Source organism: Mesorhizobium sp. C277A (assembly GCF_040324395.1).
In the GTDB taxonomy this organism is placed as follows: Bacteria; Pseudomonadota; Alphaproteobacteria; order Rhizobiales; family Rhizobiaceae; genus Mesorhizobium.
Map to the genome: position 1 here is coordinate 684424 of NZ_JAMYVW010000002.1, position 218440 is coordinate 902863.

The 218440-nt window shown below is 63.0% G+C and carries 230 protein-coding genes, 1 tRNA gene and 4 pseudogenes (2 of these 235 running past the window's edge); 128 read left to right on the forward strand and 107 right to left on the reverse strand.

Annotation, left to right across the window (positions count from 1 at the left end; translation table 11 throughout):
* Together NKK52_RS03265 and NKK52_RS03270 are read right to left on the reverse strand one after the other, a co-directional pair.
* Positions 1–86, reverse strand: the start of a protein-coding gene (locus NKK52_RS03265; RefSeq protein ID WP_023684555.1) for a L,D-transpeptidase. Its footprint begins 724 nt before the window's first position; the window shows 86 of its 810 coding nt (coding positions 1–86); its start codon is at positions 84–86; its stop codon lies off the left edge, out of view.
* A 175-nt stretch (positions 87–261) separates the two neighbouring features.
* A complete protein-coding gene (locus NKK52_RS03270) occupies positions 262–924 on the reverse strand; it encodes a haloacid dehalogenase type II (protein ID WP_023684554.1) in 663 nt (220 codons plus the stop codon).
* A gap of 167 nt (positions 925–1091) precedes the next feature.
* Here NKK52_RS03270 and NKK52_RS03275 point away from each other — a divergent pair, with 167 nt between their 5' ends.
* From NKK52_RS03275 to NKK52_RS03290, 4 genes are all read left to right on the forward strand, one after another.
* Entirely contained in the window at positions 1092–1970 is an 879-nt protein-coding gene (locus NKK52_RS03275) for a branched-chain amino acid aminotransferase (RefSeq protein ID WP_023673688.1), read from the forward strand.
* A gap of 105 nt (positions 1971–2075) precedes the next feature.
* Positions 2076–2678, forward strand: coding sequence for a superoxide dismutase (locus NKK52_RS03280; RefSeq protein ID WP_023684553.1), 603 nt, complete (start codon positions 2076–2078; stop codon positions 2676–2678).
* A gap of 159 nt (positions 2679–2837) precedes the next feature.
* Entirely contained in the window at positions 2838–3275 is a 438-nt protein-coding gene (locus NKK52_RS03285; RefSeq protein ID WP_023684552.1) for a c-type cytochrome, read from the forward strand.
* A gap of 9 nt (positions 3276–3284) precedes the next feature.
* Complete coding sequence (locus NKK52_RS03290; protein ID WP_023684551.1) at positions 3285–4235, forward strand: cytochrome c; 951 nt, start codon at positions 3285–3287, stop codon at positions 4233–4235.
* 20 nt (positions 4236–4255) lie between these two features.
* Here the strand turns inward: NKK52_RS03290 and NKK52_RS03295 are convergent, their stop codons facing one another.
* The 3 genes from NKK52_RS03295 to NKK52_RS03305 all read right to left on the reverse strand — a co-directional run bounded on the left by NKK52_RS03295 (position 4256) and on the right by NKK52_RS03305 (position 7585).
* Positions 4256–4645, reverse strand: coding sequence for an SET domain-containing protein (locus NKK52_RS03295; protein WP_023673684.1), 390 nt, complete (start codon positions 4643–4645; stop codon positions 4256–4258).
* 145 nt (positions 4646–4790) lie between these two features.
* Positions 4791–5417 carry a LysE family translocator gene (locus NKK52_RS03300; RefSeq protein WP_023684550.1) on the reverse strand — a complete coding sequence of 209 codons (627 nt, stop codon included), beginning with the start codon at positions 5415–5417 and terminating at the stop codon, positions 4791–4793.
* Positions 5414–7585, reverse strand: coding sequence for a S9 family peptidase (locus NKK52_RS03305; RefSeq protein ID WP_023684549.1), 2172 nt, complete (start codon positions 7583–7585; stop codon positions 5414–5416). Before NKK52_RS03305 ends, NKK52_RS03300 begins: the two co-directional genes overlap by 4 nt.
* Positions 7586–7699: 114 nt before the next feature.
* On the opposite strand from NKK52_RS03305, the gene NKK52_RS03310 reads away from it, so the two are divergent.
* Both NKK52_RS03310 and NKK52_RS03315 read left to right on the forward strand, forming a co-directional pair.
* Positions 7700–8074 carry an SH3 domain-containing protein gene (locus tag NKK52_RS03310; protein ID WP_023684548.1) on the forward strand — a complete coding sequence of 125 codons (375 nt, stop codon included), beginning with the start codon at positions 7700–7702 and terminating at the stop codon, positions 8072–8074.
* 412 nt (positions 8075–8486) lie between these two features.
* The gene (locus NKK52_RS03315; RefSeq protein WP_023673680.1) at positions 8487–8912 is read left to right on the forward strand and encodes a Ros/MucR family transcriptional regulator; all 426 of its coding nucleotides are present in this window, start codon (positions 8487–8489) and stop codon (positions 8910–8912) included.
* Positions 8913–9038: 126 nt separating this feature from the next.
* On the opposite strand, the gene NKK52_RS03320 is transcribed toward NKK52_RS03315, so the two are convergent.
* Positions 9039–9467 carry a SufE family protein gene (locus NKK52_RS03320; RefSeq protein ID WP_023684547.1) on the reverse strand — a complete coding sequence of 143 codons (429 nt, stop codon included), beginning with the start codon at positions 9465–9467 and terminating at the stop codon, positions 9039–9041.
* Between the two features lie 116 nt (positions 9468–9583).
* Positions 9584–9952 (reverse strand): DUF5330 domain-containing protein, encoded by a 369-nt coding sequence (locus tag NKK52_RS03325; RefSeq protein ID WP_023684546.1) that lies wholly within the window; start codon positions 9950–9952, stop codon positions 9584–9586.
* A gap of 532 nt (positions 9953–10484) precedes the next feature.
* Between NKK52_RS03325 and NKK52_RS03330 the strand changes: the two genes are divergently transcribed.
* The 3 genes from NKK52_RS03330 to NKK52_RS03340 all read left to right on the forward strand — a co-directional run bounded on the left by NKK52_RS03330 (position 10485) and on the right by NKK52_RS03340 (position 13417).
* Positions 10485–12230, forward strand: coding sequence for a sensor histidine kinase (locus tag NKK52_RS03330; protein WP_023684545.1), 1746 nt, complete (start codon positions 10485–10487; stop codon positions 12228–12230).
* A complete protein-coding gene (locus tag NKK52_RS03335; RefSeq protein ID WP_023684544.1) occupies positions 12205–12993 on the forward strand; it encodes a peptidoglycan-binding domain-containing protein in 789 nt (262 codons plus the stop codon). Before NKK52_RS03330 ends, NKK52_RS03335 begins: the two co-directional genes overlap by 26 nt.
* Before the next feature lie 76 nt (positions 12994–13069).
* A complete protein-coding gene (locus NKK52_RS03340) occupies positions 13070–13417 on the forward strand; it encodes a DUF1491 family protein (protein ID WP_023684543.1) in 348 nt (115 codons plus the stop codon).
* Here NKK52_RS03340 and NKK52_RS03345 read toward each other — a convergent pair.
* The 4 genes from NKK52_RS03345 to NKK52_RS03360 form a co-directional block, all read right to left on the reverse strand.
* Positions 13404–14414 (reverse strand): DUF2336 domain-containing protein, encoded by a 1011-nt coding sequence (locus tag NKK52_RS03345; RefSeq protein WP_023715679.1) that lies wholly within the window; start codon positions 14412–14414, stop codon positions 13404–13406. The two genes, NKK52_RS03340 and NKK52_RS03345, sit on opposite strands and share 14 nt — an antisense overlap.
* 396 nt (positions 14415–14810) lie before the next feature.
* A complete protein-coding gene (locus NKK52_RS03350; protein WP_023684541.1) occupies positions 14811–15359 on the reverse strand; it encodes a DUF1254 domain-containing protein in 549 nt (182 codons plus the stop codon).
* Entirely contained in the window at positions 15352–15936 is a 585-nt protein-coding gene (locus NKK52_RS03355) for a DUF1214 domain-containing protein (protein ID WP_023684540.1), read from the reverse strand. Before NKK52_RS03355 ends, NKK52_RS03350 begins: the two co-directional genes overlap by 8 nt.
* A gap of 73 nt (positions 15937–16009) precedes the next feature.
* Complete coding sequence (locus NKK52_RS03360; RefSeq protein WP_023684539.1) at positions 16010–18169, reverse strand: transglycosylase domain-containing protein; 2160 nt, start codon at positions 18167–18169, stop codon at positions 16010–16012.
* A 252-nt stretch (positions 18170–18421) separates the two neighbouring features.
* Between NKK52_RS03360 and NKK52_RS03365 the strand changes: the two genes are divergently transcribed.
* Positions 18422–18601, forward strand: a complete 180-nt coding sequence (locus NKK52_RS03365) for a hypothetical protein (protein ID WP_245263129.1) — start codon at positions 18422–18424, stop codon at positions 18599–18601.
* Positions 18583–20136 carry a trimethylamine methyltransferase family protein gene (locus NKK52_RS03370; protein WP_023684538.1) on the forward strand — a complete coding sequence of 518 codons (1554 nt, stop codon included), beginning with the start codon at positions 18583–18585 and terminating at the stop codon, positions 20134–20136. The genes NKK52_RS03365 and NKK52_RS03370 overlap by 19 nt, the downstream gene beginning before the upstream one ends.
* Positions 20137–20444: 308 nt before the next feature.
* Here the strand turns inward: NKK52_RS03370 and groL are convergent, their stop codons facing one another.
* A complete protein-coding gene (groL, locus tag NKK52_RS03375) occupies positions 20445–22073 on the reverse strand; it encodes a chaperonin GroEL (RefSeq protein WP_023684537.1) in 1629 nt (542 codons plus the stop codon).
* Positions 22074–22137: 64 nt separating this feature from the next.
* Positions 22138–22500: a co-chaperone GroES gene (locus NKK52_RS03380; protein WP_023684536.1), complete on the reverse strand. Its 363-nt coding sequence runs from the start codon at positions 22498–22500 to the stop codon at positions 22138–22140.
* A gap of 247 nt (positions 22501–22747) precedes the next feature.
* On the opposite strand from NKK52_RS03380, the gene NKK52_RS03385 reads away from it, so the two are divergent.
* Both NKK52_RS03385 and NKK52_RS03390 read left to right on the forward strand, forming a co-directional pair.
* A complete protein-coding gene (locus NKK52_RS03385) occupies positions 22748–23011 on the forward strand; it encodes a hypothetical protein (protein ID WP_023670169.1) in 264 nt (87 codons plus the stop codon).
* Entirely contained in the window at positions 23008–23274 is a 267-nt protein-coding gene (locus NKK52_RS03390) for a DUF1488 family protein (RefSeq protein WP_023670170.1), read from the forward strand. Before NKK52_RS03385 ends, NKK52_RS03390 begins: the two co-directional genes overlap by 4 nt.
* Before the next feature lie 43 nt (positions 23275–23317).
* Here NKK52_RS03390 and NKK52_RS03395 read toward each other — a convergent pair whose 3' ends face one another.
* Both NKK52_RS03395 and NKK52_RS03400 read right to left on the reverse strand, forming a co-directional pair.
* Complete coding sequence (locus NKK52_RS03395) at positions 23318–23509, reverse strand: hypothetical protein (protein ID WP_023684535.1); 192 nt, start codon at positions 23507–23509, stop codon at positions 23318–23320.
* 7 nt (positions 23510–23516) lie between these two features.
* On the reverse strand, positions 23517–23726 hold the full coding sequence (locus NKK52_RS03400) for a hypothetical protein (protein ID WP_023684534.1): 210 nt from the start codon (positions 23724–23726) through the stop codon (positions 23517–23519).
* 217 nt (positions 23727–23943) lie between these two features.
* Between NKK52_RS03400 and NKK52_RS03405 the strand changes: the two genes are divergently transcribed.
* The gene (locus NKK52_RS03405) at positions 23944–24351 is read left to right on the forward strand and encodes a DUF3168 domain-containing protein (RefSeq protein ID WP_023670173.1); all 408 of its coding nucleotides are present in this window, start codon (positions 23944–23946) and stop codon (positions 24349–24351) included.
* Positions 24352–24357: 6 nt separating this feature from the next.
* On the opposite strand, the gene NKK52_RS03410 is transcribed toward NKK52_RS03405, so the two are convergent.
* Positions 24358–24744 carry an ester cyclase gene (locus tag NKK52_RS03410; protein WP_023684533.1) on the reverse strand — a complete coding sequence of 129 codons (387 nt, stop codon included), beginning with the start codon at positions 24742–24744 and terminating at the stop codon, positions 24358–24360.
* A 280-nt stretch (positions 24745–25024) separates the two neighbouring features.
* On the opposite strand from NKK52_RS03410, the gene NKK52_RS03415 reads away from it, so the two are divergent.
* The 8 genes from NKK52_RS03415 to NKK52_RS03450 all read left to right on the forward strand — a co-directional run bounded on the left by NKK52_RS03415 (position 25025) and on the right by NKK52_RS03450 (position 32192).
* On the forward strand, positions 25025–25285 hold the full coding sequence (locus tag NKK52_RS03415; protein ID WP_023670174.1) for a hypothetical protein: 261 nt from the start codon (positions 25025–25027) through the stop codon (positions 25283–25285).
* An 82-nt stretch (positions 25286–25367) separates the two neighbouring features.
* The gene (locus NKK52_RS03420; protein WP_023684532.1) at positions 25368–26033 is read left to right on the forward strand and encodes a response regulator transcription factor; all 666 of its coding nucleotides are present in this window, start codon (positions 25368–25370) and stop codon (positions 26031–26033) included.
* A complete protein-coding gene (locus NKK52_RS03425) occupies positions 26017–27435 on the forward strand; it encodes an ATP-binding protein (RefSeq protein WP_023670176.1) in 1419 nt (472 codons plus the stop codon). The genes NKK52_RS03420 and NKK52_RS03425 overlap by 17 nt, the downstream gene beginning before the upstream one ends.
* Positions 27436–27609: 174 nt before the next feature.
* Positions 27610–28053: an RT0821/Lpp0805 family surface protein gene (locus NKK52_RS03430; protein WP_023670177.1), complete on the forward strand. Its 444-nt coding sequence runs from the start codon at positions 27610–27612 to the stop codon at positions 28051–28053.
* Positions 28054–28138: 85 nt separating this feature from the next.
* Positions 28139–29293: a c-type cytochrome biogenesis protein CcmI gene (gene ccmI / locus NKK52_RS03435; protein ID WP_023684531.1), complete on the forward strand. Its 1155-nt coding sequence runs from the start codon at positions 28139–28141 to the stop codon at positions 29291–29293.
* Between the two features lie 3 nt (positions 29294–29296).
* The gene (gene ccmE, locus NKK52_RS03440) at positions 29297–29740 is read left to right on the forward strand and encodes a cytochrome c maturation protein CcmE (RefSeq protein ID WP_023684530.1); all 444 of its coding nucleotides are present in this window, start codon (positions 29297–29299) and stop codon (positions 29738–29740) included.
* Complete coding sequence (locus NKK52_RS03445) at positions 29740–31731, forward strand: heme lyase CcmF/NrfE family subunit (RefSeq protein WP_023684529.1); 1992 nt, start codon at positions 29740–29742, stop codon at positions 31729–31731. The genes ccmE and NKK52_RS03445 overlap by 1 nt, the downstream gene beginning before the upstream one ends.
* On the forward strand, positions 31728–32192 hold the full coding sequence (locus NKK52_RS03450) for a cytochrome c-type biogenesis protein (RefSeq protein WP_023684528.1): 465 nt from the start codon (positions 31728–31730) through the stop codon (positions 32190–32192). The genes NKK52_RS03445 and NKK52_RS03450 overlap by 4 nt, the downstream gene beginning before the upstream one ends.
* Here NKK52_RS03450 and NKK52_RS03455 read toward each other — a convergent pair.
* Together NKK52_RS03455 and NKK52_RS03460 are read right to left on the reverse strand one after the other, a co-directional pair.
* Positions 32189–32497 carry a type II toxin-antitoxin system RelE/ParE family toxin gene (locus NKK52_RS03455; protein ID WP_023670182.1) on the reverse strand — a complete coding sequence of 103 codons (309 nt, stop codon included), beginning with the start codon at positions 32495–32497 and terminating at the stop codon, positions 32189–32191. The two genes, NKK52_RS03450 and NKK52_RS03455, sit on opposite strands and share 4 nt — an antisense overlap.
* On the reverse strand, positions 32494–32763 hold the full coding sequence (locus tag NKK52_RS03460; RefSeq protein WP_023684527.1) for a CopG family ribbon-helix-helix protein: 270 nt from the start codon (positions 32761–32763) through the stop codon (positions 32494–32496). The genes NKK52_RS03455 and NKK52_RS03460 overlap by 4 nt, the downstream gene beginning before the upstream one ends.
* 191 nt (positions 32764–32954) lie before the next feature.
* Between NKK52_RS03460 and NKK52_RS03465 the strand changes: the two genes are divergently transcribed.
* The 5 genes from NKK52_RS03465 (at position 32955) to NKK52_RS03485 (ending at position 40522) form a co-directional block, all read left to right on the forward strand.
* Positions 32955–34508, forward strand: a complete 1554-nt coding sequence (locus NKK52_RS03465) for a Do family serine endopeptidase (protein WP_023684526.1) — start codon at positions 32955–32957, stop codon at positions 34506–34508.
* A gap of 252 nt (positions 34509–34760) precedes the next feature.
* Positions 34761–35435, forward strand: a complete 675-nt coding sequence (locus tag NKK52_RS03470; protein WP_023670185.1) for a response regulator transcription factor — start codon at positions 34761–34763, stop codon at positions 35433–35435.
* A gap of 107 nt (positions 35436–35542) precedes the next feature.
* Positions 35543–37018: a sensor histidine kinase gene (locus NKK52_RS03475; protein WP_023684525.1), complete on the forward strand. Its 1476-nt coding sequence runs from the start codon at positions 35543–35545 to the stop codon at positions 37016–37018.
* Positions 37018–39984: a bifunctional [glutamine synthetase] adenylyltransferase/[glutamine synthetase]-adenylyl-L-tyrosine phosphorylase gene (locus NKK52_RS03480; RefSeq protein WP_031204198.1), complete on the forward strand. Its 2967-nt coding sequence runs from the start codon at positions 37018–37020 to the stop codon at positions 39982–39984. The genes NKK52_RS03475 and NKK52_RS03480 overlap by 1 nt, the downstream gene beginning before the upstream one ends.
* Before the next feature lie 64 nt (positions 39985–40048).
* Entirely contained in the window at positions 40049–40522 is a 474-nt protein-coding gene (locus NKK52_RS03485) for an EF-hand domain-containing protein (RefSeq protein WP_023684523.1), read from the forward strand.
* Between the two features lie 104 nt (positions 40523–40626).
* Here the strand turns inward: NKK52_RS03485 and NKK52_RS03490 are convergent, their stop codons facing one another.
* Positions 40627–42948: a PAS domain-containing sensor histidine kinase gene (locus NKK52_RS03490; protein ID WP_023684522.1), complete on the reverse strand. Its 2322-nt coding sequence runs from the start codon at positions 42946–42948 to the stop codon at positions 40627–40629.
* Positions 42949–43258: 310 nt separating this feature from the next.
* Positions 43259–45898 (reverse strand): aminopeptidase N, encoded by a 2640-nt coding sequence (gene pepN, locus NKK52_RS03495; RefSeq protein WP_023684521.1) that lies wholly within the window; start codon positions 45896–45898, stop codon positions 43259–43261.
* Between the two features lie 317 nt (positions 45899–46215).
* Between pepN and NKK52_RS03500 the strand changes: the two genes are divergently transcribed.
* Positions 46216–47118 (forward strand): DMT family transporter, encoded by a 903-nt coding sequence (locus NKK52_RS03500; RefSeq protein WP_084013026.1) that lies wholly within the window; start codon positions 46216–46218, stop codon positions 47116–47118.
* A gap of 19 nt (positions 47119–47137) precedes the next feature.
* Here NKK52_RS03500 and NKK52_RS03505 read toward each other — a convergent pair whose 3' ends face one another.
* The 3 genes from NKK52_RS03505 to NKK52_RS03515 all read right to left on the reverse strand — a co-directional run bounded on the left by NKK52_RS03505 (position 47138) and on the right by NKK52_RS03515 (position 49749).
* Positions 47138–47950 carry a helix-turn-helix domain-containing protein gene (locus NKK52_RS03505; protein ID WP_023684519.1) on the reverse strand — a complete coding sequence of 271 codons (813 nt, stop codon included), beginning with the start codon at positions 47948–47950 and terminating at the stop codon, positions 47138–47140.
* A gap of 224 nt (positions 47951–48174) precedes the next feature.
* A complete protein-coding gene (locus tag NKK52_RS03510) occupies positions 48175–49053 on the reverse strand; it encodes a uracil-DNA glycosylase (RefSeq protein WP_023684518.1) in 879 nt (292 codons plus the stop codon).
* 141 nt (positions 49054–49194) lie between these two features.
* On the reverse strand, positions 49195–49749 hold the full coding sequence (locus tag NKK52_RS03515; protein WP_023698594.1) for a hypothetical protein: 555 nt from the start codon (positions 49747–49749) through the stop codon (positions 49195–49197).
* Between the two features lie 302 nt (positions 49750–50051).
* On the opposite strand from NKK52_RS03515, the gene NKK52_RS03520 reads away from it, so the two are divergent.
* Together NKK52_RS03520 and NKK52_RS03525 are read left to right on the forward strand one after the other, a co-directional pair.
* On the forward strand, positions 50052–51731 hold the full coding sequence (locus tag NKK52_RS03520) for an electron transfer flavoprotein-ubiquinone oxidoreductase (protein WP_023684517.1): 1680 nt from the start codon (positions 50052–50054) through the stop codon (positions 51729–51731).
* Positions 51728–52474: a DUF922 domain-containing protein gene (locus NKK52_RS03525; RefSeq protein WP_348625725.1), complete on the forward strand. Its 747-nt coding sequence runs from the start codon at positions 51728–51730 to the stop codon at positions 52472–52474. The genes NKK52_RS03520 and NKK52_RS03525 overlap by 4 nt, the downstream gene beginning before the upstream one ends.
* A 25-nt stretch (positions 52475–52499) precedes the next feature.
* On the opposite strand, the gene NKK52_RS03530 is transcribed toward NKK52_RS03525, so the two are convergent.
* The 5 genes from NKK52_RS03530 to NKK52_RS03550 all read right to left on the reverse strand — a co-directional run bounded on the left by NKK52_RS03530 (position 52500) and on the right by NKK52_RS03550 (position 56346).
* Positions 52500–53513, reverse strand: a complete 1014-nt coding sequence (locus tag NKK52_RS03530; RefSeq protein WP_156933752.1) for an endonuclease/exonuclease/phosphatase family protein — start codon at positions 53511–53513, stop codon at positions 52500–52502.
* Between the two features lie 140 nt (positions 53514–53653).
* Positions 53654–55114 (reverse strand): AMP nucleosidase, encoded by a 1461-nt coding sequence (locus NKK52_RS03535; RefSeq protein ID WP_023731828.1) that lies wholly within the window; start codon positions 55112–55114, stop codon positions 53654–53656.
* Positions 55115–55391: 277 nt separating this feature from the next.
* Complete coding sequence (locus tag NKK52_RS03540; protein WP_023670200.1) at positions 55392–55586, reverse strand: hypothetical protein; 195 nt, start codon at positions 55584–55586, stop codon at positions 55392–55394.
* A 39-nt stretch (positions 55587–55625) separates the two neighbouring features.
* Positions 55626–55778 carry a hypothetical protein gene (locus NKK52_RS03545; protein WP_023670201.1) on the reverse strand — a complete coding sequence of 51 codons (153 nt, stop codon included), beginning with the start codon at positions 55776–55778 and terminating at the stop codon, positions 55626–55628.
* Positions 55779–56004: 226 nt separating this feature from the next.
* Positions 56005–56346 carry a DUF2147 domain-containing protein gene (locus tag NKK52_RS03550; protein ID WP_023731827.1) on the reverse strand — a complete coding sequence of 114 codons (342 nt, stop codon included), beginning with the start codon at positions 56344–56346 and terminating at the stop codon, positions 56005–56007.
* Between the two features lie 437 nt (positions 56347–56783).
* On the opposite strand from NKK52_RS03550, the gene NKK52_RS03555 reads away from it, so the two are divergent.
* Both NKK52_RS03555 and NKK52_RS03560 read left to right on the forward strand, forming a co-directional pair.
* Entirely contained in the window at positions 56784–57050 is a 267-nt protein-coding gene (locus tag NKK52_RS03555; protein WP_023684514.1) for an SEL1-like repeat protein, read from the forward strand.
* 386 nt (positions 57051–57436) lie between these two features.
* Positions 57437–58558 (forward strand): ABC transporter substrate-binding protein, encoded by a 1122-nt coding sequence (locus NKK52_RS03560; RefSeq protein WP_023687260.1) that lies wholly within the window; start codon positions 57437–57439, stop codon positions 58556–58558.
* Positions 58559–58624: 66 nt separating this feature from the next.
* Here the strand turns inward: NKK52_RS03560 and NKK52_RS03565 are convergent, their stop codons facing one another.
* From NKK52_RS03565 to NKK52_RS03605, 9 genes and pseudogenes are all read right to left on the reverse strand, one after another.
* Positions 58625–60586, reverse strand: coding sequence for an acetyl/propionyl/methylcrotonyl-CoA carboxylase subunit alpha (locus NKK52_RS03565; protein WP_023684513.1), 1962 nt, complete (start codon positions 60584–60586; stop codon positions 58625–58627).
* Positions 60587–60635: 49 nt separating this feature from the next.
* On the reverse strand, positions 60636–61013 hold the full coding sequence (locus NKK52_RS03570; protein ID WP_023684512.1) for a hypothetical protein: 378 nt from the start codon (positions 61011–61013) through the stop codon (positions 60636–60638).
* 45 nt (positions 61014–61058) lie between these two features.
* Positions 61059–61433: a hypothetical protein gene (locus NKK52_RS03575; protein ID WP_023670207.1), complete on the reverse strand. Its 375-nt coding sequence runs from the start codon at positions 61431–61433 to the stop codon at positions 61059–61061.
* Positions 61434–61553: 120 nt separating this feature from the next.
* A pseudogene (locus NKK52_RS03580) lies at positions 61554–62082 on the reverse strand (O-acetyl-ADP-ribose deacetylase).
* 1 nt (position 62083) lies between these two features.
* Positions 62084–63691, reverse strand: a complete 1608-nt coding sequence (locus NKK52_RS03585; protein ID WP_023684511.1) for a carboxyl transferase domain-containing protein — start codon at positions 63689–63691, stop codon at positions 62084–62086.
* Between the two features lies 1 nt (position 63692).
* Positions 63693–64856 (reverse strand): isovaleryl-CoA dehydrogenase, encoded by a 1164-nt coding sequence (locus tag NKK52_RS03590; RefSeq protein WP_023684510.1) that lies wholly within the window; start codon positions 64854–64856, stop codon positions 63693–63695.
* Positions 64825–65475 (reverse strand): TetR/AcrR family transcriptional regulator, encoded by a 651-nt coding sequence (locus tag NKK52_RS03595; protein ID WP_023684509.1) that lies wholly within the window; start codon positions 65473–65475, stop codon positions 64825–64827. Before NKK52_RS03595 ends, NKK52_RS03590 begins: the two co-directional genes overlap by 32 nt.
* 44 nt (positions 65476–65519) lie before the next feature.
* Positions 65520–65834, reverse strand: coding sequence for an acylphosphatase (locus tag NKK52_RS03600; RefSeq protein ID WP_155924235.1), 315 nt, complete (start codon positions 65832–65834; stop codon positions 65520–65522).
* A gap of 146 nt (positions 65835–65980) precedes the next feature.
* Complete coding sequence (locus tag NKK52_RS03605) at positions 65981–67093, reverse strand: pyridoxal phosphate-dependent aminotransferase (protein WP_023684508.1); 1113 nt, start codon at positions 67091–67093, stop codon at positions 65981–65983.
* Here NKK52_RS03605 and NKK52_RS03610 point away from each other — a divergent pair.
* Positions 67092–67253, forward strand: a complete 162-nt coding sequence (locus tag NKK52_RS03610) for a hypothetical protein (RefSeq protein ID WP_023684507.1) — start codon at positions 67092–67094, stop codon at positions 67251–67253. The two genes, NKK52_RS03605 and NKK52_RS03610, sit on opposite strands and share 2 nt — an antisense overlap.
* Positions 67254–67344: 91 nt before the next feature.
* Here NKK52_RS03610 and NKK52_RS03615 read toward each other — a convergent pair whose 3' ends face one another.
* The 3 genes from NKK52_RS03615 to NKK52_RS03625 all read right to left on the reverse strand — a co-directional run bounded on the left by NKK52_RS03615 (position 67345) and on the right by NKK52_RS03625 (position 69236).
* The gene (locus NKK52_RS03615; protein WP_023684506.1) at positions 67345–68517 is read right to left on the reverse strand and encodes a porin; all 1173 of its coding nucleotides are present in this window, start codon (positions 68515–68517) and stop codon (positions 67345–67347) included.
* A 122-nt stretch (positions 68518–68639) separates the two neighbouring features.
* Positions 68640–68882, reverse strand: coding sequence for a GIY-YIG nuclease family protein (locus tag NKK52_RS03620; RefSeq protein ID WP_023684505.1), 243 nt, complete (start codon positions 68880–68882; stop codon positions 68640–68642).
* Positions 68883–69145: 263 nt separating this feature from the next.
* Positions 69146–69236: transfer RNA gene (locus NKK52_RS03625), tRNA-Ser, on the reverse strand.
* 464 nt (positions 69237–69700) lie between these two features.
* Between NKK52_RS03625 and NKK52_RS03630 the strand changes: the two genes are divergently transcribed.
* Together NKK52_RS03630 and NKK52_RS03635 are read left to right on the forward strand one after the other, a co-directional pair.
* A complete protein-coding gene (locus NKK52_RS03630) occupies positions 69701–70915 on the forward strand; it encodes a porin (protein WP_023731410.1) in 1215 nt (404 codons plus the stop codon).
* 239 nt (positions 70916–71154) lie between these two features.
* On the forward strand, positions 71155–72231 hold the full coding sequence (locus tag NKK52_RS03635) for a tyrosine-type recombinase/integrase (RefSeq protein ID WP_023684503.1): 1077 nt from the start codon (positions 71155–71157) through the stop codon (positions 72229–72231).
* Between the two features lie 40 nt (positions 72232–72271).
* Here NKK52_RS03635 and NKK52_RS03640 read toward each other — a convergent pair whose 3' ends face one another.
* Both NKK52_RS03640 and NKK52_RS03645 read right to left on the reverse strand, forming a co-directional pair.
* Positions 72272–73192, reverse strand: a complete 921-nt coding sequence (locus NKK52_RS03640; RefSeq protein ID WP_023684502.1) for an alpha/beta fold hydrolase — start codon at positions 73190–73192, stop codon at positions 72272–72274.
* 275 nt (positions 73193–73467) lie between these two features.
* Entirely contained in the window at positions 73468–75501 is a 2034-nt protein-coding gene (locus tag NKK52_RS03645; protein ID WP_023684501.1) for a lytic transglycosylase domain-containing protein, read from the reverse strand.
* Between the two features lie 278 nt (positions 75502–75779).
* On the opposite strand from NKK52_RS03645, the gene dapA reads away from it, so the two are divergent.
* From dapA to NKK52_RS03660, 3 genes are all read left to right on the forward strand, one after another.
* Complete coding sequence (gene dapA / locus NKK52_RS03650) at positions 75780–76661, forward strand: 4-hydroxy-tetrahydrodipicolinate synthase (protein WP_023684500.1); 882 nt, start codon at positions 75780–75782, stop codon at positions 76659–76661.
* Positions 76662–76686: 25 nt separating this feature from the next.
* The gene (gene smpB / locus NKK52_RS03655) at positions 76687–77166 is read left to right on the forward strand and encodes an SsrA-binding protein SmpB (protein ID WP_023670226.1); all 480 of its coding nucleotides are present in this window, start codon (positions 76687–76689) and stop codon (positions 77164–77166) included.
* Positions 77167–77248: 82 nt separating this feature from the next.
* Positions 77249–77989, forward strand: coding sequence for a glycoside hydrolase family 25 protein (locus NKK52_RS03660; RefSeq protein ID WP_023670227.1), 741 nt, complete (start codon positions 77249–77251; stop codon positions 77987–77989).
* A gap of 36 nt (positions 77990–78025) precedes the next feature.
* On the opposite strand, the gene NKK52_RS03665 is transcribed toward NKK52_RS03660, so the two are convergent.
* Positions 78026–78931, reverse strand: a complete 906-nt coding sequence (locus NKK52_RS03665; RefSeq protein ID WP_023684499.1) for a DMT family transporter — start codon at positions 78929–78931, stop codon at positions 78026–78028.
* Positions 78932–79063: 132 nt separating this feature from the next.
* On the opposite strand from NKK52_RS03665, the gene NKK52_RS03670 reads away from it, so the two are divergent.
* Complete coding sequence (locus NKK52_RS03670) at positions 79064–79552, forward strand: Lrp/AsnC family transcriptional regulator (protein ID WP_050592001.1); 489 nt, start codon at positions 79064–79066, stop codon at positions 79550–79552.
* 37 nt (positions 79553–79589) lie between these two features.
* Here NKK52_RS03670 and NKK52_RS03675 read toward each other — a convergent pair.
* Positions 79590–79745, reverse strand: a pseudogene (locus tag NKK52_RS03675) (winged helix-turn-helix transcriptional regulator); the annotation flags it as partial.
* An 8-nt stretch (positions 79746–79753) separates the two neighbouring features.
* Between NKK52_RS03675 and NKK52_RS03680 the strand changes: the two are divergent.
* Positions 79754–80217: pseudogene (locus NKK52_RS03680) on the forward strand (zinc-binding dehydrogenase); the annotation flags it as partial.
* Positions 80218–80227: 10 nt separating this feature from the next.
* On the opposite strand, the gene NKK52_RS03685 reads toward NKK52_RS03680, so the two are convergent.
* Together NKK52_RS03685 and NKK52_RS03690 are read right to left on the reverse strand one after the other, a co-directional pair.
* Positions 80228–80893, reverse strand: a complete 666-nt coding sequence (locus tag NKK52_RS03685) for a uracil-DNA glycosylase (protein ID WP_023684496.1) — start codon at positions 80891–80893, stop codon at positions 80228–80230.
* Positions 80890–81471, reverse strand: a complete 582-nt coding sequence (locus tag NKK52_RS03690) for a LabA-like NYN domain-containing protein (protein WP_023670234.1) — start codon at positions 81469–81471, stop codon at positions 80890–80892. Before NKK52_RS03690 ends, NKK52_RS03685 begins: the two co-directional genes overlap by 4 nt.
* Positions 81472–81802: 331 nt before the next feature.
* On the opposite strand from NKK52_RS03690, the gene rpoZ reads away from it, so the two are divergent.
* The 11 genes from rpoZ (at position 81803) to recO (ending at position 91219) form a co-directional block, all read left to right on the forward strand.
* A complete protein-coding gene (gene rpoZ, locus NKK52_RS03695; protein WP_023670235.1) occupies positions 81803–82204 on the forward strand; it encodes a DNA-directed RNA polymerase subunit omega in 402 nt (133 codons plus the stop codon).
* A gap of 127 nt (positions 82205–82331) precedes the next feature.
* Positions 82332–84563: a RelA/SpoT family protein gene (locus tag NKK52_RS03700; protein ID WP_023670236.1), complete on the forward strand. Its 2232-nt coding sequence runs from the start codon at positions 82332–82334 to the stop codon at positions 84561–84563.
* A 113-nt stretch (positions 84564–84676) separates the two neighbouring features.
* On the forward strand, positions 84677–85255 hold the full coding sequence (pyrE, locus tag NKK52_RS03705) for an orotate phosphoribosyltransferase (protein WP_023684495.1): 579 nt from the start codon (positions 84677–84679) through the stop codon (positions 85253–85255).
* Positions 85256–85266: 11 nt separating this feature from the next.
* On the forward strand, positions 85267–85647 hold the full coding sequence (locus NKK52_RS03710) for a VOC family protein (RefSeq protein ID WP_023684494.1): 381 nt from the start codon (positions 85267–85269) through the stop codon (positions 85645–85647).
* Between the two features lie 265 nt (positions 85648–85912).
* Positions 85913–86497, forward strand: a complete 585-nt coding sequence (locus NKK52_RS03715) for a DUF2062 domain-containing protein (protein WP_023670239.1) — start codon at positions 85913–85915, stop codon at positions 86495–86497.
* Positions 86494–86907: a holo-ACP synthase gene (gene acpS / locus NKK52_RS03720; protein WP_023670240.1), complete on the forward strand. Its 414-nt coding sequence runs from the start codon at positions 86494–86496 to the stop codon at positions 86905–86907. The genes NKK52_RS03715 and acpS overlap by 4 nt, the downstream gene beginning before the upstream one ends.
* A gap of 90 nt (positions 86908–86997) precedes the next feature.
* Positions 86998–87747: a signal peptidase I gene (gene lepB / locus NKK52_RS03725; RefSeq protein ID WP_023670241.1), complete on the forward strand. Its 750-nt coding sequence runs from the start codon at positions 86998–87000 to the stop codon at positions 87745–87747.
* Positions 87747–88463, forward strand: coding sequence for a ribonuclease III (gene rnc / locus NKK52_RS03730; RefSeq protein ID WP_023684493.1), 717 nt, complete (start codon positions 87747–87749; stop codon positions 88461–88463). The genes lepB and rnc overlap by 1 nt, the downstream gene beginning before the upstream one ends.
* Positions 88460–89386 carry a GTPase Era gene (gene era, locus NKK52_RS03735; RefSeq protein WP_023670243.1) on the forward strand — a complete coding sequence of 309 codons (927 nt, stop codon included), beginning with the start codon at positions 88460–88462 and terminating at the stop codon, positions 89384–89386. Before rnc ends, era begins: the two co-directional genes overlap by 4 nt.
* A gap of 45 nt (positions 89387–89431) precedes the next feature.
* Complete coding sequence (locus NKK52_RS03740) at positions 89432–90325, forward strand: aminoglycoside phosphotransferase family protein (RefSeq protein ID WP_023684492.1); 894 nt, start codon at positions 89432–89434, stop codon at positions 90323–90325.
* A gap of 102 nt (positions 90326–90427) precedes the next feature.
* Positions 90428–91219: a DNA repair protein RecO gene (gene recO, locus NKK52_RS03745; protein WP_023684491.1), complete on the forward strand. Its 792-nt coding sequence runs from the start codon at positions 90428–90430 to the stop codon at positions 91217–91219.
* Positions 91220–91319: 100 nt separating this feature from the next.
* Here recO and NKK52_RS03750 read toward each other — a convergent pair whose 3' ends face one another.
* Positions 91320–91784 carry an NUDIX hydrolase gene (locus tag NKK52_RS03750; protein WP_023684490.1) on the reverse strand — a complete coding sequence of 155 codons (465 nt, stop codon included), beginning with the start codon at positions 91782–91784 and terminating at the stop codon, positions 91320–91322.
* 247 nt (positions 91785–92031) lie between these two features.
* Between NKK52_RS03750 and NKK52_RS03755 the strand changes: the two genes are divergently transcribed.
* The 8 genes from NKK52_RS03755 (at position 92032) to NKK52_RS03790 (ending at position 100018) form a co-directional block, all read left to right on the forward strand.
* Positions 92032–94806 carry a DUF2339 domain-containing protein gene (locus tag NKK52_RS03755; RefSeq protein ID WP_023684489.1) on the forward strand — a complete coding sequence of 925 codons (2775 nt, stop codon included), beginning with the start codon at positions 92032–92034 and terminating at the stop codon, positions 94804–94806.
* Positions 94807–94853: 47 nt separating this feature from the next.
* Positions 94854–95096, forward strand: coding sequence for a type II toxin-antitoxin system VapB family antitoxin (locus NKK52_RS03760; protein ID WP_023670248.1), 243 nt, complete (start codon positions 94854–94856; stop codon positions 95094–95096).
* On the forward strand, positions 95096–95512 hold the full coding sequence (locus NKK52_RS03765; protein WP_023670249.1) for a type II toxin-antitoxin system VapC family toxin: 417 nt from the start codon (positions 95096–95098) through the stop codon (positions 95510–95512). The genes NKK52_RS03760 and NKK52_RS03765 overlap by 1 nt, the downstream gene beginning before the upstream one ends.
* A 162-nt stretch (positions 95513–95674) precedes the next feature.
* Positions 95675–96193, forward strand: a complete 519-nt coding sequence (locus NKK52_RS03770; protein WP_023670250.1) for an RNA polymerase sigma factor — start codon at positions 95675–95677, stop codon at positions 96191–96193.
* Entirely contained in the window at positions 96190–96981 is a 792-nt protein-coding gene (locus tag NKK52_RS03775; protein ID WP_023670251.1) for an anti-sigma factor family protein, read from the forward strand. Before NKK52_RS03770 ends, NKK52_RS03775 begins: the two co-directional genes overlap by 4 nt.
* Before the next feature lie 159 nt (positions 96982–97140).
* The gene (locus NKK52_RS03780) at positions 97141–98238 is read left to right on the forward strand and encodes a peptidase C39 family protein (protein WP_023670253.1); all 1098 of its coding nucleotides are present in this window, start codon (positions 97141–97143) and stop codon (positions 98236–98238) included.
* 5 nt (positions 98239–98243) lie between these two features.
* Entirely contained in the window at positions 98244–99707 is a 1464-nt protein-coding gene (locus tag NKK52_RS03785) for a RimK family ATP-grasp domain-containing protein (RefSeq protein WP_023684488.1), read from the forward strand.
* A gap of 38 nt (positions 99708–99745) precedes the next feature.
* Positions 99746–100018 carry a DUF3303 domain-containing protein gene (locus NKK52_RS03790; protein ID WP_023670254.1) on the forward strand — a complete coding sequence of 91 codons (273 nt, stop codon included), beginning with the start codon at positions 99746–99748 and terminating at the stop codon, positions 100016–100018.
* Between the two features lie 13 nt (positions 100019–100031).
* Here NKK52_RS03790 and NKK52_RS03795 read toward each other — a convergent pair whose 3' ends face one another.
* Entirely contained in the window at positions 100032–100931 is a 900-nt protein-coding gene (locus NKK52_RS03795; RefSeq protein ID WP_023716213.1) for a LysR substrate-binding domain-containing protein, read from the reverse strand.
* Positions 100932–101018: 87 nt separating this feature from the next.
* Here NKK52_RS03795 and NKK52_RS03800 point away from each other — a divergent pair, with 87 nt between their 5' ends.
* Complete coding sequence (locus NKK52_RS03800) at positions 101019–101936, forward strand: fatty acid desaturase family protein (protein ID WP_023684486.1); 918 nt, start codon at positions 101019–101021, stop codon at positions 101934–101936.
* Positions 101937–101948: 12 nt separating this feature from the next.
* Here NKK52_RS03800 and NKK52_RS03805 read toward each other — a convergent pair whose 3' ends face one another.
* Positions 101949–102323, reverse strand: coding sequence for a M20/M25/M40 family metallo-hydrolase (locus NKK52_RS03805; RefSeq protein ID WP_245263124.1), 375 nt, complete (start codon positions 102321–102323; stop codon positions 101949–101951).
* Entirely contained in the window at positions 102299–103114 is an 816-nt protein-coding gene (locus tag NKK52_RS03810) for an amidohydrolase (protein ID WP_245263123.1), read from the reverse strand. Before NKK52_RS03810 ends, NKK52_RS03805 begins: the two co-directional genes overlap by 25 nt.
* Before the next feature lie 91 nt (positions 103115–103205).
* Between NKK52_RS03810 and NKK52_RS03815 the strand changes: the two genes are divergently transcribed.
* Positions 103206–104054: an AraC family transcriptional regulator gene (locus NKK52_RS03815; protein ID WP_031198625.1), complete on the forward strand. Its 849-nt coding sequence runs from the start codon at positions 103206–103208 to the stop codon at positions 104052–104054.
* Here NKK52_RS03815 and NKK52_RS03820 read toward each other — a convergent pair.
* The 3 genes from NKK52_RS03820 to ygfZ all read right to left on the reverse strand — a co-directional run bounded on the left by NKK52_RS03820 (position 104023) and on the right by ygfZ (position 107721).
* Positions 104023–106155, reverse strand: a complete 2133-nt coding sequence (locus NKK52_RS03820; RefSeq protein WP_023684484.1) for a putative bifunctional diguanylate cyclase/phosphodiesterase — start codon at positions 106153–106155, stop codon at positions 104023–104025. The genes NKK52_RS03815 and NKK52_RS03820 overlap by 32 nt on opposite strands.
* Before the next feature lie 67 nt (positions 106156–106222).
* Positions 106223–106861, reverse strand: coding sequence for an HD domain-containing protein (locus NKK52_RS03825; RefSeq protein ID WP_023670260.1), 639 nt, complete (start codon positions 106859–106861; stop codon positions 106223–106225).
* Complete coding sequence (gene ygfZ, locus NKK52_RS03830) at positions 106861–107721, reverse strand: CAF17-like 4Fe-4S cluster assembly/insertion protein YgfZ (RefSeq protein WP_023684483.1); 861 nt, start codon at positions 107719–107721, stop codon at positions 106861–106863. The genes NKK52_RS03825 and ygfZ overlap by 1 nt, the downstream gene beginning before the upstream one ends.
* Before the next feature lie 82 nt (positions 107722–107803).
* Here ygfZ and NKK52_RS03835 point away from each other — a divergent pair, with 82 nt between their 5' ends.
* The 3 genes from NKK52_RS03835 (at position 107804) to NKK52_RS03845 (ending at position 110208) form a co-directional block, all read left to right on the forward strand.
* Positions 107804–109135, forward strand: coding sequence for a dihydroorotase (locus NKK52_RS03835; RefSeq protein ID WP_023684482.1), 1332 nt, complete (start codon positions 107804–107806; stop codon positions 109133–109135).
* 54 nt (positions 109136–109189) lie between these two features.
* The gene (locus NKK52_RS03840; protein ID WP_027049982.1) at positions 109190–109417 is read left to right on the forward strand and encodes a hypothetical protein; all 228 of its coding nucleotides are present in this window, start codon (positions 109190–109192) and stop codon (positions 109415–109417) included.
* Between the two features lie 62 nt (positions 109418–109479).
* Positions 109480–110208, forward strand: a complete 729-nt coding sequence (locus NKK52_RS03845; protein WP_023684480.1) for a nucleotidyl transferase AbiEii/AbiGii toxin family protein — start codon at positions 109480–109482, stop codon at positions 110206–110208.
* A 21-nt stretch (positions 110209–110229) separates the two neighbouring features.
* Here NKK52_RS03845 and NKK52_RS03850 read toward each other — a convergent pair whose 3' ends face one another.
* The 4 genes from NKK52_RS03850 to NKK52_RS03865 form a co-directional block, all read right to left on the reverse strand.
* Positions 110230–111030 carry a hypothetical protein gene (locus tag NKK52_RS03850; RefSeq protein WP_023684479.1) on the reverse strand — a complete coding sequence of 267 codons (801 nt, stop codon included), beginning with the start codon at positions 111028–111030 and terminating at the stop codon, positions 110230–110232.
* Between the two features lie 106 nt (positions 111031–111136).
* Complete coding sequence (locus tag NKK52_RS03855; RefSeq protein ID WP_023673564.1) at positions 111137–111394, reverse strand: hypothetical protein; 258 nt, start codon at positions 111392–111394, stop codon at positions 111137–111139.
* A 325-nt stretch (positions 111395–111719) separates the two neighbouring features.
* A complete protein-coding gene (locus NKK52_RS03860) occupies positions 111720–112097 on the reverse strand; it encodes a TIGR02301 family protein (protein ID WP_023684478.1) in 378 nt (125 codons plus the stop codon).
* 67 nt (positions 112098–112164) lie between these two features.
* Positions 112165–112572 carry an NUDIX hydrolase gene (locus tag NKK52_RS03865; RefSeq protein ID WP_023716211.1) on the reverse strand — a complete coding sequence of 136 codons (408 nt, stop codon included), beginning with the start codon at positions 112570–112572 and terminating at the stop codon, positions 112165–112167.
* 126 nt (positions 112573–112698) lie between these two features.
* Between NKK52_RS03865 and NKK52_RS03870 the strand changes: the two genes are divergently transcribed.
* Entirely contained in the window at positions 112699–113457 is a 759-nt protein-coding gene (locus tag NKK52_RS03870; RefSeq protein WP_023684477.1) for an SOS response-associated peptidase, read from the forward strand.
* Between the two features lie 134 nt (positions 113458–113591).
* Here NKK52_RS03870 and NKK52_RS03875 read toward each other — a convergent pair whose 3' ends face one another.
* Positions 113592–113747: a hypothetical protein gene (locus tag NKK52_RS03875; protein ID WP_023684476.1), complete on the reverse strand. Its 156-nt coding sequence runs from the start codon at positions 113745–113747 to the stop codon at positions 113592–113594.
* A 391-nt stretch (positions 113748–114138) separates the two neighbouring features.
* On the opposite strand from NKK52_RS03875, the gene cysS reads away from it, so the two are divergent.
* From cysS to NKK52_RS03920, 9 genes are all read left to right on the forward strand, one after another.
* Positions 114139–115572, forward strand: coding sequence for a cysteine--tRNA ligase (cysS, locus tag NKK52_RS03880; RefSeq protein WP_023684474.1), 1434 nt, complete (start codon positions 114139–114141; stop codon positions 115570–115572).
* A 281-nt stretch (positions 115573–115853) separates the two neighbouring features.
* On the forward strand, positions 115854–116258 hold the full coding sequence (locus NKK52_RS03885; RefSeq protein ID WP_023684473.1) for an endonuclease domain-containing protein: 405 nt from the start codon (positions 115854–115856) through the stop codon (positions 116256–116258).
* Positions 116255–116641 carry a VOC family protein gene (locus tag NKK52_RS03890; RefSeq protein WP_023684472.1) on the forward strand — a complete coding sequence of 129 codons (387 nt, stop codon included), beginning with the start codon at positions 116255–116257 and terminating at the stop codon, positions 116639–116641. The genes NKK52_RS03885 and NKK52_RS03890 overlap by 4 nt, the downstream gene beginning before the upstream one ends.
* Before the next feature lie 22 nt (positions 116642–116663).
* Positions 116664–117155 carry a GFA family protein gene (locus NKK52_RS03895; protein ID WP_023684471.1) on the forward strand — a complete coding sequence of 164 codons (492 nt, stop codon included), beginning with the start codon at positions 116664–116666 and terminating at the stop codon, positions 117153–117155.
* The gene (locus NKK52_RS03900) at positions 117152–117628 is read left to right on the forward strand and encodes a GFA family protein (RefSeq protein WP_023684470.1); all 477 of its coding nucleotides are present in this window, start codon (positions 117152–117154) and stop codon (positions 117626–117628) included. Before NKK52_RS03895 ends, NKK52_RS03900 begins: the two co-directional genes overlap by 4 nt.
* Positions 117629–117636: 8 nt before the next feature.
* A complete protein-coding gene (gene pip / locus NKK52_RS03905) occupies positions 117637–118593 on the forward strand; it encodes a prolyl aminopeptidase (protein ID WP_023684469.1) in 957 nt (318 codons plus the stop codon).
* A 188-nt stretch (positions 118594–118781) separates the two neighbouring features.
* Complete coding sequence (gene cimA, locus NKK52_RS03910) at positions 118782–120398, forward strand: citramalate synthase (protein WP_023684468.1); 1617 nt, start codon at positions 118782–118784, stop codon at positions 120396–120398.
* A gap of 111 nt (positions 120399–120509) precedes the next feature.
* Complete coding sequence (gene rarD / locus NKK52_RS03915) at positions 120510–121466, forward strand: EamA family transporter RarD (RefSeq protein ID WP_460221953.1); 957 nt, start codon at positions 120510–120512, stop codon at positions 121464–121466.
* An 11-nt stretch (positions 121467–121477) separates the two neighbouring features.
* Complete coding sequence (locus NKK52_RS03920; RefSeq protein WP_023673578.1) at positions 121478–122164, forward strand: glutathione S-transferase family protein; 687 nt, start codon at positions 121478–121480, stop codon at positions 122162–122164.
* A gap of 66 nt (positions 122165–122230) precedes the next feature.
* Here NKK52_RS03920 and NKK52_RS03925 read toward each other — a convergent pair whose 3' ends face one another.
* The 4 genes from NKK52_RS03925 to NKK52_RS03940 all read right to left on the reverse strand — a co-directional run bounded on the left by NKK52_RS03925 (position 122231) and on the right by NKK52_RS03940 (position 125678).
* Entirely contained in the window at positions 122231–123223 is a 993-nt protein-coding gene (locus NKK52_RS03925; protein ID WP_023684466.1) for a transporter, read from the reverse strand.
* Positions 123224–123378: 155 nt separating this feature from the next.
* Positions 123379–124683: a sulfotransferase family protein gene (locus NKK52_RS03930; RefSeq protein WP_023684465.1), complete on the reverse strand. Its 1305-nt coding sequence runs from the start codon at positions 124681–124683 to the stop codon at positions 123379–123381.
* Positions 124684–124804: 121 nt separating this feature from the next.
* Positions 124805–125080, reverse strand: a complete 276-nt coding sequence (locus NKK52_RS03935) for a hypothetical protein (protein ID WP_023727585.1) — start codon at positions 125078–125080, stop codon at positions 124805–124807.
* Positions 125067–125678, reverse strand: coding sequence for an LOG family protein (locus NKK52_RS03940; protein WP_023673582.1), 612 nt, complete (start codon positions 125676–125678; stop codon positions 125067–125069). Before NKK52_RS03940 ends, NKK52_RS03935 begins: the two co-directional genes overlap by 14 nt.
* A 125-nt stretch (positions 125679–125803) precedes the next feature.
* Between NKK52_RS03940 and NKK52_RS03945 the strand changes: the two genes are divergently transcribed.
* From NKK52_RS03945 to NKK52_RS03960, 4 genes are all read left to right on the forward strand, one after another.
* Positions 125804–127510: a LysM peptidoglycan-binding domain-containing protein gene (locus NKK52_RS03945; protein WP_352560204.1), complete on the forward strand. Its 1707-nt coding sequence runs from the start codon at positions 125804–125806 to the stop codon at positions 127508–127510.
* 229 nt (positions 127511–127739) lie between these two features.
* Positions 127740–128075, forward strand: a complete 336-nt coding sequence (locus tag NKK52_RS03950; protein ID WP_023685665.1) for an ArsR/SmtB family transcription factor — start codon at positions 127740–127742, stop codon at positions 128073–128075.
* A 24-nt stretch (positions 128076–128099) separates the two neighbouring features.
* Entirely contained in the window at positions 128100–129980 is a 1881-nt protein-coding gene (locus NKK52_RS03955) for an ABCB family ABC transporter ATP-binding protein/permease (protein ID WP_023685666.1), read from the forward strand.
* Positions 129981–130263: 283 nt separating this feature from the next.
* Positions 130264–130599, forward strand: a complete 336-nt coding sequence (locus tag NKK52_RS03960; RefSeq protein WP_023685667.1) for an antibiotic biosynthesis monooxygenase — start codon at positions 130264–130266, stop codon at positions 130597–130599.
* Here the strand turns inward: NKK52_RS03960 and NKK52_RS03965 are convergent.
* Positions 130578–131468 (reverse strand): SMP-30/gluconolactonase/LRE family protein, encoded by an 891-nt coding sequence (locus NKK52_RS03965; RefSeq protein ID WP_023685668.1) that lies wholly within the window; start codon positions 131466–131468, stop codon positions 130578–130580. The genes NKK52_RS03960 and NKK52_RS03965 overlap by 22 nt on opposite strands.
* Before the next feature lie 223 nt (positions 131469–131691).
* On the opposite strand from NKK52_RS03965, the gene NKK52_RS03970 reads away from it, so the two are divergent.
* A complete protein-coding gene (locus NKK52_RS03970; protein ID WP_023685669.1) occupies positions 131692–132951 on the forward strand; it encodes a DMP19 family protein in 1260 nt (419 codons plus the stop codon).
* An 11-nt stretch (positions 132952–132962) separates the two neighbouring features.
* On the opposite strand, the gene NKK52_RS03975 is transcribed toward NKK52_RS03970, so the two are convergent.
* Positions 132963–133655, reverse strand: a complete 693-nt coding sequence (locus NKK52_RS03975) for a lysozyme inhibitor LprI family protein (RefSeq protein ID WP_023685670.1) — start codon at positions 133653–133655, stop codon at positions 132963–132965.
* Positions 133656–133825: 170 nt separating this feature from the next.
* On the opposite strand from NKK52_RS03975, the gene NKK52_RS03980 reads away from it, so the two are divergent.
* A complete protein-coding gene (locus tag NKK52_RS03980) occupies positions 133826–134608 on the forward strand; it encodes a phosphatidylserine decarboxylase (protein ID WP_280940324.1) in 783 nt (260 codons plus the stop codon).
* Between the two features lie 3 nt (positions 134609–134611).
* Positions 134612–135427 carry a CDP-diacylglycerol--serine O-phosphatidyltransferase gene (pssA, locus tag NKK52_RS03985; protein WP_023672701.1) on the forward strand — a complete coding sequence of 272 codons (816 nt, stop codon included), beginning with the start codon at positions 134612–134614 and terminating at the stop codon, positions 135425–135427.
* A 160-nt stretch (positions 135428–135587) separates the two neighbouring features.
* On the opposite strand, the gene NKK52_RS03990 is transcribed toward pssA, so the two are convergent.
* Complete coding sequence (locus tag NKK52_RS03990; protein ID WP_023685672.1) at positions 135588–137810, reverse strand: AMP-binding protein; 2223 nt, start codon at positions 137808–137810, stop codon at positions 135588–135590.
* A gap of 200 nt (positions 137811–138010) precedes the next feature.
* Between NKK52_RS03990 and NKK52_RS03995 the strand changes: the two genes are divergently transcribed.
* On the forward strand, positions 138011–138499 hold the full coding sequence (locus NKK52_RS03995) for an Xre family toxin-antitoxin system antitoxin (protein WP_023727360.1): 489 nt from the start codon (positions 138011–138013) through the stop codon (positions 138497–138499).
* The gene (locus NKK52_RS04000; protein WP_023685674.1) at positions 138496–139002 is read left to right on the forward strand and encodes an RES family NAD+ phosphorylase; all 507 of its coding nucleotides are present in this window, start codon (positions 138496–138498) and stop codon (positions 139000–139002) included. The genes NKK52_RS03995 and NKK52_RS04000 overlap by 4 nt, the downstream gene beginning before the upstream one ends.
* A 3-nt stretch (positions 139003–139005) precedes the next feature.
* On the opposite strand, the gene NKK52_RS04005 is transcribed toward NKK52_RS04000, so the two are convergent.
* Positions 139006–139416, reverse strand: a complete 411-nt coding sequence (locus tag NKK52_RS04005) for a tautomerase family protein (RefSeq protein ID WP_023672705.1) — start codon at positions 139414–139416, stop codon at positions 139006–139008.
* 112 nt (positions 139417–139528) lie between these two features.
* Here NKK52_RS04005 and NKK52_RS04010 point away from each other — a divergent pair, with 112 nt between their 5' ends.
* Positions 139529–140392: a LysR substrate-binding domain-containing protein gene (locus NKK52_RS04010; protein WP_023685675.1), complete on the forward strand. Its 864-nt coding sequence runs from the start codon at positions 139529–139531 to the stop codon at positions 140390–140392.
* 134 nt (positions 140393–140526) lie between these two features.
* Here NKK52_RS04010 and NKK52_RS04015 read toward each other — a convergent pair whose 3' ends face one another.
* The 3 genes from NKK52_RS04015 to NKK52_RS04025 all read right to left on the reverse strand — a co-directional run bounded on the left by NKK52_RS04015 (position 140527) and on the right by NKK52_RS04025 (position 144029).
* Complete coding sequence (locus NKK52_RS04015; protein ID WP_023685676.1) at positions 140527–141435, reverse strand: DMT family transporter; 909 nt, start codon at positions 141433–141435, stop codon at positions 140527–140529.
* Positions 141436–141487: 52 nt separating this feature from the next.
* Positions 141488–142375, reverse strand: a complete 888-nt coding sequence (locus NKK52_RS04020) for a DMT family transporter (RefSeq protein WP_023685677.1) — start codon at positions 142373–142375, stop codon at positions 141488–141490.
* A gap of 148 nt (positions 142376–142523) precedes the next feature.
* Positions 142524–144029, reverse strand: a complete 1506-nt coding sequence (locus NKK52_RS04025) for a S10 family peptidase (RefSeq protein ID WP_352628280.1) — start codon at positions 144027–144029, stop codon at positions 142524–142526.
* 289 nt (positions 144030–144318) lie between these two features.
* Here NKK52_RS04025 and NKK52_RS04030 point away from each other — a divergent pair, with 289 nt between their 5' ends.
* Positions 144319–144825, forward strand: a complete 507-nt coding sequence (locus NKK52_RS04030; protein ID WP_023672710.1) for an OsmC family protein — start codon at positions 144319–144321, stop codon at positions 144823–144825.
* 153 nt (positions 144826–144978) lie between these two features.
* Here NKK52_RS04030 and NKK52_RS04035 read toward each other — a convergent pair whose 3' ends face one another.
* The 13 genes from NKK52_RS04035 to NKK52_RS04095 all read right to left on the reverse strand — a co-directional run bounded on the left by NKK52_RS04035 (position 144979) and on the right by NKK52_RS04095 (position 159023).
* The gene (locus NKK52_RS04035; protein WP_023689120.1) at positions 144979–145200 is read right to left on the reverse strand and encodes a hypothetical protein; all 222 of its coding nucleotides are present in this window, start codon (positions 145198–145200) and stop codon (positions 144979–144981) included.
* Positions 145201–145335: 135 nt separating this feature from the next.
* Complete coding sequence (locus tag NKK52_RS04040; RefSeq protein ID WP_023685679.1) at positions 145336–145965, reverse strand: hypothetical protein; 630 nt, start codon at positions 145963–145965, stop codon at positions 145336–145338.
* Between the two features lie 77 nt (positions 145966–146042).
* Entirely contained in the window at positions 146043–146798 is a 756-nt protein-coding gene (locus NKK52_RS04045; protein ID WP_023685680.1) for an SDR family NAD(P)-dependent oxidoreductase, read from the reverse strand.
* Positions 146799–146828: 30 nt separating this feature from the next.
* Positions 146829–148310, reverse strand: coding sequence for an amidophosphoribosyltransferase (gene purF, locus NKK52_RS04050; RefSeq protein WP_023672714.1), 1482 nt, complete (start codon positions 148308–148310; stop codon positions 146829–146831).
* A gap of 131 nt (positions 148311–148441) precedes the next feature.
* Positions 148442–149113 (reverse strand): CvpA family protein, encoded by a 672-nt coding sequence (locus NKK52_RS04055; protein ID WP_023685681.1) that lies wholly within the window; start codon positions 149111–149113, stop codon positions 148442–148444.
* A gap of 48 nt (positions 149114–149161) precedes the next feature.
* Entirely contained in the window at positions 149162–150565 is a 1404-nt protein-coding gene (gene radA / locus NKK52_RS04060) for a DNA repair protein RadA (RefSeq protein ID WP_023685682.1), read from the reverse strand.
* 230 nt (positions 150566–150795) lie between these two features.
* Positions 150796–152289 carry a replicative DNA helicase gene (locus NKK52_RS04065; protein ID WP_023672717.1) on the reverse strand — a complete coding sequence of 498 codons (1494 nt, stop codon included), beginning with the start codon at positions 152287–152289 and terminating at the stop codon, positions 150796–150798.
* Positions 152290–152508: 219 nt separating this feature from the next.
* Positions 152509–153486, reverse strand: coding sequence for a small ribosomal subunit Rsm22 family protein (locus tag NKK52_RS04070; protein ID WP_023685683.1), 978 nt, complete (start codon positions 153484–153486; stop codon positions 152509–152511).
* A 157-nt stretch (positions 153487–153643) separates the two neighbouring features.
* Positions 153644–154993 (reverse strand): cyclopropane fatty acid synthase, encoded by a 1350-nt coding sequence (locus NKK52_RS04075; RefSeq protein WP_023672720.1) that lies wholly within the window; start codon positions 154991–154993, stop codon positions 153644–153646.
* Between the two features lie 186 nt (positions 154994–155179).
* Positions 155180–155767, reverse strand: a complete 588-nt coding sequence (rplI, locus tag NKK52_RS04080) for a 50S ribosomal protein L9 (protein ID WP_023672721.1) — start codon at positions 155765–155767, stop codon at positions 155180–155182.
* A 266-nt stretch (positions 155768–156033) separates the two neighbouring features.
* Positions 156034–156282, reverse strand: a complete 249-nt coding sequence (rpsR, locus tag NKK52_RS04085; RefSeq protein ID WP_006203718.1) for a 30S ribosomal protein S18 — start codon at positions 156280–156282, stop codon at positions 156034–156036.
* Positions 156282–156782: a 30S ribosomal protein S6 gene (rpsF, locus tag NKK52_RS04090; RefSeq protein ID WP_023672722.1), complete on the reverse strand. Its 501-nt coding sequence runs from the start codon at positions 156780–156782 to the stop codon at positions 156282–156284. The genes rpsR and rpsF overlap by 1 nt, the downstream gene beginning before the upstream one ends.
* Before the next feature lie 312 nt (positions 156783–157094).
* The gene (locus NKK52_RS04095) at positions 157095–159023 is read right to left on the reverse strand and encodes an LTA synthase family protein (RefSeq protein ID WP_031204441.1); all 1929 of its coding nucleotides are present in this window, start codon (positions 159021–159023) and stop codon (positions 157095–157097) included.
* 277 nt (positions 159024–159300) lie between these two features.
* Between NKK52_RS04095 and fabD the strand changes: the two genes are divergently transcribed.
* The 7 genes from fabD (at position 159301) to gmk (ending at position 166099) form a co-directional block, all read left to right on the forward strand.
* Positions 159301–160248, forward strand: coding sequence for an ACP S-malonyltransferase (gene fabD / locus NKK52_RS04100; protein WP_023685685.1), 948 nt, complete (start codon positions 159301–159303; stop codon positions 160246–160248).
* Between the two features lie 60 nt (positions 160249–160308).
* Positions 160309–161046: a 3-oxoacyl-[acyl-carrier-protein] reductase gene (gene fabG / locus NKK52_RS04105; RefSeq protein ID WP_023685686.1), complete on the forward strand. Its 738-nt coding sequence runs from the start codon at positions 160309–160311 to the stop codon at positions 161044–161046.
* A 222-nt stretch (positions 161047–161268) separates the two neighbouring features.
* Entirely contained in the window at positions 161269–161505 is a 237-nt protein-coding gene (locus tag NKK52_RS04110; RefSeq protein ID WP_006203723.1) for an acyl carrier protein, read from the forward strand.
* A 34-nt stretch (positions 161506–161539) separates the two neighbouring features.
* Positions 161540–162802 carry a beta-ketoacyl-ACP synthase II gene (gene fabF, locus NKK52_RS04115; protein WP_023685687.1) on the forward strand — a complete coding sequence of 421 codons (1263 nt, stop codon included), beginning with the start codon at positions 161540–161542 and terminating at the stop codon, positions 162800–162802.
* Positions 162803–163004: 202 nt separating this feature from the next.
* Complete coding sequence (mltG, locus tag NKK52_RS04120; RefSeq protein WP_023685688.1) at positions 163005–164264, forward strand: endolytic transglycosylase MltG; 1260 nt, start codon at positions 163005–163007, stop codon at positions 164262–164264.
* A gap of 263 nt (positions 164265–164527) precedes the next feature.
* Entirely contained in the window at positions 164528–165418 is an 891-nt protein-coding gene (locus tag NKK52_RS04125) for a YicC/YloC family endoribonuclease (protein WP_023685689.1), read from the forward strand.
* 6 nt (positions 165419–165424) lie between these two features.
* Positions 165425–166099, forward strand: coding sequence for a guanylate kinase (gene gmk / locus NKK52_RS04130; protein WP_023672729.1), 675 nt, complete (start codon positions 165425–165427; stop codon positions 166097–166099).
* 33 nt (positions 166100–166132) lie between these two features.
* Here the strand turns inward: gmk and NKK52_RS04135 are convergent, their stop codons facing one another.
* The 8 genes from NKK52_RS04135 to lptF all read right to left on the reverse strand — a co-directional run bounded on the left by NKK52_RS04135 (position 166133) and on the right by lptF (position 174468).
* Positions 166133–166426 (reverse strand): type II toxin-antitoxin system RelE/ParE family toxin, encoded by a 294-nt coding sequence (locus tag NKK52_RS04135; RefSeq protein ID WP_023672730.1) that lies wholly within the window; start codon positions 166424–166426, stop codon positions 166133–166135.
* Positions 166423–166728, reverse strand: a complete 306-nt coding sequence (locus tag NKK52_RS04140; protein ID WP_023672731.1) for a type II toxin-antitoxin system RelB/DinJ family antitoxin — start codon at positions 166726–166728, stop codon at positions 166423–166425. Before NKK52_RS04140 ends, NKK52_RS04135 begins: the two co-directional genes overlap by 4 nt.
* Positions 166729–166796: 68 nt before the next feature.
* Positions 166797–167633: a 16S rRNA (adenine(1518)-N(6)/adenine(1519)-N(6))-dimethyltransferase RsmA gene (gene rsmA / locus NKK52_RS04145; protein WP_023705356.1), complete on the reverse strand. Its 837-nt coding sequence runs from the start codon at positions 167631–167633 to the stop codon at positions 166797–166799.
* Between the two features lie 38 nt (positions 167634–167671).
* Positions 167672–168700 (reverse strand): 4-hydroxythreonine-4-phosphate dehydrogenase PdxA, encoded by a 1029-nt coding sequence (gene pdxA, locus NKK52_RS04150; protein WP_023685692.1) that lies wholly within the window; start codon positions 168698–168700, stop codon positions 167672–167674.
* 12 nt (positions 168701–168712) lie between these two features.
* Positions 168713–169642 (reverse strand): peptidylprolyl isomerase, encoded by a 930-nt coding sequence (locus NKK52_RS04155; protein WP_023685693.1) that lies wholly within the window; start codon positions 169640–169642, stop codon positions 168713–168715.
* Between the two features lie 91 nt (positions 169643–169733).
* Entirely contained in the window at positions 169734–172184 is a 2451-nt protein-coding gene (locus NKK52_RS04160) for an LPS-assembly protein LptD (RefSeq protein ID WP_023685694.1), read from the reverse strand.
* Complete coding sequence (gene lptG, locus NKK52_RS04165) at positions 172184–173266, reverse strand: LPS export ABC transporter permease LptG (RefSeq protein ID WP_023685695.1); 1083 nt, start codon at positions 173264–173266, stop codon at positions 172184–172186. Before lptG ends, NKK52_RS04160 begins: the two co-directional genes overlap by 1 nt.
* Positions 173267–173268: 2 nt before the next feature.
* Positions 173269–174468 (reverse strand): LPS export ABC transporter permease LptF, encoded by a 1200-nt coding sequence (lptF, locus tag NKK52_RS04170; protein WP_023672737.1) that lies wholly within the window; start codon positions 174466–174468, stop codon positions 173269–173271.
* Between the two features lie 32 nt (positions 174469–174500).
* Between lptF and NKK52_RS04175 the strand changes: the two genes are divergently transcribed.
* The 3 genes from NKK52_RS04175 to NKK52_RS04185 are packed head-to-tail and all read left to right on the forward strand — an operon-like array spanning position 174501 to position 176792.
* On the forward strand, positions 174501–174794 hold the full coding sequence (locus NKK52_RS04175) for a hypothetical protein (protein ID WP_155921583.1): 294 nt from the start codon (positions 174501–174503) through the stop codon (positions 174792–174794).
* Positions 174795–174843: 49 nt separating this feature from the next.
* Positions 174844–176334 carry a leucyl aminopeptidase gene (locus tag NKK52_RS04180; RefSeq protein ID WP_023695590.1) on the forward strand — a complete coding sequence of 497 codons (1491 nt, stop codon included), beginning with the start codon at positions 174844–174846 and terminating at the stop codon, positions 176332–176334.
* A gap of 8 nt (positions 176335–176342) precedes the next feature.
* On the forward strand, positions 176343–176792 hold the full coding sequence (locus NKK52_RS04185) for a DNA polymerase III subunit chi (protein WP_023672739.1): 450 nt from the start codon (positions 176343–176345) through the stop codon (positions 176790–176792).
* A 6-nt stretch (positions 176793–176798) separates the two neighbouring features.
* Here NKK52_RS04185 and NKK52_RS04190 read toward each other — a convergent pair whose 3' ends face one another.
* Positions 176799–177395 (reverse strand): T6SS immunity protein Tdi1 domain-containing protein, encoded by a 597-nt coding sequence (locus NKK52_RS04190; protein ID WP_023685696.1) that lies wholly within the window; start codon positions 177393–177395, stop codon positions 176799–176801.
* A 201-nt stretch (positions 177396–177596) separates the two neighbouring features.
* Between NKK52_RS04190 and NKK52_RS04195 the strand changes: the two genes are divergently transcribed.
* From NKK52_RS04195 to NKK52_RS04230, 8 genes are read left to right on the forward strand one after another with little or no spacing between them, the layout of a single operon-like run.
* On the forward strand, positions 177597–178538 hold the full coding sequence (locus NKK52_RS04195; protein ID WP_245263167.1) for a 3-oxoacyl-[acyl-carrier-protein] synthase III C-terminal domain-containing protein: 942 nt from the start codon (positions 177597–177599) through the stop codon (positions 178536–178538).
* Positions 178535–179539 carry an NAD-dependent epimerase/dehydratase family protein gene (locus NKK52_RS04200; RefSeq protein ID WP_023685698.1) on the forward strand — a complete coding sequence of 335 codons (1005 nt, stop codon included), beginning with the start codon at positions 178535–178537 and terminating at the stop codon, positions 179537–179539. The genes NKK52_RS04195 and NKK52_RS04200 overlap by 4 nt, the downstream gene beginning before the upstream one ends.
* A complete protein-coding gene (locus tag NKK52_RS04205; protein ID WP_023685699.1) occupies positions 179536–180360 on the forward strand; it encodes an MBL fold metallo-hydrolase in 825 nt (274 codons plus the stop codon). Before NKK52_RS04200 ends, NKK52_RS04205 begins: the two co-directional genes overlap by 4 nt.
* Entirely contained in the window at positions 180357–181613 is a 1257-nt protein-coding gene (locus NKK52_RS04210; RefSeq protein ID WP_023685700.1) for a F390 synthetase-related protein, read from the forward strand. The genes NKK52_RS04205 and NKK52_RS04210 overlap by 4 nt, the downstream gene beginning before the upstream one ends.
* Entirely contained in the window at positions 181610–182743 is a 1134-nt protein-coding gene (locus NKK52_RS04215; protein WP_352628299.1) for a GNAT family N-acetyltransferase, read from the forward strand. The genes NKK52_RS04210 and NKK52_RS04215 overlap by 4 nt, the downstream gene beginning before the upstream one ends.
* Positions 182740–183597 (forward strand): Rieske 2Fe-2S domain-containing protein, encoded by an 858-nt coding sequence (locus NKK52_RS04220; RefSeq protein WP_023685702.1) that lies wholly within the window; start codon positions 182740–182742, stop codon positions 183595–183597. Before NKK52_RS04215 ends, NKK52_RS04220 begins: the two co-directional genes overlap by 4 nt.
* A 52-nt stretch (positions 183598–183649) precedes the next feature.
* Positions 183650–183937 carry a type II toxin-antitoxin system RelE/ParE family toxin gene (locus NKK52_RS04225; protein WP_023672746.1) on the forward strand — a complete coding sequence of 96 codons (288 nt, stop codon included), beginning with the start codon at positions 183650–183652 and terminating at the stop codon, positions 183935–183937.
* A 1-nt stretch (position 183938) separates the two neighbouring features.
* Positions 183939–184232, forward strand: coding sequence for an addiction module antidote protein (locus NKK52_RS04230; RefSeq protein WP_023672747.1), 294 nt, complete (start codon positions 183939–183941; stop codon positions 184230–184232).
* A 58-nt stretch (positions 184233–184290) separates the two neighbouring features.
* Here the strand turns inward: NKK52_RS04230 and NKK52_RS04235 are convergent, their stop codons facing one another.
* Complete coding sequence (locus NKK52_RS04235) at positions 184291–185448, reverse strand: ATP-grasp domain-containing protein (protein ID WP_352628304.1); 1158 nt, start codon at positions 185446–185448, stop codon at positions 184291–184293.
* A gap of 182 nt (positions 185449–185630) precedes the next feature.
* Between NKK52_RS04235 and NKK52_RS04240 the strand changes: the two genes are divergently transcribed.
* The 5 genes from NKK52_RS04240 (at position 185631) to NKK52_RS04260 (ending at position 188901) form a co-directional block, all read left to right on the forward strand.
* Complete coding sequence (locus NKK52_RS04240) at positions 185631–186245, forward strand: hypothetical protein (RefSeq protein ID WP_023684715.1); 615 nt, start codon at positions 185631–185633, stop codon at positions 186243–186245.
* 7 nt (positions 186246–186252) lie between these two features.
* Positions 186253–187101 (forward strand): 23S rRNA (adenine(2030)-N(6))-methyltransferase RlmJ, encoded by an 849-nt coding sequence (locus tag NKK52_RS04245; protein ID WP_023684716.1) that lies wholly within the window; start codon positions 186253–186255, stop codon positions 187099–187101.
* 192 nt (positions 187102–187293) lie between these two features.
* Positions 187294–187842, forward strand: coding sequence for a MarR family transcriptional regulator (locus NKK52_RS04250; RefSeq protein ID WP_084634010.1), 549 nt, complete (start codon positions 187294–187296; stop codon positions 187840–187842).
* Complete coding sequence (locus tag NKK52_RS04255; RefSeq protein WP_023684718.1) at positions 187830–188252, forward strand: VOC family protein; 423 nt, start codon at positions 187830–187832, stop codon at positions 188250–188252. The genes NKK52_RS04250 and NKK52_RS04255 overlap by 13 nt, the downstream gene beginning before the upstream one ends.
* Positions 188253–188454: 202 nt before the next feature.
* A complete protein-coding gene (locus NKK52_RS04260; protein ID WP_023684720.1) occupies positions 188455–188901 on the forward strand; it encodes a hypothetical protein in 447 nt (148 codons plus the stop codon).
* Between the two features lie 96 nt (positions 188902–188997).
* Here the strand turns inward: NKK52_RS04260 and NKK52_RS04265 are convergent, their stop codons facing one another.
* Positions 188998–189621 carry a TetR family transcriptional regulator gene (locus tag NKK52_RS04265; protein ID WP_031203075.1) on the reverse strand — a complete coding sequence of 208 codons (624 nt, stop codon included), beginning with the start codon at positions 189619–189621 and terminating at the stop codon, positions 188998–189000.
* 62 nt (positions 189622–189683) lie between these two features.
* On the opposite strand from NKK52_RS04265, the gene NKK52_RS04270 reads away from it, so the two are divergent.
* The 3 genes from NKK52_RS04270 (at position 189684) to NKK52_RS04280 (ending at position 192119) form a co-directional block, all read left to right on the forward strand.
* Positions 189684–190211, forward strand: coding sequence for a DinB family protein (locus NKK52_RS04270; protein ID WP_023684722.1), 528 nt, complete (start codon positions 189684–189686; stop codon positions 190209–190211).
* A 581-nt stretch (positions 190212–190792) separates the two neighbouring features.
* Positions 190793–191182 carry a hypothetical protein gene (locus NKK52_RS04275; RefSeq protein ID WP_023673454.1) on the forward strand — a complete coding sequence of 130 codons (390 nt, stop codon included), beginning with the start codon at positions 190793–190795 and terminating at the stop codon, positions 191180–191182.
* A 340-nt stretch (positions 191183–191522) separates the two neighbouring features.
* On the forward strand, positions 191523–192119 hold the full coding sequence (locus tag NKK52_RS04280; protein WP_023684723.1) for a glutathione S-transferase: 597 nt from the start codon (positions 191523–191525) through the stop codon (positions 192117–192119).
* Positions 192120–192182: 63 nt separating this feature from the next.
* Here NKK52_RS04280 and NKK52_RS04285 read toward each other — a convergent pair whose 3' ends face one another.
* Complete coding sequence (locus NKK52_RS04285; protein WP_023684724.1) at positions 192183–192833, reverse strand: outer membrane protein; 651 nt, start codon at positions 192831–192833, stop codon at positions 192183–192185.
* A gap of 411 nt (positions 192834–193244) precedes the next feature.
* Between NKK52_RS04285 and NKK52_RS04290 the strand changes: the two genes are divergently transcribed.
* The 6 genes from NKK52_RS04290 (at position 193245) to NKK52_RS04315 (ending at position 198422) form a co-directional block, all read left to right on the forward strand.
* Entirely contained in the window at positions 193245–194009 is a 765-nt protein-coding gene (locus tag NKK52_RS04290; protein WP_023684725.1) for an SDR family oxidoreductase, read from the forward strand.
* Complete coding sequence (gene uvrC, locus NKK52_RS04295) at positions 194006–196081, forward strand: excinuclease ABC subunit UvrC (protein WP_023684726.1); 2076 nt, start codon at positions 194006–194008, stop codon at positions 196079–196081. Before NKK52_RS04290 ends, uvrC begins: the two co-directional genes overlap by 4 nt.
* Positions 196082–196251: 170 nt before the next feature.
* Positions 196252–196848 carry a CDP-diacylglycerol--glycerol-3-phosphate 3-phosphatidyltransferase gene (pgsA, locus tag NKK52_RS04300; protein ID WP_023673449.1) on the forward strand — a complete coding sequence of 199 codons (597 nt, stop codon included), beginning with the start codon at positions 196252–196254 and terminating at the stop codon, positions 196846–196848.
* Between the two features lies 1 nt (position 196849).
* Complete coding sequence (gene moaD, locus NKK52_RS04305; protein ID WP_023673448.1) at positions 196850–197107, forward strand: molybdopterin converting factor subunit 1; 258 nt, start codon at positions 196850–196852, stop codon at positions 197105–197107.
* Between the two features lie 4 nt (positions 197108–197111).
* Positions 197112–197585, forward strand: a complete 474-nt coding sequence (locus NKK52_RS04310) for a molybdenum cofactor biosynthesis protein MoaE (RefSeq protein ID WP_023684727.1) — start codon at positions 197112–197114, stop codon at positions 197583–197585.
* 69 nt (positions 197586–197654) lie between these two features.
* On the forward strand, positions 197655–198422 hold the full coding sequence (locus tag NKK52_RS04315; protein ID WP_023684728.1) for a YbaY family lipoprotein: 768 nt from the start codon (positions 197655–197657) through the stop codon (positions 198420–198422).
* Positions 198423–198425: 3 nt separating this feature from the next.
* Here NKK52_RS04315 and NKK52_RS04320 read toward each other — a convergent pair whose 3' ends face one another.
* Positions 198426–198902: a cupin domain-containing protein gene (locus NKK52_RS04320; RefSeq protein ID WP_023684729.1), complete on the reverse strand. Its 477-nt coding sequence runs from the start codon at positions 198900–198902 to the stop codon at positions 198426–198428.
* 64 nt (positions 198903–198966) lie between these two features.
* Here NKK52_RS04320 and NKK52_RS04325 point away from each other — a divergent pair, with 64 nt between their 5' ends.
* The gene (locus tag NKK52_RS04325; RefSeq protein WP_023684730.1) at positions 198967–199422 is read left to right on the forward strand and encodes a MarR family winged helix-turn-helix transcriptional regulator; all 456 of its coding nucleotides are present in this window, start codon (positions 198967–198969) and stop codon (positions 199420–199422) included.
* Between the two features lie 67 nt (positions 199423–199489).
* On the opposite strand, the gene ndk is transcribed toward NKK52_RS04325, so the two are convergent.
* Positions 199490–199912: a nucleoside-diphosphate kinase gene (gene ndk / locus NKK52_RS04330; protein WP_023684731.1), complete on the reverse strand. Its 423-nt coding sequence runs from the start codon at positions 199910–199912 to the stop codon at positions 199490–199492.
* Between the two features lie 238 nt (positions 199913–200150).
* Between ndk and NKK52_RS04335 the strand changes: the two genes are divergently transcribed.
* Entirely contained in the window at positions 200151–200348 is a 198-nt protein-coding gene (locus tag NKK52_RS04335; protein ID WP_023814921.1) for a hypothetical protein, read from the forward strand.
* A gap of 12 nt (positions 200349–200360) precedes the next feature.
* Here the strand turns inward: NKK52_RS04335 and bluB are convergent, their stop codons facing one another.
* Both bluB and NKK52_RS32185 read right to left on the reverse strand, forming a co-directional pair.
* Positions 200361–200996 carry a 5,6-dimethylbenzimidazole synthase gene (bluB, locus tag NKK52_RS04340; protein WP_023684733.1) on the reverse strand — a complete coding sequence of 212 codons (636 nt, stop codon included), beginning with the start codon at positions 200994–200996 and terminating at the stop codon, positions 200361–200363.
* 121 nt (positions 200997–201117) lie between these two features.
* Positions 201118–201204, reverse strand: a pseudogene (locus NKK52_RS32185) (glutathione S-transferase family protein); the annotation flags it as partial.
* 68 nt (positions 201205–201272) lie between these two features.
* Here NKK52_RS32185 and NKK52_RS04345 point away from each other — a divergent pair.
* The 3 genes from NKK52_RS04345 (at position 201273) to NKK52_RS04355 (ending at position 204071) form a co-directional block, all read left to right on the forward strand.
* On the forward strand, positions 201273–201785 hold the full coding sequence (locus NKK52_RS04345; RefSeq protein ID WP_023684734.1) for a DinB family protein: 513 nt from the start codon (positions 201273–201275) through the stop codon (positions 201783–201785).
* Between the two features lie 447 nt (positions 201786–202232).
* Positions 202233–202892 (forward strand): hypothetical protein, encoded by a 660-nt coding sequence (locus NKK52_RS04350; protein ID WP_023684735.1) that lies wholly within the window; start codon positions 202233–202235, stop codon positions 202890–202892.
* A gap of 393 nt (positions 202893–203285) precedes the next feature.
* Entirely contained in the window at positions 203286–204071 is a 786-nt protein-coding gene (locus NKK52_RS04355; protein WP_023684736.1) for a GGDEF domain-containing protein, read from the forward strand.
* Positions 204072–204097: 26 nt separating this feature from the next.
* Here the strand turns inward: NKK52_RS04355 and NKK52_RS04360 are convergent, their stop codons facing one another.
* The 5 genes from NKK52_RS04360 to NKK52_RS04380 form a co-directional block, all read right to left on the reverse strand.
* Positions 204098–205120: a class I SAM-dependent methyltransferase gene (locus NKK52_RS04360; protein ID WP_023684737.1), complete on the reverse strand. Its 1023-nt coding sequence runs from the start codon at positions 205118–205120 to the stop codon at positions 204098–204100.
* Positions 205121–205141: 21 nt separating this feature from the next.
* Positions 205142–206077 carry a class I SAM-dependent methyltransferase gene (locus NKK52_RS04365; RefSeq protein ID WP_050586865.1) on the reverse strand — a complete coding sequence of 312 codons (936 nt, stop codon included), beginning with the start codon at positions 206075–206077 and terminating at the stop codon, positions 205142–205144.
* Positions 206078–206084: 7 nt separating this feature from the next.
* A complete protein-coding gene (locus NKK52_RS04370) occupies positions 206085–207137 on the reverse strand; it encodes an acyltransferase family protein (RefSeq protein WP_023715088.1) in 1053 nt (350 codons plus the stop codon).
* 97 nt (positions 207138–207234) lie between these two features.
* The gene (locus NKK52_RS04375) at positions 207235–208305 is read right to left on the reverse strand and encodes a glycosyltransferase family 2 protein (RefSeq protein ID WP_023684740.1); all 1071 of its coding nucleotides are present in this window, start codon (positions 208303–208305) and stop codon (positions 207235–207237) included.
* Positions 208302–210407, reverse strand: a complete 2106-nt coding sequence (locus NKK52_RS04380) for a class I SAM-dependent methyltransferase (protein ID WP_023684741.1) — start codon at positions 210405–210407, stop codon at positions 208302–208304. The genes NKK52_RS04375 and NKK52_RS04380 overlap by 4 nt, the downstream gene beginning before the upstream one ends.
* A 902-nt stretch (positions 210408–211309) precedes the next feature.
* Between NKK52_RS04380 and NKK52_RS04385 the strand changes: the two genes are divergently transcribed.
* Positions 211310–211486, forward strand: coding sequence for a hypothetical protein (locus tag NKK52_RS04385; RefSeq protein ID WP_245262694.1), 177 nt, complete (start codon positions 211310–211312; stop codon positions 211484–211486).
* Positions 211487–211520: 34 nt separating this feature from the next.
* Here NKK52_RS04385 and NKK52_RS04390 read toward each other — a convergent pair whose 3' ends face one another.
* From NKK52_RS04390 to NKK52_RS04400, 3 genes are all read right to left on the reverse strand, one after another.
* On the reverse strand, positions 211521–211823 hold the full coding sequence (locus NKK52_RS04390; RefSeq protein ID WP_023684743.1) for a DUF982 domain-containing protein: 303 nt from the start codon (positions 211821–211823) through the stop codon (positions 211521–211523).
* 166 nt (positions 211824–211989) lie between these two features.
* Positions 211990–214071: an ATP-dependent helicase gene (locus NKK52_RS04395; RefSeq protein ID WP_023684744.1), complete on the reverse strand. Its 2082-nt coding sequence runs from the start codon at positions 214069–214071 to the stop codon at positions 211990–211992.
* A 50-nt stretch (positions 214072–214121) separates the two neighbouring features.
* Entirely contained in the window at positions 214122–214289 is a 168-nt protein-coding gene (locus NKK52_RS04400) for a hypothetical protein (protein ID WP_023684745.1), read from the reverse strand.
* A 136-nt stretch (positions 214290–214425) separates the two neighbouring features.
* On the opposite strand from NKK52_RS04400, the gene NKK52_RS04405 reads away from it, so the two are divergent.
* Positions 214426–214578, forward strand: a complete 153-nt coding sequence (locus NKK52_RS04405) for a hypothetical protein (RefSeq protein WP_023684746.1) — start codon at positions 214426–214428, stop codon at positions 214576–214578.
* A 240-nt stretch (positions 214579–214818) separates the two neighbouring features.
* Here the strand turns inward: NKK52_RS04405 and NKK52_RS04410 are convergent, their stop codons facing one another.
* Positions 214819–215787, reverse strand: coding sequence for a LysR substrate-binding domain-containing protein (locus tag NKK52_RS04410; protein ID WP_023684747.1), 969 nt, complete (start codon positions 215785–215787; stop codon positions 214819–214821).
* A 111-nt stretch (positions 215788–215898) separates the two neighbouring features.
* On the opposite strand from NKK52_RS04410, the gene NKK52_RS04415 reads away from it, so the two are divergent.
* From NKK52_RS04415 to NKK52_RS04430, 4 genes are all read left to right on the forward strand, one after another.
* Positions 215899–216732: a hypothetical protein gene (locus tag NKK52_RS04415; RefSeq protein ID WP_023684748.1), complete on the forward strand. Its 834-nt coding sequence runs from the start codon at positions 215899–215901 to the stop codon at positions 216730–216732.
* A gap of 13 nt (positions 216733–216745) precedes the next feature.
* The gene (locus NKK52_RS04420; RefSeq protein WP_245263133.1) at positions 216746–217714 is read left to right on the forward strand and encodes a DMT family transporter; all 969 of its coding nucleotides are present in this window, start codon (positions 216746–216748) and stop codon (positions 217712–217714) included.
* Complete coding sequence (locus NKK52_RS04425; protein WP_023684750.1) at positions 217707–217940, forward strand: hypothetical protein; 234 nt, start codon at positions 217707–217709, stop codon at positions 217938–217940. Before NKK52_RS04420 ends, NKK52_RS04425 begins: the two co-directional genes overlap by 8 nt.
* 167 nt (positions 217941–218107) lie before the next feature.
* Positions 218108–218440, forward strand: the 5' portion of a protein-coding gene (locus tag NKK52_RS04430; RefSeq protein ID WP_023670270.1) for a Ros/MucR family transcriptional regulator. Its footprint extends 114 nt past the window's final position; the window shows 333 of its 447 coding nt (coding positions 1–333); the start codon lies at positions 218108–218110; its stop codon lies beyond the right edge, outside the window.

The following is a 218440-nucleotide window of genomic DNA, read 5'->3' on the forward strand; positions in this document are numbered from 1 at the left end:
ACCGCAATCGAGGCGGCACCAAGGGCTGCGGCATTCAGAAAGCCGCGACGGCTCAGGCGATAGGGGTCGATTTCGGTCTTCAACATGGTTGCCTTTTTTAAGTCTCGAATCGCAAGAAAGCGTGAATGCCTTCAAGCGGCGCAGTGGTCGGCCTCTCCCAATGCCTGACGCGATAGGCGGTTCCGATTCTGGCCTGAGGGTGGACAAACAAAGGCGAAGCTGTGACCGCTCTGCCACTGTTGCTCGAAGGCAACAGAGTGATCAGCCGCCGGTCAGCAGGCCGTCAAGCGACGGCAGGATCAGCGCCGGCGGGAAATCCCGGTATTCCTCGGGCTGGTTGGCGCGGTTGATCCACACGGTGCGAAAGCCGAATTTGGTGGCGCCGGCGATGTCCCAGCGGTTGGACGACTGGAACGAGACGGCGCCCGGATAGAGCCGCCAGCCCGTCGCCACCATGTCGTAGGTCGACGGGTCGGTCTTGAAGCGCCTGACGGCGTCGACCGAAAAGATATCGTCCAGCACCTGGTCGAGGGCGGCCGACTTGACCGCCGCTTCCAGCATCTCGGGCGAGCCGTTGGACAGGATTGCGAGCTTGGCGCCGGACGCTTTCAGCGCCTTGAGCACGGCCGGCACTTCCGGATAGCAGTCGAGCCGCCAATAGGCTTCGAGCAGCTTGGCCTTCAGTCCCTTGTCGGCGGAGGGAACCTTGCGCAGGGCGAAATCGAGCGCCTGTTCGGTGAGCTGCCAGAAATCGGCATAGCCGCCCATCAGCGTGCGCACCCAGGAATATTCCAGCTGCTTGGCGCGCCAGATTTCCGAAAGCAGCGGGCCGTCGGGGCCGATCTCGCCGTCGTGACGGCGCACGGCGGCGTGCACGTCGAACAACGTGCCATAGGCGTCGAAAACGTAAGCCGCGTAATGCATGGCGACAGTTTTGAGGGCAGGCGGCGCAAGGTGCAAGCATCGATTGTAGTCTTGATCGCTTTCTTGGGGCGCTCTGGCCTCAACAAAAACCGCTCCATGCCGGTTGACGGCGCCGGTCAAAGCATCTTCCAATGCTTGGCACAGGCAGCTTTGAAGCGGAACCGACAATGACACTGGCGACTGCGGCGCTATCGGCGACATGGACCTTCGTCGACGGCGACTGGTACGAAGGCAACGTCGCCATTCTGGGTCCGCGCAGCCACGCCATGTGGCTCGGCACCAGCGTCTTCGACGGCGCCCGCTGGTTCGAAGGCGTCGCCCCCGATCTCGAGCTGCATGCCGCTAGGGTGAACGCATCGGCGACCGCGCTCGGCCTCGCGCCGTCGATGAGCGCCGATGAGATTGTTGGACTGACCTGGGACGGGCTGAAGAAGTTCGACGGCAAGACAGCGGTCTACATCAGGCCGATGTACTGGGCCGAGCATGGCGGCTACATGGGCGTGCCGGCCGATCCGGCCTCGACCCGTTTCTGCCTCTGCCTCTACGAATCGCCGATGATCTCGCCGACCGGCTTTTCGATCACCGTGTCGCCGTTCCGGCGGCCGACCATCGAGACCATGCCGACCAATGCCAAGGCCGGCTGCCTCTATCCCAACAATGGCCGCGCCATCCTCGAAGCGAAGGGACGCGGCTTCGACAATGCGCTGGTGCTGGACATGCTGGGCAATGTCGCCGAGACCGGAACCTCGAACATCTTCCTGGTCAAGGACAGCCACGTGTTGACGCCGGCGCCCAACGGCACCTTCCTGTCCGGCATCACCCGCTCGCGCACCATGACGCTGCTTGGCGATTACGGCTTCAAGACCACGGAGAAGATGCTGTCGGTGCGCGACTTTCTTGAAGCCGATGAGATCTTTTCGACCGGAAATCATTCCAAGGTCGTGCCGATCACCCGCATCGAGGACCGCGATCTGCAGCCCGGGCCGGTGGCCAAGAAAGCGCGCGACCTTTATTGGGAATGGGCGCATTCGACTTCCGCCGGTTGAGCCGCTAAAAGGCAATTGGCGCTTCATTCCGGAGTTGTTCCAGATCAATGCAGCCCTATCTTAATCCGGTATCCGCACCGGATTTTTCCATGAGGAGTATGACCGATGGCTTTTGGATTGCCCGCCTTGCCCTACGACTACGAGGCCTTGCAGCCTTACATGTCGAAGGAGACGCTGGAGTATCACCACGACAAGCACCACAAGGCTTATGTCGACAACGGCAACAAGCTGGCCGCCGAAGCGGGCCTTGGCGATCTGTCGGTCGAAGAGGTGGTCAAACAGTCGTTCGGCAAGAATGCCGGCCTCTTCAACAACGCAGCCCAGCACTACAACCACATCCATTTCTGGAAGTGGATGAAGAAGGGCGGCGGCGGCAACAAGCTTCCGGGCGCCCTGCAGAAGGCTTTCGACGCCGACCTCGGCGGCTACGACAAGTTTAAGGCCGACTTCATCGCCGCCGGCACAACGCAGTTCGGCTCGGGCTGGGCCTGGGTCTCGGTGAAGGACGGCAAGCTGGCGATATCCAAGACGCCGAACGGCGAGAACCCGCTCGTCCATGGCGCATCGCCGATCCTCGGCGTCGATGTCTGGGAACATTCCTATTACATCGACTACCGCAACGCGCGGCCGAAATATCTGGAGGCCTTCGTCGACAGCCTCATCAACTGGGACCATGTCCTTGAAATGTACGAAGAGGCGAAAGCCTGATCGACCCAGAGAAGCCCCGGTACTCCGGGGCTTTTCTTTCTCAGCTGAAGCAGCAGGCACACAAAATTCGGCAGAATCCGGCCCGCGGACAGGGAATAATCCCGGCCCGCCCTCCGTTAACGTTAGGTCGCGACCCCTCATCATCCTGGAGCCAATTGAATGAGAAAGCTTGTTATCGCCATCTCTATGCTCAGCCTCGCCGCCTCGGCGGCTTTTGCCGACCCGATCCTCGACCGACAGGGACTGATGAAGGAACGAGGCAAGATCGTCGGCGGCCTGTCGAAGATCGCCAAGGGCGAAGCGGACTTCGATGCCGCCGCCGTGCTGACGGCGCTGCAGGCGCTGCAGGTCAACGCGGAAAAGTTCGATGTCGACACGCTGTTCCCGGCCGGCAGCGACAGCGGTGATACCACCGCCTCGCCCAAAATCTGGAAAGACATGGCGGGCTTCAAATCGACCGAAGACAAGTACCTCGCCGACGTCAAGGCCGCAGTCGCCGCCGCACCCGCCGATGTCGATGCGCTGAAGGCGCAGATCGATACGCTCGGCAGTGATTGCGGCACCTGCCACAAGACCTATCGGGTGAAGAAGAGCTGATCCCGGGCAATGCCCTTGTGGAAAAAATTTGTCGGCGTCGCCCTTGTCCTGGGCGTCGTCGGTGCGGGCGCCGGCTGGCTGTTGTCGGCGCCGGTCAAGCTCGACACTGGCACCCTGGCGCAGCTCGGCCCCGGCGACGCCGCCAGGGGCAAGCGCATTTTCAATGCCGGCGGCTGCACCTCCTGTCACGCCAAGCCGGGCTCGCAAGGCGACGCCCGTTTGCAACTGGTCGGCGGCCTCGAGCTCAAGACGCCGTTCGGCACCTTCGTGCCGCCCAACATCTCGCAGGATCCCAAGGACGGCATCGGCGCCTGGACGGTCGAGGACCTTGCCAACGCCATGCTGAAGGGCGTGTCGCCGTCGGGCGAGCATTTCTATCCGGCCTTTCCCTACGCGTCCTATGCCCGCATGAAGCCGGCTGATATTGCCGATCTCTATGCGTTCCTTAAGACGCTGCCGGCGGTCGCCGGCAAGGCGCCCGACAATTCCCTGACTTTCCCCTTCAACATCCGCCGCGGCCTCGGCCTGTGGAAGCGGCTCTATCTCAGCAAAGAGCCGGTGATTGCCTTTGCCGATGGCACGCCTGATCCGGTACTCGCCGGCCGCTATCTGGTCGAGGGGCCTGGCCATTGCGGCGAATGCCACACGCCGCGCGATGTCACCGGCGGCACCAGGAAGAGCCAGTGGCTGGCTGGCGCGGCGGCCGCCGAAGGCAGCGGCATCGTGCCGAACATCACATCGGGCGAAGGCGGGCTCGGTGACTGGTCGGAAGCCGACATCGCCAACTATCTCGAAACCGGTTTTACCCCTGATTTCGATTCGGTCGGCGGCGCCATGGTCGACGTGCAGCGCAACATGGCCGAACTGCCGCCGGAAGATCGCGCGGCAATAGCCGCCTATCTCAAGGCGGTGCCGCCGCATCCCAACGGCTACCCGGTGCGCAGCAAGCCGGCCAAGTGATCCCGGCTACAGGTGGCGATCTACAGGTGGCGATCGCCGAGGAAGTCGAAGCCCGTCTCGAAGAAATGGCTGTAATTGCAGGTCAGTTCCTCGCCGGGTGCGATGTCGCGCAAGGCATAGGTTTCCTCGGGCGAGGAGACATCGCAATTCGGTTCGTCGTCATGGTTCATGTAGCGGGCGTCGTCGGCTTCGAAGACGATGTAGTTCGGATCCCGGCGGTCTGGATAGGAATAACGGTCGAGATAGTTCTTCACCGGGCCGCTCTCGCCTTCATAGGTCTCGACGTCGATGATCCGGTCGAATCTGGGGTCGAGCTTCCAGACCAGCGTGCCCTTGGCAATGTGGTTCCTGGCGAAAACCCCGATGCCCTGGATCGGTGATTTCTCGAGATAGGTGTCGACGAGCAACATAGTGGCCCCTTTGCGTATGTCATGGTCTGGAAGGTGGCGCGCATGGGTAGCGCGCAGCCATTGCAAATGCGAGTGAAAATGAGCAGCCCGGAATTCAAAAAGTGACGACCGGCGCGCCTCGACGGGCGCGCTTTTGGCTTCGACATCAGCGCTGCTGCAAGGCCAGACGAACGCCTAACGCGCAGTAGATGCCGCCAACCACCTTGCCTTGCCATTTCACCACCGACGGATTGCGGCGCAGGAACGTGCCGAGCCGGCCCGCACTCACGGCAAAGACGATTGTGCTGAAAAAGCCGAGCAGAACAAAGATTATGCCCAGCGTCATCAGCTGGAGCATCACCGATCCGTTTTCAGGCCGCACGAACTGGGGCAGGAAGGCGAGGAAGAAAAGCGCCGTCTTTGGGTTTAGCACTTCGGTCAGGACAGCTTGACGAAACGCCTTGCTGGCGGAGATCGCGAGTGCGCCGGCAGTAGGGTCGGCCGGTATTCTCTCGATGATCGCGCGAATGCCGAGGTAAACCAGATACGCCGCGCCGATATATTTTACGACGCTGAACAGCGTTGCCGAAGTGGCGATGATCGCCGAAATGCCGACCATCGCCATGATGGTATGGAACACATCGCCAGCCGCGACGCCCGCGCCCGTCGCGACGCCAACCCTGGTTCCGGAACTCGTCGCGCGCGCGACCGTCAAAAGCGTGGCTGGGCCAGGAATAAACACAAAGCCAAGCACAACCGCTATGTAAGCCGTCAAGGTGGATAGATCGATCATTGCGACGCCTCCGTTGCATTCTCAGCCTTGCCCGTCACCTCAGGTTCGGGCTTGCCCGTAACCTCGGGTTCGGCCTTGCCAGTCACCTTGAGCGCAAAGGAATAGGTGTAGGCGATCTCCTCCAGCCTGGAGAACCGGCCCGACGCGCCGGCATGGCCGGAATCCATGTTGATCTTGAACAGCACCGGATTGTCGCCGCTCTTGCGCTCGCGCAGCCGCGCCACCCATTTGGCCGGCTCCCAATAGGTGACGCGCGGATCGGTGAGGCCGGCCAGCGCCAGGATCGGCGGGTAGTCGTGATCAGCGACATTGTCATAAGGCGAGTAGGCGGCGATCGTTTGATAATCTTCCGCCGACGCGATCGGGTTGCCCCATTCCGGCCACTCCGGCGGCGTCAGCGGCAGGCTTGCGTCGAGCATCGTGGTCAGCACGTCGACAAAGGGAACCTCGGCAACGATGGCGCCGAAACTATGCGGTGCCATGTTGGCGATCGCACCCATCAGCATGCCGCCGGCCGAGCCGCCTTGCGCGACGATGCGGTCGTGTTGGGTGTAACGCTCGGCGACGAGATGCTGCGCGACGGCGATGAAATCGGTGAACGTGTTCATCTTGTGCGCCCGCTTGCCGTCGTCATACCAGCCATAGCCCTTGTCCTTGCCGCCGCGGACATGGGCGATGGCAAAGACAAAGCCACGGTCGACCAGCGAGAACCAGTTGGTGTTGAACGCCGCCGGGATGGCAATGCCGTAAGAGCCGTAGCCGTAAAGCAGGCACGGTGCGGAGCCATCGAGCGGCGTGTCGCGGTGATGCAGGAGCGAGACCGGCACCAGTTCGCCATCGGCGGCCGGCGCCATCAGCCGGCGCGTGACATAATGATCCGGATTGTGACCGGACGGCACTTCCTGGGTCTTCAGCAGCACACGCTCGCGGCTGCGCATATTGTAGTCGAAGACCTGCGCCGGGGTCGTCATCGACGAATAGGTGAAGCGCATGATCTCGGTGTCGTATTCATAGGACCCCGACAGGCCGAGCGAGAACGCCTCTTCGTCGAACGAGATCAGATGCTCCTCGCCGCTGCGGCGATCGCGCACGACGATGCGCGGCAGCCCTTCCTTGCGTTCGAGCCTGACCATATGATCCCTGAAGCCGACCACCGACAGGATCAGCCGGCCTGGCTCGTTCGCCACCAGCTCTTCCCAATTGGCGCGAACCGGGTCATTAGCCGGCGCCGTCATGATCTTGAAGTCCTTGGCGCCGTCGGCATTGGTGAGGACGAAGAAGATGTCGCCGCCTTCTTCCAGATCATATTGCAGGCCAGTCTCGCGCTTTGCCACCAGCTTTGGCTCGGCGAAAGGCTCATCGGCGCGCATCAGGTGATATTCCGAGGTTTCGTGATCGTTGATCCCGATCATGATCCATTCGTTGGAGCGCGTGCCGCCGACATCCATGAAGAAGCCGGGATCGGTTTCCTCATAAATCAGCCGGTCATTAAGGGGGCTGCCGCCGAGCGCGTGGAACAGCACCTTGGACGGGCGATGATTGTCGTCGAGCCTTGTGTAGAAGAAGCCGTCATCGGCGGCATTCCAGACGCCGCCACCACTGGTGGCCTCGATCTGGTCGCTCAGTTCCTTGCCGCTGGTGAGATCGCGCACGCGAAGTGTGAAGAATTCAGAGCCCTTGTCGTCGAACGCCCACAACAGCTTGCGGTGATCGGCCGAATGGTCGACGCCGCCGAGGCGGAAATAGGGCTTGCCCTCGGCTTCCGCGTCGCCATCGAGCAGGATCTGCTCATCGCCGCCATCGCGCGGCATGCGGAAATAGCGGGGCTGTTCGCCGCCAAGCTTGAAGGATGAGCCGTAAGCATAGGGGCCATCCTTCATCGGCACCGTCGAATCATCTTCCTTGATGCGCCCCTTCATCTCGCCGAACAGCTGCTTCCGAAGCTCTAGCGTATCGGCCATAAGCACTGCTTGATAGGCGTTTTCGGCTTCGAGATGGGCGCGGATGCGGCCCTCAAGCAGGGAAGGGTCCCTGAACATCGCCTGCCAGTTCTCGGCCCTCAGCCAGGCATAGTCATCTGTGCGGGTAATGCCGTGATGCGTGTCGAAGACGGGGTGTTTCTCGGGGCTCGGCGGGCTGGCGGTCGGAAAAGCTGAGGTCTTGGTCATTGCGTCTCACTGAAGAAATTACTTGAATGGCAAATGAACACGCCGATCAGCGCGGGTTCAAGGGCCGGGATGTATTGGTTGCGGCGGGCTCGGGAGATGAGCCAAAAGGAGAGGATGATGAATTTCCATATCAACACCGCTGCGGCTCTCGCCGTCGTCGCTTCGACCGTTCTGGCTTTCACCGGCCAGTCTCATGCAACCGCGTTCGCCGCTTGGCAAGTGGCTGGCGTGCCGTTCGGCGACACGCTCAACGTTCGCAAATATCCGTCCGGCACCTCGCAGAAGCAGGCCGCCTATCCCAACGGGACGATCCTGCAGATGACCGGCAAGTGCACCAGCGGCTTGAATCTTCTGGAGATCGCCGGCCAGCCGCACTGGAAACAGAAACAGGCAATTCGCTATCAATGGTGTCAAGTTTGGCACGACCCGGCGCAAAATGGTGGTTTTGTTAGTGGCTGGGTCTATGGAAAATACCTCACGCCGTATTGAATCCGGTCAGACCGAAGATCTTCTTCGGCGTGTTTCGCCAACGCTTTGCAACTTGCGGTTTGGTACGAATCCGACAATCAGCCGCCCAAATCTTGAAGCATAGACCAAGCATCGCTGCCCACTTTATGAGTCCTTGCTGATTTAGCGACGGCGTGACCTTACGTCATGCTAGTCCTGGTCCGACCAGAAAATATCGCGAAGTTACAGAGTGCACGAAAGATTGAAGCTGAAGAGCGACTATTCGATGAATATCGTTGAATATAGCGCAAGATGCGAATTGACTTACTTTGTCTGGGGGCTCATTAAGATGCCCGGACGCGAATCCATGAAGCTCTTCCCGCGTGAAATTCGCGCCATGCCCGATCTTCCAAAAAGGGCGCAAACAGAAACATCCTTCGTTGGGGCCTAAACCATGGATATCGTCGAAACACCTTCCAGAAATAGCGATGCGCTGATCGAGCTGACCGCCGATGTGGTGGCAGCCTATGTCAGCAACAATCCCGTGCCGGTCGGCGAATTGCCGAACCTTATCGCTGATGTCCATGCCGCTCTCGGGCGCGTGGGCGGAGCAAGCGAACAGCCTCCGGCCGACAAGCAGAAGCCTGCGGTAAACCCGAAGCGCTCTGTTCATGACGATTACATCGTCTGCCTTGAAGATGGCAAGAAGTTCAAGTCGCTGAAGCGCCACCTGATGACCCATTACGGTCTGACGCCCGATGAATACCGCGAGAAGTGGAATCTCGACGCCAGCTATCCGATGGTTGCCCCCAACTATGCCGCTGCCCGTTCGCAGCTGGCCAAGAAGATGGGCCTCGGCCGCAAGCGCAAGGGGCGGTAACACCGGCTCCAATGGACAAGATCAACGGCGCCCCTTACGGCGCCGTTTTTGTTTCTAGAACAATTCCAGGAAAACTGCCGAGCGCTTTCCCTTGGAATTGCGTCGAAAGAAGAGAAGATAGAGCAATCAAGCAGTCTGCTTGAGAGCCATCTCGGCGTCGCGCTTGATGCGCTTGACCATCGAGCGCAGGCCATTGGCCCGCTGCGGCGACAGATGTTCGTCGAGGCCAAGCGACCTCAGCGTCGCCTCGGCGTCCGTTTCAAGGATCTGGCTGGCAGTCCGTCCCGAAAACAGCGCGAGCATGATGGCGACCAGACCGCGCACGATATGAGCGTCTGAATCGCCTGTGAAGGTGATGACCGGATCGGCGCCCGGCGCTCGGCTCGTGGTCAGCCAGACCTGGCTGACGCAGCCCGGCACCTTGTTGGCGGCGTTGCGTTCGGCGTCGGGAAATGGCGGCAGCGCTTCGCCGAGCTCGATGACATAGCGATAGCGGTCTTCCCACTCGTCGAGCAGGGAGAAGTCGTCGCGGATCGTCTGGATCGTCGTGGCCATTGCTCGGGATATAGTCATCCGCGGCTGCGGCGTCACGGAAAAAGAAGAAAAGCACCGCAGGCATCGAGAGGTCCGACCGGCCTGCGGTGTCGCTGTAGATACAGCTGAAACGGTGTTTAGTTCTTCGCCACCAGCTTGGCAGGTATGTTGACTGTCGCCGGCAGCACGATGTCCTTGGCGACGCTGCCGGTGGCCAGCGATGTATCGGGCGAGGTCTCGGCGCTCTTGTCGTCCAGCATGGCGGCGGCGATCTTGGCGGTTTCCTTGGCCCGGGCGCTGATCGTATGCATCGCCGACTTGCCGGTTTCGCAGACGTCCGGCTTACGCTCGCAAATGCCGGCGATGTCGCCGACCGCTTCGCGCGCCGCAAAAAGCGCCTGGAACGGCCCGACGCTCTCGCGGCCATCCTCGTCGGGGCCGACGGTCAGCGGCAGCGCCAGCAACACCAGCGAAAACCAGAACGCCATTCTTATCAAAAAGCCCATCGATCTGCCCTCTCGTCCAATGACCGGATCATGCGTCCATGCGCAATGACCTCTTTATATCAGCCACAATGGCACATGAGGCGCAAAGGACGGCTTTCCTGCTCAGCGAAAATTTTCCTCAAATTTTAGGCAAATTCGAAGCGAGGCGTTTTGCAGTGCATTAGCCTCAAATGCCGACAATTTTCTTAACCTTGCAGTAACCATCTAAGCGATTGTTGCGCATGGATATCTTCAGAAGAGCAGGCATGCCGGCTCAGGGTTTCGCAGCCACGGGCACGCCCTTTGCACATAACGCTCCGTTTACTATGGCCACAAATGGCGGTGCATTCCGGTGCCGGCGCTCCAATTTTTGCCGCAGCGCGCTCGTTGTTCCGGTCAGCCTTATTCATTCCTTAAACGCTGGATGCGAGTTTCAAACAAGCAAAAGCGACCTGCAAAGCAGGGGCAGTCACGACCGGGTGCGAGTGCGTTGAGTTTGACAACTGCCAGATATATTGAACTGCCTGGCGCGCTGGCGGCCGGTTGCGAACGCATGGTCCATCCGGCCATCATCGGCCAGGGCGATCGCCTGCGCCAGCGCCGGTTCATCGGCATCATGCTTGCCGCTCCGTTCTTCGCCGCCGGTGCGGCGGTGACACTGGTCACCTCGGGCATGGGCGCCGCCGTCACCGTCGCAACCATTTTCGCCGCCTTCGGTCTTTGCTGGTTCGCCGCCTTGCTGGTGGCGGCGTCGGGTAAGATGACGCTGGCAGCCCAGGTTGCCCTTGCCGCCGGCGGTCTTGCCCTTGCCGGCGCCGTCGCGGCAGCAGGCGGCCTGGCGTCGCCGGTTGCGCTGCTGGCCCTGGCACTGCCATTCGAGGCCTGGTGGATCGGCGGTTCAAAGCGCGCGGCACTTTGGGGCGGCCTCTCAACCTTGGCCGCAATGCTGCTGCAGCCCTTTGTCGGCTCTGTCGTCCCGCTCGGAGGGGCGCAAGTCGCGGCGTGGCACTGGCTGCTGCCGCTCGCCTGGGGCCTGACGCTGGTTCCCCGGCTCGCAGCCCTAGGCGATGCCGCACGCGCGCAGCCCGCGCGGCTTCCAAACGACCGCCTTGAAGACATGATCGACGCCGTTGTCCTGCATGTCGCCCGGCATGGCGAGGTCCTGGATGCCTCAGCCAAGGCGCGCACCATCCTGAAGCTGCCGCCGGAACTGCTTTTCGGCGCCGGGCTGTTCGACCGCATCCACCTGTCCGATCGCGTCGCTTATCTCAGCGCGCTTGCCGACATGCGCGATGGCGCCCTGGCGCGCCGGCTCGATCTTCGGGTAAGGCTGCCGCAGGACGGCAGCGCCTCGACGGCCGACAATTACCGGCCATTTCAGCTCGAACTGATGCGTGCCGAAGAGCAGCAGGAGACCTTCACTCTGCTGCTGCGCGAGAACGACGAGACTGCCGAATTGCGCGACGAGCTTGCTGCCGCCAATGAGGCCGCAGCGTCGGCCGAGGTGGCAAAGGGCCGCTTCCTGGCGGTCGTCAGCCATGAGCTTCGGACGCCGCTCAACGCCATCATCGGTTTTTCCGACATGCTGCTGCATGAGATGTTCGGCGGCTTCAAGGACCCGCGCCAGAAGGAGTATGTCGGCCTGGTGAAGGAGTCGGGCCAGCATCTGCTTGCCGTCGTCACCTCCATCCTTGATGTCTCGAGGATCGAGGCCGGCGCCTACGCGACCGAGCCCGAACCGTTCCGATTCATCGAAGCGGTCGAGATGTGCCAGTCGATGATGCAGCTACAGGCGAATGCCAAGAACATCGATCTCCAGGCGCAGATTGCGCCGGACGCCGGGGAGATCAATGCCGACCGTCGTGCCGTGCAGCAGATCCTGATCAACCTCGTCTCCAATGCGGTCAAGTTCACGCCCGATGGCGGCGATATCATCGTCGGCGCCAAGCGGATCGGCTCGCGGCTGCATTTCTGGGTCAGGGACACCGGCATCGGCATCGCCGAGGAAGATTTTGTCAATCTCGGCAAGCCGTTCATGCAGATCCAGAACGACTATACGCGCCGCTTCGAGGGCACCGGGCTCGGCCTGTCGCTGGTCAAGGGCCTGGTGGCGCTGCACGACGGCACGATGTCGATCGAAAGCATGCCGGGCGAGGGGACGACGGTCACGATCAGCCTGCCGGTGAACGGGCCGAAGAGGAGCGCGACCGAGAGGAACGGCGTGCTGCCGATGCCCGCGACCAGGACGAAAGGCGACGCGAAAGGGGACAGGAATGGCTCGCTCCGCAAAACAGCCTAAGGCGGTCAAGCGCCGCAGCGGCGCGTTCGAGGCCGGCGCGATTGCGCTGGGCGGCGCGATCTCGCGCAATCCGGTCCTGGTCGGCGGCTCGACCGCCTTCCTGGTGACGCTGTTCTACGTTTCCGCCAACGCGCTGTGGTACCAGCCGTTTCCGCATGCCGGCGCCTTCTTCGCCACCCGCAGCATCGAGGGTTTTCCGCACCCCGGCGCGGACGAACCCGAAACCACCATCAACATCCTGCGGCCCGGCCCGGCTCCGGTCAAAAGCGATCCGACCGTCGAGCAGGTCCAGGGCATCCTGAAGGATCTCGATTTCTACACGGGAACGGTCGACGGCATTTCCGGGCCGAATACCCAAAAGGCGGTCCAGGCATACCAGCAGAAAGTTGGCCTGCCGGCCTCCGGTGAGATCGACGCCGTCCTGCTCGACCAGCTCGGCGCCAAGCAGACAACAGCTGGCATCCCGCATCCTGTGCCGAGGCCCGTGGATATGGCCGCCGCTCGAGTTGCCGCGCCCGAGGCCGCGCCTGCGCCCATCCCGGTTTCCGCGCCGGTATCCGCCCAAGCGCCCGATGCCCGCATCGTCAAGATCCAGGCCGGCCTGAAGGCATTCGGCAATGACGACATGCAACTCGACGGCGTCGTCGGCGCCCGCACCAAGGCGGCGATCAAGGAATTCCAGTCGCTGTTCGGCCTGCCGGAAACGGGCGAGCCCGACGAGGTCGTCTACGTCAAGATGCGCGAGATCGGCCTGACCAATTGAGTGGTGGTCAAGACGACCGCTCGCGGATAGCCGAAAATCCGGCTAAGACGCCGCGCATGTCCTCCGGAGCTTCGTCATGCGCGTAACCACCGAGTTTTGGGTGTCGGCCCTGCTGCGCCGTGTTTTCGGCGCCGGCGGCTTTGCGGCCGTCGTCAAGCGCGGCGCGACCGAGGCCGGCGCTGTCTTCGTGCTCTCCCGCGGCAGGCTGGGCGACGTCTCCCTGTTCGGCCCGGCGCCGCAGACGAGCTACGATTCGGACAAACCGGATGATCGCTTTTTCACGCTGCTCGGCGCCGGCGACGATGCCGCCGTGCTTGACGCCAGGCTTGAGCGGGAGAAAAAATTCGATCCCGACATCTGGGTGGTCGAGATCGAGGCCGGAACGGTTTCTGTCGAGGAGCTTCTCTCCGTCAAGACGCCTTGAGGCTGGCCCCTAAGCTGGCTTTGTCGCCGCCCGGCGCTTGGTCGCCATTCGCGGCGACAGGGGTGTTGCCGCGCACCGCTCGCGACAATGTTTCGGCCTTCCAGCCGCGCACCTTGTCGAGCGCCGCCTCGTGGTGCAGCAGCCGGTAGCGGTCGAGGAAGATGCGGATCGCCTGCGGGTGCGGAAACTCCCGGGGGTAAACCGCGACCACGATCAGGAATGCCCTGTCCTCACTGAGGTCGAGCGCCCGCAGCGCGGCGAGCAGCGAGACATAGCTCGAATGCTCGGTCAGCGACCGCGCCGTCGAGAAGTCGATATCGAGCGCGTCGGCAAGCGCGGTCTGGAAGAAGGCGGCGTTGCCGGTCAGCGCCGTCTCGCGCAGCTTGCTGTAAGTTGCTGAGCCGGCGAAGGGATTGACCGATGTCGCCTCGCCCTCGGCGAGCATCATCGAGCGCAGGCGGCGCCTGGCGGTTTCGGCGGCGCTGCCGGGCAGTTTTGGTGCGCTGGGAGCGGCGGCAGCGGCTTCGGCGTCGGCGCCCGCCACGTCGGCGATCGGCTCGGGCTGCCGCACGCGCACCAGGGTCGGCTTTTCCAGCGCCTTGATCAACTGCGCGATGGTCGGGTTCAAATCCTTGCGGCGGGCAATGGCGCGCGCATGCGGCAGGCCGTGGCGGCCGATCAACGCGATCAGGTCGATGTCGCCCAGCGCCCGCGAACGGACGAGCAAGGGGGCGCAGACATCGACCGGCTCCTCGCAAAGCCGCCGCACCAGGGCGGCCGGCGCATATTCGCATTCGGACAGGGCGGCGGCGACATAGCGGCGCGATTCGACCGGCACGCTGTCGAACAGCGGCAGCGTCAGATCCTCGAGCTGGGCGATCTCGCGGCGCGACGGGCGGGTCAGCGAGCAGAACGCCGACACGGCGGCGCGAAACAGCCTTTCGGCTTTTCCCGATTCCGTCCGTATGGCGATTTGCCTGAAATCCGAAGCTGACACGGAAGATACGCCCGACACTCGACACAACCCGGGCCATGCTCAACCGCAACTGTGTCGGTTTCGCGCAAGGCCTGGAACAAACATCAAATTAGCCGCGATCCGTTAGCGCTCCGTTAACCCTCTGCCGGCCTTAATCACATTTGGAGGCGTTGCGTTGTGCTCCGGGGCAACCGAGAGGAATACGCGAACCATGGGCATGGTACTGTCTTTCGTGCCGCGATCGGCACCAGTCAATCGAGCAGTTCAGGACACCGGTACGCCGGCGGCGGTGATCATTTTTCCCGGCGTCCGCTACGAGCATCCGCCATTGGCAGGCCAGGCGCGGCCGGCGGACAAGCCGGGCACACCACGGACGCCTGTTCCGCACCACTGAGTTTGCTGGTCGTCGGGCTGAGGTCAGTAGTCCTGCAGTTCGCAGGAGCTCTGGTCCAGGAACTGCGACACTATCGGCTTCCAGCTGTCGTCAGGCACGAAGGCGCGGATGACGAAGATGCCTTCCTCGATCGGCGCCTCGACGAAGATCGCCCCTTGCAGGTCTTCGGGAAGCTCCCTGCGCACGTCGATCATCTGTGCCGGCGTCAGCACCACGGTGTCCAGCTTGCTGCCGGTCGCCGTGCGGTCGTTGAAGGAATAGAAATTGTGGCCGTTGCGGTCATAGACCGACACCGACCAGAACGGCACGCTGCCCGGCGCCTTGATCCGCACCATGCCTTCGGCAAGGTCGAAGCGGCAGGCGGCGGCGTAAAACAGCGGATCGACCGACTTCACCACCGGCGCGCCGCCCGCCTCGGCATCCAGCCTGGTCATCTTGTAGAGGTCGGACGCCATCGCCAGTCGTGACCAGGCATCGCGCTCGGTAAATTCCGGCACCAGCAAAAGCACCACGATGTGGACGATGCCGGCGCCGAGCAGGCCGAGCAGGATGGCGTGCAGCAACCTACGCATTGCAGCCAGCCTTGACGATCCGGGGCAGCGACACGTCGGAAAGGCCGGTGCTTGAGGCAATCGGCGTGTCGTAGAAGGTGAGCACGAAATACATCCGGCCAAAACCTTCGGTCAGAAGCCAGTTGCCGGGGGCCGGACGGTTGCCGACGGCGATGATCACCGAATTGTCGGGCTGACGCAGCACCTGGTAGGATTGCAGCGCCGCCAGCCTCGGCTTGCCGGTGTCGACCACGCCGAGCGATTGATCCGCGGCATAGAACGTCCAGAACCGGGCGGTCGGGAAACTGCCTTCGATCCTGTAGTCGCATTGCCGCTGAAGCTCATCGCCGGCCGCATCGCGTTCGGCGATGAAGGACAAGCCTTCCGCCTTGCCGAGCGCCAGCACGCCCTCGCGCGCCACGCGCGCCTTCGAATAGGGGTCGGCATCTTGCGTGCCGATCTCGGGGAAGGCGGTCCATTGGCCGATGCTGATCGCGCCGACGCCGCTCTGCGCCTGCAGCGCATACCAGACGCTGCCGCCGCCGAGGCCGATGGCTATGGCAAGTGAAAGCAGCGTGAAAAAGGCGGTCTTGAGCATGAAGAACCGGGTCGAGAGAATTATCGTTCGGGGATATAGCGGGGCAGGCCACAGAGCAAGCAGCGCTGTGGAATCAAAGCGCCGACAGGGTCTCCGGTGTCTGCGGCGAGCCGAGCACGGGCGCGGCCTGGAACACCTTGGTCATCTCGCGCAGCGTCTGTGTCGTGCGGCTGGACAGCACCGCCGGGCGCTCGGCCGCGGCATCGGCGGCTGCCTGATCGGCATTTTTCTTCTCCGCTTCCTCGGCTTTGGCCGCGATCTCTTCGTCGACGAAGGGCTTGTCGAGGCCGGGGATCGGCTTCAGGTCGATATTCTGGTGCGCGTAGACCATCAGCCGCTGCCACACCATCGCCGGCAGCGTGCCTCCGGTCATGTTGCGGGTCGGGGTGAAGTCGTCATTGCCGAGCCAGACGGCAGCCGTGTAATTGCCGGTGAAGCCGACGAACCAGGCGTCGCGATAGGATTGCGTCGTCCCCGTCTTGCCGGCGACGACGATGTTGGGCAGCTGCGCGCGCCGCGCGGTGCCGATCGCCGGCACCGCAGCCAGCATGGTGTTCATGTATTTCAGAGCCTGTTCCGACAGAACCCGATGCGGCGCCGGCGCATCCTTGGCAAAGTCGTAGACGACATCGCCGGTGCGGGTGACGAGCTGGGTGATGCCGTGCCGCGAGCCGGCGAAGCCGTTCTGCGCGAACACACTGTAGCCCGTCGCCTGGTCCATGACCGTCATGCCCGATGTGCCGAGCACCATGGTCTTGTGCGACTCCAGCGGCGATTCCACGCCGAATGATTCGGCCATCGCCTTGATCGGGCCGATGCCGAGATAGTCCTTGGCCAGCCGTACCGGCACGGTGTTGATCGATTTGGCGATCGCCGTGATCAGCGTCACATTGCCGGCCGAGCCGCCATTGTAATTGTGCGGTGACCAGCCGCCCCAGCTGATCGGCCCGCCTGAGACGACGGAGTCCGGGGTGAACCCGTGCTCCATGGCGGTGGCGTAGACGTAAGGTTTGAACGAGGAGCCGGTCTGGCGCAGCGCCTTGGTGGCGCGGTTGAACTGGCTTGCGCCATAGTCGCGGCCGCCGACAATGGCGCGCACCGCGCCATTGGTCTCGATCACCACAACGGCGCCCTCGGTGACGTTGTACTCCTTGCCGAACTGGCGCAGGTGAAATTCGACGGATTCTTCCGCTGCCTTCTGGATGTTGGCGTCGAAAGTGGTGTGGGCGACCAGCGAATGCTGGCCGGGCTTGGCGATTTTCTTGACCTCATCGAAGGCCCAGTCGAGGTAATAGTCCGGGCTCTTCTGCTCGCCGCGGTCGACGATCTCGGCCGGATGCAGCCTTGCCTGCAGCACCTGGCCTTCGGTCATGAAACCGGAATCGACGAGGTTCGACAGCACCACATTGGCGCGAGCACGGGCGGCGGGCAGGTTGATGTGCGGGGCGTATTTGGTCGGCGCCTTGAACAGGCCGGCCAGCATCGCCGCCTCGGCGAGGTTCAGATCCTTGACGCTCTTGCCGAAATAGAAATCCGCCGCCGCCTCGATGCCGAACGTGCCGCCGCCCATATAGGCGCGGTCGAGATAGAGCTGCAGGATCTCCTTCTTCGACAGATTGGCCTCCAGCCACAGCGACAGGAAGGCTTCCTTGATCTTGCGCTGGAAGGTACGCTCATTCGACAGGAACAGGTTCTTGGCCAGCTGCTGGGTGATGCTGGAGCCGCCCTGGACGACGGAATTGGCCCGCACATTCTCGAAGATGGCGCGCGACAGGCCGAGCACGTCGATGCCGTAGTGCTCGAAGAAGCGCCGGTCCTCGGTCGCCAGCACTGCTTTGATGACATGGTCCGGCATCTCGTCGACAGGCACGGAATCGCGCTGGATGATGCCGCGCTGGCCAATCTCGTTGCCGTAGCGGTCGAGGAAGGTGACGGCGAAATCGCCCTGACTGCGCCAGTCGCCGGTGGTGATCTGGAAGGCCGGCATCGCGAGTGCGAGCAGCACGACGACGCCGCCGGCGCCCATCGTAAAACCTTCGCTCAGCACCTCGATGATGCCGCGTCGCCAGCCGGTGACTCGGAAGCGCCGCGAAAAAATGGTTGCCGATTCCCAGAACTGGCCGGCCTTGAAGCCGATTTCGTAGAGCGAGGAATCGATCCAGGCGTCCACCGCCAGCAGTGCGGCGGCGATCGGACCTCTTCGTCTTGGACGTCGTTCTAAAGGACTGGCCATTCCCGAAACTCACCCAACCCACCTGATAACCGCAAGCGGGCAATTTCAGGGCGGGCATACCCGGCGAAGACTATTCTTCCATTTCAGCCCGGCTCACAAGGGCAGCCAGGCCACACCGCACGGTTTGTTGAGCGCCGCCCGGATCGTGACGCTGGAGGTCGACGCCGTCGATGCCGACGCCAGTGGCTTCGAGCCAGTCTGGCACAAGGGCGGCGCGTCGGCTTCGTCGCCTCAGCCGGCTATGGCTACACAATAGGCAAAAGCGTCGCGCTGACGTTGCTGGGCGACGAATTCGCCGGGGAGGGGACCGCGCTTTCGGTGCACATTGTCGGCGTCGAGCGGCCGGCGCGAATTATTCCGGCCTCGCCATACGACCCCGAGGGCAGGCGATGCGGCAATGAGGAGTTTTGGCCATGGTCGATGACATCATAAGGGAGACCAGGCGCGAGCGCCGGCGCGGGCACACCGGTGAGGCCGGCAGCGGGCCAAGCCGCCACCCGAACTATCGCTCGCTCAAGAACCCGTTCCTGCCGCAGCCGGTGTTTTCGGACGACCAGGTCGCGGCCATCCACGACACGGCGTTGCGCGTGCTGGAAGAGCTCGGCATCAAGGTGCTGCTGCCGGAGGCACGGGCGATCTACGCCAAAGCCGGTGCGCTGGTCGACGAGGACAGCCAGATGGTGCGCATCGGCCGCGATATTGTCACTGCGGCACTGGCCTCGGCGCCGAAATCCATCCGGGCGCTGGCGGGCAACCGTAGCCGCGATCTCATGCTGGAGCTCGGCTCGATGACGTTCCTGGCCGGAGCCGGGGCGCCCAACGTCACCGATCTCGAACGCGGACGGCGTCCGGGCACGCTCGCCGCTTTCGAAGAACTGACCAAGCTTGTTCAGAATTTCGACGTGCTGCATATGCTCGGCCCCTGGATCGAGCCGCAGGATGTCGACAACCATTTGCGCCACTATGCCGTCAACCGTGCGCAGCTGACCCTGTCGGACAAGTTCCCCTTCGTCTTCGCCCGCGGCACGCCGCAGGTCGAGGATGGGTTCGAGATGATCAGGCTGGCGCGCGGGCTCTCGCAGGACGAGTTCCTGGCCGGCGTCCATTGCTACACCGTGATCAACACCAATTCGCCGCGCCAGCTCGATATCCCGATGGCGCAAGGCATCATCGACTTCGCCAGGGCCGGCCAGGTCTCTGTCATCACGCCCTTCTGCCTGGCCGGCGCCATGGCGCCGATCACCGTCGCCGGCGCATTGACGCTGCAGCATGCCGAGGCGCTGGCTGGTCTCGCGCTGGCGCAGATGGTGCGGCCGGGCGCACCGGTGGTTTACGGATCCTTCTCCTCCAATGTCGACATGAAGTCCGGCGCACCGGCCTTCGGCACGCCCGAGCACGTCAAGGCGACGCTGGGCGCCGGCCAGCTGGCGCGCTTCACCGGCCTGCCTTGGCGGTCCGGCGGCGGCAGTGCGGCCAACATTTCCGATGTGCAGGCGGCGCACGAGACGCAGTTCGCGCTGTGGGGCTCGGTGCTTGCCGGCGCCACCGTCTGCATCCATGCCGCGGGCTGGCTGGAGGGTGGCCTCAGCGTCTCCTACGAGAAGCTGATCACCGATATCGAGGCATTGCAGACGGTTGCCGAACTCTGCGCTACGACCCCCGGCGACGAGGATTCGATCGGCTTCGAGGCGATCGCTGAAGTCCAGCCGGGCGGGCATTTCTTCTCCGCCGGCCACACCATGACGCGCTACCGCACCGCCTTCTACGAGCCGCTGGTCGCCGATTGGTCGAATTTCGGCAGCTGGACGCAGTCCGGTTCGAAGTCGGCCACCGAGCGCGCCACCGGCATCTGGAAGCGGACGCTGGCCGACTTCCAGCCGCCTGCGTCGGCCGTTGCCACATCCGATGTGCTCGACGAGTTCATTGCCCGCCGCACCGAAGAGGGCGGAGCGTTGCCGGTGTCGTGAGGTTGGCAGCCGTCACGTCGGCCGCTTGTCGCCGGTCTTCGACGGCTCGCGGCGAATCGGCCCGGCATCGGCCTGCCTGTGCTTGTCGGCGGATCCGGCGGATGCGATCGAAGCGGCTCTCCTCCGCCGGCTTGGTCGCGGATACAGCGTTTGGCTTCGGGGCGAATGTGATCATCTGTCGATCTCCCTGTCGTTGATGACAGTCTTGACTGACTGACGGAAATTCCTGGCTCGCCGGGGAAATGTCCCCGGCAGCCTGTTCTGATTTATGCCCGCCCAGATTCCAGCGGGCAATTTTCGGGCGATGGTCAGTAGCCGCCCATGCCGCCACCGCCGCCCGCAGGCGCCGCATCCTTGGCCGGAACGTCGGTGATCATCGCTTCGGCGGTGATCAGAAGCGCTGCAATCGAGCCGGCATCCTGCAGTGCGGTGCGCACCACTTTCGCCGGATCGACGATGCCCGCCTTGATCATGTCGACATAGACCTCGTTCTGGGCATCAAAGCCCTGATTGTGGTCCTTGCTGTCGGACAGCCTGCCGACGACGATCGAGCCTTCGACACCGGAATTCTCGGCGATCTGGCGGATCGGCGCTTCGAGTGCCCTGAGCACGATCGAAATGCCTGCCGTCACATCGTCATTGGCGCCGGTCAGCCCGGCCAGCGCCGATCTGGCGCGCAGAAGCGCCACGCCACCGCCGGGCACGATGCCTTCTTCCACCGCCGCGCGCGTCGCATTCAGCGCGTCGTCGATGCGGTCCTTCTTTTCCTTCACTTCAGACTCGGTGACGCCGCCGACGCGGATCACGGCGACGCCGCCGGCGAGCTTGGCCAGCCGCTCCTGCAGCTTCTCCTTATCGTAATCGGAAGTGGTCTCCTCGATCTGGCCCTTGATCTGCGCGATGCGCGCCTGGATGGTCGCCTTGGTGCCGGCGCCGTCGATGATCGTGGTGGTGTCCTTCTCGATCAGTACGCGCTTGGCGCGGCCAAGCATCTCGATGGTGACGTTTTCGAGCTTGATGCCGAGATCCTCGGAAATCATCTGGCCCGATGTCAGCACGGCGATGTCTTCCAGCATCGCCTTGCGGCGATCGCCGAAGCCCGGCGCCTTGACGGCCGCGACCTTGAGGCCGCCGCGCAGCTTGTTGACGACCAGCGTCGCCAGTGCTTCGCCTTCGACGTCTTCCGAGATGATCAGCAACGGCCTGCCGCTCTGCACCACTGCTTCGAGGATCGGCAGCATCGCCTGCAGATTGCCGAGCTTCTTCTCGTGGATGAGCACGTAAGGCTCTTCCAGTTCGACGCGCATCTTGTCGGCATTGGTGACGAAATAGGGTGAGAGATAGCCGCGGTCGAACTGCATGCCTTCGACGACGTCGAGTTCGGTGTCGGCGGTCTTGGCCTCCTCGACGGTGATGACGCCGTCATTGCCGACCTTGTCCATCGCCTTGGCGATCATGGCGCCGACGCTGGCATCGCCATTGGCGGCGATGGTGCCGACCTGCGCGATCTCGGCCGACGACTTGACCTTCTTGGCCTTCGCCTTGATGTCCTTGACCACGGCGGCGACAGCCTGGTCGATGCCACGCTTGAGGTCCATCGGGTTCATGCCCGCGGCAACCAGCTTGGCGCCTTCGCGCAGGATCGATGCGGCCAGCACCGTGGCGGTGGTGGTGCCGTCACCGGCGAGGTCGTTGGTCTTCGAAGCCACTTCGCGCACCATCTGCGCGCCCATGTTCTCGAACTTGTCAGCAAGCTCGATTTCCTTGGCCACCGTCACACCGTCCTTGGTGATGCGCGGCGCGCCATAGGCCTTGTCGATGATGACGTTGCGGCCCTTGGGGCCGAGCGTGACCTTCACCGCATTGGTGAGGATCTCGACGCCGCGCAGCATGCGGTCGCGCGCGTCGGTGGCGAATTTGATTTCCTTGGCAGACATTTTTTTCAATCCCGTTGGTGTGGTGAAGCAAGCGGCTCGCCGGAGCCTGGCAAAGCCAGGCCGGTCAGGCAGCCTTCTTGGCTTTGACGCTCTTCTCGGTGACGACCGTCCCGCTCTTGCCGATAGCGGCCGTCTCGCTCTTGTCGATGACGCCCATAATGTCGGCTTCCTTCATGATCAGCAGGTCCTCGCCGTCGATCTTGACCTCGGTGCCCGACCATTTGCCGAACAGGATAAAGTCGCCGGCCTTGACTTCGAGCGGAACAAGCGCGCCGTTTTCGTCGCGTGCGCCCGGCCCAACGGCGATGACTTCGCCTTCCTGCGGCTTTTCCTTGGCATTGTCGGGAATGATGATGCCGCCCTTGGATTTGACATCGCCTTCGGCGCGCCGGATGACGACGCGGTCGTGGAGTGGCCGAAACTTCATGAGAACTTCTTTCTGGGGCCGGCATAGGCGACCGCGCCGTTCTTATAGGCGTGTTGGCACTCGATAGATAGGAGTGCCAAAAATTATTCGTGGCCAGAATTAAATATTAAAAAGTATTATGATGTCTGCAGGGTTCGAAACGTCGCGAGGCGCCTAGATATTTCAAAAAATTGAATTTCGAGGCAAAAGTGACTATTTATATCGTAAGTTCGATTTCACAATTTCAGGCACGAAGGAGATTTAGGCGATGGCCGAAGGCAATCAGAGCATCATGGAAAAAGCTGAAGCCCGCTTCATGGACAAGCAGAAGAAGACGGCCGAGCGCAACAAGGCAACCTCCGACTACATGTCCGAAGCGAGGGCCAGGGAGATCAAGACAGCAAGGCTCAGGGAATTGCGCCTGGCCAAGGAAGAGGCCGACCGCGTCGCGGAAGCCTTGAACCCGACACCGAAGAAGAAGCGGGCGACAGTCAAGAAAGCCGCCGCCGCGCCGAAGGGGGGCACGTCATGAGCCTGACATTCCCCAATCCAAGTCGCTTCTATGACGAGGCCGGCAAGCGCATCCGCTTTGTCGGCCACGACGGCATGTTCCAGATTTCCTTCTCTGTCGCAGCCGATGCCCTCTCGAAGGCGCCATCAGGGACGGCGACCGCGGAAGCCACCTATCTGGCGGCTTTCGACACCGCGTCCAGCTCCATCCATGACATTGCCAGCAAGGCCTACGCCCGCACCCGCAAGAGCATATATGTGCTCACAGCCGCGGATTTCGGTTAGCGCGCGTTCGTCTTGCAATCAGAGCGGCTGAGATCAGCGTGCGTCAGGACTTGCGGTCGGCTTTTGCCCGCCGCTTGACGTCCCGGCTGTTCAGGCGGTCGGCCATCGCTTCCGCATCGCGCAAATTCATGGCCACCATTACCTGTTGCTTAAGCTCGACAGGCTGGCCGGTGAAGATGTCGAAGATAGTCCAGCTCTCGGGCTCGTCCATGCGCAACGCGTAGCGGTTTGTCATATCGGCATCAGGCCTTTGACATGAAAAATGCCGCCGCCAGGATCAGGATTGTCCAGGCCACCACCGACAGCTTCAAGGCCAGGCCGCCATGCATTGAAAGTATCTCGCGCATGCGCAGGGCCACGGTGCTCTTCGACAGGGCGGGTGCTGCCGCAATCGCGACCGGGGGCTTGACGCAGAGCTTTCCAAAAGCCGGCAGCAGCGGTGGCGTTCGCATGAAATGACCTCGAATTGCCGGAGAAAACAGGGCTCCTCATAACACCCTTCTTGAAACTCCCCGCATGCCAAATAGAACCCGGTCCGTGAAAGGGCCATGCCGCCCGATTCGCCGCCTTCCATCAGGCGGATCGTCATCTGGCGAAATCCGTGCAACGCGGTTAGGTTGCGCGCGAAACTGAGGTTGTTCAAAGCGTGACAGGCGAACGGAGACGACGATGACGGCGCCCGGCGATTTGCTGCAAGCCTTGTTCATGAGATTGAAGAGCGATGCCTCGCTGACGGCGCTGCTCGGCGGCGCCGGGTTGCGCGAGCAGGCGGCCGACAGTGCCGCCTTCCCTTATGTGACCTATGGCAGGACCAGCGCATTCGATCTGGACACCGGCGCCGACAATGATGACGACCAGCTCATCACGCTGCATGTCTGGTCGAAGGCGCAAGGCGAGGCCGAGACGCGTCTGATTATGGACAGCATCCGGGCGCGCCTTGACGGCGCCGCTTTCGCCACCGGCTCGCGCGACCAGACCCGCCTGTCGCTGGAGTTCGCCGAGGCCCGCTACGACGAGGACCTGGCGCTCTACCACGGGGTGCTGCGGATACGCGCTCTCACCGAACAAAGTGATTGAAGCAACCTAGATCTGCGCCTGGATCTCGGCCTTGTCGATGACTGACCACACCTCGCGGATGCGACCCTCTCCGAATTCGTAGAAAACATTCTCAGCGAACGACACGCGCTTGCCGTTCACCGGCAGGCCGAACAGCACGCCCTTGGGATGACAGTCGAAATGCAGGCGCGCCGCCACGCGCGGCGGCTGGCAGACCAGCAGTTCGATGTTGAAGCGGAGGTCGGGAATCGCCTCGAAATCGCCTTCGAGCATACGGCGATAACCCGACAGGCCGAGCATTTCGCCATTGTGCTGCACCTCGTCGCCGACAAAGTCTCCAAGTTTCGCCCAGTCCTGGGCATTCAGGCAAGCGATATAGCCCCGGTAAAGGTCGGCAAGGTCTTTATCCGTCATGGCGCACTCCGATGATTTGGCGTTTCCCGCGCTATTTAGGGCGGCCCTTCAGAATGGTCTCGCCTTGACCTGTTCCCAATCTGGCTGCGAATTGAGAACCTGCGCGCAAACACCATAGCCGCGCAGCCGGTTTTCCGGTTATGAATCCATTGCCCGGTCTGAGGGACTGGGCGGTAGGATCGCATTCATTCGTTGCGCGCGCAGGGGGTATTGCGGGGATGGATTTTCACCCGTTCACCGTTCATTTCACGTTCAGCACAGTTGCGTTACAACGCCGACCATGAAAACGCTTCGCTCTCATGTCAGAACCGCGATACTGGCGCTCACAGCGGCCGGCCTGTTGGCGTCGCAAGCGACGCCGGCAGCCGCGGCGGATTGCTACGCGATCGGCCAGCAGGTTGCCGAGCAGAATGGCGGCACGCTGGCCAAGGCTTCGCAGACGACGCGTGGCGGCCAGGAGGTCTGCGTCATCGTCGTGCTTGTGCCGGGCAAGGACGGCCAGCGTCCGCGCCGCTCCGAGATCGTCGTCCCGGCGAACTGATCCAATCTTCCCCCTTGCAGGGCTCGTTTCCCAGACCACCGGAATCGGCCTATATCTGACACATCAACAGGCCTGACCGATCATGCGCGTACTCGTCGTCGAAGATGACAAGGATCTCAACCGGCAGCTGGCCGACGCGCTGGTCGATGCCGGCTATGTGGTCGACCGCTCCTATGACGGCGAGGAGGGGCATTTCCTCGGCGACACCGAGCCCTACGATGCCGTCGTGCTCGACATAGGCCTGCCGCAGATGGACGGCATCGGCGTCGTCGAGCGCTGGCGCCGCAACGGCCGCAAGATGCCGGTGCTGATCCTGACAGCGCGCGACCGCTGGAGCGACAAGGTGTCGGGCATCGATGCCGGCGCCGACGACTATGTCACCAAGCCGTTCCACATCGAGGAGGTGCTGGCCAGGGTGAGGGCGCTGATCCGCCGCGCCGCCGGCCATGCCTCGTCCGAGCTCACTTGCGGGCCGCTGCGCCTCGACACCAAGGCCTCCAAGGCCGATGTCAACGGCGTGCCGCTGAAGCTGACCTCGCATGAGTTCCGCCTGCTGGCGTATCTGATGCACCATATGGGCGAGGTGGTGTCGCGCACCGAGCTGGTCGAGCATCTCTACGACCAGGATTTCGACCGCGATTCCAACACCATCGAGGTCTTTGTCGGCCGGCTGCGCAAGAAGATGGGCATCGACATGATCGAAACCGTGCGCGGCATGGGCTATCGCATGCGTGAGCCGGAGGCGTAAGGCGGAACCGCTCCCCATACCAGCAAGGAAGCCTTTTTCGGCGCGGCTCTGGCCTCGCTCGCTGGCCTTCCGCGTCATCGGCTTTTCCACGATCTGGGCGATCCTCACCCTGATCGTCATCTTCACTCTGATCACCACGCTCTACCGCCAGGCCAGCGAGCGCGGCTTCGACAGCCTGCTGTCGGCGCATCTGTTCAATTTGATCGGCTCCGTCGGCGTTTCCGAAACCGGCCAGCTCACCGGCGCTCCCGACCTTGGCGACCTGCGCTTCTCGGAGCCGAATTCGGGCTGGTACTGGTCGGTGGAGCCGGCTTCCGAAGGCGTGCACGGCAACCTTCATTCGTCCTCGATGACCACGACGATCCCGTCGCCGACCGTTGCCGAGGTGCCTTTCAATTCCAGTTTCCAGCGCAGCTATTCCACCGACGGCATCGGTGACGAGGAACTGCAAGTGTTCGAAAGCGAATTCGTCCTCGATGCCAAGAACCGCGCCGCGCGCTTCCGCGTGATGGGCAACAAGACCGAGCTCGAGCACGAGATCGCCACCTTCCAGGGCCGCCTGTTGACCTATCTCAGCCTGTTCGGCGTCGGCATGATCGCCATCAATGCGATCGCTATCCTGCTCGGCCTCCAGCCCTTGCGCCGGGTTCGCAACGCGCTTGCCCAGGTGCGCGAAGGCACGGCGCAGCGGCTCGATGGCCGGTTTCCCGCCGAGATCGAGCCGCTCGCCAACGAAACCAATGCGCTGATCGAAAACAACAAGCGCATCGTCGAGCGCTCGCGTACGCAGGTCGGCAACCTTGCCCATTCGCTGAAGACGCCGCTCGCCGTGCTGATCAATGAGGGCCGGGCTCTAGGCGGCGCCAAGGGCCAGCTCATCGCCGACCAGGCGGCGTCGATGCAGAAACAGGTCGACCACTACCTGCAGCGGGCACGGGTCGCGGCGCAGCGCGACAGCGTCGTCTACCGCACGCCGGTGACGCCGCTGGTGCAGCGCATGGTGCGCGTGCTGCAAAAACTCAAGCCTGATGTCAGCCTGTCGCTTACGCTGCCGGCGGCCGACATCGTCTTTGCTGGCGAGCGCGAGGATTTGGAGGAACTGCTCGGCAACCTTCTCGACAATGCGATGAAATGGGCGAAGAGCACTGTTGCCGTATCCGTCACGCCGGCCGCAGCCGGCCTGTTCGAGCTATCGATCGAGGATGACGGTCCCGGCATCCCCGAGGACAAGGCCCGCGATGTCTTGAAACGCGGCCGGCGCCTCGACGAGACAAAGCCGGGAACCGGGCTCGGACTTGCCATCGTTGCCGACCTCGTCAACGAGTATGGGGGGGCGCTGGCGCTGGAACGCTCCACGATGGGCGGGCTGAAGGCGGTTGTGCGCTTGCGGAGCTTGCAATGATGTACTGCCCAGGGCCAATCGACACGGCCGAATGCCTGTGTTATGGCGGCCCCTCGATTGCACAAAAGCCGTTAAAAACGGCCAAATTTCCGACAAATGTCAATAGTATGACGTCCTGACGCCCCCGATGACGCGGCCCCCAGCGCATCCCGTTCAAGAAAACCGGTTGTTGGCATGAAGATTCGCGTTGCGCTCGTTTCCGCACTGCTCGCTCTTTCCGGCTGCGGAACGCTGGGCAAGGGCAGTGGCCCGGATATCTCCATCACCAATCCGCCCGCGTCACCTCCCTCGGGTGCCAAGGTCGCGACGACGATCATCTCGGCCATGGCTGGCGGGCTCGTCGGCGGGTCGATCGGCAGCGGCCTGACCAGCACCGAGAAGCGCAAGGCGCTCGAGGCGGAGTACAAGGCGCTCGAATATACCGCGAGCGGCCAGAAGGTGACCTGGAAGGGCGACAGTTCGGCCCATTCCGGCGAAGTCGTCGCGGCCCAGCCCTACCGCGTCGGCTCGCAGGATTGCCGCCAGTACACCCATACGGTGTTTACCGGCACGGGCGGCCAGACCGCGCGGGGCACCGCATGCCGCAACGCCGACGGCAGCTGGACGCCGCTGACCTGAACATTGGGCCGGGGTCGGAATCCCGTCAAAGCGTCGCAGCGACCTCATGTTGTGAGAGCAGGGCTCTCGCTCTATTGGAAGAACCATGCTGTTCTGGGTCATAGCCGCACTCCTCACGCTGGGCGCAAGCCTGGCGGTGCTGCTGCCGCTGACCGGCGGCGGCACGGACGCTCCGACCAGCAGCGACCATGACCTCGAAGTCTATCGCGATCAATTGGCCGAGCTCGAGCGTGACGCCGCGCGCGGCCTGATCCAGCCGGCGGAAGCCGAGGAGGCGCGCGCCGAAATCGCCCGCCGCATCCTTCGCCTGGGAGATGTTGGTCAAGCCAATGTCGGTCAAGCCGATGCACCTGGCGCGCGGCAGCCGTCGAGGGCGGCCAGGTTGATGGCAACATCAGCGGTGCTGGTGGTCCCGCTGCTCAGCTGGGGCCTGTACAGCCAGCTCGGCTCGCCGGATCTGCCGTCGCAGCCGCTTGCCGAACGGCTGGCCAAGAATCCGGCCGATAGTTCGGTCGACGAGTTGGTGGCGCGCGCCGAGGCCCATCTTGCCGCCAACCCTGGCGATGGACGCGGCTGGGACGTGCTCGCCCCGATCTATCTGCGCCTGCAGCGCTTTCCCGATGCCGTGACCGCCTATCGCAATGCCATCCGCCTCGATGGCGACACGGCTGCCCGCGAGGCCGGTCTCGGCGAAGCGATTGCCAATGCGGCCGGCGGCATCGTTTCGGCCGATGCGCAATCCGCTTTCGAACAGGCGCTAAAACTCGACCCGGCAAACGCGAAAGCCTCGTTCTATTTGGCGATGGCGCTGGCCCAGGAAGGCCGCATACCCGAGGCAACCACGGCTTGGCAGAAAATGCTCGATTCCCTGCCGCAGGATTCGCCATGGCGCGGAGCTGTCCAACAGGCACTGGCCGAGGCCGCCAACCGCAGCGTCGCGTCAGGAGAGCCCGCCAAAGGCCCCGACGCCGCAGCCGTCGATGCCGCCTCGTCGATGGCGCCGCAGGACAGGCAGGCCATGATCGAAACCATGGTCGCCGGCCTCGACGAAAAATTGCGGCAAAATCCGCGCGACGAGGAAGGATGGATGCGGCTCATTCGTTCCTATGTTGTGCTGGGCAAGGCTGACCAGGCGCGCGACGCGCTGCATCGCGGTATTGCCGTGTTTGGCGCCGACAGTGAGGAAGCGAAGAATTTCGCCGCCTTCGCCGCCTCGCTCGGCCTGACGGCGACGGAGTAGGACATGACGCGCAAGCAGAAGCGATTGTCGGTGATTGTCGGAGGTCTGGCCTTCCTCGGCGCCGCCACCGGGCTGACCTTCTATGCGTTGGGCCAGAAAGCCTCCTATTTCTATATGCCCGCCGATCTGACCACCGCCAGCTTGCAGCCCCGACAGCGCATCAGGCTCGGCGGCCTCGTGGAAAAGGGCACGGTCGTGCGCGGGCACGGCGCGACGGTTGCGTTCTCGGTCACCGACACGCACAAATCGGTCAAGGTCAGCTATACCGGCATCCTGCCCGATCTGTTCCGCGAGGAGCAGGGCGTCATCACCGAAGGCAGCTTTGGCGCCGACGGCGTTTTCGTCGCCGACAGCGTGCTGGCCAAGCATGACGAGCGCTACATGCCCAAGGAAGTCGCTGACGGGCTGAAGGCCAAGGGCGTGTGGCAAGAGAGCAAGAGTGAGTAATGGTTGAGACCGGACACTTCGCGCTCGTCCTCGCCTTTGTGCTGTCGCTGGTGCAGACGCTGGTGCCGCTCATCGGCGCCCGTACCGGCAACCAGAGGCTGATGGCTGTCGGCGGTCCCGTCACGGTCACAGGCTTCGCGCTCACGGCGCTATCGTTCGCAGCACTCGCCGGCGCCTATGCAAGTTCCGATTTCTCGGTGGCGAGTGTGTGGGAAAACTCGCATTCGCTGCAGCCGCTGATCTACAAGATCACCGGAACCTGGGGCAATCACGAAGGCTCGATGCTGCTCTGGGTGCTGATCCTGACCTTCTTCGGTGCGCTGGTCGCCGTCTTCGGCTCCAATTTGCCGGCGACGCTGCGCGCCAATGTGCTGGCCGTGCAGGGGGCTATCGGCGCCACCTTCTTCCTGTTCATCCTGGCGACATCCAATCCGTTCACCCGGCTCAATCCGGCGCCGATCGAGGGCCGCGATCTCAACCCGGTCCTGCAGGATCTTGGCCTCGCCATCCATCCGCCGCTGCTCTATCTCGGCTATGTCGGGTTCTCTATCTGCTTTTCCTTCTCGGTCGCCGCCCTCATCGAAGGCCGCATCGATGCCTCCTGGGCGCGCTGGGTGCGGCCGTGGACGCTGGTCGCCTGGATGTTCCTCACCGGCGGCATCGCGATGGGCTCCTACTGGGCCTACTACGAGCTCGGCTGGGGCGGCTTCTGGTTCTGGGATCCGGTCGAAAACGCCTCCTTTATGCCGTGGCTGGCCGGCACGGCTCTTCTGCATTCGGCGATCGTCATGGAGAAGCGTTCGGCGCTCAAGATCTGGACGCTGCTGCTTGCCATCCTCACCTTCTCGCTGTCGCTGCTCGGCACCTTCCTGGTGCGCTCCGGCGTGCTGACCTCGGTGCATGCTTTCGCCACCGATCCGACCCGCGGCATCTTCATCCTGTGCATTTTGACGCTGTTCATCGGCGGCTCGCTGGCCCTGTTTGCGCTGCGCGCCTCGCGGCTGACCGCCGGCGGCCTGTTCCACCCGATCTCGCGCGAAGGCGCACTCGTCCTCAACAATCTGTTCCTGACCACGGCCACGGCCACCGTGCTGGTCGGCACGCTCTATCCGCTGGCGGTCGAAGCGCTTTCGGCCGGCAAGATCTCAGTCGGCGCCCCCTTCTTCAACCTGACATTCGGCCCGCTGATGGTGCCGCTGCTGGTCGTGGTTCCTTTCGGACCATTGCTCGCCTGGAAGCGCGGTGACCTCTATGCCGTCGCCCAGCGCTTGATGGCGGCTTTCGGCGCCGCTCTCCTGGCGATGCTGGTCACCGGGCTGTTCATCGACGGCGCGTCGGTGTTCGCCGCCCTTGGTGTCGGCCTCGCCTGCTGGCTGGTCTGCGGCGCGCTCACCGACCTCGCCGTCAAGTCCGGCTTTGGCAATGTGTCGCACGCCATCATGCTGCGCCGTTTCGCCGGCCTGCCGCGTTCGGTGTTCGGCACTGCACTTGCCCATCTCGGCCTCGGGCTGACGACGCTCGGCATTGTCGGCACGCTGTGCTTCGGCACCGAAAGGATACTGTCGATGCATGCCGGCGAGAGCGTCGAACTCTCCGGCCACACGCTGCGTTTCGACGGCCTCTTCCCGGCGCAGGGTCCGAACTACAGCGAGCAGCGCGGCCGCTTTTCCCTGATCGGCGCCGATGGCGGCGTTTCAGCCGAAATCACCTCGGCCAAGCGCTTCTTTCCGGTGCGGCAGACGACGACGACCGAATCCGGCATCGAGACGATCGGCTTCAACCAGCTCTATCTGTCGCTGGGCGATGAAGGCACCGATGGATCCGTCGTGGTGCGCCTGTGGTGGAAGCCGCTGGTGACGCTGATCTGGGGCGGAGCTCTGGTGATGATGGCGGGAGCCGCAATGTCGCTGCTCGACCGTCGCCTGCGGGTTGGCGCACCCTCGCGCCGCCGCAAGCAGGCAGCCTCCATGCCGTCGGCAGGCGCGCCGTGAGCACCAGGTTCTCGTTGGCCTCGCTCACCCTGCTTCTGGCGCTGCTGTTTGCCGGCGCCGCGCAAGCGGTGAAACCGGACGAGGTTCTCACCGATCCGGCGCTCGAGGCGAGGGCGCGGCTCCTGTCGGAAGGCCTGCGCTGCATGGTCTGCCAGAACCAGTCCATCGACGAATCCGATGCAGACCTCGCCCGCGACCTGCGCATCCTGGTGCGCCAGCGCCTGGTTGCCGGCGATACCGACCAGCAGGTGATGGACTATATCGTGTCGCGCTACGGCGAGTTCGTGCTGTTGAAGCCGCGCTTCAGCCCGCGCAACGCCTTGCTTTGGGGCACGCCGGTGCTTCTGCTTCTAGTCGGCGGCATTTACATTGTGCTGACCACACGCTCCCGCTGCTCGTTGGCAACCAAGGCGCTGAGCGCCGAGGAACAGGCGGCGCTGGACAAGATGCTGAGCGACTAGCTCGGCCATTCCTCCAAAGGCCAGTCCCGCGACGTGTGGATGGCGCGCAGGATAACAATGCTCTGACGGCCGGCGATCAGGCGCAATTCATAGGCAATGATGTAGGGCAGGCGGCCGATGGGCTTCTCATAAGTGCCTGTTACCCGGCCAGGTCGGCCCGTCGCCATATCACCAAGGCCCCGGCCCATTTCACGGATACGGTCCGCGAGGCGTCGGGCGGCGGCAGGATTGTCCTGAGCGATAAAGGCAACTTGCTGCGTGAGATCGTCCAGCGCTTCTCGCGACCAGGTGACGAACCGCTTCACGCCTTGCCTGCGCGCCTGGCTTTCGCTGCTTCGATTACCGCGTCGAGCTCCGCCATGGCGTCGTCGTGGGGCACGACACGGCCAGCCTCTGCGTCGGCCATGCCACGTTTTATGCCTTCGATGATATCCAGCTCGCGATCGACATAGGCTGAGACCGCCTCGGCGGCGAGGAACGATTTACTACGCCTGGTATCGGTAGCGATCTGCTCCAGCTTCAGCTTGGTCTCGGACGAGACTCGAATGGTCATGGTGGTGCTTGCTGTCATTGTGAAAGCCTTGTGCTGAGTTGTGTACACCATAGGGCAGCAGGCGAGCGCAACCAAGCGATTTGTGCGACCGCCCAACATTACAAAACTTTCATGCACCGGAAATGGCGCCGTAATGTGCGCCTCTCTATTTCTCTTGTCCGAGGATGCTCTGCCTGAGCCGCATCCAGTGAAAAGAGGATACGAGACCCATGACTATCGCCCCCAACCCATATTCCCGCACCCGCAAACGCCTGTTGGCCGCCGCCGCTTCGCTGGCCATTGCCGGCGGCATCGGTTTCGGCGCCGTTGCCACTGGTACAGCTCCCGTTCTGGCCGACGCCGTGCGAGTCGAAGCGCCCCAGGTGCCGGGCTTTGCCGACGTCGTCGAGCGCGTTTCGCCGGCCGTGGTCAGCGTCAAGGTCAAGGCCAAGATCGAGCCTGCCGCCGATGACGGCTCCGACCAGTCCGACGATCCGGACGGCATGAACAACCTGCCCGACAATCCGCAGCTGCGCCAGTTCTTCAAGCAATTCCGCGGCTTTGGCGATCAGAACGGCCATGACGGCGGCAATCGTCGCTTCAGCCACCGCGACCATAACAACGACCAGCCGCGTCCGGTGGCGCAGGGTTCTGGCTTCTTCATCTCCGATGACGGCTATCTCGTCACCAACAACCATGTCGTCGAGGAAGGCTCCGCCTTCACAGTGGTGATGAATGACGGCAAGGAGCTTGACGCCAAGCTGATCGGCACCGATCCGCGCACCGATCTGGCGGTGCTCAAGGTCGATGGCGTCGGCAAGTTCACCTATGTCGATTTCGCCGACGATTCCAAGGTTCGCGTCGGCGACTGGGTGGTGGCCGTCGGCAATCCGTTCGGCCTCGGCGGCACCGTCACCGCCGGCATCGTCTCGGCCCGTGGCCGTGATATCGGCGCCGGTCCCTACGACGACTTCATCCAGATAGACGCTTCGGTCAACCGCGGCAATTCGGGCGGCCCGACCTTCAACCTCAACGGCCAGGTCGTCGGCATCAACACCGCGATCTTCTCGCCGTCGGGCGGAAGCGTCGGCATCGCCTTCGACATTCCGGCCTCGACCGCCAAGCAGGTGGTGCAGGATCTGATGAAGAGCGGCTCGGTGCAGCGTGGCTGGCTCGGCGTCGAAATCCAGCCGGTTACATCGGACATCGCCGAATCGCTGGGCCTGAAGTCGCAGAACGGGGCTCTGGTTTCGGGCGCCCAGGACGGTGGCCCCGGCAAGAAGGCCGGCATCACCGCCGGTGACGTGATCACCCAGGTCGAAGGCAAGGACGTCGCATCGCCGAAGGAACTGGCTCGTCTGATCGGCGCCTACCCACCCGGCAAGTCGGTCGACGTCACGGTGTGGCGCGACGGCAAGAGCCAGACCATCAAGGTCGATCTCGGCACGTTGCCATCCACTGACAAGCAGGCCTCGGCCGACCCGCAGCAGCCCGCGGCACCGGCAAAGCCCGCCGCGCTGGCCGATCTCGGCCTCACCGTCACCAAGTCGGAAAACGGCAAGGGCCTGGTGGTGACCGATGTCGATCCCGACAGCGATGCCGCCGACCGCGGCATCCAGCCCGGCGATGTCATCACCTCGGTCAACTCGACGGAGGTGAACGGCACCGACGACGTCACCAAGGCGATGGCCGATGCGGTCAAGTCCGGCCGCAAGGCGGTGCTGATGCAGATCACCCGCGACGATTCAAACCGCTTCGTCGCGCTGCCAGTCGCCAAAGGCTGACATCACACAGTTCCAGTGCGGCGGTTTCAACACCCCCGAGCCGCCGCACGGGAAGCAAGGGGCCGAACGCGTTAGTCAGTCATCGTGTTCTGCCCCCGGCGGCAGCGGGCCCCATCGCCCGCTGCCGCTCTAACATCGAAGCATGTCGCCCAAAAGTGCACGGCGGTTTTGGCAAAACGACATGCTTGAACGAAAGCTTTTGCGCTCATGGCCGCCCCTCAATCTTCCGGCGAAATCGCGTATAACGGCTCTATGAAGATTCTCGTCATAGAAGACGATCGCGAGGCGGCCGACTATATGCAGAAGGCCTTTGCCGAGGCTGGGCACACCGCCCATGTCGCCGGCGACGGCGAAACCGGCTTTGCGCTGGCCGATGCCGGCGACTATGACGTGATGGTCGTCGACCGCATGATGCCACGCCGCGACGGGCTCTCCGTCATTGCCGGCCTGCGCTCGCGCGGCAACACCACGCCGGTGCTGATCCTGTCGGCGCTGGGCGAAGTCGATGACCGCGTCACCGGTCTGCGCGCCGGCGGGGACGACTATCTGACCAAGCCCTATGCCTTTTCCGAATTGCTCGCCCGCGTCGAGGTGCTGAACCGCCGCGCCAGCGCCAGGGAGGCCGAAACCGTCTACCGGGTCGGCGATCTCGAGCTTGACCGGCTGTCCCATTCGGTCAAGCGCGCGGCGCGCGAGATCACGCTGCAGCCGCGCGAATTCCGCCTGCTCGAATATCTGATGCGCCATGCCGGCCAGGTGGTGACGCGCACCATGCTGCTCGAAAATGTCTGGGACTATCATTTCGATCCGCAGACCAACGTGATCGACGTTCACGTCTCGCGCCTGCGTGGCAAGATCGAGAAGGGTTTCGACAAGCCGATCCTGCATACGGTTCGCGGCGCCGGCTATATGCTGAAGAGCGGCTAGAGCATGATCCCAAAAAGTAGGTACCGGTTTTTGGAGAAGATCATGCTCCAACAAAGGGGTAGGTCATGATGAGATTTCAGCCAAATCTCATCATGAGCTAGAACTCGATGGCCCTTTCCCTGCCGGCCATCATGAGGACGACGGCGGCGCGGCTTTCAGCGCTTTATTTCCTGCTTTTCGCGCTATGTGCCGTGTTGCTGGTCTTCTACATGACGTCGTTGTCGGCCCGCATGCTGACCGGCCAGACCCAGCAGACCATCAATGACGAGGTGCTCGGCCTCGCCCGTGCCTATCAGAGCGGCGGCCTGCCGCGGCTGGTGCGCGTCGTCGAGCAGCGCTCGCGCCAGCCCGGCGCCAACCTCTATCTCATTGCCGATGTCAACGGCCAGATCCTCACCGGCAACGTGCAGAGCCTGGCACCGGGGGTGCTCGAGACCGATGGCTGGACGACCGAACCCTTCTCCTATCGCCGTTTCGGCGAAGGTGAGCTCGAACGGCAGCGCAACCAGGCTGCCGACCCGAACGGCGCGCAGCCCGGCGAGACCGAAATTCAGTCCGAGGGCGAGAAGGGCCACAACGCCATCGCGCTGGTGCTGCGGCTGCCCAACCAGATGATCATGCTTGTCGGCCGCGATCTCGGCGAGCCCGAGCGCTTCCGCGCCGTCGTCCGCCGCGCGCTGATGCTGGCGCTGGGCATGATGGGCCTGGGCGGGCTGCTGATCTGGTTCCTTGTCGGCCGCGCCGCGCTGAAGCGCATCGACAGCGTCTCGGAGGCAAGCCGCCGCATCATGGGCGGCGATCTCACGGGACGGCTGCCGGTGACCGGCGCCGGCGATGAGTTCGACCGCCTGTCGGAAAACCTCAACACCATGCTGGCCAGGATCGCGACGCTGAACGAAGGGCTGAAGCAGGTCTCCGACAACATCGCCCATGATTTGAAGACGCCGCTGACCAGGCTGCGCAACCGCGCCGAGGCCACACTTTCGGGCAAGCACAAGACCACCGACTACCGGCTGGCGCTGGAAGGCACCATCGCCGAATCCGACCAGCTGATAAAAACCTTCAACGCCATCCTGATGATCTCCAGGCTGGAGGCCGGCTATTCCTCGGAGAGCACCAGCAAGGTCGATCTCGCTGCCGCGGTGCATGACGTTGTCGAGCTTTATGAGCCGGTGGCGGAGGAGGCTGGCGTGGTGCTTGAAACTGCCGCGGACGGGAATTTTTCCGTCGATGGCAACCGCGAGCTGATCGGCCAGGCACTGTCGAACATCGTCGACAACGCCATCAAATACTCGACCGATGCGACGGAAAAGCCTGCCGTGCGCGTAGCCCTGCAGCGCGTCGGTCACGAAATCCGCCTTTCCGTTTCCGACAATGGCCATGGCATCCCCGACGATGCCGACCGCGCCAGGGCGACCGAGCGCTTCGTGCGGCTGGAAAAGAGCCGCTCGCAGCCGGGATCCGGCCTTGGTCTCAGCCTCGCCAAGGCGATCATGACTTTTCACAATGGCCGGCTTGAACTTCTGCCTGCCAATCCCGGATTGTCCGTTATCATGAGCTTCCCGGGGCGGGAGGACCATTGATGGCGGTGCGGATGGCGCAGAAACGGATCGAGACCGAATGGCGCCTGCAACTGGCGGCGCAGCTCGCGCCGCTGGATGAGACCCGCGCCCGGCGTGAACTGTCGGAGATCGCTGGCGATGCCAAGGACGAGAACCTGCCGCGGCTGGCGAAATTCCTAGGAGGCAAGGGCGCGGCCCAGGAGTTTCTCGCTGCGGTCTTCGATCTCTCGCCTTTCCTCCGCGATGTCGCGCGCCGCCGGCCGCAAATCCTCGACGCGCTGTTCGATGGCAGTGTCGAGGCTCGGCTGCTCGCCATCGCCGAAGCGATCGGCAAGGCCGCCTTTTCCGAGACCGTTTCCGAATCCAGCCTGATGATGGAACTCAGGCAGTGGAAGGGTGAAGCTCACTTCCTGATCGCACTTGCAGACCTCTCCGGCGAGGCCGATACCGCGCTGACGGTAAGGCGCCTCAGCAATCTCGCCGATGCCTGCACCTGCGCGGCGGTCGACTTCCTGCTGCGCGAGGCGCACAGCCAAGGCAAGCTCAAATTGCCCGATCCCGAAAATCCGTCACGGCAATCCGGCTGGATCGTGCTCGGCATGGGCAAGCTTGGCGCGCATGAACTGAATTTCTCCTCCGACATCGACCTCGTCGTCTTCTTCGATCCGGATGCGCCGGCGATCGTCGATCCGCTCGAGGCCACAGAGCTGTTTGCGCGCCTGACCCGCAGGCTGGTCCGCATCCTGCAGGACCGCACCGGGCACGGCTATGTCTTCCGCACCGATTTGAGGCTTCGTCCCGATCCAGGCTCGACGCCGCTGGCGATCCCGGTCGAGGCAGCACTTCGCTACTATGAGGCGCGCGGCCAGAACTGGGAGCGCGCCGCCATGATCAAGGCGCGTCCCGTGGCCGGCGATCTCGATGCCGGGGACGCGTTCCTGCGGGAATTGCAGCCCTATGTCTGGCGCAAATACATGGACTATGCGGCGATCGCCGACGTTCATTCGATCAAGCGCCAGATCCATGCCCACAAGGGTCATGGCGAGATCGCGGTCAAAGGACACAACGTCAAGCTCGGCCGCGGCGGCATTCGCGAAATCGAATTCTTCGTCCAGACCCAGCAACTGATCGCCGGCGGCCGTTTTCCGGAGCTGCGCGGCCGCGAGACGGTGCCGATGCTGGGTGCGCTGGCGGCGCGCAACTGGATCACCGCCGATGCACGCGACGCGCTCACGCAGCAATATTGGTTTCTGCGCCGCGTCGAACACGCCATCCAGATGGTCGCCGACGAGCAGACGCATATTCTGCCCGACGATGATGAAGGGCTGGAACGCATCGCCCATATGCTGGGCTTTGCCGATGCCGCCAGATTTGCCGAAACCTTTCGCGCGGCTTTGCATGAGGTCGAGCGCCATTACGCCGCGCTGTTCGAGACCGCGCCTGAATTGTCGGCCGGCGTCGGCAATCTGGTCTTCACCGGCGATGTCGACGATCCCGACACGCTGCAGACCTTGCACGGCCTTGGCTTCCAGCGGCCAAGCGACATCTGCCGCGTGATTCGAGGCTGGCATTTCGGCCGCTACCGCGTCACCCAGTCTGCGGAAGCGCGCGAGCGGCTGACCGAACTGACGCCGGCGCTGCTCAAAGCCTTCGGCCAGACGCGCCGGGCCGACGAGGCGCTGGTTCGCTTCGACGAATTCCTCGCCGGCCTGCCCGCCGGCATCCAGCTGTTTTCGCTGCTGCAGTCGAATCCCGCCCTGCTGAAACTAATGGCGACGATCATGGGCGCCGCGCCTCGGCTGGCGGCAATCATCACAAGGCGCCCGCATGTCTTCGACGGCCTGCTCGACCCGGCGCTGCTCGCCGAACTGCCCAACCGAGCCTATCTCTCAGCGCGGTTGGCCGCTTTCATCGAAGGCGACCGGGCTTATGAGGACGTGCTCGACCGTTTGCGCATCTTTGCCTCCGAGCAGAAATTCCTGATCGGTGTCAGGCTGCTCGCCGGCTCGATCGACCCGGCGCGCGCCGGCCGCGCCTTTTCCGATCTCGCCGACCTCACCATCGACGCCGCATTGCAGGCGGTGACCACCGAATTCGCGCTGCGTCATGGCCGCATCGCCGGCGGCACCGTGTCGCTGCTCGGCATGGGCAAACTCGGCAGCCGCGAGCTCACCGCCGGCTCCGATGTCGACCTCATTCTGCTCTACGACCACGACGCGAATGCCGACGAGTCCGACGGCGACAAGCCGCTCGCACCATCGCACTACTATACCAGGATGACGCAGCGGCTGATCGCGGCTGTCTCGGCGCCGACCGCCGAAGGCGTTCTCTACGAGCTCGACCTGCGCTTGCGGCCATCCGGCAACAAGGGGCCGGTGGCCACCCACATCGATGCCTTCAAGAAATACCAGCGCCAGGAGGCCTGGACCTGGGAGCACATGGCGCTGGCCCGGGGGCGCGCCATCGGCGGCGACGCGGCCCTTTGCGCCGAGGTCGAGGCCGAGGTGGCGGCACTTCTGGCCTTGCCGCGCGACGCCGCCAAGGTGAGGGCGGAGGCATCCGAGATGCGCGCGCTGATCGAGAAGGAAAAATCGCCGCGCGATCTCTGGGACATCAAGCTCATCTCCGGCGGCCTCATCGACCTCGAATTCATCGCGCAGGTGGCGGTTATAACCGGGCAGGTCGAAGCCGGCCGCAGGGTGACCGCGACCGGCGAAATCCTGGCGCATCTGTCGCCGGATTTCGCCGAGGCCGACGTCAGGCAGCAGCTTTTCGAAGCCTACCAGCTCTATCTGGCGCTGACCCAGATGACGCGGCTTTGCCTCACCGGCGCATTCGAACGCGATGACGTTCCGCCGGGATTGTCGGATCTGCTTCTGGCGGTGACTGACCTGCCGGATTTCGGTGTGCTGGAAGCACATCTCAAGGAGACGTCGCAAAAGGTCAGAAAGGATTTCGACCTTTTGCTTCGTACGAAACGGTTGTGAGGGCGTGAAGCGCTGGCGGCTGTTTCGGATCGCATCGGGGGTGACGATGCAACAGGAGATACCCATGAGAAAGACAACCGGACTTGCCCTTGCCTTCATCGCGCTTGCCGGCGCCGTCGGCACCACCGCCTATGCCGAGAACAATGCCAGCGCCAGAATGCGCGAGGGCACCATGATGCGCCTCGACAAGGCGATGAAGGATTCCAACGGCACCATCAGCTTCGACCAGTTTTCCGACGCCATGAACGCGCGGCTGAAGAAGCTGGTCGCCGATAATGGCGGCAAGCTGACAGTCGCCCAGCTCGCTGACGCGCTGGAGAAGGCGCGGTTCGAGGAAATGGCCAAGCGCATCGTTGCCCGCTACGACAGCAAGGGCGACGGCACGCTGACCACGGTCGACATCACCGGGCGCGAGAAGAAGGTGTTCGCCATGCTCGACCGCAACAATGACGGCAAGATCGAGCGCAACGAACTCCCAAAGAAAGGCCGCATGGGCCGCCACCACCAATGGGACGGCGGCGACGACAGCATGGAGTGAAATGGCGATATGTCTCCGGCGGCGAAAGCCGCCGGAGCCCTTACATGACCGGGGCTACTCAGTCCTTGAACGCGGCGGAGAGCACCGCTCGCATTGGCGGGCCGTCAGGCCGCCGCCTTCACCGCCGGTTGCGCCTTCTTCACCGGGATGCGCACCGACACGATCGTGCCGACGCCTTCGGTCGAGCGGATTTTCAGCGCTCCTCCTTGCAACTCGGCCAGCGAGCGCGAGATGGCAAGGCCGAGGCCGGAACCGGCGTGGTTCTTCGAAAACTGGTTCTGCACCTGTTCGAAGGGGCGGCCAAGCTTGCTCAGTGCCTCCTTCGGAATGCCGCAGCCATTGTCCTCGATGGTCAGCACCAGCGCGCCTGACGTGTTGCGGGCGCGCACCGAGATATGGCCGCCCTGACCGGTGAACTTCACCGCATTCGACAGCAGATTGATGGCGATCTGCTTGATCGCCCGGCGGTCGGCGAACAGCGTCATCGTATCGGCGATGCGGGTTTCGACCGTGATCGATTTCTCCGCCGCCTGCAGCGAGATCACCCGCACCGTCTCGCGGATCAGCGGGCAGAGATCGATTTCCTCGCGGTCCACCGAGAATTGGCCGGCTTCGATCTTCGACATATCGAGTATGTCGTTGATGACGCCGAGCAGATATTTGCCGCTGCCGTTGATGTCGTTGGCATATTCCTCGTAGCGCGGCGAACCGAGCGGCCCGAAAAGGCCTTGTTCCATCAGTTCGGAGAACCCGATGATGGCGTTGAGCGGCGTGCGCAGCTCGTGCGACATGTTGGCTAGGAATTCGGATTTGGCCCGATTGGCGGCCTCGGCGCGCTCGGTTTCCTTCATATATTCGCGGTTGAGCTCGACCAGTTCCTTGGCGCGCTCTTCCTCGGCCCGGCGGGCGAGGCTGAGGTCGTGGATGGTCGCCATCAGCCGGCGCTCGCTGTCGACCAGCTTTTCCTGGTGCAGCTTGATCTGGGTGATGTCGGAGCCGACGGAGACCGTGCCGCCGTCCCGGGTCCTCAGTTCGTTGACCTGCAGCCAGCGGCCGTCGGAGAGCTGCCGCTCGAAGGTTGCGCCCCCTTGCGGCCCGTTGGTGTTGGCCAGCCGCCGTTCAGAGGCGAAGGCCAGCATGCGCTCTTCAAGCACGGCGCGCGCAGCGCCCGGCATGACGTCGCGGTCCGACAGGCCGTTGTCCTTCTGGTATTTGGAATTGCACATGATCAGGCGCTGGGCGGCATCCCACAGCACGAAGGATTCGTTGATGTTTTCGATCGCGGTCCGCAGGCGCAGGTCGGCCGCCTCCGAGCGCAGCGCCAGATGCCGCTGCTCGGTGACGTCGACGGCAATGCCGATCAGCTGGATCTCAGGCGCTTCCGGGTCGATCACCTGGGCCCTGGCGCGCATCCACACCCATTGGCCGTCGGCGTGACGCATCCGGAACACCTGGTCGATATGGTCGATCTCGCGCTCGACGATTTTGTTGGCCAGCTCGAACAGGTCGCCGTCCTCGGGGTGGATGATGTCGTCGACCTCGCCGAACGACAGCATCGAGTTGCAGGGCTCGTAGCCCAGCATGTCGTACATCGAGCGCGACCAGTACATCTTGCCGCGCACCATGTCCCAGTCCCACAGGCCGCAGCGACCGCGAACCAGCGCCATGTCGATGCGCTGATGGGCTTCGAGATAGATGCGGTCGGCTGTCTGGGCGCGCGATGCCTGGCCGAAATAGGCGTAGAGGATGATGATCAGCACGCCGGCTGTCAGCACAAACAGCGTGACGTTGAGCGAGACGGTCTTGCGCCAGTTGTCGAACGCCGCTTCCTGCGGCACCAGCACGGCGGCGGCGTTCTTGCGGTCCCGGGTCAGGCTCACCGCCGCGTACCAGTCCTGGCCGCCGATGCTGACATCCATGACCCCGGCGCGGTCGCCGAACATGAACAGCGGCTGGCCGTCCAGCACCAGGCTGTCCAGCGATCGCCCTTGCCAGCCGGTCGACAGCGGCGACACGGCAATGATCTTGAAGGCGCTGTCGGTGATCACAAGCACATGGCTTCTGCCCATGGCGCCCTGGCGGCTCGTGCTTTCCAGAAGATCAATTGCACCGCTGGATGCCGCGGTCGGGTCGGCCGAGATTGCGTTCGCCATCTGGCCGGCGGCGAGACCTAGCACCGCCTTGCCGTCGCGCTCGGCCTCGTCGCGCTCGTTCATCAGCGACAGCACGCGCAGTGCGGCGATGACGATCAGGAAGATGATGATGAGAGCCGGTATCGAACGGCGCAGAAGGGGTTCGGCAGCCAGGAGCCGCCGGTAGGCTGGTTCAGCGATGAGCCGCGTATTGCCGGCGAGGCCGTCGCCTCGCGCCTTGCGCCGCTCAAAAGCCGTCCCTTCGGGCGCGCCCCACGCGTCCGCCTTGGCCATAAATGGCACTCCCCGAATTTCCGTACGCTTGACGATCCGGCAACACCGCACATCCGAATCGTCTGTAAAGAATCAAAGGTGATTCGCCTTGTCCAGAGGCGCGGCCGAAAAACATTAAAAATTGATTGAAATAACGCTGGAATCCCTCCCCTTGAGGGGAGGGTGGCCCGAAGGGCCGGGTGGGGTCCTCGGCGAAGCGCTCGACTCTCTCAATCACGGTCGAAGTTGGTCGACGTCGCGCACTGCCGCAACGACCCCACCCGTCCATCCGCCTTCGGCGGCTGTCCACCGTCCCCTCAAGGGGGAGGGATCAGGCCAGCGTTCGCTCCACAATGTCCCGCAAATCCGCCGACAGGTTCTCGGCACCGGCGATCGCCAGCAGCGCTTCCCTGGCCTTGGCTTGCCTGCCCGGCTCCAGCGAGCGCCACGAGCGCAGCGCTGTGGCCAGCCTGGCCGCCACTTGCGGATTGCGTTTTTCAACCTCGAGTACGGTCTGGGTAAAAAACCGGTAGCCTTCGCCATCGGCTCGGTGGAAGCCGGTCTGGTTGGCGCTGGCGAATGTGCCGACCAGCGAGCGCACCCGGTTCGGATTGGCCATCGAGAAAGCTGCGTGACCAGTCAGCTTGCGTACGGTATCGACTGTCCGGGGTCCCGGCACGCTGGCCTGGATCTGGAACCATTTGTCCATGACCAGCGGATCGGCGCCATAACGCGCCTCGAAATCGGCCAGCGCCTTGGTCGCCTCCGGTGAACCGTCATGGCGGTGCGCAAGGACGGTCAGCGCTGCGGCGCGGTCGGTCATGTTGGTCGCGGTTTCGAAATGCCGGGCGGCGAGCGCAGCACCTTCCGGCGGCAGCGAGAGGTAGTCGAGCAGGATGTTGCGCAGCGCGCGGCGTCCCGCACTTGCCGCGTCGGGGCTGAACGGCCCGTCGCCGGCGAGGCGGCCGTATAGGTCGGTGAACGTTTGCTGATTGGCGCGCGCGATTGCCAGCGCCAACGCCTCGCGAGCGGCAAAGATGGCGTCGGGATCGATGTTCGTGCCGATGTCGCGGGCAATGTCGGCCTCGCCCGGAAGTGACAGCGCCAGCGCCCGGTAGGCAGGTTCCAGGGTCTCGTCGCCGGCGATCTTGCCGGCAAGTCCGGTCAGCCTGGCGGTGAAAGCCGGCTTCGCGCCGCCGAGGATCTGGCGGAAGGCCGCTATCAGCGCATCGGTGAGCAGCGTGTTGAACGCCTGCCAGCGCGCGAAGGCATCGCTGTCATGGCCGGCGAGGAAGAACTGGTCGTCGGCCTTCTGCTCGACCGAAAGTGTGATCGGCGCCGAAAAGCCGCGATTGAGCGACACCGCCGGCCGCTCGGCGACGCCTGAGAAGCGCACCATATGTCGGCGCTTGCGGATATGGATGACACCGTCTTCGACGGTGGCGCCTTCGACGCCGCCATAGGCGACCGGTTCGCCGCCGGCGCCGACCAAGCCGAAGGCGAGCGGAATGTGCATCAGGCGCTTGCGGCTCTCCGACGGTGTCGGCGGCACCGACTGCTCGATCTCGAGGGTAAACTCGCGCGTCGCCGGATTGTGCGTCGAACTGACGGTCAGGTTCGGGGTGCCCGCCTGGTGATACCAGAGCGCGAACTGAGACAGGTCGCGCCCGGAGGCGTCCTCGAACACCTTCAGGAAGTCCTCGATCGTCGCGGCCTCGCCATCATGGCGCTCGAAATAGAGGTCCATGCCGGCGCGGAAAGCCTCGGCCCCGAGGATAGTGCGGATCATGCGCACGACTTCCGAGCCTTTTTCGTAGACCGTCGCCGTGTAGAAATTGTTGATCTCGCGGTAGCGGCGCGGCCGCACCGGATGCGCCAGCGGTCCCTGGTCCTCGGGGAACTGGTGCGCCCTCAGCGTGCGCACTTCGGCGATGCGCTTGACCGCGCGCGAGCGCTGGTCGGCGGAGAATTCATGGTCGCGAAAGACCGTCAGCCCTTCCTTGAGGCAGAGCTGGAACCAGTCGCGGCAGGTGATCCTGTTGCCGGTCCAGTTGTGGAAATACTCATGCGCGATGATCGCCTCGATATTGGCGAAATCGGCATCGGTGGCGGTTTCCCGGTCGGCCAGCACATACTTGTCGTTGAAGATATTGAGGCCCTTGTTCTCCATGGCCCCCATGTTGAAGTCGGAAACGGCGACGATGTTGAAGACGTCGAGGTCGTATTCGCGGCCGAAGGCCTGCTCGTCCCATTGCATCGAGCGCTTGAGCGCATCCATGGCGTAGCCGGCAAGCCCCTCCTTGCCTGGCTCGACATAGATGCCGAGTTCGACCTCGCGCCCGGACATGGTGACGAAACTGTCGGCGACCTTGCCGAGATTGCCGGCCACGAGCGCAAACAGATAGGACGGCTTGGGGAAGGGGTCGTCCCAGACTGCAAAGTGCCAGCCGTCGGCAAGCGCGCCGCTTTCGACCGGATTGCCGTTGGAAAGCAACAGCGGCGCTTCGTCCAGCCTCGCCTCGATACGCACGGTATAGACCGACAGGATGTCGGGGCGGTCGAGGAAATAGGTGATGCGGCGAAAGCCCTCGGCCTCGCATTGCGTGCAATAGACATTGCGGGAGCGGTAGAGGCCCATCAGCGCCTCATTGCTGGCCGGCGCGATCTCGGTCTCGAGCAGCAGCTGGAAACGGGCCGGCGGCCTCAAAATGGTCAGCTGGTCCGGCGTGGCGAGATACTCGGCCGGGGCAAGCTCGCGACCGTCGATGGCAATGCGCTTGAGCACCAGCCCGTCGCCGTCCAGCACCAGCGACGTCGAGGCGGCGGCGCCATCGCGGCGTTCGATCGTCAGCACTGCGGTGACACGCGTTGCGTCTGGCGAAAGGCGGAAGGTGAGGCCGGTTTGCGGGATGGAAAAGTCGTTGGGGCGGTAGTCTTCGAGCTTGAAGACCTGGCCGGTATCGGTTCGCATTCCCTTGGGTTTCCCTGTCGCTATCGGAGCCGCTGACGTGTCCTGGCCCATTAATCTAAAGTTGCGCGCTCTTTACACGAAACGGTCACTCGACAAAACTGCGCCAATGCCTATTTCACGGCGTTCCCCTTCCATCTTCATCGCGAGGCCTTGATGACCGTCGTCACACCGAAATTCGGCATGGGTGCCTCTGTGCTGCGTCCTACGATACATATCTGGGCAACGATTCGGGAAGCGGCGGAGGCGTGACTTTAGGGCCGAGAGACGAGGCGGCAGGGAAACTGTCCGATCATCCAGGGCGTGTGCTGACCGGGATCATGCTCAAGGTGATGTCGGTGGCGGTCTTCGTCGGCATGCAAACCTGCATCAAGGCCGCCGGCACTTTGCCGGCCGGCCAGATCGTCTTCTTCCGCTCCTTCTTCGCCATCTTCCCGATCATCGCCTTCCTGGCCTACAAGAGAAAACTCGGTACGGCGTTTGCCACCAAACGCCCGCTGAACCACATTGCGCGCGGTGTCGTCGGCGTTTGCGCCATGGGGCTCGGCTTCTTTGCGCTGACCCGGCTGCCGCTGCCTGAGGCGATCACGCTGAACTATGCCCAGCCTTTGCTGGTGGTGATGTTCTCTTCGCTGTTCCTCGGCGAAGCTATCCGCATCTATCGCTGGAGCGCGGTTGCGGTCGGTCTGGTCGGCGTGCTGATCATCTCCTGGCCGGAGCTGACGCTGCTCACGTCGGGCGCCGCACTCGGCGATCAGGAGGTGCTGGGCGTGATTGCGGCGTTGGTCTCCGCAGCGATCTCCGCCAACGCCATCCTGCTCGTGCGCAATCTTGTCCAGACTGAACGAACAGCGACCATCGTGCTGTGGTTTTCGGCAACGGCGAGCGTCATGGCGCTGTTTACGCTGCCTTTCGGCTGGCAGGCGCTGACGCCGCTGCAGGCCGGTCTTCTCATCGCCGCAGGCTTCTGCGGCGGGCTGGCGCAGATCCTGATGACGGCAGCCTATCGCCACGCCGAGGCCTCGGTGGTGGCGCCGTTCGAATACACCTCGATGATCCTCGGTGTCGTCGTCGGCTATTTCGCCTTCGGCGATGTCGCCACCATCAACACGCTCGTCGGCGGTGTGATCGTCGTTGCCGCCGGCATGTTCATCATCTGGCGCGAGCGCCAACTCGGCCTGGAACGCACCCGAACGCGCAAGGCAGCGCCACCACAGGGGTGAGGAGGTCCGCGGGGTTGGCTCAGTTAGCTTCCGCACGTTCCTTCGCCAGCCGCACCAGCACCGCTCGCGTCTGCTCGTCGGCCGGGAAGAAAGACTCGATCGCCAGTTCCGACAGCGTCACGTCAAGCGGCGTGCCGAAGACGGTGATGGTGCTGATGAAGGACAGCACCTGGTCGCCATGCGCCAGCCGCAGCGGATGGACGATGCCGTTGGGCTCGACCGGCACCGGCCGCGCACCCTTGAGCCCGGACGGATAGGTTCGCAATTCGCGCTCCAGCTCGACCAGGACGGGATCGCCGGCGGCATCGTTCTGGTGTTTCAGCCGCTCCAGCAGATGCGCCCGCCATTCCGCGAGATTGACGATGCGCGGTGCGATGCCGTTCGGGTGCAGGCTGAGGCGCAGCACATTGACCGGCGGCTGGAGCAGCGACGGCTCGGCAACATCGGCCAGAAATGGGCCGATGGCGGCATTGGCGGAAATCAGGTTCCAGTGCCGGTCGACGGCGAGCGCGGGGAACGGTTCATGCCCCTTGAGCACGCTCTCGACCGCGGCAAGCGCCGGCGCCAGCGTCTTGTCTGTGAGTGGCCGCTCGCTGAAGCTCGGCGCAAAGCCGGCAGCCAGCAACAGCTGATTACGCTGCCGCAGCGGAATCTCAAGCTGCTCGGCCAGATGCAGCACCATCTCGCGCGAGGGCGCGGCGCGGCCGCTTTCGACGAAGGAGAGATGACGCTGCGAAATCTCAGCCTCCATTGCGAGATCAAGCTGGCTCATGCGCCGGCGCGTGCGCCATTCGCGGATCAGGCTGCCGGCGGAGGTTTGGGCTGTTGTCATGGGGGATGAGTAGGCCGGGGAGAGGCGTATTTCAATTACCTGGGAGGTCATTGGCGCGGTTCTCCCTTCTCCCCCTGTGGGAGAAGGTGGCCGAGCGAAGCTCGGTCGGATGAGGGGTGTTCCAGGGAACGCCAACGTCTCACTCCGCTGGAACACCCCTCATCCGTCTCGGCGCTGCGCGCCGATCCACCTTCCCCCACAAGGGTGGAAGGAAGAGGCGCGCTTCACCCCACCTCCCGCAACTTCGCCTTCACCTCGAGAAAATCCCGCCAGGCCAGCTTCTTGTGCGCAGGGGTCCGCAAGAGATAGGCCGGATGCAGCGTCGGCATCGCCGGAATGGCGACACCGGAAGCCGTGGTGTGGACGCGCCAATTGCCGCGCAGGCGCAGGATGCCCTCGGTCGTGTTGAGCAAGGTTTTGGCTGATGGGCCACCGAGATTGACCAGCACCTTCGGATTGACCAGCTCTATCTGCCGCTCGATGAAGGGACGGCAGATTTCGGTCTCGTGCGGCGTCGGCGTGCGGTTGCCGGGTGGCCGCCAGGGAATGACGTTGGCGATATAGACCGAAGTCCGGTCAAGCCCGATCGCAGCCAGCATGCGGTCGAGCAGCCGGCCCGAGCGGCCGACGAAGGGCAGGCCCTCAATATCCTCGTCGCGGCCGGGCGCCTCGCCGACCAACATCACCAAACCTTCCGGATTGCCGTCGGCAAAGACCAGGTTCTTGGCGGTGAATTTGAGGTTGCAGCCATCGAACGACGCCATGTGCTGGCGCAGTTCGTCGAGCGTCGAGGCACTTGCCGCCATTTGCCGGGCCAGGGCCGCCTGTGCCTCGTCGGGCACCGTCGCCATGGCCGGAACGGAACGCGCCGGCGCGTCCGGCACCCGGCTTGCGTCCAGCCCGGGGCTGGCGGCGGCTTGTTCCGGAAACTTGTTTTCGCGAGGCGGCGCGGCAGGCGCCGTTGTGCGCTCGGGGCGCTTCGGTGCTGCCCCGGCAAACCGGTTCACCGGCGCGTCCTCCAACGCTTCGTCGACACCGGCAGAGGCGTAGAAGGCGAGCAACTCGGCCAGGTCGGATCGGTTGTTGGGGGAGGCGGCAGTCATGCCGGGCACATTCGTCCGCCGAGAGACGATTTGCAAGGTTGGGCGGTTAGTAATCTCCCCCTTAAGGAGGGAGATTACGCGCTCGTCGGCTTTCGCCAATCACGAAGGGCATTTCGTGGCGATTTTCACGGCGTCTGCCGCTTACCCCGTCGGTATCCGCGGATCCTGCACCAGATAGAACGTCCAGCGCGGCGTGTAGTCGGTGATCAGAAACTCGAAGCGTCCCCTCTTCAGCGGGTCGATCTGTCCACTCTTGAACAAGAGCCGGTCATAGGGTTCGAAATCGCGGTCGAAATCGGCGTACGCGCTCGACAGGATGTTGTCGGGCGTCTTGTTGCGCTGGTCGAAGGACAGGCCGTCGCCGAACACGCTCGGCTGGTTGAGTATCTCCTGCAGCTCGAACTGGAATTCGACCCAGGCCTGGCCGCTGTTGTTGAGCACCTCGATACGCATGTACAGGATGCCGTTGGCGAATTCGCCGTTGGTGCTGAACGGCTGGATCGGTTTGGTGGTGCGGATGGTGAGCGTCACCGGCGTCGACGAATTCAGCTCCTCGGAGATGACCAACGGATCTTCCTTGGTGCCGGTGCCCGAGGCGCCGGTGATGTGGAAACCGCCAAGCTCGTCGGAAAAGGAATAGGCGCCGGTCGCCCACACCTTCACCGGCTCGGCCTGAGCGCGAACCGGCGTAAGCATTGAAAGGGCGAGAAGGATCGCTCGGCACGTCCGGCCGGGCGGAAGGGGGAAGCGCGTCAATGAATAGCCGGACGGCGTGCGCATGGAAATAAGTATGGCCGATAAGAGAGCCGTCGAACAATTAAAATATGGGACGCTGAGCGCGGCCGCGCGCAAAACGCTTGCGGCAGAGTTGTCATCCGCGACTTTTTGTCGAAATCGGCATTGTCACGTCAGCGCCGGTTTCCTGTCGCGGATTGATGCGCTATGCAGCGCAGGAGCCAGCAAAATGCCGGAAACGGTTGGCCAGTGCGGAGGGGTTGATGAGCGAGATCGAACGCGAGAGCATGGAATTCGACGTGGTCATCGTCGGGGCCGGCCCGGCGGGCCTTGCCGCAGCGATCCGTCTCAAGCAGGTCAATCCCGAGCTTTCCGTCGTGGTGTTGGAAAAGGGCGGCGAGGTTGGTGCACACATTCTGTCAGGCGCCGTCGTCGATCCAATAGGCATCGACCGCCTGTTGCCGGGCTGGCGCGAGGAAGATGGCCATCCCTTCAAGACGCCGGTTACGGCCGACGATTTCCTGGTGCTCGGCCCCGCCGGCTCGTTCCGTCTGCCCAATATACTGATGCCGCCGCTGATGAACAATCACGGCAACTACATCGTCTCGCTCGGCAATGTCTGCCGCTGGCTGGCAACCAAGGCTGAAGCGCTAGGCGTCGAAATCTATCCGGGCTTTGCTGCCGTCAGCCTCGTCTACAACGATGCCGGCGCCGTCACGGGCGTCGTCACCGGCGACATGGGCGTCGAAAAAGACGGCACACATGGCCCGGGCTTTGCGCCGGGCATGGCGCTGATGGGCAAATACGTGCTGATCGGCGAGGGCGCGCGCGGTTCGCTGTCCAAGCAGCTGATCGCAAAATACAAACTGTCCGACGGGCGTGAGCCCGGCAAATACGGCATCGGCCTCAAGGAGCTGTGGCAGGTCAAGCCCGAGAACCACCGGCCGGGCCTGGTGCAGCACTCCTTCGGCTGGCCGCTCGACCTGAAGACAGGCGGCGGCTCCTTCCTCTACCACCTCGAGGATAACCAGGTCGCGGTCGGCTTCGTCCTGCATCTCAACTACAAGAACCCCTGGCTGTCGCCCTTCGAGGAATTCCAACGGTTCAAGACGCATCCGGCGATATCGCGCACCTTCGAGGGCGCCAAGCGCATCGGCTATGGCGCGCGCGCCATTACCGAAGGCGGCTGGCAGTCGGTGCCGAAACTCTCCTTCCCCGGCGGCGCGCTGATGGGGTGTGCGGCGGGCTTCGTCAACGTGCCGCGCATCAAGGGTTCGCACAATGCGGTGCTGTCCGGCATGCTGGCGGCCGAGCATGTCGCGCAAGCGATCGGCTCCGGCCGCGCCAATGACGAACTGTCGTCTTATGAGGACGCCTGGCGCGCGACCGATATCGGCAAGGATTTGAAGAAGGTCCGCAACGTCAAGCCGCTCTGGTCGCGCTTCGGCACCATTATCGGCGTCGGCCTCGGTGGTCTCGACATGTGGCTGAACACGCTGTTCGGCTTCTCGCCCTTCGGCACGCTGAAACATGGCAAGGCCGATTATGCCACGCTTGAGCCCGCGGCCAAGCACAAGAAGATCGCCTATCCCAAAGCGGACGGCGTGCTGACCTTCGACCGCCTGTCCTCGGTGTTCCTGTCCAACACCAATCACGAGGAAAACGAGCCGGTGCATCTCATCGTCGGCGACATGGAGTTGCAGAAGCGTTCCGAGCATGATGTCTTTGCCGGGCCTTCGACCCGCTATTGCCCGGCCGGTGTTTACGAATGGGTCGACAAGGACGGCAACGCCGCCGCCGATCCGTCTGACAAGGATGTGCGTTTCGTCATCAACGCGCAGAACTGCGTGCACTGCAAGACCTGCGACATCAAGGATCCCAACCAGAACATCAACTGGGTGCCGCCACAAGGCGGCGAAGGCCCGGTCTATCAGGGCATGTGAGCCTCACCGACCGGGGCCGTCTCAACCAGCAAAAATGGCGGCGATGGCCGGGTTTACCAAGGCATGTAAGGCGCTCGGCGCCAAAGATTGTTGAAACCGTCGTCTGCTTGTGGTCTCATTGCCGCGTCCATGGGGAAAATGGCATGCGCGTGGTGGTCTTGTTTTGCGTCGCCGTCGTAAGCGCGGCCTGCGGCGTCGTCGGGACGGCGTCGGCGGGGGTGAAAACCGTCGTCAAGACGCGAACCTATGACATCACCGGCACGACAGGTGCCGGTCTGGTTATCGCCATGAACCGCAGGGGCCCCAAGCACGGTTTCATGACCCACGCCATCGCGCAGACAAGCTACACCGCCGACTGGAGCCTGGACGTGGGTCAGGTCAACGGCGTCTGCCGCCTGCGCCAGGCCAATGGAACGCTCAACATCGCCTACACCTACCCGCGCGTCGCCTCGGCCGTCACGCCGGCGCTGCGCAAACGCTGGAACCGGTTTTTCACAGGCGTTCTCGCTCATGAAGGAACCCATGGCCGTATCGCCGGGCAGATGATGCAGGCTGCCGAGCGGTCGGTTCGCGGCCTGAAATTTGCCAACGATCCGCAATGCAACAAAACGCGCGTCGAAGCCACGCGGCGCTTGCAAGCCACTTCCAAGCTCTATGAGGCAAAACAGATCGCGTTCGACGCGCGCGAGCACAGTGAAGGCGGCCATGTCGAGCGCATCATCGAGGCCTTGGTAGGCTTGTGAAACCGTAAGCCCCGTGGCGTACGATCTAGCCGCCCATGCTGGGCTGGATCAGCGACACAGTCGCGGTAGAATCCTCGTCGACCGGCTTGGTCTCGTCGCGCATCAATGAAAATTCCACCATCACCGGCAGATGGTCGGAGCCGGTCTCTTCCATCTGCGTCGACGACAGGATGGTCACCCCGCCCTTCGAAAACACCTGGTCGATCGGCAGGCCCACATAGCGCCGCAGGAAATCGGGCAGGGTCCGGTGGATCCAGGTCGGTCCGGCCGACGGCATCACGGTCAGTCCGCCGAGCGAGGCAACGCGCCGTACCGCGGCGCTCCACGGCACGGCATTGCAGTCGCCGGCCATGATCGCCGTCTCGCCGAGCGAGGTGAGCGTCTCGGTCAACTCGCCGATCTGCCAGTATTGTTCCTTCGGCCACGGCCAGCTCAAATGGATCGCCGCGACATCGACCGGAGTGCCGCCGAAATCGACGGTGGCGGCCGCCATCGCGCCGCGCGGTTCGCAATGCGGCTCGGTGCCGGCCGCAAAAGGTCGCCGGGACAAAAGCGCCACGCCCCACACGCCGTCGGGATGGGCGCACAGGATGCGATAGGGATAGGCGTTCTCGATATAGCCGAGTTCGGTCGCCCACATGGCCGATACTTCGTCGAGCGTGATCACGTCCGGGTTGGTCCTGGCGATCAGCGAAAGAACCTTCTTGGGTGTCGGATTGTTGAAACGCAGGTTCATCTGCAGCAGCCGGTAGACCGGTTCGTTGCCGGGCGCGGCGTCATTGGCGGCCTGCACCGGCCACAGGCGCGGCAAGGTGCTCAACGTGCTGGCGAAGGCGGCCACGGCCAGCAGCAGGCCCACGCCCGCCTGCAGGCGAAACGAGGTGGCGAGCAGCGGCAGCGCAATCAGCCCCATCAGCACGGCAAAATGGATGCGGAAATGGGCGAAGGAATCGAAGGCCGGATGCAGTGCGCCAAAGAACCCGGCTACAAGCGCGGCCGAGAGGCCGAGCATTGCCAGGAACGCCATTGAAGCCATCATCTTTCGCACGCGTGCCATCAGACCGGGTTTTGCCCATAGACCGGGTAATACATTGCCGAGGTATCAGGCCTTTATCGGCTGAAATGCGGCCCAATCAAGATGACGAAACGCCTCGCGGCAAACATTTACGGCAAGCCGGTCTACTGAAAGGCCGTCTCCGAAAAGCTTCTCAGCTTGCGCGAATGCAACCGTTCCATCGGCATTTCCGCCAGCTTCTCCATCGCCTTGATGCCGATGGTCAGATGCTGCGCCACTTGCCGCTTGTAGAATTCGGTCGCCATGCCGGGCAGCTTCAACTCGCCATGCAGCGGCTTGTCGGAGACGCAAAGCAGCGTGCCGTAGGGCACGCGGAAGCGGAAGCCATTGGCGGCGATCGTGGCCGATTCCATATCGAGCGCGATGGCGCGCGACTGCGACAGCCGCTGCACCGGTCCGCGCTGGTCGCGCAGTTCCCAGTTGCGGTTGTCGATGGTGGCGACGGTGCCGGTGCGCATGATGCGCTTGAGATCGTAGCCGGAAAGTCCGGTGACTTCGGCGACCGCCTCCTGCAGCGCCACCTGGATCTCGGCCAGCGGCGGTATCGGCACCCACACCGGCAGGTCATCGTCCAGCACATGGTCTTCCCGGACATAGGCATGCGCCAGCACATAGTCGCCCAGCGCCTGAGTGTTGCGCAGGCCGGCGCAATGGCCGAGCATCAGCCATGCATGTGGCCGCAGCACCGCGACATGGTCGGTGATCGTCTTGGCGTTGGACGGGCCGACGCCGATGTTGACCATGGTGATGCCGCCATGGTTCGGCTTCTTCAGATGATAGGCTGGCATCTGAGGCAGGCGCGGCGCCGCCACGCCTTCGCTGGGCGCGTTTTGCCCTGCCTTGGTGATGACATTGCCCGGTTCGACGAATTCGGTATAGCCGTGGCCGCCTTCAGCCATCTGGGCCCGCGCTCGGGCGACGAACTCGTCGATGTAGAACTGGTAGTTGGTGAACAGCACGAAGTTCTGGAAATGCTGCGGGCTGGTCGCCGTGTAGTGCGTCATGCGGTGCAGCGAATAGTCGATGCGCTGCGCCGTGAACGGCGCCAGCGGCCTTGGTTCGCCGAACGCGACCTCGAAGGTACCGTTGGCGATCTGGTCGTCGGTGCCGTCGAGATCCGGCACGTCGAACAGGTCGCGGATCGGCCGTTTGATGCGGTCGGCGGCGGCGCCATCGACATGGGTTCCTTCAAGGAACGCGAAATGCAGCGGGATCGGCGTGGTCGATTCCGAAACCGTTACCGGCACGCCGTGATTGCGCATGATCAGGCGAAGCTGCTCTACGAGATAGCGTTCGAACAGCACCGGCTGGGTGATGGTGGTCGAGAAATGCCCGGGGGTCGGCATGTGGCCGTAGGCCTGGCGCGAGTCGATCTGGGTGAACGAATTGGTGGTGACGCCGATCTCCGGGTAGAAGGCGCGGTAGCGCTTGCTTTCGTCGCCGCCGGCGGCAAGCGTGGCAAAGGAGTCGCGCAGAAACTTGGTGTTGCGGTCGTAGAGCACCTGCAAGGCGGCCACGGCCTTTTTGGCGTCGTCGAAGCTCTGCTTGCCGAAAGGCTCCGGCATGACGACCGATTCGATAGCTTGTGGGTAGATTCGCTTTTCCATGGCTCAATATAGAGACTTGAGGCCGCACTTGGGAGGGGAGGGTTGCCGCCAAGTGGTCGATTTATTCGTCCACGCCCAAGGTGTGCTGAGATTCAGGTAAGGCTGAGCCGGAGTCGAGGACGGGCGCGAAGCGACCAAACTGGTTGGCTTCGAGAACCGGAGCGGAGCGTACTCGAAGCATGTGAGCACCAAGGCCGCCACTTGCAGGCCGGCATCACCTTAATACCGGCACACCTTACCCGCGCTGCAGACTGACCAGCAAGACAAAGCCGACGCCATGCTTCTTCGTCGCCGGCGCGTCGATCGTCGTGTCGGCATTGGCCCGCATCATTGGCATGGCCAGGACCGGCGCCGACAGCACGACCAGGACGAGCGCCGCCCGCGGCAGGAGCCGAAGGGTCTGGAGGGCGTTGATGGCGATGCGGTTCATGGCTTTTGCTTTTCTGTTTGGATCTATGTCTTTGTCGTCTCAGGGGCGAAAATGGTTCATGCAATCGAATTGGCAGGAACTGGCTGCATCCCAGGAACGGGCCGGACGGCCGGATTCGGCCACGAGGATGGCGAAGAGCATCCCGAACAGGCTCATCAACAGGCAGACGATGGTGAAGCGGCGAGCGAGCATTTGCGGAGTGTCTCCTTGAACACGCCATCAAAATGCCCTGATGCGACTGAACCGGCGCTGATGCCGACGTTCATCTGCGGTTCAAAGTGATTGACGATGTTTTAGGGAGAGCATCGGTTCGGGTTTGCGCCGCCGCAAACGGCACGGTCGTCGCTATGGCGCGGACCGTCCTGCAAAAGAAAACGGGGCCTGTGAAGGCCCCGTTGGTCAACTCAAAGCAGCAAGATCAGAGCTTGTGCCAGGTCTGGCTCTTGCAGATCAGCCCGCCGAGCACGCAGCCGCTCATCTTGAGCGAGGTGCCCGACAGTGTTGCCTTGCCCGAATAGGTCTTGTCGTTTGCCGGATCGGTGATGTTGCCGGCATATTTGTTGCCCCCGGCCGCCTTGAGCGAACCGATGGTCTTCCCGGCATATTTGCCGGTCTTCAGCGTGATGGAGAATGAACCGCTGCCGCCGATTACTGCTGTGTCGCCGGCTTGTGTCTTCCAATTGCCTTCGATCGGATCGGCCCAAGCCGCACCAGCCATCATCACGGCGGCCGCCAGGGCCAAGCTCACTTTGCGAAACATATCTGTCCTCCCTGGTTTAGATGGGGCAGCCGCCTCTCTGCCGCTTACGCAAACGTAAGCTAATCCAGCTCCCGGCAAAACAAAAGCGTGCCGCGACGGAAGGTTTCGCAATTTTCATGCGGGGTCGGGAGAGCGCAGCCCGTGAAAATGAAACGATCGAGGCGTTGGCTTTGGTTTGCGTGGTTAGCAGAGTGTTGATCGGCGCCTTGCAAATTTTCGTCAAATCGATCGAAAAACGGCGGGATTGCTGACTTTGTATCCTTAACGAATTTCCGCGTTTACCTCTTGTTTTAGCTTTGTTTTCTCCAAATTAAGCACGCCATTTAACGACGGATTCAAGGCTCGGCCTCATTCTCGGAAGCATCGAAAGAGCGGCTCCCCAGGGAACACCGGGGGACAGAAGAGGCCCGCTCTCGGGAGCCAGACAGGGGACTAAAATGGCACGTTTTGAAATGCTTGAAGCCGGCTTCGGCGCCATGGGGACAACTGCCCAGGCCGACATTCTTTTCGAACTGGGCATGATGTATGCGACCGGCCGCGATTGCGAGACCGATGTCGTTGCCGCCCACAAATGGTTCAACATCGCCGCCATCAAGGGCTCGGTCCGCGCCGCGGAACTGCGCTCGGAACTGTCGGCCGCAATGTCCAAGGTCGAGATCGCCAAGGCGCTGCGCGAAGCCCGCGAATGGATGACGATGCACTGAGATCGCGAGCAGATTATCGCAGGCAGATTATCGAAAACAGGGAAGCCCCGGGATCAAGACCGCAAAGACGGTCGGAACCGGTGAAACGACAAGGCCGCGACAAGACGGCCGACCATGAAAGAACAAGAACGCGGCAGGCCGGCACGGTCCAGTCGTGCACAATGGGGACGGCGGGCAGGTTTTCGTGGCGCGGGGGCGCATGGGGACTGCTACGAGCAAAAAGCCACGACCGGCCGGAACAGGCTGGCGTGGCTTTTTGCGTTGATGAGGCCCAATCGAGCGGCGCCGATGCGCCTAGACAGGCCCAATGAAGGATGAAATTGTCCCGCCTTCGGAAAGAAGCGCGGCCAGAGCGGCTGCGCGAGTGTGGGAGGAGTTCTATCACCATGAAAAAAACGGGTATTTTGAGCGCGGCCGTATTTGGCCTGATGATGAGCGCGCCGGTTGCCTTTGCCGATGACATCACCATTTCGGTGGTCGGCCCGATGACCGGACAGCTCGCCACGATCGGCGACCAGTTCAAGCAGGGCGCAACGGCAGCCGCCGACGCGATCAACGCCGCCGGCGGTGTCAACGGCTCGATGATCAAGCTCGACATCGAGGACGACCAGTGCGATCCCAAGCAGGCGGTTTCGGTGGCCAACCGGATCGTTGCCAACAGCGTCAAGTTTATCGACGGCCATGCCTGTTCAGGTTCGAGCATCCCGGCTTCCGCCGTCTACGCCGAGGCCGGCGCGCTGATGATGAGCCCGGCCTCTTCCAATCCCGAGCTGACCGATGCCGCCGCCAAGGCCGGCTGGCCGACGATCATGCGTCTCTATACGCGTGACGACGCGCAGGGCGCCTTCATTGGCCCGTGGATCGCCAAGAAATATGCCGGCAAGAATGTCGTTATCCTGCATGACAAGAGCGCCTACGGTCAGGGCGTTGCCGATGCCGTGAAGGCGACGATGAATGCCGGTGGCCTCAAGGAGATCGACTATGAAGGCATCAATGCCGGCGAGAAGGATTATTCGGCTCTCGTCACCAAGCTGAAGGACCTCAAGGCCGACGTTGTCTATTTCGGCGGCTATCACCCGGAAGCCGGGCTTATCCTGCGTCAGTCGGCCGAGCAGAGCGTCAAGTTCCAGCTGATCATGCCGGACTCGATCGCCTCGCCGGAATTCTGGCAGGTCGCCGGCCCCGCCGGTGAAGGCACCCTGTTCGTCTTCCCGTCGGACCCGCAGGCCAAGCCGGAAGCCAAGGAGGCCATCGCCAAGATCAAGGCGGGCGGCTTCGTGCCGGAAGGCTTTACGCTGTTCTCCTACGCCGTCGTTCAGGCGTTTGCAGAGGGCGTCAAGCGCGCCGGAACGGACGATCCGGTCAAGGTAGCCGAAGCGCTGAAGAACGGCACGCCTTTCAGCACCGTGGTCGGCGACGTGACCTTTGATGAGAAGGGCGATCTGAAGAACGCCAGCTACGACATCAACCAGTGGCATGACGGCAAATACGCGCCAATCGCGCAGTAATCGTCCGCGTACTCAAGGAAATGGCCGGGCTTGTCCTGGCCATTTTTCGTTCAAGCCTCCAGCCGGCTATGCAGCCTCTTCAACGAAGCGCACCAGCACCGTTCCGTCGGTGACCTGCGCGCCCTCGGTGGCGATTTCCGCGATCACGCCGTCATGGCTGGCCGCGATCGTGTGCTCCATCTTCATCGCTTCCAGGATCAGTAGCGGCTGGCCCTTGATCACCCTTTCGCCCTTTGCCGCGCGCACCAGCTTGACCACGCCTGGCATCGGCGCGCGCAGGCTGCCGGAAGCGGCGGCCGCCTCGTCGGTGCGCGCCAGCGGATCCGGGACGAAGAAACTGTAGCCGACCGCGCCTTCGAAGACGGTGACGTGGCCTGGCCAGCGGGCAAGGCGAGGGGCGGCGCGAAGATCATGCGAATTGACGCTGTCATAGGGCGCGTCCAGCGCCACCTCGAAGCGCCCGTCCGGCCGCACTGAAACACGCGCCAGTATATCGTCCTCGCCATGGCGCAGGCGCGTGCGGCGCGCAATGCTGTGGAAATGCGCATAGCCGGCAAGCGACGACCACGGATCGTTCGACGGCGGCAAGGCACCGGCGCCCGCCGCGGCAAGGGCCGCCGCGGCAACGATCTCGCTGCGCGGCGGGGCGACCGCGGTCAGCGCTTCCTGATGCCTGCCGATCAGGCCGGTATCGACGTCGCCGGCCGAAAAATCGGTGTTCGCGGCAAGTGCCGCGAGAAAGGCGGTGTTGACGGTCGAGCCGGCAATCTCGGTCTGCGACAACGCAGTCCCGAGCGCATCGAGTGCCGCCTGCCTGTCCTTGGCGTGGACGACCAGCTTGGCGATCATCGGATCGTAGAAGGGCGAGATCGCATCGCCGGCCCGCACGCCGGTCTCGATGCGCATGCTGGCGCCTTCGGGCGCGTTGTCGGGAAACGCCAGGTGATGCAGCGTGCCGGTCGCCGGCAGAAACCCTTTCGCCGCGTCCTCGGCATAGATGCGCGCCTCGAAGGCGTGGCCGGAAAGCGTGATTTCGCTCTGCGTCTTCGGCAGCTTTTCGCCGGCGGCTACCCGCAACTGCCACTCGACCAGGTCGGTGCCGGTGACCATTTCGGTGACGGGATGCTCGACCTGCAGGCGGGTGTTCATTTCCATGAACCAGAAACGGTCGGCCTTCAGCCCCTGCGAGGCGTCGACGATGAATTCGATGGTGCCGGCGCCCGAATAGCTGATCGCCTTGGCGGCCTTGACCGCCGCTTCCGTCATCGCCTTGCGCAGCGCCGGCGTCATGCCGGGCGCCGGCGCTTCCTCGATCACCTTCTGGTGGCGGCGCTGCGCCGAGCAGTCGCGCTCATAGAGATGCACGGCATTGCCAAAATTGTCGCCGAACACCTGGACCTCGATGTGGCGCGGCTTGTCGACATATTTTTCGACCAGCACGCGATCGTCGCCGAACGCGGCCTTGGCCTCGCGCCGTGCGCCTGACAGCGCTTCCGAAAAATGCTCGGGATGTTCGACGCGGCGCATGCCCTTGCCGCCTCCGCCGGCGCGCGCCTTGATCAGCACGGGATAGCCGATCTCACGCGCCTTGGACGCCAGCAGCACGATCTCCTGCGCCTCGCCATGATAGCCCGGCACCACCGGCACGCCGGCCTTTTCCATCAGCCGCTTGGCCGCATCCTTCAGCCCCATGGCGCGGATCGAGGCGGCCGACGGGCCGATGAAGGTGAGCCCTGCCGCCACCACCAGGTCGACGAAATCGGGGTTTTCCGAGAGGAAGCCGTACCCGGGGTGAATTGCTTCGGCGCCGGTCGCCAGCGCCGCCGCAACAATCTTGTCGCCGCGCAGATAGCTTTCGCCGACCGGCGAGGAACCGATACTCACTGCCTCGTCGGCCATTTTGACATGCAGGGCCTTGGCGTCCGCGTCGGAATAGACGGCAACGGTGCGCACTCCCATCTTCCTGGCCGTGCATATCACCCGGCAGGCGATCTCGCCGCGATTGGCGATCAGGATCTTGGCGAACATGGAGCCTCCAGAGTTTGTCTCGGGCGGCGCCGGTCTGGCAGGAATGAGCCTATTTCGAAGCCGCGATTTTGCAGCCGCCGCTCGCGGTCTGAACCTTCCACTTTTTCAGGCCAACCTGACAGCTTCGCAACGCCAACTCTTCCGCGGCCTTCTGAGATGGCGCGTTCAGCCGCGCACCGCAGATGATGTAAAGATCGTCGACGCGCGAGTAGAATGTGGTCGCGTAGGCCGAGTGGCCACTCGCCGCGACATAGGCGTTGTACGACTTCGTGCAGGGCTCCTTTGGATTCAGTGACAACGGAGGCCAGAATCGGGTGTCTCCCTTGCTGCCCGCCAGCGATCCAGCCGCCCCGATACCGGGTGCCGTAAATACGAGCAGGCCGGCAAGCATCGATACAGTAATTCGTTTGATGCGTGTCGATTTCATCTTGCGCCGCCCATTTGAAAAATGCCCAAGCCGATGCTTGTCGGCCTACTTCGATGCCGCAACTTCGCAGCCCGCACCTGTAATGACCTTGTAATGGCTGCGGGCGGACTCGCAGGATTTCATCGCCCGTTCTTCGGCAGCCTTCTGTGACGGTGCATTCAAGCCCGAGCCGCAGATGATGTACAACGAACGGATCCGGGCATAGGGCGTGGTCGCATAGGCCGAATGGCCGCCGGCGGCCACATAGGCGTTGTAAGCCATGGTGCACTGGTCTTTCGGGCTTTTCGGCAAATACGGATAGAAATGGATGTCGCCTTTGCTTCCCGCCAGCGATGCCGCGGCGCCAACGCCGGGTACCGCAAATATAAGCAAGACTGCAAGTACCGACGCAGTCGTCTTTCCCGAATATTTCGGCCTCATCTTTACCCCATCCCCGTTGCCCAATGCGGGATGAACAATAGCGTCTATTCTCCAGTGCCGCCAGCCTGCTCACCGAAAATTGCTTTTGCGTAGGTGGATGAACCATCTTATCCATGCAGACTAGCATCCTCCAATGGCAGCAACGGCTTGTCGGTATAGTTGAGCTGTTGGCTCGTCGAAGCAGCAGAAAATAACTGTTTCGGGCGTTGAGTTCTGTCCGACGAAGGTACCTGCGATGCCAACGGCAATCTGCGTCGCCTCATTTTTCGGATAACGGTAGATGCCGGTCGAGATCGCCGGAAATGCCACGGTCCGGCAATCCCTGGCGGCGGCGATTTGGAGTGACCTGATATAGCAGGATACGACCAGTCCGGCTTCGCCTTTGCCGCCGCCTCGCCAGACAGGTCCGACCGTGTGGATGATGTAACGTGCCGGCAGGTGATAGCCCTTGGTAAGCTTTGCCTCGCCGACTTGCAGCCGTTCAGCATCCGGCATTCGAATTCGAGCTCCGGGCCGGCGGCGCGGTGAATGGCGCCGTCGACGCCGCCGCCGCCCAGCAGCGAGGAATTGGCGGCATTGACGATGGCATCGACCGCAAGCCTGGTGATGTCGCGGTGTGGACATGTATCCGTTCGCCGAACTTGCTCATCTCACATCCTGAACACGCCGAACTTCGTTTCCTCGATTTCGGCGTTGAGCGCGGCCGACAGGCTGAGCGCCAGCACCTCGCGCGTTTTCGCCGGGTCGATGATGCCGTCGTCCCACAGCCGCGCCGAGGAGTAGAGCGGGTGGCCCTCATGCTCGTATTTCATCAGGATCGGCTTCTTGAATTTCGCTTCCTCGTCCGCGCTCCACTCACCGCCCTTGCGCTCGATGCCCTCGCGCTTGACCACCGCCAGCACGGTCGCCGCCTGTTCGCCGCCCATCACCGAAATGCGCGCATTCGGCCACATCCACAGGAACCGCGGCGAGTAGGCGCGTCCGCACATGCCGTAATTGCCGGCGCCGAACGAGCCGCCGATGATCATCGTCACCTTCGGCACGCGAGCGGTGGCGACCGCCATCACCAGCTTGGCGCCGTCCTTGGCGATGCCGCCGGCCTCGTATTTCCGCCCGACCATGAAGCCGGTGATGTTCTGCAGGAAGATCAGCGGGATCTTGCGCTGGCAGCACAGTTCGATGAAATGCGCGCCCTTGACAGCACTTTCGGAAAACAGCACGCCATTATTGGCGATGATGCCGACCGGCATGCCCTGAAGATGGGCAAAGCCGGTGACCAGCGTGGTGCCGTAATTCTGCTTGAACTCGTCGAACTCGGAGCCGTCGACGACGCGCGCGATCACCTCGCGCACATCATAGGGCTGGCGCAAATCCGTCGGCACGATGCCATAGAGTTCACGCGGATCGTGAAGCGGCGGCGCGGGTTCCTGTAAGCTCAGGCTTACGGTCTTGCGCCGGTTGAGGTTCTTGACGATGCGCCGGCAAATCGCGAGCGCATGTTCGTCGTCCAGCGCATAGTGGTCGGCGACACCGGACAGCCTGGTGTGCACGTCGGCGCCGCCAAGCTCCTCGGCGCTGACATCTTCGCCCGTAGCCGCCTTCACCAGAGGCGGGCCGCCGAGAAAAATGGTCGCCTGGTTGCGCACCATGATCGTCTCGTCCGACATTGCCGGCACATAGGCGCCGCCCGCAGTACATGAGCCCATGACGCAGGCGATCTGCGGAATGCCGGCCGCCGACATGTTGGCCTGGTTGTAGAAGATGCGGCCGAAATGCTCGCGATCGGGAAACACCTCGTCCTGATTAGGCAGGTTGGCGCCGCCGCTGTCGACCAGATAGACGCAAGGTAGATTGTTTTGCAGCGCGATCTCCTGTGCGCGCAAATGCTTCTTCACCGTGAGCGGATAATAGGTGCCGCCCTTCACCGTGGCGTCGTTGACCACGACCATCACCTCGGTGCCTTCGACACGGCCGACGCCGGCGACGAGGCCGGCCGAGGAAATCTCCTCGCCATACATGGACCATGCCGCGAACTGGCCGATCTCGAGGAAAGGCGAGCCGGTGTCGAGCAACTGCGCCAGCCGCTCGCGCGGCAACAGCTTGCCGCGCGAAACATGACGCTCGCGCGCCTCCTCCGAGCCACCGCGCTCGACGCTTGCCGCCTTGTCCGCAATGTCGGCAACCAGCGCCCGCATGCGCTCAGCATTGGCGCGGAAGGTTTCGGAGGAGGGCGAGATCTGGGTTTGGAGTACGGCCATGCTAAACCCCTTCCGCCATGATCTCGCGCCCGATCAGCCAGCGGCGGATTTCGCTGGTGCCGGCGCCGATCTCGTAGAGCTTGGCGTCGCGCAACAGCCGGCCGGTCGGATACTCGTTGGTATAGCCGTTGCCGCCAAGCAGCTGGATGGCGTCGAGCGCCATCAGCGTCGCCTTTTCGGCGGCAAACAGCACGCAGCCGGCAGCATCCTTGCGTGTCGTCTGGCCGCGATCGCAGGCAGCCGCGACAGCATAGACATAGGCACGCGCGGCATTCATCGTCGAATACATGTCGGCGAGCTTGCCCTGTACCAGCTGGAACTCGCCGATCGGCTGGCCGAACTGCTTGCGCTCATGCACATAGGGGATGGCGACATCGAGGCTCGCCGCCATCAGCCCGAGCGGGCCGCCGGCGAGCACGGTGCGCTCGTAGTCGAGGCCCGACATCAGCACCTCGACGCCGCGGCCTTCCTCATGCAGCACATTGTCGTAGGGAACCTCGACATTGTCGAACACCAGTTCGCCGGTGTTGGAGCCGCGCATGCCGAGCTTGTCGAGCTTTGGTGATGCCGAGAAGCCGGCCATCGTCTTTTCGACGATGAAGGCGGTGATGCCGCGCGATTTCCGCTCCGGATCGGTCTTGGCATAGACGACCAGCGTTTCGGCGTCGGGGCCGTTGGTGATCCACATCTTTGAGCCGTTGAGCACATAGCGGTCGTTGCGCTTTTCAGCCCGCAGCTTGAGCGAGACGACGTCCGAGCCGGCGCCCGATTCCGACATGGCCAGCGCCCCGGCCTTTTCGCCCGAGCACAGTGCCGGCAGGAACTTCTCCTTCTGCGCAGGTGTCGCCCAGCGGTTGATCTGGTTGACGCAGAGGTTCGAATGGGCGCCGTAGGAAAGGCCGACCGAGCCCGAGGCGCGCGAAATCTCTTCCACCGCAATGACATGGGCGAGGTAGCCCATGCCGCTACCGCCGAAATCGGGATCGGCGGTGATCCCAAGCAGGCCGAGCGCGCCGAGTTCTTTCCACAGATGCGCGGGGAACTGGTTGCTGCGGTCGATCTCGGCGGCGATCGGCGCTATTTTCTCCTGGGCAAAGCGGCGCACCAGATCGCGCAGCGCCTCGATGTCCTCGTCATGCCCGAAGCTGAGTGTGTTCGTGTACATGCCGCTCCCTCCCGGAACTGTCGTCTATGTTCGCGCCAACTAGGCGCATTGTCATTGAAAGATATGTCGCCGTGACTTCAGCCATCGACAGCCGCTCGCCCGGCCGGAACCAGACGATGACGCCGGTCATCATCTGGATCAGGGCCATGGCAGTGAGCCCGGTGTCATCGACACTGAAGGCGCCGGCCTCCGCGCCGTCGCGCAGGATGGCGCGCAACTCCTTCTCATAGGCGGTGCGCATGCGAAGGATCTGCGTCAGCCGGTCATGCGACAGGCTGCGCAATTCCATATTCGAGACATGGGTTGAGTGGCGGCGCTCGATGTGGAAAGCGATGTGGTTTTCGACATAGGCGGCAAGCCGCGTTGCCGGATCGGCTGCGTCGGGGCGTGCGGCGTCCCACGCTTCGATCAGCCCTTCCATATGTTTGCGCATCAGCGTGAACAGCAGGTCTTCCTTGGTCGGAAAATAGCGGTAGAGCGCGGCCGCCTGGACGCCGACCTCGGCGGCAAGCTGCCGCATCGACGTCGCCTCATAGCCGAAGCGGGCGATCAGGCTGACCGCTGCCTCGCGGACGGCCGCTTCAGTTTTTTCGCCATCGGATCCCGTTGTGCGTGCCATGATCGCCTCCCGGTATTTAGTAATAAAACGAACGTTCAATTAATTCAAGCGGCAATAAAGTGGTTCCGTCTAGACAATGATCCGAAAGTCGATGGGCGAGTCGAGGAGTTCGAATTCTTCGACTCGACCCTCGAAACCGAAGCTCCCCTTGGCCCTTGCCGGAGCCGTTCGATCATTGTGGAAACCGCAGCATCGGCACCGGCAATCGAGGCCGTCACCGTGCCGTCTCGTTCATTGCGTACCCAACCTACGAGGCCAAGCCTTATCGCTTCGCGTCGCGCCCACATCCGGTAGCCGACGCCTTGCACCTTACCATGCATGCGCGCCTGCACCGCCTTTTGCCGGTCGTTATCTCCCATGCTCAAGAACTGGCGCGGGATCGGACGAAAGCAACAGCCTTGAACGGTTGGATTGTTGTTGGATCGACGGAAGCCGGGGGCCCGGCTGATTCTGTCTTGGCCTTTGGCGGCATTGGCAGGCCGTGTCGCGACGGCAATCGGCCGGGCTAGTTTCCCCGTGCCGCGGCGAGCGCGCCGGGCAGTTCCTCGGCAAAGATGTCGAGCTCATGATCGAGGCCGACGCTGACCCGGATGCAACGTTCGAGCCTTGGCGCCATCGGCTTGCGGATGAAAACGTCGCGCGACAAAAGGTTTTGCAGCACTTTCAGCGCGAAGGCGCCGTCCTGGCCGCTGTCGATGGTGACGAAATTGGTCGCCGATGGCAGCGGCTTCAGCCCGTTCGTCTCCGCAATCCCGGCTATACGTGTGCGGCCGGCAGCGACTCGCGCCACCACGGTGTGCAGCCAGTCCTGGTCGGCCAGCGCCTCGACGCCGGCGATCTGCGCCATGCGGCTGACGCCGTAATGGTTGCGGATCTTCTCGAAGTCACGGATCACCTCGGCTTCCGCCACCGCATAGCCGCAGCGTATGCCGGCCAGCCCGTATGCCTTGGAGAAGGTGCGCATGCGGATGACATTGGGTCGCGCGACATCGATCGGCGGCAGCGCCGAGGCCGGCCCCAATTCGCCATAGGCCTCGTCGAGCACCAGCATGGTGGTTTCCGGCAACGCTTCGACGAAGCGGGTGATATCTCCTGCTTCCCACCAGCTGCCCATCGGATTGTCCGGATTGGAGAGATAGACCAGCGGCGCCTTCTCCTTGATGACTGCCTTGAGCAGGCCGTCCAGGCTTTCCTTGTCGTTCTCGTAAGGCACCGTGACCAGCCGGCCGCCGACGCCGGCAATGTGGAAGTTGAAGGTCGGATAGGCGCCGAGCGAGGTGACCACTGCGTCGCCGGGCGCGACATACATGCGCGCCACCAGGCTGAGCAGCCCGTCTATGCCTTCGCCGACGACGACGTTTTCGGCGCCGACGCCGAGATGGCAGGCCGCAGCCTGCTTCAGATCGTAATTGTCGGGATCGCAATACATCCACTGGTCACGCGCGACGCGCTCCATACGGGCGATAACGCGCGGCGAAGGCCCGAAGCTGCTTTCATTGGCGCCGATGCGGGCGCGAAAAGCACGTCCGCGCTCGCGCTCCTGCGCTTCCGGTCCGACAAACGGCACCGTCGAGGGAAGCGCGCCGACAAGCGGCGTGAGGGCAGGGCGCTGGCGCATGGCAAAGGCTCACGAGAAGATGGGCCTTCTTGCTAGCGTGCCCAATAGGACGGCGCAAGTTCTGGCGCGGCTGGAAATAGTGGCCATCACGCCCGTGATGAAATCGGCGCGGGTGGTCACGCTCTACGACCTGACCGCCGGTAGGCGGCAACCCTTTTGAAGGCCAGCACTGCAGCCAATGGCGACGGGCGCTTCAAAAAGAAAACCCGGCGGTTGCCCGCCGGGTTCGATTTTCAGCCAGGCTGAGCGTCTTAGAACGAGCGCTGGAAGCGCAGGAGACCGCCGATGCTGCTCTTCTTGTCGGCATTGGTGAAGTTGGAGAAGTTGGCGTCGTCGAACTTGCCTGCGTTGAGGTAGTCGACTTCGGCCGTGACCGTGAAGCCGGGAACCACATCGTAGGCGATGTTGGCGGCGACGCCGAGATTCTTCCATTCGTCATACGAGACCTGGGCGTTGAACGAGGTCTTCTCGTTGATGGTGTAGGTGCCGCCACCCCAGAATGCCCAGTTGCCGCCCCACTGCTTGTAGAAGCCGCGGCCGCCGGCGTCGATCGCATAGCTCGAGTCCGTCAAATTGTCGTCGGTGCCGTAGCCGCCCATGATGAACAGCGACAGGTTCTGCATCGGGGTGATGTCCAACCGAACCTTGCCGGCGACTTCTTCATAGTTGCTGTCATAAGCGACGACGCCGGTGATGGCGCCCCAGCCCTGCGTGTACTTCACGCCGCCGACGACATGCGGAACGTAGCTGTCGATCGTGTCGAAGCCCGAGCCTTCTTCGAGAGAGACGACGGCCGAGAAGCCGTTGCCCGCATCGAAGTAGTACTGGACGACGTTGGTGTCAAAGTCGCCGTAGGGAACGAGCGTATCCTGAAGGACGTTGCCGGCGTAGCCGATGAACGTGTCGAAGGCCGATTCGTCCTTACCGACGCGCAGACCACCGAGCTGGATCCAGGCGAAGTTCAGCGAAACGTTCTTGTTGCCGGCAGGGTTGGAGTTGAACTCGTCTGCTTCGGTCGTCGGATCGTCTGCCGAGGGGTAGCCGTTGCGGTTGCCGAAGTTGAAGCGGGTCTCGGTGTAGGTCTTCAAGGTGCCGAGTTCGGTTTCCTGGCCGGTCCAGGTCTTCAGCGTGAAACGGGCGTTCTTGTAGAAGGTATCCTGCTCGTCGCCATCCTTATGGTCGAAGGACCTCGCACCATCGAACGAACCCACGTCGCCGGCACCGATGTCGTAACGGACATAGCCGCCGATGCGCAGGCAGGTTTCGGTGCCGGGAATGTAGAAGTAGCCGGCGCCGTAGACGTCGCAAATCTTGACGTATTCAGCCGGTTCCGGCTCGGCGACGACGACGGCGTCGGCGGCGCGCGCACCGGAAACTGCGATCAGGGCCGCAGCGGAGCCGAGGAGAAGGCTCTTAATGTTCATTTTCTGACCTCCAGTCAGAATCGAACAAGACAGTGAAGCCGGCGACAGGCGTTTTCGCTGTAATCAGTTGTTATCGTTGAGGTCTATTGAAAAATGGAACTTTGCTGCGGGTGATGCGGCCATCACCACAGGCGCTTGTTTGCGGAAGCATGCCCTGAACCGGATTTGACATAGCGCTCGAATGAAGCTGCCTTGCCCTGGTTCGAAAAGGCCATATAGGTGACGATCCGCCACGGCAGAAACTTGGATGTATGGCTGGATTTCCCCGCATTGTGCTCGATAAGCCGTCGTTTCAGGTCCGTCGTTATGCCGATATAGCGTTCGCGTTCGGCAGCCGCACTCTCCAGAAGATACACATACCACATGAGCTGCTCTCCTTTGCCGGGCGTCGGAGGGCATCCTCTCCGCCATCCTGCTTCGCGCTGAGGTGGGCTTGTCCTGCGAAGCTCGAAGAGCGAAGCAGGACTGCCAATCGAATTTTGCAAGGGATTCTCTGGGCTTACGCTGTGCGGCACGTAGCACACCACACGCCCGTCCTACGCCAAGGCTTCGGAGGGCATCCTCTCCGCCATCCTGCTTCGCGCTGAGGGTTGAGCTTGTCCTGCGAAGCTCGAAGAGCGAAGCAGGATGGCGGAGAGGATGGGATTCGAACCCACGAGAAGCTTTTGACCTCTACTCCCTTAGCAGGGGAGCGCCTTCGACCACTCGGCCACCTCTCCGTTGCGCCGCTGGATAAAGAAAAGCGCGGGCACAATCAACAAGCCGGCGCCATTATCTCTGAAAATTCCGAATTCGGCCGCAGCGCCGCCTTTTGCATGCGGCGATTCTGCGGCTGTTCGCTGGCTGGCGAGTCGGCGACATGGCCGCAATCTCGGCCGTTCATCTCCGGATTCGGCCGCATTCCGGCGCTGCGGAAAAGACTTCCGGGCCCTTCGATAGTTAATGAGAGCTTTCTGACTGAGGCCAAATCGTGTCATTTGTGCAACAACGCATGGGGATAGCGTCCGCACAGCCCTTTCGCCGGTACGATCGTGGTTGAACGCAGCCGCCTCATGGGTAATGTCGATTTCGAAGGAGCGGCGCGGTGCGCATCTTTTTCGGTAGTGGGGATGGGGCAGGGAACGCTGTCCTTCAGCAAAGAATACCCAGACCCGTTTTTTAACTTTTGACTGGAGGTCAGAAAATGAACATTAAGAGCCTTCTTCTCGGCTCCGCTGCGGCCCTGATCGCAGTTTCCGGTGCGCGCGCCGCCGACGCCGTCGTCGTCGCCGAGCCGGAACCGGCTGAATACGTCAAGATTTGCGACGTTTACGGCTCGGGCTACTTCTACATCCCCGGCACCGAAACCTGCCTGCGCATCGGCGGCTATATCCGCTACGATATCGGCGCCGGCGACGTCGGCTCGTTCGACGGTGCGACGTCTGCCGACGTTGAGGACGGTGGCAGCAACGACACCTGGTTCAAGCACGCCCGTTTCTCGCTGAAGACCTGGACCGGCCAGGAAACCGAGCTCGGCACCTTGAAGACCTACACCGAGACCCGCTTCAACTTCCAGAACAACAACCGTGATTCGGGCTTCGATCCGGACGGAGCCGGCCCCCTCTTTGGCTCGCCCAATGCTGCTGGCAACGGCGACACTGTCTCGCTGAACTTCGCCTGGATCCAGCTCGGTGGCCTGCGCGTCGGTAAGGACGAATCGGCCTTCAACACGTTCATCGGCTACGCCGGCAACGTCATTCAGGATACGCTGGTTCCCTACGGCGATTTCGACACCAACGTCATCCAGTACTATTTCGATGCGGGCAACGGCTTCTCGGCCGTGATCTCGCTCGAAGAAGGCGCGGGCGGCGGTACTCCCGGTTCCTACGGCGTGGGCACGATCGACAGCTACGTTCCGCATGTCGTCGGCGGCTTGAAGTACACGCAGGGCTGGGGCGCCATCACCGGCGTCATCGCTTACGACAGCAACTATGAAGAAGTCTCCGGCAAGGTTCGTTTGGACATCACCCCGATGCAGAACCTGTCGCTCTTCATCATGGGCGGCTACGGCACCGACGACAACCTGACGGATACGGGCTACGCGTTCCCGGCCGGCGGCCGCGGCTTCTACAAGCCGTGGGATGGCAACTGGGCAGTCTGGGGTGGTGGCACCTACACCATCAACGAGAAGACCTCGTTCAACGCTCAGGTTTCGTATGACGAAGGTGAAAACCTCGGCATCGCAGCCAACATCGCCTACGACGTCGTTCCCGGGTTCACGATCACTGCCGAAGTTGACTACGTCAATGCAGGCAAGATCGATGAGGTCGATACCCTTGGCACGAACCACAACTGGACCGGTATTACTGATGGCGACGACGCCATCGGCGGCATGCTCCGCTTCCAGCGCTCGTTCTAAGGGCTGGCTTTATACAGGTGAATACCAGCCCGGGCGCATAAACGCCCGGGCTGTTTTGTTTCGTGACTGGGTCAAGACAAGCAGAAGGAACAGGGGGAATCGGCAGCTGAACAGTCCGTAGGGTGAGTTCGTGGGATCCGCTGATGGTGGATGAATTCACAACTGCGTGATTAAATCTCTTGAAAGGACGCTTCCAAGCGGGTAGGTCTGACTCTATCCACTCGGGGGTGTGGCAATTTATGACCATCGAAGCGATACAAGAGGGCGACCCCTCCGAACATTTCTCAATGTTCTCTTCTCAAAATGCGAAGATAGAATACAGCTACAACAAGATCAGAGAAGTAAAGTCGCACCGGGTCGGAGAGCTTTTTTCAGCGTACCGAGACATACTCTGGGATAATGGGCGACATAAATACAATGTCAGCTCCTTCATCGGCGAAATAGACGAGATTCTCCTCGGAGAACGGTTCAGCGCCTTCGACCAGAGCACCCTTGACAACCTTATCGGCACCTTGCGCCAGCGCGGCAACAGCAACGCAACCATCAATCGAAAGATGGCTGCCCTCAGCAAACTGCTGCGCAAGGCTTACAAGATGGGGGATATCCACAGCCTGCCCGAGTTCCGCCGCCAGAAGGAGCGGGCGGGACGGATACGTTTCCTCGAAAGGGACGAAGAAGCAAGGCTGTTCGCCGCCATCAGGACCCGCAGCGAGGATGCCTACCGTCTTTCATGCTTTCTCGTGGACACCGGATGCCGTCTCGGCGAGGCGCTCGGACTGATCTGGAACGACATCCAGGAACACCGCGTCTCGTTCTGGATCACCAAATCCGGCCGCAGCCGCACCATCCCGATGACCGAGCGGGTCAAAGAGGTAATCAAACTGCCGCCCTCAGAGGGCCGCCGGCCCAAAGGTCCGTTCACCAAACTCAGCCAGGCGCAGTTTCGCGCCATCTGGAACGATGCCAAGGCCGAGGTCGGCCTCGGCGCCGACGACCAGGTGGTGCCGCACATCTTGCGTCACACCTGCGCCTCACGTCTGGTCCAGGGCGGCATCGACATCCGGCGCGTGCAGATGTGGCTCGGCCACCAGACGCTTTCGATGACCATGCGCTATGCGCATCTGGCCACCAACGATCTCGACGGCTGCGTCGTCGTGCTGGAAACGCCCCGCGGCGAAGGGCTGTCCGGTGATGGAAAAAACTCCGCCTTCGCATCGCCGCTGACCACGGCCTCAGTGCCAACGCCTGCCCAAAAGAGCAAAACGGCAGCGGCGAAGGCACCCAAGACGCCCCGGAAAAGCTCGAAAGCCAAATAGTTACCCAAGGCTTTCATATACTGACATGGCAACCCCAGGATCATATTTGATCTTGGGGTTTACTTATCCTGGGCCGTATTAGTACTCCATCCAGGAAGGCCGCGATAGCGCCCGGCAGGTTGCCTGTCTCCAGGAAGGGGGCATGGCCTTGGCCCTCGACGGTGGTCGCTTCCATGCCGGGATGACGCTTTTGCATCTCGTCGAGTGTGTCGGCCGACAAGAGTTTCGAGTTGGCGCCGCGAATGGCAAGCAAAGGTATCGCCGCCAGCGCCTCGAACTGTGGCCACAGATCCGGCAACGGCTTGCTGAGGTCGAGGCCCGCCACCGTCTCGACCAGTTGGGGGTCGAAATCCGGCAACAGGAGGCCTTCGTCCGTCTCGCGGTAGAGGGCCAACACCATCCGCTCCCAATCCGCCGCGGTCAGAGCGGGAAAATCCGCGCCGTGCGCGACGCGTTGCGCATCGATCGCCTCATGGCGGCTCTTCGGTTTCGGTGCCGGGTCGAGATAGGGTTGGATATGGGCCAGCCCCGCGGCCTCGATCACGGGTCCGATGTCGTTCAGCACTATGGCTTTCAGTATGGCTGGCCGCAGCGCGCCGAGCACGTGGATGATCAGTCCGCCACGCGATGTGCCGATGAAGGCCGCTTCCTCGACGTCCAGGGCAGCCAGCCCGGCGAGGACATCGCCGGCTTCGATGCCGACATTGTAGTGGCCGATATCAGGTTCGTAAGCGGACTGGCCGCGGCCACGGTAGTCGAAGGCGATGACCTTGCGCGGATTGTCGGTTCGCTGCGACAGATAAAGCGCCAGCTCATGGAAATCGCGCGCGTTGCGGGTCAGGCCGGGCAGGCAAACGACCTGCCAGTCTGCCGAATTGGTCTCGCCATAGACGCGGGCGTGAAGCTTGAGCCCGTCCGGCGCGGTGTAGAAAAAGTCGGAGAAGCCGTCGGTGCTCGACATATTAAAAGGACTCCCTGTCCGGATTGTCTCCGTCTGCTACAGGCGAGGGTGGGAGCGGTCAAATCGAGGGTTGTCGGCAAGCTGACACTCTTGGAAATGCCAGACATCTCCCCCACGAGGGGGGAGACTGGCGGTTCAGGCGCTACGCCCTTCCTTCGACGTTGGAGATCGGCGAAATCGGCAATGACAGCTGATCTCCCCACTCGTGGGGGAGATGGCCGGCAAGGGTGCGCGAAGGATCGCCAACGTCTGCCCGTGGCGACAGCTCTGCGGCCTCAGCCTCTTCCGTTCACCAAATCCCCAACGATATCGTACTTCCCCGAAATGCGCATCTTGTAGACCTCGTAATTCTCCATCACGCGCTGCACGTAACTTCTTGTTTCGGTGTAGGGAATTCGCTCGATCCAGTCGACGACGGCGTCGATGCCCTTGCCGCGCGGGTCGCCGTACTTGGCTACCCATTGGCTGGCGCGGTTAGGGCCGGCATTGTAGCCGGCGAAGGTCAGCACATAGGAGCCGCCGAAGAGGTCGAGCTGCTCGCCAAGGAAGGCAGCCCCCAGCGTCGCATTGTAACCGGCATCGCTGGTCAGCCGATCCTGGGAAAAGCTCAGTCCTGCCTTCTTCGCCAACTGCTTGGCGGTGCCCGGCATCAGCTGCAGCAGGCCGCGCGCGCCGGCGCTGGAGACGGCGCCGACATTGAATTCGCTTTCCTGGCGGGCGATCGCATAGGCCAGCGCCTTGCCCGAGCCGGATATGTCGGCGGTGTCGGGAATGACGCCCAGCGGATGCGACAGCGCGCCGACATCGATGCCGCGCGCGCCGGCGATCTTGCCGATCTTCAGCGCCATGAAATGATTGCCCTGCTTTTCCGCCAGCACCGCAAGCAGCGCCAGCTCGCCGGGGCTGGTCAACTGCCCGGCGAGGTCGCGGTAAAGCGTCTCGGCATAGCGGTCGTAGCCCGCCTCCTGCAGTCGCTTGATGGCGCTGACGGCTTCGCGGCCGTCAAAGCTTTGGCGGTCGGCAGTGCTTGGCTCGGGATAGACGATGTTCAGCGTGCGCAAGCCAACCCGTTCCGCCGCCAACTGCCCGTAGAAAGTGGTGCCATAGGCTGCCGCCTTGGTGAAATAATCCTTCGCATTGCCGGGACCGCCGACTTCCGCCGCGCGGCCAAGCCAGTAATAGGCGCGTGACAGCGACATCGGTCCCTGCGCGAGATCGGCGATGCGGGCAAAATGGGTCGAGGCCGTCGCAGGATCGTTGAGGCCGCGCAACGCATACCAGCCGGCGTGGAATTCGGCCTCGGCGGCGCTGGCGGGGCTTTCGGCGGCATGCGCGGCAACGATCTTGTAGGCGGTCTTCCAGTCGCCCTGGTCGACCAGTGCGCGCGACAGCACGCGGCGCTCGACCCACCAGGCATCGGGATCGACCAGCGCGTCGCGGCTCGTTGGCGCTTTCATCATCACCGCGGCGGCGTCCGCAAACTTCCGCTGCTTGCGCAGATATTCGGCTTGCGCGAAGAAATAGCCGGCCGATTGCTGCGCGGCAGGCACCGCTTTCAACAGCTTGGCCGCGTTCTTGTCGCCACGCGAGGCGGCGGCCCAGGCATCGGCCAGCGGTTGCCCGCCGGCAAGTGCTGCGACCCGCAGTGCCGAATTCTCCCGGTCGGCATAAAACATCCGTTCCATGCGGAAACGATGGTCGGCAGCCGGAATGATGGCGCCAAACTCCTTGCTGACGGCCGCCTCGTCCCTGGCTTCCAGCTTCTCGGTGCGCCAGAATGGCGACAGCACGGAAAGCGCAGCCTTGGTGTTGCCAAGAGCTACATAAGAACGGGCAAGGATGACCACGCCTTGAAAGGTCAGCGGCTGGCTGCCGTCAAAGGCTTTCACCACGGTCTGCGGCGAGGGGTTTTCGCGATAAAGCGCGCGCTCGCTGTTCTTGCGCAGAGCGATGGTGCCCGGCCAATTCGGCAACATCTTTGCGGTATCGGCAATCTCGCTGCTCGGCACACGGTCGCCGCCATAGAGCGCGATCGCCCAGGCCAGGATATGGCGGTCCAGCGAACTGGCCGGCAATGTTTCGCGCACCGCTCGTGCCGCGGCGATATCGCCGGTCGCCAACGCGTCGAGACTGCCTTTCAACACGGCGATATTGGCGGAGGGCGCATCGGTCTGCGCTCCATCTTGCATGTCAGGCATCGGGATCGATGAGGTCGTCTGCTCGTCGACGCTCTCGTTTGCCGCCGTTCCCACTATCAGCAGGGCAACGGCGCCAAGCAATATGAAGCGGAGTGGCCGACTGGCCGGCATGATCCTGATCTTTCCCTGTTGCGGCACTTTAGATGGCAAGCCCAGGTGCCCGAGAGCCTAGACTTAGGTCGTGAAGAGCTCGTAAACAAAGGGTTATCGAGGCCGTTCGAATTGCGCTTGCTGGCACCATCGGCATGCTTGCCGCGCAACAGTGTCGAGACTATGGTGCGCGGCTTCGCTTTCGGCTAGAAGGCGCCCGATGCATGTCGCCCAAAAGCGGGAACCGGTTTTGGGACGATGACACGCATAAACAAACAAGTTCCAAGGAGTTGGACGACATGCTGAGAGGCTCGCTTACTGCGCTCGTGACGCCGTTCGAAAAGAGCGGACGTTTCGACGAGAAAGCCTTTCGCGCCTTCGTCGAATGGCAACTTGGCGAGGGCACGACGGGCCTCGTCCCGGTCGGCACCACCGGAGAGTCGCCGACGCTGTCGCATGACGAGCATCGCCATGTCGTCAAGGTCTGCATCGATGTGGCCAAGGGCCGCGCTCCGGTCGTCGCCGGCGCCGGCTCCAACAACACCGCTGAAGCGGTCGGTCTGGTGCAGTACGCCGAGCAGGCGGGCGCCGACGCCGCTCTGGTCGTCACGCCTTATTACAACAAGCCAACACAGCGCGGCTTGTACGAGCATTTCGCTGCCGTCGCCAGGGCGACCAAGCTGCCGATCATCATTTACAACATCCCGCCGCGCTCGGTGATCGACATGATGCCGGAGACGATGGGCAGGCTGGCGCACGACTTCAAGAACATCGTCGGCGTCAAGGATGCCACCGGCAAGGTCGAGCGCGTGTCCGAACAGCGCGCCACCTGCGGCGAGGAGTTCATCCAGCTTTCAGGTGAGGATGCCTCTGCCCTCGGCTTCAACGCTCATGGCGGTGTCGGCTGCATCTCGGTGACGTCGAATGTCGCGCCGCGGCTGTGCGCCGAATTCCAGGAAGCCACACTGTCCGGTGACAGCGCCAAGGCGCTGGAATTGCAGGACCGTCTGCTGCCGCTGCACAAGGCCATCTTCCTTGAGCCCGGCCTGTGCGGCGTCAAATACGCGCTGTCGAAGATTGGCAAGGTCGAGAACGTGGTGCGCTCGCCGCTGGTGACGATCGAGCCATCGACCGCCGAGAAGATCGATGCGGCGATGAAGCACGCCGGCTTGATAAATTAAGGATGAGGCGCCACCTCTCCGCATCATGAACCAGGTCAGAAAAGCCGATCCCAACAACAAGACCGTTGCGGAAAACCGCAAGGCGCGGTTTTCCTATGAGGTGCTCGACACGGTCGAGGCCGGCCTTGTGCTGACCGGCACCGAGGTCAAGTCGCTGCGCCAGGGCCAGGCCAACATCCAGGACAGCTACGCCTCGGTGGAGGGCGGCGAGATCTGGCTGATCAATTCCTATCTGCCGGAATACCTGCAGGCCAACCGCTTCAACCATGAGCCCAGACGGCGCCGCAAGCTGCTGCTCAACAAGCGCGAGATGGCAAAACTTGCGCAGAGCATCGACCGCGAAGGCATGACGCTGGTGCCGCTGAAAATCTACTTCAACGACCAGGGCCGTGCCAAGCTGCTGCTCGCCGTCGGCCGCGGCAAGAAACTGCACGACAAGCGCGAGACAGAAAAGCAGCGCGACTGGTCGCGCGAAAAGGGCCGGCTCATGAAGGAACGCGGCTAGAATCTCAGGCAGCCCCAGAAAAGCCAGACATCGGCTTTCAAGTTTCGAACAGCTGCAACAGCAAAACACGATGGGGAAAGGTTTGAAGAACCGGATCATCCTCTGGGGTGCGGCCAGTCTGGTCTTTGCCGGCCTCGTCGCAGCAGGCGGCTTCTTCTATTTCCGGACCTTCTCGCCCGATCGTGACAGCTATCCGGTCAGGGGTATCGACGTTTCCCATCATCAGGGTGAAATCGACTGGCGCCGCGTTGCCGCCGACGATGTCGCCTTCGCTGTCATCAAGGCGACCGAGGGCGGCGACCATGTCGACGATGCCTTCGCCAAAAACCTGCGCGAGGCGCGCGCGGCCGGACTTGCCGTCGGCGCCTATCACTTCTTCACCTTCTGCCGGCCGGGCGCCGACCAGGCGAAAAATTTCATCGCGGTGGTGCCGCACGACCAGCCGCTGCTGCCGCCGGTCGTCGACATCGAATTCGGCGGCAACTGCCCGCAACGCCCGTCGCCGGAGCAGCTGAGCGCGGAACTCCAGGCCTTCCTCGGACCGGTTGAAGCTGCGTTCGGCAAGCCGGCGATCATCTACCTGACCGACGAGGCTGAGGACGCCTATGCCGGACAGATGGCTGTGCGGCAGCGCTGGCTGCGCTCGCTGGCGTTCAAGCCGAGCGAGGACGGCTGGATTTACTGGCAGTACCACAATATGGGCCGTGTCGACGGGATCGAGGGCGATGTCGATCTCAACGTCCTGCAGGGTGGGCAGCAAACGCTGGCCGAGCTATTTGCTGCGCCCGCATCGCTCTCTTCGCAAAAGCCTCCATCGCCTTGAACGAATCAGCTGGCCTTGAGTTTGGCATCCGCAGTCTTACGCAGGCTTGGGAACAGGCCTGGAAAGAGCCGAAAAAGCCATCCCCGCGGCCATGATCAGTACGGCGGCGAACTGGGCGCCGGTCGGCGTCTCGCCGAGCACCGTCATCGCGATCAGCACGGTTGCGATCGGCACGCATGGCATGAACAGCGATGGCGCCTGCGACCCCAGCTGCCGGACGATATAGGTGTACAGGAACATGGCGGCCGCACCTGCCAAAAACCCTTGAATGACGATCTGGCTGGCAATCTCGGCCACTGATGCCGCGCGGAGGCCGCTTGGGGCAAAGAAATAGAGCAACGGCAGCGGCACGCATGACAGCAGCACCACCGTTGCGGTCGCCGCAACCGGAACGACGCGCCAGCGCCGCACGAGAACGGCATAGGTGGCAAACATCGCGCCGGATCCGACGAACAGAAGATCGCCGAAGAGGACATCCTTCATGCCGCCGCCAGTGCGCACGGGTGCAATGAACAGGATCAGCCCGGCGATGATGGCTGCGACGCCGATGGTTCGCTGGCGCGAGGTTTTCTCCCTCGTGGCGATGCGCGACAGCACGAATGAGAAGAACACGATCGAGGCAGGGCAAAGTGCGGCACCATGCGCTGCCGGCGCATAGGTCAGTCCCCAATTGATGATGATAGGGTAGGGCAGTCCGGCCAGTGCCGCCAGCGTCAAGGCACGCCTCCAGCCCAATGCCTTGCCAGTCGCCCGGCCGTTTCTCCAGACGACCAGCAGCATGACCATGCCGGCGCCGGCAAAGCGCAACGTTGCCAAATCGGTCGCGGTCAGATGTTCCCGCAGGCTGAAGCGGGCGGCGACGAACTGCACGGCGTAGATGCCGATCATGGCCAGGGCAGCAAGGATTGCCGGCTTCGTGTTTCGGTCCTCTGTCACGCGCATTCTTGTCCCGCTCGATCCTGCCAGCGGAAGGGTACTTCCTCCAGACGGCTTTCGTTGAAAACGCAGCCTATTGTCGAAAATGGTGCGTCAAAATATGCTGTTTTCGCAATGTGGAAGTGAAAGTCACGCGATATGGGCGCTGCAAACGTGAATCATGAATCCGATCAGCTCGACGCCATCGATCGCAGCCTGCTTCGGTTGCTGCAGGAGGACGGGCGTCGCACGACGCTTGACCTAGCAGCCCGTGTCGGCCTGTCGCCGACCGGCACCAGCCAGCGCGTGAAGCGCCTTTTCCGTGAGGGTTTCATCACCGCGGTCCGGGCCGTGCTCAATCCGCAAAAGATCGGCCGCGGCACGCTCGTCTTCATCGAAGTCAGGCTCGACCAGGCGGCGCCGCATGTGTTCGACCGTTTCGCCGAAGCGGTAGCAAGGGCCCCCGAAGTGCTGGAGTGCCATATGGTCGTGGGCGGCTTCGACTATCTGGTGAAAGCGCGCATTTCGGAAATGGCCGCCTATCAGGATTTTTTGAAGCGCGTGATCCTGCCGCTGCCGGGTGTCAGGGAAACGCACACCTATGCGTCGATATCGGACGTGAAGCCGGACGCGCTGCTGCCGGTGTGAGGGCCGGACCAACGCAAGCGGTTGCCACGCCTCCGCTTCAAGCGGCCTGGGAAACCTCCGGCGCCAGCGTCACATTCGCATCGCCCCAGACCTTCAGCACGGTGATCACGGGCTCTAGGCTTCGGCCACGAGGCGTCGGGCTGTACTCGACCTTCGGCGGCATCTGCGCATAGACCTTGCGGGCGATGAGCCCAGTCTGGCTCGCTCGGCTATGCGCAGGCGGCAGCACTGCCGACGACGGCGATCACCGCCTTTGAGGCGCTGTTCGACCGCCTCAATGTGAAGAAGCTAGTCATCGGCGCCGCGAACACCATCCTGATCGTCGGCGGCGCCGGCGGCGTCGGGTCGATCGCGGTCCAGCTCGCGCGCCAGCTGACCGATCTGACGATGATCGCCACCGCATCGCGGCCCGAAACCCGCGACTGGGTCGCAAGAGCGTTTCGGTCCACTGGGAGCCGATGTTCACCCGCTCGCTGTATGAAACGCCCGATATGGCCGCGCAGGGCGAACATCTCAACGAACTGGCGCGCCTTGTCGACGCCGGCACCATCCGCACCACGCTGGGCGAGACGTTCGGCCCAATCAATGCCGCCAATCTGAAGCGCGCCCATGCGCTGATCGAGACCGGCAAGGCCAAGGGCAAGATCGTGCTCGAGGGATTTTGAGAGGCAGCGTCTAGTTCCGCAGGAACGACGCGATCTCGCTGAATACCTTGACGAACATCGCTTCGGTCAGCGCCCCAGTGTTGGTGTTGTAGCGCGAGCAGTGATAGCTGGAAAACAGCGTGACGCCGCCGGCCGGCAACTGACCGCCGTGCTTGAACGGATAGGCGGCGACGCGCTGGCCCAGCGCCCTGACGGTCGACTGGTGGGCGATGGAGCCCAGCGCCAGCAGGGCGCGCAGTTTGGGAAAGCGTGCAATCGTCGGCACCAGAAAGCTGCGGCAAGTGGCGATCTCGGCGCCGACCGGCTTGTTTTCAGGCGGCACGCAGCGCACCGCATTGGTGATCGCGGTGCCGATCAGTTCGAGCCCGTCATCCGGCCGCGCCTTGAACTCGCCGCGGGCAAGACCGTGAGCGATCATCGTTGAGTAGAGCAGGTCGCCGGCATAGTCGCCGGTGAACGGTCGCCCGGTGCGGTTGGCGCCGCGCAGGCCGGGCGCCAGCCCGACGATCAGCAGCTCGACGGCGTCCTCGCCATTAGGCGGCAGGAAAGTCGGCACCGGCGCATTGAACCACGACGGCTCGCGCTGCCGCCAGTCTGCGATGAAATCATGCAGGCGCGGGCAGAGCGGGCAGTCGCGGTCGGGTTCGGGAGCGGCGTCCAAGGCCGCCGCCGTCAATAGTCTTCCTCTTCGACTTCGGCCGGCTCGGGCCTGCGCACCGGCCGTTCGGAGGGATCGCGGCCGACCTCGTTCTTCAGCGAGGTCAAATCGATGAAATGGTCGGCCTGGCGGCGCAGATCGTCCGAGATCATCGGTGGTTGCGAGGCCATGGTGGAGACGATCGAGACCTTGCGGCCGCGCCGCTGTAGCGCTTCGACCAGTGTGCGGAAATCGCCGTCGCCGGAGAAGATGACATAGTGGTCGACGACATCGGCAAGTTCGAGCGCATCGACGGTCAGTTCGATGTCCATATTGCCCTTGATCTTGCGGCGGCCGGTCGAGTCGGTGAACTCCTTGGCCGGCTTGGTCACCACCTTGAAGCCATTATAGTCGAGCCAGTCGATCAGGGGACGGATCGAAGAGTATTCCTGATCCTCGACCAGAGCGGTGTAGTAATAGGCCCGCAGCAAATAGCCGCGCTTCTGGAAGCTGGACAGCAGTTTGCGGTAGTCTATGTCGAAGCCGAGTGCGCGCGAGGTGGCGTAGAGATTGGCGCCGTCTATGAAAAGAGCGATTTTTTCACGGGGGTCGAACATGGCAATATTCCTTTTTCGAAATAGGTGGCGGACTAATCGAAATGGGTCGTTTATAACGCTCGGCTCGTAAATAAACCGGCTGACCTTTCGTCAACCGAGATAGCGCCAGTTTTACGGCAATCCAAGGGTGCCGGGGCGCACTGCAAGCAATTGTGATCGGAGCCGTGTCGTCGCCCGGTAGGCGGGCTTCGCCGGCAAGGCATTCAGCGGCGCCAGAAGCTGGCATTCGCCAGCCCATGGGCCACAGAGCCATAATGCTTGTATTTTGGCGGCGTTCGGGTTATGGACCGCGCCTGTTTTCCATCAAATCCAGGCATGAAAGGGGCAATCAATGGCCCGCGTAACCGTTGAAGACTGCATCGACAAGGTCGACAACCGCTTCGAGCTCGTGCTGCTTGCCGGCCATCGCGCCCGCCAGATCAGCCAGGGCGCGCCGATCACCGTGCCGCGCGACAACGACAAGAACCCGGTCGTGGCGCTGCGCGAGATCGCCGACGAGACGCTGTCGCCCGACGACCTCAAGGAAGATCTGATCCACTCGCTGCAGAAGCATGTCGAGGTTGACGAGCCCGAGGCCGACGGCGAGGCGATCGCCGACCAGACCGGCAACGCAGTTGCAGCTACCGACGCCGACGACGCGGAAGAAAACGTCACCTTCGATCGCATGACCGAGGAAGACCTTTTGGCCGGCATCGAGGGCCTGGTTCCCCCGGAAAAGAGCGACGACTACTAATCGCTGCCCTGGACCTGCCGGGAATATGGTTCCGGCACTTCCGTCCCGTGAGTTTCGTGGCTATCTATGAGATGCGCCGTACATCAGTGCGGCGCATCAATCATTTCAGCACCGTGAGAACCCGCCCATGATGCGTCAGTATGAGCTTGTCGAGCGCGTTGCGCGCTACAAGCCTGACGTCAACGAGGCGCTGCTCAACAAGGCCTATGTCTACGCCATGCAGAAGCATGGCCACCAGAAGCGAGCTTCCGGCGATCCCTATTTCTCGCATCCGCTCGAAGTCGCCGCCATCCTCACCGAAATGCACATGGACGAGGCGACGATCGCCGTCGCCTTGCTGCATGACACGATCGAGGACACCACCGCGACGCGGGCCGAGATCGACGATCTGTTCGGCCCCGAAATGGGCAAGCTGGTCGAAGGCCTGACCAAGCTGAAGAAGCTCGATCTCGTCTCCAAGAAGGCCGAGCAGGCGGAAAACCTGCGCAAGCTGTTGCTGGCCATCTCGGAGGATGTCCGCGTTCTGCTGGTCAAGCTCGCCGACCGTTTGCACAACATGCGCACCCTCGACCATATGCCCGAGGCCAAGCGCCTGCGCATCGCCGAGGAGACGATGGATATCTACGCGCCGCTGGCCGGGCGCATGGGCATGCAAGGCATGCGCGAGGAACTGGAAGAGATCGCCTTCCGCTTCATCAATCCGGAAGCCTATCGCGCCGTCACAGCCAGGCTTGCCGAGATATTCGAGCGCAACAAGGGTGTGCTGACCGACATCGAAAAGGCGCTGTCGGCGCTGTTCGAAAAGCATGCCATCAACGCCGGCGTGAAGAGCCGGCAGAAGAAGCCTTGGTCGGTGTTCCGCAAAATGGAGGCCAAGGCGCTGTCCTTCGAGCAGCTCTCGGACATCTTCGGCTTCCGCGTCGTCGTCGACAGCGTCGAAGACTGTTACCGTGCGCTCGGCGCCATCCACACCACATGGTCGATGGTGCCTGGCCGCTTCAAGGACTACATCTCGACGCCCAAGCAGAACGACTACCGTTCGATCCACACCACCATTGTCGGCCCCTCGCGTCAGCGCGTCGAACTGCAGATCCGCACCCGCGAGATGAACAAGATCGCCGAATATGGCGTCGCCGCCCATTCGATCTACAAGGACACCGGCGGCAAGACGAACGGCGCCGCCCATGCGATCTCGAAGGAGACCAACGCCTATGCCTGGCTGCGGCGCACCATCGAGCAACTGGCAGAAGGCGACAACCCGGAAGACTTCCTCGAAAATACCAAGCTGGAGCTGTTCCAGGACCAGGTGTTCTGCTTCACGCCGAAAGGCATGCTGATCGCTCTGCCGCGCGGCGCCACCCCCATCGACTTCGCCTATGCCGTGCACACCGACGTCGGCGACACCTGCGTCGGCGCCAAGGTCAACGGCCGCATCATGCCGCTAATGACGGAACTTAAGAATGGCGACGAGGTCGAGATCATCCGCTCCAAGGCGCAAGTGCCGCCGGCGGCGTGGGAGTCGGTGGTGGTCACCGGCAAGGCGCGTTCAGCCATCCGCCGCGCCACCAAGAACGCCATTCGCAAGCAATATTCAGGTCTTGGTGCCCGCATTCTCGAGCGCGCCTTCGAGCGCGCCGGCAAGACTTTCACCAAGGAAAGCCTGAAGCCGGTGCTGCACCGGCTGGCGCGCAAGGACATCGAGGATGTGCTAGCCTCGGTCGGGCGCGGCGAACTCGCCTCGACCGACGTCATGAAGGCCGTCTTCCCAGACTACAAGGACGAGCGCGTCACCGTCAGCGCCCCCAAGCAGCGCGAGGAGGGCTGGTCGAAGATCCGCAACGCCGCCGGCATGCTGTTCCAGATGCCCGGCACCCGAGCCGCGCGCAAGGACAAGGACCAGCCGCGCGATGGCGCGGTACCGATCCGCGGCGTGCGCGGCGACCTGCCGGTGCGTTTCGCGCCGGAAGGGGCCGTGCCCGGCGACCGCATCGTCGGCATCGTCCAGCCGGGCACCGGCATCACCATCTATCCCATCCAGTCGCCGGCGCTGCAGGCCTTCGACGACCAGCCGGAGCGCTGGATCGACGTGCGCTGGGACATTGACGAGCAGACCAAGGAGCGCTTTCCGGCGCGCGTCTCGGTCACCGCCATCAACGCGCCGGGCTCGCTCGCCGATATCGCCCAGGTCGTTGCCTCCAACGACGCCAACATTCATACGCTGTCTATGGTGCGCACCGCGCCCGACTTCACCGAAATGCTGATCGATCTCGAAGTCTGGGATCTGAAGCACCTCAACCGGCTGCTGTCGCAGCTCAAGGATAATTCGAGCGTCAGCGATGCGCGGCGTGTGAATGGGTGAATAGTGAATAGTGAATAGTGAATGGTGTAGTGAATAGTGAATAGTGAAAGAAGGCGCTCTCACCACCATTCACCATTCACCATTAACCATTCACCATGGACATGGGGCGAGTTATGAATACCGACGAAGTTCTGGGCATTTTCCGCGAGGCGGGCGCTGTTCTGGAGGGGCATTTCATCCTGACGTCCGGCCTGCGCAGCCCGGTCTTCTTGCAGAAGGCGCGCGTCTTCATGCATGCCGACAAGACCGAGCGGCTTTGCAAGGCGCTGGCCGAGAAGATTCAAAAGGCGGTGCCGGGCAAGATCGACTACGTCGTCGGCCCGGCGATCGGCGGCCTGATCCCGGCCTATGAGACGTCGCGCCATCTCGGTGTGCCAGCAATCTGGGTGGAGCGCGAAGGCGGCGAGTTCAGGCTGCGCCGTTTCGAGATCGCGCCGGGATCGCGCGTCGTCATCGTCGAGGACATCGTCACCACCGGCCTGTCGATTCGCGAAACCATCGACTGCCTGCGCGCGATTGGCGCCGAGGTCGTGGCGGCGGCCTGCATCATCGACCGCTCGGCCGGCAAGACCAATGTCGGCGTGCCGCTGATCGCGCTTGCCGAATATGAGGTGCCGGCCTATCCCGCCGACCGCCTGCCGCCCGAACTTGCCGCCATCCCGGCGATCAAGCCGGGTAGCCGCAACATTTAGGGGACATCACGATGATCGCCGGCATCGATCATTTCGTGCTGACGGTCCGCTCGGTGGAGGACAGCTGCGCCTTCTACCAGCGGGTGCTTGGCCTGAAGCGTCACGACGAGCCGAACCGGCCGACGGCGTTGCTGTTCGGATCGCAGAAGATCAACCTGCATCAGGCAACGCACACTTTTGAACCGAAAGCCAAGACGCCGATGCCTGGGTCCGGCGATTTCTGCCTGATCGCCGCAAGGCCGCTTGCCGAGATTTGCGCCAGTCTCGAAGCCAATGGCGTTGCCATCGAAGTCGGTCCGGTCGAGCGCACCGGCGCCCGCGGCACGATGATGTCGGTCTATTTCCGCGATCCGGACAGCAATTTGGTCGAAGTCAGCGAATATCGGGAATAGTCTATCCGCCTCGGCGTCGTCTTCGCGCGGACCTTGCCGTCGTCGGGGAGCTTTCATCGATATTGTCCTCAGTTTCGCCCCAATGGCGCTCTTGTTACCCGCCTGCGGCAGACCATCGCGGCGGCGTTTCATTGTTCCGCCGCAAGGCAGTCGCTATATCAAAGTCGTTGTTGCCTTTCTGCGCCCTCGAAGCGCAAGATGGAGCGACCGCGCCCGGCCAGGGATGGTTGCAATTTGGGCGTGATGAACCGGGAACTGGAACAGAGTGCTTTTTCGACGCCGAAAGCCTGATGGCATTCTGGAGCGGGTGCGTACCTATCTGTGGCCGCGCCGCTCGTTTTCGCGCTCGTTGCAATATTTCTCCAAGCGCATCCTGCGGCTGAAGGCGACACCGCATGCGGTGGCGGCCGGCGTCGCGGCCGGCGTTTTCGCCTCCTTCTTTCCGCTCGGCTTCCATTTCGCCGTCGCCGCCGTGCTCTGCTGGGTGGTCGCCGGCAATCTGGTGGCCGCCGCCCTCGGCGCGGTATTCTTCGGCAATCCGCTGACTTTCCCGCTGCTGTGGGGAGCGTCTTGGGAAGTCGGCAAGCTGATCCTGCATGAGCGCCTGCCCAAGAACGGACCGCCTGCGCATCTTGGTGAGATGATGCACACGCTGTCGTTTGCAAAACTGTGGCATCCGGTGCTGGAGCCGATGCTGATCGGCGCTGTGCCGCTCGGCCTGATCTTCGGGCTGATCTTCTACGGCATCACCCGCTGGGGGATGACAGCCTTTCGCGAGCAGCGCAGGAAGCGCATGGCAGAGCGGGCGCATAAGGCCGGGCACCGCGGACGGGAAGTTCCGGCGGAATGATCATCGGCATCGGCAGCGACCTGATCGACATCAGACGCATCGAAAAGTCGCTGGAACGGCATGGTCAGCGCTTCATCCAGCGCATCTACACCGAGGTCGAACAGGTCCGCTCGGAAGGCCGCAAAGGCCGCGCAGCCTCCTATGCCAAGCGCTTCGCCGCCAAGGAGGCCTGCGCCAAGGCGCTTGGCACCGGCCTCGCGCAGGGCGTGTTCTGGCGCGACATGGGGGTCGCCAACCTGCCCAGCGGCGCGCCGACGATGGCGCTGACCGGGGGAGCGGCGGCACGGCTGGCCAAAATCCTGCCACAGGGGCACAGAGCGGCGATCCACCTCACAATCACCGATGATTTCCCGCTTGCTCAAGCCTTTGTGATCATCGAGGCGTTGCCCGCCGAACAAGCGCCACATTGATTGCATCAGACGACCGCTATCTAACGCCGACTTGACGTTGCCCAGCGCGCGCCGAGACTCTATACCATCCAACGCACAATCGAGGACGACATGAGCGTGGCTGAAAAATCCGAGAAGAAATCCGGCGGGCTTGGCGAAATCGTCAGCGTCATCATCCAGGCTTTGCTGCTGGCCATGGTCATCCGCACGTTGCTGTTCCAGCCCTTCTCGATCCCGTCCGGCTCTATGCGGCCGACCTTGCTCGAAGGCGACTATCTGTTCGTCACCAAATGGTCCTACGGCTTCTCGCGCTATTCGCTGCCATTCGGCCCCGACATCTTTTCCGGCCGCATCTGGGGTTCCGATCCGAAGCGCGGCGACGTGGTGGTCTTCAAGTTCCCGCCGGATCCGTCGCTCGACTACATCAAGCGCGTCGTCGGCCTGCCGGGGGACAAGATCCAGATGAAGGACGGCCAATTGTTCATCAACGGCCAGGGCGTGCCTCGTGTGAAAACCGGCCAGATCCAAAATCCTGATATCACGGAAGTGCCTGAGCCGGTCGACGTCTATCGCGAGACCCTGCCCAACGGCGTCAGCTACGACACGCTCGACCTGACACCGAATTCGATCACCGACAACACCCGCGAGTTCGTCGTGCCCCCCGGCAACTATTTCATGATGGGCGACAACCGCGACAATTCCTCCGACAGCCGCCTCAGCGTCGGCTACGTGCCGGCGGAGAACCTTGTCGGCCGCGCTAACATCGTCTTCTTCTCGATCGCCGGGAAGGCGAGCCCGCTCGAGATCTGGAAATGGCCGTCGCTGGTGCGCCTGTCGCGCCTGTTCCATTTCGTGAATTGATGGCTTTGAAGCGCCCGACGGGTGAAACTCTGGCCGATTTGGTGACAGCCAAAACCGGCCATTCCTTCCGGGACGTCCGTTTGCTCGAGACCGCGCTGACGCATTCCAGCGCGGTCAAGGCAAGCAGCAACAACCAGCGCCTCGAATTCCTTGGCGACCGCGTGCTCGGCCTGATCGTTGCCGACCTGCTTTTTGAAAAGTTTCCTGAGGCGCCGGAAGGTGAAATCGCCCCGCGCTTCAATGCCCTGGTCGATGCGCGGACATGCTCCGAGATCGGCATTGAAATGCAGCTCGAAGATCTGGTTCGGGCCGACGCTGCCTTGAAGGCGCGCTCGCGTGGCTCGGGCGGAAACTATCTGGCGGATGCAGTCGAAGCGCTGATCGCGGCGGTCTATATCGATGGCGGCCTCGATGCGGCAAGGCAATTCGTCCTGCGTTACTGGGAGCCGCGCTCGCAAAAGGTGGTGGCCAAGCCGCCCAATCCGAAATCCGACCTGCAGGAATGGATCGCCAAGACCAGCGATGTCAGGCCCGAATACGCGATCGAGAAACGAGAAGGACCTGAACATCAACCGGTTTTCACGGTGTCCGTGAAGGTCGGCGGTTTTGCGCCGGCGAGCGGCACGGGCGGCTCTCGCCGCGCAGCCGAAGAAGCGGCGGCATCGGCGTTTCTTACGCGCGAAGGCATCTGGGCCAACCAAGGGAGTGCGGCATGACCGGCAGCGAAGATCTCCCTCCGGCAGCGGAGGCCACGCATTCCGGCTTCGTTGCCCTGATTGGGGCGCCCAATGCCGGCAAGTCGACGCTGGTCAACCAACTGGTCGGCGCCAAGGTGTCGATCGTCACCCACAAGGTGCAGACCACCCGCGCCATCGTGCGCGGCATCGCCACGCATGACAACGCGCAGATCGTCTTTGTCGATACGCCCGGCATCTTCAAGCCGAAGCGCCGGCTCGACACCGCGATGGTGACCACCGCCTGGGGTGGCGCCAAGGACGCCGATATCGTGCTGCTGCTGATCGATGCCGAGCGCGGCATCAGGGGTGACGCCGACGCCATCCTCGAGCGGCTGAAGGACGTCCGCCAGCCGATGGTGCTGATCCTCAACAAGGTCGACCGGGTCAAGCACGAGGCGCTGCTGGCCCTGGCTGCGGCAGCAAACGAAAAGGTGCCGTTCAAGCGCACCTTCATGGTCTCGGCGCTGACCGGCTCCGGCTGCAAGGATTTGCTCGACTATCTCGCGCAAGCGCTGCCGGTCGGCCCCTGGTACTATCCGGAAGACCAGATCTCGGACCTGCCGATGCGCCAACTGGCCGCCGAGATCACCCGCGAGAAGCTGTATCTGCGGCTGCATCAGGAGTTGCCCTATTCCTCGCATATCGAGACCGAGAAATGGGAAGAGAAACCGGACGGCTCGGTGCGCATCGACCAGACCATCTATGTCGAGCGCGACAGCCAGAAGAAGATCGTGCTCGGCCACAAGGGCGAGACCATCCGCGCCATCGGCCAGTCGGCGCGCATGGAAATAGCCGGCATTCTCGAGCAGAAAGTGCACCTGTTCTTGTTCGTCAAAGTGCGTGAAAACTGGGGCGACGACCCCGAACGCTACCGTGAGATGGGGCTTGAGTTTCCCCATTGAGCTTCATCGTCTAGAAATGCCGCTCCGGCAGTTTGAGACGATGACATGCCTGATCCAAAACCGACCATCGATACCGATCTCGTGCGCCGGCTGGTCAACGCGCAGTTTCCGCAATGGCGGCATCTGCCGGTGAGCCCGGTGACGTTTGGCGGTTGGGACAACCGAACCTTCCACCTCGGCAATGATATGACTCTGCGGCTGCCGAGTGCCGCACCATATGCCTTGCAGGTCGAAAAAGAGCACCGCTGGCTGCCCAGGCTGGCGCCGCTTCTGCCGCTGCCGATCCCGGTTCCACTGGCGATGGGCGAGCCTGGGGAGGACTACCCCTGGCAATGGTCCGTCTACCGCTGGATCGACGGCGAAACAGCCAAGACCGCCGAAATCGCCGATCGCCCACAGTTCGCGGTCGATCTGGCCAAGTTCCTCATTGCGCTCCGGCGGATCGATCCGGCGGGCGGGCCGCCCGCGGGCCAGCACAATTTCTTCCGCGGCGGATCGCCGAGCGTGTATGACAACCAGACAAGGGAAGCACTCCAGGCGCTGGAGGGGCAGATCGACACCCAGGCGGCCACCGCTGTCTGGGATGCGGCCCTTGCCGCCACCTGGCAAGGGTCGCCCGTCTGGTTTCACGGCGACGTCGCCTGGGGCAACCTTCTGGTCCAAAACGGCCGTTTGAGCGCCGTCATCGACTTCGGCACCTCCGGGATCGGCGATCCCTCTTGCGACCTGGCGATCGCCTGGACGTTCTTCCAGGGCGAGAGCCGGGAGGCGTTCCGTGCCGCCATCGACGTCGATGAAGCGACCTGGGCGCGCGGCCGCGGCTGGACGCTGTGGAAGGCGCTGATCACCGTTGCCGGACACGACGCCAACCAGGCCGAAGCCGAGCGATCGCGCCGCGTCATCGACGACGTCCTGGCCGATCACCGGGAATTCGCGTGATCGGAGCCTTTCGACGATGTGCGGAGATCCAATGTCAGCACAGATCGCACGCGGTGCGCCAAAATCTTGATTTCGCCATGCAACCGGTGACAAGCTCCTGCCATGGAATGGCGCGACGAGGGAATCATACTCGGCACCCGCAAGCATGGCGAAACCAGCGCCATTCTCGAGGTAATGACGCGTGCGCATGGCCGCCATCTCGGCCTGGTGCGCGGCGGGCGCTCGCGCAAGCAGCAGCCGGTGCTGCAGCCCGGCAACCGCGTCGACCTTTTGTGGCGGGCACGCCTCGACGAGCATCTCGGCACCTTCCAGGCCGAGGCGATCGAGATGAATGCCGCCCGGTTGATGGACAGCGCAGTCGCCGTCTACGGCCTGCAGACCATGGCCGCGCATCTCAGGCTCCTGCCGGAGCGCGACGCCCATGGCGGCCTGTATGAGACGCTTGCCGTGATGATCGCCCATCTGGACGATTCGGATGCCGCCGGGGAACTGGTGGCGCGCTTCGAACTGCTCATCCTCGACGAACTCGGCTTCGGCCTCGATCTCAGCCAGTGCGCGGCGACCGGCGCCAGGCAGGATCTGGCCTATGTCTCGCCGAAATCCGGCCGTGCGGTGTCGCGAGCCGCCGGAGCGCCGTGGCGCGACAAGATGCTGGCGCTGCCGGCCTTCCTGCGGCGCGGCTCCGGCTTGCGGGCGGACCACGCGGCACTCGAGGACGCCTTCCATCTGACCGGTTTCTTTTTCACCCGCCATGTCTACGAGCCGCGCGGCATCGAACAGCCCGATGCCCGTGCCGGCTTCCTCGCCGCCTTGCGCAAGCATCATTCGGGCGGCAAGGCCGACCTTACGGCAGACGCTGCGCCAGAAGGGGGAGGGAGACTCGGTGGGTGCTGACCTCCGCAAAACGTCCAGGTTCACACCAAAAGCTGCATGCGGCAGCATTCCCTCCCCCTTGTGGGGAGGGTAGGGTGGGGGTACTCGTAGGGCAAGAGCCTCAGCCGGCTTTGCGATGCTCCATGAAATCGTCGAGGATGGCGCGCTGACCGCCGAGGATCTTGAGGCTGGCCTCGGCGAAGGAAAACCAGCCGGCCCTGTCGATTTCGGGAAATTCCCTCGTCACGCCTGACCTGGGCGGCCATTCGATCGTGAACATGTTGCTTTTAACGGCATCGGGATCGAAATCGGCTTCGACACTCCAGGCGATGACGATCTTGCCGCCGGCTTGCCGATAGCTGCCGACAGGTTCGAAATCGCCATCGATGCTGACTCCGAGTTCTTCCCCAGCCTCGCGCCGGGCGGCGGCCAACTCATCTTCATTGTCCTCGACGAGGCCCTTGGGGATCGACCAAGCGCCTTCATCCTTCCTTGCCCAGAACGGGCCGCCGGGATGGACGAGCAGAAATTCGAGAATGCCGGCCCTTGTCCGGTGGATCAGCAGCCCTGCACTTCGTTTCGGCATTCGATTTCCTCACAGTTCATCCGAGGATAGCATGGCTCCTGGGCAAGTGGCGGCGGCATGCCATTCCTGGCTATCTCAGATGATGGATGAGGATAAAGACCGTAGGCCGCTGGAATTTGCCGGCGAAACATGCTCGATAACTTCTTTTCGGCCACCATTGCGGTGGCGTGACTTGAATAGCCATCTGAGGTGGCCGTGTGGCCGCCGCAATTGTCAGTGAAAACTGGCCTGGTTTGGGGGAACCGCCATGTTTGAAAGCCTGATTGGCGCCGTCGTCGTTATCGTGCTTTTTGTCCTCGTCTTGCGCCAGCAGGGCCGCGTCAGTCTGATCGAGCGCGAGCTCGGTGCGCTGCGCAGCCTGGTTCTGTCCGGCGTGCATGCGACACCGCCCGTTGCCAAACCGGTCGAGCAGGTTGCAAGCGTACCGGCGGATGCCGCTCAGGCCACCGCACCAGTTGCCGGCATAGCTTCGCCAACAACAGCCGACGCGGCACATGCCCAGGCGCCGGCCGCCGAGGCCGATGCGGCCACCAGCGAGGCCGTGCCAGAACTGTCGGCTGCGGCCAAGGCCGCATTCACCGGATCCGCGCCTGCCGCCACGGCGAAGGCAGCCCGCCAGTCCGAGGTCGAAACCGCGCTCGGCACACGATGGGCGGTCTGGGTCGGCGGCGTCGCGCTGGCCCTGGGCGGCCTGTTCCTGATCCGCTACACCATCGAGGCCGGCATTTTCGGCCCTGAAGTGCGGCTGTCCCTGGCGGCACTGCTCGGCGTGGTGCTGATCGGCGGCGGCGAGTTCATCCGCCGCACCGGCTTCAAGGTGCCGGTGCAAGGGGCTGCAGGCGCCTATATTCCGGCGATCCTGACGGCTGCCGGCGCCTTCATCCTGTTCGGTACGGTCTATGCCGCGCATGCCATTTACGGTTTCGTCGGGCCGGCCTTCGCCTTCACCGTGCTCGGCGCCATCGGCGTGGCGACCATTGTCGCCGCCCTCGTCCACGGCCAGGCCCTGGCCGGCATCGGTCTCGTCGGCTCGATGGCGACCCCGGCGCTTGTGTCCTCGCAGGCGCCCAACCCCTGGGCGCTGTTCGTTTATCTGGCGATCGTGCTTGCCGCCACAGCCGTGATCGCCCGCATACGCGACTGGAAATTTCTGATCGCGGCCGCCTTCTTCGGCACCGGCGCCTGGACCATCGTCTACATGATGAGCACGCTCGTCGCCGACCTTGCCGTCATCCTGTTCATCGACGCGGTGACGCTGGCGGTGCTTGCCTTTGTGTGGCTGGGCACACGTGACAGCGAAGCGGAGACGGCGAAGACCGGCTTCGACTGGCCCTCGATCGTGCCTGGCGTTTTCGTTGCGTTTTCAGCGCTAGGCCTGTCCGTCGACACGACGCTGGTCGCCGCCGGTGGCGCCTTGCCGGGCGCCTTCGTCCTCGTCGCCCTTGTCGCCACCGCACTCTACCGGCCGCGCGCGCTGCCGCTGCTGCATGCCGCCGGCGTGGTGAGCGTGATGATCCATCTCGGCATCATTCCGCCCACCACCATCGGCTCCGACATAACCCAGGGGAATATCGGCTTTGACGGCATGCCGGTGGCGGCCGGAAATCCGTTGACGCTGCGCATCGGCATTGCCCTCGGCCTGGTTTTCATCGGCGCCGGCTTCTGGGCCGCACGCCGCTTCGCCGCCTCAGCACGGGTCCGCGCGGCATGCTGGGCGGCATGGGGCGTCGCTTCGCCGCTGCTTATTCTGCTGACGCTGTGGCTCGCCTACGGCAATCTCGACCGCGACCTTGTCTACGCAGCGATAGCTGCCCTTCTGGTCGTCGTCTTCGCCGCCGGCGGCGAATGGATTGCGCGCGCCGAACAGCCGCCGCTCAAGGGCGACGTCGCCGTCTCCTTCGCGCTTTGCGGCTCGGCTCTGGCCGGGCTCCTGATGCTGCACATGGCCTTCGGTTCCGGCTGGACCACGTTGCTTGCCGGCGTTGCCGCCATCGTGCCGGCGCTGGCGACGCGTTGGCGTTCTTATCCGGTGCTGGGCTGGATTTCGGTCGGCGCGGTCGTCGCCGTGCTCGGCCGCGTCGCCTTCGATCCGACCATCGTCGGCGCCGAGTTCCTGACGACGACGCGGGTGTTCAACTGGCTGCTGCCGGGATACGGCGTACCGGCGCTAGCCTTCGGCTTTGCCGCCTGGCAACTCGCGCGTACCACCCCCGCACTACCAACAGCTGGTAATGGCCGGCCGCGCCTAGCGATGGAGGCGGGTGCAGCCCTGTTTGCGCTGCTCACCGTCGCCATGCTGGTGCGCCACGCCATGCATGGCGGCGTCATCGACACCGGTCCGGTGACGCTCGCCGAACAGGCGATCTATACGCTGATCGCCATCGGCGCCGGCGCGATACTGGTGGCCATCGACATGCGCTCGCCAAGCTCTGTGCTGCGCTACGGCTCGATGGCTGCCGGCGTGCTCTCGGTCGCCTTCATCGTCCTCCAGCATTTCCTGGTGCTCAATCCGCTGTTCACCGACGAATCGACCGGCCAGATCCCGGTGTTCAACCTCTTGTTCCTGGCTTATCTCCTGCCGGCCATCGCTGTCGGCGGGCTGGCGCTCTATGCCAGGGACAAGCGGCCGCCATGGTATGCGCAGATGCTGGCGGTGGTGGCGGCATTGCTTGTCTTCGCCTACGCCACACTGTCGGTCAGGCGCGTGTTCAAGGGCGAGTTCATCGGCCTGTGGAGCGGCCTCGGCCAGCTCGAGACCTACACCTATTCGGCGCTCTGGCTGGTCATTGGCGTCGTGCTGCTCACCGCCGGCGTCTGGCTGAAGTCGCAGGTGCTGCGCATCGCCTCGGCGGCGCTGATCGCGATTGCCGTGGTAAAAGTCTTCCTGTTCGACATGTCGGAACTGGAAGGCGTGCTCAGGGCGCTGTCCTTCATCGGTCTTGGCGCCGTGCTGATCGGCATCGGCCTGTTCTACCAGCGGCTGCTGACGCGGGCGGCGAGGGAGGCCAACGCTGCAACTTGAAGTGATATACGAGATGGAATATATCAATATCCAACGGAGGATATTCGATGCCGCTCTATATCCGCGACGACGAAGTGGATGCGCTGGCCAGCAGATTGCAACGCGAGACGAACGCTCCGAGCAAAACGGAGGCGGTGCGGGTCGCGCTCGTGCACGAACTTGAGCGCAATCGGGCGAAGGTGCCGCTGCGCGATCGGATCGCCAGTCTTCAGGACAGGGCCAGGAAGCTTGGCCTGCCCAATCCCGATTTCGATATGAAGAAGTTCACCGACGAGATGTGGGAAGACTGATGTTTGTCGACGCGTCGGTGATCGTCGCCATTCTCAACCAGGAACCTGGGTGGGAGGAATTGCTGAAGCAGCTATCCGGTTTTTCCGGGCAGGTCTGGGTTTCTCCGTTGGTTCACTTCGAAGCAACACAGGCATTGGCAAGGGCCGGCGCCGGCCCGCGCAGACCCAGCGCTGAAGCCCTTCTCCATGCCCGCGATCTGATCGATGAGTTCATTGTGGAGATCATGGGAGAGAGTCTGGCCATTGACGACAACATCGGCTCTCGGGCCATTGACGCGAGTGCCCGTTACGGCAAAGCCGTTGGCCACAAGGCGGATCTGAATCTCGGGGACTGTTTTGCTTACGCCTGCGCGAAAAGCCGCGATCTTCCACTGCTATACAAAGGCCATGATTTCGCACAGACCGATTTAGGATAATTCGGCCCTTTTGTTGATTGCGGGGAATAATTTAGCCGATCAACTCGTTATCTCACTGCTTGGGTGACCGGGGCGGCAGACCGCTTCGCGCTGGCCGCTTGCGCCGCGCCGGGAAGGCGCGTTCAATCGGGTTAAACAAGGGCGACCTCAGAACCAGCGGTCATGGACGAAAAGAAGGCAGCAATCCTTGGCGAAATACCGCGCCTGCGCCGCTACGCACGCTCGCTTCTGCGCGACCGCGAATCCGCTGACGATCTCGTCCAGGATTGCCTCGAACGAGCGCTCTTGCGGCTTGAAAGCTGGCAGACGGGAGAAAGCCCCCGGAGGTGGCTGTTTACGATCATGCATCATTTGTTCATCGATCAGATGCGCAAGGTGAACCGGCGCGGTGAGGCGGCGATCCTGCCGCTTGACGCAAACGAGGCGCAGGCAGTCCCCGCCGAGCAGGCCGAGAACGCCGCCTCGCGCGAGATCATCGACGCATTGCAGGCGATCAGCCCCGACCGCCGCGCCGCTCTAGTCATGGTCGCCATCGAAGGATTCTCCTATGCCGAAGCCGCCAACATTCTCGGCGTGCCCGCCGGCACGCTGATGTCGCGCATAGCGCGCGGACGCGAGGAGCTGCGCAGCCTGCTCGATGACACGGCGCGCCGCCGCTCGATAAGGATCGTCGAGAAATGACCCGCCGCGATTTTTCCGAACGCGATATCCACATGGCTCTCGACGGCGAGCTGCCGGGCGACGAGCGCGCCGCCTACGACGCCTGGATCGACGCCAATCCCGAAATGAAGGCGAAAAGCGCCCGCTACACCGCCGACCGCGCCGCGTTGCGCGCCGCCTTTGCCGGTGTGCTCGACGAGCCCGTGCCGGTGCTGTTCAAGCAGATCGTTAGCGGTGAAGGCGCGACCAAGGCGGCGGCGCGGCAGTCGCGCTGGTGGCTTGCGGCCGCGGCGGCCGCAGTGCTCGTCATCGGCGGTCTTGGCGGCTATTTTGCCGGCATCGACGGCATCGGCAGGGAAGATGGCGCCGATGACCAACTGGCCGAAGAGGCGATCGCCGCCCATGTCATCTATGCCGCCGAACAGCGCCATGCGGTGGAAGTGCCGGCAAGCGACAAGGATCACCTGCAGACCTGGCTGTCCAACCGCGTCGGCCTGAAACTGGTGGCGCCGGATCTGGTGGCGGAAGGCTTCCAGCTGGTTGGCGGCCGGCTGCTGCCGGCCGGCCAGGGCAAGGCAGCGATGCTGCTTTACGAGGACGCCAAGGGTCAGCGCATCTCCTTGTTCGTTACCGCTGATTCCTCAGCCAAGTCCAAGGGCACCTACATGGCCGAGGCCGACGGCCCCGAGGCGGTCTACTGGCTGGACAAGGGCTATGCCTGCGCCGTCGTCGGCTCGCTGCCGCGCGAGCAACTGGCTGCGGTCGCCAAGCGGGCCTACGGTCAGCTTCTGGCTGGTATCGCCAGTTAAGCGCATTCCGTTTCGGGAATGCGCCGGGGTAGAAAGTGTCACAATTCGGCCCTATTCGAAGTGCGATAGCGCTTGATGGATATCGGCGTTTCGGCTGATGTTTGCGACGTTTTTGACCGCGGCCTTTTCCTCCACCCAATCGAGGTTTTCCAAACCCGCATGCCTGCCGAGATTCGCAAGGCCCGCGCGTCCGACGTCGATGACCTCGCCGCCATCGAGAAGGCGGTCTTTTCCAGTGACCGCATTTCCCGGCGCTCCTTCCGCCTGTTGATCGAACGCGAGACAGCCGAGATGCTGGTCGCCGAAAGCGATGGTCGTGTCGCCGGCTACGCCATCGTGCTGTTTCGCAAGGGCAGCGGCGTCGCCCGGCTCTATTCGCTTGCCACCAGCCCGTTTTTCAGGGGCCGCGGCATTGGCCGCATGCTGCTTGCAGCGGCCGAAGAAGCTGCCTTCGAGCACGACCGCATGATGTTGCGTCTCGAAGTGCGCGAGGACAATCTTCGCGCCATCGGCATCTATGAGCAGAGCGGCTACCGCAAGATCGGTCGCGAGCCTCACTATTACGAGGATGGCGCCACCGCGCTGCGCTACGAAAAGACCTTGCGCGGCGATATTCCGGTCGCCACCAAAGTCCCGTTCTACCAGCAGACCTGCGAGTTCACCTGCGGTCCATGCTGCCTGATGATGGCGATGGCCAATTTCGATTCGGGCTTCGTGCCCGATCCGGTCATGGAAATCCGCCTATGGCGCGAGGCAACGACCGTGTTCATGATGTCCGGCCCCGGCGGCTGCGAGCCCTTCGGCCTTGCGGTTTCCGGCTACGAAAGCGGGCTTGCGGCGGAAATCTTCGTGTCCTTCTATGGCGCGCTGTTCTTGCAATCGGTGCGCAGCGACGACAAGCGCCGGGTGATGGAACTTGCCCAGGTGGACTTTCGCCGCCGCGCGGAACTATACGGCATCCCGGTGAATTACCGTCCGTTCACCATCGACGATATACGCGGCGCCCTGGCTCAGGGAAAACTGGTGCTGGTGCTGATCAGCGGCTTCCTGATGTTCGGCAAGAAGGTGCCGCATTGGGTGCTGGCTATCGGCGACGATGGCGACCACATCCTGATCCACGATCCCTGGGTCGAGGACGAAAGACAGGAGACCATCCTCGATGCCGCCAACATTCCCGTGCCGCACGGCATCTTCATGAACATGGCGCAATTCGGCCGCGACGGACTGCGTGCTGCCATCACTCTTGGGAAACGCTGATAACAATGACCTGGGTCATCCTCACCGGCCGTCAGAACGATCTCGACCCGGCGGCGACGCCGCACAAGATCATCACCAACCGTGACTATCTTGCGCATCCGGCGCTGTTTCGGGGCCAGCAGCCGAAGGTCATCAACCTGTCGAACAATTACGCCTACCAGAGCCGCGGCTATTATGCCTCTCTGCTCGCCGGTTCGCGCGGCCACAAGGTCATCCCGACGGTCGAGACGATGATCGACCTGTCCGAGCGCAAGCTCTACGAGCACGCGCTGCCGGAACTGGAGCTGGCGCTCAACAAGTGCCGCAAGGATCTCGGAGGCGTTTTCCCGCAAAAAATCTGCATCTTCTTCGGCATCGGACCGTCGAAGGTCTGGGACCGCTTCGCCAAGCTGTTGTTCGACTGGTTCCGCGCTCCGGCGCTTGAGGTTCACATCAAGGACAGCGCCGAATGGGCCTCGATCCGCAAGATCGGCTTCCTGCCGCTGGCCAGGATGGCCGAGGAGGAAGAAGCCTTATTCGTGCAGGCGCTCGAGACGTACACCAACCGCGAGTGGCGCGACACCAAGGGCCGCACGCCGGCACGCTACACCTTCGCCACGCTGGTCGATCCGCATGAAGAACTGCCGCCGTCGGAGATTTCCTCGCTGCGTTACTGGGCCAAGATCGCCGAAAAGATGGGCGTCGAAATCGAGCCGATCACCAGGAGGGACCTGGCCAAGCTCGCCAATTACGACGCGCTGTTCATCCGCGAGACCACCTCGATCTCAAACCACACCTACCGCTTCGCGCGCCGCGCCCAGCAGGAAGGCATGCCGGTGATAGACGACCCGCTGTCGATGATCCGCTGCACCAACAAGGTCTATCTCAACGAACTGATGGCCTACAACAAGGTGCCGGTGCCGCCGACGGTGATGATAGCCGGCACCTCGGACCTCGAACTGGCGGCGCAGACGCTGGGCTTTCCGCTGGTGCTGAAGATCCCGGATTCATCGTTCTCGCGCGGCGTCAAGAAATGCGGCAACTTCGAAGAACTGAAGACGCTCGCCACCGAGTGGCTGGAGGATTCCGATCTCCTGATCGCGCAGAAATTCATCCCGACCGAATATGACTGGCGCGTCGGCGTGCTCGGCGGGCAGCCGCTGTTTGCCGTGCATTATCTGATGGCGAAAAAACACTGGCAGATCGTCAACCACAAGGCCAGCGGCAAGCCCGACCAGGGCGGCATCAAGACCTTCACGCTGAAAGAGACGCCGCCGCATGTCGTCGACACCGCGGTGAAGGCGGCGCGCTGCATCGGCGACGGGCTTTACGGCGTCGATCTCAAGGAAACCAAGGATGGCGTCTTCGTCATCGAGGTCAACGACAACCCGAACCTCGACCATGGCTGGGAGGATTCCGGCGAAAAGGACGAAGTCTGGGTGCGGCTGACGCAATGGTTCCTGGAGCGGCTGGACCGTCCCGGGCGTTAGTTTGCCGTCCCGGGCGGCAATTCAACCGAGGGGGAAAAATGCAGTTCATCGTCATCGAGGATTTCACCGGCTGCGACCGCAAGGAGATCTACCGCCGTTTCGGCGAGCGCGGCAGATTGAAGCCGGACGCGCTTGTCGTGCACCACTCCTGGATCGCGGCTGATATGAGCCGCTGCTTCCTGCTGGTCGAGGCCGATGACGTCACGCTGCTGCAGCGCTGGGTCATCGAATGGTCTGACCTGGTGGAGTTCGAGATCATTCCCGTGGCGACGAACAAGGACATGGTCGCCGCACTGGCCGGCCATCTCTGAGCAGTTCGGTCCATCAGCCGAGCACCGGCGAACCCACCGACCGCCGGCATTCCTCAATCAGCCAATTGCGAAACGCCGCCACCAGGTCGCGCCTTGCACTGCGTTCCGGGATCGTCAGGCAATATGGCTGACGCAGCGCGATCGATAGGGCATTCGCCCGGACCAAACGGCCGTCTTCCAGCGCCCCGGCGCAATAAATGCCTTGCGCCAGCGCCACGCCCAGCCCTGAAATGGCAAGGTCGAGCGCTGCCCGCGACGAGTTCGCCGACAGGCCGCGCTGCACTGCGCGGCCGGGTTCTATGCCCGCCGCCTCGAACCAGGTGCGCCAAGACGGAAACGACGCGCCGGTCGGTCCCCAGTCGGTGTGAATCAGTGGCAGGCCGGCGAGGCTGTCGGTTTTGGCGGTGAGTTCTGGCGCGCAGACGGGGTAGACGGCGTCCCTGACAATGTCTTCGGTCGGGTGTTCACGATAGTGCGGGCCGAAGGACAGCCGGATGTCGATCAGTTCGCGGTCGAACGGCACCGGATCGTCATCGCCGCGCAGGGATATGTCGACGGCGCCGTGGTTGGCCACAAAGCCGGCGAGACGTTCGGAAAGCCAGCCCATCGCCATGGACGGCGGCACCGATATGACAAGCCGCGGGCGGAAGGCATCGCTGCCACGCGCGATGCTGCTGATCTCCCGAAAAGCCAGGGTCAGCCGGGGCAGCATCTCGACGCCGGCTTCCGTCAGCACCACGCGGCGGTTGACGCGATGGAACAGTTTTCGACCCATCTGCTCCTCGACGGTGCGAATGAGCTGGCTGACCGCAGCCGCCGAGATCGAGAGCTCATCCGCCGCTGCGGCGAAACTCCCCGAGCGCGCCGCCGCCTCGAAGGCTTGAAGTCCTCTCAGGGAAGGAAGCGCGGTCATTGGGTGATCCGATAGGTAAGGTCAGCTTATCTGTGTCGCAGAAATCCTTGTCTTTCGAAAGCTTTCTTATTCGAGTAGCTTGGCGCCATGACGGTATCGGCCCAGTTCGAACCCAGAGACCATCGCGACGTCATCGCGTCCCTGACCAATGAGCAGCGCAGTCGCCTGACCGGCAAGTCGGACGGGCCGGGTCTGGTCCAACTCGCCTTCCATCTCGGCGCGATTGTGGCTATCGGCGGGCTGATTGCGGCCAAGGTGTCGTACTGGCCGCTGTTGATGTTGCCGCAAGGCATTCTTATCGTCTTCCTGTTCACGCTGCTGCATGAGACGGTGCACAGGACGGCGTTCGAGACGCAGTGGCTCAACCATGCCGCCGCAAGGGTCTGCAGCCTGGCGATCGCGCTGCCCGCCGTCTGGTTTCGCTATTTCCACTTCGCCCATCACCGTTTCACCCAGGATCCAGAGAACGATCCGGAACTCGCCTTCCCGAAACCGGAGACGATGCGGCAATACATCGTCCACGTCTCGGGCCTGCCGGTGTGGTGGGGGCATTTGCAGACACTCTACACCAACGCGATTGGCGGCTGCCACGACAGCTACGTGCCGCCGAAAGGCCTGCCCAAGGTGCGCACTGAAGCCCGCGCCATGATCGCTTTCTATGTCGTGGTCGCCGCGCTAGCCCTGTGGTTCGAGGCAAGTGTACTGCTCTATGTCTGGATCGTGCCGGCGCTGCTCGGCCAGCCCTTCCTCAGGCTCTATCTGCTGGCCGAGCATGGCCGCTGCCCGCTTGTCGCCAACATGCTGGAAAACACCCGCACCACGCTGACCAACTGGCTGGTGCGCAAAGTCGCCTGGAACATGCCGTATCACGCCGAGCACCACGCCTATCCCGGCGTGCCCTTCCATCGGCTGCCGGCCTTCCACCAGCTGATCGAGCGCCATCTCCAAGTCGTCGAACCCGGCTATGTCAGCTTCCACGAGAAATACGTCGAGACCTTGCGCTGAGGCGCTCGGCCGTCAGCGTAGCGTCTGCTCAACGAGCGTGACGAAATAGCGGAGCACGGTGGGGACGATGGCATCGTTGAAGACATAGCGATCGCCGTGCAGCCCTTCGCCCGGTCTGACCGCTCCTGCGCCGACCCAGGCATAGCAGCCGCCGGCTTCGCGGACCATGTAGGCAAAATCCTCGCAGCCGAGGCTCGGGTTGAATGCGGTCTCGACCTGCTCGCGGCCGACAACCGCCGTTGCCGCCTGGACGGCTTGGGCCGTCGCGGCTGACGTGTTGACCAGCGGCGGGTAGCCTTTCTTGTAGGCGAGCTTGGCGGTGAGGGCATGCGCCGACGCAATGCCTTGCGCGATTTCGCCGATCAGCCTTTCGCAATGGTCCGACAAAGCGGGCTCGAAGAAGCGGCAGGTTCCCTGCAGCCAGACCTTGCCGGCACGATGTTGCCGACGTTGCCGCCATGGATCTGCGTGATCGAGACGACCAGCGCCCCCTGCGGGTCGACCGAACGGCTGACGATGCGCTGAACGGCTTGAACGAAGGCGCCGGCCGCAAGCACGGGGTCGTCGCCAAGCTGCGGCATGGCGGCATGTGCGCCGGTCCCTTCGAAGGTCAGTTCGAAAGTGTCGACGGCAGCCATCATCGCCCCGGCACGGGCCGCGATCTTTCCGAGCGGCAGCCCCGGCCAGTTGTGGACGGCGTAGACGGCTTCCACGGGGAAGCGCTCGAACAGTCCGTCCTCGATCATCCGCATGCTGCCGCCTTCATTTTCTTCCGCCGGCTGGAAGATGAAACAGACGGTGCCGTCGAAGGCTCTGTTGTCGGCGAGCAGCTTGGCGGCGCCGAGCAGCATCGCGATGTGCCCGTCGTGGCCGCAGGCATGCATCACGCCGTCTTTTTTCGACGCGTGGGGCAGTCCGGTCTTCTCCAGCACGGGCAAGGCATCGAGTTCGGCCCGAAGCCCGATGGCGCGCACGCCTGGTCGTCCTCTGAGGACGCCAACCACGCCGGTGCCGCCTATGCCTTCATGAACCTCGTCAAGCCCGAAGGTGCGCAGCTTGTCGGCGACGAAGCGCGCGGTCTCATACTCTTGGAAACCGAGTTCGGGGTTGGCGTGGATGTGATGCCGCCATTCCACCACCTGCGGGGTGAGGGCGGCGATGGGGTCGTTGTGCAGCATTGCGCTCTCCTTGCCGGCTATCGTAAATTCGGCCTTGTCGATGCCAGCACGTAAAGGATTTGCGCCGGCAGCGTCTTGAACAGGATTGACCGTGTCTGGAATTCAACAGCCTCAGGAGACGACGCAGTTCTGGCGTCATCCGCGCTTTCGCGATCTTGGCATGCTCAAGGCGCGCTTCACGCGGCATCGCTACCAGCTGCACACGCACCCGACCTATGTCGTCGCCCTGATCACGCAAGGGTGCGAGCGGGTCCGCATCGGCAACGAGACTGTCCTCGCGCCGTCGGGCACGGTTCTGCTCGTCAATCCGGAGATATGGCATGACGGCGAGGCGGGTGCCGACCAGGGTTGGGCTTACCGCACCTTCTATCCGTCGGCCTCGCTCATGGGTGCGATCGCGGACGAACTCGGGCAGGATCGCCCGCCGTTGTTTTCGCAAGAGATCGTCGATGATGCCGATCTCGTCCAGGCAGTAGGCGTCGCGCACTTGGCTTCGACATCGGGTGATGCCACGAGCGCCGAAACATCCATGCTGATCGCCTTGCGCAAGCTCATCCTGCGCCATGGCGATTGGGGCGGCCGGCGGCGCGAGGCGGTCGAAAGCTTCGGATCGAAAAGCCGGCTCCGGGTCTATGAACAGGTCATCGAAGACCATCTGAACTCGGACCTCGATTTGCAGCGGCTCGCTGAAGCCGCAGGCGTGACGCGCTTTCAAGTTATCCGCGATTTCAGGAAAGTGCTGGGTCTCACCCCTGCTGCCTTCATCCGTGACCGCAGGCTGCGCCGTGCCGATCTGCTGATCCGGCAAGGTTCAGATCTCGCCGGTGCCGCCTTTGCGGCCGGCTTCTCCGACCAAAGCCATCTCTCGCGCACCTTCCGCGCCGCGCATGGAATGACGCCGGGGATGTTCAGGCGCGCCGGGACGCTGCCCTCGTCTTGAGAAGTCGAGCCATGTCGGCGGCCTTTGACGGCTTGCCGATCAGAAAGCCCTGCGCCTCGACGCAGCCAGCCTTGCGCAATATGTCGAGCTGCGCTTCGGTCTCGACGCCTTCGGCGGTGACGGTGATGCCAAGTTCGGCACCAAGCCCGATGATCGTGCGCACGATCGCCGCCGTGTCCTTGTTGTCGATATCGTGGATGAAGGAGCGGTCGATCTTGATCTTGTCGACGGGAAAACGCCTGAGATAGCCGAGCGACGAATAGCCGGTGCCGAAATCGTCGAGCGCGATGCGGATACCGAGTTCGCGCAGCTGCCTCAGCGTCTTCAGCACCGTCTCGCTCTCATCCATCAGCACGGTCTCGGTGATTTCCAGTTCGAGCCGGCTGGCCGGCACACCGGAAACGGCCAGCGCCGAAATCACGCTGCGGGTAAAGTCGGCGCTTCTGATCTGCACTGCCGAGACATTGACGGCGATGCGCATTCCAGGCGGCCAGCCGGCGGCCACGCTGCAGGCCTGTTTCAGCGCCCATTCGCCCAGCGGAACGATCAGCCCGCTGTCTTCGGCGGCTGCGATGAAATCGTCGGGCGCCACCAGGCCGCGCGTCGGTGAATTCCACCGCATCAACGCTTCGGCGCCGACGATCTTGCCCGACGCGATGTTGGTGATCGGCTGGAACTCCAGCACGAACTCCCGCCGTTTCAGTGCCGTCTCGAGATCGGTTTCGAGCGCCAGGCGCGCCCGCACCAAGGCATCCATGCCGGGCTCGAAAAAGCGGTAGACGTTGCGGCCTTCGCTCTTGCCGCTGTAAAGCGCCATGTCGGCGTTCTTCAAAAGCGTGTCGGCGTCCTTGCCGTCACCGGGATACAGCGCGATGCCAAGGCTGATGCCGACATGCATGTCGCGGCCCTTGTCGCGAAACGGCTGGCTGACGACAGCGACGATGCGTTTTGCCAGCTGTTCCGCATCGGTGGCGCCTTTGGGATTGAACTGCAGGATGGCGAACTCGTCGCCACCGAGGCGGGCGACCACATCGGTGTCGCTGCGCAGGCTGTGCCGCAACCGCTCCGCCACGCATTTCAGCAGCCAGTCACCGGCCGGGTGTCCCCAGGTGTCGTTAACGGCCTTGAAGCGATCGAGGTCGAGCGAGAAGATCGCCAACGGTGTATCGCCGGTCATCGCCTGGTCGAGCCGTTCGCGAAACATCGAGCGGTTGGGCAGGTCGGTCAGCGTGTCGTAATGGGCAAGGTGGCTCATGCGCTCTTCGGCGCGCCGGCGCTCGGTGATGTCTTCGAAGGTCGCCACCCAGCCGCCACCGGTAAGCGGCCGGCGCGCAACCAGCAGCGTTCGGCCATCGGCAAGGCTGCGGTCTGTCGAACGCTCCTCACCGGCCTGCAGGCTGGCTCTGGTGTTGGCGATCTCGCCGTCGATGTCCATCGACGGATAGATGCGCAGTCGCACCATCTGTTCGAGCAGGGCGCGCTGGCTCATGCCGAGCGGGAAGTCGTCAGGCGTGACCTTGTAGAGGTCGAGGAAGCGCTGGTTGCGCACGATCAGCGTGCCTTCGGCGTCGTACATCAACAGGCCTTGCGACATGTTGGCGAGCGCCGCATCGAAGCGGCGGTGCTGCTCCTTCAGTTCCTGCTCGGCCCGCCTTTGCTCCGTAATGTCCTCATAGATCGACACCCAGCCGCCTGAGGCCAGCGGCCGGTGCGTGATGGAAACGATGCGTCCGTCCGACAGTATTTCCTCGTAGGTCGAGGCTTGCGCGCGCTCGATATAGGGCTTGCGGATGGCATACAGGTCTTCGGCGCTCTGTGAGGCGACACCGATGTCGACGCTGTGCTTTAGAATGTCCAGGAACGCGATGCCGGGCCGCACGATCTTCGCGTCGAGGGAGAAGATGCTGATATAGTTGCCGTTGCAGATGATCATCCGCTCGTCGGCGTCGAACATGCACAGCCCATGCGACATATTCTCGACGGCCGCGGAAAAGCGCTCGTTCTGGTGGCGCAGTTCGTCGGCGATCTGCCGTGGCGCGGCGACGCCTCCGGCTCCCCGTCTGCGGACGGGCGAACCACCCTTGACGTGCGCAACGGACATGAGGCGTGCCTGCTGACCGTGATCGAAACCCGGTACTGTGGTTACCGCTGGTTAATTTAGCGTATGTTCACTGCGCCGAATGCACGGCAACCGTTGCCTGGCGTTGCTTTTCAAGCGTTGCGTAGCGTTTGAGGAAGGCAGCTTGCGCCGAGGTCACCGAGTGCGGCTTAAAGTCGAAGCGGTCGGCATTGAACCCGCGCGGCCGGCCGAAGAACTCGGTTGCTTCCGCGGTCGAGAAACCGGCAAGCAGCGTCGCCTCGTAATAGGCGGCGATCTGGTCGGCGCGCTTGATCTCCTTGCGCAAGCCGACGCCGAGTTCGGGCGGCAGCGAAAAGCGCTGATGGATGGCGCGCTGGAGACGCAGCTCACACTCCTTGTAGGAGCCGCCCATTACCGATTTGAACGGCGAGATCATGTCGCCGATGACATATTCCGGCGCGTCATGCAGCAGTGCTGCCAACTGAGCATTGGCCGAGGCGTCCGGCTGCAACTCGCTGAACAGCGCCTCGACCAGCAGCGAATGCTGGGCGACCGAAAAGGCGTGATCGCCGCGGGTCTGCCCGTTCCAGCGGGCGACGCGGGCAAGCCCGTGGGCGATGTCGGAGATTTCGATGTCGAGCGGCGAGGGATCTAGCAGGTCGAGCCGCCGTCCCGACAGCATGCGCTGCCACGCGCGCGGTGGCGCTCCGACGCGATCGGCAGCCATCAGGCGTCCTCCGCGCCGATGGCTTCCCTGGGAAAGCTGAACTGCGCCCAGGCCGGGATGGCGAGCGAGACGGTGACATCACCGGCCAGTACCGGCTGGCCAGCGTCGAGCGCCGCCTTGACCCGGTCGATGCGGGCAATGGCGAGTCCGGCCGTGCCCGCGGTCGAGCCGAGCGTGCCGACCGGCCGCCCCGCAACCGTCAGCTCCGTGCCGGGCGCGGGTAAGGCGCGGTCGGCCGAAACGATCAGCACGCGGCGCCTGGCGGTGCCGCGATGCTGCATGCGCGAGACCACTTCCTGGCCGACATAGCAGCCTTTCTTGAAGCCGACGCCGCCGGTCTCGTCGAGCAGCACGTCGTGAGGGAAGGCATCGCCGAGCTGATAATCGGAACCGCTTTCGGCAATGCCTTTGGCGATGCGGAGCGCCTTCCACGCAGCCGGGTCGCCACCTGCGGATGCGCCGCCATAGGAACGGCTCACAACCACATCGCGGAAGCGGACATCGGCAAGTGTCGTTGAATCAGAAGGTGAGGCGCTTGAATCATCGCCCCAGGCAACCGTCACAAGCACTTGATCCTGCCTAGCAATCTCGGCCTTGGCGCGCAGCTTGTAAAGCATCAGCCGGCGCAGGAAGTCGTCTGCGATATCGGCACGGCAATCCAGCCGGAATGCGTCTTCGCCGCTACGCGAGATCAGGAAATCAAACAGGATCTTGCCTTGCGGCGAAAGCAGCGCACCGGGCTTTGCCGCGTCGACGGCCAGCGTGTCGAGGTCGGTGGTGAGGATGTTCTGCAAAAAATGCTCGGCATCCGGGCCTGACACGGAAATGAGAGCGCGGTCTTTGAGCAGGGCAAAAGGCATGGGCGGCAAAGAACCTGATCTTGCAAAACGGTCGGCCTTTACGTAAGCCGACGATACTCCCCCCGCAAGAGACCGAACGCCCATGGCCACCACCTACGACCTCATCCTGACAGGCGGCACGGTGGTCAACCATGATGGCGAGGGCGCGCGCGATGTCGGCGTCAAGGGTGGTCGCATCGTCGCAATGGGCGATCTTCGCCAAGCTTCGGCCGGCGAAGCGATCGACTGTCGCGGGCTGCACGTCCTGCCCGGCGTCGTTGACAGCCAGGTGCATTTTCGCGAGCCGGGGCTGGAGCACAAGGAAGATCTCGAGAGTGGATCTCGCGCCGCTGTTCTGGGCGGGGTCACCGCCGTCTTCGAAATGCCCAACACCAATCCGCTGACCACCAGCGAGGCGGCGCTTGCCGACAAGGTGCGCCGCGCCACCAGCCGGATGCATTGCGACTTCGCCTTCTGGGTTGGCGGCACACGCGAGAATGCCAATGATGTCGGTGAGCTCGAGCGGCTGCCGGGTGCTGCCGGGATAAAGGTGTTCATGGGCTCGTCCACCGGCGACCTGCTAGTCGAGGACGACGAGGGTGTCGCATCGATCCTGCGCAACACCCGCCGCCGCGCCGCCTTTCACTCGGAGGACGAGTTCCGGCTGCGCGAGCGCCTCGGCTTGCGCGTCGAGGGCGACCCGTCCTCACACCCCGTCTGGCGCGACGAGATCGCGGCCTTGCGCTGCACCGAGCGGCTGGTGCGCATCGCGCGCAGCACCCGCGCCCGCATCCATGTCCTGCACATCTCCACTGCCGAAGAGATCGTGTTCCTCGAACAGCACAAGGATGTCGCCACCTGCGAGGCGACGCCGCACCATTTGACGCTCACCGCCGACGACTATGCGCGGCTGGGCACGCTGATCCAGATGAATCCGCCGGTTCGCGCGGCCCGCCATCGCGACGGCGTCTGGCACGGCATTGCGCAAGGCATTGTCGATGTGCTCGGCTCCGACCACGCCCCCCACACGCTGGCCGAAAAGGCAAAGCCCTATCCGGCCTCACCGTCTGGCATGACCGGGGTGCAGACGCTGGTGCCGATCATGCTCGACCACGTCAATTCAGGCCTGCTGACCCTGCAGCGCTTCGTCGACCTCTCCAGCCACGGCCCGCAGCGCATCTTCGGCATGGCCCGGAAAGGCCGTATCGCCGCAGGCTATGATGCCGATTTCACCGTTGTCGACATGAAGTGCCGCGAGACCATCACCAATGCGCAGGCCGGCTCCAAGGCCGGCTGGACGCCCTATGACGGCAAGGAAGTCACCGGCTGGCCGATCGGCACCATCGTGCGCGGCCGTCGCGTGATGTGGGAAGGCGAGATCGTCACGCCCGGGCAGGGCAGGCCGGTAGAGTTTTCCGAGGCGCTGCCGGCTTAGCGGTTTCTTGCTGCGTTGGATTTTTTAAGCGCTATCCACTACGTTAAGGGCATTATGAACGCAGATATCGCGCCCATGATCGTCCCTGCGGAGTTTCCGGAGCTCCAGGCGCTCGCCTGGAACCGCGATGCGGCACGCCCGATTCCGGCCGAAGAGGCATTTGCGCTGTATGAGCGTAATTGGCGGTTTGTCGATCAAAAGCGTCTTACTGTGCGTGAGAAGATGCTTATCCAAAGTTTGGCAGACAAATTCGGTCACGGCGTGCTCTTGACCGCCGGCTGATTTCCCTCACCTGATCGTTCCTCGCAGCCGGAATATCAACAGGACACACCGCGAGCGTCATGATGGAATTCAAGAGGCCCGAGCACCAGATCATTGCCGAAGCGCTCGGGTTGATGGATCGCCATTTCCTGACCGCAAACCAGTGCTGGTTCGGCGGTGGCACTGCGATCGTTATGAAATTCGGGGAATATCGCCGCTCACTGGATGTGGACTTCCTGTGTGCCGACAGTGATGGCTATCGCGAATTGCGGACCTCCGCAGCCGAACGTGGCGTCAGAGCATTCTTTCCTGAGCCGGTCGAGGCTGTTCGGGACTTCCAGATCGATCAATATGGCTTGCGGACGATCGTGCGGTTGAAAGGCCAAACGATCAAGTTTGAAGTCATCCGCGAAGGCCGCATAAAACTGCGAGGCCATTTCGACGACGATCTGAATGTATCCGCCCTGGTCCCGGCGGATATGTTTGCCGAGAAGTTGCTGGCGAACGCGGATCGATGTCAGGACCGTGCAATTGCATATCGCGATGCCATCGATCTTGGAGTGCTGGTTGGCATCTATAAGGAAATCCCGAGCGACGCTGTTGGCAAGGCGAAGGCGGCCTATGGCGTGGATATCGAGCGCAAGGTGGCTTGGGTGGTAAACAGGCTGCGGGACAAGGAAGAATTGCGGCATGCCGCCGAGGTGCTGCAAATGGATCCCAACGCGGCGGTCGAAGCGATTTCGGCCCTTCGAAATGAAGGTATCCGCATATGGCCTGACACAGGCCTCGAGCTTTCTAGCCCTAGCCAGTAGCCATCCCAGGGGAATCGCCGTTCAATCCCCGGCGACGAAAAACGTCCACTGCCCGGTGGGCGTAATGCCGACGCGGTAGAAGATGTAGGCTCCGAACTGCTTCATGTCGTCATAGTCGCCGGCGGTGACGATCTTGAACAGTTCGACCCGCTGCCTGGCGTTGAGCTTGTCCAGCGGCAGGGCGAAGAAATATGGCCAGACATAGAGTTCCTGCGGTGTGCCGACGTCTACATGGACATAGCCGGCATTGAGCACCTCTTCCAGGATAGCGAGGATTTCCTGACCTTCCTTGTCGCCCGATAGCCCTTTCAGGAAGGCGATCGGGTCGCCCTCGATTTCGCCCAGCGACAATTGGGTCATGGTGTCGCCCTTGCCGATCAGCGGCCGCAGCTTCTCGATGTCGCCGCTGACGCAGGCCTCGACCATCAGATCGCGCATGCGCCTGACGGGCTCCGGCAATTTGGAAAGGTCGTAGACGACTTCAGGCACCGGCCCTTCGGGATCGGCACTTGGGTTGGCCACGCCGCCATCGTTGGCGGGGGCTTCCGGCTGGCTTTGTCCGGGCTCTGACGGCGATTTCGGCTGGCTGGCCGCCGGCGGCGTCCTGCCGGGCAGGTCGGGCATTGGCACTGAATTTTCAGACGGCGCCGTCTCACCATTGGCGGGTGGCCCGGCAGGAGCTGGAAGCTCCTCGCGCTTGATCTCGCTCAGCGCGCAGGCAGGGCTGGTCAGGACAAGCGCCAGCGGAACCGCGGCGCAGGAAGCGGCAAGCCAGATGCTGAGGACCACGCCGCGAGGCCGGCCTGACATCGAAAAATTCACCGCTTGCCTCTCCTCGGGCCTAGGCTCTTCAGGCATGATGCCCAAACGGCGCGCCGTCGTCAAAGAACCGGTAAGCTGGCAGTGCACCCTCTGAGACGCGCGACGCCTAGTGCCGAAACCGCTCCGGCTCGAAGGCGCCGGCGATCACCTTTTCACGCATGCGATCGAGCAGGGCAAGGGCCGAGGTTTCGCCATTGGCTCGCAGCATCTCGCCGAACGCGGTTTCAAGCGCTGCCTCGGCGATGATTTCAGGTTCTATGCCGGCCGACAGACCTTCCGCCCAGGCCTCGCTATGGCTTTCCACCGCGGTCAGGCGCTTTTCTTCCCTGACCAGCGCGTCGATGTCGTTGACGCCATGTTCCATTTGCGATGTCCACCTTTCAAGCGGCGGTCCGACGGGTCGGATCCGGCTTGGCTGCCCCTATCTCACGCAGGCTAAGTAAGTGTCTGTAAATACGACATTTTTTTGATCGTCTTTACAAACTTCGTCGCCTGCGTTCGGTCCGATTCAAACTTAGCCGATTAGACCGGTGAGCGGGATGAAAACCTTCAGTTTGAGTTAATTCCGCATTCGCGCGCTAACGTTTCGTTAATACTGTTGCGCAAGTGCAACACCAAGATTGCATCAACGTGCCGTGGATACAAGGCGGGTGCTCGAAAAGGCGTGGCTAAACGCCGTCTGGCGCTCGTCAGTTGCCGTAACGCGAGGCGATGTCGCGCGACAGCGTCTCGCCTTCCTTCATGTAGCGGCTGATGGCTTCGGTCGCTGACGGCGTGCATTGGGTATAGGTGCCGCCGAAGGAACGGTAGCCGCGGTTGAAGCTGGCGATGAAGCGGGCGCGCCGCTCGGGATCGGGATTTTCTGAATCGATCAGCTTTTCCATCTCGGTGCGCCACTGGTCGCCCTTTTCGCCGCACAGATTGCGCAGGAAATGCAGCGATCCCAGCACCTCGGCCAGTCGCATCAGCCCGGGCTCGAACGGCGACTCGGCGGCCAGCGCCGGCTGCACGCCAACAGCCGTGGCGGCGGCGAGGCATGCGGCAAGGAACAGCGAGGTGCGGGTCATAAGTCTATCTGGCGAAACATTTTGTCGCCTGCAAGGCGATTCACGGAGGGGCGGATACCGGTTTGCTTCAGGCCAAAAGCTCTTCAGCCACCTCCACGACGTCATCCGCGAGCGGCAGCGTCGCCATTTCATCAAGACTATAGAAGGCGGCGGTCTCGGCATCGTCGCTGGCCGTCGCTTCGCCGCCGGCATAAACGGCGCCGAACACGGTCAGCAGATAGTCGACCGGGTGATTCTCGCCGCTGCCGTCGATGTGGATGTCGCGAAGCGGACGATAGTCCTGCGCCCGCAGCCCGGTTTCCTCCAGCAATTCGCGCGACGCTGCTTCTTGCAGCGTCTCGCCGGGCTCGACCTTGCCGCCGGGAAAGGCATAAAGCCCCTGCGACGGCGGCCGCGCCCGTTTGACCAGCAGCACCGTCCTGCCGCGCACGACGGCGACCGAGACTGCGGGAAGTGTCTTGCGCTGCTCGTTCATCGATCTCGTTTTCGCCTATTTGAGGCCAGACCCTTGTGGACCGGCCGGCGGCATTGAGCTTTAGCGGTTGCGCAACGCCGGTTCCATCGCCACTTTCGCGATCGGATCATTTCATCGAGCTTGCCAATGTGCGGACGCTTTGCCCTGACGGCCAAGCCGGACCAGACCGCCGCCTTGCTCGGCCTGGCGGAGCTGGAGGATTTTCCGGCCCGCTACAACATCGCGCCGACGCAGCCGGTGCTAATGGCGCTGTCGGGACCGCCGCGCATGCCGGGCTCGAATTTCCCGGATCGCCAGGCGATGCTGGTGCGCTGGGGGCTGATCCCCACCTGGGTCAAGGACACCAGGGAATTTCCGCTGCTCATCAACGCGCGTTCGGAAGGCGCTATTGAAAAAGCCTCGTTCAAAGCCGCCATGCGCCATCGCCGTGCCTTGGTGCCGGCCTCCGGCTTCTATGAGTGGCAGCAATCCGGCAGCGGCAAGAAGGGCCAGCCCTACTGGATACGGCCGAGGCGTGGCGGGTTGATCGCCTTTGCCGGGCTGATTGAAACCTATTCCGAGCCGGGCGGTTCGGAAATGGACACCGGCGCCATTCTTACCGTCAACGCCAATGCCAGCATCGCCCATATCCATGACCGGATGCCGGTGGTGATCGCGCCTGAAGATTTTGACCGCTGGCTGGACTGCCGCACGCTCGAACCGCGCGATGTGGCCGACCTGCTCAAACCCGCGCTGCCCGATTTCTTCGAGGCAATTCCGGTCTCCGACCTCGTCAACAAGATCGCCAACACCGGGCCGGAGATACAGGACATGGGCATCGTCGAGCCCGGCAAGGTCAGGCGCCAGAAGCCCGGCGCGGACGGCAGTCAGATGACGCTGTTTTAGAGCGCGTTCCCAAGAAGCCAGTCCGGCCTTCGGGAAGAACCTGCTCAATAGGAAGAGCTGTTGTTTCAGGCGCGCTATGGGGCCTCAGCCTTCCGTTCCGGCGCACGCCTTGTCGGCGGCGGCACGATGCCTGTTCAGGAAGCGCGGGGCGAAGTGATTTTCGGCGCCGGCTTTTTATTCTTCGCGGTATGGAGAAGGGCGGCGACGATCGCGGCCGGGCCGATCGCACGGTAGTGGTTGGCGAGCGCCGGTTGCTTGGCGCGGCTCGATTCCTGCTTGGTTCGTGACATCGATCTCTTCCCTGGTAACATTTCCGTGTCTGCGTTTGCCGGCCGAATCTGACCGAATCGTGACCTATGGTGGACTAGCCGGCGAATGTTTCATGACTGTGCCGACATGTTTAATAAAATGTTTCAGCGGCTCCTGACCTATGATCCAGCGACGCTTTTGCCGGAAGTTGCGACTTGACGGCAACACCGGCCAAGGCGATAAAGCCGCCGATGAAAACGTTTTTCGCCATTTGTGGCATTTGCATTATTGGCTAGCTTCGCGCTGGTCCGGACGTTTTCGCCTCATCTTTCCCCAGAGTGGACAAACGCCCCGGCCAGCAGGCTGGAGCCCGATTTGTGCCTTGGCACAGGTAAGGCTCTCTCCAGAACTTAACGGACCGGAAGGGCACGCATGTCTGACGCATCGAAGGGTCTCAGCCTCTACAACACGCTAACGCGGACGAAGGACGTGTTCGTCCCGATCGACCCGTCGAATGTGCGCATGTATGTCTGCGGCCCAACCGTCTACGACTTTGCCCATATCGGCAATGCGCGTCCGGCGATCGTCTTCGACGTGCTGTTCCGTTTGCTGCGTCACCTCTACGGCGAGGCTGGTGTCACGTATGTGCGCAACATCACAGATGTCGACGACAAGATAAACGCCCGTGCGCTGCGCGATTTCGGCGCCGAGATCGCGTCGGGAAGCCTGACGCTCAACGAGGCGATCCGCCGCGTTACCGAAAAAACCGCCGACCAGTACCACAAGGATGTCGCCGCACTCGGCTGCTTGCCGCCGACGGTCGAGCCGCGCGCCACCGAGTTCGTCGCGCGCCGCGCCGACGGCAAGGTTGACATGATCACCCTCATCGAACGTTTGATCGAACGCGGCCACGCCTATGTCGCCGCCGGCGAAGTGCTGTTCGACACCGCCTCGATGCCGGATTATGGCGAGCTGTCGAAGCGCAATCTCGACGAACAGCAGGCCGGTGCGCGAATTGCCGTCGACGCTCACAAGAAGAACCCGGGCGATTTCGTGCTGTGGAAATTGTCGTCACCGGAAGAGCCGGGCTGGGCCAGCCCATGGGGCAGGGGCCGGCCGGGCTGGCACATCGAATGCTCGGCCATGTCGGCCGCCTATCTCGGCGATGTCTTCGACATCCATGGCGGCGGCCTCGATTTGATCTTCCCGCACCATGAGAACGAGATCGCCCAGTCGCGTTGCGCCCACGGCACCGACGTCATGGCCAATGTCTGGATGCACAACGGCTTCCTGCAGGTCGAGGGCCAGAAAATGTCGAAGAGCGTCGGCAATTTCTACGCGATCGCCGAACTGCTGGAGACCGAGACCTTCGGCGGCCGCAAATGGCCGGGCGAGGTGCTGCGTCTGGCGATGCTGATGACGCATTACCGCGAGCCGATCGATTTCTCCGTGCGCAAGCTGGAGGAAGCCGAGAACACGCTGCGCAAATGGAAACGCGCGGCTGACCTGGCGCCGTCGGCAGGGCAAGTCCCGGCGGAGATTGTGGCGGCACTGTCGGACGACCTCGCCACCTACGCCGCCTTCCAGCAACTCACGCAGCTTGCCGGTGAGGCCGCGGAGGGCAACGAAGCGGCCGCATCGCTGAAGGCATCGCTGTTGTTCCTCGGCTTCGATATCGGCGCGGCCAAGGTCGACGAGGCAGCGATCGCCAAGGCGATCGCCAAGCGCTTGGAACTGATCGCAGCGAAAAACTGGGCCGAGGCCGACCGCATCCGCGACGAGTTGCTGACGCAAGGCGTGCAGCTGAAAGACGGCAAGGATCCTGTCACGGGCGAACGCGTGACGACGTGGGAGGTAAAGCGGTGAGGGTGGCGCGAGACACCGTTGTAAGATTGGCGAAGGCGGCAGCGACAGCCAATCTCCCCCCTTGCGGGGGAGATGTCCGGCAGGACAGAGGGGGTGCGAAGGAACGCCAGCGTTCCTTCTTGCCCACTTTCATTTCGGCCACTTTCTGAGAACGCAATGGCTGCCGGTTGAGACGCTGGCGGGACAGCACCCCCCTCTGTCCTGCCGGACATCTCCCCCGCAAGGGGGAGATCAGCCCTCGCCTCGGTTTTCGCTAATCGCCAGCGCGGAGTGGCCTGAGCATGGGTCACGACCTCGTTCCATCGCGTCAGCGCAAGAATGCAAAGTCCATGCGTCGCGTCATGACCGATGCCGAGCTGAAACTGTGGAATGAGTTGCGGGCTCACCGGCTGATGGGGATGAGCTTTCGCCGACAGGTACCGATTAGGCCCTACATTGTCGACTTCGCCTGTTCGGCCCACCACCTCGTAGTCGAGGTTGATGGCAGTCAGCATGCCGACGTAGAAGATGCAGAACGCGACAAGGCACGCAGCGCTCAATTGAGTGCCAGTGGCTGGACCATCCTGCGCTTCTGGAACGACGACGTCATCCGCGATATCGACAATGTCTGCCAGCACATCGTGATCGAGGCCGGCTTGGCCGGCGCCGACGTGCCGGCGCCAGCAAGGGAGGAGCTTGTTTCATGATCGACCATCTCGGCATCAATGTCGCCGATTTCGGCGCGTCGAAAGCCTTTTATGACCAGGCGATGGCGCCGCTTGGCGCCTCGCTGATTTACATGGTGCCACTGGAATATACCGGCGGCGCCAAGGTCGGCGGTTATGGCCGCGACCGGCCGGTGTTCTGGCTGCAGGCCAGCGATGACAAGCCGAGGACCCATCAGCACGTCGCCTTCACCGCGCGCAGCCGCGCCGAGGTCGACGCCTTCCATGCCGCGGCGCTCGCCGCCGGCGGCAAGGACAATGGCGGGCCGGGGCTGCGCCCGCATTATCACCCGGACTATTACGGCGCCTTCGTCTTGGATCCCGACGGCAACAATGTCGAGGCCGTCTGCCATGCGCCCGAATGACTATGAAACGGAGTGAAACGCCATGAGCCTCGACAACCGGCCGATCTACACCGGCGGCTGCCAGTGCGGCGCGGTGCGCTTTCGCGTCGAGGGTGCGCTAGGTGACGCCTCGATCTGCCATTGCCGCATGTGCCAGAAGGCGTTCGGCTCATTTTACGCGCCCCTGGTCTCGGTGCGTGGCGCCAAACTCGACTGGACGCGCGGCGAACCGAAATATTTCGCCTCGTCCAGCCACGTCGATCGTGGCTTTTGCGGCAATTGCGGCACGCCGCTGACCTTTACCGCGCCCGACGGCATCGGCCTCGCCATCGGCGCCTTCGACAATCCGGCTGATATCGTGCCGCTGATCCAGTGGGGCACGGAGGCAAAACTTCCCTATGTCGACACCCTTCCGCAATTGCCGGGCGAGGACACGATGGCCGACATGTCGTCGGCGCCTTATCTTGCCGAGCTTGTCTCCTACCAGCATCCCGATCATGACACCGAACAATGGCCGCCAGAGGAAAAGTTATGACCGATGAAGTTCGAACCGGCGGCTGCCAGTGCGGCGCCGTCCGTTTCCGCATCAAGGGCAAGCTTGGCCGGGCGTCCATCTGCCATTGCCGCATGTGCCAGAAACAGTTCGGGTCGTTTTTCGGCGCCCTGGTGACAGTGCCCAAGGATGGCGTCGAATGGGTGCGCGAGGAGCCGACCTACTTCCAGTCGTCGGTCAACATCGATCGCGGCTTCTGTGCCCGCTGCGGTACACCGCTGACCTATCGCCAACCTGGCGCACTGGAGATCGCCATCGGCGCCTTCGACGACCGCTCCGATCTGGCGCCGCAGATCCAGGTCAACTACGCGGTCCGATTGCCTTGGGTGGAAACGATCTTTGACCAGCCCGTGCATCAGGATCCGGATTTCTACTCCCGCCAGGAGCAGATCATCTCCTTCCAGCATCCCGACCACGAAACCACGGACTGGCCCGCGCACGGCCTGAAGATATGAGCAATGAAATGAACAGTGAACTTCGTACTCTTTATCCAGAGATCGAGGCGTTCGAGTCCGGCATGCTCGATGTCGGCGACGGCCATCATATCTACTGGGAGCGCTCCGGAACCAGGGGCGCCAAGCCGGCCGTTTTCCTGCATGGCGGTCCCGGCGGCGGCTTCTCGCCAAAACATCGGCAATTGTTCGACCCGAAGCTTTACGACGTCATCCTGTTCGACCAGCGCGGCTGCGGGAAATCGACACCCAACGCCTCGCTCGAGGCCAACACCACCTGGCACCTGGTTGCCGACATCGAGCGGCTGCGTGAGATGTGCGGCTTCGAAAAATGGCTGGTGTTCGGCGGCTCGTGGGGCTCGACGCTGGCGCTGGCCTATGCCGAGACGCATCCTAATCGCGTCAGCGAGCTTGTCGTGCGCGGCATCTACACGCTGACCCGCGCCGAACTCGAATGGTACTATCAGTTCGGCGTCTCCGAGATGTTCCCCGACAAATGGGAGCGTTTCCTGGCGCCAATTCCTGAAGCCGAGCGCGGCGACATGATGGCCGCTTACCGCAGGCGGTTGGTCGGCGCCGATGGCAAGGCGCAGCTGGAAGCCGCCCTTGCCTGGAGCCTGTGGGAAGGTGAGACGATCACGCTGCTACCGGAGCCGGAGACCAGCGACAAGTTCGGCGAGGACCACTTCGCCATCGCCTTTGCCCGCATCGAGAACCACTATTTCGTCCACGCCGGCTGGCTGGAGGAGGGGCAGCTTCTGCGCGATGCCCATAAGCTCGCGGATATTCCCGGCACAATCGTCCACGGCCGCTACGACATGCCGTGCCCGGCGCGCTATGCCTGGGCCCTGCACAAGGCCTGGCCGAAGGCGGATTTCCACCTCATCGAAGGCGCCGGCCATTCCTATTCGGAGCCGGGGATTCTGGATCGGCTGATACGCGCGACGGATGGGTTTGCGGGGAAATGACAGCGCGTGGCACCCCCCTCTGTCCTGCCGGACATCTCCCCCTCAAGGGGGGAGATTGGCTGTCATCGGCGCTTTCGCAAATCTTCATCGCTGCAGGAAACGATCCGACGCTAAAGCTGCCGATCTTCCCCCTTGAGGGGGAGATGGCCGGCAGGCCAGAGGGGGGGTGCTCGCGCGCCAACAGAACAATGACCAAACAACGCCTCTATCTCTTCGACACAACCCTCCGCGATGGCCAGCAGACGCCGGGCATCGACTTTTCCGTCGAGGACAAGATCGCGATTGCCAAGCTGCTCGATGAGTTCGGCATGGACTATGTCGAAGGCGGCTATCCCGGCGCCAATCCGACCGACACCGCCTTCTTCCAGCAGAAGCGCACGGCGAAGGCAAAGTTCGTCGCCTTCGGCATGACCAAGCGGGCAGGCGTGTCGGCATCCAACGACCCGGGCCTGGCAGCGCTCGTGCAGTCCAAGTCCGACGCCATCTGCTTCGTCGCCAAGAGCTGGGACTATCATGTCCGCGTCGCGCTCGGCTGCACCAATGAGGAAAACCTCGACTCGATCAACGCGTCGGTCGAAGCAGCTGTTGCCGCCGGCAAGGAAGCGATGGTCGATTGCGAGCATTTCTTCGACGGCTTCAAGGCCAATCCGGACTACGCACTGGCCTGCGCCAGGACCGCCTATGATGCCGGCGCGCGCTGGGTGGTGTTGTGCGACACCAATGGTGGCACGCAGCCCTCGGAAGTGCGCGCCATCGTCGACAAGGTCATTGTTTCAGGTATTCCGGGCGGCCATCTCGGCATCCATGCCCATGACGACACCGGCCAAGCGGTGGCCAATTCGCTCGCCGCCGTCGAGGCCGGCGTGCGCCAGATCCAAGGCACGCTGAACGGCATCGGCGAGCGCTGCGGCAACGCCAATCTGGTCTCGATCGTACCGACGCTGGCGCTGAAGCCGGCCTTCGCCGATCGGTTTGAAACCGGCATCTCGGCCGAGGCGCTGACCGGGATATCCCGGCTTTCCCGCGCCTTCGACGAATTGCTGAACCGTGCTCCGGAAGCGCAGGCGCCCTATGTCGGCGCCTCGGCCTTCGCCACCAAGGCCGGCATCCATGCCTCCGCACTGGCCAAGGAGCCGGCGACCTATGAACATGTGCCGCCCGAGGCAGTAGGCAACCGCCGCCGCGTTATGGTTTCGGACCAGGGCGGCAAGGCCAATTTCCTCGCCGAGCTGAAGCGGCGCGGCATCGATGTGCCCAGAGACGACCATCGTCTCGATGCGCTGATCTCGGTGGTCAAGGAGCGCGAGGCCGAGGGCTACGCCTATGAGGGCGCCGATGCCTCCTTCGAGCTGTTGGCGCGCAAAATGCTGCACGGCCTGCCGGAGTTCTTCAACGTCACTTCGTTCCGCTGCATGGTCGAGCGCCGCTTCGATGCCAACGGCCAGTTGAAGACGGTCTCCGAAGCCATCGTCAAGGTGATGGTCGAGGGCGAGGAGAAGATGTCGGTGGCCGAAGGCCACGGCCCGGTCAACGCGCTCGACATCGCGTTGCGCAAGGACCTCGGCAAATTCCAGAGCGAGATCGCCGACATGGAGCTCGCCGATTTCAAGGTGCGTATCCTCAATGGCGGCACCGAGGCGATCACCCGCGTCCTGATCGAATCGCATGACGGCACCGGCGCACGCTGGTGGACGGTCGGCGTGTCGGAAAACATCATCGATGCGTCCTTCCAGGCGCTGATGGATTCGATCGTCTACAAGCTGATGAAGAACCGCGACATGGCGGGATTGGTGGCGGCGGAGTAAGCTTGCAGGACTTGGGTTCCTCGCCCCTCGAAGTGGGGCGAGGAACTGGCGGCGCCCCTTGAACCATCAGCGGAAGTCCATTGATCCATCATAATTTTGCGATGGTTTTGGATGGCCCACTGGGCCATAGCGTTTGCCATGGCCAGCGACACGATCCAGCCCGACGCCGACTCCAAAGCCCGCAGCGGCTTTCTCCTCGCGCTCGGCGCTTATCTGCTATGGGGCCTGTTGCCCTTCTACATGAAGGCGGTTGCGCATCTGCCGCTGATCGAGGTGATCGCCCACCGCATCGTCTGGTCGGTGCCGATTGCTGCTGCAGTGCTGGTCTGGGCCGGCCGCACAGCCGATTTCAAGGCGGCGATCCGCTCGCCGCGCAGCATCGCCATGGCGGCGCTGACGGCGACCCTGATCTCCGTCAACTGGGCCATCTATGTCTGGGCGATCTCGGTCGACCGCACCGTCGAGACCGCGCTCGGATACTACATCAACCCATTAGTTAGCATCGTCGTCGGCGCGTTGTTGCTCGGCGAGAAGCTCGACCGGCTGCAGATCGTGGCCGTGTTGCTGGCGGCGGTCGCAGTTGCCGTTCTGACCGTCGATGCCGGCAAATTGCCTTGGGTGTCGTTGGCGCTGGCGTTTTCCTTCGCTGCCTATGGGTTCTTCCGCAAGACGCTGCCGATCGGCCCGAGCCAGGGCTTTCTGCTCGAAGTGCTTTTGCTGTCGGTGCCGGCGCTTGCCTACATCGTCTTCCTGGTCGTCAACGGCCAGGACCATTTCATCTCCAGCAACGGCACCGATATGGCTTTGCTCATCGGCTGCGGCCCAGTCACCTCGGTGCCGCTGCTTCTGTTCGCCTTCGGCGCCAAGCTTCTGCGCCTCTCCACCATCGGCATCATGCAGTACATCGCACCGACCATGGTGTTCCTGATCGCCGTGCTGATTTTCGACGAGCCGTTCGGCACCACGCAAGCAATTGCCTTCGCGCTGATCTGGGCGGCATTGGCGATGTATTCCTGGTCGATGTTTCGTGGCCGTGAAATCCGCCCGGTGGCGTTGGCCCCGAAGTAGGGAGCCTTTCGATGTACGTGCTGCATATCGCCAACAAGAACTATTCGTCATGGTCGCTGCGGCCATGGGTGCTGATGCGCACCCTCGACATTCCGTTCGAGGAGCAATTGACGCCGTTTCCGACCGGGCCCAGTTTCGATCTCTACCGGGCGTTCTCGCCCAGCGGGCGCGTGCCTTGCCTGGTGGATGACGGCTGGGCTGTCTGGGATTCGCTGGCTATTGCCGAGTATCTCGCCGAGCGCCACCATGGTGTGTGGCCTGCCGAGGCCAAGGCGCGAGCCTGGGCGCGCTCGGCCGCCGCCGAAATGCATTCTGGTTTCACGGCCTTGCGCGGCGCATGCCCGATGAATTGCGGCTTGCGGGTGAAACCGTTGCCGATGTCGGACGCGCTGAAGCAGGATCTGTTCCGTTTGGGCGATCTCTGGAACGATGGCCTTGCCCTGTTCGGCGGGCCGTTCCTTGCCGGCGGCCATTTTACCGCCGTCGACGCCTTCTTTGCTCCGGTGGCGTTCCGTGTGCTATCCTATGGGCTGTCTTTCGAAGGGGCAGCTGCAGCCTATCCCCCGCAATTGCTTGGCCTGCCGGCCATGCAGGAATGGTATGCGGCGGGTCTCGCCGAGACCTGGCGGGAGCCGGACCATGAGGCGGAGGTCGCTGCCGCCGGCACCATCGTCGAGGATCTTCGCGCTACGGCGTGATGGGCATTCCAGGAAAAGCGCGTCGCGTTCCCTTGGGAATTGCGTGAAAACAAAGGGATCGGGGCGTTACGTCCGCCCGAGCCGCCTTACGAACATGTAGGTCGCCGCGGCGATCACGATCGAAACCGCCGAGACCACCCAGAAGCCCATCGGCGTATTGACCATGGGCAGACCACCGACATTCATGCCGAACAGGCCTGATATGATGGTCATCGGCAACAGCACCGCCGTCATCACCGACAGCACATAGAGCAGCTGGTTGGACTGCATTGTCAGCTTGGCCATCAACTCGTCCTGCAGCAACCTTGCGCGTGCCTGCAACTGCTCGCCGTCGTGATAGAGCGTGTGTGCCCGGTGCGAGAGCCTTGTCGCCATGTCATTGATCCGATCGGGCAGCTCATTGCGATGCGAATGGTCGAGATGGCGAAAAAGGTTTGTGAGCGTCGCCATCTGCCGGTGGATGACCACCAGTTGACGGCGCGCCTCGACCAGCGACTGCCGCTCGCCGTGCCAGGCATCGCGCACGATACGGTCCTCGATGCCGTCCAGCGTATCGCCAAGACCGTGGAGCTCGGCCGCCATGCCGTCGAGCGACTGGCCCATGACCGCTTCGACCAGGTCGGCGGGGGAGCGGAATTTGCGCGAGCCGCTCTCCACCGCCTTGCGGATGAGATCGACCGATTCCAGTGGCTGCTTGCGCGCGCCGATCAGCGTCTTGTCGTTGAGCGCAAAACGGAAATGGCCGAGCCCGCGCGCTTCCGCCGAATAGTCGTGGCGCAGATCCGGCAGGTCGCCATAAAGCCAGGCATCCTCGAGATCGATGTGGCAACCCTGGCTGGCGCCGAGGAAAGCTTCGCGCACAGGCCCGGGCAGAGCCTGCTCGGCGGCGATCTCATGACGGGCGCGCAGGTCGGACAGCTGGTAGCTGCGCCATGTCCATGCAACCTCGGCCGCGTCCTTGGTGCGCAGGCCCTCGGCGGTGAAATGGTAGATGAAGAACAGCCCGTGCTCGTCGGGCAGGTAAGGCGACAGGCCTTCCGCGTTGAGAGCAATGTTCACGGCTCGCCTCGCCAAGAAATTTCGACCAGGTTCAGATTTCGACTATGCCGCGCGGATGCCGACCCGTCCTTCGTAACACGAGTGAGGCGGGTTCCGTGTGACGGTTTCTTGACAGGCGATCACAGTTTGTCGAGCAGCGTTTAGAGTGTTTGCTGCTATCGCCGACGAATGGAGCTCACCCATCGCAACGGTCCAGTCAATCGCCAGCTGCGTGACGCAAGCGCCGCATCGCGCTCCGCCACCAGGTCGTCTCGGATCCTGGCCAGCGCGCTACGCTCGGCTACGAGGCCGTCTTGGGCCAGGGCAAGCGCGTCACGCTCCGCCATGGAGCTGTCTCGGGCTTGGATGAGGTCCTGCTGGGCGTGAGCAAGCGCATCACGCTCCGCCATGAAGCTGTCTCGGGCTTGGATGAGGTCCTGCTGGGCGTGAGCAAGCGCGTCACGCTCCGCCATGAAGCTGTCTCGGTCTCGGATGAGGGCCTGTTGGGCGTCAGCGAGGGCGTCACGCTCGACGATGCCCTTTTCCAGTTCGCCGTGTAGCCGTTTAGCGCCCAGGTTCCCTGCGGCAACGGCCTTGCCAACCACATCGCAGCTCTCATCGAACGTTGCCCGCACCCTGTCGAGCTGGTCGCGCAAGTCCTGGCTGTCGCCTTCAGACGCCATACTGCGCAAAATGGCATAGGCGCTGCGGACTAATGGCGTGGAATCCGGATGGTTTTGCAGATCAGCGACCGAGGCCCGCTGATGATGCAGGTCCTTGTCCAGGAACTCGGCGATTGCGGCGTCGGCCTGATCGGACGTGACAGGCCAGACGATTCCGGTCTCCCTGGCCGCGCGGTCCATCTGATGTCGCCAGTCGCTCAACAGGTCTTCGTGGCGCAGGATACAGCGCGGCATGTGTCGCGAATGATGCTCCGCTTCGAGCACGTGCCTGAGCCACAGCATGAACGCTGTCGGCAGTGCCATTTGATCCCGTTCCTGCAGCGAACAGGCGACTTCGAGCGGGTTGCGGACAGGCAGAAATGCGATCGGGTCAATCCTGAGATCGGCCAGGATCGAGGCCATGAAGGGGAGGAACCGGCAGATCCGCGGATCCTTGACGAAAAACAGGGGGGCATCGCCGAACTCGCTGGCAATGATCGCCGTCATCATGGGCCGAAATCGCTCGGCTGCCGGCGACTGCAGCCACTGCCGATCTAGCGGCAGCCAATCTTGCCAGGAGGAGGCGGCCGCCGTGAGCAGGTGGTCGTCGGCGATGGTGAGTGGGGTACTTTCCCAATGTCCCTTGGGATTGTGGAGGCTCCCGGGCAGCAGATGTTTCGGCGGCGTGGCTCCATGCGCGGCGACGAGGGCGCCGAGCGCCGAGGTGCCGCTGCGGTGCATTCCGAGGACCAGGATCGCCGTCCTTGGTTCCGACGCGATCTCGCCCTTCGCGGCCGTCAATCGCTCGCGCGGATTCATCTCCCCTTTGTCTCGCTCTCCAAATTTCCGTTCCCGCCCAATGTTCTCCGATAACCAACTGCGAAGCGGGCTGCAAATGGAAATCGTCGCCAACGTGCTTACATTGCGCACAAGACGGAGCTCAAGAAAAGCTGGACAGATCGAAGTCAGCTGCCCCAACGCTACAGATCCTTGCCAAGCAGATGCAGTCGATCAGTGGCTTCGCATTGGACTTCTGCTTCTGGGCCAGGCTGGCCTTGTTGCTGTCGCCGATCCAGGTGTTGCCCAGTGTTTCGTAGCCGGCAGCCTTGAGCGCCAGCACGACGCGGCGCAGTTGGTGCGCCAGGCCGACGACACCAACCGGGCTCAATTCCTGGCCGCCTGCGCCAAGGCCGGCTTCGTCCTCACATCTTGTCAATTACAGACTGCACGCCTTCCGTCGGCGCATCGACCGACGACCCCGCCACCATGATGGCGGCGACGATGGCCTCGGGGTCTTCGACCACCAGCGGCTTGACCCGTTGCGCGGTGTGGATGAAGCCTTCGCTGGCCATATGGTCGAGCAGCGCCAGCATCGGATCCCAGAATCCTTGAACGTTGGCGAAGACGATCGGCTTGCGGTGATGGCCGAGCTGGCCCCAGGTCATGATCTCGACGATTTCCTCGACCGTGCCGATGCCGCCGGGCAGCGCCACAAAGGCGTCGGATTTCTCGAACATCTTGTGCTTGCGCTCGTGCATGTTGTCGGTGATCAGCAACTCGTCGAGCCGGTCAAGCGCGGTTTCGGTCGCCTCCTTGTTGATGAGGAAGCGCGGAATGATGCCCGTTACCTTGCCGCCGGCCTTGAGCGCGCCTTCGGCGACTGCGCCCATAATGCCTTTGGTGCCGCCGCCATAGACCAGCCGCAGGCCGGCTTTGGCGAGCGAGCGGCCAAGCAGGTGCCCGGCCTTGGCATAGATTTCATCGCGGCCCGGAGACGAGCCGCAATAGACGCAGACGGATCGAATCGTGTTCATTCGTGATTGGTGATTGGGTCTGAATGCGGGGTCAAGCCCCAAGGGCTGACAAGCCCGGGCTTTTTCTTGTCGGTGCCGGCAAAACACGCTAGACCGGCTTCAGGTGGCTAAGGGGTAGGGGAAATATGGCTGTTAATCCATTGAAGGCGTTTCTGTTCGCGGCCGGTGGGACCGTCGCGGTCGTCGGAACCGCCTATGTATCGGGCGCACTCGACCCGTATCTGAATCCCACGCCGCCTGCGGCGATTGCATCGCTGACGCCGCCGGCTGAAAAGCCGGCCGATCCGGGGACCGAGGGAAGGCTGCCGCCGGCGCCCGCCGCGCCCACCGATGCCAAGGCTCCCGCAGCACCCGCGCCTGCCGACGCAACGGCTCCCGCGACCGAAGCTGCGGCTCCGGCGGCACCTGCCGCGCCCGCTGCTGCCCCAACAACCCCAGCGCCGGCCGCGGCCGGCCCGGTTGCGCCGAGCTTCGACGTCGTGCGCGTCGAAAGCAACGGCTCGATCGTCGTTGCCGGCAATGCTGCGCCCAATTCGAAGATCGAGATCCTCAACGGCTCCTCGGTGCTTGGCTCGACTGTCGCCGGTCCGGACGGCGCCTTCGTCATCGTTCTCGACGATCCGCTGAAGCCCGGCGACTATACGATTGCGTTGCGCGCGACGGCCGACGATGTGGTTACCCCTTCCGTGCAGACCGCCGTCGTTTCGGTTCCCAAGGACGCCGCCGGCCAGGTGCTGGCGATGGTCGAGGAACCCGGCAAGCCGGCCGAGCTGCTTAGCGTCCCGGCGCCTGAGACCAAGCCCGCGGCACCGGCCGCCGGCGATCAGGCCGCTGCCCCAGCCGCTGAGGCGCCTGCTACGGCTGCGCCTGCCGTGGTCGCGGCAGCGCCTGCCGCTCCCGCTGAAACAGCACCTGCTGCTCCGGCTGTGGAAGCCGCAACTGCCCCTGCAGCGCCAGCAGTACCTGCAGCGCCGCCGGCGGCAGGCGTGGCTGCACCCAAGATCGTCGTCGAAGCGGTCGAGATCGACGGCAACAAGATCTTCGTCGCCGGTCTGGCTGACGCCGGCCGCAAGGTGCGCGCCTATGCCAACGATATCCTGCTTGGTGATGCGGTGACCTCGCCCGACGGTCATTTCCTGGTCGAGGCGACGCGCGACATCCCGGTCGGCAGCTACACCATCCATGTCGACGGTCTCGACGCCGACGGCGTGAAGGTCGTGGCCCGCGCCGCCGTGCCGTTCGAGCGCGAACCCGGCGAAGCGATCGCCGCCGTGGCGCCCGCGGAGGCCAAGCCCACCGAGACCAAGCCCGCCGAAGCAAAGCCTGCTGAGCCGGCCGCACCGGCTGCTGCCGAAGCACCGGCCGCTCCGAAGCCTGCGGCGCCAGCCACTATCGCGGCTGCCCCTGCGAAGCCCGCACCAGCTGCTGCCGCATCCGCACCAGCCGCACCGGCGGCTGAAGCGCCGGCTCCGGCTGACCCGGCGGTTGCCGGGGCACCTGCGGCACCGGCAGCGCCTGCCGCTGAGGTTCCAGCCGTCGTCGCGGCGGCAACGCCCGATGTGCCAGAGACGGTGGCGCCAAAGCTTGAACATGCCGACGGCGCGGTGATCATCCGCAGGCACGACACGCTGTGGCGGATCTCACGGCGCGTCTACGGTCACGGCGTGCGCTTCTCGACCATCTATCTCGCCAACCAGGACCAGATCAGCGATCCCGACCGCATCTGGCCGGGGCAGGTGTTCAAGGTTCCGGAAAAGTCCAAGGAAGGCGAAGCCGCCGACCTCAAGGCGATGGGCGAGCAGGTGACAACGGCGCCGGTGAAGACGCAGTAGCGGCCGAGCGCTTGATCTCCCCCCTTGAGGGGGAGATGGCCGGCAGGCCAGAGGGGGTCGCCGCGCATAGAACGCCGACCTTCTCTTTGCTGCAAACGACGTTGCGTCAGGACGTACCGACCCCCTCTGTCGCCTTCGGCGACATCTCCCCTCGAGGGGGGAGATTAGGTCGCTCTACCCATCGGGATAGCTTGCCACGCACCCGTTCATCGTCTATCGCCGATGAACGATGGCAGACTCGCTCGCTGAACCAGACCACGCAAACTGCGCACCGCCCCAAAGCCGCGCCGTTGCCGCGAGCTTCGCCGCACTCTCGCACCCGGCGCGCATCGAGATCCTTAGACATCTGTCGGCCAGCCGCTCCTGCTGCTGCCGTGAGGTTGTCGACCATCTCGACCTCGCGCAGTCGACGGTCTCCCAGCATCTGAAAATCCTGGTCGAAGCAGGCTTGGTCCGCTTCGAGCCCGACCGCCAGCGCTCGCGCTATCAACTCGACCGCGCCGCGCTCGCCGACGTTTCCGCATCGCTGACCGCACTCGTCAATTCCTGCTGCTCCGGCCGCTGACCTCTCACCCCGAAGGCAAGACAAGTGGCAGAAAAAACCGTTTCCGATAGCTCGACCTTCGGCACCTTGCGCAATCTGTGGCCCTATATGTGGCCGGCCGACCGCCCCGATCTCAGGGCACGCGTCACCTGGGCGACGCTGCTTCTGGTCGTTGCCAAGCTGACGCTGGTTGCCGGGCCCTATTTCTTCAAATGGGCGACGGATGCCCTAGCCGGCGACGCCAAATCGCCGCCGCCGCTGCCATCTTTCCTGCTGGCGCCGGTGATGCTGGTCGTCGCCTACAATGTCGTGCGGCTGGTGCAGCTTGGCTTCAACCAGCTGCGCGACGCGCTGTTTGCCCGCGTTGGCCAATATGCGGTGCGCCAGCTCGCGTTCCGCACCTTCGTTCACATGCACCAGCTGTCGCTGCGCTTCCACCTCGAGCGCCGCACCGGCGGCCTGTCGCGCATCATCGAGCGCGGCACCAAGGGCATCGAGACGATCGTGCGCTTCATCATGCTGAACACGGCGCCGACCATCCTCGAATTCGCGCTGACCACCGGTATCTTCGCCTACACTTATGGCTGGAAATATGTGGTCGTGGTGGCAGCCACGGTGTGGCTCTACGTCTGGTTCACGGTTCGCGCCAGCGACTGGCGGATCTCGATCCGCCGCGACATGAACGACAGCGACACCGACGCCAACACCAAGGCGATCGACTCCCTGCTCAACTACGAGACGGTCAAATACTTCAACAACGAGGGTATGGAGGCTGAGCGCTTCGACCGCTCAATGGCACGCTATGAGATGGCGGCGACCAGAATATGGACCTCGCTCGGTTGGCTGAATTTCGGCCAGGGCATCATCTTCGGTCTCGGCACCGTCATCGTCATGTGCATGTCGGCGCTGGAGGTGCAGGCCGGCACGCAGACGGTCGGCGATTTCGTCTTCATCAACGCCATGCTGATGCAGCTTTCGGTGCCGCTCAATTTCATCGGCTTCATCTACCGCGAAATCCGCCAGGGGCTGACCGACATCGAGCAAATGTTCGACCTGCTCGATGTGCCGCAGGAAATCACCGACAAGCCCGATGCCAAGCCACTGGCTGTTACAGCCGGCAAGGTCGAGTTCCGCGACGTGCACTTCGCCTACGACCCCAGCCGCAAGATTCTGAAGGGCGTCTCCTTCGAGGTTCCGGCCGGCAAGACGGTGGCCATTGTCGGTCCGTCCGGCGCCGGCAAGTCGACGATTTCGCGGCTCTTGTTCCGCTTCTACGACGTCCAGGGCGGTCAGGTGCTGATCGACGGCCAGGATGTCCGTGATGTGACGCAGGCGAGTCTGCGCGGCGCCATCGGCATGGTGCCGCAGGACACCGTGCTGTTCAACGACACCATCGCCTACAACGTCCGTTACGGCCGCATCGGCGCCAGCGAGGAAGACATGCAGAAAGCCGCCGAGCTTGCCCAGATCGGCCCGTTCATCGAACGACTGCCCGAAGGCTACCGCTCGATGGTCGGCGAGCGCGGGCTAAAACTGTCGGGCGGCGAAAAGCAGCGCGTGGCGATTGCCCGCACGATTTTGAAGGCGCCGCCGATCCTGATGCTCGACGAGGCGACCTCGGCGCTGGATAGCCACACCGAGCAGGAGATCCAGGCCGCCCTCGACCTGGTCAGCAAGGGCCGCACCACCATCGTCATTGCCCACCGCCTGTCGACGGTGATCACCGCCGACGAGATCATCGTACTCAAGGACGGCGAGATCGCCGAACGCGGCACCCATGCCGAGCTGATGCGCCAACATGGCCTCTACGCCTCGATGTGGGATCGCCAGCGCGAGGCGACGGAAGCCGAAGAGCGTCTGCGCATTGCACGCGAGAGCGATGAGCTGGGGGTGGTCGTCCGCAGAAGGACGTCGGAGGTGAACTAGGGGCGGAGCGCTATCTCCCCCCTTGAGGGGGAGATGTCGCCGAAGGCGACAGAGGGGGTCGCAGCGCGTGGAGCGCTAACCTTCATCGGTCGCAAGGGGGGCGCATCCAGTCGAACCGACCCCCTCTGGCCTGCCGGCCATCTCCCCCTCAAGGGGGGAGATATGCAGCGTCGTCGCCATCATCACCACCGAAAGTTTCCCCTTGACCTCAACCTAAGTTGAGATCGCAAACCCGTTCCTGAGCCACCGAACCCAAGTCGTTCAAGAACGGAGACAGATTCAAATGGATAAACTTGCCGAGGCAGCCGTGTTCAGGGTCGACAAATTCGTCGTTCCTGCCGAGGCCCGTGAAGAAATCCTTCGCAAGGTCAGGGCGACTCATGAATTGCTGCGTCTGCAGCAAGGCTTCGTCCAGGATTTCGTGCTCGAGCAATTTTCGGGCCCGGGCGAGTTCAACCTGGTCACCATTGTCGAATGGGAAAACCAGGCGGCCGTCGACAATGTCGTGCCGATCGTCAAGGCAGCCCATGAGCGGGCGGGCTTCAACCCGCAGGAGACCATTGCCCGGCTGGGTGTGAAGGCCGATATCGCCAACTATCAGCGTCTACCCGAGATGTAAGACGGCCAGCCGACGCCATGTGCGGGCGCTTCGACGCTCAGCACCTGGCCAGTGCGGGCATCGCTGATCATGTTCTCGAAACCACGCCATTCGGCGGCGACGATGAACAGTGTCGTGCCATCCGGCCCGCCCAGCATGCAGGCAAAGCAGCCGCGATCGGCATCGACTGTCTGCAACACCTCGCCACCTTCGCGCACCCGCACGCAGCGCTTGTTGGGAACATCCGCGTACCAGGCAGCCCCTTCGGCATCGAGGCAGATGCCGTCGGGAAAGCCATCGAGATCGGCCCAGACCCGGCGGTTGGAAAGCCCGCCATCCTCCGCGATATCGAAGGCGGTCAGCCGGTTGGCATGCGACTCCGCCACGATCAGTGTCCTGTTGTCCGGCGTCACCGCCATGCCGTTGGCGAAAGCGATGTTCTCGGCCACTTGTCGAACCGAGCCGTCCGGCGTGATCAGCACGATGGTGCCGGGCCCGAAATGCTCGCCCGGTGCAGGCGCCGACCCGCCGCCATTGACATAGATGTTGCCGCGCCCGTCGACGACGATCTCGTTCCACGGGCTCTTTGACAGTTCTCTCAAATCGGCATGGGTGGCGAGCGTCCCGTCCGCGTCCTGCCGCAGCAACAGCCCTTCGCGCCCCGAAATGACCAGCAGCCGCCCGTCCGGCAGCCAGTCGATCGAATAGGGTAGTATCGCAGGCACCGTGAGCATCACCTCGCTCTTGCCGCCCACACCCACCGCGACGATCTCGCCGGTGCCCCAATTACAGACCCAAAGTCGTCCCTCGTGCCAGCGCGGCGACTCCCCGAAAGCGAGGCCTTCTGTAATGACCTTGGCGTTCAAGGCGACTGATTTCGAGGATGGCATTGCGGATCCCTTGGTTTGTCGCCTCGCCGCAATTCGGCATTGTCGCGAAGCGCTTTCCTGCCAAGGACGTGTGAATCTGTGGCGCCCCGACATGACCGACAATTTTGGCAAACCATCGTGCGGATGCCTCTGGATCAGAGTGCCTTTAATCCTTGAGGGCAGCTGATATTGTCGCGTCGGAAATAACCCGTTCGCGCAAGTTTTGCGACCAAGAGTATTTTCGATGTTCGGTTTCTTTTCCCGCAAATCCAAGAAAACGCCCGAGAAGTCGGCATCAGATTCTGGAAAGCAGTTGGAATTCGGCCTGCCGTTGCCAGTCGTCGTACTGCGTTCGAACGTCGAGGATCCTGATGAAAAGCCGTTTTTTCTCGTCTTCGCTGTCATGCAATTCGTCACAGCGATGGTTTCCAAAGGACTCTATCGTTATCCCGAAATCGACACCAAGGCGATGCAGGTCCTTCATGCCGACTCGTACTCTTCGGAGGTAAAGAACGGCGGCCATAGTCAATTCATCCACAATGCCGGGCAGGAAATCGGCGCCATGATTGCCAACGCACGAGCTGGACTCACTGCTTGTGGCGCAAAGGGCCAGCTTGCGACTTTGGAAAAGATGTCCAGCTGGATTGCAGACCATCCCAACGAAGCCGCCCGGCAGACGGGCTTCGAGGGCGGGCGGGATGATTTTCTCGATACACTTGATCATGCGTTCTACGTTGCGGATGAGGCCGCGCCCATGGAAAACCTTTTGGCGCGCTGGATCGCGTCATGGCCTGATCTGCAAGTTGTCGATAGTGACGATTACGACGACGTCATACACCGGCTGGTGATGGCCAATCCGAAGCGCGAAGGCAGGCTTCTTCATAAGTCCGTTGGCAACTTGGCAGGCCAGATGATCTTGAGCTGGCGCGATGTCGGGGCCGGCCTTGCCTGCGCCAAGATCGCGCCGCCCGAGATCAAAATCGCGTTCGGCATGGCAAGGATGCTGAACATAGAAGGAGAGAAACAGCTGGTTTTTCAACTTCAGACCAGCGCGAAGAAGACCCGACTATGCAGTGCGACGGAGACACACGTCACGGTCTACGAGTACATCGCTCCAGAAGAGTTGCTTGTCATACCGCCAGGCGAGAGCCCGCTAGCGGCTAACGCCCCGAAAGTTGGCGCCAAGCTTGGCATTGCTGAAGAGCCCGAGATCACAGCGGTCATCGAGTTGGCGGAACAATACCATGCTCCCGCCGCCGTCGACCTCCTGCTCCGCAAGGCAGGCTTCGACCCGACGGATGCCATCGTTTCTGCGAATTCGGTGGTGCAGAAGGAGGAAGGAGCAATCGTGAATTGGGTGGTGCTGGCATCAGGCCAAGTCTTCCTTTTCCAATCGTTGCGGAACGGCGGTGTGCTCTTGCGCGGCAAGGATGATGAAAGCCTCGCTGAGGCCGCTATGGCCGAGCTCAATGCCCACTTTGATCGCTCCGCTGCGGCGGGTTAGCGACAGCAAGCCTACTTTTTCTCAGTCAGGAAGAACGTGCCATCGGCATGGCCGTTGGCACCGCATGACAGGGGCTCCGATCTGCCATCCTTGCCGGCGCCGCTCTGCTCGACGACAAGCGCATCGCCGTCGCGTCGGAAGGTAAAGACAAAACCGGTTGGGTTGTCGTTGTCGACGGCACGGTCGACCAGCCGCAGAGTGTTGCGCTCCTCGACCGTGCCGTCGATCTCGCATGACCCACTTTCCGAGACTGGATTGGAAACGACATCTTCCGAGATTTCGACCTTGCCTCCGCCAACAGCCTTGATGTCGACGCTGCCGCGCACGCTGCTCCATGTGCCGATCAAACCTGCATCGGGGGGCTTGCGTATGCCGGACAGGAAGGTTGCGCGGTCGCGCAGGAATTCGCCGAGATCGAAAGTCTGTTGGTTCTTGGGCGAACTTTCGTTGAAGCCGGCGATCTGGTCGCGATACGCGATGAAATCGCTTTGGTCGTCCCGCAGCGCCTTGCCGGCATGAGCATCGAGCCTCTTCAGCAGCGCGGCATAATTCTTCGCGACGTCGGCATCGGCCTGCGCCAGGGTCGGATCGGCGCATATGGCCTTTTCCGCCACGCTGGCGGCCTTGGCGCAATCGAAGGATGGCTTGCCTTGCGCCGCTGCGTGGTCGCTCGCTGCCAGGAATACGGTCAAAACGGCACCCATGGCTGCCAATCGTATGGCAACAAGGTACGCTTTGCCTGTGTTTGGCATCATGGGCGGTCGGCCTTTTCGCCGCGCACTGAGCCAGCGGCGGTATGAACTCTGGCGGCAAAGCCGCCGGCAGGCAAGCACGTGACCGTTCCTGCCGGCTGCGGCCGATGCGGCCTTGCCCAATGTTGCGTTGCGGCCGCGGAGCCTTTCCGGTATTGAGGCCGGACCTGAAACAGGGACCGCCCCCAGCCCATGAGCTCCAGCCAATGAGCCTCGTCGACTCGATCAAGAATGCCTTCGTTCCGATCCATCGCGAGGGCTATCCGTTCATTGCCGCCTTTGGTGCGGGCACGCTGTTCCTCGGCTATTTCTCCTCGGTGCTGTTCTGGATCGGCCTGATCCTGACCGCCTGGTGCGTCTATTTCTTCCGTGACCCCGAGCGTGTCACCCCGGTCGATGACAGGCTGGTGGTCAGTCCCGCCGACGGCGTCATCTCGGCGGTCGGCCCGGCCGTGCCACCGCGCGAGCTCGGCCTCGGCAACACCGAAATGACCCGCATCTCGGTGTTCATGAATGTCTTCTCCTGCCATGTGAACCGTGCTCCCGTGCGCGGCCGCATCACCAAAATCGAGCATCGGCCGGGCAAGTTCCTGAATGCCGAACTCGACAAGGCAAGCTCGGAGAACGAGCGCAACGGGCTGGTCATCGACAGTCCCAACGGAATCGTTGTCGCCGTGCAGATCGCCGGCCTGGTGGCACGCCGCATCGTCTGCTGGGCCGAGACCGGCGGTTCGATCGCCATCGGCGAACGCTTCGGCTTGATCCGCTTCGGCTCGCGCGTCGATGTCTTCCTGCCTTCGACCGCGGTGCCGCGCGTCGCCGTCGGCCAGACGGCGGTCGGAGGTGAAACCGTGCTCGCCGAATTCGGCGGCGTCTCCGCAACCCCGCTCGTCAGGATTTCGTAAGCGGTGGGCGCGCCGTTCAAAAAGTTCGAGGCCCATGGCAGCGGCGGCCCGCGCATCCGCGAGATTCCGATGCGCATGGTGCTGCCCAATCTGGTCACCGTACTTGCCATCTGCGCCGGCCTGTCCGGCATCCGCTTCGGCTTCGAGGGCCGTTTCGAGCCGGCCGTGGTGATGGTGCTGCTCGCCGCCTTCCTGGACGGCATAGACGGGCGCCTGGCGCGCATGTTGAAGGCGACATCCAAATTCGGCGCGCAGATGGATTCGCTGGCCGACATCGTCAATTTCGGCGTCGCGCCGGCACTGGTGCTCTACGCCTTCCTGCTCGACCGCGCCGGCTCCTTCGGCTGGATCGCAGCTCTTCTGTTCACCATCGCCTGTGGCCTGCGGCTGGCGCGCTTCAACGTGCTCGACGAAGACCATGACCGGCCGATCTGGCAGAGCGAATACTTCGTCGGCGTGCCGGCGCCGGCCGGCGCCGTGCTGGTTATGCTGCCGCTCTATCTGTCGTTCCTGCGGCTCGGTCTCGAGCCCGACCGCTTGACGGCATTCGTCGCCACCGGCTTCACTGTGCTGGTCGCTTTCCTGCTGGTCAGCCGGCTGCCGGTCTATTCCGGCAAAAGCCTGAAAGTGCCGGGCGACAAGGTGCTGCCGATCATCCTGGCGGTCGTTCTCTACGTCCTGCTGTTGATGACCTATCCCTGGTACACGCTGACCGCCTCTGTCGCAGGCTATCTCATCTTCCTGCCTTTCAGCGTGCGGGCGTATTCGAAGCGCGCCAAGCGCGAGGGCGAAAAAGTGCCGCCGTCGGATATTGGGTAGTTGCTATCTCCCCCCTTGAGGGGGAGATGTCGCCGAAGGCGACAGAGGGGGTCGGTACGCCCCGGACGCGACCTCGTTTGAGCGAAGAGGACGTCGGCGCTTCACGCGAGGCGACCCCCTCTGGCCTGCCGGCCATCTCCCCCTCAAGGAGGGAGATACGCTAAGCCGCCAGGCCCAGCCCCAGCTTCTCGATCGCCAGGTTCCGCGTCGAGACATAATCCGTCTTGCCGGAACCCAGCACCGGGATCTCCCCGACCTTGACGATGTCGTTGGGCACCATCAGTTCGGCCGCACCTGCCTTCTTGCCGAAGGCGCGCAGTTCTTCCGGATCGGCGTCGTCGGCGGTGGTGACCAGCACGATGCGCTCGCCGCGCCTCTTGTCCGGCACCGCCACCGCGGCGTGGCGCTCTTCCGGCCACAGCGACTGCACCAGCATCTCGACGGCGCCCAACGACACCATCTCGCCAGCGATCTTGGCGAAGCGTTTTGCCCGGCCGCGAATGGTGATGAAGCCTTCCCGGTCGACCGAGACGATGTCGCCGGTGTCGTGCCAGCCGTCCAGCGGCTGCAATTCGCCGGGCCGGTCAGCGGTCATGTAGCCCATCATCAAATTCGGCCCGTCGAGCCACAGGCGGCCGGCACCCTCGATACCCTCGACCGGTTCGAGCTTCATGCGCATCGCCGGCAACAGCCGTCCGACCGTGCCGTCGCGACCATGGATGGCGGTGTTGACGGCGACGACGGGAGCGGCCTCCGTCAGCCCGAACCCCTCGATGATCGAGGCATCGAAGCGCTCGCGATAAACGCGCCGCGTCTCCGGCTTCACCGCTTCCGCGCCGGCGACGACGAAGCGCAGGCTGGAGAAATCGCCATCCTTGGCGGTGCGGGCATAGTTGGCAAGGAAAGTGTCGGTGCCGAACATGATGGTCGGCTTCACCTTGCGGGCGATCTCCGGGATGATCTTGTAGTGCAGCGGTGACGGGTAGAGGAACAGTTTCACCCCGGTCACCAGCGGCAGGATGGTACCGCCGGTCAGGCCGAAAGAGTGAAAAACCGGCAGCACGTTGAGCAGGATGTCGGACGGCGAAATGGTAATGCGCGCCTCGGCCTGCATGGCGTTGGCCTGGAGATTGCGGTGCGACAGCACCACGGCCTTGGGCGTGCCTTCCGAGCCTGAGGTGAACAGGATTGCGGCGGGCTTGGCCGCATCCTGCCGCTGCAGCGGGAACCGCCACAGCACCGCTGCTGCGAGCTTTTCCAGCGTCGTGACGCTTGCGCGCACATCCTCCAGCCACAGCATCTTGGCGCCGCCGGCCTCGATGGAGGCGATGATGTCGGCAAGCGCCGCCTTCTCGACGAACGCGCGCGAGGAAACCACCGTTCGGATGACTGCCGCGCGCACCGCGGCGGTTACGCTGGCCGGCCCTGCCGTGTAGTTGATCATCGCCGCTACCCGGCCGGCCGAGAGCAGGCCGACGAAGGACAGCACCACGCCATTGGCGTTGGGCAGCAAAACCCCGACCGCTTCGCCGGGCGCCGCCACCGCCTCGAAACGGCGGCCGAGCACGCGCGCGCCGATGAACATTTTTCGATAGCTGAGCGAGCCGCTGATCACATCCTCGATGATCGGATGCGAGGCGCCGGTGCGATCCGCGGCATCGCGCATGGCCAGGAACAGGCCGCGATCGAGGTTGCTGCCATAAAGCCGCGCCTCGGCGATGCGGTCGAACAACGCATTGGTGTTGGAAGCCTGGTCGGGGTTGCGCGCCACCAGTTCGGCAATCGTCATTGGCTCCAGCACGCTGATCGAGAGTTTTGGGAACCAGTGGCGCGGCGCCCGGTTCTTTGGCGTCAAGGAAACCGGCAGGTCGCGCGAGCCGGTGACGAAGATCGGCACGATGCGGGCGTCGGCCTGCATGGCGATGCGGGTGACGGCGCGGAACAGGCGAAACGTCTTCACATCGGGCTCGACGTCATCGGGCAGGTAGACGGCAAGCCGGCCTTTACCCTTCAGCACCCTGACCAGCCGCCGGCTGACGAAGAGATGCTCGGCGTTGAAGGCGATGGTGCGGCCAAGCTCGCGCCAAGGCTCCATCCAGGGCGAGCGCGCCGAGGCCTCGTCGAGAATGTGCAGCGTGTCGTCGGGCAGCAGCGACAGCATCAGCGCCGGCTCGAAGCGTGACTGGTGCGAGACCACATAGATCACCGGCGTCGGCGCGTTGCGGGCAATGCGGATGCGCCGGTCATCGATCCGGTAGGCGAGCTTGAACGGCACATAGAGTAGCGCCTGGGTAAAGCGCAGGTCGAGACGAAACGTCTCGATAGCGCCAATCAGCAGCCAGGCCAGCACGAGGCCTGCAAGCAGCGCCAGTGTCAGGATCATGCCGCGTCTCTCCCAACGGTCCGGTATGCGGCTCTTCGTCCGCTTCGAGAGCAGAGGGTAGCGCAATGGGGAGCAAGGTCAATGCGCGGGTGCGAGGGAGCGGTGTTCCACCTGACCTCACCAGGCAATGACCCAAACGCAGGCCTTGAAATGTTGCGACACGTGTCGTAAATAAAAGCGACACGTGACGGAGAGGTAATATGGCCAGTTCCCCGCTGGGTTTTGCCGAGGCACCACATATGGAGCCGGAGTTCGAACGAATGGTCGACCTGTTTGGTGGACGGAAGGTTCTTGGATTCTCGGTAGCCAGTCCTCTTGAGGCACATGAAATGATCCTGCATGGAATTCCGGGCCAGGCGCTCGAAAGCCTCGTCAGGCATCTGATGGTCATTGATCCCGCCGATGCGTTTGAGACCGCATTCGGCATGAGCGAGCGGACATTCCAGCGGCACAAATCGGATCACTCCAAGACCCTCAGTCGGGAGCAAGGTTCCAGAACCTGGAACTTCGCCAAGCTCCTGACAAAGGCCACGTCCGTGCTCGGGACTCAGGAAGACGCGGAAAAATGGATGATCGAGTCTGCCATGGGTTTGGACAATCGCCGGCCGATCGATCTGCTGGCCACGGCGGCGGGCACTGCGCTTGTGCAGGAGTTTCTTGAGCGGCTCGACTATGGTGTCTACGCGTGACGCCTTTGCCGGGCTCCCTCGGAACAGGGCAGTTGTTGGGCTGGAGGCTTGATCACAGACGCTTCAAGGCGAGCTGGGACAGTGGCGAAGGAGCCTTCAAGCTTGGGGGAAGGTGGAACAGCAAAGGGATCAGAGCCGTATATGCGTCCATCGACCCATCGACCGCCATCTTGGAGGTGGCGGTCCACAAGGGGTTTCGCACGCTGGATACTGTCCCTCACGTGCTGACGGCATTCGACATCGTCGATCCATCAGAGATTTATGTGGTCCAAACCGACGATATTCCGAACGCGAACTGGCTGCGTCCCGGCATCCCGGGCGCGGGACAGCAGCAGTTCGGCGATGGTCTGCTGGCAAAGCATCCGTTCTTTCTGATCCCCAGCGCGGTATCCCAGCACAGCTGGAACCTGGTGTTCGATCCCAACCGGGCGGCAGGCCTTTATAGCTTGCATCTCCGGGAGGATTTCGTGCTTGATACAAGGCTTCATCCTCCCGCTGGGTAGCAATCAGGCCGTGGCCTTCAGCCGCCCACTGATGAACCGGAACTCCTGCGACTTGCCGCCATAACCGTAAGCAGCGGCCGGGACTTCATGCACGAAGGCATAGCTTTCCTCGTGCACACCACCCAGCAACTTACCAAAGGCCTCAAAGATCGCCTTCAGATAAGCCTCCAGTTCCAGCTTGGTGTTGGTGCCGTCGACCACCTTGATGTCGAGCCAGAAGGTGTTGGCGCCATGCTCCGCCAGCGATTTGCCGCCGGCGAACCAATGCTGCGGGTCGACATAGGTGACGGCGACGGCGGTAATCGTCGGGTCCTTGCGCAGATGGGTTGCCGTCAGCTCGGTGATTTCCTTGGCGATTGTGGCGGACAGCTTGGCGTCGGGCTTGCCGGTGACGCTGATGTTGATGATGGGCATTTTTCTCTCCTTCGTTTGAGCGGCGTCTGTTTGCCGTTGGAGAGACAATGCCATCATCTTTGAATCAAAAAAATCGAATTGTTTCGAACAAAAGGTTCTGTATTATCGAAGCATGCAAGCTCTCGATCCCGATCTGCTCAAAACCTTCCTTGCCTTTGTCGATGGCGGCTCGCTGGCTCAGGCTGCGTCTGCTGTCGGCCGCTCGCCCTCGGCGGTGACCGCGCAGATGCAGCGTCTGGAGGAGATCGTCGGCGAACCGCTGCTGGTGGCGCAGGGGCGCGGGCGCGGGCTGACGCCGGCCGGCGAGGATCTTGTCGGTCATGCCCGCCGCATTCTTGCCGTGCACAGCGAGGCCTGGTTGGCGCTCAAGGGCGCGCGTGCCGCCGGTCGCGTCGCTATCGGCACGACACAGGATTTCGCCGATAGCGGCCTGCCGGAGCTGCTGCGCGCCTTCGCGACCAGCCATCCGCGCGTCAGGGTCGAACTCCGCGTTGGCCGTTCGGCCGAGCTTGGCGAGGCGCTGCAGGCCGGGCAGCTCGATCTGGCTGTTGTCATACGCAAGACGCCGGCCAATGACGAAGTCGGGCTGTTCAGTGAGCCGATGCTGTGGCTGTGCTCGCAAAAAGGGCTTGCCGTGCGGGAAGAGGAATTGCCGCTGGCGCTGCTCGACCCCTATTGCGGCTTTCGCGAAGCAGCACTCGCGGCCCTCGATGCTGCCGGCCGCCGCTACCGCATTGCCGCCGGCAGCGCCAGCCTTGCCGGCTTGCGCACGGCGGTCAATGCCGGCATCGCGCTGACCTTGCGCACCGCCCGCTTTGCCCATTCAGGCATTGCCGAAGCACCGCGCGAATTCGCCCTGCCGCCGGTGCCGACAGCGCAATTCGCGATAAAACTCGGCCAGGGCGCCGAGCGGCCGGCGCGCGATCTTGCCATCCTGCTCAGCGACAACCTCGCCTTGCCCGGCTTTGCCGGCTGATGTCCAAAGAAAAAGCCGACCTTTACGGTCGGCTTTGAGGAGGACGGGTCGAGGGGTTTGGGGGGACTTGGGGGGTGACCCGTCGCACATAAAACTGCCTGATCCGCATGATGGTTCCATGACTTGGAAAATAATTATTGGGTTGCCGCACTTTTTCTCGCGGCCAGCCAGTCGCGCCCCGCATGGGCGAAAACCGCGCACAGTACTATGGCGCCGCCGATCAGGCTGGCGGCCGGCGCGATCTCGCCGAGGAACAGGAAGGCGAACAGGATCGCAAACGGCACTTCGGCGGCACCGAGAAGGCCGGACTCGGGCGCAGGGATCAGCCGCGAGCCTTCCGTCCACAGGATCGACGCCGCCGCAAACGATCCTCCGAAGGCGACGAGCAGCACGGCGTCGCGAGCAGAAATCGCCAGGGGGTCGGTGACGAACCAGCCGAGCACGAACAGCAGAAGCGCCGAGACCGCGCCCGCCCACACCACCGGCGTGTCGCGGAAGGCGCGCACCATGATCATGTAGAGCGCACTGCCGGCGGTCATCAGCAGCGCGAGCCCATCGCCAAACAGATGACCGCTGCCGAAGCCGGAGCCGACCATGATCGCTACGCCGCACAGCGAAACGGCGGCGGCGGCAAGCGTCTGCGCCCGGAACGGCTCGCGCACCAGCACGAAGGCGAGCAGCGCGGTGATGAAAGGCGCGGTGGCGTAGATGACCGCGACATTGGCGACATAGGTGAATTTGAACGCCGAGATGAAGGCGATGCTGGCCGCGGCGCCCTCGAGGGCCAGCAGCCAGCCGCGCCAGCCAAGCCGCAAGCTTTCCGGCCCGCCGGAGCGGCGCCGGCGCCACAGCACATAGAAGGTGATCAGGATCGCGCCGACAAAGCCGCGCCAGCAAGTGATGGTCAGCGGGTCGGCGTGGATCGATTTGGTCAGCACGCCGGTGAGGGCGAAGAAAGCCGCCGAGGCCGCCACCAGCATAATGCCGAGCGTACGCTCGGCAGCGGTATCTGTGGTGCCTGGGCCGTCGAGCGCTTCCGTCATCTCAGCAGCCTATCCGTCTTCTCCTGCCACCATGCTGTCAGCACGGGGGTACTCATAGCCGCTTGCGGAAATGCTCGTTGCCGATGATCAGCAGGCCGGCGCCGACGATCAACGCCGCCCCCAGAAACACCTCGCGACGCGGCACGTCGCCCCAGATCGCAAAGCCGAGCCCGAAGGCCCAGACCAATGAGGTGTATTCGAACGGCGCCACGATCGACACCGGCGCCCGCTTCATGCCTTCGAACAGCATAAATTGCGCCACGCCGCCGAGCGCGCCGACGCTGATCAAAAGCAGCAACTGGCGCCAGTCCGGCATCTGCCAGACCAACAGCGCCGGCACCGCGGAAAACACCAGGAAGTAGAAATTGTTGAGCACAAGCTGGATCAGCGTGCGCTCGGCCAGCGCCGTCTTGCGCAACAGCACCACGGCAATGCCCCACAGCACTGCCGCAGCCAGTACCAAGAGCATCGGCACGGACAAGCCGAGACGAGTGGGATCACAGGCGATGAAGACGCCGACGAAGCCGATGAACACCGCCAGCCAGCGCAACAGCGGCACCTTTTCGCCAAGCATCACCACCGACAGCACGGTGACGATGATCGGGGCGGCGTAATAGATGGTGGTGAGTTCGGCCAGCTGCAGGGAGCGGGCCGCGTTGTAGTAGCAGAGCCAGGCGCCGAGCGTGAAGGCGCTGCGCACCAGCATCGGCCGCACGATGGGCGAGCGCATTGTGTCGGCAAAGATGGGCGGTCCGCCGATTGCAGCACAGCCGATAAGCACAGCGATCGAGCGGAAGAACATGATCTGCCAGACGCTGATGCCGACGACCAGAAGCTTGATCGCGGCGTCCTGCGTCGAAAACAGGAAATAGGCGCAGCCGGTGAACAGGATGCCGGCAAGCACCCTTTCGCGCGTTTCCAGAATGGCAATATCGGCCATGCGGCGTGTCCGGCGCTGTCAAGAGGACGAAGAAGAAGCCTGCCCCAACAGGCTCCCATTGCAGGCTATACGGGCGAAAGCCTGCGGGGCGCTACGCCAGTGGCAAGCTTGCGTTGGCGCAGCCTGGCCGACAGCGTGGGCACGCCGTTCACTGTGTTGCCTGGTAGAGCTCCGAAGCGGCCTCCTTCAGGGCGCGCCGGCCGCCCGGCCTGAGATACATCATGTGGCCGCCCTCGATGACGTCGAGACGGATAGGTTTTGCCCCGCCGAGCGTCGGGATTTGGCTCACCAGATAGCGTGAGGCCAGATAGGGAGTGACCAGATCGGTGTCGCCGTTGACGATCACCACGCCGAGCCCCGGGTTGAGCGAGCGCGCCCGCTGCAGATCGTCCATCACCCCGGCATAGCCTTGCCGCGAGCCGCCATAGTCCCAGGCGTGGGTCACATCGCCATTGAGCAACCTGTAGCTGACATCGGTGCGAAAATTCAGCTCGTCGCGCGCATAACCGACAAAGGCCGAGGTCAGCGCCGGCACGCTGCGGTCGAGCACCGGATCCGGGCCGGCGCTGCGGGCGCTCTCCGGGGCGATGTCGCTGGTGGCGATGGTGCCGTCATACGGGCTGAGCACTTTGCCACTGGCGCGCTGGAATTCGCGCGCGAACAGGCCGGTCGGGATGCGGGCGGAATTGCGCTGCACGAGGTCGAGCGGCAGGCCGGTGATCTCGGCCACGCGCTGGCTGGCCAGCCGCCCGCCCTGTTCCAGCCCGCCGGTCAGAGCCGTGAGGTAGTCGCCCAGCGCATACTTTTCGACCTCGGCGAGCTTTTCGCGCAGTGCTTCGCCGCTGAGGCCTTCGCTGCGCAGGCGCACCGCCGCCAGCGAGGGCAGTTCCAGCGCCCAATGCAGTGGCTGGAATTCGTCGGGCAGCACCAGCGTGAACTCCAGTGCAGGCGAGATCAGCACGATGCCGTTGGGGCTCAGGCCGACATCTTCCTGCAGGGTCCTGGCGAGAAGTGCCGCGCGGAACCCGCCATAGCTTTCGCCGGCAAGGAAGAGCGGCGATCCGGTGCGGCCGTTCTGGGCGAGATAGAGCCGGATGAAAGCGCCGATCGAACTGGCGTCCTGGCTGACGCCCCAAAAATCTTTTGTGTCCTGGCCGGGGGCCTCGCGGCTGTAGCCGGTGCCGACCGGATCGACGAAGACGAGGTCGGTCATGTCGAGCCAGCTGTCGGGATTGTCGATCAGCTTTTGCGGCGGCGGCAGGAATTGGCCATCGGCGCCGGTCGCGACGACACGCGGGCCGAGTGCGCCGAGATGCAGATAGGCGGATGCCGCGCCCGGGCCGCCATTGAAGACGAAGGTGATGGGGCGAGCCTTCTCCGCGCCCGCCAGTGGCGGCAGCGTATAGGCGACATAGAAGATTTCCGCGGTGACCTCGCCCTTGCCGGATAGCAGCGACAGCGTGCCGGCCTTAGCCTGATAGTCCAGCTTGCGCCCGGCAATGGTGATTGAATGGCTGGTCGTCTGCGGTGCCGGCAGCAGCGACAGCACGCCGCCTGCCGGTGCGGGGCGCTCGGGCGTTTCGGCGACGACTGGCTGCGCGAAGGCTGCAAGCACCAACAGGGTAAGCGAGATCAGTTTCAGCTTGAACGGCATGATGCCTCCGCGGGAATGACTCTGCTTAGGTATGGCTCGGGCGGTCGAAGTCAAAGTAACTCTTCGCGAGCTAGCGTTCCTTCACGCCCCCTCTGTCCTGCCGGACATCCCCCACAGGGATGGAGATTGGATGTCGCGACCGCCTTCGCTAATCGCCGGCGTAGAAAGCGCCATCGGCGAAGCTGCAGATCTCCCCCCTGTGGGGAGGTGGCCGGCAGGCAGAGGGGGGCGCTGTCTCGCCGGCATATCAGTGCTATCAAAGCGCGACGGACTCGAAAAGGAATGCAACATGGACGCCACCGCACTCAAGGCCATGCAGGCACCGATCAAGGAGGCTTATCGCGACGATTCCTCGCGAGCGCTGATCACGCTTCGCGCCAAAGGCTCCATCGACGACCAGTCGATTGCCTGCAAGGTCGAGACGGGCAGGGCGCTGGCGGTCGCCGGCCTGCATCCGGCGACCGGCGGTTCCGGGCTCGAATTGTGTTCGGGCGATATGCTTTTGGAGGCGCTGGTGGCGTGCGCCGGCGTGACGCTGAAGGCAGTGGCGACGGCGCTGGAATTCAGGCTTGGCGCAGCCACCGTCGAGGCCGAAGGCGATCTCGACTTTCGCGGCACGCTGGGCGTGGCCAAGGACGCCCCCGTGGGCTTTCGCGCCATCCGGCTGAATTTCAACCTCGACACGGATGAGCCGCAGGCGCGCATCGATTCGCTCATCAAGCTGACCGAACGCTATTGCGTGGTGTTCCAGACCATCAACAGCAAGCCGGAGCTGACGGTGAGTGCGCGCGCCTGATCTCCCCCCTTGAGGGGGAGATGTCGCCGAAGGCGACAGAGGGGGTCGGGCCGACTGGACGCGACGCCCTTTGTGCGGAAGGAGGTTGGCACTCTACGCGAGGCGACCCCCTCTGGCCTGCCGGCCATCTCCCCCTCGAGGGGGGAGATTGCGCTACTGCGCAGCAGGCTCTTCCGCGTCGCCCTCATCGGTAAACGGCGAGGCGCTCGGCACGCAGTTGACCGCCCAGCCGGCCGGCGTCGGCTGCTTCTGATATTCGGTAATCGCGTTTGTGCACTGTTCGCGGGTGTCGAAGGTGCTGGGCAGCACCACCATGCCGCCTTGCGGGCCGGCGATCACCAGGTACCAGACCAATGCTACGCTGGGAGCAGCCATGGGAATTCCTCGCTTTGCTGAGTGTCGGAGTCGGGTCGACCCTAGCAACTCCCGGCTGATGGCGAAAGCAGGGCGAGGGGGGAGGGACCTGCCGGATCATCACAGACCCGTGAACGAACCGCTCCCAGACGTCTCTCAGTTCGTCGCAAAGCAGTAGAACAGGCCGTCGCCGCCGGTGCCTTTCAGCGCCTCCTGGCTGCAGCCGCCGCGCGAGGCATGCGAGGAGTTCCAGGATTTCGCCGCCGCCGACTCATCAAGGCCGGTGCGGTCGTGATGGCCCATCATCGCCGCGCCCTCCGCCCCGCTCAAGGTCCAGTCGCCGCAGGTCTGGTCGGCGATCTTGGTGCCGTCAGGCTTCGAGCCGGTCAATATGTCGTGCCGGTTCGGCTTGTCGCCGCGGCCATTGACCACTTGGCCCTTCTCGGTCAGCGCCGTCTGCTTGTTGATGGCGTTGGCGTCGCTGTGCAGCGAGGCGACGTCATCGGCAATCTTCTCGCCCTTGGCGTTGACCCAGGGACCCTTGCCGATACGGTCGCGCGCATCGACATTGGCGCTCGAGAGATAGGCGTGCCATTCCTTGCCGGTAACCCCAGCCGCTTCCGCCAGCGAGGCGCAATGCGCGTCGGCACCCTTGAGACCGCCGAGATCGGCGCCTTTGCCGGAACCGACGCTGGTGACGAAGAAACTCATCTTTGCGTCTTGCGCCAGCGCCACGCCGGCTGTGGCGGCAATCGCGGCGGCGGCAACGAGAAGAAGTCTACGCATGTCGGTCCTCCGGTTTCGAATGTCCTACATTCGAAGAAACGTAACTGGAGGCCTGTTTAATCCCGCTACAACCCGGTTTATTCCGGCTGCCGGTAGGCGACGAAGCGGTTGTTCTTGACCTGGAAGATCAGCCCCGTCTCTTTCATCTCGGGGCTCGCCAGCGGCACGATGCGTTTTGCCACCTCTGAGGGGTGCGGCAGCGTTTCCGGATCCTCGCCGGGCGCGGCCTGCGCACGCATGGCGGTGCGGGTGGCGCCGGGGTCGACGGCATTGACGCGGAGCGGCAGGCTCTGCGTCTCATGCGCCCAGGAACGCGTCATGGCTTCCACCGCCGCCTTCGACGCCGCATAGGGCGCCCAGAAGGCGCGCGCCGAATGCGCGGAGCTGGAGGACATGAGAATGGCGCGGCCGGCGTCGGACAGCCTGAGCAGCGGGTCGACCGAGCGGATCAGCCGCCAGGTCGAGGTGACATTGATGGTCATTACCTTCTCGAAGGTTTTGGCCTCGACATGGCCGATCGGCGAGATGACGCCGAGCACGCCGGCATTGGCCACCAGAATGTCGAGCTTGCCCCAACGCTCGTGAATGGCCCCGCCCAACCGGTCGATGCCGGCCATGTCTGAGAGGTCGAGAGGCACCAGCGTCGCTTCGCCCTTGCCGGTTTTCGCGCGTTCGGCCTTGATCTGGTCATCGAGTTCTTCCAGCCCGCCGACGGTCCGGGCAACCGCAATGACATGGGCGCCAGCGGCGGCAAGTTCATTGGCGATGAAGTAGCCGATGCCGCGCGAGGCGCCGGTAACGACCGCGACGCGGCCGGAGAGGTCGAGGGTCATGCGAGCGCTTTCAAGGATAGCAGTTGGGCTTTACGCCCCGTTGTTCGCCAGCAGCGACAGCGTGCGCACATTGTCGTGGCCTTCGAAGTCGAGCAGGCGGGTCGGGTACTGGCCGGTGAAACAGGCGTCGCAGAATTGCGGCTGCTCATTGTCGCGGCTGGCTTCGCCGACGGCGCGGTAGAGCCCGTCAATGGTCAGGAAGCCGAGCGAATCGACACGGATGAACTCGGCCATTTCCTCGATCGACATGCGCGATGCCAAAAGCTTCGACTTCTCCGGCGTGTCGACGCCGTAGAAGCACGACGCGCTGGTCGGCGGCGAGGCGATGCGCATATGCACTTCCTTGGCGCCGGCGTCGCGCACCATCTGCACGATTTTCTGGCTGGTGGTGCCGCGCACGATCGAATCGTCGACCAACACCACGCGCTTGCCCTCGATCATCCGGCGGTTGGCGTTGTGCTTGAGCTTGACGCCCATATGGCGGATCGAATCGCCGGGCTGGATGAAGGTTCGGCCGACATAGTGGTTGCGGATGATACCGAGTTCGAAGGGGATGCCTGCCGCCTGGGAGAAGCCGATTGCCGCCGGCGTGCCGGAATCCGGCACCGGCACGACGATATCGGCCTCGACCGGGCTTTCCTGCGCCAATTCGGCGCCGATACGCTTGCGCACTTCGTAGACATTGCGGCCTTCGACCGAGGAGTCCGGGCGGGCAAAATAGACATATTCGAAGATGCAGAAGCGGGTCTTCTGCGGCTCGAAGGGGAACAGGCTCTCGATGCCCTTCGAGGTCACCACGACCATTTCGCCGGGCTTCAGGTCGCGCACGAAGCGGGCGCCGATAATGTCGAGCGCGCAGGTTTCGGAGGCCAGGATCCAGGCGCCGTCGAGGTCGCCGAGCACCAGCGGGCGGATGCCGAGCGGATCGCGGCAGCCGATCATCTTCTTGGAGGTCATCGCAACCAGCGAGAAAGCGCCTTCAACCTGACGCACGGCGTCGATGAAGCGCGAATTCAAATCGCGTTCCTTGCTGGTGGCAACGAGATGCAGCAGCGTCTCGGTGTCGGAGGTCGACGAGAAGATCGCGCCCTGTTTCTGCAGCGCGCGCTGCACGGTCATGGCGTTGGTGAGATTGCCGTTATGGGCGACGGCAAAGCCGCCATCGGCGAGTTCGGCGAAGAAGGGCTGGATGTTGCGCATGCCGGCGCCGCCCGTCGTGGCATAGCGCGTGTGGCCGATGGCACGGTTGCCTTGCAGGCTGTCGATGACGTGCTGCTTGGTGAAGGTGTCGCCGATCAGGCCGACATGGCGTTCGACATGGAACTGCGTGCCGTCATAGGAGACGATGCCGGCCGCTTCCTGGCCGCGATGCTGCAGCGCATGCAGGCCTAGTGTGACGATGGCCGCAGCGTCCTGCCGGCCGAAAATGCCGAACACCCCGCATTCATCGTGGAAATGATCGTCTGCTTCGGCGGAAAGGACGTCGTCCGCGTCTGCCTTCGAAACTGCCATGGGGCTCAAGCTCCGCTAAAATGGCCATATAGTGCGATAGCACCGCGAAAGCAACGCACGTCGTGCGCCGTTCACATCAAAGTCAGGCCGGAACTGCCGGGATGGCGCCTGTCAGGCACCATCCGTCCGTATCAGTTTGCCGGCGCGGCCGGAGCCGGAGCCGGAGCAGCGGGCGCGGGTGCGTTATCGGCCGGAGCGTCGGTCTCGTCGTCGGGCGCCGGCGTATCGTCACCGGTTGCCGGAGCATCCACCGCCGGTGCATCGGCCGCCGGAGGCGTCTCGGCTGCCGGCTGATTCGGATTGAGCTTCTTCAGGATGGCGTTTTCCGGATCTTCGGGCAGCAGGCTTTCCAGCTTGGCGCCGATGGTCTCGAGCAGCGGCTTCGACTTGGCGTTGGCGATCCAGGCAGGGGCCTTGGCGCCGGCCAGCCAGTTGAAGAACAGCAGCGCCACGGCGACGACGAGGACGCCGCGCGCGGCGCCATAGAGGAAGCCCAGCGTACGGTCGAGCGCGCCGATCCTGGAATCGATGATCCAGTCGGCAAGCTTCATGGTGATGACGGAAACGACGATCAGCGCGATGAGGAAGACGATGCCGGCGGATGCCGCCATGGCGATCTTGTCGCTTTCGACATAGGGCTGAACGTAAGGCAGCACCGGCTTGTAGAAGAAGAATGCCGCCGCGGCGGCAGCCGCCCAGGACACGACGGACAGGATTTCGCGTGACAGGCCGCGAACCATGGCGAGCATCGCCGAGACCAGGGTGAAGCCGACGAGAATTCCGTCCAGCAGCGTAATCGGCATGTCATTCGCCCCACTCAGATTGTCTTTTCACGGCTCGGGCGAGCCGCGTCAATCTTCCACGTCGACACGGCTGCGCCGTGAGCCGGCTATGCGTGCGACGAGATCGGCAAGTTCGGTCGGCTGGAAAGCGCCGGCCCCGATCCCCCCGACAACCTCCTCGCTGCCCAAGGGCAGAACCGCACTTCCAAAACCCAGCTTTTCGGCCTCTTTAAGGCGCTGCTGCGCATGCGCAACCGGCCTCACTGCGCCCGACAGGCTGATTTCGCCGAAATAGACGCAATCGGCGGGAAGGGCAAGACCGGTGAGCGACGAAACCAGTGCAGCGGCAACCGCCAGATCGGCCGCCGGCTCGGAAATCCGGTAGCCGCCGGCGACGTTGAGGTAGACATCGTGGGTGCCGAAGCGCACGCCGCAATGGGCTTCGAGCACGGCAAGGATCATCGACAGCCGTGCGCCGTCCCAGCCGACGACGGCACGGCGCGGCGTGCCCAATGTGGACGGCGCCACCAGTGCCTGGATCTCGACCAGCACCGGACGTGTCCCTTCCATGCCGGCAAATACCGCGGCACCCGGCGATTTTGCGTGGCGTTCGCCGAGGAACAGCTCCGACGGATTGGCGACCTCGCGCAAGCCCTTGTCCGACATCTCGAAGACGCCGATCTCGTCGGTCGGCCCAAAACGGTTCTTCACCGTGCGCAGGATGCGGTAGTGATGGCCGCCTTCGCCTTCGAAATAGAGAACGGCGTCGACCATGTGCTCGACGACGCGCGGACCGGCGATCTGGCCTTCCTTGGTGACATGGCCGACCAGCACGATGGCAGCACCGGTGGATTTGGCGTAGCGGATCATCGCTTGCGCCGAGGCGCGCACCTGGGTGACGGTGCCGGGCGCCGAGTCGGCCATGTCGGTCCACAGCGTCTGGATGGAATCGAGGATGACGAGGTCCGGCCTTTTGCCGTCGGCTATTGTTGCCAGGATATCCTCGACATTGGTCTCGGCGGCAAGTTCGACCGGCGTGTCGGCGACGCCAAGCCGCTGCGCCCGCAGCCGGATCTGCGCGACAGCCTCTTCGCCCGAGACATAGACGATGCGGTGGCCCTTTGACGCGAGTGCGGCCGCGGCCTGGGTCAAAAGCGTCGACTTGCCGATGCCGGGATCGCCGCCGACCAACAGCGCCGAGCCGCGCACGAAGCCGCCGCCGGTGGCGCGGTCGAGTTCGCCAATGCCGGAGATGATCCGCGGCGCATCCTCGATGTCACCGGACAGGCTGGTCAGCACCACGGCGCGGCCCTTGCGCGCATTGCGCGTGTTGGCCGGTCCCGAGCCGATGCCGCCCGAGGTGCCTTCCTCGACCAGCGTGTTCCACTCGCCGCAGGCATCGCATTTACCGGCCCAGCGCTGATGCACCGACCCGCAATTCTGGCAGATGAACTGGACGCGCGATTTAGCCATGGAGTGATGCTGCCTGCAAATGACCGAAGGAGGGTGATCCTGCACACCCCCCTCTGTCCTGCCGGACATCTCCCCCGCAAGGGGGGAGATTGGCTATCGTCGCTGCTTTCGCCAATCGCCAACGTGGCAAGATGAGCGCCGTCCGCAAAGCTGCTGATCTCCCCCCTTGCGGGGGAGATGGCCGGCAGGCCAGAGGGGGGCGTGACGGAGCGCTGCGGTAGGCCAAAAAGCTACTCGAACCTCTCCGCAATATGATGCTCTTCGGCGAGGTCGGAAAACCGTGTGAACTCGCCATGGAAGGCGAGGCTCACCGAACCTGTCGGGCCGTGGCGCTGCTTGGCGACGATGACTTCGGCCTTGCCGCGCATCTCGTTCATCTCGTGTTCCCACTTGATGTATTCGTCGGTGCCGGGCTTCGGTTCGCGGTTCTTCAGATAATATTCCTCGCGGTAGACGAACATCACCACGTCGGCGTCCTGCTCGATCGAGCCGGATTCGCGAAGATCGGACAGCTGGGGGCGTTTGTCTTCGCGGCTTTCGACCTGACGCGACAGCTGCGACAGCGCGATGATCGGAACGGAGAGTTCCTTGGCCAGCGCCTTGAGGCCGGTGGTGATCTCGGTGATTTCCTGCACCCGGTTCTGCGACGATTTCGCGCTCGACCCCTGCATCAGCTGGATATAGTCGATGACGATGAGGTCGAGGCCGCGCTGACGCTTCAGCCGCCGCGCCCGCGCCGACAGCTGCGCGATAGAGATACCGCCGGTCTGGTCGATGAACAGCGGGATCTTCTGCATGGTCTGCGAGCAGGCGACCAGCTTTTCGAAATCCATCTCCGAAATCTCGCCGCGGCGGATTTTTGACGACGAAATTTCCGTCTGTTCGGAAATGATGCGGGTGGCGAGCTGCTCGGACGACATTTCCAGCGAGAAGAAGCCGACGACGCCTCCATTGGCTGCCTTGAACGAGCCGTCGGCCTGCTGCGCCGGCTCATACATCTCGGCGATGTTGAAGGCGATGTTGGTGGCGAGCGACGTCTTGCCCATGCCCGGACGGCCGGCAATGATGATCAGATCCGACGCCTGCAGGCCACCCATGCGGCGGTCGAGATCGCGCATGCCGGTGGCGAGGCCCGACAAATGGCCGTCGCGCATATAGGCGGCGTTGGCCATGTCGACGGCGGTCTTGACCGCGTCGGTGAAGCTCTCGAAGCCGCCGTCGTAACGGCCGGTTTCGGCCAGTTCGAACAGCCGCCGCTCGGCATCCTCGATCTGTTCGGACGGCGCCATGTCGACCGGCGCGTCATAGGCGATGTTGACCATGTCCTCGCCGACGGTAATCAGTGCCCGGCGCGTGGCCAGATCGTAGATGGCGCGGCCATAATCGGTGGCATTGACGACGGTGACGGCTTCGACCGCCAGACGAACCACATATTGCGCCACCGTCATGTCGCCGACCTTCTCGTCGGCCGGCAGGAAGGTTTTCAGCGTGATCGGCGTCGCCACCTTGCCCATGCGGATGAGCTCGGCCGCGACCTCGAAGATTTTCCGGTGCAGCGGCTCGTAGAAATGGCCGGCCTTGAGGAAGTCGGAGACGCGGTAGAAGGCATCGTTGTTGACGAGGATGGCGCCGAGCAGCGCCTGCTCGGCCTCGATGTTGTTCGGCGCTTCACGATAAAGCGGTTGCTGCTCCGCCACGCCGAATTTTCGCGCTGCCTCTGCCATGATGTCCCCGATTTTGATCCCGGCTTCTCGATATCAGAACGAGATAAATCGGTGCTGACCTTTCTGCATCACCGCACGACCAATCAACCTCGATGCCCGTTGTTCACAGGGGCGGCAAACCGTCCACAGAAGAGTGTTTCCGCGCCCCGATTCCGGTTGACTCAGAAAGGCGCTGACTTTTATCCGAGTCGTTGGAACAGAGCAAGAACAATCTGGTGATTATCCGCTTCTTCCGTCCAATGTATCGCCCCAGTCCAGTCGCCGCGCTGCCTTGAACAACTCGCCCTCGCGCTTGGTGAAAAGTGTCTCGCCGGCGCCGCCATCCGGCTGGCACAGTTTGAGCAGCACCTTGCCGGAGCCCGATTTCGGCGGCGCAATCACGCGGGGCTGACGTGCAGGCGCGGGTTGCCGCGAAGCCGCGACGTAGATGAATTTCTCGTCCTCCCACGGCACGTCGGCGTCCTTGGCCAGGCGATGCAGGCGCGAGCGGGCGACGCGGCGCGAAAAATGACACCAGTCGGGGGGCTCAAGCGGGCAGGGCGCCTCATGCGGACAAGGCGCCAGCACATGCGCCCCGGCCTCCAGCAATTGCCTGCGCGCTGCCAGGATGCGCTGCCAGCCGGCCGGTGTGCCGGGCTCGACGATCAGCAGTGTGTCGCCGGTCAACTGCCAGAGCCGGCCGACAAGCTTCGGCAGCGATGCCGGCGCGATCTCGTCCAGCACATAGGCGCAGGTGACCAGATCGGCAGGCTTGAGATCGGCAAGGTCGATGGTCACGTCGCCGGCGCGCCAGTCCATCCTGGTGGCGATGGTATCAAGGGCGAGCGACTGGCCAACCTTGCGCACCGCGGCGCTTGCTTCAACCAGAACCGCCTCTTCGAGGTCGGGCCACAGGTCTGTAGTGGCCCAAAGCACCGTGCCAGGACCGGCGCCGACATCGAGCAAGCTCGTTGGCTGGAAATCGGGCCGCGCATAGGCGAGTTCGTCGAGACCGGCCCGTACCGCCGCGTAGGTCGCCGGCAGCCGCGTCGCCAGATAGGCTTTTACCGCCATCTCTTCGGCCATGTGCAGGCGGCCGTCGCGCAATTCGGCGCGGTAGCGGTCAGACAGCGTCTTTGCCGCCTGGCGCAGCACCGCCAGCGGTATCGTTTCGAGCAGGCGCTCGACGCCTTGTCGCAGCGAGGCGGGGAGTTCCACGCTCAGGCTCCGCGTGGCGCGAGCACCGAGGCGCGGGCGAACTCGACAAGGGTGGTGGCGATGGTGGGCAGGCAGGTCATTAAAAAAGGTCTCGCGAGAACGAGACCTTTTTCAGTGTCAGAGCCGTCAATGGCAAGCGGCAATCGCAATCGAGGCGTTATTCGCGATCCGCCACCTTGCGACGGCGCGCTGGCTTGGCCGCAACGGACCTGACAGCAACGGACCTGGCAGGCACAGACCTGGCGACAGCAGGCTCGGCGGCCGCCGCCTCCTGACGATGCCCCATTTCGCGCATTTCGAGCGCCTTTTCACATTTGGCCATGTAGTCGCGCGTCATCGGCAGCGTGTCGTTCTTCTTGGCGATCTGGATCTGGAAGATCACCAGATCCTGCCAGCGGAAGGCGGCTTCCGAAGCCGCCAGATAGAACTCCCACATCCTGCAGAAGCGCTCGTCATAGATGGCCTTGGCCTTGTCCCGGTTGGCGGCAAAGCGCTGGCCCCAATGCTTCAGCGTATCGGCATAGTGCAGCCGCAGAATCTCGATGTCGGTGACTACAAGGCCCGACTTCTCGATCGCCGGCATCACCTCCGACAGCGAAGGAATGTAGCCGCCCGGAAAAATGTACTTGCGGATGAAGGCGCTGGTCGCCCACGGCACGCCGGAGCGGCCGATCGTGTGCAAGAGCATGACGCCGTCCGGCTTCAACAGCGTCGCCGACTTGTCGAAGAAAGTGCGGAAGTGGTTGACGCCGACATGCTCGAACATGCCGACCGAGACGATGCGGTCGAAGCGTTCGTTGAGTTCGCGGTAGTCCTTGAGGTCGAAATGCACGCGGTCCTGCAAGCCTTGCGCATGCGCCCGGTCGGTGGCGACGCCGTGCTGCTCGGTCGACAGCGTCACGCCTTGCACGTCGACATCGAAAGCCTTGGCGAGATAGAGGCCGAGCCCACCCCAGCCGGAGCCGATATCGAGCACGGTCTGGCCGGCCTTTAGCCTGAGCTTGGCGGCGATATGGCGTTTCTTGGCCATCTGCGCCTCGTCGAGCGTCATGTCCGGCTGTTCGAAATAGGCGCAGGAATACTGCATGTCGTCGTCTAGGAAGAGCCGGTAGAGGTCACCCGACAAATCATAGTGGCGCTGCACGTTGCGGCGCGCCCGTGATGCGGTGTTGATCTGCTGCAGGCGGCGAAAGGCGTGGCGCAGACCCTCGATGGCCTTCGACCAGGTGGCGTCGATACCGCCGCTGCCCATGTTCTGGAAGGCGATGCGCATCATACCCAGTACGCCGCCCTCGATGATGTCGAGTTCGCCGTCCATATAGGCTTCCGGCACGGCCAGCATCGGATCGAAGGTAATGGCGCGCTCGGCATGCGCGGTCTTGATGTGCATATGCACCGGCTCGCCGCTGCCGTCGCCGAAAACCACTGTCGAGCCCTTCGGCCCGGTGACTTTCAGATTGCCCGTACGCACCAGGCGGTCGAGAACGCGCTTCAACAGAATATTCATCACCAAATGTCCCCTCACGGTCAGACTGGCGGACCAATTCTGCAACAATATATAGGGGTTCGAAAAGTTCCATTTGGCACAAAAATGCCCGGGCGAGAGGCCCGGGCATTGGTCCAGAAAGGCTGGATGACGAGGAAGTGATTGGAGCGCTGCTCCCCTCGCTTCCCGATCAGGCCCCGTGCGGGATCAGGCGTTGTCTTCTTCGCCGCCTTCGAACTCGGTGTTCGGGTCGAAGAAGTTCTCCGGCCGTGCGTTGTCGTTGATGTCATCGCCATAGATGGCTTCGGCGGTGGTCAGCGTCTCGCCCTTGGCCTGGCGCTCGGCTTCGTCGGCCGTGCGGGCGATGTTGAGGCTGATGGTGACCTCGACTTCCGGATGCAGCGCAATCGCCACATTGGTGACGCCGATAGTCTTGATCGGCTGGTTGAGCTGGATCTGGTTGCGGTTGACCGAGAACCCTTCGGCGGTCAGCAGGTCGGCGATGTCGCGGGTCGACACCGAACCGTAGAGCTGGCCTGTCTCGCCGGCCGAACGCACGGCGATGAAGCTCTTGCCGTCGAGCTTTTCGGCAACCTGGCTGGCTTCCGACTTGCGCTCGAGGTTGCGCGCTTCGAGCTGCGCGCGCTGCCCTTCGAACTTCTTCTTGTTGGCTTCGTTGGCGCGCAGCGCCTTGCCCTGCGGCAAGAGGAAGTTGCGGGCAAAGCCGTCCTTGACCTTGACGGTATCGCCCATCTGGCCGAGGCGGGAAACGCGTTCGAGAAGAATCACTTGCATGGTCTTATTCCTTCGTCTGGGCACCGACCGCGGGATCGGCGCCGAATTGAATGGAACAGGTCAGGAAGCTCTGAGCGCCTTGGCGCCGGTGTCGCTGTCCTGCCTGTCGCGGCAGTTAGAGGCTTTTCACCTCAACTCGGGATTTCAATGCACGTCGCCAAGAGTGGTCCCGGTTTTGGGACAACGACATGCATCATCAAATTACCCCTGCGGCGCCCGTCGCCGTGGGAGAAGGAAGCAGGCGGCGAACCGCCTGCTCGAAAGTCTTAGCGAACCACGTAGGGCAGCAGGCCGAGGAAGCGGGCGCGCTTGATCGCCTTGGCGAGTTCGCGCTGCTTCTTCTGGCTTACGGCGGTGATGCGCGACGGCACGATCTTGCCACGCTCGGAAATGTAGCGCTGCAGAAGACGCACGTCCTTGTAGTCGATCTTGGGCGCGTTGGCGCCAGAGAACGGGCAGGTCTTGCGGCGGCGATGGAACGGGCGCCGGGTCGGGATCTGATTGATGTCGACCATTATTCTGCACCTCCTTCAACGCCTTCGCGCGGACGGCGCGGACCACGATCACCACCGGCGTCGCCAAATGAGCGCGGCGGACGATCGCCACGGTCGCCGCGGTCACGGTCGCCAAACGAGCGCGGACCACGATCACCACGGTCGCGGTCGCCGAAGCCGCCGCGTTCCGAGCGCTCTTCGCGCTTCTGCATCATGGCCGACGGGCCTTCCTCATGCGCCTCGACCTTGACGGTCAGGAAACGCAGCACGTCCTCGGACAGGCCCATCTGGCGCTCCATCTCGTTGAGCGCTGCCGGCGGGCAGTTGAGGTCCATAAGCGTGTAGTAAGCCTTCCGGTTCTTGTTGACCCGGTAGGTGAGGGACTTCAGTCCCCAGTTCTCGACCCGGCCGACGGACCCGCCATTTGCGGAGATGACGCCCTTGTACTGTTCGACAAGCGCATCGACCTGCTGCTGCGAGAGGTCCTGCCGGGCAAGGAACACATGTTCGTATAAAGCCATAGTGGTTCAGTGCCTTTCTTCGTTTCTCTCCCGGATCCTCGCGGCAAAAGCCTCTGCAACTTCTCTGACCCGCTGATCCCGAAGGGGCGGGGAAGAAAGGAGCATTTCGAGACGGTCGAGAGCGGAGACACGGGAGGCGGAAGCGCTTCTGGCTTCACACGAAGGTTTTGGGTAAAACCTCCGGCCCTCCGTTCAGCCCCCAGCAAGGACCGGCAGATTGCGGGCGTCTATATAGCAAATTGTCTGGAAGGCAAGGGTAACGCATGCTCCGGACAGCGTCCTGGCGTCGCAGGGTTGGAAAAATACCAGGCATCAACTCGTATGCGGGGTACCACCGTTGATCGTTTCGGGGAAGAAATCCGGAGCCGCCTTACGCTTGCCGAACATCATGTCGTATTGCAGCAAGCGGTAATCGTTGATCGCCGGATCAACGTCCTTCTGCCGCGCCCAGTCCGGCGTGGCCTCACCTGACGGTGTCAAAAGCAGATTGCGGTCGACGACGCGATAGCGTTCGCGCAGCGCGCCCAGGAAGCCGGTGTAGTAGGGGTGCGTGATCCCGGCCGTTGTCAGGATGTGGTAGGGCAGGAAGGCCGGGCTCACGGCGCCCATATCCTGCGCCGGACCGGTACGGTTAGACCAGATGACCAGCGGCGTCTGATGATGCTCCAGTGCCGCCGCCGGCGTCGGTTCCTTGCGCGGCGCGACATTGTCCTTCAGGTAACCGGTTTCGACATAGACGGGGCCGAGCGGCGGCAGATGGTCGCCGAAGAAGGCGATGACCGTCGGCCGGTCGCGCTTCTTCGCCCATTCGATCAGCCGCTCGAGGCCGCGATCGGCATCGGCGGAGCCTTCGGCATAGCTGAGCAGCGATTCCCGCGCCCATGTGCTGATCGGCGCCGCGACCTTGTGGGTCGGATTGTAATAGCGGTACGGCTCGTAGGGACCGTGGTTCTGCAGGCTGACGGCGAAGAAGAACACCGGCCGCTCGCTGGCGTCGGCCTCTGCGATGATCTCGTCGGTCATCGAGGCATCGGAAGCCAGCGGCCCGCGCTTTTCCAGTGGCGGCAGCGTCTCTTCCGAGCGGAAATCGTTGAAGCCGAAATCGGCATAGACGGCGCCCCTGTTCCAGAACCAGTTGGTGCCCGGATGGATGGCGCGCGCCCGGTATCCCTCGCTTTTCAGGAAGGTCGCCAGCGACGGCGTCGGTGTGCGCACATATTGCTGGTAGGGGATCGAGCCCGCCGGCAGGAAGGCATTGGAAAAGCCGGTCAGCGCCTCGAATTCGATGTTGGCGGTCATGCCGCCGAATTCCGGCGAAAACATATAGCCGGAACGCAGCGCCCGCACATTGGGGATCGGGTCAGGCGTGATTGTGACGCCGGGCAGCTTGGTCGGATCCCAGAAAGATTCGCTCATCACCACGATGATGTCGGGTTTCTCATCCGGTACCGAGGCCGCCACAGCAGGCCTGTCGATCGCGTCGATCGCCTTGTCGGAATAGCCCGCCGGCGCCGAGACATGCGCCATCGGCACGTTGAGCGCGAAGGCCAGCGCAAACCCGTTGGAGGCGTAGTTCTCCTTCTGGTCCCACATGATCGGGATGATCTGCAGCCGGTCGCGGGTCCACGAGAAGGTGGCGTAGTCCATGATCGAGACGAAGAAGGCGAGCAGCGGCACTGCCAGCGTCAGCCGCGCCAGCCGCCCTTTGCGGCTGAGGATCGGAACCTTGCGGCGCCACAACCGCCAGCCATAGATCAGCAGCGACAGGCCGGCGACGATGCCGACCGCCATGGCGAGCGCCGTCCAGGGCCGTTCGCGCACCAGGAGCGGCATCAGTGCCATGATCTGGCGCGAATAAAGAAAATCGGTTGGGTAGAGCGGATCGCCGAGATAATGCGACTTCTGATGCCCGACAAAGGCCAGCGCCAGCGTCAGCGGCGCCACGATCATCAGGCTCTGGTGACTGCGGCCAAGCACGGCGTCCAGTCCCATCAGCACCAATGCAAAGACAATGATGGTGGTCCAGCCCGGCTTGAATGGCTGCAGGAAGAAGTCGACCGTGCCGAAGAAGTCGCCGCGCACGATCCATTCGATGGCGAACACCAGGATGGCGGAGGCAAGCAGCGTGACCAGACCGTAGCGGATGACCGGCCATCTGCGCCCCGGCAGGTAGCCGGTGGACGGATCGTCTTCCAAGAATTGTGGCGCGGGTACGGCCGCGCCCTTCCTGATCCTAGCCACGTCTCTTCCCCCGGCCCAAGCAACGCGTATTTCCACTCGCGCCACCGTTCTGTCATAGAACTGTCATGCAAAAGCTAGCGCCTGTGGCGAAAATAAGAAGAGCCAGCAAACGATTCGTGAGCGGTTTTCATCAGGTGTGATCGGCAAAAAGCCTTTGGGAACAGGGACTCGAGGTCAGCTCCGGTTCAAGCGAGAGCCGAAATGCCGCCTCCGGGCTTGACTTGACGGTCCGCCTTGCGTCACAGGCAGGAAAAATCAGCCGCTGGAGAGCGCCCAAATGGCCGTCGCATTCACCTTTCCGGGACAGGGCAGCCAGGCTGTCGGCATGGGCAAGGACCTCGCCGACGCCTTCCCCGAGGCACGCAGGGTGTTCGAGGAAGTCGATGATGCGTTGGGCGAAGAGCTGTCGAAACTGATCTGGGAAGGCCCGGAAGAGGCGCTGACCCTGACTGCCAATGCCCAGCCGGCGCTGATGGCGGTCTCGCTGGCGGCGATCCGCTCGCTGGAAGCGCGCGGCTTTTCGCTGAAGGACAAGGTTGCCTACGTTGCCGGTCATTCGCTCGGCGAATATTCCGCCCTTGCCGCGGCCGGTTTCGTTTCGGTCGCCGATGCTGCCCGGCTGCTGCGCATCCGCGGCAACGCCATGCAGGCGGCGGTGCCGGCCGGCGAGGGCGCCATGGCGGCGATCATCGGACTGGAACAGCCCGACGTCGAAGCCGCTTGCACCGAGGCCGCAACGGGATCCGGCAAAGTCTGCCAGATCGCCAACGACAATGGCGGCGGCCAGCTGGTGATCTCCGGCGCCAGGGCGGCGGTGGAACTCGCCGCGAAACTGTGCACAGAAAAGGGCGCCAAGCGGGCGCTGATGCTGCAGGTCTCCGCACCCTTCCATTCGGCGCTGATGGCGCCGGCGGCCGATGTCATGCGCGAGGCGCTGGCCGACGTGACCAAGAATGCACCGGTCGTGCCCGTCGTCTCCAACGTCACTGTAGCCCCGACCAGCGACCCCGACGAGATCGCGCGCCGCCTGGTCGAGCAGATCACCGGCCGCGTGCGCTGGCGCGAAACGGTGGAGTGGTTCGGCGCCAACGGCGTCGCCACGCTGTTTGAGATCGGCGCCGGCAAGGTGCTTTCCGGCCTGGCGCGGCGGATCAACCGCGACATCGCCACATCCGCCGTCGGCACGCCGCCAGATGTCGAGGCGGCGCTGGCCGCGCTTGCATAATCCACTGGCGATTCAACCCCTCCCGTGGGAAGGGTGTTCCCTTAAGATCAGGAGAAGAAAATGTTCGAACTGACCGGCCGCAAGGCGCTCGTCACCGGCGCATCGGGCGGCATTGGCGAGGCGATTGCCCGGGTGCTGCATGCGCAAGGCGCCATTGTCGGCCTGCACGGCACCCGCATCGAGAAACTGGAGACCCTGGCCGGCGAACTCGGCGACCGGGTAAAGCTGTTCCCGGCCAATCTAGCCGACCGTGACGAGGTCAAGGCGCTTGGCCAGAAGGCCGAAGCCGAACTCGAAGGCGTCGACATACTGGTCAACAATGCCGGCATCACCAAGGACGGCCTGTTCGTGCGCATGGCGGACGCGGATTGGGACAGCGTGCTGGAGGTGAACCTCACCGCCGTGTTCCGGCTCACCCGCGAGCTGACCCATCCGATGATGCGCCGCCGCCATGGCCGCATCATCAACATCACCTCGGTGGTCGGCGTCACCGGCAATCCTGGCCAGACCAATTATTGCGCCTCCAAGGCCGGCATGATCGGCTTTTCCAAGTCGCTGGCGCAGGAGATCGCCACCCGCAACATCACCGTCAACTGCGTCGCCCCGGGCTTTATCGAATCGGCCATGACCGACAAGCTCAACGACAAGCAGAAAGACGCGATAATGGCCGCGATCCCGACGCGCCGCATGGGCACGAGTGTTGAAGTGGCGTCGGCCGTCGCCTATCTCGCCTCCAACGAGGCAGCCTACGTCACCGGCCAGACCATCCACGTCAACGGCGGCATGGCCATGATCTGACGGGATATTGCCGGGTGATAAGAAGACATGGCCGGCTTGTGAAAAGAGACCATTTCGCCTTGGACCTCAGCCATTTTTCGTGTAATGCGGCCCCGCAACCCGGCGGTTCGGGCAAAAACCGGTCCGGCACCGTTGCGTTTCCGGCAGGACCATCTTTCAGCTTGATTAGCGGCATTCTGCCCGCTAACGAAGACAGACAAACAAAAGACGAGGATGCCCCAAATGAGTGACACCGCAGAGCGCGTCAAGAAGATCGTCATCGAACATCTTGGCGTCGATGCCGACAAGGTGACGGAGCAGGCGAGCTTCATCGATGATCTGGGCGCGGACAGCCTCGACACGGTCGAACTCGTCATGGCCTTCGAAGAAGAGTTCGGCGTCGAGATTCCGGACGATGCGGCCGAGACCATCCTGACCGTCGGCGATGCCGTGAAGTACATCGACAAGGCTTCGGCCTGACACTATCCGCAGTCATCACCGGGGAGGACCTGCGATGAGGCGTGTCGTCGTCACGGGCCTTGGCCTGGTTTCGCCGTTTGGCATGGGCTTCGAGCACAGCTGGAAGGAACTTCTGACCGGCCGCAGCGCCGCCAAGCGCGTCACCGAGTTCGAAGTGGAAGATCTTGCCTGCAAGATCGCCCACGTCATTCCGCGCGGTGACGGCACCAACGGCACGCTCAATCCCGAAGCCGTGCTCGAGCCCAAGGAACTGCGCAAGATCGGCGACTTCATCCTTTACGGGATTGCGGCCGCCGACGAAGCGCTGAAGGATTCCGGCTGGGAGCCCAGCACCGAAGCCGAGCGCTGCGCCACCGGCGTCATGATCGGCTCCGGCATTGGCGGCCTCGAGGGCATCGCCGAGAACGCTATCATCCTGAAAGAGCGCGGACCGCGCCGCATCAGTCCATTCTTCATTCCCGGCAACATTATCAACCTGGTATCTGGCCAGGTATCGATCCGGCATGGGCTGAAAGGCCCCAACCACGCCGTCGTCACCGCCTGCTCGACCGGCGCGCACGCCATTGGCGATGCCGCCCGGCTGATCATCTTCGGCGATGCCGACGTGATGCTGGCCGGCGGCGCCGAATCGCCGGTGACCAGGCTATCGCTTGCCGGCTTCGCTGCTTGCCGGGCCCTGTCCACCGACCGCAACGACACGCCTGAGAAGGCCTCGCGTCCCTATGACCGCGACCGTGACGGCTTCGTCATGGGCGAGGGCGCCGGCGTCGTGGTGCTGGAAGAACTCGAACACGCCAAGGCGCGCGGCGCCAAGATCTATGCCGAGGTCACCGGCTACGGCCTGACCGGCGATGCCTATCACATCACTGCACCGGCCGAAGATGGCGACGGCGCCTTCCGCTGCATGACGGCGGCGCTGAACCGGGCCAAGCTGACGCCCGCCGACGTCGACTACATCAACGCGCACGGCACCTCGACCATGGCCGACACGATCGAACTCGGCGCCGTCGAGCGGCTGGTCGGCAACGCCGCCTCGAAAATCTCGATGTCATCGACCAAGTCGTCGATCGGCCATCTCCTGGGTGCCGCGGGCGCCGCCGAGGCGATCTTCTCGATCCTCGCCATCCGCGACAACATCGCTCCCGCCACCATCAATCTCGACAACCCGGAACGCGAAACCGCGATCGATCTTGTTCCGAACACGCCACGGCATCGCCAGGTCGACGTGGCGCTGTCCAACTCCTTCGGCTTCGGCGGCACCAACGCTTCGCTGGTATTCCAGCGTTATACAGGCTGATTGCGGTATCGACCGGCGCGCCAGCGGTCTGTCGTCAATTTTGCCATATTCAAGCCTACTCTGCCGCTGGGGATTCGTCGCATCGGCCTGAAACCGAAGGCGCTTTTTTTAAAAGCACGATGCGTAGGCTTGAAATGTTAGGGCACGCTGTGCGTCCAATCGGGCGCATGGTCGCTCTAAGAGATCAGATGGTAGGGCGCTAATGAACACCAATCCGGGCGGCAGCGGACAATTCGGACAAAACCAGCAGACCGGCCCGATCGTGCCGAAGACCGCGGCCGAAGCTTTGCGCCCGGAAGCCGGCACACCACCACCAAAGCGCTCGCGCGCCTCGCGCAGCCAAGTCGTCGTGTTCATGAACTTCGTCATCTCCGCGGTGATGTTGATGATCCTCGCCGCCGGCGTTTCGCTCTATTTCGGCAAGCAGGCATTCAACGAACCGGGCCCGTCGGTGGCCGGCGACACCTTCCTGGTCAAGCCGAACACCGGCGTCCAGGATATTGCCGACCAGCTCGAACGGCGTGGGCTGATCAGCGATGCCCGCATCTTCCGCATCGCCGTGCGGGTCTATGGCAATGATTCAGCGCTGAAGGCAGGCGAATACGAGATAAAGCCGCGCGCCTCCATGCGCGACATCATGGAGCTTCTGAAGAGCGGCAAGTCGGTGATGTATTCGCTGACCATTCCCGAGGGCCTGACGGTCGAACAGGCGCTGCAGCGCATCGCCGAGCAGGATGCGCTGACCGGCGACATGCCGGCCGCCAAGCCGGCTGAGGGCAGCCTCGCCACCGACACGCTGCGCTTTACCCGCGGCGCCACGCGCCAACAGATGGTCGACAAGCTGCTCGCCGACCAGAAGAAGTTGGTCGACGAGGTCTGGCAGCGGCGCGCGCCCGACCTGCCTCTGGCCAATGTCGACGACTTCGTCACCTTGGCCTCGATCGTCGAAAAGGAAACCGGCCGGGGCGACGAGCGCTCGCGCGTTGCCGCCGTCTTCCTCAACCGTCTGGCCAAGGGCATGCGGCTGCAATCCGATCCGACCATCATTTACGGCCTGTTCGGCGGCAAGGGCAAACCCGCCGACCGGCCGATTTATCAATCTGACATCCAGAAACAGACGCCTTACAACACCTATCTGATCAACGGCCTGCCGCCGACGCCGATCGCCAATCCCGGCCGCGCCGCGCTCGAAGCCGTCGCCAACCCGTCGAAGACCGATGATCTCTATTTCGTCGCCGACGGCACCGGCGGCCACGTCTTTGCCACCACGCTTGCCGAGCACAATGAGAACGTTGCCCGCTACCGGGCACTGCAGAAGAAGCAGGCTGAAGACGCCGCCAAGGGCGCCAAGACTCCGGGCCAGACCGATGCGCCGGCGGATGGCGACGACAACGGTGACGCAAGTGGCGATGCCGCCGGTGACAGCGGTGATGCCGGCGGCGATACGGGTGCCGCCCAGTAGCAGGTCGGCGCTTTCAGACGGATCGACCTTAAGCAACGCGGACAGAGGCGGACGCGCTGCTGCTTTGAACGAACAGCGCGGTTCGAAGCGTTTTCGGTCTTGCTCTGGTGCCTCTGCTTCTCGATTTCAGCCCTGCGAGATCGAAAACGACAGCGGAAATCAACATCTTGCCGGTATTGCGATTCTGACATTCGCGCCGCCCGTGATATCGAACGCATGCGCAATTTGTAGAATCGGACCATCAGGGAGACACGAGCCGCATCATGAATTTGCAGAGCATGACCGGATTTGCACGCACTGTTGCCGAACATGACGGCGCCTCGATCGCCTGGGAGGTCAAGTCGGTCAACGGCAAGAGCGTCGAGGTCAGGTTGCGGTTGCCGCAAGGTTTCGAGCGGCTCGAACCGACTGTGCGGCAGACGCTGCAGAAGCGCTTTTCGCGTGGCAATTTCCAAGCGACGCTGACCGTCGGCCGCGCCGCCGGCCAGCAGGCGCAGCCGGTAGTCAACGAAGCCTTCCTCAGGGATCTGGCGGGCTTGGCCAAGCGGCTGCAGGACCAGTTCGGTGTTGGTCCGGCAACTGCCGACGGTCTGCTTTCCCTGCGCGGCGTGCTCGATATCCCTGAAACCAGCGAAACCGAGGAGGTGCGGGCAGCACTCGACGCGTCAATCCTGTCCGCGCTGGAAACGGCGCTTACAGGTCTCGAGCAGGCACGCCAGAACGAGGGCGAAGCGCTGCGTTCGCTGCTTTCCGGCCATATCGACGCCATTGAGGCGCTGACGCTTCAAGCCGAGGCCGACCCGTCGCGCGAACCGGCGGCGATCCGCGAGCGGATCGCCGAACAGGTGCGGCTGCTGATGGATGCGTCGGCCAATCTCGATGCCGGCCGGCTGCACATGGAAGCGGCGTTCCTGGCCACCAAGGCCGATATCCGTGAAGAGATCGATCGGCTGAAGACGCATGTGGCGTCGGGCAGAGCGCTGCTGGCAAATGGCGGCGCCATCGGCCGCAAGCTCGATTTTCTGGCGCAGGAATTCAACCGCGAATCGAATACGCTGTGTTCCAAGTCGAACGCCGCCACTGTCACCGCCATCGGGCTGGAACTGAAGGCGGTGGTCGACCAGTTTCGCGAACAGGTCCAGAATCTGGAGTAAACCCGAATGGGTGGCAAGGAGCCGATGGTTGCCAGGGATCTCGGATCCCGCATTCGCCGCCGCGGGCTGATGCTGGTCCTGTCGTCGCCGTCGGGCGCCGGCAAGTCGACGATCGCGCGCAACCTGCTGGAAAGCGACGGCAGCCTGGAATTATCGGTCTCGGTCACCACCAGGCCACGCCGCGGCTCGGAGATCGAGGGCGTCCACTATCACTTCCGCACCACGCGCGAGTTCGAGCGGCTGCGCGATTCCGACGCATTGCTCGAATGGGCCGAGGTGCACGGCAATTGCTACGCGACGCCGCGCGAGCCGGCCGAACTGGCGCTGGCGCAGGGCCGTGACATGCTCTTCGACATCGACTGGCAAGGCGCCCAGCAGCTCAAGGAGAAGATGCGCGCCGACATCGTCTCGATCTTCATCCTGCCGCCGTCGATGAAGGAATTGAAGTCGCGCCTCAAGCGCCGCGCCGAGGACCAGGAGCACGTGATCGAGACCAGGCTGAAGAACGCCCGCAACGAGATCGAGCACTGGAAGGAATATGACTTTGTCATCGTCAACGACGATCTCGACCGCGCCTTCGCCGAAGTGCGTGGCATCGTGACGGCGGAAAGGCTGCGGCGCGACCGCCGGCCCGGGCTGTTCGATTTCGTCTCGGGGTTGCTGGACGAGAAGACGGAATAGCTCGTCCACCGCTGGCAATCTAAATTAGCCGCATCAGCTGCCTGGCAGATCGTCCGGCCAACGCTGCGCTCCGTGAAGCACGCGCAGGATTCGAATCGTGCTGTTGGTCAGCTGATAGGCCGCGACATATGGCGTGCCGACGATGACGATCTCTCGTGTCCCTGCAAGCCTGCCGATCCGGCCGCTTTGGGGAAGGTCCCGAAGACGGTTGATTGCGGCGACGATCCGCTCATCGGTGGCGATCGCGGCCGCAGGATTGTCGGCCTCGATATGCGCGAAGATGCCGTCGCGATCTGAAAGCGCGAATGGCGACCAGACGATCTTCAAGATTTAGGTTCACCCGAACGCCGCGCCGCGGCGCGTCTCTCGGCAAAATGCGCCTCGACTTGATCATCAGGAATGTCTTGTCGGGTGTCGTCGAGCGCTTCGCGAACCTTGGCGCGAAACCATAAATCATACGCCTCGTTGTTTGTGACGAGATCGATGGGCAGCGCACCCTCGTTGGCGGTTCGGGTGAGCAATATCCGCACCGCATCCGAGACCGTCAGCCCCATGCTTTCGAGCACCGCCGAAGCTCGATCCCGGATGTCGGCGTCGATACGCGTCTGGACCAGTGCATTTGCTGGCATGGCAATCTCCTTCGACGTCAATGTAATGCGTTTGAATGACGATTGCTAGGCGGCGCTAGCGCCGCCGGTCAAACCGCGTTTGTCAGCCGCACGAATTCCTCGACGCTGAGCGTCTCCGCACGCCGGGTCGGATCGATGCCGGCGCGCGTCAGCAGTGCCTCGCCACCCAGGCTCTTCACGCTCTGCCGCAGCATTTTCCGGCGCTGGCCGAAAGCGGCTTCGGTGACGCGACCGAGTTTTTTCACGTCGGTTGACAAAGGGCTGGCGCGCGGCACCAGATGCACCACCGAGGACGTTACCTTGGGTGGCGGCGTGAACGCTTGCGGCGGCACGTCGAAGGCGATCCTCGCCTCGGTCCGCCAGCCCGCCAGCACGCCGAGCCGGCCATAAGCATCGCTGCCGGCACCGGCGACAATGCGCTCGGCCACCTCGCGCTGGAACATCAGCGTCATCGATTGATAGAAGGGTGGCCAGTCCGCCACGGTCAGCCAACGGATCAACAGCTCGGTGCCGATATTGTAGGGCAGGTTGGCGGCAATCCTCACCGGGCCGTCTTGTGACGCGGTCTTGGCAAGAGCGGCAAAATCCGTCTTCAGCGCATCGCCGCTGATCACCTCGAGCCGGCCCGGATAGTGGTTGGAGACCTCGGCCAAGGCCGCAAGGCAGCGTTCGTCGCGCTCGATGGCGACGACGCGGCCGGCACCGGCAGCGAGCAGCGCCCTGGTCAGCCCGCCGGGGCCGGGGCCGACCTCGATCACCGTGCTGTCGCTGAGGTCGCCGGCGACCCGCGCGATCTTGCCGGTCAAATTGAGGTCGAGCAGGAAATTCTGGCCAAGCGCCTTCTTTGCCTGCAGTCCATGGCGCTCGATCACCTCGCGCAGCGGCGGCAGCCCGTCAATGCTCATGAATTTTGGGCTCATGATTTGGGCTCATGATTTTTGGCTCATGCAACTGCGGGCTTTGCGCCGGTATCGGCCAGCCGGCGGGCCAGCTTCAGCGCCGCGATCAGGCTGTCGGGACGTGCGATGCCCTTGCCGGCGATGTCGAAGGCTGTGCCGTGATCGGGCGAGGTGCGGATGAACGGCAGGCCAAGCGTGACGTTGACGGCCTCGTCGAAGGCCAGCGCCTTGGCCGGGATCAACGCCTGGTCATGATACATGCAGACCGCCACGTCGTAGCCGGCGCGAGCGCGCGCATGAAACATCGTATCGGCCGGCAGCGGTCCGAAGGCATCGATGCCTTGCGCCCGCAACATGTCGACCGCAGGACGAATGATGCGCTCGTCCTCTGTCCCCATGGCGCCGCTTTCGCCGGCATGCGGATTGAGGCCGGCAAGCGCGAGCCTCGGCCTGGCGATGCCGAAACGGCGTGCAAGATCGCCGGCGGTGATGCGCGCGATGGCAACGATCAGCTCCGTCGTCAGCGTCTTCGGCACCTCGGCCAGCCCGATGTGGATGGTGACCGGAACGGTGCGCAATTCGGGGCCGGCGAGCAGCATCACCGGCGTCACCGTGCCGCCGGTGTGGAGCGAGGCCAGATGCGCCAGATATTCGGTGTGACCGGGAAAGCCGAAGCCGGCATCGTAAAGCGGCTTCTTCGCGATCGGACAGGTGACGACCGCGGCCGCGTGACCGGCAAGGCAGTCGGCGACGGCGCGATCGATGGCCTCGATGATGCCGGCGGCATTGGCCGGGTCGGGCCGGCCGGGATCATCGGTGAAGTGGGCCGCCAGCGGCACCACGGGCAAGGCGTGTTGAAAGACACCAGCCGCTTGGGCCGGCACCGTCTCGGCGATTGCCACCGCCGCGCCGAGCCGGCGCGCCCGCGCGGCAATCAGCGCCGGATCGGCGAGAAGATAGAAGGGCGCGGCACCGGAACCGCGGGCGCTCTGCCACGCGGCAATGGCGATTTCCGGACCGACGCCGGATGGATCGCCGACGCTCAGCGCCAGCGGAAGCTCTGTCTCACGCACGGCTCGGCCGGTTCAGCGCGTAACGATCTTGGCTTTCGCCTTCAGCTCTTCGACATATTTGGCCGAGAGCTCGTCGGCGTTCTTGTCGCCGCTGCCTTCGCTCTGGAACACCATCTGGGCCGCCTTGTCGTCGGAAACCTCGCGCGACGAGCAGATGCCGATGAATTCAATGCCGCGATCGGTCTCGCGCACGGCCGTGGCGCCGCCCAGCTTGGTGGCCTTGATCTGCTCGGCCCAGTCCGGCGGCAGTTGCGGCGCCAGCAATCGGGGGAGGTCGCGAACGGTGACGTCGATCAGGCCCTTGGCGAATTCACGCGTGGTGTTGCAGCCATTGAAGCGGGCGCGCATGGCTTCAGCCTCGCGCTTGCGTTTGGCGAGTGTGGCACTGCGCTCGGCCTTCGGCACCACGAAGATCACCTGCTGCAGCATGTACTCGGTGGCGCTTGGCTTGGCGCCGCCTTTTTCGAGCATGCGCTTGACCAGATCCTGTTCGCTCACCTCCCCGCCGCCGCCGCTGTAGCGTGCGCTCAGCGCCTGGTTCCACGCCATCTGGGAGCGGATGAATTCCTTGAAATGCTCCTTGGTCACGCCGGACTGCGCCATGACACCGTCGAGCTGCTTGAGCTGCATCTTGTTGCTCGAGGCAAAGCGCTGATAGGCAGCCTCTACCTGGGCGTCGGAGATGCGGATGCCGAGACGCCTGGCCTCCGCCATACGCAGCGTCTGGTCGATCATTTCCTGACCCGCGTCACCCTTCTTGCGCTGCAGTTTCAGGAAGGCAGCCCGGTGCGCGATGTCGCCGGTGGTGATCGGCATGTTGTTGACGACATACTTGATTTCACTGGCGAAGGCCGGCGGTACCATCGTGGTGACAGAGACCGAGGTCGCCGCGAACAGGAGCGCGAATCCTGCCGAAAACAGGTATTTCCTCATCGAAAGCATCCCAATTCTAGCCCGGTTTTGGCCGATTCCAGCCCGATATTGGCGAAATCCGTGCCCGCTTTATGCGGCAAAACGATGTCGTCAGCCGGCTCTACTGGATGGAGTCGATCGAGCTTTGGGACGAGCCGAAATCGCCGAGCGTGCGGAACGACAGGTTGAAGCCGACATTCTGCGACACTTCCTTGGTGTTGATGTCGCGTGATTCCGAGTACGTCATCAGGTAGGTGAAGCAGGAATCATTGTAGGCAAAGCCGACGCCGTCCTTGACCAGCACGCTTTGTTGCAGGTCGTAGGTGCCGGTGCCGAAGACGCGCCAGTTTTCGGCCAGGTGCGTCGAGGCGCCGAGCGTGACTTCGTGGCGATCGGTGGTGAAACCATAGAGCGGCTGCGCCTGGATGAAGGCGTATTTGGCGCTCAGCGAAACCGGCAGCCCGGAATAGGCGGCCTTCACCTCGGCACGGCGAACTTCGAAGGTCTGCTCGTCGAAGCGGCCGCTGAGCGAACCGGAGAAGCCGCTCGGGCTGCTGAAGCCGACAAGGCCGACATAGTCGGAGGTCGAAGTCTCCAGGCCCGAATTAGCAGCCCCATCGACATTGGCGCCGACATTGACCAGATCCGGCGAATTGAAGGAGTTGCGGCCGCCCAGCTGGTAGGATTGGCCGAAGATGGCATTGGTGCCCCAGCCATTGTCATAGGCGCCGGAATAGCGGAATCCGACATTGGCGCGGCTGCCGCCTTCGACGCGGTCGTAGCCGGAGAACTTGTCGCGCTCGAACAGCGTCGTGGCATCGAAGACGAAGCTCTGTGCATCCTCGTTGGGAACGGCGAGCCCGCCGACATACTGCTCGTTCGGGCGCATGAAGACCTGCGCCATCGGCTCGACGATATGGCTGGAGCCGGCCATCGAAAACAGCACCGGCCAGCGCATCTCAAGGCCGGCGGTCGCCATGTAACGGGCGAAGGAAGACCGCATGTCGTCGGCGGCACCGACATTCGTTGCCATCTGGTTTACCGCAGTCAGCGAAGCCGAAGAAGCGTTGAGATAGTCGACGTCGCCCTGCAGAGCCAGAAGGGGCGTCAACTGCAATCCGCCGTCCGTGGTGAAGGTACGCTTCCATTCGGCTTCGGCGGTGAGGCGACCGGATTCGCCCTCGATGCCGCGCACGCGCTGGACGCCGGAGCCCGGCACGTAGGGGGTAAAATAGGCCTGATCGAGATCGTCGCGGCGAATGACTCGTGCATTGACGTTGAACGACAGCTGGCCGCCGGCCACCGACATGTCGGGGATGTAGGCATAGTCGAGCGACGGCAACACCCAGGGCTGCTTGTCGCTGCGCGATGCGACGTTGCCGTCCGGTGTGTTTTCCTGAACCTGGAAGCGCATGGCGCGCACATCGAAATAATTGCGGTCGTTTAGGCCGGTCAGGTAGACCGACGATTGATGCACGGCGTCGTTGTAGCCTTCGATCGTGTAGGTACGCGAAAAATTCTTGTCGGTCTGAAGCAGGATATCCCAGCCGAAGTCCCAGCGCGGATTGATGGCGAACTGGCCTTTGGTGCCCATCATCCCGCGGAATTTGTTCGGATCGCCTGCTGGCCCCGAATTGACATTGTAGCCGCCGGGGAAAGCCGCGAAATCACGGAAAGCGCCAGGGTCCTGCTGGTTGATTCCGGCAAGCTTCAGCGTGTATTGGCCATTGTTGAAGCGCTGGCGCCACTCGGCCTCGCCGAGGAAACCCTGCTTGGTGTAGCCGCTGCCGGTAACGGTGAGGTCATAGGTCGGCGACAGGGCAAAATAGTAGGGGACTTTGACGCCGACGCCGAGACGGTTGTTGTAGCCGATGCTGGGGATCAGGAAGCCGCTTTTGCGCTTGACTGTAGGGTCGGCGATCTCGAACGCCGGCAGATAAGCCAGCGGGAAGCCGAAGAATTCGAAATTCGCGTTCTCGAAGCGAACCGTCTTCTTTTCGCCGTTCCAAATGATCTTCCTGGCTTTGATCCGCCAGGTCGGCGCCTTGTCCGGCTTGTCTTCGCAAGGCTCGCAGGCCGTATAGACGCCGTTGTGGAACGTTGTCAGCACGCCGCCCATGCGCTCGGCGCTTTCGGCGGCGAAATAGGCTTTTTCGGGCGTTTCGACGCGCAGCGCATTGACGAAACCGTCAGCGAAATCGTCGGTAATATCGATATGCTGCGAGTTGATCTTGGTGCCGTCGCTGTTGACGATCTCGACATTGCCGCTGGCAACCAGCCGCTTGGTGTTTCGATCATAGACGACGCGCTGGGCGACGAGCTTGTTGCCGCCATAGTCGATCTGGACGCCGCCGATGGCGGTGACCGTCTGGTTGTCGTTGTTATAGACGAGCGTGTCTGCCGCCAGCAGCATCTGGGAGCCGGAAGGAACCTTCGTTGCCACGTCGGTGACGTCCTGCGCCAGCGCAGGAGCCGTCAGCACGCCGCAGGCGAGCAGGCATGCCAAGGCGCTCGCCGAATAGAGGCGCGCCAAACCGGCCTGCCTATGGCTGCGCAAAGCCGCCTCCCTCACTAGCCGTCTTCCTTGTATAGCAGGAATGTCACCCCAAAGAACATAGCCACGACAACCGGAACCCATGCAGCCACGGCTGTGGGCACGAATCCCGCAACGCCGAATGCCTTGACCAATACCGAAACGACATAAAGCAGAAAGCCGGCGAGGACGCCACCCAGAATCATCGTTGCCGACTGCCCCATCCTCGCAAATCGCATTGAAACTGTTGCCGCAATCAGCGTCATGGCCACAAGCAGGAACGGTAACGCCACCAGCGAATCGAACTGCATGGCGAAGGCATTTGCCTTGAGGCCGAAGGAGCGGGCAACCTCAATCTTGCCGGGAAGGTCGTAAAACGGGATGGTTTCGGGGCGCGCCAGCCGTTCCTGCACGAATTCCGGCTTGAGGTTGGTTGGCAACTGGTCGGTCGTTTCGGAACGGATGTTGCCGTCCTTGAACACCTTGACGTCCTGCAATTCCCAGTAGCCGTCGCGCAGAAAGGCCCGCGCCGCGTCCTTGCGCTCGACGATATTGCCCTGCGGATCGAGGACGAAGAACACGGCGTCGGCCATTTCCAGGCCCTGGTTCAGGATGGCGCGGGCGCCGATGATGGTGTCGCCGGAGTTGGTTTTCTGGCGGATCCACGGCGTGGCATCGGCCGCCACCGCGTTCGAATTGCCGGATCGCAGCTGGTTTTCCATCTGCTCCGACCATGAGAAGCCATGCGCGGCGATCGGATTGAGCACGCCGACCGACAATATGCCGAATAACAGCGCACCGATGCAGCAGGGCAACAGAAACTGCCAGGCCGACACTCCGGCCGATCGCGCAATCACCAGCTCGTATTTGCGGTTGAGCGACACCAGCGTCGCCATCGCCGAGAACAGGCCGACGAACGGCACCGTCTGCAGCATGATCATCGGCATCCTCAGCGCCGAGATCGCGACCGCCGTGCCGTAGGTGAAGCCCGGCAGGCCGGTGATGCGGCCGGACAGCTCGGTGAAGTCGATCAGGAACACCAGCGCCAGAAGGCCGATGAAGAACCAGATCGTGATCGACACGTAGCGAAAGAAGAAGTAGCGGCCCAGGGTCCAGCCCATCGTCAGGCTCCCTGGCCGGATGTGTAGCGCCGATTGAGGCGCAGCTTGAGCGCCGTCCAGCCATCGCTGACGCGGCCGGCGAAATTCGTCATCCAGTCGGCCCAGCTGCCGGGCAGTTCCATGCTTCGCGAGGTGACGATGAACCAGATGGCGACCGCCGAGGCGATGACCGGCACGCCATAGACCATATAGGCGTATTGCGGGATCTTGTCGGCCTTGCCGGCGGCAAAGAAGCCCAGCCAGCGCACGAACAGCGCAATGGCGATGGCTGTGATCAGCGGGTGGATGCGCGCCTCGCGGTGTGAGCGCGCATCGCCTGCCACGGCCAGCGCGATCAGCGCGAACACCAGCGAATAGGACCATTCGGAAAAGCGCTGGTCGAGCTCGGCCTTGTAGGCGCCGGGCCTGCGCTGGAAGATCTTGTCGTTCGGATCCGGGTTGAGCAGGTATTGCGTCGTTCGGTCCTTGGGCAGGAGCATGATATCGTTCGCCGCCGACATGAAGGCGGAAAGGTCGAAGGCGTAGGACGTGAAGCGAATGACCGACAGGTCGCCGGTCAGCGTCTTGCGATGAATGACGCCGTCATTCATCATCAGCACCTTCTCGTCACCCTTTTCGACGACGCTGCCGCTCTTGGCATAATAGATCAGATTGGCGCCTTCCTCGCGCGAATCGGCCACGAAGATGCCGCCGAGCCGGTTGTCCGGCAGCCGCTCGCCTATCTGCAGGAACAGCCCGTCGTCGATCTTGCGGAACGTGCCTTCCTGGATGATCAGCGACAAGAGATCGGCGCGCGAGGATGCTATCAGCTGGCGGTTCTTCTGCCTGGCATAGGGTTCGACGCCATTGTCGACCGCGAAGGAAAAGACGCTGGCCGCCAGCGCGATCAGCAGGACCGGCCGCACAATCGTCCAGCGCGAGGCGCCGGCGGCGTTGATGACGGCCAATTCCGAATCGGAGTTCATGACGCTGAGCGTCTGGGCCACCGCCACCACCAGGGCGAATGGCACCACGATCGGGATGATGGTGGGGATGATGAGGCCCGCGACCTCGAAAAAAGTGAGCGCCGATTGGCCACTGTCGGTGACCAGGTCGATGCGGGCAAGCACCTGCGTCGTCCAGACAATGGCCAGCGTCCAGATCAGCGCAGCGAGAAACACCGCCAGTGCGCGACGCATGATGTAGCGTTCAACGACCTTCATGTAAGGCTTTTCTCGATTTGCCGAACGGCATCATGCCCGCCGACAAGGTAGTCGTCCGGCTGCGGCTGTACAACTGGGTGCGTTTGGCCATTTCTTTCAGGCGGTTCGATCCGATTCTCCGTCCCACATCGCCCGTTCCGCAGGCCGGAGTGTCGGCGGCAATGAATAAGAAAGGGAGAACATCAATGGTTAACAAAAGGTTGCGGCAGGAAAGCGGAGCCGTGCCGCGACGAATCGTTATCGATTCCGCTGCGCATATGAGCCCTGATTCCGGCAAAGTCTTGCCAAATCAAGGAAAACGACCAAATGTCGCGCATCTTCCCTGAGAATGCATTTTTCCTGAAAATCTGAGCCGTTTCCCGAAAGCAGGACCTGATGACTTTGAGACCATTGATCGCCTTCGCCAAATTTGCCGCACCCAAAAAGGGCAGCATCATCGTGCTGGCGGCCGACGATGGTGGTCTTGGCGAACCGGCAAAGGCCTGCGACCCCTCAGGAACGCTGGCGCGGGCGTTTCCGGTGGCGGAGTTTTCCGGAAAATTCGCCGGTGTCGTCGAAGTGCTGGCGCCGCAGGGAACATCGCTCGACCGACTGGTGGCGGTCGGCGCCGGCAAGGTCGCCGGCCTCGATGACTTTGCCTGGCTGAAGCTTGGCGGCACCATCGCCGCGTCCCTGCGCAAGGCAGCGGAGGTGGCCGTCATCCTCGATGTGCCGGGCGCAAAGATTGGCGGCAGGCAAGCGGCGAACCTTGCCGCCGGCATCATTCTTCGCAGCTACTCCTTCGACAAATACAAGACCAGGAAAGACAAGGACGATGCCGAGCCGAAGAAACCGGTCAAGGTGACCATCCACACCGCCGATCCTGCCGCGGCGAAAAAGGCCTTCGCCGACGAGGTTGCGGTCATCGACGGCGTGCTTCTGGCGCGCGACCTTGTCAACGAACCGGCCAATACGCTCGGCCCGATCGAATTCGCCGCCCGCGCCAAGGAACTGGAAGCGCTCGGCGTCGAGGTCGAGATCCTCACCGAGAAGGAAATGAAGAAGCTCGGCATGGGCTCGCTCCTCGGTGTCGCGCAGGGTTCGCCGCGCGGCGCCCGGATGGCTGTCATGCAATGGAAGGGCGGCAAGGCCAAGGACGCACCGGTCGCCTTCGTTGGCAAGGGCGTCACCTTCGACACCGGCGGCAATTCTATGAAGCCGGCCTCCGGCATGGAAGACATGAAGGGCGACATGGGCGGTGCCGCGGCCGTCATCGGGCTCATCCAGGCGCTGGCCGCGCGAAAGGCCAAGGCCAATGTCGTCGGCATCGTCGGGCTGGTGGAAAATGCCGTCGACGGCCATGCCCAGCGCCCCGGCGACATCGTCACCTCGATGTCGGGTCAGACCATCGAGGTGCTCAACACCGATGCCGAAGGACGCCTCGTTCTGGCCGACGCGCTGTGGTATTGCAACGACCGCTTCCAGCCGAAATTCATGGTCAATCTGGCGACGCTGACCGGCGCCATCATGGTCGCGCTCGGCCAGCATTATGCCGGCCTGTTCTCCAACAATGACGAACTTTCGGACAGGTTGACGGCGGCCGGCCAGGCGAGTCAGGAGCGGCTGTGGCGCATGCCGCTTGGGCCCGAATACGACAAGCTGATCGATTCCAAGAACGCCGACATGAAGAACATCGGCGGCCGCTATGGCGGCGCCATCATCGCCGCGCAGTTCCTGCAGCGCTTCGTCAAGGAAACGCCGTGGGCGCATCTCGACATCGCCGGCACCGCGATGGGCTCTCCGCCGAGCGAGATCAACCAGTCCTGGGGCTCGGGTTTCGGCGTCAGGCTGCTCGACCGGCTGGTGCGCGACAATTACGAGGGATAAGGCAGGGAATGGCCGATGTCCTGTTCTACCACCTGACCGAATCGACGCTGGAGGATGCGCTTCCCGGCCTGCTCGAGCGCAGCGTCGATCGCGGCTGGCGCGCCGTGGTGCAGACAGGGACCGAGGAGCGGCGCGATGCGCTCGACCTGCATCTGTGGACATTCAGGGACGATTCGTTCCTCGCGCACGCGACCGACCGTGAAGCCCATCCGGCCGAACAGCCAATCCTGCTCACCACGAGCGACGCCAACCCCAACCAGGCGCAGATACGCTTCCTCGTCGATGGCGCCGCACCCGCCGATCTCGCCGGCTACGAACGCGCCGTGTTCCTGTTCGACGGCCATGACGCGGCCCAGGTCGAAGGGGCGCGGACGCATTGGAAGGTGTTGAAAGAAGCGGGCCACGCTGTCACCTACTGGCAGCAGACGCCCGACCGTCGCTGGGAGCGCAAGGCGTAAGTCGCGTTATCGGTCGCTGATCGTAACCTTGTTTATCTTCGCGCCCTGCGGGAGATCTTTCACCTGCCGATGGATTTGGCCGGCGATATGCACCTTCACAACGAAAAACGTCGTTTCCATCTCTCGCAGACTCATTTCGCCGCCAAGCACCGGCGGCTTCTTGAAATCATAGCATTGGCCGGCTGCCGGAATCAGTCCGTTCTTCCGGGCGGCAACGACAAGGCCCGCCAGCAGCAACTCGTCGCGGCGCGCTTCATTCTGCAAGTCGGCCTGAAATTCCGCCCAATGACCCGCAATTCTGGTCAATTTCCCGTCGAGCATATCGAGATGACGAACCGACCCGTCGCCGGCACGGAAAAATATGTCGCCGAAAGCTGACACCGCAGCTGGTTCAAGGCCATCCAGTCCGATCCACTTCCAGCCGTCCAACGCTTCCGCGACTTCGTTCGCAGGTGGTTCGATAAAGAGGAACTGATAGTCATGGGGCCATTCGGCTCTGATCAAGCCCCCTGTATTGGCTCTGTTGGCCTCGGCTTTTCCTTCCTGTCTGGCGTCGGACGCGCCAAAAATTGAAGAAATAAAGCGGAAAAAAGATCTGGCCATAATCGCCCCCGTACGGGTCTTTATACGTGCGAGAGATTCTAGCCGCAATCCACTGAAGGCTCCATAGTTCCCACGCATTCGTCTTGATGATGGCCATCACATTGGATCCGTTTTATGGATTGACTGGATGCAGGCTCATTGGGCGGGCTGAGAATGCGGATCAGGATCATCGGAACCGGGCGGGCCGTGCCGGCTCGATGCGTGACGTCGCGCGCCCTCGATGCGCGGCTGGGGTTTGGCGATGGACATTTCGAGGCCGCGACCGGCGTCATCGAACGCTATGTCTGCGACGCCGAATCGCAGGTCGACCTTGCTTGTGCCGCAGCCCGTCTGGCGCTTGCCGATGCCGAACTTGAGGCAGGCAGTGTCGATCTGGTCATCGGCGGTTGCGGCGTGCCTTACCAGCCGTTGCCGTCGACGGCGCCGCTGGTCATGCAGCGCCTCGGCCTTGCCGATGGGTCGGCGGCCGCTTTCGACGTCAACAGCACCTGCCTGGGCTTCCTCACAGCCTTCGAGACCGCGTCGCGCCTGATCGAGGCCGGGCAATGCCGGACGGCGCTGGTGTTCTCGTCTGAAATCGCCTCGCGCGCGCTGCCGTGGCAGGACCAGCCGGAAATTGCGGCCCTCTTCGGCGATGGCGCGGCGGCCGCCGTGCTGCAACAGGCAGCCCCTGCCGAGGGTCGAGTCGCGGCCAACCTGATGCGCACCTACCCTTCCGCCTATGCGGCCTGCAGCATCGGCTCCGGCGGCACCCGGTTCGACTTTCATCGTGAGCCTGAGGAATTTGCCCGCCACAGCCTGTTCCACATGGAGGGTAAGGAACTGTTTCGCGTCACGTCACGCCATTTCAACGGCTTTGTAGCGGAGTTGCTCGATCGCGCCGGCTGGCGGCACGACGATGTCGACCTCGTCGTGCCGCATCAGGCAAGCCCTTTCGCGCTCGCCCACATGGCGCGCCAGACGGGCTTCGCCAGGGAAAAGCTCGTCGACATCGCGGCGCGCTACGGCAATCAGATCGCCGCTTCCATCCCCTTTGCGCTCGACGTCGCGCGCCGCGAACAACGCATTGTGCCCGGCGCCAAAGTGCTGTTCCTCGGCACCTCGGCCGGCGTGTCGTTCGGCGGCATGGCGCTGGAAGCATGACCGTGGGACGCGTCCTCGTCACCGGCGCTAGCGGCTTCCTCGGCGCGCATGTCATGGCGCGGCTGGCTGCACTGGGCACACCGGCGCTGGGTCTTGGCAGGGACGCCAAACGCTGCGCGGCGCTCGAAGCCGCTGGTCATCGGGTCGTTCGGCTCGATTTGTCTCAACCATTCGATGCAGCTGCCGCGCGCGCTCTCGACGGCGTCGATGCGATCATCCACTGCGCGGCACTTTCCGCGCCCTTCGGCAGGTTGGCGGATTTCCAGACGGCAAATGTCACAGCTACCCGCAACCTCAGCGATTTCGCGCGCGGGCAAGGCGTGCGCCGCTTCGTCCATATCTCCAGCCCGACGGTCTGTTTCGCCTATCGCGACCAGCTCGGAGTTTCCGAGAATGCGGCCTTGCCCCCTCCGGTCAACCACTATGCCCGCACCAAGCGGCAGGCCGAGGAGATCGTGCTGGCGGCGCCTGAGATCAGCCCGGTGGTGCTGCGGCCGCGCGGCCTCTACGGTCCCGGCGACCGCACGCTGCTGCCGCGTCTGCTGCAGGTGGCACGGCAGCGCCCGCTGCCGCTGTTTCGCGACGGCAAGGCGCGCATCGATCTCACTTATATAGAGGATGTCGTCGATGCGGTGCTTGCCGCGCTGTCCGCCGGCAGCGCTGCCGAGGGACAGATATTCAACATCTCCGGCGGCGAAGTGGTGCCGGTCCGCCGCGTTGCCGAGGCGGCCTGCGCCCGCGCCGGCGTGCAGCCGCGCTGGCGAAGAATGCCGCTCTGGCCCGCCATGCTGGCGGCCGGGATAGCGGAGACGGTAGCGAATATATTGCCCGGCCGCCCGGAACCGCCGGTGACGCGCTACGGTCTTGGCCTGTTCGCCTATGCGCAGAGCCTCGATCTTTCCAAGGCAGGCCGCATCCTCGGCTGGGCGCCGAAAGTGTCGTTCGAGGAAGGGCTCGATCGCACATTCGGCAAGGCGATGGAAAGCAGGGGGGCAGCGTGAAGATCGTCTTCGCCAACAGCGCCTCTGTCGGCGCAGCCGAGCGCCTGATCCTGCGCGGCGGCAGCTGGGCGAAGGTCAGGCTACGTGTCCGCTACGGCCTGATCATGCATCCGCAGGCCGGCCCCGTACTGATCGATACCGGCTACACGCCGCATGTGACACAAGGCAGCGAGCGCAGCACGGCGCTGCGTCTTTACAGTGCGATCCTCCGGCCCCAGCTCAACGAAGCCGAGCAGCCGCTCGCGGTACTGGCGCGCTTCGGCCTGTCTTTGCAGGATGTGCGCACCGTCATTGTCACGCATTTCCATGCCGACCACATGTCGGGCCTGTCGCTGTTTCCCAACGCTCGGCTTATCGCCAATGACACCGCCTGGGCGCGGGCGAAGGCCAAGACTTCCCGGCAGAATCTGCGCCATGGCGTCTTCAAGGAACTGTTCCCGCCCGATTTCGAGAGCCGGCTCGACGGGCTGTCGTCGAAGCGGCGGATCGAACCTCGCGGCGGCGTGCCAGGCGGCGCCGATCTGTTCGGCGACGGCAGCGTCATCGCAGTCGATCTGCCCGGCCATGCCGATGGCCAGTTCGGCCTTTCGTTCCCAAATCTGGAGCGGCCGCTGCTCTACGCCGTCGACGCGCAATGGTTGTTCGCGGCCCTTGTCGAAAACCGAACTCCCGGTCTGCCGGCAACCCTGCTGGCCGAGGATGCCGCCGCGATCGAGCCGACCAGCGTAATGTTGCGCCGGTTTCTGGCGACCGGCGGCGAGGTTGTTCTTTGTCATGATCCGGCGGTGACGGCCTACGATCTTGCCGGAGAGAGCGCATGAACGGGCCGACGGAAGCGGCCCGTTCGTTTGTGTTGACGCAATGGCTCTCGCGCAAGAGCCGTGAGAATTTCGAACGCTGGCAAGGTCATGCCTTGCGCCGCTTTCTCGACCGCGACCTGCCGCGCGCGCCGTTCTACGGCAAGACGCCGCGTCATCTCGGCGATCTGCCGGTGACCGACAAGGCGACGCTGATGGGCAATTTCGAGCGCTTCAACATCCGCGGCGTCTCGGCCGCCGAGGCCTGGAAGGCGCAGGCAGGCGATGGCCGCATTGGTGAACTGACAGTCGGCGCCAGCACCGGCACGTCGGGCAATCGTGGCCTGTTCATCATTTCCGAAGCGGAAAAATACCGCTGGCTGGGCACCATCCTGGCCAAAGCAGTGCCCGATCTGCTCTGGCGCCGGCAGCGCGTTGCGGTGATCCTGCCGCAAAACACCGGGCTCTACGATAGCGCGCGCAAATCGCGGCGTATCGACCTGCGCTTCTTCGATCTGACGCGCGGTCCGGAGAGCTGGCGCGGCGCTCTCGAAGGTTTCGCGCCGACGGTGATCATCGCGCCGCCGAAGATGCTGCGGCACTTCGCGGCCGAGGGCTTTAGGCTCAAGCCGCAGCGTGTCTTCAGCGCCGCCGAAACGCTCGACCCGGTTGACCGGCCGGTCATCCAGGCATTCTTTGGTCGTCAGCTCGACCAGATCTACATGGCGACGGAAGGGCTGTTCGCCGTCACCTGCCCCCAGGGCGGGCTGCATCTGGCCGAGGATTCGGTGTTCTTCGAGTTCGAACCGGCCGGCGACGGCCTGGTCATGCCGCTGATCACCGCCTTTCGCCGCCGGACCCAGATCATGGCGCGCTACCGGATGAACGATCTGCTGCGGCTGTCCGAAAAGCCATGCCGCTGCGGCTCGCCGCTGCGCACGCTGGACGAGATCGTCGGCCGCATGGACGACGCTTTCCGGCTCGCCTCGCCGCACGGGCAGCTCCTCGTCACGCCCGACATACTACGCAATGCGGTGCTCAAGGCCGACCGGCGCATCGACGATTTCCGCCTGGTCCAGACCGCTGCCGACGTCATCGAACTTAGCCTTGCGCCCGAGCTCGCCGACGAAGCCGCCACTGCCGCGCATGCAGCCGTGCGAACGCTACTGGCCGCGCGCCAGGCGACGGTGAGAGTCAGCCTCCTGCGCAAGAGCCTGCCGCTGGAGACCAGCCGTAAACTGCGCCGTGTAGAATGCCGACTGGGGATGAGGACGTGAATCGGCCTGCCGCATTGCCAGTCGCTCAACTGGACCAGGTTGAAAACAACCCGCGTGAGGTCGAAGCCTTCGTTCAGCTTTTCAACGAGGTGCCGGTGCGCGACCTCGTGCGCAATCTGACAGTGGCTGTCGAAACCTTCGAGATCGCCGGCCGCTCCTTTCCGCTGACGCTGAACGACAGAAGCGAAGCGCCGAACTGCTACATCTGCTGCCCGTCCAGCGCCTATATCGACTATGCCATCGACGAGACCCGCAATTTCGTCTCCTCGCCCTTGCTGCAAAAAACGATGCGGATGCTGATCGGCCTGTGCGCGCCGCTGGTCAGGATGAGCGGCCTTGACCATCAGGTTCAGGTCAACAACTGGCTCTATTCGACCAATCCGGTGCCGCTGCTCGATCGCAACGCGGTCGCGGCGATGCGCGACGATCTCACCGCGCGTTTTCCCGATCGCGCTGTTCTCATCCGCTCCCTGAACGAGATCGCCGATCCCTCGACAATCGCAGTGCTGAAGGCGGAGGGTTTTCGAATGCTGGCGGCGCGGCAGATCTACATCTTCGCCGGCCGCGGTTCGGCCATGACCAACGACATGAAGCGCGACCGCAAGCGGCTGCGCACGACGCCGTTCGAGCGGGTCGGCAATGGCGACTTCACCGAGGCCGACTATGCGCGCGCCGAAGCGCTCTACCGGATGCTCTATCTCGACAAATACACGCCGCTCAACCCGCACTACACCGCCCGCTATATCGGCGAGACGCACCGTCGCGGCATCCTGCAACTGGCAGGCCTGCGTCGTCCCGGCGGTGAACTGGTCGCCGTCGCCGCTTTGTCTCAGAACGGCAGGACACTGACGCAGCCCATCGTCGGCTACGACACCGGCCTCCCGGTGAGCGAAGGCCTTTACCGCATGATGATGGCGCTGGCTCAGGATCATGCGACGGCGCACGGCCTGTTCTTCAACATGAGCGCCGGTGCCGCCGCCTTCAAACGCTTGCGCGGCGCCGTGGCGACGGTGGAATACAACGCCGTCTATGCTGCCCATCTGCCGCGCCGCCAGCGCGCGGCAGTGCGTATCATGGAATCTGTGCTCGCGAAGATCGGCATTCCTCTGCTCAGGAGATTTGAACTTTGAGCGAAGCCCGGCAGCAAAAAGACAAAGACTATTGGCAGGCGGTAGTGCGGTCTGCCGATATCAAAGCCAAGCCGAAACGCATCCTGTTCGATGGCACGCCGCTGGTGCTGTTCCGCTCGGCGCAGGGGATTGCAGCCCTCTTCGACCGCTGCGCTCACCGGCTTGTCGAACTGTCGACCGGCAAGGTCATCAGCGGCGAGATCGAATGTCCCTATCATGGCTGGCGCTACAATGGGGAAGGGCGCTGCACCGCCATTCCCGGCCATGTCGGCGACGTCCCGCATTACCGTGTCCGCCGCTACAGCGCGATCGAGCGCGACGGCGTCGTCTTCGTCTCGGCAGGCACGCCCCAGGGCGAGCCCTATCGCCACCTCGTGCGCGTCGAGGTGACCGGCGGCAAGGGCTGGGTCGAAAGCTGCTACACCGGCGAGAACCGCCAACAGGGGCTGGTCAGCCGGCTGCTGGAAGGCGAGCGCGCCAGGACCATCGGCCGTTACCGCCATCCCGGCATCGTCGAACTCGAATATTGGGGCAAGGGCGGCCTGGCACTGGCGACCACTTTCCATTTGCGTCAGGCGGACGAACGGACCGTCGAAGGCGTCGGCTGGCTCATCGGCCCGCGACAGGGCCTGTTCGGCGAACTCAAGGCGCTTGCCTTCCGGCCGCTCTTTGCCTTTGCCCTGCAGCAGGATCGCCGTGTACTGAAATCGGCCAGCGACAACGCCCGTATACCGCCGCAGGTTCAGCCGGCGACCGGCCCGCTGGATTTCCTGCGCCGCGACATAGCGGCGATCATCGACGGCAAGATGCCACCGGCGGCGGCAGAGCCGCGGGTGCACCAAATCGAGTTGTAATCTAAAGTTCACGGCACTTGATTCCAGTTCTGCTGTAAATTATAGTTCACGGATGATCGAAGTTCGATCCACTGACGAATTCCGAAAATGGCTCAGAGGGCTCACGGACATTCGCGCCGTAAAGAAGATCACCCAACGGATTGTCCGCGTTCAGGCTGGGCTGTTGGGAGATGCCAAGTTCTTCGATGGCATAGGAGAATTGCGCGTAGATTACGGTCCGGGATACCGCGTGTACTTCGTCCGGCGCGGCAACACGGTCATTATCCTGCTCTGCGGCGGTGACAAAGGCTCGCAGGACAGGGACATCGGAAAAGCCAGGAAAATGGCAAAGGAAGTTTGATATGACCCTCAGAACCACACCATTCGACGCCGCCGAATATCTTGATGATGCTGAGTCTCAAGCCGAACTGCTCGCTGATGCGTTCGAGACCGGGGACGCGACTTATATTGCGCACGCCCTCGGCATTGTCGCGCGCGCCCGCGGCATGACAAGCATAGCGAAGGACGCCGGCGTGACCCGAGAGGCACTCTACAAGGCGCTGAGCGAAAAGGGCGATCCGCGCCTCAGTACATTGCTGGGCGTAACCAAGGCGCTTGGCCTGCAATTGTCCGCAAAGCCAGTTAATCCCGTTTAGGCAACCTTAGCAGGACTTACGCACTCAGCTGAAAACCGGAAGTTCCGCTTCAACTCGACTAGTCCTGCTCCGGCCCATTCCACTCGATATCGCGCGTCGACGCAGCCTGAAGGCTGATGCGCTGGCGCAGTGCTGTCCCGGCGATCTCGGCCAGCGTGCGCCACTGCGCCCGCTTCGGCGCGGGGTCGCCCGGCCAGTCGAGCAGCTCATCGGCATCGTGCATCGCCTGGCGAAAGCTGCCGAGACCACCGGAGCGCAGTGCCGCCGGCATCCCGTAGATCCACATCGCCAGCCTCACCGTCTGCGGCGCCGTCACGTCGGGCTTCACCTCGGCGCCATCCTCCAGGACCGCGTCGGCGAAGCGCCGCGGATCGCGAAAGAAGTGCAGGCCGCTCACGGCGCGCGGATTGCACTCCAGTGGCAGCACCGTGCCGTTATTCTCGCGCATCAGGTCGAAGGAGATCTGGCCGGTCCAGCCGGCGCCGGCGACGAAGGTTTCGACGAAGCGCCGGGCAGCCGCATCCCCGACTGGCTCGAAACAGATGCCGGCGCCCATGCCGGCGCGATAGAGCGAACGGTAGAGCGCCAGCGCTTTGAGTTCACCCTCGATCGCCACCGCATAGGCGCTGATCTCTTCACCGGTGATGTAGCGCTGCGCCACCCAAGGAGCGGCGGGCGAGGGGCGGACGGCGTCGAGTTCGTCCGGCGATGGCCGCAGCAGTACGTCACGGGCAAAACGCGACCACACCGGTTTGAACACCAATTCGCGCGATTGGCCACGAACGCCGTCGAGATCGGCCTCGCTTTGCAGCAGTATCGTTTCCGGCACGTCGAGCCCAAGGCTCTGCGCCAGCCGGATGAAGGCATGCTTGTCGTGAACGCGGGCGAGCATCGCCATCTCTGGTGCGAAGAGGCGGGCCGGCATGGCGCGGTGCTGCCAGAGACGACCGAGATAAAAGACTTCCTCGCAGGTCGGGATAACGAGTTCGATGCCTTCCGCGCGGACAAGCGCTTCCACCGCCTTGGCATAGGCGTCGGCGGCAAAGCGCGGCGGCGGCAGGCGATGGTAGGCGGCGCAGGCCGTGCTCGCTGCGGCGATCGGCCGGGCCGGGCTGTCGGCCAGGATCACCCGGCGACCGGCGCCATGCAGCAGCCGCGCCAGGTGCAGCGCCACCGGCGCGCGGGCACCGGTGATCAGCACGGTGCTATTGGGCATGAGCCACCGGCATCGGTTGGAAAAGACGAGTCGATGCTTCTGCGGAAGGCTTCATTCGCCATAAGTGCCACATGGCTTGCGTGCCGCCAACGGACTCCACAAAGGTGGCTCCGCTGCGTCAGCCATCGCTTTTTGGCCTTCAGGGCGTTATTGGCAATCTGTCGAACACCCGGATCTCCTCAATGCGCTTTCTGTTTGTCCTGATACTGCTTGCCGGCGCCGCCATTGGCTTCGTGTATCCCTGGGCCATGAGCAATTTCTCCGGCCACGAGATCGGCACCTGGCGCGTCTACGACCAAGGACGGTTTAGGCCTGTGACGGTGACGCTGAAAGCTGGCGACGCGCCGGTCAGAGTGCTGGTCGACCTGACGGCAAAGGCCGAGCGCATTGTCTCGCAGCAGCGCACCGTGCTGACGCTGACTGCCGCCACAGCCGGGCGCACGGTGCTTGCCTCGACGCTGCAATTCAACCACGCCGACAATCCGCGCCAGGTCAGCCCGCAACTGCCCGACAAGATCTTTCGCGACGAGGCCGGCGTGATCGAAACCGTCAGTCCCGGCGCCTATCTCTTCACCGCCGGCCCGGGCGACGCCGACGATATCCCGATACGCGCAGTGGATCTGATACTGCGCTCCGGCGCCGGTGAGATCGATCAACGCGCACGGCCGGTTGGCTATGGACTGATGGCCGTCGGCCTGATCGGCTTCCTGCTTACTCTGGCTTTCGGCGGTCGCCGGCCGGAGAACCCGAACTCGAAGCCGCCACCGCCGCGTTGGGGCAGAGGCTCCTCGACATGAGCGCGGCATGAACTACCGTCACGCCTATCACGCCGGCAATTTCGCCGACGTCGTCAAGCATGTCGTGCTCAGCCTTCTGCTCGACTATCTGAAGCAGAAGGACAAGGCGTTCCGTGTCGTCGACACTCATGCCGGCATTGGCCGCTACGATCTTTCGTCGGCGGAAGCGCAAAAGACCGGCGAATGGCAAGGCGGCATCGGCCGCCTCATCCACGCCCCGATCGAAAAATCGGCGGCTGCGCTGCTTGCCCCCTATCTTGAAGCGGTGCGTTCGCTCAATCCCGATGGCGGGGTGAAGAAATATCCGGGCTCGCCATTGATCGCCAGGCACCTCATGCGAAAGCAGGACCGGTTGTCGGCGATCGAACTGCACGGCGCAGATGCCGCCAGGCTGAAGACGCTGTTTGCCGGCGATTTCCAGACAAGGGTGATCGAACTCGACGGCTGGCTGGCGCTTGGCGCGCATCTGCCGCCAAAGGAAAAGCGCGGCCTGGTGCTGATCGATCCGCCGTTCGAGGAAGCCGGCGAATTCGACCGCCTGGTCGACGGCATGCAGAAAGCGCACAGGCGCTGGCCGGGTGGCATCTACGCGCTGTGGTATCCGATCAAGGATCGCAAAGCGATCATCGCCTTCCGCAAGGCGCTCAAGCAATCCGGCGTCCCAAAACTGCTCGACATCGAGTTCGAGATCCGGCCGGCATCGCGTGAACCAAGCCTCGACGGCAGCGGCATGGTGGTGGTCAACCCGCCCTTCACGCTGGAGCGCGAACTGCGCATCGTGCTGCCGGTCCTGCACAGATTGCTGGCGGTCGAAAAGCCGGCGCACTGGTCGCTGGAATGGCTGGCCGGGGAGTAGCGACGCTTCGCAGCGGGCGACGCCCGCGGCAAAGACACAAAGTCGCTAGAGGTTTTGACGGTGGCGCCATCCGCGAATGCTCAGCTGTGTTCAACGAACCGAAACCATGGAGATGCACATCTAATCGGCTCGGCGTTGACGCTAATCCCAGAATCAGATAGATAGATATCTAATTATTAGATTTCGAATCGAATGCCAAGATCGACAGAAGAGGAACTAGTCAACGCGATAAGGCTTCGCGATGTCGCGCTGGCAGGATGCCGTCGAAACGTTCGATGGGACCGTCGCCGAAATCTATGTGCTGAGCGCTGCCGAGCGCCGCTGTCTCGGTGCGATCAATCACGGCCGGCGGGGCCGGCAAACCTCGTAGCGAGGGAGACAAATCTCACGCCGGCGGCGGTCACGACGTTGATCGACCGGCTGGAAAAGCGCGGCTTCGTCAGCCGTCAGCCGGATCCGATGACAGGCGCAAGGTCATGGTCGCGGCGGGCAAGAAGACCGAGGAACTCGTCCGGCGCTGCTACCATCCGATCCTCGAGGCGGGCGCCGCATTGCTCGGCGGCCGAGATGCAGTTTTTGCTCGGCTTATCAAGAGGTCGAAGCGATGCAGAAGGCGCAGACCGAGAGGGTGCGCGGCAAAGCAAAACCGGTGCGTTGAGAGAAGGCATCGGAGGATGGTCCGGCGAAACGCCGGTCCGGTTTCAAGTGTGTACTGTCAAGGAGACCCTATGCCCCGCATGATCTTCGTCAACCTGCCCGTCGCCGATCTCGCTGCGTCGATGGCCTTCTACAAAGCCCTCGGCTTCGACAACAACCCGCACTTCACCGACGACACCGCAGCCTGCATGGTGCTGAGCGAAACGATCAACGTCATGCTGCTCACCCACGCCAAATGGCGTCAGTTCACCGATCGCCCCATCCCGCCGGCCACCTCGAGCGAGGTCATGCTTGCCGTGTCCTGCGACAGCCGCGCGGCGGTCGATGCGATGAACGAGGCGGCGGCGAAAAATGGCGGCGCCGCCGACATCAACGCCCAGCAGGATTATGGCTTCATGTACAATCGCAGCCTGGCCGATCCTGACGGCCACGTCTGGGAAGCGATGTGGATGGACCCGGCCGCCATACCGCAGGGCGACGCCAAGCAAGGCTGAACCGGGTTTCGGCGGCCCGCCGGCCATGGGCAGGCCGCTTTTCCTAATGGGCAAGGCGAGCTTTTTCGAAGGTCAGGACGTGGTTTCGCAGCTTCGCACCGGCAAAACCGGTTGCGGAGCGGGAAACCATCGTCAGGGCGACCGCTTGACCGCGCGCCGCCGAATCCGCAAAGTGGGCGCAGTCGACCTTTGAGAGGCTGCCATGACTCGCTTTGCCAAATCCGCTCTTGCTGCCCTGATTTCGCTTTGCACGCCGCTGGCCGCACCCCTCGGCCAGCCAGCACAGGCCGCCGACCTTTCCGTCTATTCCGACGAGGACAGCGGCGTTTGCGGCGAGGCCTGGGTGCTAAGCAAGATCTCCAGCCGCTTCTCCTACCAGGTGCATCACGTGCCGCATCTGCCGGATGTTTCGATCACAGATTTCCAGCGCATCCACCAGCATCGCTATCTCCCGGCCAGCGAAGAATGGCCGATCGGCCGCCGCTATTGCGGCGCCACCGTCAGCTTTTCCGATGGCCGCGCCCGCACCATCTGGTACTTGATCGAGGAAGGCCAGGGTTTTGCCTCGATCGGCGACAATGTCGAATTCTGCGTCTCGGGCTTCGACCGCTGGATGGTCTACAACGGCCGCTGCCGCGTCCTGCGCTAAGGTCGGATAAGAACCGCCGTTGAACCTGCCATCTCCCGCAAGGGGGAGATCTGATGTCGCTCCGGTTTCGCCAATCTCCGAACTGCTGCCGCTGCCTCACACCGCCTTCCCACCAGACACGTAAGCGCAGATCAGCTCGACCAACTGCTTCTGCAGCTCCGGCGCGTCGAGCATGTCTCGCCGCGCGGCATTGTGGATGACGCCCTCGACCGCTGAGGACAGCACCCGGGCCACGGTCTCATTGTCCTTTCTGCGCCTGCGATATTGCGCCACCGCCGCCGTGTAGTGATCGAGATAGCGCGATTGGAACGAGGCATGGGCGGCGCGTGAGCCGCGATCGCCCGGCGCCTCGTCGAGCAGCACCTGATGCAGCGTCGGATGGATGCTGTGCGCATCGATCATGCCGCGCACCAGCTCCTGCGCGAATCGCTTGAGCGGCTTGTCGCCTTCTGTTGATTCGGCGATCACCGACAGCACCTGATCGAAATGTCGCCGGCGAATTGCTTCGACCAGCGACAGCTTGTCGGGAAAATATTGATAGAGCGAGCCGATGCTGACGCCGGCCGCATCGGCCACCTTGTTGGTGGTGAAGCCGGCCCAGCCGAGCGCGCTCAGAACATGAGCACCGGCTTCGATGAGCGCCTCGACCGTCGCTCTCGAACGCGCCTGGCGCGGCTGCTTGCGCATGCGTGAGCGCGGCTTTGCAATGCGAGTAGACATGTCTGCTCCAGCAGCCAAGAATATAGATAACATACTCACATTTTTTGCAAAGGATATAGACCATGGACGCGCTGGATTTGCTCCGCAGCCTCTTCGTTTATCAAGCCTGGGCGAATGGTGAATTGCTGGAGAAGCTTGCGGGCCTCAACCAGCAGGAGCATATCGATCAGCGCCACACGGCGACCCGTCTCATCAACCACAACCTTGTCGTATCGAAGATATTCGCCGCGCATCTTTCCGGCACGCGTCATGGCTATGCGTCCGACAACACCGAGGACACACCGGCACTCGATGAATTGAGCGCTGATGTCGCTGCGATGGATCGTTGGTATCTCGACTATATCGAAGCCGTCTCGCCAAAGCTCATGTCAGAGCCTGTGCCTTTCACCTTCACCGACGGCGACAGGGCGATGATGTCACGCCAGGAAATGCTGACACATGTCGTCACGCATGGCGGCTATCACCGCGGCGAGATCGGGCGGATCCTGATGCAGATCGGCATTGCGCCGCCGTGGGATACGTTTGCCGTCCACCTCCACCACGCCGAGCCTTCGCGCCGGCTGCAGGTGCGCGAACGGGTTGGCGCTTAGGGGCCTGCACCCCTTGGCTTCCAAGGGATCGCGGCTTCCCGGGAGGAGGATTCCCCGATCTTTCGTTTCCCATTTCCGTTGGGCATCTCTTGCGCCGAAGCTGGCGATCTCCCTTCTCGTCTGGGAAACGTCCAACACAACAGGCTGTCCCTTCAAGTACTGTCTTTCCTGGCTTCCATCCAACCACTTTCGATGTACGAGTAAAAAGCTCGCGTTTAGTTTAGTGCTGTTCCTGCAACCGTGGGGATGAAGCAAGATCAGCCTCTGCGGTGCGATGATTGTTGCCATCCGATAGGCCGCCGATGACCGCGTGAGATCGACGGCGTTGCAAGAGAATGTGAGCTTGACGAGAAGAACGTGTGAGTCGCGATATCAGAGATTTCTCTCGCAATAGTTCGCTGCGAAGCGGGAAGATTCTTTGCCGATTTCTGCGCCGATCATTGCGATCATGCTCTCAGCGTAACCGAAACTTAATCTGCAAAATTCTATGTAATGCTTCGCTGGCTAGATACGCACGAGTCAGATATGCATTAGCTCGCCGGGTCACTCACGGCCATCGGCACAAACGCAAGGGGCATCGCATGGCAAAGACCACGACGAAGGCGCCGGCGGCGAAAGCGCCGGCAAAGAAAGCGGCACCGAAAGCTGCCGCGAAACCTGCAGCAGTAAAGAAGGCAGCACCGAAGGCAGCGGCAAAGCCGGCTGCCAAGGCAGCGGCAAAGCCGGCAGCTAAGGCAGTAGCAAAACCCGCCGCCAAGGCAGCAGCGAAACCCGCCGCCAAGAAGCCGGCCGCCAAGGCTGTGGCGAAGCCTGCTGCGAAGGCAGCAGCCAAGCCCGCCGCCAAGAAGCCGGCAGCCAAGGCAGCGGCAAAACCCGCCGCCAAGGCTCCGATGAAGGCCGCCGCCGCCAAGTCGACGGCCGCTGTGAAGAAGGCTGCACCGGCCAAAAAGCCAGCCGCCAAGAAGAAGTAACAGCGGTCCATCTCAAAGCTCCCGGGAACTTTGCCGACTGGCAGATTCCCGGGAGCTTTTTTGTTGTGATTTAGGTCTCGTTTTGATCCACGTCGTTCTCTCGCAATCGACGCCAATTCTATGCGACATGCATTGGCGACTTCATTGTCGGCGGATTGGCCGCCTGGTTTTGCCCTTCTGGCAGTTGCCCCTCAGGGAAGATCGGCCAACACTAAGGCGGTCGCATCCGATGGGGTTCAGGCGACGCGCTCTAGACCTTTGTTTTACGCGCGTCGTTCTCAAGACCGGAACCGCATTTTTGAGCGACATGCACTGGCCGTCCGAAAACAGGAAACCGATCATGCCGAAGCTGCTCTACGCGCCCTCATCCCCCTACAGTTCCAAGGTGCGCATGGCAGCACTCCATGCCGGCATTGCCGTCGAGCTGGTGCCGGTCAAGACCGAGGACAAGCCTGCTGAACTGATGTCAGCCAATCCTCTCGGCAAGATTCCGGTGCTGGTGCTCGACGACGGCCGCTCGATCCACGACAGCCGCGCCATCACCCAGCATCTCAACCGCGCTTCGAAGAGCCTGTTGTTGCCGCGCAATGCCGACAAGCGCCTCGAGGCCGAAGTGCTGGAGGCGCTGGCCGACGGCATATGCGACTGCGCGCTGTCGATGGTCTATGAGCGGCGCACGCGTCCGGAGGAGATGGTCTATCAACCCTGGCTCGATCGCCAGTGGACCAAGATCACCGCCGCACTCGATTTCCTCAACGCCAATCCGCCGAAGCTGCCGAAGAAGATCACGCTTGGCCAGTTGGCGTTGCGTGCCTGCCTCGGCTACCTCTCTCTGCGCTTCGCCGGCAAATGGGAAAAGGGCCGCGGCCGCCTGACCCGCTGGGCAGCGCGTTTCGATGAGAAGTTTCCGGGGCTGAAGGTGGCTGTGCCGGCCTGACGGGCGAAACAAAAAAAGCCGGGCGCGAGGCCCGGCTTTCTTGTGTCGTGGCTTGAACGACAGTTAGAACTTCATACCGACGCCGAAGGTGACGCGGTTGTCGCTCTCTTTGACCTTGGTGCCGACACTGTCGAAGCTCTTGGAACCGAAGTCGGTGTAGCGGTACTCGACACGGCCGAACACATTGTCGGTGATCTTGATGTCGGTGCCGACGCCGGCCGTCCAGCCGAGCATGGTGTTGCTGTCGCTGTCGCCGGGGACCGAGACCTTCTGGTTCTTCAGGGCGCCGCCGCCGGTGCCGTAGAGCAGGATTTCCGGGGTCACGGCGTAACCCAGACGGGCGCGCAGCGAGCCTTCGAAGCCGCCCTTGGAATTGACGCCGCCGCTGTCACCCTTGACGCCGTTGTAGCCGAGATCGGCTTCAGCACCGTACACGAAGTTTTCCTGCTGCCACTGGTAGCCGCCGAAAACGCCGCCGACAAAGCCCTTGGTCTTGATGTCGGGGCCGCCGTCGTGGACTTTGGCATGACCGCTGAAGCCGTAGCCGGCGCTGAGACCGGCATACGGGCCGGCCCAGGAAGCGACGGGGAGCTCGGCGATCGGGGCTGGCGCCGGGGGCTCTTCCGAGACGACATCGGCAGCAAAAGCGGTACCGCTGAGGGCGAAGAGCCCGAGCGCAACCGCGAGCGGCGCGAATTTGAGATTGGTTTGCATTGTTGTTTACTCCTTAAGCCACAAGACACGTAGGCTTGTTTGTCCTGAGCGCCATCAACCCGTCCGGGGGGTGAAACGGATCTGGCACTCAACGGTTCCGAATGTCGTGTCAAAATGCGGCGGCAGCGAACCTGAAAATGGGTCATTCCCCGGCACGAATGAGGCCGAAGCTTGACGTTGCATCTTCGCAACAGCGAAATGTCAGTACGCAGGCGATGCTGCACTGCACTCGGCTTGGTGCAACGGGTTCAGCGTCCTATATTGCGGTCCTGCCGACCCGAATCCGGGGCGGTGCCGGCGGCGAAAAAGCCGTTTCGCCACATTCCTGCCCCAGGTGGAAACGGCATTTAACCCCTGGACGCGTCACAATGTGCCGCTAGCCGAATTGAGGCGCAGATTGAGGATTGACAGATGATCGAAGCCGCCGGAACGGCGCTGGTGACGGGCGGGGCGAAGCGGATCGGCAAGGCGATCGTCGAGGATCTGGCCGCGCACGGTTTTGCCGTCGCCATCCACGCCAACCGCTCGACCGCCGAGGCCGACGCGCTGGCTGCGAGCATCAGGGACGGAGGCGGCCGCGCCGGCGTGGTAGCCGCCGATCTGACCGACATGGATGCGGTTGGCGATCTCGTCGGCCGCGCCGCGGCAGCGCTCGGCCCGGTCACGCTTCTTGTCAACAATGCGTCGCTGTTCGTCGACGATAGCGTCGAGGACTTCGACTGGGCGGCATGGGACCTTCACTTCGCCATCCATGTGAAGACGCCGGCGCTGTTGGCGCAAAACTTCGCCCGCGCCTTGCCGCAAGGGCAGGAGGGGCTGATCGTCAACATCATCGACCAGCGCGTCTGGCGGCCGACGCCGCGCTATTTCTCCTATGCGCTGTCGAAGTCGGCCTTGTGGACGCAGACCGAAATGCTGGCACAGGCGCTCGGTCCGCGCATCCGCGTCAACGCCATCGGTCCCGGTCCGGCGCTGAAGAATGCCCGCCAGGACGATGATGATTTCCAGAAGCAGGTCGATGGCCTGATTCTGAAGCGCGGCCCGCAATTGGCCGAATTCGGCGCCACCATCCGCTATCTCTGGGAGGCGCGCTCGGTGACCGGCCAGATGATCGCGCTCGACGGCGGCCAGCATCTTGCATGGCAGACGCCGGATGTGACAGGCATGGTGGAATGAGTCCCGCAGACCAGAAACACAAGACGCGCGCCGGCGCCGCCGACGATATGCCGCCCGACATCGAGCTTGAGGATGAAGCGGTCGAGGAGATCGTCGAGCCCGAGGCCACCGGGCCCGATGTCGCCTTCACAGCGATAGACTGGCAGCCGCATGCCAGCGACGCCGACGGCATGGTCGGCGCGGAGGTCATCCAGACACTGGTCAAGCGGCTGCCCAATGCGCCCGGCGTCTACCGCATGATGAACGCTGCCGGCGACGTGCTTTATGTCGGCAAGGCGCGCAGCCTGAAGAAGCGGGTGACCAACTACGCGCAAGGCCGGTTCCACACCGCCCGCATCGGCCGCATGGTGCGCGAGACATCGACGATGGAGTTCGTCGTCACCCGCACCGAAATCGAAGCGCTGCTGCTCGAGGCCAATCTCATCAAGCGCTTGCGGCCGCGTTTCAATGTGCTGATGCGGGACGACAAGTCGTTCCCTTACATCCTGTTGACTGGCGATCACGTCTCGCCCGGCATCTACAAGCATCGCGGTGCGCGCTCGCGCAAGGGGGACTATTTCGGACCTTTTGCGTCGGCCGGCGCGGTCGGGCGCACCATCAATTCGCTGCAGCGCGCCTTCCTGCTCAGGAGCTGCACCAACTCCTTCTACGAAAACCGCACCCGGCCGTGCCTGCTCTACCAGATCAAGCGCTGTGCCGGTCCCTGCACCGGCGAAATCTCGCATGGCGACTATGCCGAGCTGGTCAGCGAGGCGAAGGATTTTCTGTCGGGCCGCAGCCAGAAGGTGAAGACCGAAATCTCTGCCGCCATGCAGCAGGCCTCGCAGGAGCTCGATTTCGAGCGCGCCGCCATTTATCGCGACCGGTTGGCTGCACTGTCCCATGTGCAGAGCCATCAGGGCATCAACCCGGCCACGGTCGACGAGGCCGATGTCTTTGCCATCCATCAGGAGGGCGGCCAGGTCTGTATCCAGGTGTTTTTCTTCCGCACCGGCCAGAACTGGGGCAACCGCGCCTATTTCCCCAAGGCCGATCCGGCACTGGAGGGGGCGGAAGTGCTGGGCTCGTTCCTGGCGCAGTTCTATGACGACAAGCCGACGCCACGGAACATTCTGCTGTCGCGAGGCGTCCAGGATCAGGAACTGCTGGCCGAAGCGCTGTCCACCCGCGCCGGCCGTAAAGTGTCGATCTCGGTGCCGCAGCGCGGCGAGAAGAAGGATTTGACCGACAACGCGCTGCAGAATGCCCGCGAGGCGCTCGGCCGCCGGCTGGCCGAAACCTCCACGCAAGGCCGGCTACTCGCCGGCTTTGCCGAGACCTTCGGCCTGCCGAAGCCGCCGGTGCGCATCGAGGTCTATGACAATTCGCATATTATGGGCACCAACGCCGTTGGCGCCATGGTCGTCGCCGGGCCGGAAGGGTTTGTGAAGAACCAGTACCGCAAATTCAACATCCGCTCGACCGAGATCACGCCCGGTGACGATTTCGGCATGATGCGCGAGGTGATGGAACGGCGCTTTTCGCGGCTGCTGAAGGAACATGGCGATGTCGTTCCCGACGACGCGGCAGCCGGTGGAGCAGGCGACGACATCGAAGAAGACATCTCCGGCAGCTTCCCGGCCTGGCCCGACGTCATCCTGATCGATGGCGGCCAGGGCCAGATGAGCGCGGTGCGCAAGATCCTCGCCGACCTCGGCATCGAGGATCGCGTGGCGGCCATCGGCATCGCCAAGGGCCAGGACCGCGATGCCGGCCGCGAGCGTTTCTTCGTCAGAGGCAGGGACTCGTTTTCGCTGCCCGTCCGCGATCCCGTGCTCTATTTCGTCCAGCGGCTGCGCGACGAGGTGCATCGCTTCGCCATCGGTTCGCACCGCGCGCGGCGCAAGAAGGAATTGGTCAAGAGCCCGCTCGACGAGATCGCCGGCATCGGTCCCGGCCGCAAGCGCGCGCTGCTGCTGGCCTTCGGCACTGCGAAGGCGGTCAGCCGCGCGGCAGTCGAGGATCTGGTCAAGGTCGACGGTATTTCAGAGCAGGTCGCCAAGCTCGTCTACAATCATTTCCATGAGAGCTGAGCGCCGGTGACGCCGCTGTCCCGATCAAATGGCAGCAGCCGTTCTTTTCTCGCAGGCCACTCGAATCCCGGCAATCGCGCGCTATTTTCGTCTGGCCAATCGAATCTCGCCTGTTGACCCCCTACATCCGGTTCTGATTTGAGTACGCAGGCAGAAAGAGTCCCTGAGATATGGCCAAGCGCGCGTTCAACCTGCCTAATATGCTTACCTATGCCCGCATCGTCGCGGTGCCGCTGGTGGTGCTGTGCTTTTTTCTCGAGGGGCATCTGAAATCGAGCGACTTCGCCCGCTGGTCGGCGTTGATCATCTTCCTGCTGGCTTCGATCACCGACTATCTCGACGGCTATCTGGCGCGCGCCTGGCAGCAGACGTCCAACATCGGCAAGATGCTGGATCCGATCGCCGATAAACTGCTGGTCGCCACCTGCCTGCTGCTGCTCGCCGCCGACACCGACCGCCATGCCGGCATCGCAGGCTGGTCGTTGTGGGCGGCAATCATCATCCTGTGCCGCGAAATCCTGGTTTCGGGGCTGCGCGAATATTTGGCGGCATTGAAAGTCTCGGTGCCGGTGACGCAGCTCGCCAAATGGAAGACCGCCATCCAGATGGTCGCCATCGCCTTCCTGCTGGCTGGGCCTGCCGGCGACAAGATCTTCCCGCTGACCACGCAGACCGGACTGGTGCTGCTGTGGATCGCAGCCCTCGTCACGCTCTACACCGGCTACGACTATTTCCGCGCCGGCCTCAAGCACATCATGGACGAGTGAGATGATCACCCGGCTCATTTATTTCGCCTGGGTGCGCGAACGGATCGGCAAGCCGGAAGAGGATGTCGAACTGCCCGCCGGTATCGAGACGGTGGCCGACCTCCTGCGCTGGCTGAAATCGCGTGGCGAGGAATATGAGCACGCGCTGCAATATCCTGATGTGATCCGCGTCGCCATCAACCAGGAACATGTCGAGCATCGCGAGAAGATAGCCGGCGCGCGCGAGATCGCGCTGTTTCCGCCGATGACCGGGGGCTGACACCATGTCCGGCGCGCCGACGGTGCGCATCCAGCGCGACGATTTCGACGTTGCCGCCGAGATCGCGAAACTGACCGGGGGTCGCGCCGACATCGGCGCCGTGGTGTCCTTCTCAGGACTTTGCCGCGACGAGCAGGGCCAGCTGTCGGCGCTGGAACTCGAGCACTATCCAGGCATGGCCGAGGCAGAAATCAGCCGGATCGCCGGCGAGGCGCTTCAGCGCTGGCCGTTGCAAGGCCTGACCGTCATCCATCGCCACGGCAAGATCGCATCGGGCGAAAACATCGTGCTGGTGGTGGCGGCGTCCTCGCACCGGCAGGCGGCGTTCGAAGCGGCCAATTTCCTGATGGATTTCCTGAAATCGCGTGCACCCTTCTGGAAGAAGGAGCACCGCGTGGACGGCACCGATGGCGGCTGGGTCGAGGCCAAGGACGCCGACGACCAGGCTGCGGCGCGCTGGAAGGCGCGGCCCGAATAAATCTCGGCGCAGCCATGTATTGACCGCATTCCCTTGGCCAAATCGCATCGGCAAAAAGGGAGCAAGGGCATGCTGGACAGGATCGCCGAATTCTTCGTCTTCGGTTTTGTGCCGCTGGTTATCGGCGTTCTGGCCGTTCCCGAGCCTTCCGTCGCCGCCGAGAAAACCCTGAAGGGCGAGGTGATGTATCGCGAGCGCATCGCGCTGCCGCCCAACGCCGTGCTGTCGGTTCAACTTGCCGATGTATCGCTGGCCGATGCGCCGGCCGCCATTGTCGGCGAGCGCAAGGTGGCGCCGGCCGGCCAGGTGCCGATCAAGTTCGAGATCAGCTTCGATCCAACGGTGATCCGGCCCAACATGACCTATGCGCTGCAGGCGCGCATCACCGCCGACGACAAGCTGCTGTTCGTCACGGACTCGCGCTATCAGGTCGATCCGCTCAGCGAGGCGCCGCACGCCATTGTGCTGAAAATGGTGTCGCCGAGCGACAAGCCGACCTCGGCCTCGCTGTTCGGCCAGAGCTGGCTAGTCGAATATATCGACGGTATCGGCGTGATTTCGGAGCCGCAGGCGACGTTCCGGGTCAGCGAAGCCGGCAAGGCGGGCGGCAGCGGCCCGTGCAACGCCTATTTCGCCACCGCCAAGGTCGATGGCGAGACCATCGTCATCAGCGACATCGGCTCGACCTACAAGGCCTGCGCGCCGGAGATCATGGCCGAGGAAAAGGCGCTGTTCGAGGCGCTCGCCAAGGCGGCGTCATACCGTGTCGATGGCGGCAAGCTGATCATCGCCGACAAGGACGGCCACGATATCTTGCGCTTCAACGCAGCGAGCTAAGAATCAAGACTGCGGCGGCGGGGGCGCCGGCGTCAGGCCGAACCGGCGCATCAGGTCCATCAGCCTGGTGCGGTCTGGCGGGCCGCCAGTGCTGAAGATGGCGAAGGCCTCGCGAAAATAGTCCGGGCCGATCGCCGCCGGCGTCACCACGCACAGCACCTTGGCGGTCGCGGCGGTGTCGTTGTCGAAGCGGTGAACCGCGCCGCGCGGAATGCACAGCGCCTGGCCCGGCCCGATATCGTGCCGGTGTCCGTCGACGGTCAGCATCAGCACGCCTTCGATCCCGTACATCGTCTCTTCATAGTGATCGTGGCTGTGCGCCGGGGCGGGCAGGCGCTGCGAGCCGGCGACCGTCAGTTCGAAGGCGGCGATGCTGCCGTTCGACTGGTCGCCGGTAAGCAGGAAGCGCACGGCAAGGCCGCCATGGCTGATTGTCTCGTCGGCCGGATTGACGCTGATCTGGCTAGCTCTGTCTAGCATTTCACTCTCCCATGTGGTAAATCCGATTTACCGAAATGAGTAAACTCGATTTACCCGAGTGTCAATGCCATTATCCAGGGAAGAACCGCCAACGAAGCCACCGCTGATCGGTGCACTGCTGCGCGTTCCGGCCATGGCCATTCACCGCAAGCTGATCAGGGGTCTCAGGGCGTCGGGTTTCGAGGACCTCAGCCCGCCGCATATGGCGGTGATCCAATATCCCGGCCCGGATGGCCTTCGGCCGAGCGCGCTCGCCGAGCGCGCCGCGATGAGCAAGCAGGCCATGAATCAACTGCTGAAGACGCTGGAAGCGATGGGTTATATCACTCGCTCGGCGGCACCCGATGAGAGCGGCGGGACCGTCGTCCACTTCACCGACCGCGGGCGCGCCGCATACCAGAAGATGGCCGACATCCTGCTCGACGTCGAGCGGGAATGGGCGCAGGAGCTTGGGCAGAAGCGCTTCACCGAGCTGAAAACGCTGCTCGGCGACCTCTGGGACACGCCGCTGATCCGCTAAGGGAGCGGGCCAAAAACAAAAAGCCGGGGTTTTGCCCCGGCTTTCATAGTCAAACCTGTCTATCGGCTCAGCCGACGATCTCGGTGTCCGAGAACCAGTACTTGATCTCTTCAGCAGCGGTTTCCGGCGCGTCGGAGCCGTGCACGGAATTCTCGCCGATCGACAGCGCGTGGACCTTGCGGATGGTTCCTTCGGCGGCGTTGGCCGGGTTGGTCGCGCCCATCACTTCGCGGTTCCTGGCAATGGCGTTTTCGCCTTCCAGAACTTGCACGATGGTCGGCGCCGACGACATGAATTCCACCAGTTCGCCGAAGAACGGACGATCCTTGTGGACGGCGTAAAAGCCTTCGGCCTCGCGGCGGCTCATCCACACGCGACGTGAGGCGACGACGCGCAGGCCGGCCTCTTCCAGCATCCTGGTGATGGCGCCGGTAAGATTGCGCCGGGTCGCGTCCGGCTTGATCATGGAAAAGGTGCGTTCGAGCGCCATGGGGTCGTCCTTGTCTTGAGATGGAAAGTCTTGAGATCGGAATGTGGAGTGGCGGGCTCTATACAAGCCGCCCGGCCCATTGCCAAGGGGAGGCGCCCCGGCAGCGTTATTCGACCGCGACCGCCCGCATGGCTGTTCGCAACGCTGTGGTCAAAGGCAAGGCTTTGCGGGAAAATGGCGGTTGCGCAGGCACGCACGGTTTCGAAGGGAAACCAGCGGAATGGAAAGACATCGGACCATGTTTGACGGGACGCGCTGGCCTACCACCAGCCTATTGATTATCGGCATTTTTGCTGCCGTGGGCCTTGTTCTGCTGCTCTTTCTGGGTCGCCGCACAGATACGAACTTCGGCTTCGGCCCCGAATGGCAATGCACGCCGATGCCGAAGGGCGACCCGATCTGCGTCAAGCTGGTCGGCAAAGACGGCGCGAAGTGACTGTCAGTATCACTACCGCCTGATAACAACGGGCGGCCGCCGGCGCTCCCAGCCCTCGCGCTCCAGCGTCGGCATCTCATGCTCCTCGCTGGGATAGCCGAGGCAGAAATAGCCGATCAGCGTCCATTCGGGCGGCGTGTCGAGAATCTCGGCCATCTCGGCCGCATCGAGGATCGACACCCAACCCATGCCGATGCCTTCCGCCCGCGCCGCCAACCACAGCGTGTGCACCGCCATGACGGCCGAATAGTCGATGGTTGCCGGCATCGTCATGCGGCCGAGCCCATGGCCTTGTTGCGTTGTCCTATCGGCGAAAACCGCGAACTGGCAGGGCGCTTCACTGAGACCGGCGAGCTTCAGCCGGGCATAGAGCGCGGCGCGCTCGCCCGAAAAGCATGCCAGCGCCTCGGCATTGCAGCGCTCGAAACAGTCTCTCACCGCGCCCCGCCGCTCGGCGCTGTCGACCACCACGAAGCGCCACGGCTGGCTGAGACCGACGGACGGCGCGATGCTGGCAAGCTCCAGCAGCCGCTCCAGCGTACCCTCGGGCAAAGCCGTCCGCTCGAAGCGCCGCACATCCCGGCGCCAGCGCAGCAGCGTGACCAGCCCGGCGCGAAAATCATCGGTGAAATCGGGGGGTGGTGGCATGGCGATCAGGAGACTTGTGTGGGGAATAGGCAGTAGGCAGTAGGCAGTAGGCAGTAGGCAGTAGGCAGTAGGCAGTAGGCAGTACAGCGCTCGGACCCTATTGCCTACTGCCTATTCTCTAAGCTGCTGCCGCCGCCTCCTTCCAGCAATGCGGGCTGAACGGACGGGTCGCGTCGTGTCCGACGAGTTCATTGAACAGAATGGTCATTGGCGGCTGCGCCCTCGCGGTCTAATTAGTCGCCTGCGGCTGAAGCGGAACTCGTCGGCGGGAAAAAGATGAAACAGCATTTCATGATGTTCGCGGCCTACAATCAATGGGCCAATGGCCGCATCTACGATGCCGTCGCCGCACTTGAGGAAGAAGAGTTCAACCGCGATGTCGGCGCATTTTTCGGCTCGATGATGGGCACGCTCAACCATCTGCTGGCCACCGACCGCATCTGGATGAAACGCTTCACCGGCGAGGGCGACGCGCCGGCAAAACTCGACGCCATCCTGCACCGCGCGTTGCCTGGCTTGAAGCTGGCGCGTGAGGCCGAGGACAGGCGGATCGTCGACTGGGTCGGCGGTTTGACCGAAAAGGCTTTGTCCGGCCGCTTCTCCTACATGACCGTTTCCGACATGCGCACCGTCTCGCAGCGGCTGGCGCCGGCGCTGGGACACGTCTTCAACCACCAGACCCATCACCGCGGCCAGGCGCACGCCATCCTGACCATTCTCGGCCGGCCTTCGGTGCAGCTCGACCTAGCCTTTTTCCAACGCACCGACGAAGGCCGCGCCTACGCCTGATCTCCTGACCGCGCTTCCCGTTTAAACGCACGGGAGCGTTACCGGTACATTTGCGCCGACCATCCATCCCCGACGCCAGCTCTGAATCCCAGCCGGGTTGTGAGGACCCTGTCGGCACAACGCTGCCCGGTGACGGGGCCAGGTGGCTGGGCTGTCGGTGGCCCGCCTTTTGTGGGCCTTCGGCTCCAGGCCGCCGCAGCCACAACCCGCTCCAACTCCGGTGGAATTTCTGTTTAGAGAATTAAACAAAGTTTAAATGTTGAAGCAAAAGCATATTTTTTTTTAGCAGACCAGTGCACGCCTTGAGAACTACAATCCTTATTCTTGGAAAAAATAAAGAAACTATAAGGAAGACTCGTGCGTAGCTGTGAGTGCATAAGCATATGTCTGCTTTGGTTTGCTGGCATGTTGCAATGCACAAAGCAGAACGGCAACAAGGAGAGTGTCATGGTTAATATCACTCAAAAAATCGCTAGAACACTGGCGGCGGGTGCAATTATCGTCATTTTTGCCGCTCCCGCGAATGCAGGCGGCGGAATTGGCGTCGGTGTCGGCGCATCTATCGGCGGTGCTGGCGGCATCAATGCCGGTGTTGGCGCTTCGATCGGCGGCAGCGGCGGGGTCAAGGCCGGTGCCGGCGCCTCGGTTGGCGGCAGCGGCGGTATCAAGGCGGGTGCTGGCGCAACGGTCGGCGGCAATAGCGGCGTTACTGCGGGCCTCGGCGCCTCAGTCGGCGGTAGCAGCGGCATCAAGGCCGGCGCTGGCGCGACGGTCGGCGGAGCCGGTGGCATCAAGGCCGGTGTTGGGGCCACGGTCGGCGGCAGCGGAGGTATCAATGCCGGTGTCGGCGTCAACGTCGGCAGCGGCATCAACGTCGGCGTCGGCGTCGGCATTGGCGGAACGCCGGGCACGCCCGGTACGCCCGGTACCCCCGGCACTCCAGGAACTCCTGGAACACCAGGCACCCCTGGGACACCCGGTGTCGTCGCCAGCATGTCGAACAGCCAGCTGACACGTATGAAGAAGCGCTGCGTCGATGTGCTCGCCAGCGAGGGCACCTACGACAGCGATCTGCGGCAGCTATGCCTTATGATCTCGCGTCGCTGAGACAGGTTTCGCCGGGAGTGTCGAACCAGCCGTGAGGCTTTACGGCACTCTCCTACCGCATGGCCCAGACTTCCCGAGGGACATGCGCTGACGAGAAGCCTCCGGCCAGTCGGAAAGCCCGCCGCGCAAGTGGCGGGCTTTTTGTCGCCACTCACAAGGCAATCGATCGCGCCTTTCGATTGGCGGAGCGTTTTATCGTTTAACGGAAACGATGAAACGCGCTATCCCTTTGTCTTGGTAATTCTCAGGGAAAGCGCCCACGCGCTTCTCCCGGGAAAGCTGCTCACACTTTCCTGGAATTGTTCTGGTTAACCACATTCGAATTGCAGGTAAGATTTTAGGGTTTCATTTGTGTTCCCGCTGCAAAATGGCGAACACAGTGGGAGAAATGGCATGCGGGTCGATCTTTCGCCCACGAGCTTGGGCAGGGTCATAGCAGTCACGGTTGTCGGCACGGCGATCTGTATCGCGGCGGCCTTCCTTGTCGATTCCTACAATTTTCCGTCGCTGTCGCCCGAAGCGTTGCGCTGGGCGCAGCTCACCGACCTGTTGCTGCCGCTCGTGCTGGGTGGATCGTTCTTCTCTTTCCTGATGTACAAGATGCGCCAGCTGGCGATCGCCCAGAAGAATCTGAGCATCGTCGCGGCGACCGACAGCCTGACCGCGGTGTTCAACCGCGGCGCGTTTTCGATGCTGGTCGAGGCCTATCTCGAACAGGCGCGCAGCCAGGCCGTCGTCGATGCCGGCGCCCTGCTGATCGTCGACGCCGATCATTTCAAGACCATCAACGATCGATTGGGCCACGATTGCGGCGATCAGGCGCTCAAGCTGATTGCGCAGACGATCAAGGCCCAGCTGCGCGGCGCCGACATCGTCGGTCGCATCGGCGGCGAGGAGTTCGCCATCTTCCTGCCTGGCGCCGACCCGTCGCAGTCCTGGCTGGTTGCCGAGGGGATCCGGCGGCGCATCCGCGAGGTCGAGTTTGCCCCGGATGGACGGCCCTGTCCGCTCTCGGTGAGCATCGGTGGCGTCGCCTTCAGCGGACCCACCACCTATGCCGACATGTTCCTGACGGCCGACCGGCACCTCTACAAGGCCAAGTCCAACGGCCGCGACCAGGTCAGTTTCGAAACGACCGGGCCGCGCAGCCTGCTCGCCGGTGATCCGACGTTGCATTAGGATACTTCGGTCGGCTGCAGACCCGATCAGGCGGATCGCCGCAACGCCGATCTGACATAGCGCAACGGTGCCGTCAGCTTCCACGATGTTGAGTGCAGCAACGCTTCGTTCCTCGCCGCAAGTAGCTGGATCTGCCAGTTTGCCGCTTCGATCTGTTGGTTCACGGCGTCGATTTGATGCCTCAGCGCAGCGGCCTTACTGTTCAAATGCAACCCGCCCCGGTCCACAGCAATTTCGCGCAGTTCCGCTTCCGCCTGCTTGAACAGATCGACATCGGAGACTTCCAGAACCGGAGCGGTCTTCGTCAGGCTGATATAGAACTCGTGCAGGTGCAACTGGCTCGGCTCGTTTTTGTGGAACGCAATCTCGCCAGATTTGATGTATCCGAGGGAGCGAAGTTTCTTGACCAGAAATCGGAACGACGCCGGCGTGAACTGCCACGCGTGAGCATCATAATAGGCCCTGTCGACCTGCACGGCTTCGGCCATGTTTTTTGCCTCTTCGCCGCTTTGCAGCAAGGAGACGTCATCAAAGGTCGGCTCGAGCCAGACGACCTGTTGGGCCTTGGTGCAGAAATACGAAACCTGGTCGAACAGGATTCCCGGCGTGTGGCGCTTGCGCTGTTCGGCATAGGCCTGCAACGCCTGCCCCACAGTGGACAGCGGCCGCAACGCGTCAAAGCAAAAGCGCTTGTCGGGCACGGCCAGCACCAGCCGGCCCGCTGGCTTCAGAAGGACCTCGCAGTCCTGGATGAAACGAACGATATCGGTGACATGTTCGATCACATGTGAAGCAAAGATGAAGTCGTAGCGTTGCTCCTGGCCGATGGTCTCGAGCAGGCTGCGACCGTCCGAAACGTAGTCGACCTCTTCGATCTGTGATGCGTTGTCGCGATATTTCTCGCGCAAAGCCGTGGCATTGGCATGATCGACGATCTCGACGTTGAAACCACGGCATTTCGGCAACAGCGGATTGTAGCTCGGTCCGACTTCCAGGCCGAAGCCTTTGGGATCAAACATTGAAAACAAAAGTTCAGTCCTGTTCAGCATGACCCACTCCGACCGCCGGCTTCAATGTGAGTAGTTGAGATTGTAGATCGTGGCCGGGTCGGCGGCCCAGTCGGCGGTTGGAGGTCCGACCTTCCTGGCAAGGCAAGCCGACAAAAGGAATGTGGGGTGTTCGTCAAAGGTCTGTAGCGGCCCGCTCTCCATGTTTGCCGGCACGATCGCCGCCTCCAGGGCATAGCCGGCGTCGAGCACTTCGAAGCCTGTAAATTTGTTGAAGATCGACGACCATGATTCCTTGGAGAACCGGAAGAAATCCCAGGGCACCTCATGCAGGGGCCAGGCTGGATGCGACTGGATGAAGGCCAGGCCGCCGACGTTCAGCACCCGGTTGAGCGCGTGCGCTGCGACCCATGGCATCATCAGATGCTCGAAGACCGATATGGAAAAGGCAAAGTCGAACGTCTCGGTCACGCCTTCCATGGTGTGGGCGTCGGTGACGAAATCGACATTCGGCCCGGCCGAGACGTCGATGCCGAAATATCTGCAGTCGGGAAAGAAGTGCCGGTAGGTGTTGCCGGAACGGGCCCGTGAGCCGATCTCTATCAGCGGCGCGCCTGGCCTGTCGGCCACCGCCTTGCAGAATCTGGCGTGAATTGACGTCGACGTCTCCGCGTGTTTGGGCGAGCGCCTCAGCCGGTTGCCATTGTCGAACCCAACGGAGACATTCTGGTTGGCAATGTTTCTGTCGACCAGGGGAGCGGCGACCCGAAAGCCATCATGGGCCGTTGTTGCCAGGCCTGGGCGGGCAAAGCGCACGCAGACCTGGTTGGGAACCGGCTTGCCATCGTAGAGGATTACCGGGTCGGCGCCCGTGGTCCATCCGGTGGCAATCAGTATACCGTCGAGGAGGGAAAGCCGGTCGACGCAGTCTTCGGTGACTGGCCTCAGGGGTGTCGCCGGGCTGTGGACTGTAGGACGCGGTTTCAGGAACTGGAACATTCGTATCTCACTGCGCGGGGACGGAACTGGCGGCGATTTCAGCAGGTTCGCGATCTGCAGACTGGAAGAAGCGATGAAGCCTGGTCCGGGTCCACAAGGAAAGGTCTGTTTCCAGCAGCCGGTATGTTACGGCTGATATGGCGGCGATCGTCAGAAGGAACGCGCACGCCAACATGAGTATCTGCAGAGTACCCTCTACCGGTGGCGCGTAAACGGCGAAGGGGACAACAACCAGCCATTGCGAGATATACAGCGAGAAAGATGCGTTCCCAACGCTAACCAATGAGTTGGGGACCCATACCGGAGCGCGCTTCTCCATCAGCGCAACGGACATGACGATGCCGCCAAACGCTGCTGCCCAGACGAGACCATGATTGAATTCGCGGATGCTGAAAAATAGTAAATACCCAGTCAGCACGGCAAACGCCGCCAGAAGGCATGCCGCCAGCGGACGTGGCGGGCCGCGCCACTTGGAGCGATAGACAAGACCGGCGAGAACTCCGGCGATGAAGCAACCGCACACCGGGTTCGTCGCCAGCGCGACATAACCCCATAGACCGTCCGTTCGGGCCGATTGGCCGCCAAGCAGCAGAAAGGTCCCCATCGTCCCGAGTAGCAGCGGATAACGCCAGCGACCGAACAGCAGGCTGAAGGCGAAAAGCGCGTAGAAGAAGACCTCGAAAGTAAGCGACCAACCCGGGGCATTGATAGGCGGATTGTTCCATGCCGGCTGAAATGTCAGATCGTTCATCAGCCGTGCTGCCACATCTTGAGGTGCAACTGTCCCTATTATGCAGAAAGCAATCGCCATAGCGACGCTGGTGGCTGCATAGACCGGCCATATCCGCGCGAAGCGGTTGATCAAAAACAGCTTGAAAGCCCGTGGGCCGGTATGATTGCCGGTGCTGACCACCATGATGAAACCGCTTACGACGAAAAATAAATCCACTCCCGAATAGCCGAGCCTGAAGAACCACAGGTTGTGCGGCGCGTGGCAGAACAATACCAGCATTGCCGCCAAGGCCCGAAGACCCTGAATAGACCTTACCCGCTCCCGCATTCCCCACGCCCCCGTGCGTGCTCTATGTTGCTGTTTGAATGACTGCCATGTTGGTGATGATGGTGCCGCGCTGAAACAGGTGAATCGGGATCATCGGCTAGCGCAGCGACCGGGTGAAGAACACGCGCAAGCCGTGGCCGGCCTGGGCCAGCCTGATCGCCGTAAGGATGACGATTTTGGAATTGGTGTTCACAACCAGACGCTCGAGCCAGACCTTTGCTTTGAAACGCCAAGGTATCGATTTGTTGCTGAACACCGCTCGCCCATAGCCGTTGAAGATGGAGACCAACTCTTTCCTGTGTTCGGGAAGATGGTTGTCCTCCTGGACAGCCCACCGGATCGCGTCCTGGACGAATTGCGAATGGAAGCGGGGGATAAGCAAATCTCGAAAATAATAACGTACCATTTTTCGGTCGTCGGGAAACATTTCCTGGAGTTTCTTGAAGTAACGAAACCGGCTGCGCGACATCATCACGGTGTAGGACGTGCTGTTGGGGCGAATGCACCAGACGGTCACTGGCTCATCGACGAAGTAATTGCTGTATCCGCTGCGGAAAATGCGCAGGAAAAGATCGTCGTCCTCATAGCCTATGAACTGAGGGTCGAAACCGCCGACGGCTTCATAGGCGGTTCGCGAGATCAGCGACGCGGAGGGCAGGACGTGCATGTCGAAGCCCACCATCTGCTCAATGTCGCGCTTCGGGTGAGCGCTGTGGCGCTTGACGGTTGCCGTGCGCAGGACATTGCCGGCTCCGTCCGCCTCCATGAGGTCGCCATAGACCCAGCCCAGATGCGGATCGTCAGACGGAATGGCGCGCACCAGCGCCTCGACGTGGGTGTCGCGATAGAAATCATCCTGATCGAGAAAACTGATGTAGTTCGACGTCGACGCGCGAACGCCGGTGTTTCTGGCCGATCCCTGCCCGCCATTGGGCTGGTCGATCACTTTGAAATGCAGCCGTCTGGCAAGCTTGTGCAGAAATGCCGCTTCGGTGGCCGTCGAACCGTCATTGACGACGATGAATTCATCAGGCCGAAGCGTCTGGTTGAGGACGCTTCTGACGGACCTCTCGATGAACGCCGACCCGTTGTAATAGGGGATGACGACCACCACCGTGGGGGCTTTTTTCGAGGCGAGCTTCGAAAATTTGGGGGATACGTGCATCATAGGAACACCGACCTAATATAGCGTAGCGGGGCTGTTACCTTCCACGATGTCGAATGCAGCAAGGCATCGTTCCTGACCGTCAGCAGCTGGATCTGCCGGTTCGCATTTTCGATCTGCTGGCGCGCTGCCTGGGCGTCGCGCTCGAGCGCCTCGACCTGGCTTCTCGTCACCATCTCTTGAGGGCTTACGAAGAGACCGCGAAGTTCCTGCTCCGCCTGCTTGATGAGGTCAACGTCTGAGGTCGTCAGGACAGGCGCACTCTTGGAAAGGGTGATGTAAAACTCGTGCAGGTTCGGTTTCCCTGCAGGGTTGGTGTGAAATTCCATCTCGCCCGACTTAATGTAGCCGAGAGAGCGAAGTTTCTTGACCAGATAGCGAAACGAAGTCGGCGTGAACTGCCAGCCGTGAGCGTCCTGGTAGTTCGGATTTTTCTGTGACTTGTCGAAGTGGTCCTTTGCTGTCTCTTCACTCAGCATCAGGGCGACATCGTCGAGAGTCGGTTCGATCCAGACAGTCTGCTGCGCCTTACAGCAGGCATAGAAGGCTTGGTCGAAGAGAACCGCCGGTGAGTGGCGCTTGCGCTCCTCGAAATAGGACTGCAGCGCCTGCCCGACCGTAGACAACGGCCGCAAGGCGTCGAAGCAGAACCGCTTGTCGGGGACGGCCAGCACCAGCCGTCCATCCGGCTTCAGCAAGGTTTCACAATCCTGGATGAAGCGGACAATATCGGTCACATGTTCGATGACGTGCGAAGCATAGATGAAGTCGTAGCGCTTCTTCTTGCCAATGGTCTCGAGGATGCTGCGTCCGTCCGAAACGTAGTCAACCTCTTCTATCTGCGATGCGTTATCTTTGTACTTCTCGCGCAAGGTGGCGGCGTCGGCATGGTCGATCGTTTCGACGTTGAAGCCACGAGACTTCGGCAACAGCGGATTGTAGCTCGGGCCGACTTCGAGGCCGAAGCCGCTGGCATCGAACATCGACAACAGCAGCTTGGTCCTTTCCGGCATAACCCATTCCGGTCGGGGCGCGGGCTTGGATGGTTCCGACACCACGCCATTCGAAGCTGCCGCGTCGCTTTTCGGGTTCGCCGCAGCTTCGCTGCCATGCGCGGGGTAGGCTTGGCTGTGTTTGATGGACTGGCTTTTCTGCAGTGGCCAGGCGACGGCGCCTCCCGGAAGATCGAACGTCTTGCGGGCCAGCACGAAGGATGAGGCCATACCGTCGAATAGGGGAAACTGATGCATGGCGCCTTCGCGGAAATCCGGATGCACATACATCCTGAGCGGCGTGCACATGCCGACCTTGAGGATCTCGAAACCCATCTCCGGCGAAAACAGGACCTTCAGCGCTTCATCCGAAGCGCGCCAGAAATCGTTTGGCGTTTCATGTATGGGGAAGGCCTGCGGCAAGGAATGCAGCGTCAGCCCGCCGACCTTGAGGACCTTGTTGATCTCGGCCGCCAGCAGCCACGGGCATGCCAGATGCTCCATGACCGCAAACGACATAATTCCATCGATGGAACCGGGCTCAAAATGGTCGCCGAGGAAATGCGCGTCCGCCACCACGTCGACACCTGGCGCTGCGTGGATGTCCACGCCGATAAACTTGCATTCCGGCTTGAACAGTGGCGCCTGCAGCGACGATGCGGGTCCGACGACGCGGGCGCCGATTTCCACGACGGTTCCATTGACCCTCTGCATCTCGTTGATGAAGTCGGCCATGCCGTTGTCGACGGTGGGCAGCGGCGCGTTAAGGGGGTGTTCTGCGGGCAGCGCCGTGATGTCGACCTCGGTCCAGCCCGCAGGCGTCTCGGCTACCAGCCTGACCGGACGAAACGGACTGCACGCCAGATAGACGGCAAACCCGCATTTGGTGGAAGGAAGATGCGGATAGAAGTTCAGCACGTCCGGCCGGTCCTCAAACTCCGTGACCTGCGCCTGAAAATCGCCGCTGCAAAGCGACATCGCCGTGATCGGCTGCTCATGTGCATGCGCCCAACCCTTCAGGAACACGCCATGCCTGTCGCACCACATGTAGTCGATCAGGTGGACGAATTTTCCTCGGGCGAGCGTGCCGCGATGCGGTGCTTCGGCAAACAAAGCACTGGCGTTGGTTGCCGAGGAATCACCTCTAGGCGGAAAAAGCCGACCCAGTCGTTCGGCCGTTGTGAACAGAGAGCCAAAATTGGCCTTATTCCAAAGCTGACCTGACCTAAACGTCAATACACCTCGTGTATTCTGCAAGATTCCACCATTCCCTGCGAGGATATACTTGGGATTTCCGTTATTAGTGTTTTCAGCGCACAGATCGCTTGATCGTCCTCCCGATCCCAAGGCACGTTAGCCCTCAAAGCTTGACCGCACAATATGCTCCATGGAGTTATGTACATCATGGATTGACCTACGTGGGGGGAGAGTTTCGTAAAGCAAAAATTGGAAATTGTGCCCAGTTTTTGGTGCAGCGGCGGCCAACATATTTGTTTCCATGTTGCCGGTAAAAACTATCGCTTCTGAGATCGACTTCTCGATAACCGCGATAATGTACAAAAACTTTGGAAAACATCGTTATACAGATGAAATATCGATTTTCGGGGCATCAGCCGCCGTCAGCAATCCGTTCATCTCTTAGCATTAATCTCTGGCGAGCTGATCTTCGGCCCCAACGAGGGCAGGGTGCCTCAAGGCGGTGCCGGTCATAGGAGATGGATTGGCTGGCAGCGCACCGCGTCCATCCTGTCGAACAGATCCTGACCAAATCGGCGTCGTTCCTGCCGGTCTTCGCGCTCGATTTTCGACCCCCGCCATACTGATCTTCACATTGGTCTATCAGTGGCAGTCGCTGTTCATCCATTCGACACGCGTATCAGGGTCGGACCGTTGAAATGGCTGCTGGCGTCACCGCGATTTCATCACTGGCATCATGCCAATGAGCGCGAAGCCTGGGACAAGAATTTCGCCGGGCAGGCTGCCCTTTGCTCGACATGCTGGGAGGCACATTGTTCATGCCCGACAGGATGCCGCAGAAATACGGCACCGATGACCCGGTTCCCTCGCTCTATCATCGGCAGCTTGCCTATCCCTTTGTCGGCGATCAACTCTTTGTCGGCAACACCGAACAGACCGCCCCGCCGGCAAGGCTGGCAGAGGCCTCGCCGACGTCGGCCGGCAAGTCCGAGTGATCTTTTTTGCTGGGCAGGCCTGGTCCCGGCCGTCTCAGACGGCGTAGCCGCCATAACCGTGTGCGACCGGCTTGACCGAGACGGCCGGCTGGACCGCGGGCCAGAGGATGCCTGCCGTGACTGCAAAGGTGATCAGGGCATCGCGTGCGGCCTCGGTCGAGATTTCTCCGGCGCGCGCCGCCTCGCAAGCCCTCACGGCCGCGCCATAGCTCAGGCGCCGGCGTGACGGCGGAAATTCGGTCAGGAAATCATGCATGTCGAACAGCGAGGCGAGCATGCGTTTGTGGCCGGCGCCAACGCTAACGGCAACCGGGGTGAAGAACATCGCGTCGTGCATTCTGGCCTCTCTGGATGGGCGGAAAGGCGGCGGTCGCCGCTCTCCGATCGCGGGTTGGACGCCAGAAAACGCGGCCGGCGGCCCGAGGTTCCCTGAGAGATGCCATGACAGGACGATTTGCTTCTTGAGGTCGCTCCCCGGCCGGCATCCGCGGTTGCGGCGGCTTCTATTTCCACATGCCGCGCATGCGGGCGCCGAGGTCGACGCGGACTTCAGGTCTGTGGCGCGGATCGTCCTTTGCGTGGACGCTCGCCCAAGAGGTCTGCTCGAAAGCGCCGAGAATCGAGGCCGGGATGAAACGGGTTCGCGAGGCATAGACGTGGCGGTCGCCGCGCGCTGCCTGGCCGTGAGTGAAGAAGCGCTGCGGCGTCACCAGATGCAGGCCGTCCTTGGCCCGCGTCATGGCGACGTAAAGCAGCCGGCGCTCCTCCTCGATGTCTTCCTTGGTGCCGACGCCGAGATCGGCCGGGATGCAGCCATCGACGGTGTTGAGCACGAAGACGTTCTTCCATTCCTGGCCCTTGGCCGAATGGATGGTCGACAGGATCAGATAGTCCTCGTCGCGGTGCGGCGGCCCGGCCTGGTCGCTGGTCGCATCCGGTGGATCCAGCGTAAGCTCGGTCAGGAAGCGCTCGCGCGAAGCATAGCCGGAACCGATCTGCTCGAGCTGCATGAGGTCGGCCCGCCGCGTCGTCGCATCCTCGTGGATGCGCTCAAGATGCGGCTCGTACCACAGCCTGACCTGTTCGAGATCGGCCGGCCATTTCCCCGACCGGGCGCGCAGGCCGGAATAAAGCGCAACGAAGGCTGGCCAGTCCTCAGCCGCGCGTTGCGGCGGCCGGTAGCGGGCCAGCCCCATTTCCTCATCGAGCGATGTCGCCATGGTCTCGACGATGGTGCTCGCCGCCGAAGGGCCGATGCCGGGCAGGAGCTGCAGCACGCGGAAGCCGGCGACGCGGTCGCGCGGGTTCTCGGCAAAACGCAGCACCGAAAGCACGTCCTTGACATGGGCGGCGTCGAGGAATTTGAGCCCGCCGAACTTGACGAAGGGGATGTTGCGGCGCGTCAGTTCGATCTCCAGCGGGCCGCTGTGGTGCGAGGCGCGAAACAGCACCGCCTGCGATTTCAGCACCGTGCCGGCCTCGCGCTCGGCCAGGATGGCCTGGCAGACATAGTTCGCCTGCTCGGCCTCGTCGCGCACGCTGACCAGTTTCGGCCTTTGCGAGGATTTGCGCTCCGACCAGAGGTTCTTGGTGAAGCGCTCCGACGCCTCCGAGATGACCGCGTTGGCTGCCGCCAAAATAGTCACGGTCGAGCGGTAGTTGCGCTCCAGCATGATGACATCGGCGGCTCGCGCGAATTGTTGCGGGAAATCGAGGATGTTGCGCACTTCCGCGGCGCGAAACGAATAGATCGACTGCGCGTCGTCGCCCACCACCGTCAGTCCGGCGCCGTCCGGCTTCAGCGCCGAAAGGATCGAGGCCTGCAGCCGGTTGGTGTCCTGGTATTCGTCGACCAGCACATGGTCGAAGCGCGAGCCCAGATGCGCCGCGATCTCCGGCTCGGCGGCCATTTGCGCCCAGTAGAGCAGGAGGTCGTCGTAATCGAGCACGTTCTGCGCCTGCTTGGCCTCGACATATCGGGCGAACAGCGCCTTCAGCTGTTCGGCCCAGCCGGCACACCAGGGAAAGGCCGAACCCAGCACCTCGCCGAGCGGCGCCTGAGCGTTGACGGCGCGCGAATAGATCGCCAGGCAGGTGCCCTTGGTCGGAAACCGGCTTTCGGTCTTCGAGAATCCAAGCTCATGCCGGGCAAGATTCATCAGGTCGGCGGAATCCTCGCGGTCATGGATGGTAAAGGCGGGGTCAAGGCCGATCGTCAGCGCATAGTCGCGCAGCAGCCTGGCGCCGATGCCGTGAAACGTACCGGCCCAGGCCAGCGCGTCGGCGATGACGGACGCGTCTCGGCCCAGGACCTCGCCGGCGATGCGTTCGACCCGCCTGGCCATTTCGGTGGCGGCGCGGCGCGAGAATGTCATAAGCAGAATGCGTCTGGGATCAGCGCCCTTGACGATCAGATGCGCAACCCGGTGGGCGAGCGTGTTGGTCTTGCCGGAGCCGGCGCCGGCGATCACCAGCAGCGGCCCGGCGATCTGGCCGTCGCCATGTTCGACAGCGAGCCGCTGCTCGGCGTTGAGCTTCGCCAGATAGGCGGGCCGCAAGGACGAATCATTGATGGCGATGGTCATCGCCTATCAAGCATCGTTTCCGCTTTGTTCGCAACGGGCGGAAGTCGCCCTTACCGCCGTGGCGCGACACCCGTTGCCGCCGACTGGCGCCGCAAGGCGGCGCGTTCGTCGCCAGGCACCGGCAACGGATCGAAATTGTCAGGCACGTCCTTGATGATCTCCTTGGCGATGCGATAGGTCGCGTAAGCGAAAAGGCCGGTTATGAGCAGACGGATCATGGCGCGATCTCCTTTAGGCAACCAACCTCAGAGCCGCCGTTTGGTTCCAGCCGACGCGGTGTCGTTTGCGAGCGTGCAACCAAAGCTGAATCCTCTCGTTGCCTTCACGAGGGGAGGGCAAACGAAGGAGGTTGCCATGAAGAAGCTCCCTGTTCTGTTGGCCGTCGGCTTGGCGCTCGCCGCCTGCGACAACAATATCCAGCCGACCAAAGCACCCTTGCTCGACCATGCCCCGCAGTCGGATTCGGCGCCAAAGCCGGCGGCCGGCGGCGATCAGCCCGCGCAATGATCGTTTTAGCGGGACGACAAGGCTGAAGGTAGCCTTCGGGAGAAGAAGGCCGGCGCCGCTTGGGAGGTGAGCTGATAGCGCCGGCCAGGCGGATATCAGGTCCGCCGCAACAACCGAAGATAGCTGAGTCTCTCGCCTGCGTCATGAGGTGGGCTGCATCGACCTGCTTCATGACGGCGCTTCTGCACAAAACAACTTCGATGTCAGATGGCGTGCGGAACGAAACTCGACGGGAGGACCTCAGGCAATGGCCTTGCGCAGCACCGGGCCGCCGGCAATCCCGGCGTCCAGCTGGCACTGCGTCAGCGCCGCCTCGGCCATTATCCACTGCTTGAACAGTTCCACCTTGCGCGTGTAGGGCGCGGTGACCGGGCAGACGAAATACCAGCCGGCGGTGTTGGGGTGATGCACGGCAAACGGCGCCACCAGTCTCTCTGCGCGGATCTCGCTCGCCATATAGGCGCGGTTGGCGACTGCAAAGCCCATGCCGGCATTGGCCGCCTCATAGGACATCATGCAGGAATCGAAATAGATGCTCTTGGTCTCGCCGAGCACGGAACTCGCGCCGGCAAAACCCAGCCACGACTGCCAGTTCTGCGTGCAGGTGTCGGAATGCAGCAGCGTGAAATGCCTGAGGTCGTCGGGCGTCACCTGTGACGGCGGCGTGTCGCCGAGAACCTCGTGGAACAGCTTCCTGCTGCACACCGGCGTCAAATCCTCCTTGAACAGCAGGTCCGCTTTGAGGTCGGGAAAGCTGCCGTCGCCATAGCGGATCTCGAGGTCGAACTCGGAGGTGGCGAACTCATTGGTGGCGTAGGAGGTCGAGACCCGCATTTCGATTTCGGGATATTGCCGCTGGAACAGCGGCAGGCGGGCAAACAGCCAGCGCGCTGCGAACGTCGGCAGTACCGAAATCTTCAGCACATGCGCCTGCGACTGTCCGGTCGCCTCCATGCTGGCCGCCACGATGCGCTCCAGCGCCTCGCGAACGCGCGACACATAGGTCTCGCCTTCGGGTGTCAGCGACACCGCATTGCCGCCGCGCTGGAAGATCTTGAAGCGCAGCTGTTCCTCGAGGCTTTTAACGCGCTGGCTGACGGCGGAAGCAGTAATAAACTGCTCTTCGCCCGCGCGCGTGAAGTTACGGTGCCGGGCGGCACTTTCGACAATCTTCAGCGAATTGAGGTTGACCTGACTGAGCAGACGCACGCGTTTCGACCTTAAGCTGGGCTTACACTAGCACCAGCATTCCTAATTTTACAGGGGTGGGGAAATTAATCGACAGTTTACCAAGTGATGCCCCCATCCTGGAGAAGTAGAATGAACGCCCATACCATACCTGAACTGCGCTACGCGATGAGCCGAGAAGCCATTATCGGCCATGAGACGGCCTGGAAAGTGTCGGGTTTCGGCGTTGCGCAGTATCTGCATGGCTACGACCCGGCGCTGCTGGCGGCGATCGAAGAGGCGGCGTTGAAGCTCAAGGCCAGCCACGCCGTGCACAAGCACCTCGACCTTACCTTCATCACCGGCGCCGACCGTTTTATCCCGGAGATCAAGGAACTGCTGCATGACAAGCTGCGCCTGGAACGTCTGTCCGACATGATGGGCACCAAGCTCGAGCCCTATCCGCTGTCAATCGTCGGCTCGACCGTCACTTTCATGAATCCCAAGGACGGCGCCGTCGATTGGCATTGCGACGGTGTCCCGGTCACCGAACTCATTCCGCTGTCGATCAGCAATCCGCTGGTCGGCGGCCATCTCGAAATCTACTGCGACGATTCCGAGACCGGCCGCGCCATCCTTGAATCCGGCCGCGAGATTCCGCGCAACCAGGTCATGCGCATCGACCACAAGATGAACTACGCCACGCTCGGCCAGTTTCTCGGCGTCCTGCACCGCACCGCGCCGATCCAGCTCGGCTCGCGCGTCACGCTGGTCCTCAACCAGCGCTCGGTGGCCAAGCCTTATGTCGACGACAATCGCATGTTCTATCTCGCAGCCGACAATGATCACGATCGCGAATGGGTCAACGAACTGGCCGAAGACGTCTGGACGAACCAGCTGCCGGCCTATCGCCGCTTCGAGGAAGAGCGTCCGGTTGCGGCGGCGACCGATGCGCCGGTCCCGGGCGGATCAAGGGAATCATGGTAGCCAGAGCATAGAAGTGGACACCGGTTTGGCCGTCGGTAACATCATGGTCGGCGATAAGGACAAGGCACCGTCGCGCCGATTCCGGGATGGATCCGGCTCGCCATCGGCCCTGGTCTTCGCCGCCGGCGCGGTCGCCCTGTGGTCGACCAACGCGCTGGTCGGCAAATCCCTGCTGGCCAGCCATCCAGTGTCGCTCGTGCAGTTGCTGCAATTTTGTGGAGCGGCTCTGGTGTTCGCCGTCATCCATCTGGCGAGCCGGAAGGGGGACACGCAAGACGCAGCCTTTTCCAAGGGTGCTGACGGCACCCTGGCGCCGGTCGCGGTCGGCTTTATTGGCCTGGTCGGCACCATGGTGCTGCAATACATCGCCTTTGCCTCCATGCCGGTGATCGAGGCCAATCTCGTCGCCTACACCTGGCCGCTGATGGTCGCGGCGGCGGTCATCGTGCTGGGCAAGCGGCAACGCCCCGTGCTGCTGGGTTTAACTGCCGTGTTCGGCTTTGTCGGCGTGGCGCTGGTGATCTCGGGTGGTCGCGGCCAGCCTTTTCTCCAAGGCAGCATCGTCGGCTATCTCGCTGCCTTCGGCTCGGCGCTGTGCATGGCCTTCTATTCGATTGCGGTCGCCCGCCTGGCCACACCGTCGGAGCGTTTGCTTTTGCCTTCGGCATTGGTCGGCGTCGGCCTGACCTTGCTGTGGTGTATTCACGACGGCGCAGCCTGGCCATCCAGCGAGCACCTCCTGCTTGGCCTCTATCTCGGCGCCGGTCCGATGGGGCTGGGATATTATTTCTGGTCGCGCGCCTTGAAGCTTGAAGGCGGCGGCAAGGTTGCGGTCATCGCCTATCTGACGCCGATCGCGTCGACGCTGCTGCTGACACTGTCGGGCGAAAGGCTGACGCTGACCGCGATAGCCGGTGCGGTCCTCGTCATCGGCAGCTGTATTGCGGTGGGCATAGAACGCTCGGAGGCTGAACATGCTTGACGACGATGAACGCCTCGCCAGACAGGAAGCATTCTGGCTGCTCAAGGAGTTCGGCGCCGAGGCGCCGCTCTACGCCGCCATGAAGGCCGAAAAAGCGATAGAGCAAAAAGATTTCGGCCGGTGCGCCCGCTGGAAGCGCATTCTGGACATACTGGCCGACTCTAAACCTGCGGCGTCCGTGCAGTTGAAATCTGCTGGCGCGAAGTCGGCCGTTTCCAAGTATTAGATTTTCTAATTTGCAACGTTGCAACCTGTTGTGGAAACATCCTCCTGTTCCGATTCTTGATCGTTTATTGAGACTTTAGCGACCCGTTGGGGGGTGCAGCTAGGTCGATACATCAAGAGAAGTCTTAAAAAAAGCCGGCAACTTCATGACCGGCGGGAGAAACAGAATTGCACACCATCGACAGCAAGACCGCTATTGAACTGACTGCTGACATCGTCTCGGCCTATGTCGGCAACAATCCTCTCCCTGCGTCTGGCCTGCCGGATCTGATCGCCAGCGTCAGCGCATCGGTGCGCAAGCTGGGCAGCATTGCCGCCGTGGAAAGCCCCGCGCTGAACCCGGCTGTCAATCCGAAGCGGTCGGTGTTTCCCGACCACATCGTCTGTCTTGAGGACGGCAAGAAATTCAAGTCGCTGAAGCGCCACTTGATGACCGACCATGGTCTCAGCCCGGAGGAATATCGTGGCAAATGGGGCTTGCCGTCGGACTATCCGATGGTG

What these genes read in the sequence shown, in the direction of transcription:
- NKK52_RS03330 (WP_023684545.1), top strand. Translation starts at nt 10,485, where the DNA reads ATGGTCCATCCGGCCATCATCGGCCAGGGCGATCGCCTGCGCCAGCGC.
- NKK52_RS03570 (WP_023684512.1), bottom strand. Translation starts at nt 61,013, where the DNA reads ATGAAATCGACACGCATCAAACGAATTACTGTATCGATGCTTGCCGGC.
- NKK52_RS04010 (WP_023685675.1), top strand. Translation starts at nt 139,529, where the DNA reads ATGCAAGCTCTCGATCCCGATCTGCTCAAAACCTTCCTTGCCTTTGTC.
- NKK52_RS03940 (WP_023673582.1), bottom strand. Translation starts at nt 125,678, where the DNA reads ATGAACACGATTCGATCCGTCTGCGTCTATTGCGGCTCGTCTCCGGGC.
- NKK52_RS03275 (WP_023673688.1), top strand. Translation starts at nt 1,092, where the DNA reads ATGACACTGGCGACTGCGGCGCTATCGGCGACATGGACCTTCGTCGAC.
- rarD (WP_460221953.1), top strand. Translation starts at nt 120,510, where the DNA reads ATGGCCCACTGGGCCATAGCGTTTGCCATGGCCAGCGACACGATCCAG.
- NKK52_RS04015 (WP_023685676.1), bottom strand. Translation starts at nt 141,435, where the DNA reads ATGACGGAAGCGCTCGACGGCCCAGGCACCACAGATACCGCTGCCGAG.
- NKK52_RS04255 (WP_023684718.1), top strand. Translation starts at nt 187,830, where the DNA reads ATGCCCCGCATGATCTTCGTCAACCTGCCCGTCGCCGATCTCGCTGCG.
- NKK52_RS03635 (WP_023684503.1), top strand. Translation starts at nt 71,155, where the DNA reads ATGACCATCGAAGCGATACAAGAGGGCGACCCCTCCGAACATTTCTCA.
- NKK52_RS04370 (WP_023715088.1), bottom strand. Translation starts at nt 207,137, where the DNA reads ATGCGGGAGCGGGTAAGGTCTATTCAGGGTCTTCGGGCCTTGGCGGCA.
- NKK52_RS03800 (WP_023684486.1), top strand. Translation starts at nt 101,019, where the DNA reads ATGACGGTATCGGCCCAGTTCGAACCCAGAGACCATCGCGACGTCATC.
- NKK52_RS03605 (WP_023684508.1), bottom strand. Translation starts at nt 67,093, where the DNA reads ATGCGCCAGCGCCCTGCCCTCACGCCGCTTGTCGGCGCGCTTCCCTCG.
- NKK52_RS04390 (WP_023684743.1), bottom strand. Translation starts at nt 211,823, where the DNA reads ATGCACGACGCGATGTTCTTCACCCCGGTTGCCGTTAGCGTTGGCGCC.
- NKK52_RS03670 (WP_050592001.1), top strand. Translation starts at nt 79,064, where the DNA reads ATGGGCGCTGCAAACGTGAATCATGAATCCGATCAGCTCGACGCCATC.
- NKK52_RS03290 (WP_023684551.1), top strand. Translation starts at nt 3,285, where the DNA reads ATGCCCTTGTGGAAAAAATTTGTCGGCGTCGCCCTTGTCCTGGGCGTC.
- mltG (WP_023685688.1), top strand. Translation starts at nt 163,005, where the DNA reads ATGAACACCAATCCGGGCGGCAGCGGACAATTCGGACAAAACCAGCAG.
- NKK52_RS03810 (WP_245263123.1), bottom strand. Translation starts at nt 103,114, where the DNA reads ATGCTGCACAACGACCCCATCGCCGCCCTCACCCCGCAGGTGGTGGAA.
- NKK52_RS03500 (WP_084013026.1), top strand. Translation starts at nt 46,216, where the DNA reads ATGCTCAAGGTGATGTCGGTGGCGGTCTTCGTCGGCATGCAAACCTGC.
- NKK52_RS03430 (WP_023670177.1), top strand. Translation starts at nt 27,610, where the DNA reads ATGAAGATTCGCGTTGCGCTCGTTTCCGCACTGCTCGCTCTTTCCGGC.
- NKK52_RS03385 (WP_023670169.1), top strand. Translation starts at nt 22,748, where the DNA reads ATGGCCGAAGGCAATCAGAGCATCATGGAAAAAGCTGAAGCCCGCTTC.
- NKK52_RS04140 (WP_023672731.1), bottom strand. Translation starts at nt 166,728, where the DNA reads ATGCCAGCAAATGCACTGGTCCAGACGCGTATCGACGCCGACATCCGG.
- NKK52_RS03360 (WP_023684539.1), bottom strand. Translation starts at nt 18,169, where the DNA reads ATGGCCAGTCCTTTAGAACGACGTCCAAGACGAAGAGGTCCGATCGCC.
- NKK52_RS03870 (WP_023684477.1), top strand. Translation starts at nt 112,699, where the DNA reads ATGTGCGGACGCTTTGCCCTGACGGCCAAGCCGGACCAGACCGCCGCC.
- NKK52_RS03465 (WP_023684526.1), top strand. Translation starts at nt 32,955, where the DNA reads ATGACTATCGCCCCCAACCCATATTCCCGCACCCGCAAACGCCTGTTG.
- acpS (WP_023670240.1), top strand. Translation starts at nt 86,494, where the DNA reads ATGATCATCGGCATCGGCAGCGACCTGATCGACATCAGACGCATCGAA.
- NKK52_RS03965 (WP_023685668.1), bottom strand. Translation starts at nt 131,468, where the DNA reads ATGCCATCCTCGAAATCAGTCGCCTTGAACGCCAAGGTCATTACAGAA.
- NKK52_RS03995 (WP_023727360.1), top strand. Translation starts at nt 138,011, where the DNA reads ATGGCCAGTTCCCCGCTGGGTTTTGCCGAGGCACCACATATGGAGCCG.
- NKK52_RS04020 (WP_023685677.1), bottom strand. Translation starts at nt 142,375, where the DNA reads ATGGCCGATATTGCCATTCTGGAAACGCGCGAAAGGGTGCTTGCCGGC.
- NKK52_RS03875 (WP_023684476.1), bottom strand. Translation starts at nt 113,747, where the DNA reads ATGTCACGAACCAAGCAGGAATCGAGCCGCGCCAAGCAACCGGCGCTC.
- NKK52_RS03370 (WP_023684538.1), top strand. Translation starts at nt 18,583, where the DNA reads ATGGTCGATGACATCATAAGGGAGACCAGGCGCGAGCGCCGGCGCGGG.
- NKK52_RS03930 (WP_023684465.1), bottom strand. Translation starts at nt 124,683, where the DNA reads ATGAATCCGCGCGAGCGATTGACGGCCGCGAAGGGCGAGATCGCGTCG.
- cimA (WP_023684468.1), top strand. Translation starts at nt 118,782, where the DNA reads ATGACCAAACAACGCCTCTATCTCTTCGACACAACCCTCCGCGATGGC.
- NKK52_RS03505 (WP_023684519.1), bottom strand. Translation starts at nt 47,950, where the DNA reads ATGACAACAGCCCAAACCTCCGCCGGCAGCCTGATCCGCGAATGGCGC.
- NKK52_RS03885 (WP_023684473.1), top strand. Translation starts at nt 115,854, where the DNA reads ATGGGTCACGACCTCGTTCCATCGCGTCAGCGCAAGAATGCAAAGTCC.
- rpsR (WP_006203718.1), bottom strand. Translation starts at nt 156,282, where the DNA reads ATGGTCGACATCAATCAGATCCCGACCCGGCGCCCGTTCCATCGCCGC.
- NKK52_RS03795 (WP_023716213.1), bottom strand. Translation starts at nt 100,931, where the DNA reads ATGACCGCGCTTCCTTCCCTGAGAGGACTTCAAGCCTTCGAGGCGGCG.
- pip (WP_023684469.1), top strand. Translation starts at nt 117,637, where the DNA reads ATGAACAGTGAACTTCGTACTCTTTATCCAGAGATCGAGGCGTTCGAG.
- ygfZ (WP_023684483.1), bottom strand. Translation starts at nt 107,721, where the DNA reads ATGCCTTTTGCCCTGCTCAAAGACCGCGCTCTCATTTCCGTGTCAGGC.
- NKK52_RS03760 (WP_023670248.1), top strand. Translation starts at nt 94,854, where the DNA reads ATGCCGCTCTATATCCGCGACGACGAAGTGGATGCGCTGGCCAGCAGA.
- lptG (WP_023685695.1), bottom strand. Translation starts at nt 173,266, where the DNA reads ATGGGCTGGACCCTGGGCCGCTACTTCTTCTTTCGCTACGTGTCGATC.
- NKK52_RS03610 (WP_023684507.1), top strand. Translation starts at nt 67,092, where the DNA reads ATGGCAAAGGCTCACGAGAAGATGGGCCTTCTTGCTAGCGTGCCCAAT.
- ccmI (WP_023684531.1), top strand. Translation starts at nt 28,139, where the DNA reads ATGCTGTTCTGGGTCATAGCCGCACTCCTCACGCTGGGCGCAAGCCTG.
- NKK52_RS03270 (WP_023684554.1), bottom strand. Translation starts at nt 924, where the DNA reads ATGCATTACGCGGCTTACGTTTTCGACGCCTATGGCACGTTGTTCGAC.
- NKK52_RS04040 (WP_023685679.1), bottom strand. Translation starts at nt 145,965, where the DNA reads ATGCGTAGACTTCTTCTCGTTGCCGCCGCCGCGATTGCCGCCACAGCC.
- NKK52_RS03590 (WP_023684510.1), bottom strand. Translation starts at nt 64,856, where the DNA reads ATGTACACGAACACACTCAGCTTCGGGCATGACGAGGACATCGAGGCG.
- NKK52_RS03945 (WP_352560204.1), top strand. Translation starts at nt 125,804, where the DNA reads ATGGCTGTTAATCCATTGAAGGCGTTTCTGTTCGCGGCCGGTGGGACC.
- NKK52_RS03970 (WP_023685669.1), top strand. Translation starts at nt 131,692, where the DNA reads ATGTTCGGTTTCTTTTCCCGCAAATCCAAGAAAACGCCCGAGAAGTCG.
- NKK52_RS03890 (WP_023684472.1), top strand. Translation starts at nt 116,255, where the DNA reads ATGATCGACCATCTCGGCATCAATGTCGCCGATTTCGGCGCGTCGAAA.
- NKK52_RS04395 (WP_023684744.1), bottom strand. Translation starts at nt 214,071, where the DNA reads ATGACCATCGCCATCAATGATTCGTCCTTGCGGCCCGCCTATCTGGCG.
- NKK52_RS04180 (WP_023695590.1), top strand. Translation starts at nt 174,844, where the DNA reads ATGACTTTGAGACCATTGATCGCCTTCGCCAAATTTGCCGCACCCAAA.
- NKK52_RS03790 (WP_023670254.1), top strand. Translation starts at nt 99,746, where the DNA reads ATGCAGTTCATCGTCATCGAGGATTTCACCGGCTGCGACCGCAAGGAG.
- NKK52_RS03545 (WP_023670201.1), bottom strand. Translation starts at nt 55,778, where the DNA reads ATGCTCGCTCGCCGCTTCACCATCGTCTGCCTGTTGATGAGCCTGTTC.
- dapA (WP_023684500.1), top strand. Translation starts at nt 75,780, where the DNA reads ATGCTGAGAGGCTCGCTTACTGCGCTCGTGACGCCGTTCGAAAAGAGC.
- NKK52_RS03550 (WP_023731827.1), bottom strand. Translation starts at nt 56,346, where the DNA reads ATGTTTCGCAAAGTGAGCTTGGCCCTGGCGGCCGCCGTGATGATGGCT.
- NKK52_RS04405 (WP_023684746.1), top strand. Translation starts at nt 214,426, where the DNA reads ATGAAGAAGCTCCCTGTTCTGTTGGCCGTCGGCTTGGCGCTCGCCGCC.
- NKK52_RS03395 (WP_023684535.1), bottom strand. Translation starts at nt 23,509, where the DNA reads ATGACAAACCGCTACGCGTTGCGCATGGACGAGCCCGAGAGCTGGACT.
- NKK52_RS03535 (WP_023731828.1), bottom strand. Translation starts at nt 55,114, where the DNA reads ATGCCGGAGCCTTTCGGCAAGCAGAGCTTCGACGACGCCAAAAAGGCC.
- NKK52_RS03325 (WP_023684546.1), bottom strand. Translation starts at nt 9,952, where the DNA reads ATGGGCTTTTTGATAAGAATGGCGTTCTGGTTTTCGCTGGTGTTGCTG.
- NKK52_RS03835 (WP_023684482.1), top strand. Translation starts at nt 107,804, where the DNA reads ATGGCCACCACCTACGACCTCATCCTGACAGGCGGCACGGTGGTCAAC.
- NKK52_RS03740 (WP_023684492.1), top strand. Translation starts at nt 89,432, where the DNA reads ATGCCTGATCCAAAACCGACCATCGATACCGATCTCGTGCGCCGGCTG.
- cysS (WP_023684474.1), top strand. Translation starts at nt 114,139, where the DNA reads ATGTCTGACGCATCGAAGGGTCTCAGCCTCTACAACACGCTAACGCGG.
- NKK52_RS03305 (WP_023684549.1), bottom strand. Translation starts at nt 7,585, where the DNA reads ATGACCAAGACCTCAGCTTTTCCGACCGCCAGCCCGCCGAGCCCCGAG.
- NKK52_RS03920 (WP_023673578.1), top strand. Translation starts at nt 121,478, where the DNA reads ATGTACGTGCTGCATATCGCCAACAAGAACTATTCGTCATGGTCGCTG.
- pyrE (WP_023684495.1), top strand. Translation starts at nt 84,677, where the DNA reads ATGAATACCGACGAAGTTCTGGGCATTTTCCGCGAGGCGGGCGCTGTT.
- NKK52_RS03470 (WP_023670185.1), top strand. Translation starts at nt 34,761, where the DNA reads ATGAAGATTCTCGTCATAGAAGACGATCGCGAGGCGGCCGACTATATG.
- NKK52_RS03390 (WP_023670170.1), top strand. Translation starts at nt 23,008, where the DNA reads ATGAGCCTGACATTCCCCAATCCAAGTCGCTTCTATGACGAGGCCGGC.
- NKK52_RS04265 (WP_031203075.1), bottom strand. Translation starts at nt 189,621, where the DNA reads ATGTCTACTCGCATTGCAAAGCCGCGCTCACGCATGCGCAAGCAGCCG.
- NKK52_RS03585 (WP_023684511.1), bottom strand. Translation starts at nt 63,691, where the DNA reads ATGGCCGTACTCCAAACCCAGATCTCGCCCTCCTCCGAAACCTTCCGC.
- rsmA (WP_023705356.1), bottom strand. Translation starts at nt 167,633, where the DNA reads ATGAGCATTGACGGGCTGCCGCCGCTGCGCGAGGTGATCGAGCGCCAT.
- NKK52_RS04185 (WP_023672739.1), top strand. Translation starts at nt 176,343, where the DNA reads ATGGCCGATGTCCTGTTCTACCACCTGACCGAATCGACGCTGGAGGAT.
- moaD (WP_023673448.1), top strand. Translation starts at nt 196,850, where the DNA reads ATGATCACCCGGCTCATTTATTTCGCCTGGGTGCGCGAACGGATCGGC.
- NKK52_RS03645 (WP_023684501.1), bottom strand. Translation starts at nt 75,501, where the DNA reads ATGCCGGCCAGTCGGCCACTCCGCTTCATATTGCTTGGCGCCGTTGCC.
- NKK52_RS04250 (WP_084634010.1), top strand. Translation starts at nt 187,294, where the DNA reads ATGCCAAGATCGACAGAAGAGGAACTAGTCAACGCGATAAGGCTTCGC.
- NKK52_RS03975 (WP_023685670.1), bottom strand. Translation starts at nt 133,655, where the DNA reads ATGGGTGCCGTTTTGACCGTATTCCTGGCAGCGAGCGACCACGCAGCG.
- NKK52_RS03900 (WP_023684470.1), top strand. Translation starts at nt 117,152, where the DNA reads ATGACCGATGAAGTTCGAACCGGCGGCTGCCAGTGCGGCGCCGTCCGT.
- NKK52_RS04310 (WP_023684727.1), top strand. Translation starts at nt 197,112, where the DNA reads ATGTCCGGCGCGCCGACGGTGCGCATCCAGCGCGACGATTTCGACGTT.
- NKK52_RS03515 (WP_023698594.1), bottom strand. Translation starts at nt 49,749, where the DNA reads ATGCTTACGCCGGTTCGCGCTCAGGCCGAGCCGGTGAAGGTGTGGGCG.
- smpB (WP_023670226.1), top strand. Translation starts at nt 76,687, where the DNA reads ATGAACCAGGTCAGAAAAGCCGATCCCAACAACAAGACCGTTGCGGAA.
- NKK52_RS03490 (WP_023684522.1), bottom strand. Translation starts at nt 42,948, where the DNA reads ATGGCCAAGGCGGACGCGTGGGGCGCGCCCGAAGGGACGGCTTTTGAG.
- NKK52_RS04385 (WP_245262694.1), top strand. Translation starts at nt 211,310, where the DNA reads ATGCCCGACAGGATGCCGCAGAAATACGGCACCGATGACCCGGTTCCC.
- NKK52_RS04175 (WP_155921583.1), top strand. Translation starts at nt 174,501, where the DNA reads ATGCCCGCCGACAAGGTAGTCGTCCGGCTGCGGCTGTACAACTGGGTG.
- NKK52_RS04375 (WP_023684740.1), bottom strand. Translation starts at nt 208,305, where the DNA reads ATGATGCACGTATCCCCCAAATTTTCGAAGCTCGCCTCGAAAAAAGCC.
- fabF (WP_023685687.1), top strand. Translation starts at nt 161,540, where the DNA reads ATGAGGCGTGTCGTCGTCACGGGCCTTGGCCTGGTTTCGCCGTTTGGC.
- NKK52_RS04320 (WP_023684729.1), bottom strand. Translation starts at nt 198,902, where the DNA reads ATGCTAGACAGAGCTAGCCAGATCAGCGTCAATCCGGCCGACGAGACA.
- bluB (WP_023684733.1), bottom strand. Translation starts at nt 200,996, where the DNA reads ATGCCACCACCCCCCGATTTCACCGATGATTTTCGCGCCGGGCTGGTC.
- NKK52_RS03380 (WP_023684536.1), bottom strand. Translation starts at nt 22,500, where the DNA reads ATGAAGTTTCGGCCACTCCACGACCGCGTCGTCATCCGGCGCGCCGAA.
- NKK52_RS04200 (WP_023685698.1), top strand. Translation starts at nt 178,535, where the DNA reads ATGACCGTGGGACGCGTCCTCGTCACCGGCGCTAGCGGCTTCCTCGGC.
- NKK52_RS03960 (WP_023685667.1), top strand. Translation starts at nt 130,264, where the DNA reads ATGGATAAACTTGCCGAGGCAGCCGTGTTCAGGGTCGACAAATTCGTC.
- NKK52_RS04125 (WP_023685689.1), top strand. Translation starts at nt 164,528, where the DNA reads ATGAATTTGCAGAGCATGACCGGATTTGCACGCACTGTTGCCGAACAT.
- NKK52_RS04240 (WP_023684715.1), top strand. Translation starts at nt 185,631, where the DNA reads ATGCGCTTTCTGTTTGTCCTGATACTGCTTGCCGGCGCCGCCATTGGC.
- purF (WP_023672714.1), bottom strand. Translation starts at nt 148,310, where the DNA reads ATGGCAGTTTCGAAGGCAGACGCGGACGACGTCCTTTCCGCCGAAGCA.
- NKK52_RS03335 (WP_023684544.1), top strand. Translation starts at nt 12,205, where the DNA reads ATGGCTCGCTCCGCAAAACAGCCTAAGGCGGTCAAGCGCCGCAGCGGC.
- NKK52_RS03520 (WP_023684517.1), top strand. Translation starts at nt 50,052, where the DNA reads ATGAGCGAGATCGAACGCGAGAGCATGGAATTCGACGTGGTCATCGTC.
- groL (WP_023684537.1), bottom strand. Translation starts at nt 22,073, where the DNA reads ATGTCTGCCAAGGAAATCAAATTCGCCACCGACGCGCGCGACCGCATG.
- NKK52_RS04155 (WP_023685693.1), bottom strand. Translation starts at nt 169,642, where the DNA reads ATGCTTTCGATGAGGAAATACCTGTTTTCGGCAGGATTCGCGCTCCTG.
- NKK52_RS03775 (WP_023670251.1), top strand. Translation starts at nt 96,190, where the DNA reads ATGACCCGCCGCGATTTTTCCGAACGCGATATCCACATGGCTCTCGAC.
- NKK52_RS04290 (WP_023684725.1), top strand. Translation starts at nt 193,245, where the DNA reads ATGATCGAAGCCGCCGGAACGGCGCTGGTGACGGGCGGGGCGAAGCGG.
- NKK52_RS04270 (WP_023684722.1), top strand. Translation starts at nt 189,684, where the DNA reads ATGGACGCGCTGGATTTGCTCCGCAGCCTCTTCGTTTATCAAGCCTGG.
- NKK52_RS03510 (WP_023684518.1), bottom strand. Translation starts at nt 49,053, where the DNA reads ATGACTGCCGCCTCCCCCAACAACCGATCCGACCTGGCCGAGTTGCTC.
- NKK52_RS03400 (WP_023684534.1), bottom strand. Translation starts at nt 23,726, where the DNA reads ATGCGAACGCCACCGCTGCTGCCGGCTTTTGGAAAGCTCTGCGTCAAG.
- NKK52_RS04360 (WP_023684737.1), bottom strand. Translation starts at nt 205,120, where the DNA reads ATGCTGAACAGGACTGAACTTTTGTTTTCAATGTTTGATCCCAAAGGC.
- NKK52_RS04110 (WP_006203723.1), top strand. Translation starts at nt 161,269, where the DNA reads ATGAGTGACACCGCAGAGCGCGTCAAGAAGATCGTCATCGAACATCTT.
- NKK52_RS03560 (WP_023687260.1), top strand. Translation starts at nt 57,437, where the DNA reads ATGAAAAAAACGGGTATTTTGAGCGCGGCCGTATTTGGCCTGATGATG.
- NKK52_RS03415 (WP_023670174.1), top strand. Translation starts at nt 25,025, where the DNA reads ATGAAAACGCTTCGCTCTCATGTCAGAACCGCGATACTGGCGCTCACA.
- NKK52_RS04210 (WP_023685700.1), top strand. Translation starts at nt 180,357, where the DNA reads ATGAACGGGCCGACGGAAGCGGCCCGTTCGTTTGTGTTGACGCAATGG.
- NKK52_RS03405 (WP_023670173.1), top strand. Translation starts at nt 23,944, where the DNA reads ATGACGGCGCCCGGCGATTTGCTGCAAGCCTTGTTCATGAGATTGAAG.
- NKK52_RS04245 (WP_023684716.1), top strand. Translation starts at nt 186,253, where the DNA reads ATGAACTACCGTCACGCCTATCACGCCGGCAATTTCGCCGACGTCGTC.
- NKK52_RS03295 (WP_023673684.1), bottom strand. Translation starts at nt 4,645, where the DNA reads ATGTTGCTCGTCGACACCTATCTCGAGAAATCACCGATCCAGGGCATC.
- NKK52_RS03765 (WP_023670249.1), top strand. Translation starts at nt 95,096, where the DNA reads ATGTTTGTCGACGCGTCGGTGATCGTCGCCATTCTCAACCAGGAACCT.
- NKK52_RS03990 (WP_023685672.1), bottom strand. Translation starts at nt 137,810, where the DNA reads ATGATCCTGACACTGGCGCTGCTTGCAGGCCTCGTGCTGGCCTGGCTG.
- NKK52_RS03530 (WP_156933752.1), bottom strand. Translation starts at nt 53,513, where the DNA reads ATGATGGCTTCAATGGCGTTCCTGGCAATGCTCGGCCTCTCGGCCGCG.
- NKK52_RS04025 (WP_352628280.1), bottom strand. Translation starts at nt 144,029, where the DNA reads ATGCCGTTCAAGCTGAAACTGATCTCGCTTACCCTGTTGGTGCTTGCA.
- NKK52_RS03475 (WP_023684525.1), top strand. Translation starts at nt 35,543, where the DNA reads ATGGCCCTTTCCCTGCCGGCCATCATGAGGACGACGGCGGCGCGGCTT.
- NKK52_RS04075 (WP_023672720.1), bottom strand. Translation starts at nt 154,993, where the DNA reads ATGAATATTCTGTTGAAGCGCGTTCTCGACCGCCTGGTGCGTACGGGC.
- NKK52_RS03615 (WP_023684506.1), bottom strand. Translation starts at nt 68,517, where the DNA reads ATGAACATTAAGAGCCTTCTCCTCGGCTCCGCTGCGGCCCTGATCGCA.
- NKK52_RS03340 (WP_023684543.1), top strand. Translation starts at nt 13,070, where the DNA reads ATGCGCGTAACCACCGAGTTTTGGGTGTCGGCCCTGCTGCGCCGTGTT.
- NKK52_RS04045 (WP_023685680.1), bottom strand. Translation starts at nt 146,798, where the DNA reads ATGACCCTCGACCTCTCCGGCCGCGTCGCGGTCGTTACCGGCGCCTCG.
- lptF (WP_023672737.1), bottom strand. Translation starts at nt 174,468, where the DNA reads ATGAAGGTCGTTGAACGCTACATCATGCGTCGCGCACTGGCGGTGTTT.
- NKK52_RS04350 (WP_023684735.1), top strand. Translation starts at nt 202,233, where the DNA reads ATGGTTAATATCACTCAAAAAATCGCTAGAACACTGGCGGCGGGTGCA.
- rplI (WP_023672721.1), bottom strand. Translation starts at nt 155,767, where the DNA reads ATGCAAGTGATTCTTCTCGAACGCGTTTCCCGCCTCGGCCAGATGGGC.
- NKK52_RS03950 (WP_023685665.1), top strand. Translation starts at nt 127,740, where the DNA reads ATGGCAGACTCGCTCGCTGAACCAGACCACGCAAACTGCGCACCGCCC.
- NKK52_RS04225 (WP_023672746.1), top strand. Translation starts at nt 183,650, where the DNA reads ATGATCGAAGTTCGATCCACTGACGAATTCCGAAAATGGCTCAGAGGG.
- NKK52_RS03600 (WP_155924235.1), bottom strand. Translation starts at nt 65,834, where the DNA reads ATGGGAGATAACGACCGGCAAAAGGCGGTGCAGGCGCGCATGCATGGT.
- NKK52_RS03980 (WP_280940324.1), top strand. Translation starts at nt 133,826, where the DNA reads ATGTTGCGTTGCGGCCGCGGAGCCTTTCCGGTATTGAGGCCGGACCTG.
- NKK52_RS03350 (WP_023684541.1), bottom strand. Translation starts at nt 15,359, where the DNA reads ATGCGTAGGTTGCTGCACGCCATCCTGCTCGGCCTGCTCGGCGCCGGC.
- NKK52_RS04065 (WP_023672717.1), bottom strand. Translation starts at nt 152,289, where the DNA reads ATGGCAGAGGCAGCGCGAAAATTCGGCGTGGCGGAGCAGCAACCGCTT.
- NKK52_RS04230 (WP_023672747.1), top strand. Translation starts at nt 183,939, where the DNA reads ATGACCCTCAGAACCACACCATTCGACGCCGCCGAATATCTTGATGAT.
- NKK52_RS03300 (WP_023684550.1), bottom strand. Translation starts at nt 5,417, where the DNA reads ATGATCGATCTATCCACCTTGACGGCTTACATAGCGGTTGTGCTTGGC.
- NKK52_RS03840 (WP_027049982.1), top strand. Translation starts at nt 109,190, where the DNA reads ATGAACGCAGATATCGCGCCCATGATCGTCCCTGCGGAGTTTCCGGAG.
- rpsF (WP_023672722.1), bottom strand. Translation starts at nt 156,782, where the DNA reads ATGGCTTTATACGAACATGTGTTCCTTGCCCGGCAGGACCTCTCGCAG.
- NKK52_RS03640 (WP_023684502.1), bottom strand. Translation starts at nt 73,192, where the DNA reads ATGTCGAGCACCGACGGCTTCTCCGACTTTTTCTACACCGCGCCGGAC.
- NKK52_RS04275 (WP_023673454.1), top strand. Translation starts at nt 190,793, where the DNA reads ATGGCAAAGACCACGACGAAGGCGCCGGCGGCGAAAGCGCCGGCAAAG.
- ccmE (WP_023684530.1), top strand. Translation starts at nt 29,297, where the DNA reads ATGACGCGCAAGCAGAAGCGATTGTCGGTGATTGTCGGAGGTCTGGCC.
- NKK52_RS04400 (WP_023684745.1), bottom strand. Translation starts at nt 214,289, where the DNA reads ATGATCCGTCTGCTCATAACCGGCCTTTTCGCTTACGCGACCTATCGC.
- fabD (WP_023685685.1), top strand. Translation starts at nt 159,301, where the DNA reads ATGGCCGTCGCATTCACCTTTCCGGGACAGGGCAGCCAGGCTGTCGGC.
- NKK52_RS03895 (WP_023684471.1), top strand. Translation starts at nt 116,664, where the DNA reads ATGAGCCTCGACAACCGGCCGATCTACACCGGCGGCTGCCAGTGCGGC.
- NKK52_RS03565 (WP_023684513.1), bottom strand. Translation starts at nt 60,586, where the DNA reads ATGTTCGCCAAGATCCTGATCGCCAATCGCGGCGAGATCGCCTGCCGG.
- NKK52_RS03845 (WP_023684480.1), top strand. Translation starts at nt 109,480, where the DNA reads ATGGAATTCAAGAGGCCCGAGCACCAGATCATTGCCGAAGCGCTCGGG.
- NKK52_RS03665 (WP_023684499.1), bottom strand. Translation starts at nt 78,931, where the DNA reads ATGCGCGTGACAGAGGACCGAAACACGAAGCCGGCAATCCTTGCTGCC.
- radA (WP_023685682.1), bottom strand. Translation starts at nt 150,565, where the DNA reads ATGGCTAAATCGCGCGTCCAGTTCATCTGCCAGAATTGCGGGTCGGTG.
- NKK52_RS03780 (WP_023670253.1), top strand. Translation starts at nt 97,141, where the DNA reads ATGCCTGCCGAGATTCGCAAGGCCCGCGCGTCCGACGTCGATGACCTC.
- fabG (WP_023685686.1), top strand. Translation starts at nt 160,309, where the DNA reads ATGTTCGAACTGACCGGCCGCAAGGCGCTCGTCACCGGCGCATCGGGC.
- NKK52_RS03480 (WP_031204198.1), top strand. Translation starts at nt 37,018, where the DNA reads ATGGCGGTGCGGATGGCGCAGAAACGGATCGAGACCGAATGGCGCCTG.
- NKK52_RS04280 (WP_023684723.1), top strand. Translation starts at nt 191,523, where the DNA reads ATGCCGAAGCTGCTCTACGCGCCCTCATCCCCCTACAGTTCCAAGGTG.
- lepB (WP_023670241.1), top strand. Translation starts at nt 86,998, where the DNA reads ATGAGCGTGGCTGAAAAATCCGAGAAGAAATCCGGCGGGCTTGGCGAA.
- NKK52_RS04030 (WP_023672710.1), top strand. Translation starts at nt 144,319, where the DNA reads ATGGACGCCACCGCACTCAAGGCCATGCAGGCACCGATCAAGGAGGCT.
- NKK52_RS03355 (WP_023684540.1), bottom strand. Translation starts at nt 15,936, where the DNA reads ATGCTCAAGACCGCCTTTTTCACGCTGCTTTCACTTGCCATAGCCATC.
- NKK52_RS03575 (WP_023670207.1), bottom strand. Translation starts at nt 61,433, where the DNA reads ATGAGGCCGAAATATTCGGGAAAGACGACTGCGTCGGTACTTGCAGTC.
- NKK52_RS03595 (WP_023684509.1), bottom strand. Translation starts at nt 65,475, where the DNA reads ATGGCACGCACAACGGGATCCGATGGCGAAAAAACTGAAGCGGCCGTC.
- NKK52_RS03460 (WP_023684527.1), bottom strand. Translation starts at nt 32,763, where the DNA reads ATGACAGCAAGCACCACCATGACCATTCGAGTCTCGTCCGAGACCAAG.
- NKK52_RS03855 (WP_023673564.1), bottom strand. Translation starts at nt 111,394, where the DNA reads ATGGAACATGGCGTCAACGACATCGACGCGCTGGTCAGGGAAGAAAAG.
- NKK52_RS04325 (WP_023684730.1), top strand. Translation starts at nt 198,967, where the DNA reads ATGCCATTATCCAGGGAAGAACCGCCAACGAAGCCACCGCTGATCGGT.
- NKK52_RS03825 (WP_023670260.1), bottom strand. Translation starts at nt 106,861, where the DNA reads ATGGCTGCCGATCGCGTCGGAGCGCCACCGCGCGCGTGGCAGCGCATG.
- NKK52_RS03410 (WP_023684533.1), bottom strand. Translation starts at nt 24,744, where the DNA reads ATGACGGATAAAGACCTTGCCGACCTTTACCGGGGCTATATCGCTTGC.
- NKK52_RS03785 (WP_023684488.1), top strand. Translation starts at nt 98,244, where the DNA reads ATGACCTGGGTCATCCTCACCGGCCGTCAGAACGATCTCGACCCGGCG.
- pgsA (WP_023673449.1), top strand. Translation starts at nt 196,252, where the DNA reads ATGGCCAAGCGCGCGTTCAACCTGCCTAATATGCTTACCTATGCCCGC.
- NKK52_RS03820 (WP_023684484.1), bottom strand. Translation starts at nt 106,155, where the DNA reads ATGTCCGTTGCGCACGTCAAGGGTGGTTCGCCCGTCCGCAGACGGGGA.
- NKK52_RS03750 (WP_023684490.1), bottom strand. Translation starts at nt 91,784, where the DNA reads ATGCCGAAACGAAGTGCAGGGCTGCTGATCCACCGGACAAGGGCCGGC.
- NKK52_RS04335 (WP_023814921.1), top strand. Translation starts at nt 200,151, where the DNA reads ATGTTTGACGGGACGCGCTGGCCTACCACCAGCCTATTGATTATCGGC.
- NKK52_RS04260 (WP_023684720.1), top strand. Translation starts at nt 188,455, where the DNA reads ATGACTCGCTTTGCCAAATCCGCTCTTGCTGCCCTGATTTCGCTTTGC.
- NKK52_RS03310 (WP_023684548.1), top strand. Translation starts at nt 7,700, where the DNA reads ATGATGAATTTCCATATCAACACCGCTGCGGCTCTCGCCGTCGTCGCT.
- NKK52_RS04285 (WP_023684724.1), bottom strand. Translation starts at nt 192,833, where the DNA reads ATGCAAACCAATCTCAAATTCGCGCCGCTCGCGGTTGCGCTCGGGCTC.
- NKK52_RS03620 (WP_023684505.1), bottom strand. Translation starts at nt 68,882, where the DNA reads ATGTGGTATGTGTATCTTCTGGAGAGTGCGGCTGCCGAACGCGAACGC.
- NKK52_RS04315 (WP_023684728.1), top strand. Translation starts at nt 197,655, where the DNA reads ATGCTGGACAGGATCGCCGAATTCTTCGTCTTCGGTTTTGTGCCGCTG.
- NKK52_RS03770 (WP_023670250.1), top strand. Translation starts at nt 95,675, where the DNA reads ATGGACGAAAAGAAGGCAGCAATCCTTGGCGAAATACCGCGCCTGCGC.
- NKK52_RS04425 (WP_023684750.1), top strand. Translation starts at nt 217,707, where the DNA reads ATGCTTGACGACGATGAACGCCTCGCCAGACAGGAAGCATTCTGGCTG.
- NKK52_RS04190 (WP_023685696.1), bottom strand. Translation starts at nt 177,395, where the DNA reads ATGGCCAGATCTTTTTTCCGCTTTATTTCTTCAATTTTTGGCGCGTCC.
- NKK52_RS03865 (WP_023716211.1), bottom strand. Translation starts at nt 112,572, where the DNA reads ATGAACGAGCAGCGCAAGACACTTCCCGCAGTCTCGGTCGCCGTCGTG.
- NKK52_RS03630 (WP_023731410.1), top strand. Translation starts at nt 69,701, where the DNA reads ATGAACATTAAGAGCCTTCTTCTCGGCTCCGCTGCGGCCCTGATCGCA.
- NKK52_RS03555 (WP_023684514.1), top strand. Translation starts at nt 56,784, where the DNA reads ATGGCACGTTTTGAAATGCTTGAAGCCGGCTTCGGCGCCATGGGGACA.
- NKK52_RS03285 (WP_023684552.1), top strand. Translation starts at nt 2,838, where the DNA reads ATGAGAAAGCTTGTTATCGCCATCTCTATGCTCAGCCTCGCCGCCTCG.
- pepN (WP_023684521.1), bottom strand. Translation starts at nt 45,898, where the DNA reads ATGCGAACCGATACCGGCCAGGTCTTCAAGCTCGAAGACTACCGCCCC.
- NKK52_RS04055 (WP_023685681.1), bottom strand. Translation starts at nt 149,113, where the DNA reads ATGCCGATTACGCTGCTGGACGGAATTCTCGTCGGCTTCACCCTGGTC.
- NKK52_RS04355 (WP_023684736.1), top strand. Translation starts at nt 203,286, where the DNA reads ATGCGGGTCGATCTTTCGCCCACGAGCTTGGGCAGGGTCATAGCAGTC.
- NKK52_RS03690 (WP_023670234.1), bottom strand. Translation starts at nt 81,471, where the DNA reads ATGTTCGACCCCCGTGAAAAAATCGCTCTTTTCATAGACGGCGCCAAT.
- NKK52_RS03540 (WP_023670200.1), bottom strand. Translation starts at nt 55,586, where the DNA reads ATGAACCGCATCGCCATCAACGCCCTCCAGACCCTTCGGCTCCTGCCG.
- NKK52_RS03485 (WP_023684523.1), top strand. Translation starts at nt 40,049, where the DNA reads ATGAGAAAGACAACCGGACTTGCCCTTGCCTTCATCGCGCTTGCCGGC.
- NKK52_RS03315 (WP_023673680.1), top strand. Translation starts at nt 8,487, where the DNA reads ATGGATATCGTCGAAACACCTTCCAGAAATAGCGATGCGCTGATCGAG.
- NKK52_RS04345 (WP_023684734.1), top strand. Translation starts at nt 201,273, where the DNA reads ATGAAACAGCATTTCATGATGTTCGCGGCCTACAATCAATGGGCCAAT.
- uvrC (WP_023684726.1), top strand. Translation starts at nt 194,006, where the DNA reads ATGAGTCCCGCAGACCAGAAACACAAGACGCGCGCCGGCGCCGCCGAC.
- NKK52_RS03445 (WP_023684529.1), top strand. Translation starts at nt 29,740, where the DNA reads ATGGTTGAGACCGGACACTTCGCGCTCGTCCTCGCCTTTGTGCTGTCG.
- gmk (WP_023672729.1), top strand. Translation starts at nt 165,425, where the DNA reads ATGGGTGGCAAGGAGCCGATGGTTGCCAGGGATCTCGGATCCCGCATT.
- NKK52_RS03420 (WP_023684532.1), top strand. Translation starts at nt 25,368, where the DNA reads ATGCGCGTACTCGTCGTCGAAGATGACAAGGATCTCAACCGGCAGCTG.
- era (WP_023670243.1), top strand. Translation starts at nt 88,460, where the DNA reads ATGACCGGCAGCGAAGATCTCCCTCCGGCAGCGGAGGCCACGCATTCC.
- NKK52_RS04415 (WP_023684748.1), top strand. Translation starts at nt 215,899, where the DNA reads ATGAACGCCCATACCATACCTGAACTGCGCTACGCGATGAGCCGAGAA.
- NKK52_RS03860 (WP_023684478.1), bottom strand. Translation starts at nt 112,097, where the DNA reads ATGACCCGCACCTCGCTGTTCCTTGCCGCATGCCTCGCCGCCGCCACG.
- NKK52_RS04365 (WP_050586865.1), bottom strand. Translation starts at nt 206,077, where the DNA reads ATGTTCCAGTTCCTGAAACCGCGTCCTACAGTCCACAGCCCGGCGACA.
- NKK52_RS03710 (WP_023684494.1), top strand. Translation starts at nt 85,267, where the DNA reads ATGATCGCCGGCATCGATCATTTCGTGCTGACGGTCCGCTCGGTGGAG.
- NKK52_RS04005 (WP_023672705.1), bottom strand. Translation starts at nt 139,416, where the DNA reads ATGCCCATCATCAACATCAGCGTCACCGGCAAGCCCGACGCCAAGCTG.
- NKK52_RS04235 (WP_352628304.1), bottom strand. Translation starts at nt 185,448, where the DNA reads ATGCCCAATAGCACCGTGCTGATCACCGGTGCCCGCGCGCCGGTGGCG.
- NKK52_RS03280 (WP_023684553.1), top strand. Translation starts at nt 2,076, where the DNA reads ATGGCTTTTGGATTGCCCGCCTTGCCCTACGACTACGAGGCCTTGCAG.
- rnc (WP_023684493.1), top strand. Translation starts at nt 87,747, where the DNA reads ATGGCTTTGAAGCGCCCGACGGGTGAAACTCTGGCCGATTTGGTGACA.
- ndk (WP_023684731.1), bottom strand. Translation starts at nt 199,912, where the DNA reads ATGGCGCTCGAACGCACCTTTTCCATGATCAAGCCGGACGCGACCCGG.
- NKK52_RS03755 (WP_023684489.1), top strand. Translation starts at nt 92,032, where the DNA reads ATGTTTGAAAGCCTGATTGGCGCCGTCGTCGTTATCGTGCTTTTTGTC.
- NKK52_RS03700 (WP_023670236.1), top strand. Translation starts at nt 82,332, where the DNA reads ATGATGCGTCAGTATGAGCTTGTCGAGCGCGTTGCGCGCTACAAGCCT.
- rpoZ (WP_023670235.1), top strand. Translation starts at nt 81,803, where the DNA reads ATGGCCCGCGTAACCGTTGAAGACTGCATCGACAAGGTCGACAACCGC.
- NKK52_RS04035 (WP_023689120.1), bottom strand. Translation starts at nt 145,200, where the DNA reads ATGGCTGCTCCCAGCGTAGCATTGGTCTGGTACCTGGTGATCGCCGGC.
- recO (WP_023684491.1), top strand. Translation starts at nt 90,428, where the DNA reads ATGGAATGGCGCGACGAGGGAATCATACTCGGCACCCGCAAGCATGGC.
- NKK52_RS03320 (WP_023684547.1), bottom strand. Translation starts at nt 9,467, where the DNA reads ATGGCCACGACGATCCAGACGATCCGCGACGACTTCTCCCTGCTCGAC.